Raw genomic sequence first — 225,729 nt, 5'->3', positions numbered from 1 at the left:
ACAGAACCGGCGACGGACCTCACAACACACCGAGCGGTCGCTTTCGGCGACCCCCGACCGGTGACCGCCGCGCGCGTCGGTCACGAGACAAGGAAATCACAATGAAGCGCACATCCGTGTCGTTCCTCGCTGCGGCGGGGCTCGTCGGTGTGTTGGCGCTGACCGGCTGTGGACAAGCCGGCACGGGCGACAGCACGACCGCGGACGGTCGTACCAAGCTGACGATGTGGACCCATTCGGCCGGAAACCCCGCCGAATTGGCGGTCTATCAGCAGATCATCTCGGACTTCAACGCGTCGCAGGATAAGTACGAAGTGGTCGAGGAATCCTTCCCCCAGGGCGCGTACAACGACGCCGTCGTCGCGGCCGCGGCATCCGGGGACCTTCCGTGCCTCCTCGACCTCGACGGGCCGATCATGCCCAACTGGGCGTGGGCCGGCTACCTGCAGCCGCTGGGCATCGACACGAAGATCACCGATGCGCTGCTGCCGACCGCCGTCGGAAAGTGGGACGGGCAGATCTACTCCGCCGGCTACTGGGATGCCGCGCTGTCGATCTTCGCCCGGAAGTCGGTGCTGGAGAAGAACGGCATCCGCATCCCGACCGTCGACAAGCCGTGGACGAAGGACGAGTTCGGCGCGGTCCTGGCGACGTTGAAGGCCGCCGGCTACGAGACGCCGATCGACATCGGCGCCGAGGACAAGGGCGAGTGGTGGCCCTACGCCTACTCCCCGTTCCTGCAGAGCTTCGGCGGCGACCTGATCGACCGCGACACGATGCTCTCGGCCGACGGCGCGCTCAACGGCGCGGACGCCGTCGCGTGGGGCACCTGGTTCCAGAAGCTCTTCACCGACGGCTACGCCAACGCGAACGGCACGGTGGGCAACCAGGAGTTCGTCGACAACAAGGTCGCCCTCAGCTACACCGGCGTCTGGAACGCCCTGGCCTCGGTCGACGCGGTCGGTGACGACCTCGTCATCCTGCCTCCGCCGGACCTCGGGCACGGCCCCAAGATCGGCGGCGGCTCGTGGCAGTGGGCCATCTCGAAGTCGTGCAACGACGCCGAGGGCGCCCGCAAGTACCTCGAGTTCAGCTTCCAGGACAAGTACATCACCCGGTTCGCGGACGAGCAGATCGTGATCCCGGCCACCGAGTCCGCCGCGCAGGCGTCGAAGTACTTCGGCGACCAGGGCGTCCTGCGTCCCTTCGTGGAGCTCTCGCAGAAGTTCGCGGTGCTGCGCCCCGAGACCCCGGCGTACGCCGTGATCTCGACGACGTTCGAGACCGCCGCGAAGGACATCATGAACGGCGCGGACGTCCAGACCGCACTCGACCAGGCCGTGAGCGAGATCGACGCGAACATCTCGTCCAACGACGGGTACGGCTTCAAGAAGTGAGCCCCGAGCGGGTGGGGGCACTGCGTCCCCACCCGCTCCGCTCGACGACCTCGAAAGAGTCCTCATGACTGTCACCCCTGCCACGGTCGCGGCCGAGAAGCCGCGACGCACCCTCGGCCGGTTCCGTTCGATCCGCGGTCGCGAGACCTGGGCCGGCCTCGCGATGATCGCGCCCGCGGCCATCCTCCTCGTCCTGTTCCTCGTGATCCCCGTGCTCCTGGCGTTCGGGCTCTCGTTCACCAACGCGCGCCTCATCTCGCCGAACCCGCCGCGCTTCGTCGGCTTCGACAACTTCGCCCGGGCCTTCGGGGCCGACCCGATGTTCCTGCAGTCCGCCTGGAACACCTTCCTCTTCGCGCTCGTCGTCGTCCCGGTCCAAGCCGGCCTCGGCCTGCTCCTCGCCGTCCTCGTGAACCGGCGGATGCGGGGCGTCACGGCCTTCCGCGTGATCTTCTTCATCCCCGTCGTCACCTCGATCGTCGTGGTGTCGATCCTGTGGAAGTTCATGTACCAGAAGGACGGGCTCATCAACTCGTTCATCGACACGCTGACCTTCGGCGCGTGGCAGAGCGTGGACTGGCTCAACAATCCCTCCACCGCGCTGCCGGCGATCATCGTCCTGTCGATCTGGCAGGCCGTCGGGTTCCACATGATCATCTGGCTCTCCGGGCTGCAGACGATCCCGGAGGAGCTGTACGAGGCGGCCAAGATGGACGGCGCCAGCCCGTGGCGCCAGTTCACGAGCGTCACGTGGCCGGGACTGCGTCCGACGATGATCTTCGTGCTCATCACGATCACGATCGCCGCGCTCGGCCTCTTCGTCCAGGTCGACGTGATGACCCAGGGCGGTCCCACCGGATCGACCTCCACGATCGTCTACCACGCCGTCCGCAAGGGCTATCAGCAGCAGGAGATCGGATACGCCGCGGCGATCTCGCTGATCTTCTTCGTCGCGGTGCTCGTCATCGCGCTGATCCAGCGCCGGCTCACCCGAGACAAGGACTGACCCATGACCGCCACACAGACCGTCGCGGCCCCGCCGTCCGGGCCGCTCCCGGGCGGGACGTCCCGCCGCGGACGCACCCCCGCGAGCGCCAGCCGCAACCGCCGCATCGGCACGATCTTCTACTACGTCGCGCTGAGCGTCTTCGGGATCGCGTTCCTCTTCCCGCTCGTGTTCATGTTCGTCTCGAGCCTGAAGCCCGACAGCCAGATCCTGCAGGACGTCAACTCGCCCGCCGCGTTCCTGCCGACCGGCGACATCAGCCTCGACAACTACTTCGGCGTCTTCCAGCGCGTGCCGGTGGCGCAGTTCATGTTCAACTCCGCCCTCGTGACGGTGCTGACCGTCGGGCTCGGACTTATCGTCAACTCGATGGCGGGCTTCGCGCTCTCCCGGCTGCGCTGGAAGGGCCGCGTCGTCGTCATGGCGCTCATCATCGCGACCCTCATCGTGCCGTTCGAGACGATCGCGGTGCCGATGGTCTACTGGGTCTCGCAGCTGCCGACCCTCGTCATGGAGGGCGGTGTGCTGAAGTACGACTTCGGCTGGCTGAACACCTATCAGGTGCAGATCGTGCCGTTCATCGCGAACGCGTTCTCGATCTTCCTGTTCGCGCAGTACTTCTCGACGATCCCCGCGTCCCTCGACGAGGCGGCGCGCATCGATGGGGCGAGCTGGTTCACGATCTACCGCCGGATCATCGTGCCGCTGTCGGGCCCGGCGTTCGCGACGGTCGCGATCCTGACCTTCCTGCCGGCGTGGAACCAGTATCTGTGGCCTCTGATGGTCGTGCAGAAGGAGGGCCTGCGGCCCGTGATGGTGGGCATGCAGTACTTCTTCCAGCTGAACACCGCCTGGGGCGAGGTGATGGCGTACACGTCGCTCATCACGCTCCCGGTGCTCCTCGTCTTCCTGGTGTTCCAGCGGGCGTTCGTGAGCAGCATCGCCGCCAGCGGAGTGAAGGGCTGACCCGCATGTTCGATCTCTCCTCCTCCTGGGTCTGGGACTACTGGTTCGCCGACGACGGCGAGCGGTACCACCTGTTCTTCCTTTACGCCTCGCGCGCCCTCCACGATCCGGAGGCGCGGCACTACCGGGCATCCGTCGGGCACGCCGTCTCCGACGACCTCGTCACGTGGACGCCCGTCGCGGATGCGCTCGTGCGGGGCGAGGCCGGGTCGTTCGACGACCTCGCCACCTGGACCGGCTCGACCGTCCGCGGCGACGACGGGCTCTGGTACCTCTTCTACACGGGCTCGACCCGCGCCGACGGCGACAAGAACGTCCAGACGGTCGGCTACGCGACCTCGACCGACCTGCTCACGTGGACGAAGGCCCCCGGTCCGGTGCTGCGCGCCGCGGGCCCCTGGTACGAGACCATCGACAGCGGCGCCTGGCACGACGAGGCGTTCCGGGACCCGTGGGTGTTCGCCGACCCGCGCGGCGACGGCTGGCACATGCTCGTCACGGCCCGTGCACCCGAAGGCCCGGTCCGAGGCCGCGGCGTCGTCGGGCACGCCTGGTCGGCCGACCTGCGCACCTGGGAGCTGCGTCCACCGCTCACCGCGCCGAGCGAACGCGGCTTCGGTCAGCTCGAGGTGACCCAGGTCGAGGTCGTCGACGGGCGCCCGGTGCTGCTGTTCTCGTGCCTCGCCGAGCACGGGATGCCCGCGCGGGAGGCGGAGCGCGGGGGCACGTGGGCCGTGCCGGCCGAGAGCCTGCTCGGTCCGTTCGACATCGACGCGGCCTACCCGATCACCGACGAGAGCCTGTACGTCGGCCGGCTGCTCCGCCGCCGCGACGACGGACAGTGGCTGCTGTTCGCCTTCCGCCACCTCGACGAGGACGGCGCATTCGTCGGCGGGGTGACCGACCCGATGCCCGTCGCATGGGTCGACGGCCGGCTGACGGTGACCGACGACGCCCGCCGGGAGGGTGCGCCCGCACCCGCCTGACCACCACAGAAGGAGAAGGATCCGATGACGCATCCCGCCCTGCCCGCTCGCCGCCGCGCGCTCGCGGCCGGTCTCGCCCTCGCCCTCGCCGGCTCCGCGGCCCTCGTCGCGGGGCCGGCGGCGGCCGAGGACGACGCGCCGAGCCTGCGCGCCCGCTATCACTTCACGGTGCCGGACCACTGGATGAACGACCCCCAGCGGCCCGTCGTGATCGATGGCGTGCTGCACTACTACTACCTCTACAACGCCGACTACGACGCGAATCCGCGTGCCAACTTCGGCACCGAGTGGCGTCTCGCGACGAGCGCCGACGGCGTCGCGTTCGCCGATCAGGGGGTCGCCGCACCCAAGGGCACGAACGCCAACTACGACCTCTGGTCGGGGTCGGCGGTCGTCGACCATGCCGGGACCGCCGGGTTCGGCCCCGGAGCCGTCGTGATGCTCGTCACCCAGATGGACCACCCCACCGCCGCGCAGAAGCTCGACGCGTCGGGCCAGCAGGCCCAGTTCCTCTGGTACTCCGTCGACGGAGGCCGCACCTTCCGCCCCGACGGCGACGAGCCCGTCATCCCCGGGGACGGGCGACGGGACTTCCGCGATCCGAAGGTCGTGTGGGACGACGAGCGCCAGCGCTGGGTCGCCCTCATCGCCGAGCGCGACCGGGTTTCGTTCTACACCTCGCCCGACCTGCACCGCTGGACGCGCACGGGCGAGTACGTCAACGCCGGCATCGGCACGATCGAGTGCCCGGACCTCTTCCGCCTTCGGGCCGACGACGGCACGACCCACTGGGTCATGGGCGTCAGCGCGAACGGGTACGCGACGAACGAACCCGCGACCTACGCGTACTGGACGGGCTCGTTCGACGGGTCGACCTTCGTGCCCGACGTCGCTGCGCCGCAGTGGCTCGACCACGGGTTCGACTGGTACGGCGCGGTGACCTGGGAGGACCCCGCCGCACCGCTCGAGCGCCGCCTCGCGATCGCCTGGATGAACAACTGGGACTACGCGCACGGCGCCCCGACCTGGCCGCGGGACGGATTCACCGGCACCGACTCGATCACGCGCGAGATCCGCCTCGCCCGTGCCGGTGCCGGCTACAGCCTCCTCTCCGCTCCCGTCGACGCCCTCCAGGACCACGCGACGCACACGACGGCGCTCGGCGACGTCCGCGTCGACGGGTTCACCGAGCTCGCCTACCGCGGCGACGCGTACGAGATCACGACGCGCATCTCGCGGCAGGACGCGGACAACGTCGGGTTCCAGCTGCGGCGCTCCGCGGACGGCAGCCGGCACGCCGACGCCGGCCTCACCCGCGACTACGCCTACCTCAACCGGGCGCAGACCGGGCGGCCCGACTCGTGGAAGGTCGAGAGCCGCACGCCCCTGGACGACGCCGACACCGTGGAGCTCCGCATCCTCGTCGACCGCACGACGATCGAGGTCTTCGTCGGCGACGGGCGCTACACGCACTCGAGCCAGGTGTTCGCGCCGTCGGGGGACCAAGGCCTCGCCCTCTACACCTCGGGCGGCCCTGCGGTGTTCCGCGATCTGCGGATCACCGAGTTCGCAGACCTCGCGCAGCGTCCCGCGCGCCTCCTCGCGGACTTCGAGGGCGACACGTGGGGCGCGGGGTGGACGGCCACCGGCTCCCTCGCCGGGATCGGTCCGACGGCGAGCGATCTGCGCGGGCAGGCGGGCGCGCGCGTGGCCGACACGTTCGCCGGGTCGGACGCCGCGACCGGCGTCCTCACGTCGCCGCCCTTCACGATCGACCGGAACGCGCTGCACTTCCTGATCGGGGGAGGGTGGCATCCGCTCGGCGTCGAGCCGGCGACATCGGTGCAGCTCCTCGTCGACGGCGTGCCCGTGCGCACCGCGACCGGCGACGACTCCGCCGATCTCCGCCCCGTGACGTGGGACCTGCGCGACCTCGCCGGGAAGACCGCGCAGTTCCAGATCCTCGACGACGCGACGGAGGCCTGGGGGCACCTCATGGTCGACCACGTCGTGCTCAGCGACTGAGGAGGAGGATGCCCCGATGGGCTAGCGTCGAGGGTGCGCGCGGGAGATCGGCCGGATGCCCGCGCGCACCGATGCCGGGAGGGGACGACGTGGCCAGGCCCAAGCTGCAGGACGTCGCCGCCCGGGCGGGCGTCTCGGTGACGACCGTCTCGCGCGTGCTCAACAACCGCGGCTACCTCAGCGACGACCTGCGCCGTCGTGTCAACGCCGCGATCGACGAGCTCGGCTATCGCCCCGACGCGATCGCGCGGTCGCTCATCGGACAGAAGTCGGGTCTCGTCGGCATCGTCGTGCCCACCGTCGCCGACCCGTTCTTCGGCGAGCTCGTCTCGGCGATCGAGCGCTCGCTCGCGGGGCACGGATACAAAGCGCTCCTGTGCGACTGTCAGGAAAATGCCGCCCGGGAGGCGGAGTACCTCGATCTCCTGCAGGCCAACCGCGTCGACGGCATCATCACCTCGACCCACAACCGCGAGGTGGCCGGCTACGACCGGGCCGAGCTGCCCATCGTCGCGGTGGACCGGCGGCTCGGTGCGCACATCCCCGTCGTCCGCGGCGACAACCGGGCCGGCGGCCGCCTCGCGACCGAGCACCTGATCGCCCGCGGGGCGCGCGCACCGATCCTCCTCACCGCCACCGACCACCCCGGCAACGACCGGGCGACGTCGTATCGCGAGGTCATGACCGCGCACGGGCTCGAGCCGCGCGTGCGCGCCTACGGGTACGCGACGCCGGTCGAGGATCGCCGAGCGCTCGTGGAGACCTGGCTCGCCGAGACGGGGGCCGACGGCGTCTTCGCGACCGACGACCTCACCGCCATGATGGCGCTGGAGTGGGCGCACAAGACGGGCCGCCGCGTGCCGGAGGACGTCCGCGTCGTCGGTTACGACGGCTCGGCGGCCGTCCGACAGGGCGTTCCGGGTCTCACGACCATCGGGCAGCCGATCGAACGGCTCGGTGCGCGGGCGGCGCAGCTCCTCGTCGACCGGATCGCGGCGCCGGATGCCGAGACGGCACCCGAGCCGCCGCTTCCGGTGGCCCTGCGGGTGGGCTGGACGAGCTGACTCAGTCGGTGATGGCGAGGGCCATCGGCGACAGCGCGAGCGCGGTGATCCGCACGGCGGCGCCCGTCGCCTCCGTGGTGACGCGGGGGGATCCCACGGGGTACATCGCGCTCGTCAGCGATGAGCCGTCGCCGAGGAAGACCTCGACGCTCGAGGCGTCGACGAGGATGTCCATCGTGACGATCTCCGCGTCGGCGCCGCCGGAGCGCGCCGACGCGTCGGCAGCGGGCGGCGACGGATCCGTCTGCGGAGCGCGGTACACCTCCGGGAACCGTGCGGCGACGCTGTCTTCGCGGACGATGAACGCCGCGCCGCGATCGGCGTCGTAGCCGACCGTCACGGCGTCCGCCCCGCTGTCGCCGAGCCGCAGCCGCAGCTCACCGGTGTCGGGGCGCTCGAAGCTCACCCGCATCCGGTACGCGGGCGAAGACGGCTGGAGCGCGAGAGGCGCGATCGCGCCCGGTGCGATGACATGCGCCGATGCCGACTCGGCATCCCCCTCCAGCGTGCGCAGGGCATCGACCGGGCGCGACCGCAGTCGAAGCCGCCCGTCGACCTCGGTCAGGGTGATGCTGCGGGTGACCGACAGCGCTCCTCCCTGCCAGTCGCGGGTCGGCAGATCGCGGGCGTAGGCCCAGTTGTTGATCCATCCGAGGGCGTGCCGTTCCGTGAGGCGGTCGGTCTCGGAACGGGTGGGGTCGTCCCACGTCACGGCGGCATAGAAGTCCGCACCGTCGTCGAGCCACTGCGGATCGGCGTCGTCGGCCGCGAAGCGGGTGCCGTCCCACGTGCCCGTCCAGTAGGCGAGACCGGTGCTGCGTCCCTCGATCCGTCCGCCGTCGCTGCCGTCGGCGCTCGCGGCGAGCACCCACGTGCGCCGTCCCGTGTCGGGGTCGACCATCTCGAACAGGTCGGGGCATTCGAGCAACCCCAGGGTCTCGGAGGAGAAGTCGGAGACGTAGGTCCAGGACAGGAGATCGGGAGAGGTGTAGAAGCCGAGTCGTCGCCCCTCGGCGAGCACCATCACCCATCGCCCGGATGCCTCGTCGCGGATGATCTTCGGGTCGCGCCAGTCGACGACGCCCGGGTTCTCCATGACGGGGTTGCTCGGCGCAGGCTGGAACGTGTAGCCCCCGTCCGTGGAACCGAAGACGGACTGCCGCTGCACGCCGTCGTCCTGCTGGGTGACGACGGCGATGACCGCGCCCGGACCGAATCCGGCCGTGCCCGCGGCGTCGACGACGGCGCTGCCGGTGAGGATGTCGCCGAGCCCGTTGCGGTACTTCTCGATCGCGACGCCCTCGTTCTTCCAGTGCACGAGGTCGTCGGAGGTGGCGTGGTACCACTCGGTGCCGTTCCCGGTCGGGTAGTCGGCGTTGTAGAGGTAGTACAGGTGCCAGAGCCCATCGACGAAGATCGGGCGCTGCGGGTCGTTCATCCAGTGCGCCGGCGGTGTCACGTGGTAGGAGGGGCGGAATGGGTCCCACCCGGCGGGGCGGTCGAACACGCGGACGTCGGCGGGCGACGATCCGCTCGGGCTCGCCGTCGGCGCGGGCGCGGACCGGTGCGAGAGCGACAGCATCAGGACGAGCACGCCGACCACGACGGTCGCGATCCCGGCGAGCAGCAGGACGAGGATCGTCCTGCGCGGGGAGCGGGTCGGACGCGTCGGGTCGGTCGGGTTCGTCATGCGGTGTCGCCTCCTCGGTCGGAGCGGCGTCGTGCGCCGCCCATCGCCGTCGCGCCCGCGATGAGCGTCAGGACGCCCGCCACGGCCATCGCACCGATCCCCGCGTCGTCGCCGCCGGTCGTGGCCAGGCGCGGCGGGGTCGGAGTCGGGGTGCCGGTCGGCGTGTGGGTGGGGGTCGGCGTCGGGGTGGGTGTGGGGGTGGGGGTCGGTGTGGGGGTCGGCGTCGGCGGCTCGACCGGTGCGAGGACGGGGCGCAGGGTCGTGAGGCGATCGAGCGCCGCCGGCGTCGTGCGCGAGGCGGTGACGCGCGCCGTGTTCACGGCCTCGTCGGTCGCGCTCGGGACGTCGGCGGTGAAGCGCACCTCGAGGATCTCGTCGGTCGAGACCGGTGTCACCGATACGGTCACCCCGGAGATGTCGCACGTGGCCGCGACGCGCTCGGGCGCGACGGGCGCGAGATCGACGAGGTATCCGGTGTCGGGCGCGGTGCGGGTCGTCGAGCGGACGGTCACTCCGGCCGCGCAGTCGACGACGGCTCCCGCCGGCGCGGGGTCGGTGACGGTGACGACATCCCACGGTCCGCGCGGAGTCTCGACGGTCCAGGCGACGCGCGGCTCGCCGGGAATCCAGGCGCCGTACTTGACGGCCTGGCCCCGGTCGACGACGCCGTGGAACGCGCCCGGGACGTCGCCCGGGGGAAGGGTGCCGACGACGGTCAGGTCGGTCGAGGCGGTCGTGCCGGGGGTCGTCGAGTCCACGGTCGTGATGATCGCCCGGCCGGAGCGGCTGGCCGGGTCGGCGGCCGCGTCGAGGAGGACGATCGAGAGCGTGCCGTCGGCGGCGAGGGTCGCCGCACCGATCAGCGCACCGCTCGACGAGATCCAGCGGCCGTCGGTGAGCACACCTCCGGCGTGATCGGGGAGCGCCAGGGTCACGGTGTCACCCGGGCGGGCGTCGGAGGGAAGGCTCCACACCGCGTCGGTGGTGGTGATGCCGGCCTCCACCGTGGTCGCGGTCTGCGCCGTGAGGTCGGCGCCTGCGGCACCCCACGCGGGGGTGCCGCAGGCGACCACGCCGGCGACGAGCAGCGCGGACAGACCGAGCTGCAGGGAGCGGGCGGTGGTCATCACGATCCGTCGGCCTCCGTGGCGGAGCGGCGGCTGCTGCGGAGGACGAGTCCCGCACCGGCGGCGGCGAGGAGCGCCCCACCGGTGATCGCACCGATGAGCAGGCCGCTGTCGCCGCCCGTCCGCGCGAGCGCGCCGGATGCCTGCGGCTGCGTGCCGGTGCCCGCGGCGCCGGCCGGGGCGCCGGTCGTGCCGCCGCCCGCGGCCGGGTCGGAGCCGGTCGGCGACGCCGTCGGCTGGACGACCGCCGGGGTCGAGGCGATCCCGCTCGCGGCGAGCAGGAGCGTCGTGTCGAGCTGGCCGTCGACCGTGTCGCCGACGGCGGCCACGATCGTCGTCTCGACGCCCGGCTGCACCGCGACGGTGCAGGTGAGCGCCGTCGTGTAGGCGTTCATCTCGGTGGCGTGGGAGCCGTCGAGGTTGCTGACGAACGAATCCGCGTGCGAGGTCTCGTTGATCGTGCGGATGCCGGCGGGCTCGCCGCCCACGACGGAGCAGAGCGTTCCGTTCACGAAGATGCCGAGAGCGTCCGTGTAGTCCCGCTGCGCCCAGGTCGGGTACTCCTCGCTGCCGAACTGGTAAACGATTGACAGAGTGTCGCCCGCCGGGACGACCGTGAGGGCGACCTGCGCGGCGTCGTACGTGGTCGATCCGGTGAGGGCGGTGAGCTCGGCGGAGCCGACGCCGCCGAGGTCGCCGGTCGTGGTCGCCTTCGTGTTCGTGCCGGTGAGCGACGACGCGGTGAAGTCGACGTCCGCCGCCGCGGCGGGGTCGGCCGCGCGCAACGAGCCGGTGCTGAGGGCGAGGCCGGAGCCGATCGCGGGGCTCAGATCGAGGCCGGAGAACGCGCCGACCTGCACCTCGCGCCCGTGGACGAGCTGGGCCGACACCAGGCGCACGTTGTCGCCCATGAGAGCTGCGGCGGCCGTGTCGAGGGTCGTGGTCTCGAGGGTCCGGACGTCGGAGGCGGCCGACGCCGAGGCGGCGACCAGCGGGACGGCCAGTGCGCCGAGCGCGATGCCGGCCAGGAGGGCGCGGCGTGGCCGCGACGGGTGGGAGGGGTACATGTCACTCCTTGACGGGGTGGGGTGCGAGCGGGCGGCGCGTCGTGCGCGCCCGCGTCGCTGCGTGGAAGGGGGAGCGGGCGGGATGCCCGGAGAGGTGGACCACGGGGGACTCGTGAGGAGGCCGCCAGGGGGAGTCTCACAGACGGCGACCCGATATGTCAAACGTTTGACAGGAACAGCGCGTGTGTCGTAGCCTCCTCGACGAGAGCCCCCGACCACGCCGTGCCTCCCCCTCCAGAAAGCAGACAGACGTGACCACCACCACGCGCACACCGCGGCGCCCCCTTCGGCGGCCGGCGGCGATCGTCGCCGCGGTCGCCACGGCCGCGACCCTCCTCGCCGCATCGCCGGCCTCGGCCGCGGTCGAGCCCGAGCCGGTTCCCGGCTTCCCCGCGCCGACCTCCCACAGCCAGCAGGCCTACGACCCGACCGACGACTTCACGGCGAAGTGGACCCGCGCCGATGCCCGCCAGATCGCCGCGATGAGCGACCCGACGGCTCCGTCCCGCGCGAACTCCCTTCCCGAGGAGTACACGATGCCGACGGTCCCGAAGGACTTCCCGGACATGAGCAACGACCAGGTCTGGGTCTGGGACAGCTGGACGCTGACCGACGGCAAGAGCGACCAGCCGAGCTTCAAGGGCTGGGAGGTCGTCTTCTCGCTCGTCGCCGACCGCAGCCTCGGCTTCGACGACCGCCACACCTACGCGCGCCTCGGCTTCTTCTACCGCAAGGCGAACGTCGCCGAGCGGCCCGCGAACGGCGGCTGGACCTACGGCGGGCACGTCTTCCCCGACGGTGCCTCCGGGGCGATCTTCGAGGATCAGTCGTTCAGCCACCAGACCGAGTGGTCGGGCTCGACGCGCATCTTCGACGGCAACAAGCTGCGCATCTTCTACACGGCGGTCGCGTTCTACCGCAACGAGGACGGCAGCAACCGCAAGCCCTACGACCCGCGCATCGTCCAGAGCGAGGGACGCATCTTCGCCGACGAGAACGGCGTGTGGATGAGCGGGTTCCGCGACCAGCACGACATGCTGCAGGCCGACGGCACGTACTACCAGAACGGCGCGCAGAACGAGTTCTTCAACTTCCGCGACCCCTTCACCTTCGAGGACCCGGCGCACCCCGGGAAGACGTACATGGTGTTCGAGGGCAACACCGCCGCTCCGCGCGGCGAGCGCGTCTGCACCGAGGACGACATGGGCTACCGCCCGGGCGACCCCTACACCGAGACCGCCGACGAGGTGATGGACCGCGGGGCGCACTACCAGCTCGCGAACGTCGGTCTCGCCGTCGCGGACAACGCCGCACTGACCGAGTGGACCTTCCTGCCGCCGATCCTCTCCGCGAACTGCGTGAACGACCAGACCGAGCGTCCGCAGATCTACATGAAGGACGGCAAGTACTACCTGTTCACCATCACGCACCGCAGCACCTACGCGGCCGGCGTCGACGGCCCCGAGGGCGTGTACGGATTCGTCGGAAACGGCATCCGGAGCGACTTCGAGCCGGTCAACCGTGGATCGGGCCTCGCGCTCGGCAGCCCGTCGAACCTGAACTTCGCGACCGGCTTCCCGTACGCGCCGGACGCGAACCAGAACCCCGGGCAGTTCCAGGCGTACTCGCACTACGTGATGCCGGGCGGGCTCGTCCAGTCGTTCATCGACACGATCGGCACGAGCGACGACTTCGTCCGGGGTGGCACGCTCGCCCCGACGGTGAAGGTCGACATCTCCGGGTCGAACGTCACGGTCGATCGCTCGTACGGCACGAACGGCCTCGGCCAGTGGGCCGACATCCCGTCGAACTACGCGCACGACATCGCGGCCGCGGCCGACCCGCGCCCCACGCGGTAGTCATCCGCACCAGGAAGGACCCCCGGGCCTCGGCCCGGGGGTCCTTCGCATCCCGCTCCGCACTGGATACGCTGACCCGAGATGGAGCGGCATGGAGCGGGGCCGGACGAGAGCGCGGCGGACGAGATCCTGAGCGCGCTCGGCGGCGCGGGCAACATCGCCGTCTCCACCCACTGCGCCACACGCCTGCGCATCACGGTCGTCGACGTGCGACCCGTCTCGACCGGGCGGATCGCACAGGTGCCGGGGGTCCTGGGGGTCGCGCTCGCCGGCGCGCAGGTGCAGGTGGTCGTCGGGCCGGGGGCGGTCGCCGCGATGCACGCCGCCGTGGAGCGCCGCCGGATCGCGGGTGCGGGCGACGCGGACACCGGCCCGCCCGCCCCTCCCGCGCCGCCCGCGCCGCCGCGCGCCGCGCGGCGATCGCTCCGCAGCCCCCGGTGGCTGCTCCGTCCCCTGCACGTGCTCATCGACATCGTCACTCCGCTGCTGCCCGTGTTCGTCGCCGGCGGGATGCTCCTCGCCCTCCACAACCTCGTGAGCGCGCCCGGCGTGTTCGGCCCCGATCCGATCGTCGCGATCGTGCCGTGGCTCGCCGGCCCCGCCGCGCTCCTCGGCATCATCGGGATCGGCGTCTTCGCGCTCCTGCCGGTCCTCATCGGCTTCTCCGCCGCGGGGCGCTTCGGCGGCTCGCCCTACCTGGGGGCGGCGATGGGAGCGGCACTGGTCGCGGCCCCCTTCCTCGTCGACAGCGGAGCCTTTCCCGCGCTCCGACTGCAGGGCGGCGGCAGCTGGACCCTGGCCGGGATCGACGTGCTCGGGGTCGACTACCGCGGCACCGTCGTCCCCGTCATCGTGATCTCCGCGCTCCTGGCCGCGATCGAACGGGCGCTGCGTCGCCGGCTGCGCGGAGCGACGGCGTTCCTCTTCACCCCGATGCTGACGCTGCTGCTCACCGGTGTGCTCGCCTTCCTCGTCGTCGGCCCCGCCGCACGCCTGCTCGGCGACGCGTTCGCCTCGCTCGTCCAGCTCGTCTACGACTCCGCGGGGGTCGTCGGGGGAGCGCTCCTCGGCGCGCTCTACCCGCTCCTCGTCGTCACAGGGCTGCACCAGAGCCTCGTGTCGCTCGAGCTCGGCCTCATCGGCGGAGGCGGGTCGTTCATCTTCCCGGTGGCCGGCGCGTCCAACCTCGCGCAGGCGGGGGCGTGCTTCGCCGTCGCGCTCCTCGCCCGCCGGAGGTCGCGCCTGCGCGCGATCGCCGGCGGCGCGGGCATCCCCGCGTCCTTCGGCATCGCGGAGCCGGCGATCTTCGGCGTCAACCTGCGCCTGCGCTTCCCCTTCATCGCGGCGATCGCGGCATCGGCCGTCGGGGGTGCGCTCCTGGCGTTCTGGCACGTCGAGGCCGTCACCCTCGGCGCCGCGGGAGTCATCGGGGTCGCCTCGATCGCGCCCGGATCCGGGGTGCGCTACCTCGTGTGCATCCTGATCAGCGGCGCGCTCTCCTTCGCCCTGACGTGCGGATGGGGGGTGGTGCGGCATCGCCCCGCGATCGACGCGGAGGCGGCCGGACCGGCGCCCGGTGATCCCCCAGCGGGCGCCGGTACCCTGGAGGCATGACGGAATCCGGCCGAGTGCGCACGACCACGACCCGCCAGGTGCGCCCGCGGACCGAGGGCTGGACCCAGAAGAAGGATGCCGAGGGGCGTCCGCTCCTGCAGTTCGCCGCCCCCAAGAAGGGCATGCCGCCGATCCATCTCGCCGACCTGACCCCCGAGGAGCGCGTCGAGAAGGCAAAGGAGCTGGGGCTCCCGGGCTTCCGCGCCGGGCAGATCGAGAAGCACTACTTCCAGCACTACACCTCCGACCCCGCCGAGATGACCGACCTCCCGGCATCCGGTCGTGACGAGCTCGTGCAGGCGCTGCTGCCGAACCTGCTCACCGAGGTGCGCCGGCTCGAGACCGATCGCGGCGACACCATCAAGTTCCTCTGGAAGCTGCACGACGGCGCGCTCGTGGAGTCCGTGCTCATGCGTTACACGGGACGCATCACGCTCTGCGTGTCGTCGCAGGCGGGGTGCGGCATGAACTGCCCCTTCTGCGCGACCGGCCAGGCGGGTCTCACCCGCAACATGTCGGCGGCGGAGATCGTCGAGCAGGTCGTCCGCGCGAACCGCCTCATCGCCGACGGCGGCCTCGGCGACCCGCGCCGCGTCGGACACGAGGACGAGCGGGTCACCAACATCGTCTTCATGGGCATGGGGGAGCCGCTCGCCAACTACAACCGCGTGATGCAGGCGGTGCGCACGATGGTCGACAAGAAGCACGGGCTCGGCATGAGCGCGCGCGGGATCACGGTGTCGACCGTCGGTCTCGTGCCGGCGATCACCAAGCTGTCGGCCGAGGACATCCCGGTCACCTTCGCGCTGTCGCTCCACGCGCCGGACGACCACCTGCGCGACGAGATGATCCCGATCAACTCGCGCTGGAAGGTCGACGAAGCCCTCGACGCCGCGCGGGCCTACTTCGACAAGACCGGCCGCCGCGTCTCGATCGAGTACGCCCTCATCAAGGACATGAACGACCACGCGTGGCGCGCGGACCTCCTCGCCGAGAAGCTCAACGCGCGCGGGCGCGGCTGGGTGCACGTGAACCCGATCCCGCTGAACCCGACCCCCGGATCGGTGTGGACCGCGTCGGAGGTCCCGGTGCAGAACGAGTTCGTCCGACGCCTCAACGAGGCGGGCATCCCGACCACCCTCCGCGACACCCGCGGCAAGGAGATCGACGGCGCCTGCGGGCAGCTCGTCGCGACGGAAGAGGACCGCGAGGTCGCCGCCACCGTCCCCGTCGACTGACCCGGCCCCCGCGCCCCGCCCGGCGGGTAGCGTGGGGGGATGGTCAACTATCGGTACCTCGGCAACAGCGGCTTCAAGATCTCGGAGATCACGTACGGCAACTGGGTGACCCACGCGTCGCAGGTCGGCGACGACGCCGCGATCGCCACGGTGCACAAGGCGCTCGACCTCGGCATCACCTCCTTCGACACCGCCGACGCCTACGCGAACACGGCCGCGGAGGTCGTGCTCGCGAAGGCCCTCCAGGGTCAGCAGCGCGAGAACCTCGAGATCTTCACGAAGGTCTACTGGCCGATCGGCCGCAAGGGTCCAAACGACACCGGGCTCTCGCGCAAGCACCTGATGGACGGCATCCACGGCTCGCTCCGCCGGCTCGAGGTGGACTACGTCGACCTCTACCAGGCGCACCGCTACGACTACGAGACGCCGCTGGAAGAGACGATGCAGGCCTTCGCCGACATCGTCCGCCAGGGCAAGGCGCTCTACATCGGCGTGAGCGAGTGGACCGCCGAGCAGCTGCGCGACGGCTCCGCCCTCGCGAAGGAGCTCGGCTTCCAGCTCGTGTCGAACCAGCCCCAGTACTCCGCGCTGTGGCGCGTGATCGAGGACAAGGTCATCCCCGCCTCCGAAGAGCTCGGGATCTCGCAGATCGTGTGGTCGCCGATGGCGCAGGGCGTCCTGACGGGCAAGTACCTGCCCGGGCAGCCGGTGCCCGCCGGGTCGCGCGCGACCGATGAGAAGAGCGGGGCGAACTTCATCAAGCGGTTCCTCCGCGACGAGGTGCTCGAGGCCGTCCAGAGGCTGACGCCGATCGCCGAGGAGGCGGGCATCACGGTGCCCCAGCTCTCGCTCGCGTGGGTCCTGCACAACCCGAACGTCTCGGCGGCTCTCGTCGGCGCGTCGCGCCCCGAGCAGCTGGAGGACACGGTCAAGGCCTCCGACATCACCCTCGACGACGCGACCTACGCGGCGGTCAACGCGGCGCTGCAGGACGTCGCGGTCACCGACCCGCAGGAGACGTACTCGGTCTCGCCCGCCTCGCGCCCGGCCTGAGCGCGGCACCGCGACCCATGGCGGTGGCGAGCGCCGGCATCCTGCTGTACCGGGTCGATCCCGACGGCGGGGTGGCGGTGCTCGTCGCCCATATGGGCGGTCCCTTCTGGGCGCGCAAGGACGCGGGTGCGTGGTCGATCCCGAAGGGCGAGTTCGACCCGGCCGTCGAGTCGGCGCGGGACGCCGCCGCGCGGGAGTTCCGCGAGGAGCTGGGCGTCGACCCGCCCGACGTTGCGTGCACGGAGCTCGGCACCTACCCCTACGCGTCGCGGCGCAAGACCGTGACGGTCTTCGCCGCCGACGGTGCCGGGTTCACGGCATCCGGCTTCGTGTTCGGGGAGTTCGAGATGGAGTGGCCGCCGCGGTCGGGCATCCTGCGATCGTTCCCGGAGGTCGACCGCGCCGAATGGATGCCGGTCGACGCGGCCCGGCCGCGCCTCGTCGCCGGTCAGCGGCCCGCCCTCGACGCCCTGCAACAGTTGCTCGGGCGGTAGAGGTTCCGCCTCGGTCGGGTGGCCTCCCCGTCGCCCCGCCCAGGCGGAACCCCGCCACCCCGTCACGGCGTCAGGGCGTCCCCCCGTCCCCCCGTCACGGCGTCACCCCGTCACGGCGTTCACAACTCCGGAGAACGGCGCCCCCGGGTTGCCCCGGCGGGCCGAGAACCCCGAAACGGAGGATTTCTCCGGAGTTGTGAACCGCCGACGGGGCCGCCGGAAGTCTGGGCGGGGGCGGAGGAGGGGGTCAGCGCTTCTTGACCGGCGCGGATGACACGTCGAGGGCGGGGTGGAGCCCGCCGAGGGAGGACCACGCGCTCGCCGTCCCCTTCGCCGCGTGCTCGGCGCCGCGGACGGCGCGCTCGTCGGCCCACTCGTTGAGCACGTGCCCGCGGTGGCCGCGGACGTGCTCGAGCACGACCTCGGGGAGACCGGCCGCGCGTCGCGCGTCGCGCGCCTCGATCAGCTGCTCGAGGAGATCGCGGTTCTTCGTCGGGGCTCCCGTCGAGGTCTTCCAGCCGCGGCGGCGGTGGGCATCCATCCATGAGGAGTACGTGTCGATCGCGTACTTCGAGTCGGCCTGCACGGTCAGGTGCGCGACGTCGGCGTGGTCCTCGATCGCCTTCAGCAGCCCCATGAGCTCGCCGATGTTGTTCGTCCCGACCGGGATCGCCCCCGCGGCCCACTGCCCGTCCTCGCCCACCCACGCCCAGCCGGTCGGCCCCGGGTTGCCCTTGCAGGCTCCATCGGTGGCCACGGTGTAGGTCTCGGGGGAGGAAGTCACCGTACGACGCTACCCGAGCGCGCGGCGGTGCCGCCCCGCCGCCCGCGGTCCGCGCCGCCCTCGGCGCCGAACTCCGCAGGATGTGGCGAACTCCGCATCCGTCCGCGGGATCGGATGCGGAGTCCGCTCCTTCGTGCGGAGTTCGGCGCCGCGCGGGCGCCGCCCGGACGAGGCGCGCCCGGGCGAGGCGCGGGTTAGGCCGAGGTGGAGGACAGGCTGCTCGCCCCGGAGGTGGCGGCCCGGGACAGCCGCAGCCAGGTCTCGACGACCGTGTCGGGATTCAGCGACACGGACTCGATGCCCTCCGCGACGAGCCACTCGGCGAGGTCCGGGTGGTCCGAGGGGCCCTGCCCGCAGATGCCGACGTACTTGCCCGCGGCGCGGCACGCCGTGATCGCCAGCGAGAGGAGCGCGAGGACGGCGGGGTCGCGCTCGTCGAACGTCGAGGCGACGAGCCCCGAGTCGCGATCGAGCCCGAGGGTCAGCTGAGTCATGTCGTTCGAGCCGATGGAGAACCCGTCGAAGAACTCCAGGAACTGCTCCGCCAGGAGCGCGTTCGAGGGCAGCTCGCACATCATGATGACCTTCAGGTCGTTCTCGCCCCGCCGCAGGCCGTTCTCGGCGAGCAGCTCGACCACCGCGTGTCCCTCGCCGACGGTCCGGACGAAGGGCACCATCACCTGGACGTTCGTGAAGCCCATCTCGTCGCGGACGAAGCGCAGCGCCTCGCACTCCATGTCGAAGCACGCGCGGAAGTCCGGGGAGATGTACCGCGAGGCGCCGCGGTAGCCGAGCATGGGGTTCTCCTCGTGGGGCTCGTAGAGCTCCCCGCCGACGAGGTTCGCGTACTCGTTGGACTTGAAGTCCGACAGTCGCACGATGACCGGCTCGGGCCAGAACGCCGCCGCGATCATCGAGACGCCCTCGGCGACGCGACGCACGAAGTAGTCGCGGGGCGAGTCGTAGGCGGCGGTCGTCTCGGCGATCCGGCCCCGCAGGTCGCCGTCCAGCGCGTCGAACTCGAGGAGCGCGCGGGGGTGGATGCCGATCTGACGGTTGATCACGAACTCGAGGCGCGCGAGTCCGACGCCGCGGTGCGGCAGGCGCGAGAACGAGAACGCCTGATCGGGTGTGCCCACGTTCATCATGATCTTCACGGGCGAGTCCGGCATGGCGTCGAGGCGCGTGATCTCCTCCTCGAACGGGAGGATGCCGCGGTACACGAACCCGGTGTCGCCCTCGGCGCACGAGACCGTGACCTCGTCGCCGTCGGCGAGGAGGGAGGTCGCGTCGCCCGTGCCGACGACGGCCGGGATGCCGAGCTCGCGCGCGATGATCGCGGCGTGGCACGTGCGCCCTCCGCGGTTCGTCACGATCGCGCTCGCGCGCTTCATGATGGGCTCCCAGTCCGGGTCGGTCATGTCCGCGACGAGCACCTCGCCGGGCCGGAAGTCGGCCATCTGGTCGAGGCTGCGGAGCACGCGCGCCGGCCCGGCGCCGATCCGCTGGCCGATCGCCCGTCCGGCGACGGCCACCTCCCCGCGCGCACCGAGCACGAAGCGGCGGATGACCCCCGCCTCCACCCGCGAGACGACGGTCTCCGGTCGCGCCTGCAGGATGTAGATGCGTCCGTCGACGCCGTCCTTGCCCCATTCGATGTCCATCGGGCGGCCGTAGTGCTCCTCGATCACGAGCGCCTGGCGCGCCAGCTCGAGGAGGTCCGCGTCGTCGATCGAGAAGCGCCGCCGGTCGGCGGAGGGCACGTCCTCGAACCGCGTCGAGGCGCCCGCCTCCCGGGCATCCGTGTATCGCATGGCGATGGCCTTCTCGCCCACCGACCGCTTGAGGACCGCGGGCCGTCCCGCCCGCAGGGCGACCTTCGAGACGTAGAACTCGTCGGGGTTCACGGCGCCCTGGACGACGGCCTCGCCGAGGCCGTACGAGCTCGTGATGAAGACCGCCTGGTCGAACCCCGATTCGGTGTCGACGGTGAACATGACCCCCGCCGCGCCGATGTCGGAGCGCACCATCTTCTGGATGCCGGCGGAGAGGGCGACCTCGTCGTGGTCGAAGCCGTGGTGCGCGCGGTAGGCGATCGCGCGGTCGTTGTACAGGGAGGCGAACACGGAGCGGATCGCCGCGAGCACGTTGTCGATCCCGGCGACGTTGAGGAAGGTCTCCTGCTGGCCCGCGAACGAGGCGTCCGGGAGGTCTTCCGCGGTCGCGGAGGACCGCACGGCGAACGAGGCATCCGGGTTCTCGCCGGCGAGGCGTGCGTAGGCGTCCCGGATATCGGCCTCGAGCCCGGCGGGGAAGGGCTGCTCCTTCACCCACGCGCGGATCTGCGTGCCGGCGCGGGTCAGCGCGGCGACGTCCTCGACGTCGACCTCGGCGATCGCGGCCGCGATGCGCTCGCGCAGGCCGTCCTCGGCGAGGAACGTGCGATAGGCGTCGGCGGTCGTGGCGAAGCCGCCGGGCACGCTGACCCCCAGCGCGGACAGATGCGAGACCATCTCGCCGAGAGACGCGTTCTTGCCGCCCACGGCGGGGAGGTCGGCCATGCCGAGCTGATCGAACCAGAGGATGCTGCTCATGTGTCGAGCCTTTCGGTGGGTGCGGTGTGCGCGGTGTGTGCGGTGGAAGGGGAAGCGGAAGAGTCAGGTGCGGAGCTTGAGGGACTGCATGATCACCGCTGACATCTCCTCGACGCTCTTGGTCGACGAGTTCACGAACGGGATGTGGGTGCGCCGGTAGAGGTCTTCGGCGCGGCGCAGCTCGAGGGTGCACTGCGCGAGGCTCGCGTACGTCGAGTCGGGCCTGCGCTCGTGGCGCACCTGGCTGAGTCGCAGCGGCGTCGTGGTCAGCCCGAAGCAGCGCGCCGCGTAGGGGGCGATCGCTCGCGGCAGTCCCTCGGTGGGAAAGTCGTCGTCCGTCAGCGGGTAGTTCGCCACGAGCAGTCCGTACTGCAGCGCCAGGTACATGGTCGTCGGCGTCTTGCCGCAGCGCGATGGTGCGACGATCAGCACGTCGGCCTGATCGAGGGCGCGCATGCTCTGCCCGTCGTCGTGCTCGATGGCGTACTCGACCGCGCGCATCCGCGCGAAGTACTGCTCGGTGTCGCCGACGGTGTGGAACGAGCCGAGCTGTTCGGATGCCGTCGTGCCGAGCGCCGCCTCGAGCTCGGTGAGGTGGCCGCTCAGGAGGTCGATGTGGGTGGCGCGAGCACCACCGAGCGTGCGTGCGACCGCGGGCGAGCGCACGGTGTGGAACACGATGGGCTGCATCCCGGCATCCGCTGCCCTGTCGATCTCGCGGGCGACCGCGGCCGCACCCTCGGCCGAGTCGACGAACGGCACGGTGTGATGGCGGAAGGAGACGCCCGGGAAGTTGACGAGCAGGGCACGGCCCAACGTCTCCGCGGTGATGCCCGTCGAGTCGGAGACGAAGTAGGCGGCGCGGGGCGTCGTGGGGGTCACGCGGGTGCTCCTCGTCGCCTCGGGGGAGACCGGCCGATCGACCGGTTGTTCCGAGGCTACGAAAGATGACCCTTCCCTCTGCGCGCTCGGCGCGTAAAGAACTTCCGTTCTTACGGCTCTGTCAGGAAGTCGCGATCGGGTGCGGCCCTCAGGCGCGCAGCTCGCGGCGCCGCATCGCTAGCAGGGCAGCGGCCACGGCGAGGGCGGTGGCGAGAGCGAGGGGCAGGATGCCGCGGAGATCGACGCCGTCGGACGTCGGCACCGGCGCGGACGCGAACGGCGCGACGTCCACGAGCGCCGCGCTCATCCCGAAGAGCGGGCCGAAGAGCGCCACGACGGCGCCGATCGCGACGAGGGCCCACGCGGTCGGGAGCGCGAGTCGCGGCAGCACCACGACGAGGACGGCGGCCAGCCCCGCGAACAGCCAGGCGGGCACCAGCTGACCCGCCCCCGCGATCGCCGCATCCCGCACCAGCCCCGCGCCGTCGCTCGCCGCCTGGGCGCCGGCGGCGGCCCCCAGGACGCCGCCGACGAGGGTGAGCGTCGCCGCGACCAGCGCGACGACGACGTGATCGCCCAGCCACCGCCGGCGCGCGACCCCCGACGACAGCAGCAGCTCGGCGGTGCCGCGGGTCTCGTCCTGGCGGGCGCGGACGACGGTCTGCGTCGCCGCGCACGCCGCGAAGACGCCCAGCATCACGAAGAAGACCACAACGATGCCCCGCGCGAGATCCGCGCCGGCGCCCCCGAGGGCCTGCAGGACGGCGGTGACCGCCGGGTTGTCGTCGCCGATCCGGTCGGCCACGGAGCCCAGCGAGGTCGAGAGGACGCCGACGAGCACCCCCGCCGCCGTCCAGCCGATGACGGAGGGCAGGCTCTGGCGGGCGACGAGCGCCAGATGGGAGGCGAGGGCGGGCCGCGCGTGCGCGCGACCGCGCCGCTCGGGGAGGAAGGCGGCCCCGAGGTCGCGATGGGCGTGCAGCGCCGCCGCCGCACTGATCAGGACCGCTGCGACCACCGCGCCGAGGATCAGGGGCCGGGGATCGTCGGCGTCGAAGGGGCGCACGTTCTCGGCCCAGCCGAACGGCGACGCCCAGGCCAGGCCCGAGCTCGTCATGCGCGTGAGGTCGTCGCTCGGGGTGCCGAGCGCGTTGCCGACGCCCGCGACGACGAAGCATCCGAGCAGCACCCAGACCGACAGACTGTTCGCGCCGCGCGCGGTGGGCAGCAGCTCCGCCGCCGCCAGCCCCACGCCCAGGAAGACGAGCGCCACGACGAGGCAGGCCGCCCCGACCAGCGCCGATCCGAGCGCGGGAGCGCCGCTGGCGACGAACACGGCGCTCACCACGACCCCCAGCACCGCCGCGGCGACCGCCCCGTGCACCACCGTCGCCGCCAGCGGGACGGACCGGCCCGCCGGCGTCGCCGCCACCAGCTCCAGACGGCCCTCCTCCTCGTCGCCGCGGGAGTGCCGCACCGCGAGGAACGAGCTCATCAGCGCTCCCAGCAGCAGCAGCCACGGCAGCAGGAGGAACGCGACCATCTGCGCTTCGCCCGCCCCCGACGGCAGCCCGCGGAAGAGCAGGATCACCGGATTGGCTATCACCGTCGCCAACAGCGCGACGCGCTCCTGCTCGTCGCCGTACGAGCCGCGCACGCCGGGGTAGCCGGCCGCGGCGAGGGCGGCGGTGCCCCCGATCCACACGCTCAGCTGCACGGCATCGCGGCGCAGGCGTTGGCGCAGGAGCGGAGCCAGCGTCGTCACCGCGATCCCCCGGCCGGCTGTGCGCTGTAGTGGCGGAGGAACAGCTCCTCGAGCGACGGGGGAGCCACCCGCAACCCTTCGGCGCCGAGCGCGCCCAGGCGCGGCAGGGCCGCCGCGACGGCGTCGCTCGCGAGGGTCAGCGAGATGCGGCCCGCGGCCTGCGTGACGTCCTCGGCGCCGGGCACTGCGCGCGCCGCCGCGAGCGTCGCACGATCCGTCGCGACGAACGACACCTCCGTCCGGGTGAGGTGGCGCATCTCGGCGAGCGTCCCGGCATCCACGATGCGCCCGCCGCGCACGATCGACACGCGGTCGCACAGCAGTTCGACCTCCGACAGGATGTGGCTGGACAGCAGCACGGTGGCCCCGGCATCCCCCACACGAGCGACCTCCTGACGGAAGACGACCTCCATGAGGGGGTCGAGGCCGCTCGTGGGCTCGTCGAAGACGTACAGGTCGGCGGGGACGGCGAAGGCCGCGACGAGCGCCACCTTCTGACGGTTGCCCTTCGAGTACGCGCGGCCCTTCGTGCGGGTGTCGAGATCGAAGTCCGCGCAGAGCCGGCGTCGCACCTCGGCGTCCGCCCCTCTGCCGCCCGTGCGCAGGCGGCAGAGCAGGTCGATCGCCTCGCCTCCGGACAGGTTCGGCCACAGGCTCACGTCGCCGGGGACGGAGGCGATGCGGCGGTGCAGGCGGGAGGCCTCCGCCCATGGGTCGCCGCCGAGCACGGTCGCCGTGCCGGACGTCGGCCGCGCCAGCCCGAGCAGGATGCGGATGGTGGTGGACTTGCCGGCGCCGTTGGGGCCGAGGAAGCCGTGCACCTGGCCCTCGTCGACCGTGAGGTCGAGCCCGTCGAGGGCGTGCACGCGGCCGTAGTGCTTCGTGAGGGCGTCCGTGCGGATGACGGCGGTCATGCGCCGGATGCTACGCCGAGGGCGGGTGCCGCGGTAGATGCGACACCCGCCCTCTCCCCCGGTGCGTCGGGGACGGCGCTCAGATCTGCGAGCGCGGCCCCGGCTCGACGATCTTGTTGAAGCCGGTGACGGGCTGGTTCTCGTCGAACGAGACGACCGGCCGGCGGAAGCCCCGCGTCAGGAAGACGAGGTACAGCAGGCCGAGGCCCGTCCAGATGAGGCCGACGATGAGCGCGTGGTCGTCGAGGTTCACCCACAGCAGTCCGGTCAGCGCCATGCCGATCGCGGGCATCACGATGTAGTTGATGATGTCGCGCGGTGTGCGACGGCGTCCCTGGCGAACGGCGAACCAGGCGATCACGGAGATGTTCACGAACGTGAACGCGATGAGGGCGCCGTAGTTGATGTAGTCGACGATCTGGTCGAGGGTGAACGCGATGGCCGCCAGGCTCACGATGCCGACCAGCACCACGGTGAACGCCGGCGTGTGGGTGCGGGGGCTGATGTAGCCGAAGAGACGCTTCGGCAGCACGCCGTTGCGGCCCATCACCAGCAGCATGCGGGCGACCGACGCGTGTGAGGCGAGCCACGACGCCAGCGTGGCGGCGAAACCCGCCGCCGTCAGCACCGACTGCAGCACGATGCCGCCCACCTGCGAGCCGATCTCCGGCAGCGTCGAGTCGGCGATCGCCTCGGGCGGGAACGCGTCGCTGGACGGGAAGCGTAGCTGCGTGAAGTAGGCCGCGACGAGGAAGATCGCGCCGCCGACCAGCACCGTCAGCAGGATCGCGCGCGGCATGGTCTTCGGGTTTTTCGCCTCCTCCGCGTACATCGTGACGGCGTCGAAGCCGATGAACGAGAAGCAGACGATGGTCGCGCCGGCCAGCACCGCGCCGAACTCGACTTCCGGGTGGAAGAACGGCTGCACCGAGGCGACCGTGCCCGCGCCGGCGCCCTGCACCAGCTGCACGATGACCATGACGACGAACACCGCCATGACGACGACCGAGAAGATCAGCAGGATCATGTTGACGTTCGAGGTGCCGCGCATCGTCAGGTAGATGATCCCGGTGACGGCCGCGGTGAAGCTCACGACCCACACCCAGCCGGGGATGTCGGGGAAGAGCGCCTCCATGTAGCTGCGGAGGATCAGAGCGTTGACCATCGGCAGCAGCAGGTAGTCGATGAGTGACGTCCAGCCGACGAGGAACCCGAGGCTCGGGTGCATCGATTCGCGGACGTACGTGTACGCGGAGCCGGCGCTCGGGATGACGCCGACCATCTTGCCGTAGCTGATCGCCGTGAAGCCCATCACCACGAGGGCCAGGGCGTACGCGGCGGGCACGACATTGTTGGTCTCGACGGCGACGTTGCCGAAGGTGTCGAACACGACCGTGGGCGTCATGTAGCCGAGGCCGAGGCCGACGATCGACCACACCCCCAGCGAACGGGCAAGGGTGGCGGAGCGAGAGGATGCCGACGTGGCGGCGAGTGACTCGTTCGTGATTCCTCCTGATGATGAGGTGTTTCGGGTGCTCGAAATACTAGGGTCGGCCTGTTTCGTTTGTGTAGCGTCGCCGTCACCGCTGATGACGCGTCGGCGCCATGTTCGGACGATTCGACCGGGGATCGTCCGTTCGCGGACGAAGGGTGCGGGCTCAGACCCCGCGCAGCCCGTCCGTGCGCTCGAAGATGAGGCTCGTGTTGGTCGCCGCGACGATCGAGTGCGTGGAGAGGTGGTCGGTGACGAAGGAGCGCAGGTCGGCGCTGTCACGCCCGCGGAAGTGGATCACGAAGTCCTCCGCGCCGGCGACGTAGAAGTACTGGGCGACGTCGGGGTGGGTGCGCAGCTCCTCGGCGAACCGGGTCAGCTGCGCGCGCGCCCCGGGGCGGATGCGTACCGACACCAGCGCTTCCGTGCGATAGCCCAGCGCGGCGGGGTCGACGTCGACCGTGAAGCGGCGGATCACCCCGCGGGAGACGAGCCGCGAGATGCGCGCGTGCACGGTGGATGCCGCCAATCCCAGCGTCGCGGCGAGGCGGCTCAGCGGCTGGCGGGCGTCGCTGCGCAACTCGTCGATGAGTCGGAGATCAGCGGCATCCATCGATGTATCTGCGGAAGAAGCGGCCATGTGCCGAGCATAGTTCGATCGCAAAGAGTGATTTCACTGAATCTTCGGATGCTCTTGTCGTGCATCGAGCGGGCTGACATCGTGATCGCGCTGCACCGCTCCACTCCCCTTTCCGCGGACCATTTTGAAGGAGTCCCGCCCATGATCATCGGTGTTCCCGCAGAGATCAAAGACAGCGAGCGCCGCGTCGGCATGACGCCCACCGGCGTCGACGAGCTCTCGGCGCACGGCCACCGTGTGCTCATCCAGAGCGGCGCCGGCGTCGGGTCGGGCTTCAGCGACGACGCCTACCGTGCCGCGGGAGCCGAGATCGTCTCCGAGGCCGCCGACGTCTGGGGCGCCGCCGACCTGCTCGTCAAGGTCAAGGAGCCCATCGCGCCGGAGTACGGCTTCCTCCGTAAGGACCTGACGCTGTTCACCTACCTGCACCTGGCGGCCGCGCCGGCGCTCACGCAGGCGCTCCTGGATGCCGGCACCACCGCGATCGCGTACGAGACCGTGCAACTGCCCGACCGTTCGCTGCCCCTGCTCGCGCCCATGAGCGAGATCGCCGGGCGACTGTCGGTGCAGGTCGGTGCGCAGCAGCTGCTCGGCCCGGCCGGTGGCCGCGGCATCCTGCTCGGAGGCGTCCCCGGCACCCCGCGCGGGCGGGTCGTCGTGATCGGCGGCGGCGTCGCCGGCACCCACGCCGCGCAGATGGCCGTGGGACTGGGTGCACACGTCACGATCGTCGACCTGTCGATCCCGCAGCTGCGCCGCCTCGACGAGCGCTTCGACGGCCGTGTGGACACGCGGGTGTCGACCCGTTCGACCATCGCCGACCTCGTCGCCGACGCCGACCTCGTGATCGGCTCGGTGCTCGTTCCGGGCGCGGCGGCGCCCAAGCTCGTCACGCTCGACATGGTCGAGCGGATGCGGCCGGGCTCGGTGCTCGTGGACATCGCGGTCGACCAGGGCGGCTGCTTCGAGGGCACGCACGCGACCACGCACACCGACCCGACCTACCGGGTGCACGACGCGATCTACTATGCCGTCGCCAACATGCCCGGGGCTGTGCCGCTGACCTCGACCCTCGCGCTCACGAACGCGACGCTGCGCTACACGCTGGCGCTCGCCGACCTCGGCACCGACGCCGCGCTCGCCGCTGACGCCTCGCTGGCGGCGGGCTTGTCGATCCGCGGCGGCGAGGTCGTCGACACCCGCATCCTGGCCTGACGAACGCCGCAGATACGAACGAACTCCGCATCCGATCGCGCGATCGGATGCGGAGTTCGTCGCATTCTGCGGAGCTCGCGATCCCGGTCAGAGCCGGGCCCAGGCCTCCGTGAGCACGGAGCGCAGGATCTGCTCGATCTCGTCGAACTCCGCCGGGCCGATCGTCAGCGGCGGGGCGAGCTGGATCACGGGGTCGCCGCGGTCGTCGGCGCGGCAGTAGAGCCCCGCGTCGAACAGCGCCTTGGAGAGGAAGCCGCGCAGCAGCCGCTCGGACTCGTCGTCGTCGAAGGTCTCCTTCGTGGCCTTGTCTTTGACGAGCTCGATGCCGAAGAAGTACCCGTCGCCGCGCACATCGCCGACGATGGGCAGGTCGAGCAGCTTCTCGAGCGTCGCGCGGAACACGGGTGAGTTCTCGCGCACGTTCTCGAGCAGCTTCTCCTCCTCGAACACATCGAGGTTCTCCAGCGCGACGGCCGCCGAGACGGGGTGTCCGCCGAAGGTGTAGCCGTGCGGGAACGACAGGTCGCCGTGTGCGAACGGCTCGTAGACGCGGTCGTTCACGATCGTGCCGCCCAGCGGCGCGTACCCGCTGGTGACCGCCTTGGCGAACGTGATCATGTCGGGCTGGTAGTCGTAGGCCTGAGCCCCGAAGTAGTGGCCGAGGCGTCCGAAGGCGCAGATGACCTCGTCCGAGACGAGCAGCACGTCGTAGCGGTCGCAGATCTCGCGCACCCGCTGGAAGTAGCCGGCCGGTGCGGGGAAGCATCCGCCGGCGTTCTGCACAGGTTCGAGGAACACGGCGGCGACCGTCTCGGGGCCCTCGAACTGGATCATCTGCTCGATGCGGTCGGCGGCCCACAGGCCGAACTCCTCCGGCGTGCCGCCGCCGAAGCCCGACTCCGCCGCGCGGTAGTAGTTGGTGTTGGGCACGCGGAAGCCGCCCGGGGTGACCGGCTCGAACATGTGCTTCATGACCGGCAGGCCGGTGATCGCGAGGGCGCCCTGCGTCGTCCCGTGGTACGCGATGGCCCGGGAGATGACCTTGTGCTTGGTGGGCTTGCCCTGCAGTTTCCAGTAGTGCTTGGCGAGCTTGAACGCGGTCTCGACCGCCTCTCCGCCGCCGGTGGAGAAGAAGACATGGTTGAGGTCTCCCGGCGCGAGGTTGGCGATACGGTCGGCGGCTTCGATGCCGGACGGGTGGGCGTACGACCAGAGCGGGAAGAAGGCGAGCTCCTCCGCCTGCTTCGCGGCGGCCTGGGCGATGCGGCGGCGGCCGTGGCCGGCGTTGACGACGAACAGGCCGGCGAGCCCGTCGATGTAGCGCTTGCCGCGCGAGTCCCAGATGTGGTGGCCCTCGCCCTTGACGATGATGGGCACTCCGGGGCCCTCGGTCATCACCGACTGGCGTGCGAAGTGCATCCAGAGGTGGTCGCGGGCTTTGGCCTGCAGGTCGGCGTCGTCGATGGTCATCGTGTCCCCCAGTTGTAGAGCTGACGGTGGAGTTTGAGGTAGACGAAGGTCTCGGTCGTGACCACCTCGGGAAGGGCGCGGATCTGCTCGTTGAGCAGGTCCATGAGGTCGTCGTCGTTCTCGCAGACGACCTCGACGAGCAGATCGAACGATCCCGCCGTCGACACCACGTAGCTGATCCCCGGCAGGGTCGACAGCTGCGCGGCGATGCCGCGGGTGTCGCCGGCGATGCGGATGCCGATCATCGCCTGGCGGGCGAAGCCGAGCTGGAGTGGGTCGGTGACGGCGACGATCTGCATCACGCCCTGGTCCACGAGCTTCTGCACGCGCTGGCGCGTCGCTGCTTCGCTGAGACCGACGGCCTTCGCGATCTCGGCGTACGGTCGGCGCCCGTCCTCCTGCAGCTGCTCGATGATCGCTTTGGACGCGGCATCCAGTGGCTGTCGGCGCGAAGGTGCGGTTTCCGTCGTTTGGGGCATGATCGGCGACGATATCAATCGCGACAGTGAATAATCAAGACTGATTCAGAAGTCAGCGGGCTGGCTCCCGTGCGACGTCCGGCGCTCAGTGCATGGTGTCGAGGATGCCGGTGAGGTCCTCGAACGTGGTGCGGGGGTTGAGGATCGCGAACCGCGCGTTCGCCCGGCCCTCGTGGCTCGACGGCGTGACGAAGGCGTGCTGCACGTCGAGCAGTCGCTGCGACCAGGCCTCGTAGTCGGCGCGGGTCCAGCCGTCGCGCTCGAAGACGACGACGCCGAGCTGCGGCCGGCGCACGAGCGAGAAGCCGGGGCGCGCCGCGATCTCGTCGGCGATGCGGCGCGCCAGCACGATCGACGCGCTGACGGCCTCGCGGTAGGCGGCGGCGCCGTGCGTGGCGAGCGAGAACCACAGCGGAAGCCCCCGCGCGCGGCGGGTGAGGTGGGCCGCGTAGTCGGACGGGCTGTAGTCGGAGCGGTCGGTCAGGGTGTCGAGGTACTCGGCGTGCTGCGTGTGCGCGCGTCGGCCCTGCTCGGGGTCGCGGTAGATGAGGGCGCACGCGTCGAAGGGGGCGAACAGCCACTTGTGCGGGTCGACGATGACCGAGTCGGCGTGCTCGACCCCGGTGTACAGGTGCCGGGCCAGCGGTGACAGCATGCCCGCGAGGCCGTAGGCGCCGTCGACGTGCAGCCAGATGTCGTGGGCGTGTGCTGCCGCGGCGACGCCGGCGATGTCGTCCACGATGCCGAAGTTGGTCGAGCCGGAGGTCGCGACGACGGCGAACACCCGCTCGTGCACGTCGGCGAGCACCTCCGCGACGGCGTCGCTGCGCAGCACCCCGTCGGCATCCGTGGGCACCGTGATGACGTCGACGTCCATCACCCGCGCCGCCGAGGCGATCGAGGAGTGCGCCTGCGAACTGCACACGACCGCCCAGCGGGTCGGCGCGGCGGCGCCGGTGTCGGCGCGGTGCGCGCGCGCCGCTTCCCGCGCGGCGACAAGGGCGGAGAGGTTGCCGAGCGTGCCGCCCTGCACGAAGACGCCGCCCGCGGATGCCGGCAGGCCGAACTCGTCGGCCAGCCAGCGCAGCACCTCGTTCTCGGCGTGCACGGCGCCGGCGCCCTCCAGCCAGGAGCCGCCGTAGAGTGCGCTCGCCGACACGACGAGGTCGAACGCCGCCGCCGCCTTCGTGGGCGCGGTCGGGATGAAGGAGAGATACCGCGGGTCGTCGGTCGTGATGCATGCCGGGGCCAGGACGTGCGTGAACACGCCGAGTGCGCGCTCGGCGCCGACCCCCTCTTCGGAGATCGTCCGCCCCGCCAGGCGGCTGAGCTCGGCGGCGGGCAGCGGCTTGTCGAGCGGGGTGTCCTGGGCGAGCAGGCGTTCGCGGGAGTAGTCGAGCACGAGGTCGACGATGCGGCGCGTCTCGGGGGTGACATCGTGCATGCGGGCGGCGTCGGTCATGTGCGGTCCTTCAGTGCGGGGGTGCGCGGCGGCACCGGTCGTTCGGGGGTGAGTGTCTCGATCGCGCAGCCGAGGCGCAGGAGTGCGACGTCGTCGCCGGATCGTCCCGCGATCGTCAGCCCGACCGGCATCCCGATGTCGGCCAGGAGTCCCATCGGCACCGTCACCGTCGGGATGCCGAGATGGCGGATGGCGAGATTGCCGTTCGCGACCCACACGCCGTTTCGCCAGCCGAAGTCGGCGGAGGCGGGGTTCACGTCCATGTCGGCGGGGCCGACGTCGGCGACGGCGGGGAAGACGACCGCGTCGAGCCCGAGGCCGGCCATCCATTCCTCCAGGTCGACCCGCCGGGTGCGCTCCAGGCCCCTCAGCCCCTCTTCGAGCTCCGGCATGTCGCGCCAGGTCATTCCGGGGTTCTCCCGCACCCAGTCGGGGTAGGTCGCGATGTCGTCGTCGAACCCGGTGTAGCGGTCGGGGAGGGCGCCGGCGGGGTGCGGGAAGATCCGTGCGCCGTCGACGTTCGTGAGGGAGGACAGAGCGGGGTCGCCGTTCGCGGACAGGAAGTCCTCCCACGCCCACGCCGACAGGTCGACGATCTCGCGCCGGAGGTACGCGGGCGAGACGAATCCGCGCGTCGCGATGGTCGGCGCTTCCGGCCGGTCGCCCTCGTAGGTGCTGACCACGGGGAAATCCACCTCGACGACCTCGGCCCCCGCCGCTTCGAGGGAAGCCCGCGTCTGCTCCCACAGCGCGATGATCGACGCGCGGGTCTGGATGCGCTGGCCGGTCGGGCCGCCGATGCCCGGGGCGGGGGAGGTCCCGGCATCCGGGTCGGCGTTGATGTACATCCGAGGGATGCCGAGGCGCAGGCCCGCCACCGACGCGCCCGCGCCGAGCGCACGGTAGTCGTCCGGGCGCACGGCGGACGGCGCCGGCAGCGGGATCCACGGCTGTGTGCGCCAGAAGTCGCCGCGGGTGTCGGGGTCGTCGGCGACGATCACATCGAGCACCTCGAGCAGGTCGGCCATCGTCCGGGTGTGGGGGACGACGACGTCCATCGTGGGCACGAGCGGCCAGTTGCCGCGCGTGGAGATGACGCCGCGCGAGGGCGTGTAGGCGCACAGTGCGTTGTTGCTCGCCGGCCCGCGGCCGCTCGACCATGTCTCCTCGCCGAGTCCGAACGCCGCGAAGGATGCCGCGGTCGCCGTGCCCGACCCGTTCGACGATCCGGAGCCGAACGGCGCGGTCAGCCAGTCGGCGCTGTACGGGCTCTCCGCCCGTCCGTAGACGCCGCGCTGCATGCCGCCGTTGGCCATCGGCGGCATGTTCGTCAGGCCCAGGCAGATCGCCCCGCCCGCCCGCAGGCGCTCGATCGTGAACGCGTCGCGCTGGGCGATCAGCTCGGCGAAGGCGGGGGAGCCGGCCGCGGCGGTGAGTCCCCGCACGAGGTAGCTGTCCTTCGCCGTGTAGGGGATGCCGTCCAGGGGTGAGAGGGTCTCGCCGCGGGCGCGGCGCTCGTCGGATGCCGCGGCTTCCGCGAGCGCGTCGGGGTTGCGGACGACGATCGCGTTGAGGGCGGTCGCGGTGTCGGGTCCGTCGTAGGCGTCGATGCGTGCGAGGTAGGCCTCGACGAGTTCGACGGCCGTCGCACGCCCGTCGTCGAGGGCGGCGCGCAGCTCGGCGATCGAGGCGTCGACGACGTCGATCACGAGGTCACCCCGCGCGGCAGGGCCGGCTGCTGCTGCGTGATGCAGTGGATGCCGCCGCCGCGCGCGAAGATCGGGCGGGCGTCGACGGTGACGATCTCCCGCCCCGGGTAGGCATCGGCGAGGATCGCGCGGGCCTCGGCATCCGCTTTCTCCTCGCCGAAGCCGCAGGCGATGACGCCGCCGCCCACGACGAGGTGGTTGACGTAGCTCCAGTCGACGAAGCCCTCGCCGTCGCGCAGGGTCGCCGGCGCGGGCAGCTCGACGACCTCGAGACGGCGTCCGGCGGCATCGGTCTGGCCGGCGAGCAGCTCGCGGAGCGCGGCGCTGACGGCGTGGTCGGGGTGCGCCGCGTCGCGCTGCGTGTGCAGGAGCACGCGACCCGGGGAGGGGAAGGTCGCGACGATGTCGACGTGGCCGTTCGTGCCGAAATCGTCGTAGTCGCGGGTGAGGCCGCGCGGCAGCCAGATCGCCGTCGTCGTGCCGAGCGTGCGGGCGAGCTCCGCTTCGACCCGGGCGCGGTCGGCGTAGGGGTTGCGCCGCGGGTCGAGCTGCACCGTGTCGGTGAGCAGCACCGTGCCCTCGCCGTCGACGTGGAAGCCGCCGCCTTCGGCGACCAGGGTCGAGGAGATGAGTTCCGCGCCGACCTCGGCCGCGACGATGCGGGCGTGCTCGGCGGAGCGCTCCCAGCGCGCCCAGTCGTGTGCGCCCCAGCCATTGAAGATCCAGTCGACCGCGCCGAGGATGCTGGGGCGCTCGTCGTCGATCACGAACGTCGGGCCGTGGTCGCGCATCCAGAACTCGTCGACGGGCGCTTCGAGGATCGTGACGTCGCCGGGCAGCATCCGCCGGGCGTGCGCCGTCTCGGCGGGGTCGACGACCATCGTCACCGGCTCGAAGCGGGCGATGGCCGCGGCGACCTCCGTCCAGGCGGCGTAGCCCTCTTCGCGCTCGGCGTCGGTGTCGCCCAGGGTCGGTCCCTCCACGGGGAAGGCCATCCACGTGCGCGCGTGCGGCGCGGTCTCGCTCGGCATCCGCCAGCCCATCGGCATCCTCGACTCTCGTCCGGTCCTGGAGTAGCTTATTGATCACATGATCAACTCATCGGAGGGTAGCGAGCCGATGCCGCAGACGTCAACCACCGGGCGCGCACGATTGAGCGCCGAGCAGCGCCGGGAGCAGATCGCGGGCGCTGCGCGCGAACTCGCGCTCGCCGACGGGTTGGATGCCGTGACGCTGCGCGCCGTCGCGACGCGCATCGGCGTGGCGTCGGGATTGGTCGCCCACTACATCCCGAGCATGGACGACCTGGTCGCCGACACCTTCTTCGACATCGTCGCCGGCGAGCTCGAGGAGGTGCGGGCGTTGCTGCCCGACGCTGCCGCTCCCGTGCGGATCGGCGCGCTGCTGCGGACGACGCTGGATCCCGCACGCCGCGACGTCACCCTCGTCTGGGTGCAGGCGTGGGCACTGGGCACGCGCAACGCTCCGCTCGCCGAGCGGGTGCGTGCGGCGATGGACGCCTGGCGTGCGCTGATCGCGGAGGAGGTCTCTCGGGGGATGGCGGCCGGCGTCATCCCGGCGGGTGACGCAGAGCCGCTGGCCTGGCACCTGCTCGCCATGATCGACGGACTCGGCGCGCACGGCCTCGTCGGCTGGGGTGCGGGTATCGATCCGGTGTCGCCCGTGCTCCGTGCCGCGGCGGGACTGCTCGGCGTCGAGGTCGGTGCGTTCAGTCCAGACTCGCCATGACGTGCTTGAGGCGGGTGTAGTCCTCGAAGCCGTAGACCGAGAGGTCCTTGCCGTACCCGGAGTGCTTGAAGCCGCCGTGGGGCATGTCGGAGACGAACGGGATGTGCGCGTTGATCCAGACGCAGCCGAAGTCGAGGTCGCGGGAGAACCGCAGCGCCCGCGCGTGCTCGCGCGTCCAGACGGATGCCGCGAGTGCGTACGGTACCCCGTTGGCCAGCGCGAGGGCGTCCTCCTCCGACGTGAACGGCTGCACCGTGAGCACCGGGCCGAAGATCTCCTGCTGCACGACCTCGTCGTCCTGGCGGACGCCGGTGACGATCGTCGCCTCGAAGAAGCAGCCGGTGTCGCCCTGCCGGCGCCCGCCGATCGCGATCGACGCGTGCGACGGCAGCCGGTCGACGAACCCCTGCACCCGCGCGAGCTGGTCGGGGTTGTTCACCGGGCCGAAGAAGGCCTCCGGATCATCCGGCGCGCCGGTCTTCGCGTGATCGCGGGTGTGGGCGACGAGCTTCGCGACCAGCTCGTCGTGCACCGCGGCATCCACGAGCACGCGCGTCGCGGCGGTGCAGTCCTGGCCGGCGTTGAAGAACGCGGCCTCCACGATGCCGCGGGCGGCCCGGTCGAGGTCGGCGTCGGCGAACACGAGCGCCGGCGCTTTGCCGCCGAGCTCGAGGTGCACGCGCTTGAGGTCCCGCGCGGCCGAGGCGGCGACCTGCATACCCGCGCGCACCGAGCCGGTGATCGCGACGAGCTGCGGGGTGGGGTGCTCCACCAGCATCCGACCGGTCTCCCGGTCGCCGAGAACGACGTTGAGAACCCCCGCGGGAAGGATTCCGGCGGCGAGCTCGGCGAGGCGCACCGTGGTCTGCGGCGTCGTCTCGCTCGGCTTCAGCACGACCGTGTTGCCCGCCGCGAGAGCCGGCCCGATCTTCCACACCGCCATGTTCAGCGGGTAGTTCCACGGCGTCACCTGCGCGACCACACCGATCGGCTCGCGGCGGACGTACGACGTGAAGCCCTCCGCGTACTCCGCCGCCGCCCGCCCGTCGAGGTCACGGGCCGCGCCCGCGAAGAAGCGGAGCTGGTCCACCGACTGCACGATCTCGTCGGCGACGAGGCTCGCGCGCGGCTTTCCGGTGTCCTGCGACTCCAGATCGGCGAACTCCTCCGCATGCGCCTCCAGCGCGTCCGCGAGGCGGAACAGCAGCAGTTGGCGCTGGGCGGGCGTCGTCCGCTTCCACGTGTCGAAGGCGCGGGATGCCGCCGCGAACGCGGCATCCACCTCCTCCGCCGTCGAGACCGGAGCGTGGCCGTAGACCTCGCCGGTCACGGGGCTCACGAGCGGCAGAGCCGCACCCGATGACGCGACCGGCACGCCGTCGATGATGTTGCGGAGCACCGCCGTCGACGCGGTCACGACGCCACCTCGGCGTCGGTGACCTCCAGCGCGCGATCGATGACGTCGAGGCCGCGCACCAGATCGTCCTCCGAGATGATCAGCGGCGGCGCCACGTGCACGCGGTTGAAGTGCGTGAACGGCCACAGGCCCGCCTTCTTGCACGCCGCCGCGAACGCGGCCATCGGGGCGGCATCCGCCCCCGACGCGTTGAACGGCACGAGCGGCTCGCGACTGCGCCGGTCGCGCACGAGCTCGATCGCCCAGAACAGGCCCAGACCGCGGACCTCCCCGACCGACGGATGCCGCGCGGCCATCTGCTCCAGTCGCGGGCGCACGACGCGCTCGCCGAGGTCGCGGACGCGCTCCAGGATGCCGTCGCGGCGGAAGACCTCGAAGGTCGCCACACCCGGGGCGCAGGCCAGCGGGTGACCGGAGTAGGTCAGCCCTCCCGGGAAGGAGACCGTGTCGAAGTGCGCGGCGATCCGGTCGGAGATGACGACGCCGCCCAGCGGCACGTAGCCCGAGTTCACGCCCTTCGCGAAGGTGATGAGGTCGGGCACGACGTCGAAGTTCTCGAAGCCCCACCAGGTGCCCAGGCGCCCGAAGCCGACCATGACCTCGTCGGCGATGTAGACGATGCCGTAGCGGTCGCAGAGCTCGCGCACTCCCTGCAGGTAGCCCGGCGGCGGGATCAGCACGCCGTTGGTGCCCACGACCGACTCGATGATGATGGCGCCGATCGTCGAGGCGCCTTCCAGGATGATCGTCTGCTCGAGGTGGGCGAGCCCACGCTCCGCCTCCTGCTCCGGCGAGTCCGCGTGGAACGGCGACCGGTAGGCGTACGGGCCGAAGAAGTGCACGACGGAGGCGTCGGCCGGCTCGTTGGCCCACCGGCGCGGGTCGCCCGTGAGGGTGATGGCGGTCGAGGTGTTGCCGTGGTAGCTGCGGTACATCGCCAGCACCTTGCGCTTGCCGGTGACCAGACGCGCCATGCGGACCGCGTTCTCGTTGGCATCGGCTCCGGCGTTGGTGAAGAACACCTTCGAGAAGCCGTCGGGAGCGATCTCGCTGATGCGGCGGGCCAGTTCGCCGCGCGTGTCGTTGGCCATCGACGGCTGGATCGTGGCGAGGCGCCCCGCCTGCTCCTGGATCGCCGCGACGAGGTCGGGATGCTGGTGGCCGAGGTTGAGGTTCACCAGCTGCGACGAGAAGTCGAGGTAGCGGTTTCCCGCGTAGTCCCAGAACGTCGCGCCTTCACCTCCCGCGACCGGCAGCGGGTCGATGAGCGCCTGCGCGCTCCACGAGTGGAAGACGTGGCTGCGGTCGTCGCCGCGGACGGCGGCGTCTGCCGCCGGGTCGGCGATCGGGTCGATGGTGCTCATGATGTCTCCTCCGGATGCCGCGGACTCAGTGGTTGCTCGGGAAGCCGAGGCTGATCTGGCTCTCGCTGGGGTCGGGCCAGCGGGTCGTCACGACCTTGCTCCGCGTGTAGAAGTGGATCGACTCCGGGCCGTAGATGTGCGAATCGCCGAACAGGGAGTTGCGCCACCCGCCGAACGAGAACGCGCCCACCGGCACCGGGATCGGCACGTTGATGCCGACCATACCGACTTCGATGTCGAACTCGAACTGGCGGGCGGTGCCGCCGTCGCGCGTGAACACCGCGGTGCCGTTCGCGAACGGACTCGCGTTGATGAGAGCGACCGCCTCGTCGTACGTCGCGACGCGGGCGACGGAGAGCACCGGGCCGAAGATCTCCTCGTCGTAGACCTTCATGCCGGGGGCGACCCGGTCGACGAGCGAGACGCCGATGAAGAAGCCATCGCCCTCGAAGCGCTGTGCGGTGCCGTCGACGACGACCGTCGCGCCCTCCGCGGCGGCGTCGGCGACGTAGGAGGCCACCTTGTCGCGGTGCTCGCGGGTGATGAGCGGTCCCATCTCGCTCGCGGCATCCGTGCCCGGCCCGATGGTCAGCCCGGCGATGCGCTCCGCGACCTTCGCCACGAGGGCGTCGGCGACGTCGTCTCCGACCGCGACGAGGACCGAGACGGCCATGCAGCGCTCGCCGGCCGACCCGTAGGCGGCCGAGACGGCGGCGTCGGCCGCGGCATCCAGATCGGCGTCGGGCATGACGACCATGTGGTTCTTCGCGCCGCCGAGAGCCTGCACGCGCTTGCCGGCCGCGGCGGCCCGCTCGTAGATCGAGCGGGCGATCGGGGTCGAGCCGACGAAGCTGACGGCACGGACGGTGGGGGAGTCGAGGATCGCGTCGACGGCCACCTTGTCGCCGTGCACGATGTTGAGGACACCGGCGGGAAGGCCCGCCTCCTCGTACAGACGCGCCAGGAAGAGGGCGGCGGAGGGGTCCTTCTCGCTCGGCTTGAGCACCACCGTGTTGCCGCAGGCGATGGCGGATGCCGTCATCCACAGCGGCACCATCACCGGGAAGTTGAACGGCGTGATCGCACCCACGACGCCCACCGGCTGCTTCACCGAGTGCACGTCGACGCCGCGCGAGACCTGTTCGGCGTGCTCGCCTTTCAGCAGGTGCACGAGACCGGCGGCGAACTCGACGTTCTCGATGCCGCGGCTGATCTCGCCCTTCGCATCCGAGAGCACCTTGCCGTGCTCGGCGGTGATGATCGCGGCCAGCTCGTCGGCGCGTTCGACCAGCAGGTGGCGGAGGCGGAAGAAGACGTCCGCCCGCTTGATGAGGCTCGTCGCGCGCCAGGCCGGCAGCGCCGCCGCGGCCGCCGCGATCGCGGCATCCGTCTCGGCGGTCGACGCGAAGGCGACCTCGGCCTGCACGGCACCGGTCGCGGGGTCGTAGACGGGGCCGGTGCGTTCGGTCGATCCGACGGACTGGCCGGCGATGTGATGACGGATGAGGTCCATGGGGGCTCCTGTTCGGACAGTTCGACCGGGTCGTGACATGCTTATGCTGACGGAGCACAGGGGGGAGACGCAGGTGTCTGATCGTCGCGATGTGGACGGTTCTCGGACAGAACGTCCGGCCGCCGTTCTGCCGACCGTCTCCGAGGTGCTGGCCCTCGACGCCTTCGCGCCCGGCGCCCCGGTCGTCGTGGTCGGCGGAGCCGCCCTGGAGGCGCCCGTGCGCTGGGTGCACGTCTCCGACAGCGCGGATGTCGCGCGACTGCTCGAAGGCGGAGAGCTGCTCCTGTCCACCGGTTCGGGATGGCCGGACGATCCGCGACGGCTGGCGCACTTCGTGGCGCAGCTGGCCGAGGTGGGCGCTGCGGGCATCGTGCTCGAGCTGGGCGCCCACTACCGCTACGTGCCGGCGGTGCTGGCCGATGCCGCACGCAGCGCCGACATCGCGCTGATCGTGCTGCACCGAGAGGTGAAGTTCGTCACCATCACCGAGGCCGTGCACCGCCGGATCATCGCCGACCAGACGGCGGCTCTGGAAGCCCGCGACGCGGTGCGCACCCTGTTCACGGGACTTGCGCTGCGCGGGGCGCCGACGGAGTTCATCGTCGAGCAGGTCGGTCTCACGCTGGCCGCCCCGGTGGTCTTGGAGAGCGTCGGACACGAGGTCGTCGTCGCCCACGTCGGCGGTGCCGCCGAGACCCGCACGCTCCGCGACTGGGCGCGTCGGTCCCGCGCCGCCGCCGCGGCACCCGACCGGGAGGGGCGCACGATCGTGCCGGTGGAGGCCCGCGGCATCCGCTGGGGATGGCTCGTGGCGCTGCCCGGCGCCGCCCACCTCGCCGGACGCGACGCCGTGCTCGAGCAGGCGGCCACCGCGCTCGCCCTCGGCAGGCTCGCCGATCCCGGCGGCGAGGAGTGGTCGCGGCTGGGGCGTCGGCGCGTGGTCGACGCGCTGATCGACGGGCGATTCGCCAGCCTGTCCGCGGTGGCGGCGCGATTGGATGCCGCGGGCATGCCCCTCGTCGGCACGGTGGCCTTCGCGGTGGTCGCCCTCGTGTCGTCGGGCCGGGGCGGCGACGCGGTCACGGTCGCGGCCGCCGCCGCCGACGTCGCCGCCGCGGCGATCGGCGTGCGCGTCGTGTGCGGCACGAGTACGACCCTCGACGACGGGTCGGCGCTGGTGCGCACGCCGCTGATCCTGGCGGTCGTGGGCCGCGCGACGAGCGCTGCCGACAACCGTGCCGACGCCTTCGCCGTCGCACTCGAAGACGCCCTGCGGGCGGGGTCGACGTCGGCGCGGGCGCGCGTCGTGCTCGGCCCGGGCGCGGTCATCCCCGCGCTCGAGCCCGCGGCCGAGTACGAGCGCGCGGTCGAAACGCTCGTCGCGGGCCTTCGCGAGACGATCGACCTCGTCGGTGCCGACGACAGCTTGCGCGGCGCTTCCCGCCGCGGCGCGGACGGCCGGCGCGTGGCCGAGCGTCCCCTCACCCGGGTGGTGGCGGCGCTGCGCGACGATCATCGCCTCGTCGCGCACGCGGAGCGGATGCTCGATCCGGTGCTGGCCGACGGTCGCGCTCGGGGCGGCGACCTTCTCGAGGTGCTGACGGCGCTGCTCGCGCATCCGTCCAACCGCACGGCGGCCGCCGAAGCGGCGCACCTGTCGCGGTCGGTGTTCTATCAGCGCATCGCCCTGCTCGAAGACCTTCTCGGCGTCGATTTCGACGATGGGGAGCAGGTCGCCGCTCTCCACGTCGCCGTGCTGACCCATCGGCTGCACGCGGCCGGGTGAATCCGCACACGGCTGTTGCCTTCTGTATGCATTAGGGCACCGAAAGCGGTCATCGCTTCCTCGCAGCCTCGCTGATGTATACACTATGGGTGTCGAGAGGAGACCGCGTGCGTGCCAGTGACCGTGCCTACCGGGTGCTCCTCGACGAGATCCAGTCCGGCGATCTGGCGCCCGGCACGGTGCTCGCCGAAGTCGAGCAGTCCGTCCGCCTGGGCGTGAGCCGCACGCCGCTGCGCGAAGCACTCGGGCGCCTCCTCGCCGACGGCCTCGTCGTGCAGCCGTCGCCGCGACTGACGGTGGTCAGCGACATCGATGCCGGCGACATCCGCGAGCTCTTCGAGGTGCGCCGCGCCCTGGAGGAGACGGCTGCGCGCCTCGCCGCCGGCGGGGCAGAGGGAGCGCTGTTCGCGGCGTTGGCCGGTGAGTTCGCCCGCACGGATGCCGCCGCCGACCCCGACGCCTACTACGCGCTCATCGCGCGCTTCGACGAAACGCTCGATGCGGCCGTCGCCAACGACTATCTGACCGCGGCCCTGAAGACCGTGCGCACCCACCTCGTCCGGGTCCGCCGGCTCGCGCGCGACAATCCGGCGCGGCTCGCGGCATCCGTCGCCGAGCACCGCCTGATCGCATCCGCCGTCGCCGCAGGCGACGCGGAGCTCGCCGCGCACGCCACCCACGTCCACTTGCACAACGCGCTCGTCGCCATCCTCGCCTCGTTGGAAGGAACCCCATGACCGTCATCCACCACGTCCGTGTGCACCGGAGCGAAGAGAACCTCGCCCGCGAAGACCAGCTCGCACACAAGATCGCCGAGGTCGCCGCCGACCCGGTCGCCGTCGAGCCCGCCGTCGTCGAGATGATCATCAACCGCGTCATCGACAATGCGTCCGTGGCGGCGGCATCCCTCACCCGGGACCCCGTCACCGCGGCGCGCGCCCAGGCCCTCGACCACCCGGTCTCGCGGGGAGGTTCGGGTGCGACGGTGTTCGGCGAGCCGAACGAGGTGCGCACCAGTCCCGAGTGGGCGGCGTGGGCGAACGGGGTGGCCGTGCGCGAGCTCGACTACCACGACACCTTCCTCGCCGCGGAGTACTCGCACCCGGGCGACAACATCCCGCCGATCCTCGCCGTCGCCCAGCACGTCGGCGTCGACGGCGCGGCCTTGGTGCGCGCCATCGCGACCGGCTACGAGATCCAGATGGACCTCGTGCGCGCCATCAGCCTGCACAAGCACAAGATCGACCACGTCGCGCACCTCGGTCCGTCGGCGGCCGCCGGCATCGGCACCCTGCTCGGACTCGACGCCGACACCATCGCCCAGGCCGTCGCGCAGGCGCTGCACACGACCACGGCCACCCGTCAGTCCCGCAAGGGCGAGATCTCCACGTGGAAGGCGCACGCCCCCGCCTTCGCCGGCAAGATGGCGGTCGAAGCCGTCGACCGTGCGATGCGCGGGCAGACCTCTCCGTCGCCCATCTACGAAGGCGAAGACGGCGTCATCGCCTGGATGCTCGACGGCAAGGATGGCGCGTACGACGTGCCCCTGCCCGCCCCCGGCGAACCCAAGCGCGCGATCCTCGACTCGTACACGAAGGAGCACTCCGCCGAGTATCAGGCACAGGCGTGGATCGATCTGGCCCGAAAGCTCCACGGCAGCCACCCCGAGCTCTCCGACCCCGCGAACGTGGAGAGCATCGTGCTGCACACGAGCCACCACACCCACTACGTGATCGGCTCGGGAGCGAACGATCCGCAGAAGTACGATCCGAAGGCCTCCCGCGAGACCCTCGACCACTCGATCCCGTACATCTTCGCCGTCGCGCTGCAGGACGGCGGCTGGCACCACGTCGACTCGTACCTGCCCGCTCGCGCCGCCCGCGAAGACACGGTGGCGCTGTGGCACAAGATCACGACGGCGGAGGATGCCGAGTGGACCCGCCGGTACCACTCCGAGGACCCCGACGAGAAGGCATTCGGCGGACGCGTGGAGATCCGTCTCACGGACGGGTCGACGATCGTGGACGAGATCGCCGTCGCCGACGCCCACCCGCTCGGGGCGCGCCCGTTCGCCCGCGCCGACTACGTGCGCAAGTTCCGCCTGCTCGCCGAGCCCGTGCTCGCCCCGGCCGAGATCGAGCGGTTCCTCGCTCTCGCCGAGCGGCTGCCCGAGCTGACCGCCGACGAGGTGCGAGAGCTCAACATCGTCGCCCGCGACGGCGTGCTGGCCACGGCGGCGAGCCCGAAGGGGCTGTTCTGATGCTGTACAGCCAGACCCCGGCATCCGAGAAGCGGCGCGTCCTGCGCGAGCGGCTGCGGGCGGGGGAGCTCGTGCGCTTTCCCGGCGCGTTCAATCCCCTGTCGGCACGGCTCATCGAGCAGAAGGGCTTCGAGGGCGTCTACATCTCCGGGGCCGTGTTGAGCGCCGACCTCGGCCTTCCCGACATCGGCCTGACGACGCTGACGGAGGTCGCCGGGCGCGGCCAGCAGATCGCCCGCATGACCGAGCTCCCGGCGATCATCGACGCCGACACCGGCTTCGGCGAGCCGATGAACGTTGCCCGCACCATCCAGACCCTGGAAGACGCGGGGCTGGCCGGCACTCACATCGAAGACCAGGTGAACCCGAAGCGCTGCGGCCACCTCGACGGCAAGCAGGTCGTCGACACCGGCACCGCCCTCCAGCGCATCCGCGCGGCGGTCGACGCCCGCCGCGACCCGAACTTCCTCATCATGGCGCGCACCGACATCCGTGCGATCGAAGGCCTGGACGCCGCCATCGATCGCGCCAAGGCGCTCGTGGATGCAGGGGCCGACGCGATCTTCCCCGAGGCGATGCGCGACCTGAGCGAGTTCGAGGCCGTGTGCGCCGCCGTCGACGTGCCGGTGCTCGCGAATATGACCGAGTTCGGCAAGAGCGACCTCTTCACCGTGGACCAGCTCCGGGGCGCGGGCGTGCAGATCGTCATCTGGCCCGTCTCGCTGCTGCGGATCGCGATGGGTGCGGCATCCCGTGCGCTGGATACCCTGAACGACGAGGGACATCTGACCCCGCGTCTGGGTGAGATGCAGCACCGCGCCGACCTGTACGACCTCATCGACTACGAGGGCTACAACCGCTTCGATTCAAACGTCTTCAACTTTCAGATCTCCCGCTGATCACCCCTTCACCCTCCCCTCCCCTTGACCCTCGTCCCACTTGCGACCGACCATGTCCCACAAGAGGTCGCAATCGGGGCATCCACAGGACAGAAACTGGGACATGGTTGCAGCCGCAACCGGCCCGCACGTGCAAAGGAGCAGTCATGAGCGACCAGCAGACCCCGCCCCAGATCCACAAGGGGCTCGCGGGCGTCGTCGCCGATGCGACCGCCATCAGCAAGGTCAACCCCGAGACCAACTCGCTGCTGTACCGCGGGTACCCCGTGCACGAGCTGGCCGCGACGCAGCCGGCCGAGGCGGTCGCCTACCTGCTGTGGAACGGCGACCTGCCGACGGACGAGCAGCTCGCGGCGCTGCGGTCGACCGAGCGCGCGCACCGCGCCCTCCAGGATGACGTGAAGGCGGCGATCGACCTGACGCCGCTCGACGCGCACCCGATGGATGAGGTGCGCACGGCGGTCAGCGTGCTGGGCGCCCGCGACCTCGCCGGCGCGGGCTCGGTGCTCGACGCCACGGGCACGCCCGAGAAGAACCTCGAGCGCTCGATCCGCCTGTTCGCGGCGCTGCCGGCGATCGTGTCCTACGGCCAGCGCCGTCGCCGCGGCGAGGAGCTCATCGCGCCGCGCGACGATCTCGACTACGCCGCCAACTTCCTCTGGATGGCCTTCGGGGAGGAGTTCGACGACGTCGTGGTGGATGCCTTCAACCGCTCGATGATCCTGTACGCCGAGCACTCGTTCAACGCCTCGACGTTCACCGCGCGCGTCATCACCTCGACCCTGTCCGACCTGTACTCGGCCGTCGTCGGCGCGATCGGCGCGCTCAAGGGGCCGCTCCACGGCGGGGCGAACGAGGCCGTGCTGCACATCTTCGACGAGATCGGCGACGCCGACGAGGTGGAGGCCTGGCTCGACCGCGCGCTCGCCGAGAAGCGCAAGATCATGGGATTCGGGCACCGCGTCTACAAGCACGGCGACTCGCGGGTACCGACCATGAAGGCGGCGCTCGACACCCTCATCGACTACTACGACCGCCCCGACGTCGAGGCGCTGTACACGACGCTCGAGCGCGAGTTCGTCGAGCGGAAGGGCATCTACCCGAACCTCGACTACCCGTCGGGTCCCGCGTACAACCTGATCGGGTTCGACACCCTGACCTTCACTCCGCTGTTCGTCGCGGCGCGGGTGGTCGGCTGGACCGCGCACATCATGGAGCAGGCCGCGTCGAACGCGCTCATCCGCCCGCTCTCGGAGTACGTCGGCCCCGACGAGCGGCACATCGCGGGCTTCGTCGACGAGGCCGGCACCTCGACGATCACGCTCCGCGCCGCCGAAGCCGAGGGCTGATCCGGCTCGAAGCATCCTCGTCCCGTCCCGCCCCGCCCCGCGCCGGCGCAGCGCGCCCGGCGGCACCGGGTCGGGGCGAGGATGCCTCACACCCGGATCATGGCTGAATGAGAGGATTCTCATACCGAACTGTGACCGGTCCCAGTAGCGTCGGGGGTACCTGCTCAGGGCACGGTGTCGTGCTCGCTCACCCCGGGAGCTCCGCGTGCCTCAGTCGACGACGACCCTGTCCACCCCCGCGCGGCGCGCGTTCGCGCTGCTCGCCGCCGCCGTCCTCGTCGGGGCCGGCGCCGTCGCCGTCACTGCCGCGCCCACCCTCGCCGCCGATCGCGTGCCCACGCTCGTCGGCGACCTGCAGAGTGAGCTGGGATGCCCCGGCGACTGGGATCCCGCGTGCGCCGCGACCACGCTCGAACCGGTCGACGGCACCACGCAGTACGCGCGCACGTTCGACGTGCCGGCGGGCACGTACGAGTACAAGATCGCGCTGAACGGCGCGTGGGACGAGAGCTACGGCGCCGACGGCGCGGCCGGGGGAGCGAACATCCCGCTCGCCATCGCCGGACCGGCCTCGCTCCGCTTCGTCTACGACGACACCTCGCACCGCATCGCGATCGAGACCAACACCTTGGCATCCGGGTACACCGCTGCCGACGACGCGATCGTCTCCGCGCCCGTGCGCCAGGCCGGCGACGGCAAGCAGTTCTACTTCGTCATGACCGACCGGTTCGCCAACGGCGACACCGCGAACGACACCGGCGGCCTCACCGGCGACCGCCTCACCACCGGGTTCGACCCGACCTCGAGCGGCTTCTACAACGGCGGCGACATCGCAGGCCTGCGCGCGAACCTCGACTACATCGCGGGACTCGGCACGAACGCGATCTGGCTGACGCCGAGCTTCGTGAACAAGCCCGTCCAGGGCGAGGGCGAGAACGCGAGCGCCGGGTACCACGGCTACTGGATCACCGACTTCACCCGCATCGACCCGCACCTCGGCACGAACGACGAGCTGAAGGCCTTCATCGACGACGCGCACAGCCGTGGCATCGACGTCTACTTCGACATCATCACGAACCACACCGCCGACGTCATCTCGTACGCCGAGAACCAGTACACCTACATCGACCAGGCGACGAAGCCGTACACCGATGCCGCGGGGAACGCCTTCGACCCCGCCGACTTCGCCGGCACCGACACGTTCCCGACGATGGATGCGGCCACGAGCTTCCCGTACACCCCCATCGTCGACCCGGCCGAGGCGAACGTGAAGGTGCCGGCCTGGCTCAACGACGTCACGCTGTACCACAACCGCGGTGACTCCACCTATCAGGGCGAGTCGACGACGTACGGCGACTTCTCCGGGCTCGACGACCTCATGACCGAGAACCCGGCCGTCGTGAACGGCTTCGCCGACGTGTACGAGTCGTGGATCGACCTCGGCATCGACGGATTCCGCATCGACACGGCCAAGCACGTCGACTTCCCGTTCTGGCAGCAGTGGACGGCCAAGGTGCTCGACTACGCGCACAGTCAGGGCAAGCCCGACTTCTTCATGTTCGGCGAGGTGTACGACGCCGACCCCGCCGTGCTCTCGCCGTACGTGCGCGACACCGACATGAACTCGGTGCTCGACTTCGCGTTCCAGTCGGCCGCGACGAGCTTCGCCAAGGGCGGCGACGCGCAGGTGCTGCAGAAGATGTTCGCCGGCGACGACCGCTACACGACGCCCGACTCGTCGGCGACGGCGTTGCCGACCTTCCTCGGCAATCACGACATGGGGCGGATCGGCTACTTCCTGAAGAACACGCCGGATGCCTCGGGGCGCGATCTGCTCGCGCACGACCTGCTGTTCCTCAGCCGCGGCCAGCCGGTCGTCTACTACGGCGACGAGCAGGGCTTCACCGGGGCCGACCCCGGCGGCGACAAGAGCGCCCGGCAGACCCTGTTCGCGAGCGAGGTGCCGGAGTATCAGAACCAGACCCTGATCGACGGCACGCCGGTGGGATCGGCCGACCGCTACGGCACCGACACCGCCCTGTACCCGCATATCGCCGGGCTCTCGGCGCTGCGCGCGCAGCATCCGGCGCTCGTCGACGGCGCGCAGATCGAGCGGTACGCGAAAGACGGCGTGTACGCCTTCTCGCGCGTCGGCGCCGACGAGAAGGTCGAGTACCTCGTCGCGCTCAACAACACGGCATCCGAGGCGACCGTCACGGTGCCGACGCTGACGGCGGATGCCTCGTTCACGGGTGTCTACGGCGCGACGGGCTCGCTCACGACCGGCGCCGACGCCACGGCCGCCGTCACGGTTCCCGCTCTCTCCGCGGTCGTCTACCGCGCGGACGCCGCCGTGACAGCCCCCGCCGCGCCTGCGCCCCTCGAGGTGACGGCGCCGGCCGCCGGTGCGGGGCTGTCGGGTCAGGTCGCCGTCTCGGCGACCGCCGACCAGTCGTGGCGGCAGACGAGCTTCGCCTGGCGCGTCGTCGGCGGTGACGAGTGGCACCCGCTCGGCACGGCCGAGGACACGACGCCCGGCGTCTTCCACGACGTCGCGGGTCTCGCCGCCGGCACGCTCGTCGAGTACCGCGCCGTGTCGACCGACGCTGCCGGTGGCCGCTCCGCGGCATCCACCTACGCCTCCGTCGGCAACCGCGTGAACCTCGTCGACGACCCGGCGCCGGAGGAGCCCGACGACGCGACGCCGTACGACTTCGTCAGCATTCCGGGGTCGCTGAACACCGAGATGGGCTGCGCGGGCGACTGGGCGCCCGACTGCGATCAGGCGCAGATGACCCAGGTCGATGGCATCTGGCGGCTGACGGTCGACCTGCCCGCCGGTGACTACGAGTACAAGGTCGCGACCGAGAAGAGCTGGGACGAGAACTACGGCCAGGGCGGCGTCGCGAGCGGCCCGAACCTCGTCCTCCGCCACGCCGGCGGACCGGTGACCTTCTGGTTCGACCCGCGCACGAAGGTCGTGCAGTCGAGCGATGACGGCCCCGTCGTCACCCTCGCAGGCTCGTTCCAGTCGGAGCTCGGCTGCGCGGGCGACTGGGCGCCCGACTGCCTGCGCGCGATGATGTTCGACGGCGACCGCGACGGCGTCTACGAGTTCTCGACGACGAAGCTGCCCACCGGCTCGTACGAGCTCAAGGTCGCGCACGGGCTCAGCTGGGCGGAGAACTACGGCGCCGACGGTGCGCGCGACGGCGCGAACATCGCGTTCTCGGCCACCGAGGGCAAGCGCGTCTCGTTCCGCTACGACGTGGCGACGCACCTGCTCGAGATCGTCTCGGCCGACCCGCCGCTCCCCGGCACCGGCCAGTCGCGCGCGCACTGGATCGACGCCGACACGATCGCGTGGCCCGGCGAGCTCGGCGCACCCGCCGTCGGTGCGACCTGGCAGCTGTACGGCTCGGCCACGGCGGCGCTCGCCGTCTCGGACGGCGACGTCACCGGGACGGACGGCGACCCGGTGACGCTGACACGCGTCGGCGACGGGCTGACCGACGCGCAGCGCGCGCGCTTCCCGGCTCTCTCCGGCTTCGTCGCCCTGCACGTCGAGGGGCAGGACCGCGACGCCGTCGCGACGCTCCTGCGCGGGCAGCTTGCCGTCGCGCAGCGCGGTGCCGACGGCAAGCTCACCGCCTACACCGGCGTGCAGATCCCGGGCGTGCTCGACGACCTCTACGCCAACGCCGTCGCTGACGACGACCTGGGGGTCTCCTTCCGCGGATCCAAGCCGACCTTCCGCGTCTGGGCGCCGACGGCGCAGACGGCGACGCTCCTGACGTGGGATGCCGGTGCGACGGGTGATCCCGCGCGGCGCGAGGCATCCTTCGATTCGGCATCGGGCACCTGGAGCGTCACGGGCGGGAAGGCGCTGACCGGCGACGAGTACCTCTGGGAGGTCGCGGTCTACGCCCCGACGACCGGAAAGGTCGAGACGAACCAAGTCACGGACCCGTACGCGGTCGCGCTCACGACCAACTCGACCCGGTCGGTCGCGATCGACCTCGCCGACCCTGCGTGGGCGCCGAAGGTGTGGAAGAAGACGAAGGCGCCGGTGATCGCGCGCGACGTCGACCGTGCCATCTACGAGCTGCACATCCGCGACTTCTCGATCGGCGACGAGACGGTGCCCGAGACCGAGCGCGGCACCTACCTCGCCTTCGCCCGGGACAGCGCCGGCACGCAGCAGCTGAAGCAGCTGGCATCCGCCGGCATCAACACGGTGCACCTGCTGCCGTCGTTCGACATCGCGACGATCGAGGAGAACCGCGCCCAGCAGGCGGTGCCCGCGTGCGACCTCGCGTCGTTCGCGCCCGACTCCGCCGAGCAGCAGGCCTGCGTCGCGGCGGTCGCCGACACCGACGGGTTCAACTGGGGCTACGACCCGTTCCACTTCCAGGCGCCCGAGGGCTCGTACGCGGTGAACCCCGAGGGCGGGGCGCGCGTGAGCGAGTTCCGGACGATGGTCGGGTCGCTCCACAAGATGGGGCTGCAGGTCGTGCTCGACGAGGTGTACAACCACACCTCGGCCTCGGGGCAGGCGGACACGTCGGTGCTCGACAAGGTCGTGCCGGGCTACTACCAGCGCCTCGACGGCAACGGTGCCGTGCAGACCTCCACGTGCTGCCAGAACGTCGCCACCGAGCACGCCGTCGCGCAGAAGCTCATGGTCGACTCCGTCGTGCTGTGGGCGAAGGAGTACAAGGTCGACGGCTTCCGGTTCGACCTGATGGGGCACCACTCGAAGGACAACATGCTCGCCATCCGGGCCGCACTCGACGAGCTGACCCTCAAGAAGGACGGCGTCGACGGGAAGAAGGTGTACCTCTACGGAGAGGGCTGGAACTTCGGCGAAGTGCAGGACGACGCCCTGTTCGTGCAGGCGCGGCAGGGGAACCTCGGCGGCACCGGCATCGGCACGTTCAGCGATCGCCTCCGCGATGCGGTGCACGGCGGCAGCCCCGTCGACGCCGGCTCGACCTTCCGCCAGGGGTACGGCACGGGGCTCGCGACCGACCCGAACGGCGACCCGATCAACGGCACCCCCGAGCAGGCGCTCGCCGACCTCGGTCACCAGACCGACCTCGTCAAGCTCGGACTCGCCGGCAACCTCGCCGACTTCGCCCTGACGACCGCCGACGGCAGCGTGAAGAAGGGAGCGGAGCTCGACTACAACGGGCAGGCGGCGGGCTATGCCGACGAGCCCGAGGAGATCATCAGCTACGTCGACGCGCACGACAACGAGACGCTGTACGACCTCGGCGTGCTGAAGCTGCCGAAAGACACGACGATGGCCGACCGGGTGCGGATGAACACCCTGTCGCTCGCGACCGTGACGCTGTCGCAGACCCCGTCGTTCTGGCACGCGGGCACCGAGCTGCTGCGGTCGAAGTCGCTCGACCGCAACAGCTACAACTCGGGCGACTGGTTCAACCGGATCGACTGGACCGGTCAGGAATCGACGTTCGGGTCGGGGCTGCCCCCGGCCGCCGACAACCAGGAGAAGTGGGCCGTCATGCAGCCGCTGCTCGCGGACCCCGCCCTGAAGCCCGGGCCGGCGGACATGGCCGCGGCGGAGGCATCCGCCCTCGACCTGCTGCGGGTGCGGGGCGAGGTGCCCCTCCTGCGACTCGGCTCGGCCGACCGCATCGAGCAGAAGGTGTCGTTCCCGAACAGCGGCGCCGGCGCGACGCCGGGCGTGATCACGATGCTCGTCGACGACACGGTCGGCGCCGACGTCGATCCCGACCTGGCCGGTGCGCTCGTCGTCTTCAACGCGTCGCCCGAAGCGACCACGCAGACCGTGCCCGCGCTGTCGGGGCGCTCGTTCACGCTCACGTCGGCGCAGGCGAACGGGTCGGATGCCGTCGTGAAGACGACGACATGGGATGCCGCCACGGGCACCGTCACGGTGCCGGCCCGCTCCGTCGCGGTGCTGACCGAGGCCCAGCCGGTCGCGACCCACGTGATCGCGCAGCCGAGCCGACTGCTCGTGCGCCACGGGTCGTCGGTCAGTGTGTCGGGCAAGGTCACGGCCGACGACCGCAGCGCGCCCGTCGGCACCGTCACCGTGACCGACAACGGCACGACCGTCGCGACGGTGACCCTGGATGCCGACGACCGCGGCCGGTTCTCGGTGACGCTGCCGGCGCTCCGCCGCGGCCTGCACGTCGTGCAGGTCACCTTCACCGGTGCCCCCGGCTGGCTCGACTCCCGCGCGAGGGGGGTGCTGCCCGTCGTCGCGTACTGACGGGCGCGGACGGCGCGGACGGGCGGCGGGCCGCTGACCGGTGCGCGTGCTGACACGCGCGCGGGCAGGAGACAGGATGGATGCCATGAACATGCGCACCGCCGTCATCGTCGACGCCGTCCGCACCCCGTCGGGGCGCGGCAAGCCGGGCGGGGCGCTCAGCGGCATCCATCCGGTCGACCTCGCCGCGCTGGTGCTGCGCGCGACGCTCGAACGCAACGGCCTGGAATCGGCGCAGATCGACGACGTGCTGCTCGGCTGCGTCAGCCAGGTCGGCGAACAGACGATGAACATCGCGCGTCAGGCGGTGCTCGCGGCCGGATTCGACGAGCGCGTTCCGGCGACGACGATCGATCGGCAGTGCGGATCGAGCCAGCAGGCCGCGCAGTTCGCGGCGCAGGGCGTCATGGCCGGACAGTACGACATCGTCATCGCCGGCGGCGTCGAATCGATGAGCCGCGTGCCTCTCGGGGTCGCGGCATCCGTCGCCGGTTCACCCTTCTCACCGGGGTTGCACGCGCGCTATCCCGACGGACTCGTGAACCAGGGCGTGTCGGCCGAGCTGATCGCGGCGCGCTGGGGCTTCTCGCGCGACGAGCTCGACGCGTACGCGGCCGAGTCGCACGAACGCGCTGCCGAGGCGCAGGTCCAGGGCAGATTCGCCTCGCAGCTGCTGGCCGTCGACGGTGTCGAGATCGACGAGACGGTGCGCCCGGGCACCACCGTCGCGGGTCTTTCCGGCCTCGCGCCGGCCTTCCGCACCGATGCCATGGCGGAGCGCTTTCCCGAGATCGACTGGCTGATCACACCCGGCAACTCTTCTCCGCTGACCGACGGCGCCTCCGCCGTCCTGATCATGAGCGAGCAGAAGGCGCGCGAGCTGGGGCTGACGCCGCGTGCGCGCTTCCACGCGTTCGCCGTCATCGGCGACGACCCCCTGATGATGCTCACGGGGCCGATTCCCGCGACACGTCGCGTGCTGGAGCGCGGTGGCCTGACGATCGACGATCTCGACGCGTACGAGGTCAACGAGGCGTTCGCCCCGGTGCCGCTCGCGTGGGCCGCCGAACTCGGCGCGGATGCCGCCAAGCTCAACCCCTGGGGAGGGGCGATCGCCCTCGGGCACGCGCTCGGCTCCAGCGGCACGCGACTTCTCGGTACGCTCCTCGCGCACCTCGAGTCCACCGGCGGACGGTACGGACTGCAGACCATGTGCGAGGGCGGGGGCATGGCGAACGCCACCATCATCGAACGGCTCTAGAACGCCGCGTCCATTTACTAGGACGTCCATGTAAAATGATCGCTGTGCCCTACCGGGCGCACTTCCGGCTGTCGATCTGTTTCACAAGGACGTGACGCGATGAGCATGACTGTGTCCCCTTCCCTCTCCGCCGATGAGCGGGGAGCCATCCTCGGAGCCGTCCGCGACTTCGCCCGGACGCGGCTGGAGCCGCACGCGCTGGAATGGGATCGCGACAAGCACTTTCCGCGGGATGTGCTCGCCGACGCCGGAGAACTCGGCCTCGGAGGGCTGTACGTGCGTGAGGACGTCGGCGGCACCGCTCTGACGCGTGAGGACGCCGCACTCGTCTTCGAGCAGCTGTCGATGGGCGATCCCACGATCGCCGCGTACATCAGCATCCACAACATGGTCGCCTGGATGATCGACAGCTACGGCACTCCGGCGCAGCGCGAGCAGTGGCTGCCGCGTCTGATCACGCTGCGCGACCTCGGCGCGTACTGCCTGACGGAGCCCGGCGCCGGCTCGGATGCCGCGGCCATCACCACCAGTGCGATCGCCGACGGTGAGCAGTATGTGCTCACCGGGGTCAAGCAGTTCATCTCGGGCGCCGGAGAGGCGGCGGTCTACGTCGTCATGGCTCGCACCGGCGAGCCCGGCGCGCGCGGCATCAGCGCCTTCCTCGTGCCGGCGGATGCCGAGGGCCTGAGTTTCGGACCCAACGAGCGCAAGATGGGGTGGAATGCGCAGCCCACTCGTCAGGTGATCCTGGACGAGGTGCGGGTCCCGGCATCCGCTCTGCTGGGTAGCGTCGGCGAGGGGTTTCGCATCGCGATGAGCGGGCTCAACGGGGGTCGGGTCAACATCGCGGCCTGCTCCGTCGGCGGTGCCCAGTGGGCTCTCGATCGTGCCGTGCGCTACGTGCACGAACGCTTCACGTTCGGTGAGGCGCTCGCCGAACGACAGAGCGTCGTGTTCGCGCTCGCCGACATGGCCACGCAGCTGCAGACGGCCCGCGCGCTCGTCCGCGACGCCGCCCGCGCCATCGACAACGGGGCCGACGATGTCGCCGTGCAGTGCGCGATGGCCAAGCGGTTCGCGACCGACGCCGGCTTCGAGGTCGCCAACCGGGCGCTGCAGTTGCACGGCGGGTACGGCTACCTGCAGGAGTACGGGATCGAGAAGGTGGTGCGCGATCTGCGGGTGCATCAGATCCTGGAGGGCACGAACGAGATCATGCGGGTCATCATCGGTCGCGACGTTCTGGGAGCATGAGCACATGAGCGACTACTCCACGATCCTCGTCTCCACCCGCGGCCGCGTCGGCTGGATCACCCTGAACAGGCCCGAGGCGCTCAACGCGCTCAACTCGACCCTGGTCGACGAACTCGCCGCCGCGGCGGTCGCATTCGACGCCGACGAAGAGATCGGGTGCATCGTCGTGACCGGCTCGGAGCGCGCCTTCGCCGCCGGAGCCGACATCAAGGAGATGGAGGACAAGTCGCCGGTCGAGATGGCGCTGCGCAACCCCTTCGTCGGTCTCGAGGCCTTCTCGCGTGTGCGCACCCCCGTCATCGCCGCCGTCGCGGGGTACGCGCTCGGCGGCGGGTGCGAGCTGGCGATGGCCTGCGACATCATCCTGGCCGCCGACAGCGCCCGCTTCGGCCAGCCGGAGATCACGCTCGGCGTCATCCCCGGCCTCGGTGGCACGCAGCGTCTGCCGCGCGCGATCGGTTACTACAAGGCGGCCGAGCTCGTGCTCACCGGGCGGATGATGGATGCCGTCGAAGCCGAGCGGGCCGGTCTGGTCTCCCGCGTCGTGCCCGCCGCCGACCTGCTCGCCGAGGCGGAGGCGATGGCCGAGCAGATCGCCGCGAAATCGCTGCCCGTGCTCTACGCCGCGAAGGAGTCGCTGCGGGCCTCGCTGGAGACCAGCGCTGCCGAGGGGCTGCGCTTCGAGAAGCAGGTCTTCACGTCGCTCTTCGCGCTCGACGACCAGAAGGAGGGCATGGCCGCCTTCCGGGAGAAGCGTCCGCCGCGATTCACGAATCGCTGACGACGTCGCCGGCCGACCGGCGCAGTCGCGCCACGATCGCGACGAGGCCTTCCACGTCGCCGGCCTCGAGCCCCGGCGCGGCGAACACGGCGGCGTTGAGCGCCGCCGTGGCTCGCGCCGACAGGTCGCGCCCCGCTGTTGTCAGGGCGACGAGCGTTGCCCGGCGATCGCCGGGGTGCGGCTCACGCGTGACGAGCCCGGCCGCTTCGAGCCGGTCGACGGTGTTGGTCACACTCGTCGGGTGCACCTGCAATCGGCTCGCCGCCGACGACAGCGGCATCCGTCCCTCGCGGGTGAAGCTCAGCAGCGTCAGCAGCTCGTACCGGGCGAACGTGAGCGAGAAGGGCTTCAGGGTCTCGTCGACGCGCGCGAGCAGAATCTGGTGTGCCCGCATGACGCTCGTCACCGCCGCCATTCCGGCCGCCGCCTCGGGCCAGCCGTGCGCCACCCACTGGCGACGCGCCTCCGCGATCGGATCACGCGGCGACGAGGGCGTGCGGCTCACGGGGATCTCCTCGAACGGCTCGGCGCTCGGGATGCCGTGCGCGATGATCTCACGCTAGCGCGGCATCCGCGGTGCCACCGGGGATGAACCTGAGTGTCAACGGATGCGATACTGAGTCGCACCTTCTAGAATGAATGCGTCGCAAGGAGAACCGATGAAGATCGTGGTGCTGGTCAAAGAAGTCCCTGACACCTACGGCGACCGCAAGCTCGACCTCGAGACCGGGCTCGCCGTGCGGTCCGCGTCGGAGCGTGTGCTCGATGAGATCGGCGAGCGGGCCCTCGAGGTCGCCCTCTCGTACGCCGATGCGCACGCCGGCACGGAGGTCGCTGTGGTCTCGATGGCATCGGAGGAGGCCGCGGCCACCATCCGCAAGGGGCTCGCGATGGGCGCGGCATCCGCGCTTCAGGTCGTCGACCCGGCGCTGGCCGGCGCCGATCTGGGCGTGACCGCGGTCGTGCTCGCCGCCGCGGTGCGTCGCATCGGGTTCGACCTCGTCATCACGGGCAACCTCTCCACCGACGGCACCGGCGGCGTGCTGCCGTCGATGATCGCCGAGCACCTGCAGGTCCCGCAGGCCACCGCGCTGTCGGCGGTCACGATCGGCGAGGGCGAGATCACCGGCACGCGCGCCACCGACTTCGGCACTGCGCAGGTGAGCGCGACCCTGCCGGCTGTGATCTCGATCACCGAAGCTCTGCCGGATGCCCGGTTCCCGAACTTCAAGGGCATCATGGCGGCCAAGAAGAAGCCGTTCGAGACCGTATCGCTGGCCGACCTGGGCGTCGACGTCGCCCCGTCCGTGGCCGCCCAATCGATCATGACGGCGGTCGCCGAAAAGCCCCCGCGCGGCGCAGGAATCAAGATCGTCGACGAGGGCGACGCCGCGGACAAGCTCGCGGCCTTCCTCGTCGAGAACCGACTGGCCTGAGAACGGCCCTGGGAAGAAGACGGTGGAGAACGTGATGGTGGATGTCGCCTCGGACTCGATTCTCGTCCTGCTGGATGTCACGACGGGCGGCGAGCTGGCCAGCTCGGCTGCCGGACTGCTCGGTGCCGCCGCTGGCATCGGCACGCCGGTCGCGCTCATCGTCGCCGACGAGAAGGCGCATGCCGCCCTCGCCGCGGCGGCGGGTGCGCTGGGCGCCGCGGTCGTGCTCACCGCGGGCCTCGGCGGCGCGGACGGATCCCTGACGGTGCCCCTGGTCGATGCCGTCGCCGCGGCATCCGAGCGGGTGAAGCCCGATGCCGTGCTCGTCTCGAACTCCATCGAGGGACGCGACATCGCCGGGCGGTACGCGGCGCGCTCGCGCGCGGCTCTGGCCGTGGACGTCGTCGGCGTCTCCCGCGACGACGAGGGCGTGCTCGCACAGCACTCCGTCTACGGCGGGGCGTACAACGTCACGAGCGCCGCCACCTTCGGCCCTCTCGTCGTCACGGTGCGCCAGGGCGCGGTCGATGCCCGTGCCGCCGCGGTCACCGAGCCGCGGGTCGTGCCGCTGGAGGTCGCCGCCTCCGGCGCCCCGGCGGCGCGGATCACCGGCTTCGAGGCCGAGGTTGCGGCATCGTCGCGGCCGGAGCTGCGCGGCGCCGCAAAGGTCGTCTCGGGCGGACGCGGACTCGGCTCGGCCGAGAAGTTCGCACTCGTCGAGCAGCTCGCCGATGCCCTCGGCGCGGCTGTGGGCGCCTCGCGGGCCGCCGTGGATGCCGGGTACATCCCTTACTCGCACCAGGTCGGTCAGACCGGTGTGTCGGTGTCTCCGCAGTTGTATGTCGCTCTCGGCATCTCGGGCGCGATCCAGCACAAAGCCGGCATGCAGACCGCGAAGACGATCGTCGCGATCAATAAAGACGGCGACGCCCCGATCTTCGACATCGCCGACTTCGGCATCGTGGGGGACGTGTTCACGGTCGTCCCGCAGCTGATCGCCGCCCTCGACGCCAGGAAGGCCTGATGGCGACCGGCGGATCGTCCATGCGCCGCGGCTTGCCGCGCGTCGCCGGTGGAGAACCGTGGCCGCCGGCCGCGAGCGCGCCCGCCGAGGCCGTCGTGGAGGCGACCCCTGTCGTGGAGAGCACTGTCGCCGAGGCAGACATGGCGCCGTCCGCCGTCGCACCGACGCACTCGGGGCAACAGGCGACCGCGGTGGCCGCCTCCGCACTTTCCCGCGGCAGCGAGACCGTCGTACGCCGGGGCTTGCCGCGCGTCGCCGGAGGCGAGCCGTGGCCGACCGGCGTCGTCGCTGCTGCCGCTGACGCCGAGGCGGCGTACGCGGAGGCGGCCGCGGTCTCCGCTCCGACGCCCCGACCCGCCGCGGCCGACGGCGCCCCATCGGTGCGACGCGGGCTGCCCCGCGTCGCGGGCGGCGACGCCTGGCCACCCGCCGGCACCGAGGTGGCTGCATCGACCGCGGTCGCCGTGGCCGCCGTCGATGCCGCGGCGCCCGGTGAGGAGAATGCCTCCGCGGAGGTCGCCTACGCCGCCGACAGCCCTCTCGTTCCCGCCGTCGCCGAGGGTCCGCGTGCGCCGCTGACCGTACCGCAGACCGCGTGGGCCGGTCGTGCCGCGTCGCGTCGGCCGCAGCCGAAGCCTGAACCGCAGCGCATCGGCCCGTTCACGAAGACGCAGTGGGCGGGCACCGTCATCGTCGGCGGGATCGGGCTCCTGTTCGCGGCGGGCATGGCGGTGCTCGCGGTGCGGTTCCTGCTGAGCCTCGACGGCCCGCGCGACTTCCTCGCGACCTACCCCGGGGAGTACCACCTGCCTGCCGGTGCGCCCGTCGGCATCCCCGCGTGGCTCGGCTGGCAGCACTTCTTCAACGTCTTCCTGATGGTGCTGATCATCCGCTCGGGGCTCACGATCCGCCGCGAGAAGCGGCCGAGCGTCTTCTGGGCGCCGAAGAACAACCCCAAGGGCAAGACGAGCCTGACGATCTGGTTCCATCAGGCGCTCGACATCCTGTGGCTCATCAACGGCGCCGTCTTCATCGTGCTGCTGTTCGTCACCGGCCAGTGGATGCGGATAGTCCCCACGAGCTGGGAAGTCGTCCCCAACGCGCTCAGCGCCGCGCTGCAGTACGTCTCGCTGGACTGGCCGACCGAGAACGGCTGGGTCAACTACAACGCGCTGCAGCAGCTCGCCTACTTCTCGACCGTCTTCATCGCCGCCCCGCTCGCCGCGATCACCGGCTTCCGGATGAGCGGGATGTGGCCGAAGAAGAACCTGAAGCTCAGCGCCGCCTACCCGATCGAGTGGGCGCGCAAGGTGCACTTCCCGGTGATGCTGTTCTTCGTCGTGTTCATCGTCATCCACGTCGTTCTCGTGCTCGCGACCGGGGCGCTGCGCAACCTCAACCACATGTACGCCGCGCAGGGCTCGGTCGACCCGACGGCCTCTGCGGACAACTGGACCGGCTTCTGGCTGTTCGTGGTCTCGCTCGTGGTCATCGCCGCCGCGTGGGTCGCCGCCCGCCCGCTCGTGCTCGCCCCGATCGCCCGCCTGTTCGGCACGGTCAGCGGGCGCTGACGCGCGCGATCAGCGTCCCGACAGTGGCCGCCGCTCAGCCGAGCATCTCCGCAGAATGCGACGAACTCCGCATCCGATCGGCGATCTGGATGCGGAGTTCGTCAGAATCTGCGGAGTTCGTCAGCGCGGTGGGGCCGGCGGAACCCGCGACGCGGCAGGCGCGATCAGCGCACGAAGCGGACCTCGGTGAGCGTCTCGCCGAGGAACGGCTCGGTGTGCGTGGCGCCGTCGAGCGTGAAACCGTTGCGCGCGTAGAAGCGGTGCGCCCGCGGGTTGTCCTCGGCGACCCAGAGGTAGAGCTCCTCGTCGGCGTCGACCGTCGCGTCGAACAGCTGCTGCCCGATGCCGGTGCCGTGGAACTGGTCGAGCAGGTAGATGAAGTAGAGCTCACGCGTGCGCGGAGCGTCGCGGTCGCGCGCCGGGCCCGAGCCGGCGAATCCGACGATCTCGCCGCCGACGAGGGCGGCGAACATCTTGAACTCGGGGCCCTGCTGGGCCCAGTGCGTCCACAGCTCGGCGAGGCGCTTGGGTGAGACGTTTTCCAGAGCAGCCTTGCTGATGAGGTGGTCGTAGGTCTCGTGCCAGCACGTGGCGTGGACACGTCCGAGGGCCTCGGCATCCACGTCACGAACGGGACGGACGACGGTGTCGGTCTGCGCGGTGATGTCGGTGGGGGCTTCCATGGCCAGACTCTACGGCGGCCCTTCCGATTCACGAAATCGATGGATGCCGCGCTCCACCCTCGTCGCGGCGGCACCACGAGGACTGTGGGAACCCCACAAGAGATGCCAGGAGCCCATCGGGGAATCCGCTAGCATCGCGCTTCGTGAATGTATGGTGGCGGACCCTCCTGACGATCTGGCGCGCGAAGGTGCTGCTGCATCGGCGCGGCCCGTTGCCGCCGCGCACCGTGGGGCGCATCAGGCTGCGGACGCTCCCGACCGACATCGACCTCCTCGGTCACATGAACAACGGCCGCTACGCCTCGCTGTTCGACCTCGGCCGCTTCGACCTGCTGATCCGCACCGGCATCTGGGATGCGATGAACGCGCAGGGCTGGTACGCGGTGGTCGCCAGTGAGACGGTGACCTTCCGCAAGTCGCTGCAGCTCTGGCAGCGCTTCACGGTCGAATCCCGCCTGTACGCCCACGATGACAAGGCCGTCTACCAGATGCACCGCGCGGTCGTGGACGGCGAGGTCTACGCCGAGATGATCGTCCGCGCGCGCTTCCTGCGCCGCACCGGCGGCGTGGTGAACACCGACGAGCTCTTCGAGGCGCTCGAGCGGCCGGATGATCTCCCACCGCTGCCGCAGTGGGTGGCCGACTGGGCTCGCGACAGCGCGCTGCCCTCGACGAAGGCCCCCGCGCCGAGCGAGTGGGACTGATCCCGCAGGGATGCCGGCGTCAGACCCGGCGCGCGACGAACGCGTCGGCGAGAGCCTCGCGGACGCTGCGGATGCCGGGACGGTTGCGGCTGGATCGGCGAGCCGCCGTGAAGATCTCGCGCGCCGGGTCGCCCGGAAGCGCGCTGAGGTGCACCGGGGGCGCACCGCCGGCCCACAGCAGATCGGGCAGCAGTCCGACGGCGTGACCGGCGGCGATCAGCTCGGCATGCCCGCTGAGGTCGGCGAGCTCGAAGCGGACGTCCGGCTCGAACCCGGCGGCGCGGCACTGCTGCATCGCCCACTCGCGCGCTGCCGTGCCGCGCGGCTCCATCACCCAGGCGTGTTCGGCCAGGTCGGCCAGCGGCCCGATGGCGCGCGCCGTCGCCAGCCGGATCGGATCGACGCCGAGCAGGTCCCGATCGAGCGCCGATCGGTGCGGGCGAGTGAGCCCCGGGTACTGCTCGGCGATCGCGAGGTCGAAGCCGCGCGCTCCGAGCTCGAACAACCCCTCTTCGGGCGGCAGCTCGGAGATCTCCACGCGCAGGCCCGGCGTCCGCTCGGCGAGCAGGGTCAGGGCTGCGGGCACGAGAGCGCGGGCGGCCGTCTGCAGCACGGCGAGACGCACCGGCGCGATCCCGAGGCGGGTGTCTTCGAGTTCGCCGCGGATCTCCTCGTCGGCATCGAGGGCGCGCGCCGCGTAGGCGGCCAGCGTCTCGCCGTGCGCGGTCAGCCGCACGCGGCGTCCATCCGGAGCGAGCAGCGCCACTCCCGCCTCGCGCTCCAACTGCGACAACTGCTGCGAGATCGTGGACGGGCTGTACGCCAAGGCCTGTGCGACGGCGGCGATCGTGCCGCGCTGGGCGAGTTCGTGCAGCAGTCGGAGGCGTCTCAACTCGAACACGCGCGCTCCTTCCGTCACCCGTCGCCGTCGTCTCGGCTGCGTCGTGGTCGCGCCGGAGAAAACATCGCCGTCATCGAACGATATCCGTCAAAGATCATCGCTTTTGCCGAATCATATGCGTGCCTCACGCTGGACGCATGGACACAGTGCACTCTGGAGACGTGACCGACGACACCACCACGCCTCCTTCGGCATCCGCGCTCGCCGACAGCGCCATCTCGCTGGCGCGACGCTGGGTGGACGAGTCTGCGGCTGCCGACGTCGATCCCGCCGCCGAACGGCTGGCGGGCGTGCTCAAGGATCCGCACGGCCTGCCGTTCACGATCGGCTTCGTCGACGGTGTCATGCGTCCCGAGTCGTTGAGCGCCGCCGCGGCGAACCTGCAGCGCGTGGCGCCTCTGGTTCCGCAGTTCTTGCCCTGGTACCTGCGGGCGGCGGTGCGCACCGCGGGTGCCGTCGGGCCGATTCTTCCAGCGCCGACGGTGCCGATCGCGCGCAAAGCGCTGCGCGAGATGGTCGGGCACCTCATCGTCGATGCCCGGCCCGACAAGCTGGGCCCCGCCCTGACGGCCATCCGGGAATCCGGTGCGCGCCTCAATCTGAACCTCCTGGGCGAAGCCGTGCTGGGCGAAGCCGAAGCGCTGCGCCGCCTGGAGGGCATCCACGATCTCATCCGTCGCGACGACGTCGACTACGTCTCGGTGAAGGTGTCGGCCATCGCGAGCCACATCTCGATGTGGGCCTTCGACCAGGTCGTCGACCGGGTGGTCGACCGCCTGCTCCCGCTGTACCTGACGGCCGCCTCCTCGGCGGGGCCCGAGTCCGCTCAGACGTTCATCAATCTGGACATGGAGGAGTACCGCGACCTCGACCTGACGATCGCGGTGTTCACCCGACTGCTGGAGGATCCGCGGCTGCGTGACCTGGAGGCGGGCATCGTCCTGCAGGCCTACCTTCCCGATGCGTTGCCGGCCCTGCGGCAGCTCACCGCCTGGGCTCAGCAGCGGGTCGACGGCGGGGGCGCTCGTATCAAGGTGCGACTCGTCAAGGGCGCGAACCTCGCGATGGAACGGGTGGATGCCGTCATGCACGGCTGGCCGCTGGCCACCCATGCGAGCAAGCTCGACGCCGACGCCAGCTACCTGCGGTGCCTCGACGAGGCGCTGCGGCCGGAGAACTCCCGGGCGGTGCGCCTCGGCGTCGCCGGCCACAACCTCTTCGACATCGCGTACGCGTGGCTGCTGGCGGGGGAGCGCGGCGTCCGGGGCGACGTCGAGTTCGAGATGCTCCTCGGAATGGCACAGGGACAGGTGGCGGCGGTCTCGCGCGAGGTCGGCCACGTGCTCCTGTACGTGCCGGTCGTGCGGCCCGACGAGTTCGATGTGGCCATCAGCTACCTCGTGCGCCGATTGGAGGAGAACGCGTCGAGCGACAACTTCCTCTCGGCCGCTTTTGACCTGGCCGATGACCCGGCGATGTTCGCGCGGGAGCGCGACCGTTTCCTCGCCTCGCTGGACCGGGCCGCCGACCCCACCCTTCCCATCGGTCCTCAGCGGACGCAGGCGCGGCGGGACGACGCGGCGAGCCGCGGAGCGTCCCCCGCCCTCACCCGCCCGGAGCCCGTAGCCGAAACCACGGAGGGAGCCGCCGACGGCGATCTGACGCAAGTGGTTCTCGGCATCGCCGACGGTCGGGGTGACGGCGGGTCGTTCGTCGACACCGCGGTCTTCGACCTCCGTGAATCCGTCCGCGCCGAGGGTGCGCCGGGGTTCGCGAACGCGCCCGACACCGATCCTGCGCTTCCGGCCAACCGCGCCTGGGCCGACGCGATTCTGGCGCGGATCGCCGGGTCGAGCGCCGGAGAGTCGACCATCGCCGCTGCGCGCATCGACGATTCGGCGTCGCTCGAAGAGACGGTCGCGCGCGTTCGGGCCGCCGGGACACGGTGGGGCGCCGTGCCCGCGGACGATCGAGCGAAGGTTCTGCGGGCGGTCGCGCGTGCGCTCGAGGCTCGGCGCGGCGAGCTCATCGAGGTGGCCGCGAGCGAGACCGGCAAGGTGTTCGCCGAAGCCGATGTCGAAGTCAGCGAAGCCGTCGACTTCGCCAACTATTACGCCGCGACGGCGCGTGAGCTCGACCGGGTGAGCGGCGCGGTGTTCGTCCCGGCCGCGCTCACGGTGGTCGCGCCGCCCTGGAATTTCCCCGTCGCGATCCCCGCCGGCGGGGTGCTGGCCGCGCTCGCGGCGGGATCGGGCGTCGTGTTCAAACCCGCCCCGCAGGCGCGGCGCTGCGCCGCCGTCGTCGCCGAGGCCGTCTGGGAGGCGTTGGATGCCGAGGGCATCGAGCGCGACATCCTCGCCCTCGTCGACATCGACGAGAAGGAGCAGGGTCAGCAGCTGATCGCACATCCCGACGTGGATCGCGTCATCCTCACCGGCTCGTGGGAGACGGCGCAGCTGTTCCGCTCGTGGCGGCGCGACCTGCCTCTGCTCGCCGAGACGAGCGGTAAGAACGCCATGATCGTCATGCCGTCCGCCGACCTGGACCTCGCGGCATCCGATCTGGTGAAGAGCGCCTTCGGTCACGCGGGCCAGAAGTGCTCCGCCGCCTCGCTCGCGATCCTGGTGGGACCGGTCGCGCGTTCCGAGCGGTTCGCGCGCCAGCTCGTCGATGCCGTCCGCTCACTGCGCGTGGGAGCACCCTCCGACCCGTTGAGCGAGGTCGGGCCGGTGATCGAGACGCCGCGCGGCAAGCTCGAGTGGGCCCTCACGACCCTCGAGGAAGGTGAGAGCTGGCTGGTCGCTCCCGAACTCATCGAGGGTTCGGCCGACGCCGATGCTGCTCTGGCCGGGCGCCTGTGGCGGCCCGGCATCCGCGTCGGGGTGCGGCCGGGCTCGCGCACGCACCTCGAGGAGTTCTTCGGCCCGATGCTCGGCATCATGCACGCCTCCTCGCTGTCGGAGGCGGTCGAGCTGCAGAACGCCGTCGCGTACGGCCTGACGGCGGGGCTGTACACGCAGGACCCGGCCGACCTCGAGCTGTGGCTCGATCAGGTCGAGGCGGGCAACCTCTACGTCAACCGCGGCATCACCGGTGCGATCGTGCAGCGCCAGCCATTCGGCGGCTGGAAGCGCTCGTCGGTCGGCGCCGGCACGAAGGCCGGCGGCCCGAACTACCTGATCGGACTCGGCTCGTGGCGGCCCTCGGCGGGTGGCGCGCCGTCATCGACGCTGCACCTGCGTGGGCTGGATGCGCGCATCACGACGCTCATCGAGTCCGCCCAGCCCTCGCTGGACTACGAGGCCTTCGAGTGGCTGCGTCGCGGCGCGCTGTCCGATGCGGTCGCCTGGGATCGGGAGTTCGGCCGCGTCAAGGACGTGTCACGGCTCGGTGTGGAGCGGAACCTCTTCCGGTATCGGCCCGTCGAGGTGGCGGTGCGCGCGACGCAGGATGCCGCGTGGCAGGCCCTGCTGCGCGTCGTGGTCGCGGGCGTTCGCGCGGGTGGCGGGATGACGATCAGCGCACCGGTGGGGCTTCCGGCCGGCGTGCGTCGCGCCCTCGGTGATCTCGACATCGCGGTCTTCGTCGAGACCGACGAGCAGTGGATCGAGCGCCTGCAGGCGGCACGCGAAGACGGTGACGCACCGCGCGTGCGGCTGGTCGGGCCTGCGGCATCCGTCGCCCGCATCCAGGACGCCCTCGTCAGTGCGACCGACGGTGACGTCGACATCGCCGTCTACGCCGGAGAGGTCACCACCGCCGGCCGCATCGAACTGCTGCCGTTCCTGCGCGAGCAGGCCGTGTCGATCACTGCGCACCGCTTCGGCAACCCCGACGGCTGGAGCGCGGAGGTCATCTGATGCAGCCGGCGTTCGTCGAGGTCCGTGAGCTCTCGGCATCCGACGTCGATCGGATCGAGGCGGATGAGCCAGCCGGCAAGGGCTTCGTCCGCGAGATGTGGCGGCTTCAGATGCTCGGCCGCAGCATGCTGCTGGTCGCGTGGGTCGGCGACGTCCCGGTCGGGTCGGGGCAGCTCGATCTCAGCGCGGCGCCGATCGAGCTGAAGAACCTGAACGTCCGGCCGGACCGCCGGGGTCAGGGCGTCGGCACGGCGCTCGTCGTCGCCGCCGAAGCGTGGATGTGTGCACACGGCCATACCCGGTTGAGCCTGGGCGTCGCCGTGGACAACCCCGCTGCGCGGCGCCTGTACGAGCGCCTGGGCTACGTCGCAACGGGTGAGACGTCCACGGTCACCTATGACTATGTGGATGCCGAGGGCCTGGCGCGCACGGCGACCGAGACCGACGAGCGCCTCGTGAAGGTGTGGAACGCAACCGTCGCCGACGCCCCAGCGAGAGAAACAACTTATCTTTCTGGCGATGGAAGGTCGCGCGAGCGAGCATGATTCTGGCGCATCTGGGGAGCGCCAGACGGGGATCGACTCACGCGCGGTTGTGCGTCCGATCGGACCGTCTTGTGACACGCCGGGGGGAGTGTCGCTCTGGGGCCGGGGGATTCACTCGACCCCAGAGCTCCCGCCCGATTCGCAGTCGCGCTCGTCCGTCTCGACCGGAACCATCAGCCCATACACCAGTGCGCGCACTCCGAGACCGAGAAGCGTCCACGCGCCTTCGGGGAATTCGTCCGATGCGCTCGCCGCAACGGTCGGGTGGGGGGTGCCTTCGATCGCCCGCAACGCGAAGCCCTCCGACATCGCTGCCAGCAGCTCGGTGAAACCCTCGATCGTGAGCGGGCTGCGCAGGCGCACGCCGTAGGCCTCCATGAGCCAGAGGTAGAACTGCGCGAACGCCGCGATGGATCCCTGATGGCGCTCTCGGGTCGCCTCCTGCAGCTCGGGCCAGGTCTCGGCCGTCGCCCGCAGCGCCAGGGTCACGAGGAACTGCTGCGCGTCCAGATCGTGGGTCGGATCGTCGGTGTCGAGTGTGATGCTCTGCACATGCGCGGCAGCCGCCGTGCGGATCACCTCGTCACCGTCGGCCGCCGCCGCGACGAGATCCTCGATCGCGGCACGCGGATACTCGGCGGGGTCGCTGCGGATGCGCAGCCGCACCATCGCCACTGCGAGGTCACGCTGATAGTCGCTCTGATCGGCCCACAACCGATACGCCGCTCCGGTGGTCAGCCCCGCCCGTCGCAGTACTTCCTGCAGACGGATGTGCTGCACACCGGCCGCCACCCCGCGCTCCAGCAGCATCTGCATGCCGACGCGCAACAACAGTGCGCGCGTTTCCTCTCCCGTGCGGCGGGCCATGGGACGAATCTACTCAGGGGAATGAAACCCGCAACGGTCTTGACAGTCTCGGCGGATGCCGAGGGTGCTCTGGCAGAATGGGGATGGCGAGGAACGAGGATCTCGAATGCCCGACCGTATCGCCCATCACCGCCGCTACCTGATGTGCCGACCCGAGCACTTCACGGTGCGTTATTCGATCAATCCGTGGATGGAGCCGGCGCGACCGACCGACACGGCCAAGGCCGTGCGTCAGTGGCAGACGCTGTACGACACGTACCTCGCCCTCGGACACGAGGTCGAACTGATCGACCCGCTGCCGGGACTTCCCGACATGGTCTACACGGCCAACGGCGGTTTCGTCGTCGACGGCCGAGCGCTCGGAGTCCGCTTTCGTGTTCCGGAACGGCGAGGGGAGGAGCGTCCGTTCATGGACTGGTTCGCCGCCGCCGGCGTCGAGGTGATCGAACCGGTCGAGGTGCAGGAGGGCGAGGGAGACTTCCTTCTCGTCGGCGACACGATCCTCGCCGGCACCGGATTCCGCTCCGTCGGTGACAGTCATCGCGAGGTCGCCGATGTCTTCGGCCGCGAGGTCGTCTCCCTCCGCCTGATCGATCCTCGGTTCTACCACCTCGACACCGCGATCTGCGTGCTCGATCCGGTCGAAGGTGAGGGCGGGGTGGATGCCGCGAACATCGCCTACCTGCCCTCGGCGTTCGACGAGGCGTCGCTGCGGCTGCTGGAAGAGCGTTACCCCGACGCGATCCTCGTGTCGGACGAGGACGGCGCCGTGTTCGGCCTGAACGCGGCATCCGACGGCCGTCACGTCTTCCTCTCCCCGCGCGCCACCGGGTTCGATGCCCAGCTGCGCGATCGGGGCTACGTTCCCGTTCCCGTCGACCTGTCAGAGCTGCTGCTCGGCGGCGGGGGCATCAAATGCTGCACGCTCGAACTGCGAGGAATGAAATGAGCTCCGCCATCTCCATCGACGAATCCTCCGCCGCCCTCATCGCGGCCGAGGACGAGCACGTCGCGCACAACTACCACCCGCTGCCGGTCGTCATCGCCCGCGGTGAGGGGGCCTGGGTGACCGACGTCGAGGGCAAGCGCTACCTCGATCTGCTGGCCGCCTACTCCGCCCTCAACTTCGGTCACCGCCACCCCGCCCTCCTGGCCGCCGCGACCGCGCAGCTGGGACGGGTCACGCTGACGAGCCGAGCGTTCCACAACGATCAGCTCGGCACCTTCGCCGCGGCGCTCGCGGAGCTGTGCGGCAAGGACCTCGTGCTGCCTATGAACACCGGTGCGGAGGCCGTCGAGACGGGGATCAAGGTCGCCCGCGCGTGGGCGTACCGCACGAAGGGCGTCGCCACGGATGCCGCGACCATCATCGTCGCCGACGGCAACTTCCACGGTCGCACCACGACGATCGTCGGCTTCAGCGACGACGAGCAGGCTCGCGCCGGCTTCGGCCCCTTCGCGCCCGGATTCGTCCGCGTGCCGTACGGGGATGCCGACGCCATCGCCGCCGCGATCGACGAGAACACCGCCGCGGTGCTGGTCGAGCCGATCCAGGGTGAGGCGGGCGTCGTCATCCCGCCCGACGGCTACCTCCGCGCCATCCGGGAGGTGTGCGACCGCGAAGGCGTGCTGTTCATCGCGGACGAGATCCAGTCCGGGCTCGCGCGGGTGGGTACGACGTTCGCCTGCGACCGAGAGCAGGTCGTGCCCGACGTGTACCTGCTGGGCAAGGCGCTCGGCGGCGGGATCGTGCCCCTGTCGGCGGTGGTCGCCGACCGCGACGTCCTCGGGGTCATCCGTCCCGGCGAGCACGGGTCCACGTTCGGGGGCAACCCGCTCGCGGCGGCCATCGGTGCCCAGGTGGTGCAGATGCTGGCATCGGGCGAGTTCCAGGCGCGCGCCACCGCGCTCGGTGAGCACCTGGAGGCCACGCTGGCACCGCTCGTCGGCAACGGCGTCACCGCGATCCGCGTCGCCGGGCTCTGGGCCGGCGTCGACATCGACCCGGCGCGCGGAACGGGACGCGAGATCGCCGAGCGGCTGCTCGCGCGGGGGGTTCTCGTGAAGGACACGCACGGACAGACGATCCGCATCGCGCCGCCGCTCGTGGTCCGTGCGACCGAGCTCGACTGGGCCGTCGAGCAGCTGCGGCTCGTCCTCGAGGGCTGAGAGCCGCCCGGCCTCAGGTCACGGAGACCGAGACCCGCGGCCACCCGGTCGCGCCGTCCGGCGCCGGTGGGGCGACCGTCGGCGTCTGCGGCTGCCCGTCGATGCCGATCGCGCGGGCCACGATCGTGTGCTGTCCCGCCGTCGCCCGCCACGGGAGGGACCACTGCACCCACGTGTCGGCCGAGATCGCGGTGGCGAGCGTCGCGTCCTGCCAGTCCCCGCCGTCGATCTGCACCTGCACACCGCGAACGCCCACGTGCTGCTGCCAGGCGACGCCGGCGATCACCGTGTCGCCGGCCGCGACCGTGTCGCCCCGCCGGGGGACGTCGATGCGGCTCGCGAGCTTGATCGGGCCCCGCTCGGACCACCCGCGCGGCGTCCAGTAGCCCTGCGCATCGGCGAAGCGCGTGACCTCCAGATCGGTCACCCACTTCGTCGCCGACACGTAGCCGTACAGGCCCGGCACGACCATCCGCACGGGGAAGCCGTGCGCGATCGGCAGCGGCTCGCCGTTCATGCCCACGGCGAGGATCGCATTGCGCTCGTCGGTGAGGGCTTCCAGCGGCGTGCCCGCGGTGAAGCCGTCGATCGACGTCGAGAGCACCATGTCGGCATCCGCCTGCACGCCGGCGCGCGAGAGGAGGTGACGGATCGGATAGCCGAGCCAGCGTGCGGTGCCGATGAGATCGCCGCCCACCTCGTTCGACACGCACGTCAGGGTGGTCACGCTCTCTTCGAGAGGGAGGGCGAGCAGCTCGTCCCAGCCGATCTCCACCTCGGTGTCGACCTTGCCGTGGATGCGCAGACGCCAGGTCGCCGGATCGATCTGCGGCACCGCGAGCGCCGTGTCGATCCGGTAGAAATCGCTCGTGGGGGTGATGACGGGCGCCAACTGCGGCATGCCGAGATCGGCGCCGGCCGGCACGCTCACGGTCGTCGTCGCGCGCGGAAGGGTGATCGCCGCACGGACCGCGGTCGCGGCACGGGCCCCCGTCTGCAGCGCCCACCCGCCGACGGCGGCCAGGGCTCCCGTCGCCGCCGCGCCGGCGGTCCAGAGGAGGAAGGTGCGGCGGGAGGTGCCCGCAGCATCGTCGGCGGAGGGCGCGGTCACGGCGCGCGGCGCGAGCAGGCTCAGGGCGAGGAGCGTGGCGCCGGCGCCCACGGCGGGGGCCACGACGGCCAGCGCGGCGGCATCGGCCCGTGACACGGCGGCCACCGCGCCCACCAGCCCCAGCACGACGACGAGAGCCTGCGCGGCGCCCATCGAGCGGCGGGCGAGCAGACCGGCGCCGGCTCCGATCAGCAGCAGCGCGATGGCGACCGCGGTGACGAGCGCCGCCTTGTCGCCGGTGCCGAACAGAGCGATCGCGAGGTCCTTTCCCCACGGCGGGGAGAGGTCGATCAGTGCCCCGCCGACGGCGGCGATGGGACTCGCCCCCACGAGGGCGCCGGCAAGCTCGCCGAGCCCGGCACCGAAGGCGGCGGAGGCCGCGCCGGCGGCGGCTGCCCGTGCTCGCGTACGCATGCGCTGATCCTAAGTCGCCGCGGACGGCGCGCGGGCGGATGCCGCGGCATCCGTCGTCACACTCAGGAAACACGGCCCGGGCTAGGCTCATGGCATGGGTGACCTGTTCGACGGATACGGCTCGACGCTGGCTCCGCGCAAGACCGTCTCCGGCGTTCCGGCCTTCGACGAGATGTTCGCGGCGCCCGCCTCCGCCGGCGCCGCAGCGACCTCCCGTCCGGCGTACCGCGAGCTGTATCAGGCGCTCGCCAAGATGACTCAGGAGGAGCTGCGCGGACGCACCGAGTCGCTCGCCAGCTCGTACCTCGCGCAGGGCGTGACCTTCGACTTCGCCGGAGAGGAGCGTCCGTTCCCGCTGGACGCCGTGCCCCGTGTGATCCAGTACGACGAGTGGTCGCACATCGAGAAGGGCGTGCAGCAGCGCGTGCGCGCCCTCGAGGCGTTCCTCGACGACGCCTACGGCCACCAGCACTGCGTGCGCGACGGCGTGCTGCCGGCTGCGCTGATCGCCTCCAGCCAGTACTTCTACCGCCAGGCCGCCGGCATCCACTCGGCCAACGGGGTGCGCATCCAGGTGGCCGGCATCGACCTCATCCGCGACGAGAACGGCGAGATGCGGGTCTTGGAGGACAACGTGCGGGTGCCGTCCGGCGTCAGCTACGTCATCTCCAACCGTCGGGTGATGGCCCAGACGCTCCCCGAGCTGTTCGTCTCGATGCGGGTGCGCCCGGTCGGCGACTACCCCAACAAGCTGTTGCAGGCCCTCCGCGCCTCAGCCCCGCCCGGTATCGACGATCCGAACGTCGTCGTGCTGACGCCGGGTGTGTACAACTCGGCCTATTTCGAGCACACGCTGCTGGCGCGGCTCATGGGCGTCGAGCTCGTCGAGGGGCGCGACCTGCAGTGCGTCGGCGGCAAGGTCTTCATGCGCACGACCCGTGGACCGCGCCGCGTCGACGTCATCTACCGTCGTGTGGACGACGACTTCCTCGACCCGCTGCAGTTCCGCGCCGACTCGATGCTGGGTGCTCCCGGCCTCATGCTCGCCGCGCGTCTGGGCAACGTGACCATCGCGAACGCCGTGGGCAACGGCGTCGCCGATGACAAGCTGCTCTACACGTACGTGCCCGACCTCATCCGCTACTACCTCGCGGAGGAGCCGATCCTCAAGAACGTCGACACGTGGCGGCTCGAAGAGCCGGCCGCCCTCGAAGAGGTGCTCGACCGGCTGGACGAGCTCGTCGTGAAACCGGTCGACGGCTCGGGCGGAAAGGGCCTCGTGGTGGGCCCCGACGCGTCGCCCGCCGAGCTCGAGAAGCTGCGCAAGAAGCTCATCCGCGACCCGCGTGGGTGGATCGCTCAACCGGTCGTGATGCTCTCGACCATCCCGACCCTCGTCGAGGATGGGATGCGCCCGCGCCATGCGGACCTCCGTCCGTTCGCCGTCAACAACGGCGACGAGGTGTGGGTGCTGCCGGGAGGACTGACGCGCGTGGCGCTGCCGGAAGGCCAGCTCGTCGTCAACTCCTCGCAGGGTGGCGGCTCGAAGGACACCTGGATCGTCGGCGGCGACGCCCCCCACCGCGGTGACCGCGTCGTGCAGACCGCGGGCGGACTGGCGGGGCTGGTCGCCGATCAGGCCTCGGTCACCGAGGCGATCCCGATCATCTACGACGCGCAGGGCGAGCAGTCGCACTCGCCGCAGGATCGCCCTCTGAGCACGCAGGAGCAGCAGGAGCAGCAGCAGCAGCAGGGCCGCGACACCCAGGAGGTGACGCGACAGCCGGCGGTGCGGGATGCCGCGGCATCCACCCGCCAGCATGTCCCAGAATCTGTCGTCTGCAAGGGCCTGGGGCGACCAGACGTGGGACACGGTGTGCAACAAGTGGGACACGGTGGGCCGCAAGGGGGACGCGCGGATCCGGTGCGCGCCGCGGGGGCGGATGCGGAGGTGAGGCCATGCTGAGCCGGATCGCCGAGAGCCTGTTCTGGATCGGACGCTACATCGAGCGCAGCGACGGCACCGCCCGCATCCTCGACGTGCACCTCCAGCTGCTGCTGGAGGACCCCTGGATCGATGAGGACACGGCCTGCCGCTCGCTCATGGGTGTCATGGGCTCGGTGCCGCCACCGCCGACGGTCGAGGTCACCCGCTCCGACGTGCTGACCAGCCTCGCCGTCGACCGCGCCAACCCGTCGAGCATCGCCTACGCCGTGCAGGCGTCGCGCGAGAACGCCCGCCGCGCGCGCGAGATCGTCTCGACGGAGCTGTGGGAGACGCTGAATACGACCAATTCGCGGATGCCGCGCCGCCTGCACAACGAGAAGGTGCACGAGTTCTTCCAGTGGGTGCGGGAGCGCTCCGCGCTCGCCGTCGGCATCACCGATTCCTCCACGAGCCGGGACGAGGCGTGGCAGTTCCTGACGCTGGGGCGGGCGATCGAACGCACCGACATGACCGCACGGCTTCTCGCGACGCGCGCGCTGACCGAGGCATCCGGTCCGTCGTGGACGACGATCCTGCGCTCCTGCGGCGCCTACGAGGCGTATCTACGCACCTACCGCGGGATGCCGAGCGCGTCCAACGCAGCTGAGTTCCTGCTGCTGGACCGGCTGTTCCCGCGCTCGATCACCTACTCGATCGCCCAGGCCGAAGCGTGCATGCGGGAGATCGACCCCGTGGCCGATCGGGTCGGCCACTCGAACACCGTGCTGCGGGCGCTGGGACGCATCCGCAACGACCTCGAGTACCGGCCGATCGGCGAGATCCTCAGCGAGCTGCCCGATCACATGGAGCGTGTGCAGAAGGTCACGCGGGAGGCCTCGGAAGCCATCCGCGGGCGCTTCTTCCCCACGCACGCCGAGCCGAGCTGGATCGGAGAGACATCATGATGCGGCTGCGGATCGAGCACACCACCGGCTTCGCCTATCAGGGCGACGTGGGAGCGTCGTACAACGAGGCGCGGATGCTGCCCATCTCCACCGACAGTCAGTTCGTGCTGAGCTCGCAACTGGACATCGACCCGTCGACGAGCGTCAACTACTACCTCGACTACTTCGGCACTCGCGTCGCCGCCTTCGACGTGCTCGCCGGCCACCGGTCGCTGGAGATCACCGCCCGCTCGCTCGTCGAGGTGCGCCCGCGGCCGCTCGAGTTCCCCGAGCTGAGCTGGGAGCGGCTCGCAGCCGAGAGCGTACGCTCGATCGGCACGGTGGAGATGCTCGGGCAGTCGACCCGCACGAGCCCGCATCCCGAGGTCGCCGAGCTCGCGCGCGACATCGCCGCCCGTCACGATGAGCCCGCCCGCGCGGCGCTGGAGATCGCGACCGCCGTCGGTGACGCGATGGAGTACATGCACGGCATCACCGGCGTGCATTCGACCGGTGCGGAGGCGTGGGTCGAGCGCAAGGGCGTCTGCCAGGACATCACCCACATCACGCTCGGGGCGCTGCGCGAAGTCGGCATCCCCGCGCGCTATGTGTCGGGGTACCTGCATCCGCAGCCGGATGCCGAGGTCGGCGTGCCCGTGACCGGCGAGTCCCACGCCTGGGTGGAGTGGTTCTCGGGCGGGTGGCAGGGGTTCGATCCGACCAACAACGCCGAGATCGGCGACCGGCACGTGCTGGTCGGGCGCGGCCGTGACTACAACGACATCCCGCCGCTGCGGGGCGTCTACGCCGGCCCGTTCAAGAGCAACCTGCACGTGAAGGTCACCATCACCCGGGAAGCGTGACGCCTCCGCGGGGACTGCGCAGCGGCTCGGTAGGCTGAACCGGTGACGACGTGGCGCAGCTCGCAGAAGGCTGATCGTCGAGCACGCCTGCTCACGGAGGCCGCCGCGCTCTTCGCGCGGCGCGGGTTCGCGGCGGTGACCACCGTCGAGATCGGGGAAGCCGTCGGGATGAGCGGCCCGGCCCTGTACAAGCACTTCCGGAGCAAGGATGCGCTGCTGGCGGAGCTGCTTCTCGACGCGAGCGAGCGTCTGCTCCAGGGCGCTCGGGAGATCCTCGGTGCCGGCCCGGTGACGGATGCCGCCGCGGCGCGCGCTGCGCTGGACGAGCTCATCGCATTCCACATCGGCTTCGCGACCGCGGCCCCTGACATCATCCGCATCCAGGATCGGGAGCTGGCCGGACTCGACGCGGAGACCAACCAACGCGTACGGCGGCTGCAGCGCGAATACGTGCAGGACTGGGACACCGTGCTCGCCGCGGCCGTTCCTCGCCTGAGTGCGGCCGAACGCGAGACGCGGCTGCTCGGGGTCTTCGGTCTGCTCAACTCCACGCCCCACAGCGCGCCCGCCAGCGGTGCGGCGGCAGCCGGCATCCTCGCCGCGATGGCGCACCGGGCTCTGGTCGAGGGATGATCACGCCCGTCGCGGCGCCGCGGGCAGGCATCGCATGAGGGTCATGCGCGTCGCGGTGGCCACGACCTCGTCGCGCTGGTTGCGCATCGTGTGGGCGAACTCCACGATGCCCTGCCCCGGTCGGGACGACGACAGGCGCTTTCGGGTGATGAGCGTCTCGGCGTAGAGGGTGTCGCCGACGCGTACTGGCGCCGGGAACGCCACCTGGCCGAAGCCCAGGTTCGCCACGATCGTTCCCTGCGTGAGCTGGGCGACCGACAGGCCGACCAGCGTCGACAGGGTGAACATGCTGTTGACGAGGCGCTCCCCGAACTCGGTGCCCGCAGCCCACGCCGCGTCGAGGTGGAGCGACTGCGTGTTCATGGTGAGCGTCGTGAACAGCACGTTGTCGGCTTCCGTGACGGTACGCCCGGGGGCATGCACGTAGAGCGCCCCCTCGATGAACTCCTCGAAATAGAGCCCCCGCTGCTCGATCCGTGCCGCGGCGATGCCGTCGCTCATGCGTCTTCCCTCTCGATCGTGGCCACGACGCCGCCGCGGGCGACCTGATCGCCGGCGGCGACGGTCAGCCGCACGGTGCCGCCCACCGTTGCGCGCAGCACATGCTCCATCTTCATCGCCTCCACCGCGACGATCGCGTCGCCCACCTCGACATGGGCGCCCTCGTCGACCGCCACCATGACGACCGTGCCCGGGAGAGGGGAGGTGAGTGTGGGGGAGGCGTCGGCGGTGCGGTCCGCTCCATATGTCGCGCGGTGCTCGCGCACGAGAACCGCGTCTGCGTCAGTACGGAGCCAGACTCCGCCCGATCCCGCCGCGAACGGGAAGGAGCGTCCGAGACCGCCGATGCCGACCGTTGCCCGTCCCTCGTCGAGGGCGACCGTGGCGGCTCGCGGTTCGCCGTCACCGACCGCGACGCGCAGCGGCGACGCCCACACCCGCACCCGCTCCCGCCGCGCAGAGGTCTCGAGGTCGAACGCGCTCGGTACCGCCGGACCGAGCCGCCACCCGTCGGCGCGCGCCCAGGGTCCTGTCGGACCCGTCGCGGTGGTGCCGGTCGGCTGTGCGTGCATGACGAGCGCGGCTTCCGCGAAGGTGCGCTCCGAGGTCTCGGGAAAGGGCAGGTGCTCGAAGACGCGGGCGATGAGCCCGGTGTCGAGCTCACCGGCGATGACTTCGGGCCGCTCGAGCAACAGCTTCAAGAAGGTGAGGTTGGTCTCGAACCCGAAGATCGCGGTCTCGGCGATGGCATCCACGAGACGACGCCGCGCCTCTTCGCGGTTCGGAGCCCACGCGATGAGCTTCGCGAGCATCGGGTCGTAGTCGGTGGAAACGTCGAGGCCGTCCTCGAGCGAGGTGTCCACGCGGATGCCGGGTCCCGATGGGTGCACGACCCGTTCGACCCGGCCGCCGGTGGGCAGGAACCCCGCTTGCGGATCCTCGGCGTAGACGCGCACCTCGATGGCGTGGCCGTTCAGGCGCACGTCCTGTTGCCGGAACGGCAGCGCCTCGCCCGCCGCGATGCGCAGCTGCAGCTCCACCAGGTCGAGGCCGGTGATGAGTTCGGTGACGGGATGTTCCACCTGCAGGCGCGTGTTCATCTCCATGAAGAAGAACTCGTCCGGACGGTCCGCGGGGACGATGAACTCCACGGTGCCGGCGCCCACGTACCCGACGCTGCGCGCCGTCTCGCATGCGGCGGCCCCGATGCGGGCACGCGTCGCGGCATCCAGCAGGGGAGAGGGAGCCTCCTCGACGACCTTCTGATGCCGTCGCTGCAGCGAGCACTCGCGCTCCCCGAGGTGCACGACGTTGCCGTGGGAGTCGGCGATCACCTGCACTTCGATGTGCCGTGGCGTCGTGACGTAGCGCTCCAGAAACAGGGTGTCGTCACCGAAGGACGCCGCCGCCTCTCGCCGGGCGGCGGCGACGGCGGCCGGAAGCTGCGCCTCCTCCTCGACGACGTGCATCCCTTTGCCGCCTCCGCCCGCGGAGGGCTTGATGAGGACGGGGAAGCCGACTCCGGCAGCGCCGTCGATCAGCTCCGCGTCGGTGAGGCCGGCGCGCGCAAGCCCCGGCACGGTGGGCACACCCCGGGCTTCCACCGTCCCCTTGGCCGAGATCTTGTCGCCCATGATCTCGATCGCCTCGGGGCTCGGGCCGATGAAGACGATGCCGGCTTCGGCGCAGGCGCTCGCGAAGGCGGCGTTTTCGGCAAGGAAGCCGAAACCGGGGTGGACGGCCTGCGCGCCCGTCTGCCGCGCGGCATCCAGCACACGCTCGATGGACAGGTAGCTCTGGGCGGCGGGGGCGGGCCCGAGGCGCACCGCCTCGTCGGCGAGGCGGACGTGCACGGCATTCGCGTCGGCGTCGCTGAAGACGGCGACCGAGCGGATGCCGAGGCTCCGGAGCGTACGGATGATGCGCACGGCGATCTCGCCGCGGTTGGCGACGAGCACCTTCGTGATGGTGGTCATGCGATCACATCCGGAAGACGCCGTAGCCGGCATCGGTCATCGGGACACGGGAGACGACGTCGAGGGCGAGTCCGAGCACGTCGCGGGTCTGCGCGGGCTCGATCACGCCGTCGTCCCAGAGCCGCGCGGTGGAGTAGTAGGGGCTGCCCTGGCGTTCGTACTGGTCGCGGATGGGCGCTTCGAACGCCGCCTTCTCCTCCTCGGTCCAGGCGGTTCCGGCGGCGCTGAGCTGCTCGCCCCGCACGGTCGAGAGCACGGATGCCGCCTGTGCGCCGCCCATGACCGACACCCGTGCTCCCGGCCACAACCAGAGGAAGCGCGGGGAGTAGGCGCGACCGCACATGGAGTAGGTCCCGGCACCGAACGACCCGCCCACGACGACCGTGAGCTTGGGCACGCGGGTGCAGGCGACGGCGTTGACCATCTTCGCGCCGTGCTTGGCGATGCCGCCGTGCTCGTATTCGCGCCCCACCATGAAACCGGTGATGTTCTGGAGGAACAGCAGCGGGATGCCGCGTTGGTCGCACAGTTCGATGAAGTGCGCCCCCTTCATCGCCGACTCGGCGAACAGGACGCCGTTGTTGGCGACGATGCCGACGGGGTGGCCGTGGATGTGTGCGAAGCCGGTGACGAGGGTCTCGCCGTACTCCTGCTTGAACTCCGCGAACCGGCTGTCGTCGACGAGTCGTGTGATGATCTCGCGCGCGTTGTAGGGAGTGGTCAGCTCGACCGGGACGACGTCGTAGAGGGTGTCGGCGTCGTGCGCGGGCGGATCGGCCGGGCCGAGATCGTACGGCAGCGCGGCGCAGCGCGGCAAGGTGGCGACGATGTCGCGAACGATCTGAAGGGCGTGATGATCGTTCTCGGCGAGATGATCGGTGACGCCCGAGATGCGCGAGTGCGTCACCCCGCCCCCGAGTTCCTCCGCCGTGACGACCTCGCCGGTCGCGGCCTTGACCAGAGGCGGACCGCCGAGGAAGATCGTGCCCTGGTCGCGCACGATCACGGTCTCGTCGCTCATCGCCGGGACGTAGGCGCCGCCGGCGGTCGAGGAGCCCATCACCGCGGAGATCTGCGCGATGCCGTCGCGTGACATCCGCGCCTGGTTGTAGAAGATGCGACCGAAGTGCTCGCGATCGGGGAACACCTCGTCCTGGAGGGGCAGGAACGCGCCGCCGGAGTCGACGAGGTAGATGCACGGGAGGCGATTCTCGGCCGCGACCTCCTGTGCGCGCAGGTGCTTCTTCACCGTCATCGGATAGTACGTGCCGCCTTTGACGGTGGCGTCGTTGGCGGCGACCATCACGTGCCGCCCGTGGACGAGGCCGATGCCGGCGATGACGCCGGCGGCGGGAGCGTCGCCGCCGTAGAGACCGTGCGCGGCGAGGGGAGCGAGTTCGAGGAACGGGCTTCCGCGATCCAGCAGCAGGTCGATCCTGTCGCGAGCCAGGAGTTTGCCGCGGGAGGTGTGCCGCTGGCGCGCGCTGTCGGGGCCGCCCCGCGCGGCTCTCTCGCGCACGGCGCGCAGCGTCGCCACGAGCTCGCGGTACCCGTCCGTCGCCTTCGTCGACACGGCATCCTCATTTCGGTTATCAATCAGTAACCCGATCAGAAACATAGCGCCTGCGGCGGGGAATGTCCACCGTCGTCACTGATCTGGGGCCCCCGCGCTGGTGCGGCACAATGTTGCGATGAGCATGCCCGCCGAGCAGCCGCCGTCCTACTGGTACGTGGACGAAGATGCGCGCTCTACGTCGGTCATGGAAGCCATGCGCTCCTACCGGGCCGCCGAGGTGGCGATGCGGCGAAGGACCCAGCAGTCGATGGACATGGGAGAGAACGAGCTTCTCGTGCTCCGCTTCCTCGCGCGCGCACGCTTGCGCCACGAGGATGTGACGCCCGTCGCCCTGAGCCGCTATCTCGGGATCACTTCCGCGTCCACGACCGCACTGCTGGACCGGCTCGAGAAGTCGGGCCACATCACGCGGACCCCCAACCCCGGCGATCGCCGCAGCGTGCTCATCCGCTCCAGCGAGAAGTCCGATGACGAGGTGCGTCAGACGCTCTCAGCGATGCACGAGCGCATGATGGCGGTCGTTCGCGAAATGGATCAGGACCAGCGGGACACGGTCATCCGCTTCCTCGACGCGATGCGCGTCGCGGTCGATCACATCGACGCGTAGTCGCGAGCGATCGTGGGGTCGGCGATCTCGTCGGCGGCGTCGGTCGCGGCATCCAGGAAGGCGATCACGGCGGCTCGCCCCTCCTCGGACAGGTGGTCGATTGTTGTCGCCACGCGGTTCTCGAAAGCGTCGACCAGGGTTGCAACCTCGGCTGCCGCGCGCGCGGTCGGAGCGATGAGGATGCTGCGCCGATCGGTGGGATGGCTCACGCGCTGAACACTCCCGAGGCGCTCCAGTCGGTCGAGCAGGGCCGTCGTCGACGCGGAGCTGATGCCGAGGTGGCGCGAGATCTCGCTCGGCTTGACGTCGGTGCCCGCGCGATCGCAGGCCAGAACGTACTGAAGGATGCGCAGCTCGTTCTCGCCGAGGGCGGCATGGGTGCGCACGCGCTGATGCATCTGTGCGTCGGCCGCTCTGAAGCGTGCCAGAGCATCCAGGACGGGGGTTGCGTCGGGCGTGTGTGCGGTCGTCACCTCGCTCGCCTCCCAGAAGAAGTCATCACCGAAAAGCTACGGTGCCTCCAATATAGCTCATGAATTATCTCGTTTGACTAACTACTTATTAACAGAATAACCTTTCTCGTAACCGACCGGGCGCAACGCACCACACCGAGGGAGTCACGATGGGACGCATGTACTACGGCAACAGCTCCGACGCGATCGAGATCGACGACGTCGACCTCGCTCACCTTCGGATGGTCGCGATGACCAAGCTCCGCCGGTCGGAGGGCTTCAGCCTCACGTTCTCGTCGCCCGCCGTCGGTCGGACGGCCCTGTGGGTGCACAGCGCGATTCCGCTGCGCTTCGAGTTCGACGACGCGGAGCCCATCCGCCTCGACCCCGCGCGGGTGAACGAGATCGCCCAGGCGGCGGCTTCGGCGGCTGGAGTGGTGATGGAGCGTGCGCTGACCACCGCGCCGTCGCGCGCGGAGCTGGCGGCCGTCGCATGAGCATCATCGCTCCGGCGTCCGCGGGGCGCGTGACCTGGGCCCGTGTCAGTGAGGACTTCTTCGTCGCCTCACGCGCCGGTGACTACGTGGGCTGCGTGGAGGGCACGCCCGACGGACACTTCGTCGGCTTCGACTCGCGCTCGACCCCCGTCGGCCGTTACATGACCCTGGTCGACGCTCAGCGCGCGGTGTTCGGCGCTCATGCCGCGCGGCCCGAACCCGGTGTCGAGTCGCGGTCGACGCGCGCGCAAGCGCTGTGGCAGGCGGCGGCGACGGTGAGCGGAATCGTCGCGCTCGGCGCGCTGGCGACCGCCGTGTTCACGACGCCTCTGGTCTAGATCGCACCGCGCGGTGCGGCTCAGACTCCGGCGGCGGTTGCCTCGGCGATGGCCTGCTCGGTGCGTTCCTGCAGATAACCGCACAGGTCGGCGAGGGTGGAGAGATCGGCCGACAGGCGGGCCACGCCCGCGGCGTCGAGGTCGAAACCCTCGGTCCGGGGCTCGAACGTCACCATCCACCGCGGGTGGCCGTCGGCGATGACCGGCTGGATGTAGGTGACCGTGGACGCGTTGCTCAAGGCGACGACGACGAGGCCGGAGTCCGGTCCCGGGGTGAAGTCCTTCTCGAGAACCGACACGGAGGAAGCGTCCACGTTGCGGTCCTCGAGGTAATCGCGCACCCATGACGCGACCGTTTCCTGGTTGCGATAGGGCATGGGGCCTCGATTCTCGGCTTCGGCGTGCCGGAAGGCACAAACCCATTATGCCGCCCGTGGTCGCAGTGCACTCGACAGAAGCAGGGACATGGCCGCTACGGGGTCCGAATCATCGGCGAGCCAGCGGATCTGAACGCCCTCCCACCCCGTGATGACCAGGGCGGCCAGAGCGGTGTCGTCGCCGACGGGCGGGTTGATCCTTCCGGCGGCGCGATCGGCGGCGATCGCGCCGGCGTAGTCGGCGATGACGCGCGCGTACCGCTGGCGCAGCCAGTCGTGTGCCTCGTGTCCGGGGTAGGTGGCCTCCGCCGAGACGATGGAGAACATGCGCACCAACTCGCGACGGTCGAGATTGCGTTCGACGATGCCCGGCTGGAGGACGTCGTCCGCAGCGGTCGTCATCTCGTGACGACGTACTTCTCCGGCATCGTCGACGAGCACGACCGGGTGTGGCTCGGGGGCTACCCGGGTGCCCTTCGCGACGTCCTCGGCGTGACGGTGGAAGAGTTCGTGCCGCTTCTGCCCGAAGAATCGGCCCTGCTCGCCTCCGGCGCCCGCGCGGCACACTGGAGCGAGCGGATCGCCCGCGTCGGCGCCGACGTCGAGGTGCTGGACACCTACGCGGCGGGCGAGCTCGCGGGGATGCCGGCCGTCACCCACCGCCGCGTCGGCACCGGGTCGGCGACCTACGTGTCCGCCGACCTCGGTCGGGAGGGCACCCGGGCTCTGCTCGAGCGTCTCGCCGGTGAGATCGACGCGCTCGCAGCCGACCCGCTCGCGGCGGGAGGCCGGCTCGAGGTCATCGTCCGCGGGGACGAGGCGACCCGGCACGTGTTCCTCGTCAACCGCACCGACGAGGAGGTCGTCGTCGATGCCGGAGACGGTCTGCGCGTCGCCCCGCGCGGCGTGCCGGAGTGGGCCGGGCGGCCGTTGCGCGTGCGCGTGAGCCGTGGCGAGGATGCCCTCACGGTGCGCGCCGGCGTCGACGGCGAGCCGTTGCGTCTGGTGCGGGTCGCGCCGTTCCGCGGCGATCTCGACGCGCAGGCGGGACCGATGGTGTGTGCGCCGACGCGCGCCGGCCTCGAGGTCGTGTTCACCGAGTGGCTGCACACCGACGCCGACGCGTCGCTGCACTGATCACGCCCGCGGCTCGTACCGGCGCAGCTCCTGCGTGCGCGCGACGAGGTCTCGCCGCTGTTCGAGCTCTCCGTCGATCACGCCCGCCGCGCGTGCCTGGATCAGGACGTTGCCGGCCGACGCCCTGGCAGAGTTCTTCCGCGGCTACGTGCGGGGGTACGACCTCGACGCGCTCGAGCAGCTGCTCGACGCGCGCGCCGCCGAATCCCTCGCGAGCGGCGAGGGTTCCGGCCCGGCTGCCACGTCGTGAAGCGGGGTCCCTTCCGCGACGGCTGGACGTCGGCCCGAGCAGCGTGCACTCCGGGTGCACCCTGGGACGACGTCGTGTCGGAGTCGCTCGCGGGCCCGTCGCGTCTGACCCACGACGCGTGTGCGCTCGCCGTGGTGCGGGTCGTCGCAGGAGCGTCGACTGCTCGCTGACCTGTGCCCACCTCGCTCAGAACGGGGGCGGATCCTCGGTCGCGGGAACGAACCTCACCAGTGACGGTGGCCGGTCGGTGTAGCGGCGCCCCGTGGGGCCGGTCCACTCGAGTGTTCCGCCACCGAGATGGCGCACACGCCAGGCGGTGTGATGTTTCATCGTGTGGTGGCGTCGGCAGAGGTGCGCCAGGTTCTCGTGGGCGGTCGCGCCGCCGTCTGCCGCTGCGGTCGTATGGTCGCGGTCGCATCCGTGGGCCGGCCGGGTGCAACCGGGCGCGCGGCACCGTTCGTCGCGCGCGGCGAGGTAGCGGGAGAGTTCCGCGCTGGGGCGATAGCGGTCGACGGCGACCGGGATACCGGTGTGCGGATCGGTGAACACACGATCCCAGCCGGGCGCCAGTCCCGCGAGTCGGCGGGCGATCGCTGGGTCGATGGGGCCGTGACCTGCGAGCATGGCAGGTCCGCCCGCCGGGTCTCCGGCGAGGGTCAATGCGGGGACCGTCACGTGGATGCGGGCGCGGATGGCGTCCAGGCCCGCACCGGTGGCCGTCGTCGATGGTGCTGCGGTCAGCAGGAGGTCGCCGAAGACGTCGGCGCGGACCTGCGCGAGGGTGCGGCGCTCCGCGTCGGCGGATCGACTGGTGACGACGGTGTCGGCATCGTCGCCTCGGGCTCGCCGGGGCTCGCCGCACGCATCCTTGGAAGTGTCGGTGTCGGTGTCGGTGTCGGTGTCGGTGTCGGTGTCGGTCCGGTCGACGATCGTCCGAGCGCGTGTCGTGAGCGAGTCGTAGATCGCGTACGCGATCGGCGCGGGCAGATCGGCGATGAGTCTAGCCATGCCGTCGTCGAGGTCGAACAGGCGCACGGATCGCTCGTCCGTTGCCCGGTGCACGGCGTCGTCGAACGCCGCCGGGTCGATGGTCGCCGCGATGGCTTTCGCCGCCTGGGTCATTCGCGAGGGAGATTCCGTCCGTGCCGCCTCGAGCGCGAGGGTTTCGAAGCGGGCGCGATCCTCGCTCGTCCGCAGCACCGCGCCCGCTCGCGCGATGGCCCAGGCATGGCTTGCGTCGATCTCGCCGTCGGCCCATGACGCGTGGGTGCGAGGAAACAGCGTGGTCAGCAGATACGCCTCGGACATCCGTCGCTGCACGCCCCGGTCTGAGGCGCGCATCGCCATGCCCAACTCCAGCGCCACTTCCCGAAGCGGCAGGTCCGCGTCGCTCGACCGGAGGGGTGAGCTGCCCCGCTGCTGAGCTTCTTGCCGCAGCAACGCGGTCCGATCCGCGACCAGTCCGACCGCGTCGGCGAGAAGTCGAGCTTCCTCGGCCTGGACTTCGGCTATCCGCCGCCGCGCATCCACCACATCGGCGACCAGCCGGTCCAGCGCCGGCCACGGCGTATCGAGCATGCGGCCGATGTCGGCCACGTCTTCCCGCTGCGCGCTCACGTGCATCATCCCCTCGCTCCGGACAGGCCGGAGCGCAGAACCCGCATCAGGATCGGGGGGATACGCGGGGCTTCTCTCCTTCGATAATAGAACAAAGATTCGAATACTGCAATGGACATTTCGCACACGTCGTGATCCGCGACGGGGTGCGATGCATGATGGGTGGCGGCAGAGGCCGATTCGTGGTGGTGCTACCGCCGTGTCGGATCGGGCAGCGAGATCGGCGTCGTTCCCGCCACCTCGTCGCTGAACTCCTCCGGGGTCACGATCGACAGGGGCCGGGTCTCGTCCAGCGAGAGGGCGAAGCGGCGCGACTCGTGACGGTGCAGGCGCCCCGACCACAGCAGCCATCCGAAGCCGCCGGCGAAGGCGACGAATGCCGCCGCGGCCCCCAGCAGGATGGCGGCACGCGCCCCGTACTCCGCGGCCACCCAGCCCACGATGGGCGCGCCGATCGGCGTTCCGCCCATGAGGATCGCCATGTACAGGGCGAGCACGCGCCCGCGGAGCGCCGGATCGGTCGTCGTCTGCACGTAGCCGTTCGCCGTCGTGAGCGTCGTGACGACCGAGAACCCGGTGAACATCAGCGTGATGGCGTACAGCCAGTAGTCCGGCATGAACGCCGAGACCGTTCCCGCGACCGCGAACATGCCGGTGCCCACGATCACGAGACGCATCCGCGCACGATCCCGCCGGGCGGCCAACAGGGCCCCGGCGAGTGAGCCGATGGCCAGGATCGAGCTCAGCAGCCCGTAGCCGTCGGCATCCCGTCCGAACTCCAGGGCCATCGTCGAGGCGAAGATCGGGAAGTTCATGCCGAACGCGCCGAGCAGGAACACCATCACGAACGTCACCATGAGGTCGGGGCGGCTGCCGACGTAGCGGAAGCCGTCGGCCAGACGCGATGCCCCGGGCGCCGTGATGCGCGGCACGAGTTCCTCGGAGCGGATCAGCCGCAGAGCCACGATCATCGCGAGGAACGTCACCGCGTTGATCAGGAACACCCAGCCGGTGCCGACCGCGACGATCACGACGCCGGCGGCGGCGGGCCCGATCATCCGGGCGCCGTTGAAGGATGCCGCGTTCAGTGCCACCGCGTTCGAGGCGTTCTCGCGGTCGACGAGATCGGACACGAACGCCTGGCGCGTCGGGTTGTCGAACGCCGCCACGAGACCCAGCGCGAAGGCGAAGACGTACATGAGGGGAAGCGTCATGACGCCGCTGAGGATCAGGATGCCGATGGTCGCCCCGAGCACGAGAAGCGAGCTCTGCGTCACCATCAGCAGCCGTCGCCGTTCGAAGCGGTCGGCGACCCAGCCCGTCACGCTCACCAGCAGCAGGGGAGGCGCGAACTGCAACGCCATCGTCACGCCCATCGCCCCCGCGTCGTTGTGCGTGAGCTGCGTGAGCACGACCCAGCTGAGAGCCGTGGCCTGCATCCAGGCGCCGATGTTGGAGACCAGTGCGCCGATGAACCAGACGCGGTAGTTGAAGACCGAGAAAGAGCGGAACATCGCATTCGACGCGCGGGTGGGCGAACTCATCGGGCGGCCACCTCCCGCATCAGCTCGGCGGCGGAGCGCAGCAGCTCGCGCTGCGACGCCGTCAATGCGGCCAGGGCGTCTTCGAGCCACGAGTCGCGGCGCCGGACGGTCTCCTCCACGACCGCGCGACCCGCGTCGGTGAGCGCGATGTTGACCTTGCGGCGGTCGTCGGCGTCGGTCGTGCGCGTGAGGTAGCCCGATTCCTCCAGGCCGTTCACCGTGCGGTTCATCGACGGCGCCGACACGCGCTCCCGGTCGGCGAGTTCGCCGAGGGTGTGCTGCCCGTGCACCGACAGAGCGGCCAGCACGGCGAACTGCGCGTCGCTCATGGTGTCGACCGCCCGCTGGGAGCGAAGTCGTCGCGCCAGACGGAAGGTCGCCATGCGCAGTTCGGCGGCGGGTGTGGAGAGGTCGGGTGCGGCGGGGGCGGGCGTCTCGGGGCTCATGCTGATACTTAGCATAGCTCATTAGTCATGCTAAGTATCGGGGATGCGGCTGTCGCCGCCGATCCTCAGCTCTGCACGGACGGCTGCGCCGCGTCGGTCTCGTCGCGCCGCCGCTCGCGGCCCAGCGGAATCGTCGCGAGCAGTCCCACCACGAGGAAGCCTCCGGCGGTGAACGCCGACAGCCGTGTCGCGTCGGAGAACGCCGCCTTCGCGTCGGCGGCGATCGGCGCGGTCGCCGGGTTCGCAGCGAGGCCGGCGATGGCCCCGCCCGAGCTGTCGACCACCGCCGACACGATCTGATCGCGCTCCTGCGCCGGCAGTCCGCGATCGTCGAGGGATGACGACAGGATGCCGGCGGTGCCGGTGAACAGCACGGTTCCGAGGATCGCGATCCCCAGCGCAGATCCGACCTGACGGGCCGTCGACTGCGTCCCCGACCCCTGTCCTGACAGCTCGACCGGCACGTCCTGCAGGATGACCCCCGTCAGCTGCGCCGTCGCGAGGCCCACGCCGAAGCCGTAGAAGAACAGGGCGGGCAGCAGCCAGAGCCAGGCCGACTGCGTCCCGGCATCCCAGCCGACGACCAGGCCCGCTGCGACCACGCCCACGATCTCGGCGACGAGGCCGGCGCGGACGATGAGCGCGGCGCCGATCTTGCCGCTGGATGCGCCCGCGAACCCGCTGGCCACGAACGAGCCCGCGGCCAGCGCGATGAGGATGAGGCCGGTCTGCAGGGCGTCGAATCCGAGCGCGAACTGCAGCCAGAGCGGCAGGGACAGGATGATTCCGAATTCGCCGAGTGCGACGACGAGGGCGGCGATGTTGCCGCTGCGGAAGGTCGCGATGGAGAAGAGGCGGGGATCGAGCAGGGTCGGACGTCCTCGATGTGCCTGGTGCCGCGACCACGTCACGAAGCCCATGGCCGCGAGCAGCGCCATCGCGAAGGCCACCGGCACGGGCGAGACGGAGAACGGCCAGCTCCAGCCGCCGATGGTGAAGGGGTCGTTGAGCTCCCACCATCCGAGGGTGCGGCCTTCGATCAGGCCGAAGACGAGGGCGCCGAAGAGGATGACAGACAGGACGGCGCCGATCGCGTCGATCACGGGAGCGTTCTTGGCGCGCGACTCGCCCACCGCCCACAGCACTCCGATCGCGATGATGACACCGAGCGGGATGTTGATGCCGAAAGCCCAGCGCCACGAGAACGAGGTGGTCAGCCAGCCGCCGAGCAGGGGGCCGACGGCCGCCATGCCGCCGATCGTCGATCCCCAGACGGCGAAGGCGATGCCGCGCTCGCGACCCTGGAAGGTCGCGTTCAGCAGCGACAGCGTGCTCGGCAGCATCATGGCACCGCCCACGCCCTGGATGAGACGCGCGAGGATCAGCAGGTCGCCCGTCGGTGCGAACGAGGCCAGCACCGATGCGCCCGCGAACAGGGCGCCGCCGATCAGCAGCAGCCGTCGCCGTCCGATGCGGTCGGCCAACGACCCGAACAGCAGCAGCAGCGAGGCGAAGACGAGGGTGTATGCCTCCTGCACCCACTGCACCTGGGTGGAGGTGATGCCCAGGTCGTCCACGATCGCCGGAATCGCGACGTTGACGATGGTCGAGTCGACGATGATGAGCGCGACCGCGAGGCTGATGAAGACCAGACCGATCCAGCGGCGTGACCTGACTTCCTTCATGAATGGCTAGCTTATCTAGCAATATCCGGAATGCCAACCACCGGTCCTAGACTCGGGCCATGGCAGCAGCGCGGCGCGAGGAACGTTCCTTCATCGATCCTCACGGCATCCGCATCGTCTACGACCTCTACGAGCCCGACGGCGACGCCCCGCCCGTGCGCGGCGCCGTGCAGATCCTCCACGGCGTCGGGGAGCACGCCGGCCGCTACACGCACGTCGCCGAGGCCCTCACAGCCGCAGGATTCCTCGTCTACGCCGACGATCACCGCGGACACGGGCGCACCGGCCTGGAGCAGCACGGCGGTGATGCGAGCCGGCTCGGTCGACTCGGCCCCGGTGGGCTGAGGGCTGCCGTCGCGGCCTGCGCACAGCTGAGCGGCATCATCCGCGCCGACCACCCCGAGCTGCCCCTCATCCTCATCGGGCATTCGTGGGGCTCGTTCCTCGCGCAGATGCTGCTCGACCGGCATCCGCGGGACTACGACGCGCTCGTCCTCACCGGCTCGGCGCTGCGCTGGCCGGGATCCCTGAACTCGGGTGACCTCAACGCGCCGTGGGCGGGGTCCGAAGCGATGGGATCGGAGTGGCTGTCCTCCGACCTCTCGGTCGGCCGCGCATTCCTCGACGACCCGCTGACCACCTCGGAACCGCTGGCGAAGCTTTTCGGGCCGCTGGACACGCTGCGGCTGATCGGCAAGCCCGCGAAGAACCTTCCCCGCGACGTGCCGCTGTTGCTGATGATCGGGCGCGACGACACCGTCGGGGGCCCGCGCAGCATCCACCGTCTCGCCGCGGCGTACCGGCGGCGCTCCGGCCTCACCGACGTCACGACGCTCATCTACCCCGACATCCGGCACGAGGTGTTCAACGACGTGACACGCGACGAGGTGATCGCCGACCTGATCGCATGGATCGACCGGCACCTCCCGCCCTCGGGATAACGCCGCGCAGCGATCTTCGTGCGCGTCGACGCGTGGGGGAAACGGATGATTTCCGCGTCGCGTGGGGTCTCCCCGTTTCGCGGCGCGCGCTCCCGTGTCAAGATTCCGGCAGAATCCGGCGTGACCGCCGGTCAGTGCGGAGGAATGCGCGCGGTGGCGAGGAGCACGGACCGCGACCGTGAGCAGGCTCGGGTCGCTCTGGATGCGACGCTCGTGAGCGTCTTCTCCGGCGACGCTGCGGATCATCTGTCCCGCCTGCAGGGCATGCTCGACACCGTGGGCGCCGACCCCGATGCGGCCGAGTCGCGAACCCGGCTCGCCGTCGCTGCCGCGATGGCCGCGGTCATCGCCTGTCGGTTCGACGTCGCCGCGGACTATGCCGCGTGCGCGACCGATGCGGCCGTCGGCCTGTCGGCGGAGCTGACGCGCATGGTGGGCGCCCTCGTGCTGATGACCGACGCGATGGCGGGGACGGCGAATGCGTCTCGACGGGGGATCACGCTGCCCGCGCTCCTGCCCGGCGACTCCGGTCCGCGCCGCACGAGCGTGCGTGCCCGCCGCGATGACCTGCTGACGCGGTATCTCCTCGCCGAAGCCGCGCTCAGCGTCGCCGAATTCGACGTCGCCGAGCAGCTGATCGAGGGTGCCGGGCTCGCGCCGGGGCAGGTGAGCGCCCCTACAGGCGACGGCGAACCCGATGCGACGGGCGCGCCGCCGGCGCGCATCGACGGCGCCGCGCTGACCCTCCAGCTTCTGCGAGCGCGGCTCAGCGCATTCCGGGGGCGCGCCGCCCAGGCTCGGGTCATCGGCGAGGGTTTCGCCGCGGCGGGCGTCGCCGTACCGGAGCGCGCCTTCCTGGTGATCGACGCGATCGCCGCGTACGGTCACGCCCAGGCCGGTGATCGGCGCGCTTTCGAGCGCGCCGCCGCGGAGGTGCTCGCCCGTGCGCGCGACGACGCGAACTATCTGAGCGTCGGCTCCTGCCTCTACGTCGGTTGGGGCATGCGCACGCTCGGCCAGCTCCAGGCCTCCGCCGCGCTGCTCACCGCGATCGGCGGTCCCGGCCTCGCGCGCTGCAAGCTGTGGGATCGTGCCTTCGCGTCCGAGATCATCATCACCGCCGCTGCTCAGCGCGGTGATCTCTTGCGCGCAGAGGAGTTGCTCGCCGAGGCGACAGCCCTCAGTTCGCACCTCGTCGCAGCCTCCGCGGTCACCCGCGCGCGCGGAGCGATCGCGGCGATGCGCGGACGGCTCGAGGAGGCGAGAGCCCACGCCGTCGCGTCGGTCCATCTCGACGAAGCGGTGGGTTCCGACATCGAGGCTCTGCGCGGGCGGCACCTGCACGCGAGTCTCGATCCCGACACCCGCCGCGCTGCCGCAGCCTTGCGCCGCATCGCGTCCGAGGCCGATCGGTTGGGGATCGAGTCGGTGAGGGCGCTCGCGGCCCGCGGCTGGCGGCGCTTGTCGGCGAACGATCCCTCGATCGTCGGGGACATCAGCGTTCTCAGCTCACGGGAGCGCGAGATCGCGGCGCTGATGGCGGAAGGACACAGCAACCCCGCGATCGCGAGGTTGCGAGGGGGATCGGGCTGATGGTGCCCGCCCCGACGTTGACGCGGTAGATCGCGCTCGGGCTCACCGCGCTCGGCACGACCACGATGCTCGGCCCGTTCGCAACCGCCGCCAGCGCCCCGAAACCGGTGCCGGGAAGCGCGCTGACCGCGTCGACGCTGCCGTCGCCGTGAACGAGCGAAACCCAACCGTCGTCGGTGACCACGTAGGCGCCGGTGTCGTCGGGAGCGGTGGCGAGATCCGTCGGCACGCCGAGCCAGGCCGGCGGCGACGAGGTCGCTCCCGTCATCGCGTTGGTCGCGGTGTCGATCAGGCCGACGGCATCCGACCCGTCGACGACGAACGCCACGCCGCCCGATGTCGACAGCGTCATCGCCGTCACCCCTCCCGCGGCGCCGCTCACGGACGCGACCACGTGCACCGCAGACGAGCTCGCCGCCGCCGGGGCCTCGCCGAGGGTCACGGCCACCCCCACCGAGAACAGGGCGGCGGTCACGGCGGCGAGCGGTGCGACGGCGCGCCGGGCCGGGCGGGGCGAGAGGGCGGGGCGGACCGAGAGAGGGGGCACCCCGTCATCATCGGGTGGAGCGTGCGGCGCGTATATGGGTGGACGGAGTGATTCCGGCGTGCGCCGGAGGGCTGTCCCGACCTCGTACGCTGGAGTCATGCACGGGGAATACAAGGTTCCGGGCGGCAAGCTCGTGGTGGTCGACCTCGAGGTCGAGAACGGGCGCATCGCCGACTTCCACCTCGCGGGCGACTTCTTCCTCGAGCCCGACGACGCCCTCGCCGACATCGACGCGGCCGTGACCGGGCTGCCGGTGGAGACGGATGCCTCAGGCATCGCCGCGGCCGTCCGCGGGGCCCTGCCCGAGGGTGCGCAGCTGCTCGGATTCACGCCGGAGTCGGTCGGTACGGCCGTGCGCCGGGCGCTCGTGACCGCTCCCGGTTGGCGCGACTTCGAGTGGGAGGTCGTGCACGAGAAGGCGGTCTCGCCCGCCATGAACCTCGCCCTCGACGAGGTGCTCACGACGCGCGTGGGCGATGGCCGACGCAAGCCGACCCTGCGTATCTGGGAGTGGAACGAGTCGGCCGTCGTGATCGGCTCGTTCCAGTCGTACCGCAACGAGGTCGACCCCGACGGCGCGGCACGGCACGGATTCGACGTCGTGCGGCGCATCTCCGGCGGTGGCGCCATGCTGATGGCGGCGGGCTCGATCGTCACCTACTCGCTCTATGTGCCCGCCGCGCTCGTCGCCGGCCTCACCTTCGCGGACTCCTACGCGTTCCTCGACGACTGGGCCCTGCAGGCGCTGCGCTCGCTCGGCGTGGATGCCGTGTACCAGCCGCTCAACGACATCGCCTCCCCGGCCGGAAAGATCGGCGGCGCCGCGCAGAAGCGGCTCGCGAACGGCGGCGTGCTGCATCACGCGACGCTGTCCTACGACATGGACGGTCAGGTGATGACCGAGGTTCTGCGCATCGGCCGCGAGAAGCTCAGCGACAAGGGCACCGTCTCTGCGGCCAAACGCGTCGACCCGCTGCGGAGCCAGACGGGACTGCCGCGCGAGGCGATCATCGAGCGGTTCATGCAGACGTTCTCCACGCTCTACGGCGCCGAGCCCGGTCATATCACCGAAGAGGAATACGCCGAGGCCGAGGCCCTCGTCGAGGAGAAGTTCTCCACCGACGCGTGGCTGCACCGCGTTCCGTGACCGACGCACCGGCATCCGGCGCCGTCGATCCTTCCGGCGCCGTCGAGATCCACCACGGCGACAACCTCGCGGTCGCGCATGCTCTGCCGGATGCCGCGTTCACCCTGATCTATCTCGACCCACCGTTCAACACGGGGCGTCTGCAAGGCAAGGCGATCGAGTCCGCGGACCGCAGCGGCGTGCGCGGCGAGGTCAAGACCGGCTTCCGGGGCACGAGCTACGCGCGCCTGCGCGGCGATCTGCGCCGCTACGACGACCGTTTCGACGACTACTGGGAGTTCCTGGAGCCGCGCCTGCGCGAGGCGTGGCGACTGCTCGCCGACGACGGCACGCTCTACGTGCATCTCGACTATCGCGAAGCCCATTATGCGAAGGTGCTGCTGGACGCGCTCTTCGGGCGGGAGTGCTTCCTCAACGAGCTGATCTGGGCCTACGACTACGGCGCCAAGAGCCGCCGCCGGTGGCCCACGAAGCACGACACGATACTGGTCTACGTGAAGGATCCACGCGGGTACTGGTTCGACTCGGATGCCGTCGACCGAGAGCCCTACATGGCCCCCGGGCTCGTCACGGCCGAGAAGGCGGCCCGGGGCAAACTCCCGACCGACGTGTGGTGGCACACGATCGTGCCGACCAGCGGCCGCGAGAAGACGGGCTACCCCACGCAGAAGCCCGAAGGCATCCTTCGTCGGATCGTCCAGGCGTCCAGCCGACCCGGGGACCGCGTGCTGGATCTGTTCGCCGGCAGCGGCACCACGGGGGCGGTGTGCAGCGCACTGGGGCGAGACGCCGTGCTCGTCGACGACAACCCCGAGGCCATCGCGGTGATGCGCCGCCGCATGCCGCATGCGCGCATCGTGACGGCCGAGCCGCGACCGCCCGTGCCGTGATCGACTCCGGCCCCGATCGGGCCGTGCCATGATCCGATCGTGCAGAGCGATCCCGAGATCCTGATCACCGCCGGACGTGTGCGCGTTCGGCGCCACGGGGCAACGCGGTGACCCCGGGATCACCCTCATCCCCGAGCCCAGCATTCCCGGGGACGGCACGCTCAACGTCAATGTCTTCACCCCCTTCCCGGGAGCCGCCGGGCTTCCGGTGCTCGTGTGGATCCACGGCGGAGGCTTCTTCTCCGGCTCGCCCGCCAGCCCCTGGTACGACGGACGTGCTTTCGCGCGCGACGGCGCCGTGGTGACCATCTCGTACCGGCTCGGCGTGGACGGCTTCGGCCACATCGACGGTGCGCCGTCCAACCGTGGCGTGCGCGACTGGCTCGCGGCGTTGGAGTGGGTGCAGGAGAACATCGCGGCCTTCGGCGGCGATCCCGCGCGCGTGACGATCGCCGGCCAGTCGGCCGGCGGCGGTGCCGTGCTGACCCTCCTCGGGATGCCGTCGGCACAGCACCTGTTCCACCGGGTGTGGTCGCTGTCTGCCGCTCTCGGCGATGTGGAGCCCGAGCGCGCTCGGGCGCTCACCGCCGCGATCGCCGCCGCAGCCGGGGTCTCCGCCGACCGCGACGGGCTCGCGTCGATCCCCGAGGAACGCCTGCTCGCGCTGCAGAAGCAGGCGACCGCGATCGATCCGAAGGCGGCGGCGCAGATGCTCGCTGCCGGGCTCGCCCTCGGTCCCGAGATCGACGGCGAGCTGCTGCCGCGCGCGACCGGCGCGTCGTTCGCGGCCGGCGTGGGAGCGGACAAGCCGCTCGTGCTGGGCACGACCGACGACGAGTTCACGATGATCTTCGCGCGCGCGGCCCGGGCGATGCGCTGGGTGCCCCGGAGCATCGTCCTCGGTCGTCTCGGGCTGGAACGACGACGGCGCCGCGCCTACCTCGCGGCCAACCGCGACGTCGCCGCGCACGGGACGGCGCGCGTCGCCGGTCGCTATCTCACCGACCGCATGTTCCGAGAGAAGAACGTGCAGCTCGCGGATGCGCGCGGTGCGGCGCCCAGCTGGATGTACCGATTCTCGTGGCCGTCGGGGCGCTTCGGATTCGCGGAGCACTGCCTCGACGTGCCCTTCTTCTTCGACTGTCTGGATGCCGAGGGCATCGCCCCGCTGGCGGGCGATGCGCCGCCCCCGCAGCTCGCCGACGCGGTGCACGCCGACGCGGTCGCGTTCGTCGCCGGCGGCGATCCCGGATGGACCCGGTGGAGTGCGGCGCAGGCGGCGCGGATCTACGACGTACCGGTCTCGGAGCGGGTCGGCGCCTACGCCTCGGTGGCGCCGCTGCGCTGAGCACCCGAGACGGCGTCCTCGCCGGCGCGCACGCCGATGACCGCTCGGTTCGCGGCGGCCATGGCGGCGGCGCGGCCGGCCGAGCGCGCCGCGACGAAATCGTAGAAGGTGAGCGCGAGTCGCAGGGGGCCGAGCTCGAGCGGGCGGAAGTCGCGGGTGCGGCGAAGACGCGCCCACAGGTGCGGATCGAGCTCGCGCAGGTAGCCGCGGGCGCGGTGGGCGTGCGCCGTGTTCGAGGCGATGCGGATGGTGCGGGCCTCCCGCAGCCACGGCAGGCTGAACGACAGGTTCTCCCGTGTGCTCTCGGCCGCCGACTCGATGGCGACGGCATCCGGCGGCACGCCCAGACGAACAGTCGCGTGACGCGCCATCACCACCGCCTCCGGTTCGGTTCCGCGTACGGTGCCGCCGGAGAAGACGAAGAGTGCGTCGGGCGGTGCCGAGCGCACCGCGATGCGCGTCCGCCATGCCTGCAGGGCGTTCAGTCGACCGTCCGCCCGCGAGCGGAAGCCGAGCACGAGCACGACGTCGCGCCCGCTGGCGGGGCCGGCGGTGGGGGCCGCGGGGTAGTCCGCGCGCGAGGTACGCCAGGCCTGCACCTCACCGAACGCGATGATCGCCCCACCCGCCGCGGCGATCCACGGCATCCACCCGAGGAGCCTCACACGCGGAGGAAGGCGAGCAGCGCCTCGTTCACCTCGGCGCCGTGGGTGCGCAACAGCCCGTGCGGGGCGCCGTCGATCTCGACGTAGGTGAGCGAGGCCACGACTGCTCCTTCCGGGATGCCGCGGATCGACCTCCCGCCCTCGACGCTACCCGTCCCGGCGCGCGCCGTCCGAGGGATGCACGGTGAACACGTGCGCAGCGCCGAAGCCCGCGGCGGCGAACGCCGCGGCGACACCGGCGGTCGCCTCCTCGACCAGTTCGCGGTCGATGAGCGCGATCGCGGCGCCGCCGAAGCCGCCGCCGGTCATGCGGGCGCCGACGGCCCCTGCTGCGCGCGCAGTCGCCACGGCCAGGTCGAGCTCGGGCGTGGAGATCTCGAAGTCGTCGCGCATCGACGCGTGCGACGCGTCAAGAAGCGCGCCGATCGCCCGCGGTCCCTCCGCGCGCAGCAGGCGCACGGCGTCGAGCACACGCTGGTCCTCCGTGACGACGTGGCGGACGCGCCGAAAGGTCACGTCGTCCATCAGCGCACGGGCGCGGTCCAGGTCGGCCGGCACGAGGTCGCGCAGGGCCGCGACGCCCATGATCTGCGCGCCGCGTTCACAGGCTTCGCGCCGCTCGCCGTAGCCACCGGTGGAGTGCGCGTGGCTCACGCGGGTGTCGATGACGAGCACCTCCAGCCCTGCGTCGGCGAATCCGAGCGGCACGACATCGACCTCCAGCGAGCGACAGTCGAGGAAGATGCCGGCATCGGCGCGTCCGAGCATCGAGGCCATCTGGTCCATGATCCCGGTGGGCGCGCCCACGGCCAGGTTCTCGGCGCGGCGACCGGCCTGAGCGAGATCCACAGGCGAGAGGGAGAGCTGCCACACGTCGTTGAGGGCCGATGCCGTGGCACCTTCGATCGCCGCCGACGACGACAGCCCCGCGCCGACGGGCACGTCGGAGGCCAGAGCGATGTCGACGCCCGTCAGCGCGTCGGCGTCGCGGCCGGCGGCGCGTGCGGCATCCCGCAGCGCCCATGCCACCCCGAGCGGGTAGCGCGCCCACTCGACGATCTCGTCGCGATGGTGGGGGAAGAGGGCGTCGAGGTCGGCCAGCGCGACCTCGACCGGCACCGGATCGAAGGTCGACACGACGCGGATGCGGCCGTCGTCGCGCGTACCCAGCGCCGCGATCGTGCGGCCGTCGATCGCGAAGGGGAAGACGAAGCCGTCGTTGTAATCGGTGTGCTCCCCGATGAGATTCACCCGTCCCGGAGCCGACCAGTAGCCCACGGGCGCTGCGCCGGTGAGCTCGCCGAACAGGTCGTGCGCATCGGTGCGCGGTGTGGCCGCGGTCGTCACAGCTGGACTCCTTCGATGGCAGATCGCAGCCGGTCGGCCGCGGTCTCGGGGAGGACGTCGCCGATCCAGGCGCCCATGGCCGCTTCGGATCCGGCGAGGAACTTGAGCTTGTCGGCCGCGCGGCGCGGGCTCGTGATCTGCAGGTTCAGGCGCACCGTGTCGCGGCCCACGTGCACCGGGGCCTGATGCCACGCGGCGATGTAGGGCGTGGGGTCGCCGTAGAGGGCATCGATGCCGCGCAGCAGCCGCAGATAGATCGGTGCGAGTTCGTCGCGCTCGACGTCGTCGAGGGCGGCGAAGTCCGGCACGTGACGGTGGGGGAGCAGGTGCACCTCGATCGGCCAGCGCGCGGCGAACGGCACGAAGGCGGTCCAGTGCTCTCCCCGCAGCAGCACGCGCGGGCCTTCCTGCTCGAACGCGAGGATACGAGCGAAGAGGTCCGGTGCCGTCCGGTCGATCGCGTCGAGGAGTCGGGTCGTGCGCGGGGTGATGTACGGATACGAGTAGATCTGGCCGTGGGGGTGCTGCAGCGTGACACCGATCGCCTCGCCGCGGTTCTCGAACGGGAACACCTGCTGCACGCCGGGCAGCGCCGACAGGGCCGCCGTGCGGTCGGCCCACGCCTCGATCACCGTGCGTGCGCGTGTCGGCGTCTGCGTGCCGAACGAGCCGCTGCGCTCCGGTGAGAAGCACACGACCTCGCAGCGGCCGACGCTGGTGCGGGTGCGACCGAGGCCCAGGTGCGCGAGGTCGTCGAGCCCGCGCGGGGGATCGGATGCCGCGGGGGCGTCTCCGGTCGCCTCGGACAGTGCCGGGCCGAAGGAGGGCGAGCGGTTCTCGAAGACGGCGACGTCGTAGTGCGAGGGGATCTCGGACGGGGTGGTCGGGGTCTGCGGGGCGAGCGGATCGAGTTCGGCGGGCGGCAGGAAGGCGCGGTTCTGCCGGGCGGCGGCGACGGAGATCCAGTCTCCCGTGAGGATGTCCTGGCGCATGGTCGCCGTCGCCGGGCGGGGGTCGAGGCTGCGCGTGTCGAGGGCGCGATCGGGGCCGAGGGTCGTGTCGGGGTCGTCGAAGTAGATGAGGTCGCGCCCGTCGGCGAGGCGGGTGAGGCGCTTGACGACGCCCGCGCCGAGCGGCGTCGCGGGGGCCGTCGGCGGTGTCGCGGGGGCGAGGTGAGGAGGCGGCTCCGGCATGTTCACGATAACACGATACGGCTATGTGCGTGCTATCGTCAACACGGAGGTTGGGATGGCACACAAACGCGCGTCGATGGCGGATGTCGCACGGATCGCGGGGGTGTCGGCGCAGACCGTCTCTCGTGTCGTCAACGCCAGCCCGCGGGTCGACCCCGCCACCCGCGCCCGCGTCGAGGAGGCGATGGCCCGCAGCGGCTACCGCATCCACCGCGCCGCCCGGGCGCTGCGGACGGGGAGGTCCGGCACGATCGGCGTCGTCGTCTCGACGCTCGCGACGGTCGGCAACTCGCTCATGCTCGAAGCCGTGACCGATGCCGCCGCCGAACGCGAGCACGACGTCGCGGTGGTCGCCATCGGCTCCGGAGACGCCGCCGAAGCGCTCCAGCGGCTCAACGAGCAGGGAGTCGACGGCGTGGTCGTCATCAACGAAGCCTCCGCGCTCGTCCGCTCTGCCGATCTGCCGACCGCTCTTCGACTCGTCGTCGTCGACTCGCCGCCCGACGACCGGTTCGCCGGCGTGGAGACCGATCATGCCGGGGGAGCGGCCGGCGCGACCGCGCACCTGCTCGCACTCGGGCACGCCACGGTCGCGCACATCGCCGGGCCGACGACCTCGTACGCGGCCGCCGAGCGCGAGCGCGGATGGCGCGACACCCTCGAGGCGGCGGGGCGGCCGGTCGGCGCGCTCGTGCGCGGTTCCTGGACCTCGGCATCCGGCTACGAGGCAGCCCAGACACTCATCGACGACGGCGCCGTCGGCACCGCCCTGTTCGTCGCCAACGACCAGATGGCCCTCGGGGCGCTGCGCGCCCTCGCCGAGCACGGTGCGCGGGTGCCCGAAGACGTCAGCGTCGTCGGCTTCGACGACGTCGACGACGCGGCCAACTACCGGCCTCCTCTCACGACGGTGCGCCAGCACTTCGACCGGCTCGGCGCCCAGGCCGTCGCCGCTCTTCTCGACGAGGGCGACGACCTCGAGTCCACGTCGGCGACCGGGGCGACCCGCGCGGTGATGCCTGCCCCGCTCATCGTGCGCGACAGCACCGGCCCCGCGCCGGTCTGAGCGCGGCGCCTGCGCCGAGGTCAGTCGACGGCGACGGCGCGGATCGGTGTGGCGGCCTGCGGCTGCAGCACCGGCGGTCGGAGCCCGGTGGTCCCGCGTGGCGCCAGGCGACTTTCTACCCCTTCTCGCTCACGTCCCGCCTCGGCCGCGGCACCGCGCGGCGGGTCGAGATCGACGGCGCGCCGCGCGTGCAGAGCGCGCGCTTCGGCGACGTGTCCGCCGTCAACGCGGTCGTCACGACCGACGACGCCGACACGAGCGTGTTCTTCGTGAACCGCTCGGTGTCGGATGCCGCGGAGCTCGTGATCGATCTGCGCGAACTCGACGCGGCATCCCTCGCCGTCGTCGAGTCGTGGATGATCACCGATGCCGATTACCGGGTGAGGCCGCAGTCGCTGGAGGTCATCCGTCAGGGAGCGCCGTTCGTTGAGCGAGCGCAGCGAGTCGAAACGCAGCGCCGCGCCGGGATCAGTGAGCGGCGCGGCGCGCCTCCCAGCCGGTGCGCACCATCTCGTCGACGGTGTAGCGGTTGGTCCAGTCCAGGTCGCGGGCGGCCAGCTCCCCGGTGGCGACGATGCGGTCGGGGTCGCCCGGGCGGCGCGGACCGATCCTCGGCGTGAAGTCGATGCCGGTCACGCGGGCCATGGCATCCATGATCTCGCGCACGCTCAGGCCGTTCTGCGACCCCAGGTTGTACGCGGCCTCGATGGGCTCACCCGCCTCGAGTCGCTGCGCCGCGACGACGTGCGCGGCCGCGATGTCGCCGACGTGCACGTAGTCGCGCACGTTGGTGCCGTCGGGGGTGTCGTAGTCGTCGCCGTTGATCTGCGGGGTCTCGCCGGCGAGCAGCTTCTCGAACACGATCGGGAAGAGGTTGTGGGGGCTCGTGTCGTACACCGACGGGTCGGCCGAGCCGACCACGTTGAAGTAGCGCAGCGACGTGTGGCGGAGGGGCTGCTCGTCGGATGCCGTCGCCACGCCCTGATCGCGCAGCAGCCATTCGCCGATGAGCTTCGACTCGCCGTAGGGCGACGCGGGGCGCTTGGGCAGGTCCTCGGTCACCAGGGGCACGTCGGGGGTGCCATAGACCGCGGCCGAGGAGGAGAAGACGATGTTGTGCACACCGGCATCCGCCATGGCCGCCAGCACGACGCGGGTGCCCTCGACGTTCTGCTCGTAGGTGTGCAGCGGGCGCTGCACCGAGACGCCGGCGTACTTGAATCCGGCGACGTGGATCACGCCCGTGACGCCGTGTTCGCGCATCGTGTCGGCCAACAGCGCGCGATGCAGGATCGTGCCCTTCACGAACGGCACGCCCTTGGGCACGAACGACGCGTGGCCGCTCGAAAGGTCGTCCACGACGACCGGGGCGATGCCCGCCGCCTGCAGGGCGCGCACCACGTGCGCACCGATGTATCCCGCTCCGCCGGTCACAAGCCACGTCATGTGTCCATCCTGCCCGATGCGAGCCGGTGACCGATGCCGCGGGCCGGTGAACGCGTAGCATCGCGCCCATGACCCGCGTCGTGCTCGCCCCCGACAGCTTCAAGGGCTCGATCCCCGCTGCCGCGGCCGCCGCCGCACTGCGCGACGGGTGGCGGTCGGTGCGGCCGGCCGACGACGTGGTGCTGCGGCCGATGGCCGACGGGGGAGAGGGGACGTTGGACGCGTTCGCCGCTGCCGTCCCGGGCGCGACGCGGATGCCGCTCACGGTCACCGGGCCCGCGGGAACGCCCGTTGACACCGCATGGCTGCTGCTGCCGGACAGTACCGCGGTCGTCGAGCTCGCGGCGACGAGCGGGATCGAACTGCTCGGCGGCCGGTTGCGTCCCTGGGACGCGTCGACGCGCGGGTTCGGCGAGGCGATCGCCGCCGCGCTCGAGCACGGTGTGGAGCGCCTCGTCCTCGGCATCGGATCGAGCGCGTCCACCGATCTCGGCGTCGGTATGCTCTCGGCGCTCGGTGCCGGGTTCGTCGACGGCGCCGGAGCCGCGGTGCCCGACGGCGCCGGCGGGCTGGCGGCGATCGCCCACGTCGACACCGCTGCGCTGCGACAGCCTCCTGCCGGCGGCATCGTCGTGCTCTCCGATGTGACCACTCCGCTGCTCGGTCCCTCGGGTGCGGCCGCGGTCTTCGGCCCGCAGAAGGGCATCGACGACGTCGCCCGCGCAGAGGCGGGTCTCGCGCACGCCGCGTCGCTGTTCCCGCTCGATCCGATGGTGGCGGGCGCGGGCGCGGCGGGAGGCACCGGCTTCGCCCTGCTGACCTGGGGGGCGCGGCTCGTCTCGGGCGCTGAGGAGATCGCCCGCCTCGTGGGGCTGGTCGAGGCCGCCGCGACCGCCGATCTCGTCGTCACGGGTGAGGGGGCCTACGACGATCAGTCCGCGGCCGGAAAGGCCCCCTCCGTGGTCGCCGCGGCGGCCGGTGCGGCCGGAGTGCCGACGGCGCTCGTCGCCGGACGGGTCGCCCCCGCGGTGGATGCGACCGCGTTCTGCGCGGCGATCGCGCTCACCGACCTCGCCGGGTCGGCGGACGCCGCGCTCGCCGATCCCGCACGATGGCTGCGCGCCGCTGGGGCGCGGCTCGCAGCGGGCGTCGCACGCGTGGCCTGATGAGGGGGCGCCGCCGCGCCGGGCACGTCGCGTGTTGACGTCAACATCGCGACGGCAGCGGCATCCGCGCCTCCCACGGTGACGATCACCCCCAACCCCGCCTACGCCTCCGAGCCCTTCGAAGGGTGGGGGACCAGCCTGGTCTGGTTCGCGAACGCCACCGGTGGCTACCCGGAGGCGGTTCGCCAGGACCTCCTGGACAAGGTGTTCGGCGAGAAGGGGCTCAACCTCAACATCGCCCGCTACAACATCGGCGGCTGTTCTCGACGCCGCGAGCCCTCGGCACCGCAACCGTCTCGGCAGCGGGAACGATCGCCGTGACCGTTCCGACGGATGCCCCGGCGGGCGCGCACCGCCTCGCGGTGACCGACGCCTCCGGAGCGGTGATCGGGTGGTACGCGGTCACGGTGAGGGCAGCGCCGACGGCGCTGGCGACGTCCGGCGCCACGGCCCCGTTCGGTGTGGCTCTGGCCATCGCCATGCTCCTGGTCCTCGCCGGGGCCGCTTCCGTTCGTGCGGTCAGCGATCGGTGCGTGTCACGCGTCGCCCAGCGCGGCCGCGACGACGGCGCGGGCCTCGGCCTGCACCTCGCGCAGGTGCTCCTCGCCCCGCAGCGATTCGGCGTAGAGCTTGTACACGTCCTCCGTGCCCGACGGGCGTGCCGCGAACCACGCGTGCTCGGTCTGCACCTTGAGGCCACCGATCGCGGCGCCGTTGCCGGGCGCGTGCGACAGTTTCGCGGTGATCGGCTCGCCGGCGAGCTCGGTCGCGGTGACCGCCTCCGGGGCGAGCTTGGACAGGGCGGACTTCTGCGCCGGCGTCGCCGGGGCGTCCACGCGCTGATAGGCGGAGGCGCCGAACTCCGCCTCGAGCTCCGCGTAGCGCTGCGACGGGGTCTTGCCCGTCACCGCCAGGATCTCCGCGGCGAGCAGGCACAGCAGGATGCCGTCCTTGTCGGTCGTCCAGACGCCTCCGTCGAAGCGCAGGAAGGAGGCTCCCGCCGACTCCTCGCCGCCGAACGCGACCGACCCGTCGAGAAGGCCGGGAACGAACCACTTGAACCCGACCGGCACTTCGAGCAGGCGCCGACCGAGCGCCGCAGCGACCCGGTCGATGATCATCGACGAGACGAGGGTCTTGCCGACGGCGGCGTCGGCCGCCCACTGTGGGCGGTGCGCGTACAGGTAGTCGATCGCCACCGCCAGGTAGTGGTTCGGGTTCATCAGCCCGGCATCCGGCGTCACGATGCCGTGGCGGTCGGCGTCGGCGTCGTTGCCCGTGAGGATGTCGTACTCATGGCGTCGCGCCACGAGTGCGGCCATCGCGGACGGCGACGACGGGTCCATGCGGATCTTCTCGTCCCAGTCCAGTGTCATGAAGCGCCACGTCGGGTCGACCTCGGGGTTCACGACGGTGAGATCGAGTCCATAGCGGTCGCCGATCAACTGCCAGTACTCGACCGAGGCGCCGCCCAGGGGGTCCGCGCCGATGCGCACGCCCGCCTTCGCGATGGCGGCGACGTCGATGATGCTGCCGAGGTCGGCGACATAGCCCTCACGGAAGTCGTACGAACCGAGGGTGTCGGCGTCGATGTCCTTGAAGGGCGTGCGCCGCACGCCCTCGAGGCCGGCGGCGATGAGGGCATTGGCGCGGTCGGCGATCCAGCCGGTGGCATCGGTGTCGGCCGGGCCGCCGTGGGGCGGGTTGTACTTGAAGCCCCCGTCTCGCGGCGGGTTGTGCGAGGGGGTGACTACGATGCCGTCGGCGCGAGCGGGGTCGTCGGCGGCCAGATCGCGGTTGTAGGTGAGGATGGCGTGGCTGAGGGCCGGTGTCGGCACCCACGAATCGCGGGAGTCGGTACGGACGTCCACACCGTTGGCGACCAGGACCTCCACCGCCGTCCGCTCTGCCGGAAGCGACAGGCCGTGCGTGTCGCGACCGAGGAAGAGCGGACCGCTGATGCCCTGCGCCGTGCGGTAGTCGACGATCGCCTGGGTGGTCGCGAGGATGTGGTCCTCGTTGAAGCTCGTGCTCAGCGACGAGCCGCGGTGGCCGCTCGTGCCGAAGGCGACACGCTGTTCGGCGACGGCCGGATCGGGCTTGAGGTCGTAGTAGGCGGCGATGAGCTCATCGATGTCGACGAGGTCGGAGGCTTCGGCTGGCTGTCCTGCGCGGCTCATGTCCACAGTCTGTCACTGCCGCGGCGCCCGTGCTCACTCTCGGTGCAGGACCGATGTCGCCGTGCTGTCGGACAGCTTGTTGATGAGCGTGAGCGTGTCGGGCTTGCACCCGTACTTCGCGTCGCTTATCGGCGCGACCGAGATCTGCTGGCTGATGGCGCCGGCATCCGTGCCCTTGCCGTCGATCGTCGCGACGATCTCCAAGCCCGACGTGTCCTGGGTCTGGCTGCCGATCCCGTTGCCGGTGACCGTGTAGGTTCCCGTGATCGAGCCCTTGAAGTTGATGAGGATGGTCGTTCCCGACACGTTCGCGGTGACCTGCTCGGCCGGGGTCCACGTGTAGGTCCCGTCCTTGCGGAGGATGAGATCCGCGGTGCCCACCGGAGCGAACGTGGCACCCGATCCCGCCATGAGCGAGTTCACGTCGTTGTAGAACGCGGTGACCTGGTCCTGGCCCATGTGCCACGCGCCGACGAGGCAGGCGAGGTCGGCCGTGGGCGACGGCGAGGGCGTCGCTGTCGGAGTGGGCGTCGGCGTCGGGGTTGCGCTCGCAGAACCGGTCGGCGTGGGCTGGGTCGCCGGCTTCTCCTCGACGGGGGCGCATGCGCTCAACCCGAGCGCGAGGACGGCGGCGGTGACGACGGCGAGGGGGGAGAATCGGCGGATCACCCCTTCAGCGTAGGCTGTCACCCGTGACTTCCGCGCCTTCGCCGACCGGGGCGTCTGCGGCATCCGTGCCCGCGCGCCGTACCTACAGCTATCTCGGACCGGCCGGAACCTTCACCGAAGCGGCGCTGGCGCAGGTGCCCGAAGCGCGCGATCAGATCTGGCGTCCGGTGCGCAATGTCGCCGAAGCGCTCGCCGATGTCGTCGAGGGCCGGTCGGATGCCGCGATGATCGCGATCGAGAATTCGGTCGACGGCGGAGTGTCCACGGCGCAGGATGCGCTGGCCACGATGCCCGGGCTGAGAATCATCGGTGAGTATCTGGTCCGCGTGAACTTCGTGCTCGTCGCCCGCCCGGGAACCCGCATCGAAGACGTCACCCTCGTGGCCGCGCACCCGGTCGCCTACGCGCAGTGCCTGCGGTGGCTGTCGGCGCATCTGCCCGACCATGCGCACCTACCGGCGTCCAGCAATGTCGCCTCGGCCGTGGACATGCTGGAGGGGGTGAGCGACGCGGATGCCGCGGTGGCGCCGCCCGCGATCCTCGAACACCACGACCTTCAGCTGCTCGCCGAGGAGATCGGCGACAATGCCAACGCCGTCACCCGTTTCGTGCTGGTGGGCCGCACCGTGGCGCCGCCCGCGCCGACCGGCGCCGACAAGACCTCGCTGATCGTCGAGCTGCCCGAGGAGTACCCGGGCGCGTTGATGGAGATGCTCGAGCAGTTCGCCACGCGCGGGATCAACCTGTCGCTGCTCGCCTCGCGACCGATCGGCGACGCCCTGGGGCGCTACCGGTTCGTCATCGACGCGGACGGGCACATCCAGGACGAGCGCATGGCCGACGCGCTGCTGGGCCTGCGGCGGTTCAGCCCGAAGATGATCTATCTGGGCTCCTATCCGCGTGCCGACCGCGCGATCGTGCACTATCCGGAGCGCTATTCGGATGAGGTGTTCGTCGAGGCCCGGGACTGGCTGCGCGCGCTCATCTCCGGGGCGCCGGAGGCCTGAGCTTCCCGCCGCGCGCCTCAGGCCGCGAGGAGTTCCAGCGTCTGGACGCGGCCGGTCGCGGCGTTCATCGCCTCCCCGTCGTACGCACCCGACACGGGCGAGACCATGACCTCGTCGACGCCGTGGCGAGCGGCGAACGCCGACAGTGCGGCACGCGCCTCGTCGCCCGTGCCGACGAACCAACGCCGCCGGAGGGCGTCGATCAGGGGCGCGGCGAGACGGTCCTCCGCCTCCGCCGCCGCGGCCTGCTCGACGCTCTCCAGAGCCGTGAGCGGGCGCCCGCCGCGCAGACGCGCCATCATGCGTGCCTGCGGCAGCATGCGCTCCTCGGCCTCGGCCGTGGTGGCGGCGACGACCGCGTTGGCGGTGAGGAAGGTTCGGGGTGCGTCGAGGTGCGCCGACGGCTGGAACTGTCCGCGATAGAGATCGAGGGCCCGTTCGAGTCCCTCGCCGGAGAAGTGATTGGCGAACACGTAGGGCAGCCCGAATGCGGCCGCGAGCTGCGCCGAGTAGTCACTCGATCCGAGCAGCCACACCTCGGGCGCGCCCGTCGCCGCCGGCGTCGCGTGGATGCCGTAGCGGTCGTCGTCGCCGGCGCGGCCCGTGAGGCGCACCGTCGCACCCTCGGGCGACATGAGCGCGCCGATGTCGCGCACGTGATCGGGGAAGCGGTCGACGTCGCTGGAGGTGCCGCTCATGCGCAGCAGCTGGGTGATGACCGGGTCGCTTCCCGGAGCCCGCCCGAGGCCCAGGTCGATGCGGCCGGGAGCGATCGCTTCGAGGGCGGCGAACTGCTCCGCGACGACGAGGGGCGCATGGTTCGGCAGCATCACGCCGCCGGAGCCGACCCGGATGCGCGACGTGCGTGCGGCGGCGGCGGCGATCAGCACGGGCGGGGTGGTCGACGCGACAGCCGGCATGTTGTGGTGCTCCGCGAACCAGTAGCGGCGGTAGCCCAGATCATCGGCGCGCTGTGCCAGAGCCAGCGAGGCGGCGACCGCCTGCGTGCTGGTCTGGCCGGTACGGACGGGTACGAGGTCGAGAACAGAGAGTGCGGGAGACATCGACGGAAACAACCCCGCGACCGCCCGCCGCATTCCACAGCCGGGATTCACCGGGCGTTCTTGACGGCCTCGTAGGCCGCCAGCGCGGCGTCGCGCGATGCCTTCAGATCGACGAGGGGCTCCCTGTCCGCGGCATCCGGCGCCCACTCGCGGACGTACCGTCCGTCGGGGTCGAACTTCTTCGCCTGCAGCTCCGGGTTGAAGATGCGGAAGTAGGGGGCGGCATCGGCTCCCGAGCCGGCGACCCACTGCCAGTTGAAGGGGTTGCTCGCGGCATCCGCGTCGACGAGGGTGTCCCAGAACCACTCCTCGCCGCGGCGCCAGTCGATGAGGAGGTTCTTGATGAGGAAGGATGCCGTCACCATCCGCACCCGGTTGTGCATGAAGCCCGACACCCAGAGCTCGCGCATCCCGGCATCCACGAGGGGCACGCCCGTCTCGCCCCGTTGCCACGCCCGCAGCATGGAGGGCTTGAGCCGGGGCCACGGGAAGGCGTCGTACGCGGACTTCAGGTTCTTCGCCGCGAGGTCGGGGGCATGGAAAAGGGTGTGCCAGGCGAACTCGCGCCAGCCGACCTCGGAGAGGAAGCCTCCGACGTGGGCTCCCGACGCCACCGCGGCGTGCCAGACCTGGTGAGGGCTGAGTTCTCCCCAGCGCAGCCGCGGCGACAGCATCGAGGTCGCGCCTCCGGCGGGTTCGTCGCGGGCGCGGTCGTAGTCGGCGACATCCTCGGCGAGGAACTCCCGCAGGCGGCGGCGCGCGGCCAGCTCGCCGGGTGTCCAGCGTTCGCGCAGCCCGCCCGCCCAGTCCGGTCTCGTCGGCAGGAGGCCCCAGTCGTCGAGGTCGTCGGATGCCGGGTACGTCGACGCCCCGCGCAGCTCGCGCGGCTCCGGCAGGGGCTCGCGCGGAGCGGGCAGCTGCCGGCACGCCTTCCAGAACGGCGTGAACACCCCGTAGGGGGTGCCCGCGCCGGTGCGGACGGTCCATGGCTCGAACAGCAGCGACGCCGCGAACGAGCTCACCTCGAGGCCGCCCGCTCGCAGCGACGTCTTGAGCCCGGCATCCACCTCGCGCTCGGGCGCGCTGTACCGCCGGTTCCAGAACACCGCGCCGGCGCCGACCTCGCGGGCGAGTGAAGGGATGACCTCGGATGCGGCGCCGCGGCGCAGGACGAGGCGGGTGCCCTTCTCGCGCAGGCGCTCGCCGAGCGCGGTGAGGGAGTGATGCAGCCACCACCGGGCGGCGCCGCCGAGGGGGCGCATGCCCGGCGACTCCTCGTCGAGCACATAGACCGCGATCACGGGCTCGGCGCGATCGACGCCCGCATGCAGCGCGGGATTGTCCGCGAGGCGGAGGTCGTCGCGGAACCAGACGAGGCTCGGGGATGCCGGCATGGCTCCATCGTGCCGGGTGCGTCGGGCTGCGGCGAGCCCTTGCGTATGCGGTGTCCGGCGGGCTAGAGCGTGGGGGAGGTGTGCCCGGTGGGTACGGCGAGCCGGAGCGCGCCGGCGTGGATGCGCACGTCGACGGCCGTGGCCTCGCCGAACTCGTCCCCGTCGAGCTGCACCGGCGTGGCGACGCCGGCGGCGATCTGGATGCCGGTACCGCGTGCGTACCGGATGGAGTTGTCCCGGGTGCGCAGCCGCAGAATGCGCCGTCCGGCGCGGAACCTGCGCAGCACGCTGTTGTCCCAGGCGACGCGGCGCCACACGGCGAGCCAGCCGAAGGCCGTCTTGGGTTGGAAGATCGCGATGTCGAGCTGCCCGTCGGCGACCGACGCCTCGGGGATCAGCTCCAGACCGGCCGGCAGCGAGCCGCAGTTGGCGAAGAGCACGCTCTGCACGTGTGCGCGGTGCATCCGGTGGCCGGCGACCTGGTACATGATGCCGAAGGGTTTGGCCTTCACGAGCGAGCGGGCGGCGCCGTCGACGTAGGCGACCCACCCGACCTTCTTCTTCAGATCGCCGCTGGTGTTGGCGATCATGGCGGCATCCAGACCCATGCCGCCCATCACGACGAACGCACGCTCCTCCCGCTGTCCGTCGGGGCGCACCAGCTCCGCGAACCCCACATCGATCGCGTGGACATCGCCCGCGAAGGTCGCCGCGATCATGGCGTCGGGATCGGAAAGGGGAAGCTGGAGGTTGCGGGCGAGCAGGTTGCCCGTGCCGCTCGGCACGATCGTCAGCGGCACCTCCACGCCCGCCATGGCCTCGCTGACCGCGCGGACCGTGCCGTCGCCGCCCGCGACGAGCACCGCATCGGCTCCGGCCGCGATCGCCTCGCGCGCCAGACCGTCGCCGAGTTCGTCGACGGTCGTCTCGTAGAAGAGCGGCTCGGCCCACCCTGCGTCGGCGGAGTGACGGGTCACCGCATCGCGCAGCTGATCGACCTCGACCTTGATCGGGTTGTAGACCAGCGCCGCGCGGCGAGGCGACGCCTCATCACCGGAGGGTGCAGTGACGTCAGCGGATGCCATGCGGCTAAACATACCCGGCGGTGAACATCAGCGGCGGGGCGGGCACGTCCGGGTAGACCAGGCCCGTCGGACTCGTCCACTCGAGCACGCCGCCCGGACGCTGGACGACCCGCCACGCCGTGCGGTGCTTCAACACGTGATGCCGTCGACACAGGTGCGCGAGGTTCCCGATCGAGGTCGGCCCGCCGTGCTCGCGAGCGTGGGTGTGGTCGATGTCGCACCGCCGCGCGGGCTGACGGCACCCGGGGAACCGGCAGTGTCGGTCGCGGGCAACCAGTGCGGCGCGGATGGCGGTCGAGGGGCGGTAGGCCTCGGTCGCCAGCACGTGACCCGAAGAATCGGTCAGCAACCGCGTCCAGGTGGTGGCGCCGGCGGCGAGTCGGCGCGCGGAGTCGGGATCGATCGGGCCGCTGGTCGCGAGGGCCCCGGCCTCGCCTCCACCGGCGAGCGTCGTCACCGGCACGATGACGTGCACCTGCGCGTGGATCGCCTCGCCGGTCGGGATCGAAGACGCGGATTCTGCTGATGTCGCGTGGCCGGTCAGGATCAGATCGGCCAGCACGTCGGCACGCACCTGCGACAGCGTGCGGACATCGCTTGCGGGAGCCTCACCGCAATCGCGGGCGCCCTCGGCGTGGTTGGCATCGGGCTTCTCTCGCGCGTCGATGACTGCGCGGGCAAGGCGGGTGGCGCGGTCGAAGGCGCCGTGCGCGACGGCCGCGGCGCAGCGGAGGACCAGATCTGCCATGCCGTCGTCACCGTCATCGACCCAGACGCGACGCGCGGCGGCTGCGAGGGTGTGGCGCTCTTGTGAGGGGACGGGGTCGAACCGCTGGGCGAGCAGGCGCGCGGCGGGGCGCAGCCGGCCCGGGCTCTCGCGTCGCGCGTGATCGAGCGCCGCCGCCTCGTACGCGCCGCGCGCCGCCTCATCGTCGATGTGGGCTCCCGCATCGACGATCGCGTTGAGGTGCGCCCGTTCGATCTCGCCCTTGCCGAGCGCGTCGACCGTTGCGCCGAACCTCCCGAGCGCCATCACCGCGTCATCCATCCGCGCGTGGATCGTGCGGTCGGAAGCGCGGACGGCCGCGGCGAGCTCGGCGGCGATCTCGCGCACCGCCAGATCGCTTCTCTCCGCGCCTCGCGAGGTCGCGAGCGCCATGGCTTCGGCCAGGACCCTGAGTTCGGCCGCGTCGGCCGCCGCTTTCGCGGCCCGGGCTGCGACGACGCGCTGCGTGAGCGTGCGCAGAACCTCCACCTGGGCGGGGGTAAGTCCGGCCGGAGGCGTGGGTTCCGCCGTGAGCGGCGTGGTCGCTGACATGCCTCCATCCTCCCAGCCCCCTCCGACATCCCGGGCATTAAAATCCCTGGTCAGATTCATATTGTGGACAACTTCGTGAGACGTCGGCCGGCGTACATCTGTGGAGGAGGGGTTGCGCACCCGCCGTCGTGCCCGACGACCGAGCAGGGGCGACCCCGCGAACTAGACTTGTCGGGTGATCGATCTCGCCCTTCTCCGCGACAATCCGGACCTCGTCAAGCGCTCGCAGGAGGCGCGCGGCGAGTCGGCCGACACCGTCGACGCCGCGATCGAAGCCGACCGCGCCCGGCGCGCGGCGATCACGGCGTTCGAAGAGCTGCGCGCCGCGCAGAACGCCCACGGCAAGTCCGTGGCCTCGGCGCCGAAGGAGGACAAGCCCGCGCTCGTCGCGCAGGCCAAGGAGCTGAGCGACCGTGTGAAGGCGGCGCAGCAGGCCGTCACCGCGGCCGAAGAGGCCGCCGACGCGGCCCTCGCCCGCATCGAGAACATCGTCATCGACGGGGTTCCCGCCGGCGGCGAGGAGAACTTCGTCACCGTCCGTACGCACGGCGAACCGGCATCCTTCGACTTCGAGCCCCTCGACCACCTCGCCCTCGGTGAGAAGCTCGGCGCGATCGACATGGAGCGCGGCACCAAGGTCTCCGGCAGCCGCTTCTACTTCCTCACCGGCATCGGCGCCCGCCTCGAGTACGCCCTCATGTCCCTCGCGCTCCAGCGCGCGGTGGATGCCGGGTTCATCCCCATGATCCCGCCGACGCTCGTGCGCCCCGAGGTCATGCGCGGCACCGGCTTCCTCGGACAGCACGCCGACGAGGTCTACAAGCTCGAGGCCGACGACCTCTACCTCGTCGGCACGAGCGAGGTCCCCCTTGCGGGCTACCACATGGGCGAGATCCTCGACCTGACCGCCGGTGCGAAGCGCTACGCCGGCTGGTCCACCTGCTACCGGCGCGAAGCCGGGTCGTACGGCAAGGACACCCGCGGCATCATCCGGGTGCACCAGTTCAACAAGCTCGAGATGTTCGTCTACACGACTCCCGACGACGCCGAGGCCGAGCACCTGCGCCTCGTCGCTCTGCAGGAGCAGATGCTGCAGGACCTCGGTCTCAGCTACCGCGTGATCGACGTGGCTGCGGGGGACCTCGGCTCCAGCGCCGCGCGCAAGTACGACGTCGAAGCCTGGGTGCCCACGCAGGGCTCGTACCGGGAGCTCACCTCCACCAGCAACTGCACGACCTACCAGGCGCGACGCCTCGACGTGCGCTACCGGCCGAGCGTCGAGGGCGTGGCGAGCAAGACCGCTCCGGTCGCGACGCTGAACGGCACCCTCGCGACCACCCGATGGATCGTGGCGCTGCTGGAGACCCACCAGCGCGCCGACGGGTCGGTGGTGATCCCCGAGGTGCTGCGGCCCTACCTCGGCGGCCTCGAGGTGGCGGAGCCGATCGCATGAGCGGCCCGCGCGCCGAAGACCGTCTGCCGCCCACGGGTGCGATCGAGGTCGTCGACGCGCCGAAGGCCGCGCACCTCGTCGACGATCTGGCGACGGATGCCGAGAACCCCGCCGTCGCGACGGAGCGCCTGCTCATCGCGCTCGACGTCGACGGCACGGTGCTGCTGGAGGACGAGACCCTCAGTCCGGGTGTCGTGGAGGCCGTCGCGCACGCCCATCGCGCCGGACACGAGGTGATGCTCGCCACGGGCCGCAGCTGGGAGGGCACCCGCGGCATCCAGCACGTGCTCGAGCTCGCCCCGGAGTACGCGGTCTGCTCCAACGGCGCCGTCATCATGAAGCGCGTCGGGGGCGACTTCGCGGAAGAAGGCCGCTACGAGCGCTTCCACGTCGAGACGTTCGACCCCTCGGAGGTCGTCGACCTCTTGCGCGCGCACCTGCCGCACGCGAAGTACATGGTGGAACTCGCCGACGGCGAGCGACTCTACACCGAGCGGCTCGACGATTGGAACCTGGCGCACGCGCGCCGAGTCGACTTCGCCGAGCTCGTCGCGCAGCCCGTCTGCCGCGTCGTCGTGGTCGCGCCCGACGAGACCGACGAGGACTTCCTGGCCCTCGTCGAACGCATCGGCCTCACCGAGGTCTCGTATGCCGTGGGCTGGTCGGCGTGGCTCGACATCGCGCCGCAGGGCGTCGACAAGTCGACCGCCCTGGAGCGCGTGCGAACCTGGCTCGGCGTGGAGAGCGAGCGCGTGCTGGTGATGGGCGACGGTCGCAACGACCTCGGCATGTTCCGCTGGGCCCTCGATCACGGCGGCCGTGCCATCGCGATGGGACAGGGGCCCGACGAGGTGCGCCGTGAAGCGGGAGAGGTCACGGCTTCGGTGCACGCCGGCGGCGTCGCCGACATCCTGCGCGAACTCTGACGTCTTTTCAGCCGCCGCCCAGGACGACGCGCGATGATGGGCATCGTGCGTCGACTAGACTCGTCGCCTGTCTGAGGGATGCCGCGGCATCCATCGGGAGGGTTGTCCGAGCGGCCGATGGACCCGGTCTTGAAAACCGGTGGGCAGAGATGTCCCGTGGGTTCGAATCCCACACCCTCCGCAGAAGCGGTCGTGCCCGCTGTCGAAAGGTCCCCCGTGAGTCCACGCCCCGAGCGCCCTCGTCGGCAGCCCGTCGCCCGCCACGGCATCCTGAAGTCTCCGCACCCGCTTTCGCAGGTGCTCGCGATCCTCGCGGCGATCGTCGCGGTCGCCGTGGTGAGCACGACGGCCGTGGGCGCGTTCTATGTGTGGGATGCCGCGCGTGCCGTACAAGCCGCCGGTGTCTCGATCGGTGGCGATGACGTTCAGCTGCCGCCCACGCTCGGCGAGATCGAGGGCGGCGCCAACATCCTCGTCGTCGGCACCGACTCGTGCGAGGGGCCCAACGCCGCCCTCTCCGGTGCTTGCCAGGCCGGCGACACCGACGGCGAACGCAACGACGTCACGATGCTCGTGCACATCTCCGATCAGCCGCGTCGCGTCACGGTCGTTTCCTTTCCGCGCGACATGATCGTGCCGATCCCTTCGTGCACCGGCCCGGACGGCACGCAGTACTCGGCGATGAGCGGCCAGATGCTCAACGCCTCGTACATGTACGGCGGCCTCACCTGCACCGTGGCGACCATCGAGAAGCTGACCGGCGTCGACATCCAGTTCGCCGCTGCGACGCGATGGACGGGTGTCATCGCGATGTCCGACGCCATCGGTGGCGTCGACGTCTGTGTCGCCGACGACATCAGCGACAGCCACACCGGGCTCAACCTGACCAAGGGCGAGCACACGCTGAAGGGCGTCGAGGCGCTGCAGTTCCTGCGCATCCGTCACGGCATCGGCGACGGCTCGGACCTCGGACGCATCTCGAACCAGCAGCAGTTCCTGAGCTCTCTGGTGCGCAAGCTGCAGTCCGAGGGTGTGCTGGGCAACCCGGCGACCCTCTTCAACCTCGCCAACACCGCGATCTCGCAGGTGACCGCCGATCCACCGCAGGTGGTGCTCAGCAAGTCGTTGGCGAACCCGCAGAGCATGGTGCAGATCGCGATGGCGGTGCGCAGCGTGCCGTACCAGGACATCGTCTTCGTGCAGTACCCCACGGTGTATGCGACCGGCGGCTCCCGTGTCGACCCCGTCACCTCGGCGGCCAAGGTGCTTTTCGACGCGCTCGCCAACAACCAGCCGATCCAGCTGACCGGGTCGACGAGCGACGGCTACGGCACCGAGGTCGTCGGTGAGGCGACGCCGTCGCCCGCCGACCCTGGCGCCACGCCCAGCCCGGCCGCCACCGGCGACGCCGGCGCGACGGCTGCGGCACCGACGCCCACGCAGGAGGCCGTGCAGCTGCCGTCGTCGATCACCGGGCAGACCGCGGCCCAGGTGACCTGCACCGTCGCCCAGCGCTGATCGTGCCATCGACCGGATGCGGCCGCACCCGGTTCGGCAGTGCGGTGCGAACCCGTTATGATTGCGGGGTGCGTTCGCGCGGCTCCGGCCGAAGAACGCCTGGAGACGTCGCATAGTCAGGCCTAGTGCACCACCCTGCTAAGGTGGAGTCCCCTTACGGGGACCGAGGGTTCAAATCCCTCCGTCTCCGCTCTGAGACTGAGACATGACAGTCCTGTAGCTCTCTTGCGATGCCTCAGTGCGTCGGCGACATAGATCTGACCGGTGCCTGCGCCAAACCAGGCTCTTCCCAGATGAGGGTGTAGGTGGGCCTTGACCCCGGATCGTGGACACGGTGTCATTTCGGTTATGCCGCTTCCGTGAGGGTAGCTGATCTCGCGGCCGCGTAGGTGTTCTCGTAGCTGTTCGGGGTGATCTGGCCGATCGCGGAGTGGCGTCGGCGCGTGTTGTATCGGTTCGTCCACCGGAACACGGCCCGGTAGGCGGTGGCTTGATCGGGGAACGCCGACGCGCCTTGGAGGAGCTCGCGTTTGAGCGCGGCGTTGAAGCTCTCGGCCAGCGAGTTGTCGGCGCTCGTGCCCACCGCGCCCATGGACTGGGTCACCTTGAGCTGCTCGCAGAGTGCTGCGTAGGCTTTCGACGCGTAGACCGAGCCGTGGTCGCTGTGGAACACTGCGCCGGCCAGCGATCCGCGGTCGCGGTGCGCGCCGCGGAGAGCGCCTTCGACGAGTTCGGTGCGCATGTGGTCGGCGACCTGCCAGCCGGCGAGCTTGCGCGACCCGAGGTCGATGCAGGTCGCCAGATACAGGTTGCTGCCGTCCGCGATGGGGAGGTAGGTGATATCGCCGACATACCTGCGGTTCGGCTCCCCGGTGCTGAAGTCCCGCCCGACCAGGTCGGGGAACTTCCGTCCGGACTGGTCCGGGATCGTGGTCTTCACCCGGCGGCGCAGTCGGATCCCCGCGAGCGCGTGTTCCCGCATCACCCGAGCGACCCGCTTATGATTCACCCGCCCGGCGGCGGGGACGCCGTCGTTGAGGTCGGCAGTGATCCTCGGTGCCCCGTAGGCGCGGTCACCACCCTGCGCGGGGTCCTGCAGCACCCGGATCCGTGCCGCCAACCGGGCGTCGTCCGCGGCTCGCGCGGCCCGTCCCGGGGCTGCGGCCAGCCACGCGTAGAACGAGGACCGGGCGATCTCGATGACCTCACACAACCGCTTCACGCCGTAGGCGTCCTTGTGGTCCTCGACGAACTGGAAGCGGTTCACCAGTTCGTCTCCGCAGCGAAATACTTCGCCGCCTGACGGAGGATGTCCCGCTCCGTCTCGAGCTTGACCTGCTCCGCTCTCGAGACCGCTAACTCGGCTTCCAACCGGATGATCCTCGCCGCCTGCGACTCCGACCGCACCGACACCGGCGGCGACACCGAACCGGCCGCAGCGGTCCCGGATCCGAGCTTGTCGACCCATTCCTTCAACGCACCACGGGAGATCCCCAAATCGGCCGCGATCGCTTTCAGCGTCGCGCCCGGCGTGGACTCGTACAAATCCACCGCACGCTGCCGGAACTCGTCCGTGTAGTTCTTCCTTGCCATCCCTCAGATTCTCGCTTCCCCAGCATCGTGCTGGAATCAGCGTGTCCAAGATCAGGGGTCAAGCCCCGGTCGGCAGGCCGGCTTCGGCCGCCCTGACCTGACCGCCTTCGCGTCCTATCCCAATCGGCTCTGATCGGGTCTGCTGATCCTCTCGACGAGAACGCAGCGACATCACAGCCACCCAACCCCGTGTCGACGGCGCTCGAAAACTGGACAGTAGCGGCGCTTGAAAAGTGAACACTCAACGATTGGAGAGTGATCACTTTGGAGGACTGGGCGTTGATCCGGAGGCTGGCCGGCGAGGGCGTGCCGAACGCGCATATTGCCGAGCGGTTGGGGATCTCGAGGACCACGGTCATCAAGGCGGTGAACTCGGAATCGCCGCCTCACTATGAGCGGACAGCGGCGCCGACGTCGTTCACACCGTTCGAGTCGCGGGTGCGTGCGTTGCTGCTGGAGACGCCGACGATGCCGGCGACGGTGCTCGCGGAGCGGGTCGGGTGGACGGGCTCGATCCGGTGGTTCCGTGACAACGTGAAGCGGTTGCGGCCCGAGCAGCAGCGTCTCGATCCCGCGGATCGGATCACGTGGGCGGCGGGGGACGCGGCGCAGTGCGATTTGTGGTTCCCGCCGAAGAAGATCCCGCTCGAGGACGGGACAGCGAAGCTGTTGCCGGTGCTGGTGATCACCCCGGCGCATTGCCGGTTCACGACGGGAGTGATGATCCCGACTCGGAAGACCGAGGATCTGCTGCTCGGGACCTGGCAGCTGATCGAGCAGCTCGGCCGGGTTCCGCGTCGGCTGATCTGGGACAACGAGCCCGGCATCGGGCGAGGACGCCGTCACGCGGACGGAGTCGACGCGTTCATGGGAACCCTCGCGGCCAAGCTCGTGCTGCTGCCGCCGCGGGATCCGGAATCGAAAGGGATCGTGGAACGCCGCAACGGTTGGTTCGAGACATCGTTCATGCCGGGCCGGTCATTCGCCTCGCCCGCGGACTTCAACGAGCAGTTCACCGACTGGCTCGGAGTCGCCAACCAGCGGAGGGTGCGCACCCTGGCCGCCTCTCCGATCTCGCTGCTGCCTGCGGATCTGGCGGCGATGTTGCCGTTGCCGCCGATCCCGTTGCATCTGGGCTGGCGGAACCGGATCCGGCTCGGCCGCGACTACTACGTCCGCATCGACACGAACGACTACTCCGTCGACCCGCGCGCGATCGGCAGGATCGTCGACGTCACCGCGGACCTGGACCGGGTCCGCGTCCGCCTCGATGGACGGATCATCGCCGACCACACCCGTGTCTGGGCGCGAGGAATGGTGATCACCGACCCCGCGCATCGAGAAGCTGCGGCCGTCCTACGACGCGAGTTCCAGCAGCCGCGACTTGTTCCAGTCGGCGACGATCTGACTCGGGATCTCGCGGACTACGACCGCGCGTTCGGGCTCGTCGAGGGGAGCAACTGATGGCCGGCAAGACCGACGTCGCAAAGCAGATCACCTATCTCGCCGGCGCACTCAAGGCACCCCGGATCACGGAGGCCGCAGCCCGGATGGCGGACCAAGCACGCGACGCCGGTTGGTCGTTCGAGGACTACCTCGCCGCCGTCCTCGAACGCGAAGTGAGCGCTCGCAACGCCTCCGGCGCGGAGCTGCGGATCAAAGCCGCTGGCTTGCCGAGCCGGAAGACGCTCGAGGACTTCGACTGGGACGCGCAACCGGCCACTCGGCAGCAGATCGCCGCGCTCGCTTCAGGAGGGTTCCTCCTCGAAGCGCAGAACGTGGTCCTGCTCGGCCCTCCCGGGACGGGGAAGACGCACCTCGCGACCGCGCTCGGGATCGTCGCTGCCCGCCACGGGCACCGGGTGTTGTTCGCGACTGCGACGGACTGGGTCACCCGCCTCACCGACGCCCACCGGCAAGGCAACCTGCCACGAGAGCTCACCCGGCTTCGCCGTTACGGACTGATCATCGTCGACGAAGTCGGCTACCTCCCGTTCGAACAAGACGCCGCCAACCTCTTCTTCCAGCTGGTCTCGTCACGCTACGAACACGCGTCGCTGATCCTGACCTCGAACCTGCCGTTCTCCAGCTGGGGTGGCGTCTTCGGCGACCAGGCCGTCGCCGCCGCGATGATCGACCGCATCGTTCACCACGCCGACGTCCTCACCCTCAAAGGCGCCAGCTACCGCCTCCGCGGCAGAGGCATCGACAGCCTCCCCAGCATCCGCACCACCACCGACGAAACACCTAGCTAGACTGCCCGCAACCGTTCACTTTTCGAGCGCCGAAAGTGACCAGGATTCACGCGCCGCCGACACCCCGACCGTCCGGGTAGCCGGGACACATCACATGGCCTGTGCTGCGGGCGTGTCGAGTGTGTCGTCCAGGGGCGACGCGGGATGCGTCAACGCGACGTGCTCAGAGGTGGTTCCAGTCGAGCACGAGCACACCGGCTACATGCATTGCGATAGGTCAGGAACGGCGTCGCTCCCTACGCATGAGGGAGCGCAGAGTCTCGGCGTTCGCGTAGCCGACCCGTAGCGCGATCTCGGCGGAGGTGAGGTCCGTGGTTGCTGAGAGGTGCCGAGCTCGTTCGATGCGAAGCCGTTGGACGAAGCCGAGCGGAGTGAGGTTGAGCGCCGCACGGACTCGTCGTTCGAGGGTGCGCCGGCTGGTGCCGAGCGACTGCGCGACGAAGGCGACGTTGAACGGTTCGTCCAGGCGGGCGCGCACGAAGCGTTCGAACTCGACGACGATCGGGTCCTCGTGCCGGAGATGTTCGTAGGCGACGAAGGCCGCCTGCGACGGGCGCTCGTCGATGATGAGGAGCTTGGCGACATGTTGGGCCAGGTCGGGGCTGATCGATCGCACGAGGGAGAGCGCGAGGTCGATGTGGGCGAACGCGGCACCGGCGGTGACGAGGTTCCCGTCGACCACGACCATGGTGTCGAGATCGAGGGCGACGGTCGGATAGCGCTTCAGGAACTCCGGCCCCAGGAACCAGCTGGTCGTCGCCCGCCGATGATGCATCCGTCCGGTCTCGGCCACAGCGAACACGCCGGTGCACGCCGCGGCGATCCGGGTGGTCGCCTCGTCGAGGCGCCCGAGCGAGGCGATGACCGAACGAGCATCTCGGCTCTGGAGGACGTCGTTGGTAGCGGCGGCCGTAAGGGTCCCGAGCGCAGGGACGACCACCACGTCGAACTCTCCGGACTCCGACAGCGGGTGGTCCACCGACAGGGTCATCGATGCCGTCGTGGTCACTCGCCGTTTCGGTCCGAGGATGGCGAGTTCGATCGGGTCGATCCGCGGGTCGACATCGCCGCGGGCACCGTCGGCCACCCGCACGATGTCGATGATCGACGCGATAGCCGAACCGAAGCAGCCGTCGATCGCGATCAGTCCGATACGCATGACGTAAACAATAGCAATACTGCCGTATACGCCACTCCCCACCGGCCCTCGCTCGTCATACGCTGAACTCGTCCCACGAAGAACCCCTACTCAAGGAGAGTCCCTCATGTCCACACCCGCATCACTTCCGTATGCCTTCGTCGCCAAGATCGTCGCGGCCGATGGACAGCACGACGCGGTCGCCGATCTGCTCGCCGGCGCTGTCGCACTCGCCAACGAAGAAGTAGGAACGATTGTCTGGTTCGCGGTCAGGACCCACGCCGACACCTTCTGGATCTTCGATGCATTCCCCGACGAGGCCGCTCGCGACGCCCACGCCAACGGCGCCATCGTCGCAGCCCTGATGGCCAACCAGCACCTCCTCGGCGCAGCACCCGAGATCCTGGCGGCCGACGTCCTCGCGTCCAAGCTCCCGTAGTCCGCCAACGCACGAGACGATCGCGCCCCGCCGAGCCGTCGCCAGGTCGCGACGCAACGCCATGCTGCGTTGCCGAGCGGTGCGAGGCCTATCGGCACACCGACAGGATGCCGGCCGCGAGCGCTCGGCCGGCGAGGGGGTCCGTCGCAGAGAAGAGCGACGTCGGTGTCGGGCAGAGCCGTGAGGCCAGTGCATCGCGCGACCCCCAGAACCGAACCGCCCCTGACCTGCGTTTCCGCAGGTCAGGGGCTGTTCGCCGGAGCCGCCTGTCGGAATCGAACCGACGACCTCATCACGTCGACTTTGCGTCTATCGCTTGATGCGCCCACTGGGCGAACGAGCCGCTGACCTTCGCAAACGCCGAGCGTGGGGGGCGCCGCCATCCGGTGGTGGCCGGGAAACAGGGTCCGGTGGAAGCGTTCGTTCTTGCCTTGCGTGGTCGGCTTGTGGGGCTGTGATCGGCTTCACCCCGAGCCGGGTGACGTAGTCGACGAGCTGCCCGACGATCCCGTGCCGTGACGGGTTCAATGCGACACCGTTATCGGTGAGCAGGCGTTGCGGGACGCCGTGCGCGGCGATGCCTTTCGCGACGACGTGCACGCCGAAGTCTCGCCAGCGGCGACGTGGGACGCCACCGCGAGGCGGGAGTGATCATCGATGAGCTGGAAGATCACGCATTTGCGGCCGCCGGCGAGGACATACTCGGTCGCGTCCAATTGCCAGCACGCGTTCGGCGCCGGGTAGACGAACCGGCGATACGCAGCGCGCGGCTTCTTCTTCGCTCAGCACGCGCGACGCCGGCCCGGCGGAAGATCCGCGCCACCGACGCCGGGCTCGGACGGGGTCACTCACCCCATCACACCGGCCGAAGTGACACCACCAAGACCGCCGGAAGTGTCACGGATGTCCTCATGCAGAACCGTCACCGATGTCCTGCGAGATGACAGGACAAAGCTCCCGATAGGAACGAAAGTCAGGCCGATTCACTCGGTCAAACGCGTCGAACGTGCCACCGACGCACCAGTTCCCCTCGCCGGCTTCCGTGGGCGCAGCACGACGCCCGCGGGCGCTGGGGGAGCGCACGCGGGCGTCGCGGAGAGGATCCACCTACTCGCCTGCGCTGCCGCAGGGTGTCCAGAGGAAACGCCGGTGGTGGGGGGTCGGCGCGCGGCGGAGAGTCGGCGGATCCGCGAGTCAGCCTTCGGCGGAGAAGCCCATGGGCTCGCCGCCGAGGCCGGCCTGGGCGTCCGAGTCCGCGCCGGGGACGCGCATCTCGAACGTCGAGTCGACGACGGTGTAGTCGAAGTAGCCCATCCGGGCGATCGGGCGCACCTTGGCGATGTCGACGCGTCCGTCGGGGGTCAGGGAGTTCTCGTCCATGTGGATGCGTTCGACCGTCGCATACACGACGTCGATCGTGCCCACCGTCGAGTTGCCCTTGAGGCGGTGCGTCGAGAGGTACTTGCACTCGAAGTGGAAGGGGCTCTCGGCGACCATGGGTGCTGCCGACAGATCGGCGGCGCGGCGGGTGACGCCGGCGTGGTCGAATTCGTTGACCTCCGGCGGCAGCGCCATCGCGCTGATGTTGACGGCGTCGCGCAGCGCCCAGGTAGCCATGTTCCAAACGAACCAGCCGGTCTCCTCGGCGTTGATGACGGTGTCCTTGCGACGTCCGTCGGGGTACTGGTTCGCCGCGAACATCACCATCGGGGGGTCGAAAGTGAGGTTCTGCCACTGGCTGTAGGGGGCCAGGTTCTCCACGCCCTCGCTGCTGACGCTCGAGAGCCAGCCGATCGGACGCGGGACGGTCAGTCCCTTGAAGGGTGAATGCGGGGTGGGGCTCTTCTCGCGAGCCGGATCGAACTTCATGGTGCGGCGCTTTCTGATGGGGAGGGGTCGGCTCAGCGGGTGCGTGTCGCGAGCGAGCCGCGGCGGGCCGGGTTGAACCAGTAGAAGATGAAGCCGGAGACGATGAGGCCGATGAGCCACGCGACTTCCGCGCCGCCGAACAGGTTGGCGATCGGGCCCACGTACAGGGAGCTGTTCATGAACGGGATCTGCACGAGGATGCCGGCGAAGTACGCGATGAACGCGAGACCGTTGACCTTGCCGTAGGGGCCGTTCGGATCAAACAGCGCCGCGATGTCGTACTCCTTGTGGCGGATCAGGTAGAAGTCGACGAGGTTGATCGCCGACCACGGCGTGATGAAGTACAGCAGGAACAGCAGAAAATTCGTGAAGTTCCCGAGGAAGTTGTCGGTCGCGAGCGCCGCGATCGCGTAGGCGATCGCCGAGATGATCACGACGTACACGGCGCGGGAGCGCGCGGTCACGACGTCCTTCCGGCCGAGGGCCGTCACGATCGTCGCGAGCGACATGAACCCGCCATACGAGCTCAGCGTGTTGCCGACGAGCTTGCCGATGACGACCGTGATCGACACGATCCAGCCAAACCCGCCGAGGAGGCCGGCCAGATACAGCACCTGATTATCGGAGAACGCGGCGCCGCCCAGCGCGGCGGCCAGCGCTCCGATGCTCATCGCGAGGGAGGCGCCGAGGACGCTCCCGAGGAAGGTCCACCCGATCGTGGCGCGCTGCGGCGTCGACTCCGGCAGGTAGCGGCTGTAGTCGGCGATGTAGGGGCCGAAGGTGAGTTGCCACGACGCCGAGAGCGAGATGCCGAGGATGAACGGCGCGAGCGCGAACTCCCCGCTGCCGATCGTAGCGGCGGCGTGCGGAGCGGCGAGGATGACGAACAGCAGCACGATGAACACGACACCGCTCAGGACCGTCGCGAAGTGCGAGACCCGGTGGATCCAGCGGTATCCGATGATCGCGAGCACGGTGGAGAAGACGGCGAAGATGGCGGCGCCCACCTTCGGGTCGACGTTCAGGAGCGATCCGAGCGCCTGCCCGCCGAGCACGAGACCGGTCGCATAGAAGCCCAGGTAGATGAACAGGGCGAGCACCAGCGGCAGGATCGCGCCATAGTAACCGAACTGCGCACGGCTCTGGATCATCTGCGGCACTCCCAGCTTGGGACCCTGCGCGGAGTGCAGCGCCGTCACCCAACCGCCGAGCACGTTGCCGATGATGATCGCCGGGATAGACCACAGCGGCGAGTTGCCGAGGATCACGAACAGGGCGCCCGTCACGAGGGCAGTGATGGACGTGTTCGCGGCGAACCATACGAAGAAGAGCGACCCCGGCCTCCCGTGGCGCTCTGTCGGGGGGATCCAGTCGATGGTGCGATGCTCGATGGCCTCACCCGCGTGCAACTGCGCGTCGGTCGACATGTCTTTCCTCCTCAAATCGGCGGCTCACCGTGAGCCGCGTGGGCGCCACATTACCGATATACCGGTCGTATGCCAGAGGGTTGTTGTTACGGCCCTGTAAAATGTGGAATCCGCCCGGGGCGAGCGAAGGATGGTGACCGTGGCACAGAAGAGTCTCGCCGATCAGGCGTACGACGCCATCGAGGACATGATCACTTCGCAGCAGATCACGTCGGCGACCCTCGTGTCCGAGGCGTCGCTCATGGAAGCCACCGGCCTCGGTCGCACCCCGGTCCGCGAGGCACTGCAGCGCCTCGCCCGCGACCGCGTCGTGCAGATCCACCCGAACCGCGGCGTGTTCGTCCCGGAGATCACGGTCGAGTCGCAGCTGCGGCTGCTCGAGATCCGTCGCCCCCTCGAGGCCCTCGCCGTCGAACTCGCGTGCGTTCGCGCGAAGAGGGCCGAGCGTGACGCGATGGGGAAGATGCTCGCCTACCTGCAGGCGGCCGAATTCACGCTCGAGGGCTACGCCGATTCGGTGAAGCAGACGCATCAGCTCATTTCGAAGGCAACCCACAACGAGTTCCTCGTCGACGCGATGACGCCGCTGCAGACCCTCTCGCGCCGCTTCTGGCTCGTCAACATCGACGACGAGCAGGATGAGATCGCCGCAGGCGCCCGTGCGCACGCAGAGATCCTCACGTCGATCATCGAGCGCGACGCGGTCCGCGCGGTGGCGGCGTCCTTCGCCCTCACCGACTACCTCGTGCGCCACGCGCATCGCACCGTCGGCATCCCGCAGTCGGCCTGAGCGCCCGCTACCGCGCGGGGGCGGCGCCGCTGAGCCGGCGGCCGAGCTCGCTCGCGAACCGCTCGATGCGGTGCGCGAGGTCGGGCCAGGATTCTTCCGGCACGTTGCCATGCGGGAAGGTGACCGCCAGGCTCGCCGCGGGCCAGCCGTTGCGGTCGCGGATCGCGACGGCGACCGACGCGAACCCGTCGCTGACCTCGCCGCTCTCGGCGGCGAAGCCCGCCCTGGTGACCTCACCGAGGGTGCGCCGCAGGTGCGGCAGGTCCCGGAACGGGCGCGCGCTGCGGCGGTCGACGGGATCCTCCACGTAGAGGGCCCGCAGCTGTGTCGCGGGCAGGCACGCGAGCAGCGACCTGCCCGTCGCGGTCTGGTGGGCGGGAAGGCGCACGCCGACGTCGGTGATGAGCACCGGCCGGTGCGGCGCCCGCTGCTCGAGCAGATAGATGACGTCGGTGCCATCGAGCACCCCGAGATGCGCCGTCTCGCCGACGTGGTCCACGAGGGCGGCGAGGATCGGGGCGCCCAGGCGCGACAGGGGCGCCTGCCGGCTGAACCCGGAACTCAGCTCGTAGGCCGCGTAGCCGAGGCCATAGCGGCGGTCCTCGGGGTAGTGGATGGCATAGCCGTGATCGACCAGGGCGGTGAGGATGCGGTAGCACGCGGAGCGAGGAATGCCGAGGTCGCGGGCGACGGCCGAAGCGGGCACGGGCCCCCGCTGCGCGCCGAGATGGCTGAGCACGCGCAGCGCCTGTCGGACGGCGGGCGCGGCGGGCGGCGGACTCTGTCCCATATATGAGACGATAACCCCACGGCATCCCCACATGAAGCGGCGCGAAGCGGGTTCACTGTCTGCATGACGACTTCCGGATCCGAGACCCGCACCATCCGCGCCGCCCGAGGCAACCGGCTCACCGCGAAGAGCTGGCAGACCGAGGGCCCGCTGCGGATGCTCATGAACAACCTCGATCCCGAGGTCGCGGAGCGCCCCGAGGATCTCGTCGTCTACGGTGGCACCGGACGTGCCGCGCGCAGCTGGGAGGCGTACGACGCGATCGTCCGCACTCTCGAGACGCTCGAGTCGGACGAGACGCTGCTCGTGCAGTCCGGCAAGCCCGTCGGCGTCTTCCGTACCCATGAGTGGGCGCCGCGCGTACTCATCGCCAATTCGAACCTCGTCGGAGACTGGGCCACGTGGCCAGAGTTCCGCCGCCTCGAGGCCCTCGGCCTCACGATGTACGGGCAGATGACGGCCGGGTCGTGGATCTACATCGGGACGCAGGGCATCTTGCAGGGCACGTACGAGACGTTCGCCGCGGTCGCGACGAAGCGCTTCGGTGGGACGCTCGCCGGCACCCTGACCCTCACCGGCGGCGCCGGCGGCATGGGCGGCGCGCAGCCGCTCGCCGTCACCCTCAACGAGGGCGCCGTCCTCATCGTCGACGTCGACCCCGGCCGCCTGCGCCGCCGCGTCGAGCACGGCTACCTCGACGAGATGACCGACGACCTCGACGACGCGATCGAGCGCGTGCTCGCCGCCAAGGCCGAGCGGCGCCCGCTGTCGGTCGGCCTCGTCGGCAACGCCGCGACCATCTTCCCGGAGATCCTCGCGCGTGGCGTCGCCGTCGATATCGTCACCGACCAGACCAGCGCGCACGACCCGCTCAGCTACCTGCCCGTCGAGGTCTCCCTCGAGGACTGGCAGCGCGCTGCCGCCGACGACCCGGAGGAGTTCACTCGCCTGTCGCGCGCCTCGATGGCCGCCCATGTGAAGGCGATGGTCGAGTTCCAGGATGCCGGCGCCGAGGTGTTCGACTACGGCAACTCCATCCGCCGTGAGGCCGAGCTTGGCGGCTACGACCGCGCGTTCGCCTTCCCCGGCTTCGTCCCGGCCTACATCCGGCCTCTCTTCGCGGAGGGCCTCGGCCCCTTCCGCTGGGCGGCGCTCTCGGGTGACCCGGCCGACATCGCCGCGACCGACAAGGCCATCCTCGAGCTCTTCCCGAACGACGAGAAGCTCCGCCGCTGGATCACCGCCGCCGGCGAGAAGGTGCACTTCGAGGGTCTCCCCGCACGCATCTGCTGGCTCGGCTACAAGGAGCGCCACCTCGCCGGCCTGAAGTTCAACGAGATGGTCGCCTCCGGCGAGCTGTCCGCCCCCGTCGCGATCGGCCGCGACCACCTCGACTCCGGCTCGGTCGCCTCGCCGTACCGCGAGACCGAGGCGATGGCGGACGGCTCGGATGCCATCGCCGACTGGCCCCTGCTGAACGCCCTCCTCAACACCGCGAGCGGCGCGACCTGGGTGTCCCTCCACCACGGGGGCGGCGTCGGCATCGGCCGCAGCATCCACGCCGGCCAGGTCGTGGTCGCCGACGGCACACCGCTGGCGGCGGAGAAGATCGAGCGCGTGCTCACCAACGACCCCGGCACGGGCGTCATGCGGCACGTCGACGCGGGCTACGAGCGCGCCGCCGAAGTGGCCCGTGAGCGCGGCCTGCGCGTGCCGATGTGGGAGCAGGGATGACCTCGAGCCTGGTGACGGGCGGCCGGTTGACGGGGCTGCACGAGCTCACCGGCATCGGCGTCGATCCCGTGCGCGGCGGATACTCGCGCCACCTCTGGCAGGAGCCCGACCTGCAGATGCGCGCCTGGTTCGTCCAGCGTGCCGAGGCGCTGGGGCTCTCCGTCGAGCACGACCGCAATGGCAACATCTGGGCGTGGCTCGGTGAACCCGGACCCGACGCGGTCGTCACCGGCAGCCACCTCGACAGTGTGCCCGGCGGCGGCGAGTTCGACGGGCCACTCGGCATCGTCGTCGCACTCGATGCCGTCGCGCGACTGCAGGCCGCCGGCAGTCGGCTCACCCGTCCGCTGGCCGTCGTCGCGTTCGCGGAGGAGGAGGGCTCCAGGTTCGGCATCGCGTGCATGGGCTCTCGGCTGATGACCGGCGAGCTCGCCCCCGACCGGGCGCGGGCGCTCCGCGACGAAGACGGCGTGAGCTTCGCCGAGGCGGCCGAGCGCGTCGGGTTCGACGCGCGGCAGATCGGGCGCGACGATGAGGCGCTCGGCCGCATCGGCGTCTTCGTCGAGGTGCACGTCGAGCAGGGGCGCGGGCTCATCGAGCTGGGTAGCCCGGTCGCCGTCGCGAGCTCGATCTTCGCGCACGGGCGATGGATGCTGACCTTCCGTGGGCAGGGGAACCATGCTGGCGCGACCGCGATGGGCGACCGCGACGACCCGATGGTCGCCGCAGCCCGCGCCGTGCTCGAGATCGAGCAGGCGGCGCTCGCCGCGGGCGACGCGCGTGCGACCGTGGGCCGCGTGAGCGCGGTGCCGGGCGGGACGAACGTCATCGCGTCGCGCGTGGAGCTGAGCCTCGACGCGCGCGCCGAGGAGGACGCCGACGTGCGCGACCTCGTTGCCGACATCGCGCGCCGTGTCGGGGCATCCGAGTTCGCCGAGCAGTCGTGGAGCGGCGCCGTCCGCTTCGATGAGAGCGTGCGCGACCGGCTGCGCATGGCGCTGGGTGACGTGCCGGTGCTGCCGACGGGCGCCGGGCACGACGCCGGGGTCCTCGCCGGCACGGTGCCGACGGCGATGGTCTTCGTCCGCAACCCCACCGGCATCTCGCACGCCCCCGCCGAGTTCGCGGAGGCCGAGGACTGCCTCGTCGGCATCGACGCGCTCGTCACGGTGCTGGAGGAGCTGCAATGAACATCTGGTGCGACCGGGTCGTCGACGCCGACGGCGTCCGCGAGCGCGTCCGGTTCACCCACGCCGGCGGCCTCGTCGCCGGGGTCGAGACGGACGTCGCTCCGCGCGGCGACGACGTCGTCCTCGGTACCGTGATTCCCGGGGTCGCGAACGCGCACTCGCACGCCTTCCACCGCGTGCTGCGCGGCCGCACCCACGCGCACGGCGGCGACTTCTGGCGCTGGCGCGAGAGCATGTACGCAGCGGCGGCACGGCTCGATCCCGAGAGCTACTTCGAGCTCGCGCGCGCCGTCTTCGCCGAGATGGTCACCTCCGGCTACACCGCCGTCGGGGAGTTCCACTACGTGCACCACCGGCAAGACGGCACCCCTTATCCTCACGAGATGGAGCGGGCGGTCGCCGCCGCCGCCGAGAGCGTCGGCATCCGGCTCACCCTCCTCGACACCGCCTACCTCACCGGCGGCATCGACCGTCCGCTCGCGCCGAAGCAGGAGCGCTTCAGCGACGGGTCCGCAGGCGCCTACCTCGATCGCTGGCATGAGCTGCGCGACCGCGTCGGCCACGGCGCCCGGCTCGGGGCCGCGGTCCACTCGGTGCGGGCGGTGCCGCGTGACGCGATCGCGCAGATCGCCGCCGGGCTCACCGCCGATGTGCCCCTCCACGTCCATCTGTCGGAGCAGCCGCAGGAGAACGCCGACTGCGTCGCCGCGTATGGTCTCACGCCCACCGAGCTGCTGAGCGAGGCCGGCGTGCTGTCGGCACGCGCCACCGCCGTGCACGCCACCCACCTCACCGGCGGCGACATCGCGCTGCTCGGAGAGGCCGGGGCATCCATCGTCATGTGCCCCACCACCGAAGCCGACCTCGGCGACGGGATCGGGCCGGCGCGCGAGCTGCTGAGTGCCGGCGCGCGCCTCGCCGTCGGGTCGGATCAGAACGCCGTCGTCGACCCGTTCCTCGAGACCCGGGGCCTCGAGATGCACGAGCGGCTCGCGCACGGAGCGCGCGGCCGGTTCGCCCCCGCCGAGATCCTGCGTGCGGCCACCGCCGACGGTTACCGGTCGCTCGGCTGGCAGGTCGCGCCGCTGCAGCCCGGCGGGCCGTGCGACCTGGTCGAGATCGACGCCGCGTCGGCGCGCACGCTCGGGTCGCACCCGACCGAGCTCATGCTCACCGCGACCGCTGCCGACGCACGTCGCGTCATCGTCGGCGGGCACACCGTCGCCTCGCGCGGGCGCCTCGCCGACGGCACCAGCCCCGCCCAGCTCCTGCACGACGCACTCCGGAGGTTCCCATGAGCGAGCTCATCACCGGCATCGGCGAGCTGACCACCCACAGCGGCGAGTACGGGCGCCTCACGGATGCCGCCGTCGTGATCGACGGCGGTCGCATCGCGTGGGTCGGATCCGCGGCATCCGCCCCAGCGGCCGACACCCGCACCGACGCCGGCGGCCGCGCCGTGCTTCCCGGGTGGGTCGACACGCACACCCACATCGTCTTCGCCGGCGACCGTGGGGCGGAGTTCGAGGCCCGGATGGCGGGCGCGCCGTACGTCGCGGGCGGCATCACCTCCACCGTCGACGCGACCCGCGCCGCGACGGCGGATGAGCTGTTCGCGCGCGCCGACTCACTGCGACGTGAGGCGGAGCGGCAGGGCACGACCTACCTCGAGACGAAGACCGGATACGGTCTCGACGTCGAGGCCGAGGTCATGAGCGCGCGCATCGGCGCGCAGGTCGCCGACACCGTCACCTACCTGGGCGCGCACATCGTCCCGGCGGGCGTCGACCGCCGCGACTACATCGACCTCGTCACGGGGCCGATGCTCGCCGCCGTCCGCCCCTACGTCGACGCGATCGACGTCTTCTGCGAGACCGGCGCGTTCACGGTCGACGAGTCGCGGGAGATCCTGCGCGCGGGCGCCGCCGCGGGACTCGCGCTGCGCGTGCACGGCAACCAGCTCGGCCGCAGCGGCGGCGTCGCGCTCGCCGTCGAGCTGGACGCCGCGAGCGTCGACCACTGCAACCACCTCGACGCCGCCGACATCGACGCTCTCGCCGGCTCCGACACCGTTGCGACGTTCCTGCCGGTGTGCGACCTGTCGACACGCGAGCCGTTCGGACCCGCCCGGCAACTCCTCGACGCCGGGGGCCGGATCGCGCTCGCCACCAACTGCAACCCCGGCACGTCGTTCACGACCTCGATGGCACTGTGCGTCGCGACGGCCGTACTGCAGATGCACCTCACGATCGAGGAGGCCGTGTTCGCCGCAACCCGGGGCGCCGCGCGCGTCGTCGGCCGAGTCGAAGGCAGCGACGCCGTCGGCGTCATCGCCCCCGGTTCTCGCGCCGACCTGCAGATGCTCGACGCGCCCTCGATCGCCCACCTCGCCTACCGCCCCGGCGTGCCGCTGACCGCGGCCGTGTGGCGCGGCGGGCGCGCCGTGGTCCCGGCGCCGTGATCCTGCGACGCCAGCGCGATCGCACGCCCGTCGCCTGGCGCAACGGCGCGGGCGTCACCGAGGAGGTCGCCGCCGCGCGAACCGGCCGTATCGGCGACGGGGAGGGAGATCGCATCGCCTGGCGGGTGAGCATCGCAACCGTCGACAAGGCCGCGCCCTTCTCACGATTCGATGGCATCGACCGACTGCTGATGCCGCTCACGCCCGCCGGCATCCACCTCCGCCTGTCCGGAGCGGCGCGCGACGTCTCGCAGTTCGACGTCGTCGCCTTCCCGGGTGAGGCTGACGTCGCCTCGATCGAGGATGCGCCGGGAGCGCGGGACCTCAACCTCATGGTCGACCGCGCGTTCGGCGGCGGTCAGCTGGTGCGGAGCTACGTCACCGGCGCCCGCACGCTGCGCCGTCGCGCCGGCCAGGAGGTGGTCGTCGTCGTCGCGCTGTGCCCGACACTGCGATACCGCGGCGAGCAGCTCGAGGAGGGCGACGCGATCGTGGTCGACGACGACCGGACCGTCATCCTCAGCGGCTACGGATCTGTCGCCGAGGCGACGGTCGTTCGGGCCACGGGGTAGTCGCGGAAACGGCAACCCCTTTTTCGTGGCGCGTCACGGTGTCACCTCCCCGTGCAGCAGCCCCGCCCGCTCAGGTGAGGGTGTCGCTGACTCTACGGGTCTGCGTGTAGGTTGCGTGCGGGTAGAGCGCGACGGCAGGGAGCTCTTTCAGCCGATCGGGGGGCGATTCGGTGACGACAGCGAGGGCGGGTTGGATGCCTGCGGCGATCTGGAGGGCGAACTCCCGCAGGTGCCCTTCGTCAAGCCCGGCGTCGGCTTCGAGTCGTCTGATGCTGTCGGAGTTGAAAGTGCCGAGGGTGTTCGCGCCGTCGACGGCGAAGGCGAGCTCGACGTTGTCGAACACTGCAGGGTCATGCGCGAGGACTTGCTCTCGCTGCGTGAACGGGAGTGAGCTGGCGTCGGCCGCGCTGAGGTTCCGGTCGAAGACGGTGAAGATGTCGCGGTAGCCGGGGCCGCCATCGGACTCGTACTTCTGAACTTGCGAGGTCCCGGTGGCTTGCGCGAGGTCTTCCTGGTGGAGTCGGCCGACGGTGCCGTAGTCGTCGAAGCGGTCGAAGCGTTCCACGATGAGGACGTGCTCGCCGTCGAACTCGGCCATCACGGATGCGGCCGCATCGATCCCGAGCAGGCGCGCGACTTGCAGGGTGATGTGCTCGGTGACGTCGGAGCCGGGCAGTGGCTGGATGCCCGGCTTGAAGATGTGTGTCGACGGCTGCCGCCCAGATGGCTCGAACCACCGGTCACCGCGGAGGGTGAGCGCGAACTTCCCCTGAGTGCCGCCGAGCGAGAACCCCTCCTCGACTGCGCGATGCTGCAGCCAGTCGGAGTCTCGGATGGCGTTCACACCGTGTCGTCCCGTTCGGCGCCGTCGTGCGCGCCGGCCGCCGTCAGCGCGCTCGCCGTGCGCGACGATCTCCACTCGGGGCGCCTCGTCCGCGTCGAGATGGACGGTGAGGTGATCACGCGCCCGGTCGCGGCCGTCTGGGCCGGTCGCGAGCCCGAGCCCGCGGCATCCCGCCTGCTCGCCGTCATCGCCGACACGCTCGGTATCGGCTGACCACTGCGCTCAGCGCGGTGGTTGCAGCAGGCGCCCGAACGTGCGGAGGGTCTCGCTGAGTCCGATCGACGGCTCGAGCAGCCACTGGATCTGCAGGCCGTCGGATGCCGCGATCAAGAGCGCCGCGAGCTCTTCGGCGGGGACGTCGTCGCGGATGTCGCCATCGGCCTGCTGCCGACGAAACGATGACGTGAGCTCGTCGCGCACGCGCTCGAAGCGGGCCGAGAAGAACTCTCGGCCGACGTCGTTGCCCGCCTCCAGCGAGGCCGCCAGCAGCGTCGTATACAACTGGACCAGTCCCGGCACGTCGACGTTCGCGATCGCCGCAGCGATCATCGTGTCGACGCCGGGGGTGACGATCGGGTCCGCACCGGCGTTGCGCCGGATCTCGGCATGCGCGTAGACGGCGACCAGCAGCTGCTCGCGGGAGTCGAAGTAGTGCAGCAGAGCGGCATGCGAGACGCCGATCGCCTCGGCGATGCGACGCAGCGACGTGCCGTCGGCCCCGCGCTCGCGGAACACCTCGATCGCGCGGTCCAGGATCTCCTGGCGCCGCGCCACCCCCTTCGGCTGCAGGCCGCGGCGCCCGATCACCGCCTCGTCGCCCGTGCCGTCCGTCGTGCTCACGGCATCCAACCTAGCCGATCCTCGAAGAAAAAACCTCCATGTGGAGGTTTTGTGATACCGTCGCCTCAGCGCCACGCGGGAGATGCGCCGCCGACGCCGCACACACGAGACAACGAGGTTCGAAGGACGCACGTCATGACACTGCCCGTCGCTTCCGTCCAGCTCTACACGCTGGCCAAGGAGTTCACCGCCGACATGGGGGGCTCGCTCGACAAGCTCGCCGCGATCGGCCTGCGCAACGTGGAGGCGTTCGATTTCGTCTCCCGCCCCGCGCAGATCCGCGCCGCGCTGGACGCCAGCGGACTCGCCTCGCCCACCGGACATGCACCGCTGCTGTCCGATACCCTCTGGACCCCGGACGGCGAGATTCCGACCCCGGCACCCGAGGTCGTCTTCGCCGCCGCGGCGGAGATCGGCATGACCACGGTCATCGACCCGTTCGTCGCTCCCGAGCGCTGGCTGACGGCCGACGGTGTCGCCGACATCGCCGACCGGCTCAACCGCGCCGCCGAGAAGGCGGCGGAGTTCGGCCTCAGCGTCGGCTACCACAACCACGCCCAGGAGTTCGTCGCCTCCTTCGACGGCGCCACCGCCTACGAGCGCTTCGTCGCGCTGACCGACGAGCGCGTCCAGCTCGAGCTCGACCTCTTCTGGGCGCTCACCGGCGGCCAGGACGTGCCCGCGCTCGTGTCCGCGCTCGGCGACCGCCTCGTCGCGGTGCACGTCAAGGACGGCGTCGTCCCGGCATCCAACCCCTGGGCTCCTGGCGCCGGTTCCTTCGGGTCGGACAGCCTCGACCAGCGCCACGCCGGCACCGCCGACGTTCCTCTCGCGGAGGCGCTGAAGGCCGGTACGGCGATCCGCTACGCCGTGATCGAGTACGACAAGGCCCCCGGAGACGTGTTCGAGGACATCGCCGCGAGCTTCGCCTTCCTCCGCGACGGGGGGTACGTCCAGTGAGCGCCCTGCGCGTCGGTGTCATCGGCGCCGGAGTCATCAGCCAGACCTACCTGGAGAACCTGACCTCGTTCCCCGACGTCGAGGTCGTGGCCGTGGGCGATCTGCTGCCCGAACGCGCCCAGGCCAAGGCCGAGGAGCACGGCGTGCCCAGCTGGGGCACGGGGGAGGGCGTGCTGTCGAATCCCGACGTCGACCTCGTCGTCAACCTCACGATCCCGGCGGTGCACGTCGAGGTGTCGAAGGCCGCCGTCGCCGCCGGCAAGCACGTCTGGACCGAGAAGCCGCTGGGCCTGGACCGTGAGAGCACGCGTGAACTGCTCGCGCAGGCCGAGGCGGCCGGCGTGCGCATCGGCTCGGCCCCCGACACGATCCTCGGCCCGGGCTTCCAGACGGCCAAGCGCGCCATCCGCGAGGGTGTCATCGGCACGCCGCTGTTCGTGCAGACGTCGTTCCAGACGCAGGGGCCCGACCTGTGGCATCCCGAGCCGGCGTTCCTGTTCGCACAGGGTGCGGGACCTCTCCTGGACATGGGGCCGTATTACTTCTCGGCGCTGGTGAGCCTGCTCGGTCCGGTCGCGGGCGTCACGGCGCGCGGATCGCGCTGGCAGACGACCCGTCAGATCCACACCGGTGCGCGGGCGGGCGAGACCTTCCCCGTCGAGGTACCCTCGACCGTCCAGGTGCTGACCTCGTTCGCCGGCGGCCAGCACGGCACCCACCTGCTCAGCTTCGACTCGGCGCTGGAGCGACACGGCGTCATCGAGATCCACGGCTCCGAGGGCACGATCGTGCTGCCCGACCCGAACGCCTTCACCGGACGCATCGCGTACGTGAAGCCGCTCGGCGTGATCCGTGACGGCATGCGCTTCGAGCAGGAGTGGGTCGAGATCCCGGCGCAGGGCACCGTCGTCGGTCGCGGCCTCGGCGTGCTCGACATGGCACGCGCCATCGTGGAGGGACGCCCGCATGTCGCGACCGGCGAACTCGGCTATCACGTGCTCGACGTCATGCTGTCGGCGCAGGAGTCCGCCGGTACCGGCGAGACGCTGACGATCGGCAGCACCGTCGCCGACGTGCCGCTTCTGCCCGAGGGGTTCGACCCCTTCCAGAGCACGCTGGCCTGAGCCGCGGCCACGCGCACACCGAGAGGGGTGGATGCCGGGAGCACCGGCATCCACCCCTCTTCGTCGCCTGTCAGTGGCCGGCGTGCGGATCGACGACCATCACGGTGCCGTCGGGGCGCACGAGTGCCGCGTCCTGCACGGCGCCGAGTGCCGGTGTGGCCACGACGGCCACGAGGGCGGCGGCCAGCAGCAGCGGAACCGTGCGGATCGCGCCGGCCGGTGCCACGCGCCGGCGAGCGTCGGCGATGATCATCACGGCCGCCGTCAGCAGGAGGATGACCGCGACCGCGGCGGCCAGAATGCTCGCGCGGCCTCCGGTCAGAACGACGAGCGCGGCGACGCCGAAGACAGTGACGAGCGTCGACGCCGCCGCGGTCCGGGGCAGGAGCAGGCGGCCGGCGCTCAGCGCTGCCGCACCCCAGGCCAGCCACAGCAGTCCCGCCACGGCGAGGACGACTCCCGACCCGCGGGCCGCGCCCGAAGACGCCTCACCCGTGATGGCGGCCGCGCCCATGCCGATCGAGACCAGGCCCGCCCCCCACGCGAGCGGCACGGTCCAGGCGCGCAGGGCGGCTCCCGGAGCGGCCGCCGCGCGGGAGGGCGCGCTCATGCCGTGACCGACCGTGCGCCGGGCTCGGCGCCGAGGGCCACACCGAGCAGCACGATCGCGCTGGCGAGATGCAGGAAGTGGTCGGGGACGTTCAGCGCGAGGATGTTCGCCGAGGTGCCGACGAGAAAGAAGCCGACCACGCCCAGCAGCAGATAGGCGGCGCCGATGGTGGCGTTGACCGTCTTGGCGGCGCGCACGCCGCTGAGGCCCGCGATCACGAGCGCGGCACCGATGAGAAGGTGCGCGATGTTGTGCAGCGGGTTCACGGCGAAGATCCCCAGCAGCAGTCCGCCGTCGGTGGCGAGGAATCCCACGCCGCCGGTGACGGCGAAGCCCAGGGCGCCGACGACGAGGTAGACGGCGCCGAAGACGGTGGCGACGAGACGGTTCGGTGACGAGTTCATGACGGACCTCCTGTTCGGGTCGCGACCGGTGTCGTGACGGAGGTTGTTCGAGGCTCGACGCCGAACGGATTGGCGGGCGGGCTGCGCGTCAGGCGAGCCGCGCCGCCAGGATCCGTGTCGCCGCGTGCGCATCGAGTCGATGACCGATCGACTCCGGCGAGATGATCAGCTCGGCGTGCGGCATCGCCGCCGCGAGGCGCTCGGCCGCCGCGCTGAGGAACGGGAAGGTCTGCTGACCGCAGAGGATCGTCACCGGGACGTCGACGGCGAGCATGGCATCGGTCGGCGTGGACAGCTCGCGCGCGAGTGTCGCGTCGTAGACGGTCGACTGTGCCAGCGGCACGACACCGGCGAAGGCGTCGGTCGCGCGGAACTGCGCGATCACCGCGTCGGGAAGTCCGACCGCCTCGCGCTGGAACAGGACGACGGCCTCCTCGCGATCTCCCGCGTCGACGTGCTCCTGGATGCGCGAGGGGAGATCGGGAGCCGGCTCGTGGACGCCGAAGTGGAACGGGGGTTCGGACAGGAACAGTGCGCGCACCGGCACCGACCCTCGACATCGTCAAGACGTCGAGGGGCGTCGGAGCGCAGGGGGCGGATTCAGAGCAGGTCGGCGCGGTGCACGAGTGCGCCGGCGCCGATGAGCGGGGCATCCCCGCCCAGCCCGGCACGCACGACCTTCAACCGCCCGGCGTAGGCGTTGACGGCGCTGTCGCGAACGACGCGTTCGATGCGGTCCGGATAGTCGTCCGCCACGAACGAGAACCCGCCGCCGACCACCGCCAGCTCGAGATCCAGCAGGGTCGCCGCGCTCGTGAGACCGACGCCGACCGCGTGCGCGGACCGTGCGACCGCCGCGATCGCCACGTCCTCGCCCGCGCGGTACGAGACCGCGAGCTCCTCGCCGGTCGTGCCCGCCCAGCCCTGGGCGCGCGCCCAGGCGACCGTGTGCGGTCCCGAGGCACGCTGCTCGAGGGTGGATGCCGCCGGCTCGCCGTCGATGTCGGCGACGAGGATCTGACCGAGGTGGCCGGCATTGCCGGAACCGCCGGCGAGGAGGCGCCCATCCGACACGATGCCGCCGCCGACGCCCGTCGACACGACGAACACGATCGCATTGCGCACCCCCGCCGCCGCACCGCGCCAGGCTTCGGCCAGGGCGATGCACGTGCCATCCAGGCGCAGCGTCACGGCGTCCAGCCCGCTTGCGGTTCGCACCGCCTCCACGATGCGAAACCCGTGCGCCGCAGGAAGGTTGATCGGAGCGATGGTACCGGCGGTGATGTCGATCGGGCCGGCCGCGCCGATGCCCCCCGCGACGACCTCGTTCCACCGCGGGTGCGCGCGGCATCCGTCGATCACCGCGGTGAGACCGCGCTCGAGCACCGTGACGTCCGTGGCGGCGCCCACGCCGGTCGGGGTGCGGTGGCGCGAGCCCTCGACGATCGCGCCGTCCGCGTCGACGAGGGCGCTCTCGATCTTCGTGCCGCCGAGATCGATCGCCAGTGCCAGAGTCATGCCGCGTCCTTGAGGAGTCGTCGAGAGGGGCGGGGCCGGGAGTATGCCGGGCGCCGTATAGACGTAAGCGTAGCGTCGGCACCAGCGATCGGCACCCGCCTTTGGCTTCGCCCCACGGGCATCGTCTCCCGCGATGGACCGCCGGATGCGTCGCCGGCTTCGTCCTGCTGGGCCAGAGCTGGTTCCAGCTGCTCATCGCGGCGGCGCTCGGCATCGTGCTGACCCAGGTGGCGTTCCTCGCCCACGAGGCGGCCCACCGGCAGATTCTCAGCTCGGGGCCGGCCAACGATCGCCTGGCGCGCATCCTCGCCGCCGGCGTCGTCGGCATCAGCTACTCGTGGTGGGACTCCAAGCACTCCCGCCACCACGCCAACCCCAACCGCGTGGGCAAGGACCCCGACATCGAGGTCGACACGATCTCGTTCCTCGTCGAGGATACCGTGCAGGCCCGCGGCATCCGCCGGTTCATCACCCGCCGCCAGGGCTGGTTCTTCTTCCCGCTGCTGACGTTGGAGGGGCTCAACCTGCACGCGCACGGCATCCGCCACCTGCTGTCGCGGCAGCCGGTGAAAAAGCGCGGACTCGAGTTGGCGCTCATCACGACGCGACTCGCGGTCGTCATCGTCCCGGTCTTCCTGCTCCTGCCGCTCGGGATGGTCTTCGCCTTCCTCGGCGTGCAGCTCGCCGTGTTCGGCGTGTACATGGGGGCATCGTTCGCCCCGAACCACAAGGGCATGCCCGTCATCGATGCGAACGCCCGACTGGACTTCTTCACCAAACAGGTGCGCACGTCCCGCAACATCAACGGCGGCTGGTGGGCCACCTGGATGTTCGGCGGCCTCAACCACCAGGTCGAGCACCACCTGTTCCCGAGCATGGCCCGCCCGCACCTCTCGCGCGCACGCGCCGTCGTGCGTGACTACTGCAAGGGCGCCGGCATCCCGTACACCGAGACGAGCGTGTGGCGCTCATACGCCATCGTCATCGACTACCTGAACCGCGTCGGCCTCGCGGCGCGCGATCCGTTCGACTGCCCGATGGTCGCCGGCTACCGCCGCGCCTGACGGCCCACGGCGGCGCCGGCTGCGGTCGCGTCAGGCGTTGCGCTTCACGACGCGCATGAGCCACGCGATGATCGCGATGAGCAGAATGACCAGTCCGATCCACAGCAGGAACTTCGCCGCCTCGACGAAGACGCCGAGAAGGATCAGGACGATACCGACGATGAGAAGGATGAGTGCGAGTGCCATGCGCTCAGTGTGCCCTCGTCGCGAGCGCGGGCGCGGGGGGTTGACATCGTCGCGGGAGGCTGTCAAGCCCCTCGTCGAGGCCGCCCGGTTCGGCTGTACTGAGGATCACCATCCCACGTACTGACGATCCCCGGCGAGGTCGAACCGTGAAAGACATCCTGATCGAGGGGCATCGCATCCTCACGACCGATGACGTCGCGGATGCGGTGCTGACGTACGCGCATCGACTGAACCAGACCGGCTCGACCGACATCGTCGAGTTCCCCAGCATCGACGACGGTGCCCTCAGCGTCTGCCGGATGCTCCTCGGCAGCGGCATCCCCGTCGCCGTCTTGGACGCGACGACCTCGCTCGCCTCCGACATCCTGGGTGCCGACCGGGCGTGCGCGGAGATCTCCCGACGCACGGCGGCGCTCGCCTGACGGATCGAGCCGATCGGGGCGCACGTGACTCGCACGTTACTCTGGAGCGGTGGGACGGTTCAGTTACGACGGCAATGTGAAAGCCGATTTCGACGATCGCGTGCTCGCGCACCTGCAGGTCGTCATCAGTCAGAAGCTCCGCCGCGGCGAGACATTCACCTTCACATGGCGCAACGACACGAGCCTCGGTGACGGGCGCACGGCCATCTGGCTGCACCCGCACGCATCGATCGTCTACTCGTACCACGGCAGCCGTCAGCCCGCCCTGAACCGGGCGTGGCTGGAGGCGCTGACGCACGCCGCGAACTCGACGGCGGGGTTGCAGATCGTCCCCGAGCCCGAGGGGCCTTACTCCGGTGAGGTCTTGACCGGCTGACGGCCTCGCGCGTCGCACGGGTGCGGCAAGCTGTCAATCCCCTCGCCCCGCCGGCTGGCTTCCCCGACAGTGGGGGAGAAGGCGGTGACGACGATGACGGCGATGACGCAGACAGCGCATGTCGGCGGCCGCCTCGAACTCCTCCCGATCGATGAGGATGCCTGGCGATTGTGCGACCGGCGCGTGAGCGCACGCGATGCCGAGTTCGTCGTGGCCTACATCGAGCGCACGGACGGCGGGTTCGAGACGGTCTGGATCAGAGGCGGTGCTCGGCGATCACGTCTGTCGTCGCTGGAGGAGTGCGTAGAAAGAGGCGAAGAGATCCTCCGGGCGCAAGAACAGTCGACCTCGAGCCGGCCGGTTCCGATCCCGCACTTCCCTCCGGCGCGCGGACTCTGAGGCGATCAGTCGTCGGCGACGGCGACCGTCTGGGGAGCGTTGTCCGCGTCACCCTCGACCGACTCGATCTGCTCTTCGGTGAGCTGGATGCCGCCGGACGTGCTCGCCGACTGGGCCAACTCTTCGATCCACGCACGGTTCAGCTCGGTGGGTTCGGGATCGTCGAAAACGAAGCGCAACGGGATCGATGGATGCAGCCAGATGGTGCTGCGGCCTCGGGTCTCGCCGTCGGGGTGCTGCCACGACACGGTGAAGCTCTCGCCGCGGCGGAGCTTGGTGGCCACGACCACCTTCAGGTGTGCGAGCACCCTGTCCTCGATATGGATCGGAGTAGCCGAGCCCCCGTAATAGATCGTGCCCACGGTGCGATTGTAGGCCGTGCCGCGGTGATCAGGGAGCGACGAGACTCACGCCTGCCTGCACCAGTGCGTTCGCGAGAGGGGGAGGTGGGGGAGCGTCGGTGATCAGGTAGTCGACGCCCTCGAGGGGGGCGACCTGGGCGAAGAGTCGACGGCTCCGCCGACACGTAGAGGTCGCGAAACGCCGACGGGGCGATCTCCGCGGGGATCCTCAGATTGTTGGTCGCGATCGTCAGATCGCGGTGTCCTCGGAGGGCGGGAACGACGTGGCTGATCGCGGCGGCCGAGGGCGATGTCGTCGCCAGCGGCCGCGGTGAGCTTCTGGTCGCGCGGCCACCGGCGCCGTAACCTGTCGCGTTCGGTGCCCGGGCGGGCGGCGTCAGGAGATGCGGGAGAGCTCGCCGAGGCGGTGCCAGGTGCGGTTGTGGTAGACCAGCGCGTCGCCGGGCTCGCCCGGGGCGACGTCGCGCTCGAGCTGGGACTGCAGCGCGTGCGCCGCGAACACGGTGGAGCCGCCGGCATCCATCCGCTCGATGACGGCGCACCGCACCCACGCGCGCACATCGTGGTACACCGGCTCGCCGGTGACCAGACGTGACCACTGCTGCGACCCGTCGAAGCGATCGACGCCGCTGGTGGCGCCGAGGCGGGCGAGGTCGAGGTCGTGGGCGTCGAGCAGGTGGACGACGACCGTCTCGGCCTTCGCGAGCACGGCGGCCGACGATGAGAGGGCCGACACCGAGAAGATCAGCAGGGGAGGCTCGGCGCTCACGCTCGCGACACTCGTCGCGGTGAGCGCGACCGGTCCGTCGCCGGCGTCGGCGGTGATGACGGCGACGCCGCCCGGGTGGCCGCGGAAGAGCGCCTTGAACTCGTCGGCCGACAGCGACGACGAGAAGCCCGGTGAGGTGAGGTCGGTGGTGTGGTGGGCGGGGGCATCGACCGGCACGGCGATCGGTGCGGTGGGCGACGAGGTCATATCTCCACGGTAAACGCCCTGGCGCAGGCCGGCTCCGTCAGACGCAATACGGCGACATGTCCGCAGCTGTGATCCGTCAGGAAGAGGCTGCGGCGAGAGCCCGGTCCAGGTCGGCGATGAGGTCGGATGCCGTCTCGATGCCGATCGAGAGCCGGATGAGTCCGTCGCCGATTCCGAGCCGCTCCCGCTCCTCGGGCGGGAACGACACGTGCGTCGTCGTCGCCGGATGCAGCGCCATCGAGCGGACATCGCCGATGTTCGTCATACGGCTGATGAGGCGAAGGCTGTCGAAGAAGCGCTCCGCGGCGGCCCGTCCGCCCCGGACGGTGAAGGCGAACACCGATCCGGCGTGGCCGCCGAAGCGCTCTCGCGAGATGCGGTGGAAGGGGCTCGTGGGCAGAGCCGCGAAGTCGACGCTCTCCACGGCGGGGTGCGTCGCCAGCCACGCGGCGACGATCTCGGCATTCTCGAGGTGCTTCGCCATGCGCAGCGACAGGGTTTCGATGCCCTGCTGCAGCAGGAACGAGTTGACCGGCGACAGAGCGGCGCCGAGGTCGTTGACGATGCCGAAGCGCAGGTAGGCCTCGAGTGCGCGCTCGCCGTGGCTGTCCACGAGCGCGGGGCGGCCCGGGGCGGCCGGCGCGGTCAGCCCCGGGTAGTCGCGGGACGAGCCGGCCCAGTCGAAGCGGCCGCCGTCGACGATCACACCCGACAGGGCGGCGCCGTGCCCGGTGAGGAACTTCGTCGAGGAGTGCACGACGACATCGGCGCCGTGCTCGAGCGGGCGGATCAGGTACGGGGTCGCGACGGTGTTGTCCACGATCAACGGGATCGTATGCCGCTGTGCGATGCGAGCGACCGCGGCGACGTCGACGAGGTCGTTCTTCGGGTTGGGGATCGTCTCGACGAAGATCGCCTTCGTCTGCGGCGTGATCCGCCGCTCCCACTCGTCCTCGTCCGCAGCGTCGCGGACGTAATCGGTCGACACGCCCAGTCGTGCGAAGGTGCGATCGAACAGGATGCGGGTGCCGCTGTAGATGCTCGCGGTCGACACGAGGCGTTCGCCCGCGCCGGCGAGGCCCAGCAGCAGCGCCGTGATCGCCGCTTGGCCCGAGCCGACGACGATCGCCCCGGTCCCTCCTTCGAGCGAGGCGATACGACGCTCGGCGACCTCGTGGGTCGGATTGAGGTTGCGGGAGTACAGCTGACCCGTCTCGGCGCCCGTGAAGCGGTCCTCGGCTTGCGCGAACGAGTCGAAGCGATAGGCGGCCGTGAGGTAGATCGGGGTGATGCGCGCGCCGTGGTTGCGCTCGTCGACCTCGCCGGCGTGCACCTGTCGGGTGTCGAAACCGTAGTCGGCGCTGTCGGGCTGCGTGCTCACCAGCACAGATTAGGGCGGCGCGGGCGATTGTGACGGATCGGCCGTAACACTTCGCGGCATCCCTTGCGCGTGGGCCTCCACCGGCGCCGCTAGCGTGGAACCATGAGCGACAAGGCACGCTGGGCGGTCCTGGGCGCCGGCGTCATCACGGGTGACTTCCTCGCGGCGCTGCCGCACGCCGAACACGGAGTCCTGCACGCCGTGGGCGCGCGCGACGGCATCCGGGCGCGTGAGTTCGCCGACCGGTACGGCGCTGCGGTCGCCGGCACGTACGACGAGGTGCTCGCGCGCGACGACGTGGATGCCGTGTACATCGGCACCGTCCACACGACCCACGCCGAGCTCGCCCACGCCGCGCTCGATGCGGGCAAGGCGGTGCTGTGCGAGAAGCCGCTGGGCATCTCGGTCGCCGAGACGGAGGCCGTGCTCGCCCACGCTGCGCGCGTCGGGCTTCCCGTCGTCGAGGCGTTCAAGTACCGCTTCGGTCCGTTCGCAGAGCAGCTGCGCCGGCTCGTCTCCTCCGGCGCGATCGGCGAGCTGCGATCGGTGGACTCCACGCTCGGGTTCGCCGCCGACGCTCACGACGGGCGTCTGTTCGACCCGGCGACCGCCGGCGGTGCGATCCTCGATGTCGGGTGCTACCCGGCATCCCTCGCCGTCGGTCTGGCCGCGTGGGCGGGCATCGACCACCCGCCCGTGATCGTGGATGCCGACGGCGTCGTCGGCGCCGTCGATGAGCAGGCCCGGGCCACCGTCGCGTTCGGCGGGTTCGAGGCGCGCATCGCCACCGCGATCACCGCGGACCTTCCCCGCCGTGCGGTGGTGCGCGCAGCGGAGGGCGTCCTCGAGATCGAGAACGTCTGGGGCAGTCGCGTGGTCTCGACCGCCGACGCCGTGCTGCGCCGCCCCGACGGCACCGTCGAGCGGATCCACACGCAGACGTCCAGTCCCATGGCCGTCGAGGCCGATGCGACGATCCTGGCGCTGCGGGACGGCCGCACCGAGGCCCCCGAGATGCTGTGGGCGCAGACGCGCACCACGGCGCGCCTGCTCGAGGACTGGCGAGCCGCGATCGGCTGAGCCAGCACCCGGCACTCGGCTCCCGGCATCCGGCACTGCGCCGGCGCTGGCGTCGGCGTCGGCGCACGCGAATGCGGAAACCGTCAACGGATTCGGATGCGGGGGCATTCTCCTTTCCGCATCTGTTGCCCGTCTCCGCATCCGTTGTCATCCGGCGCGGGCCCGGCCGGGCGGGCTCAGCGCCTGCGGAACAGACCGCGCCGGCGTCGAGGCTCGGGCTCCGACGGCGGGATGGATGCCGCCGCGGTGCGCTGCCGCCGACGCTCGTGCCACGCGGCGACCTCGGCGTCGACGTCGCGGGTGGCCGTCACGACGGGCGGACCGCCCTGGAGCTGGCGGCGAGCCTCGATCACGCGGCGGTTGAAGTCCTCGACGTGGGCGCGCACGTCGGCGTCGCGCGTCAGGGCGTCGAGGGTCTGCGTGAACTCGGCATCCTCGGTGCGCAGCATCAGCGCGGCGGGTCCGAGGCCGGTGAGACGCTCGTTCTGGATCTTGCGGCGGATCCACCAGTCGGGGTCGTGGTGATCGCCGAGGCCTTCCAGCGGTTTGCCGGCGCCGGGCAGGTCGTCGAAGTCTCCGCGGCGGATCGCCTGCTGGATGGCCGTCTCGACGTACATGGCGCGTTCGTGGGCGGTGGGCGTGCCCCGCGCGGTCGGAGGCGCATCGTCGGCGCCATTTGCGGCGGTGCTGTCCCCGGATGCGCGTGCCTCCCGCGCGATCCGGTAGCGCGCCGCCTCCAGGCGCGGGTCCTCGCTCATGCGTCCAGGCTATGCGGCAGAGAACTCAGACGGCCTGGATCGTCGCAGACGCCGGACCGTGCAGCTGTCCGTGCAGGCGTTCCATGCGGGCATCCAGCAGGGATGCCGAGTCGGCCGCCTCTTTGAGTTCGGCGAGCAGTCCGTCGGGAACCGCGCCGGCGTACTTGTAGTAGATCTTGTGCTCCAGGCTCGCCCAGAAATCCATCGCGATCGTGCGGAACTGCACCTCGACGGCGACGTCGACGCGCCCCGACGAGAGGAAAACGGGGACCTCGACGATCACGTGCAGACTCTTGTAGCCGTTGGTCTTCGGATGCGCGATATAGTCCTTCACCTCGCGCACGGTGATGTCGTCCTGCTGGGTGAGCAGGTCGAACAGGCGGTAGGCGTCCTTCGTGAAGCTCGTCGTCACCCGGATGCCGGCGATGTCGGTGATGGCCGCGCGGATCGCGTCGAAGCTGGGATCGACACCCTTGCGCGTGATTTTGTCGACGAGGCTGTCGGCCGACTTCACCCGACTGGAGACGTGCTCGATCGGGTTGTAGTCGTGCATCAGCAGGAACTCGTCGCGGAGGATGCCGAGCTTGGTCTCGACCTCCCGCAGGCCGAACTGGTACTCGAGCAGGAAACGCTGGAACTCGTCGCGCATCATCCGCAGCTGCTCGGCCGAGAACGTCGTCACTCCCTCGTCGGTCGAGATGGACAGGGGCTGCGAAATCGCTTCCATGGTCTCGACCGTAGCCAGCCCTCCTCGGCGCCGGCTGTGCGAACCGGGGGAGTCGGCCCGAGCGGCGAGGGAGAATGAGGGGATGTCGTCGTCCACCCCGTCGCCCCGCTTCGGCGCCCGCGTGCGCGCGGAGGCGGCCCACGTCGCGCGGAGCCTCGCGACCTTCGGGCCCGCGCGCGGCCGGCGCTGGCCGCTGGCCTTGCAGGCGGGGCTCGCGATGACCGTGCCGATCGTGGCGCTCGCGGCATCCGGGTATCCGCACCTCGCCCTGTTGTCGGCGACCGGGGCTTTCGCCGTGATCTACGGCGGCTGGCTGCGCCCGCGCGAGCGTGCCCGCGTCGCGCCGCTGGTGGCGCTGGCGCTGTGGGTGTGCGCCGCGGCGGGAACCCTCGCGGCCGGGGGCGGCGTGCCGTTCATGCTCGGCGGGGTGCTGGTCACGGCGATCGTCGCATCGGCGCTGGCGGGTGCGGTCTCGCTCGGGCCGCCCGGACCGGTGTTCTTCGTGCTCGTGTTCGGTTTGTCGGCCCAGATCACCTCGCCCCACGGGGGTGTGCGCGTCGTCGATCCGGCGATCTACCTGGCCATCGTCGCCGCCTCGGGGGCTTTCGCCTGCTTGGTCGTCGCGGCGCCGCTGCTGTTGCCGCGGTACCGCCGGGAGCAGCCGCGTTCGCTGGGGACGCTCTTTCCTCTGCGATGGTCGGCGCTCGCCCAGACGCTGACGCTCCGCGCTGCGATCGTCGCCGTCGCGGGGGTGGCCGCGGCCGCAGTCGTGGACCCCGCTCGTTCGTACTGGATCGTGTGTGCGGGACTGGCCGTGGTCGGGCTGCCGGTGGGGCGGCGGGATGCGACGACGCGTGGCATCCACCGCACCGTCGGCACCGTGGTCGGCGGCGGGCTCTATCTCGCGCTGGCGTTCGTGCCGCTGCCCATCTGGGCGCTCGGACTGCTGCTGGGCGCGCTGCAGTTCGCCATCGAGATGGTGGTGGTGCGCCACTACGCGCTCGCGCTGGTGTTCATCACGCCGCTCGTGCTGCTGCTCATCGGCGCGGCGACGGGCGCGGCCGAGACGCTGCCGCTCGCTCTGGAACGGATCGTCGACACCGTGGTCGGGGCGGCGGTGGGGACGGCCGCGGCGCTCGCGGTGCGGCTTCGCGCAGGGGACTGACGGCTGGCGGCCGCCAGCCGCACGCCCTGCGCGGGCCGATTTTCCGCGTATGCATATACTGAGAAATTACATACTGGAAGGTCGGGGGAGCACAGATGTCGGTGCGTCACAACCTGCTGGCGATCCTCGATCAAGCGCCGTGCTACGGGTATCAGCTGCGCGCCGAGTTCACGCGACGCACCGGGGCGAGCTCGCTGAACGTCGGCCAGATCTACAACACCCTGGAGCGCCTGGAGCGCGACGGGCTCGTCTCCAAAGACGACGTCGACGCCCAGGGCCACGTGTACTGGCGCATCACGGACGACGGGTCGGCGGCCGTGCGCGAATGGTTCGACACTCCTGTCGAGCGGGGGGAAGCAGCCCGCGACGAACTGGCGGTGAAGGTCGCTCTCGCAGCGACCTTGCCCGGAGTCGATGTGCTGTACCTGGTGCGCGCGCAGCGTGCGGCATCTCAGGGGCGGCTCGACGAACTGACGGCGCGCTACGCCGGCGTGGATGTCGACGATCCGGCATCCGTGGTCGGAGCGCTGCCGCTGTCGGCGTCGCTGTTCACCGCCGAGTCGGAGGTGCGCTGGCTCGCACACGTCGAAGAGCGGCTGTCCAGCCCGTCGATCGCCTCGCTTGCGCAGGGGCTTTCGTCCGAGCGGCCCAAGCGGGGACGGCCGGCGCGGAGCGCCGCCGCGACTCCGTGAGAGGCGCACCGAGACGTGACACGTGTCATGTTCCGCTCGTGACAGCGCCCTCCTGACGTTCCGGGCGTGCGCGATCAGAGTGGATGTGTGACCACCGCACGCGCCGCCACCCTCGCATCCGTCGTCCTCCGCCTCGACGACCTGGAGCGCTCCTTCGGTCTGGGCGAGCGCACCGTGCGCGCGGTCGACGGCATCGACCTCACCGTTCACCGGGGCGAGATCGTGGCCCTGCTGGGACCCAACGGCGCCGGCAAGACCACGACCCTCGACATGCTGCTCGGGCTGGTCGAGCCCACCGCGGGCACGGTGCGGGTGCTCGGGCAGCGGGCGGCGGATGCCGCGGCATCCGGTCGCATCGCCGCCGTCCTGCAGACCGGAGGGCTGCTCGGCGACATCACGGTGCGCGAGAGCGTCGAGGTGATCGCCTCGCTGCACGGGCGTGCGGCCCTGCAACGAGTGCCGGAAGTGATGCGGCAGACGGCGCTGGAGCCACTCGCTCGGCGTCGGGTGTCGAAGTGCTCGGGCGGGGAGCAGCAGCGGGTGCGCTTCGCGCTGGCGCTCGTGGCCGATCCCGAGATCCTCGTGCTCGACGAGCCGACCGCGGGCATGGACGTGACGGCGCGCCAGCGGTTCTGGGACGTGATGCGAGCGCAGGCGGATGCCGGGCGCACGATCGTCTTCGCCACCCACTACCTCGAAGAGGCGGAGCACTTCGCGCAACGCACCGTCGTGATGCACCGCGGGCGGATCGTCGCGGACGCTCCGACGGCGCAGCTGCGGGCGAGCCTCGGCGCCCGCACGGTGGCCGCGGCCCTTCCCGCCGACGGCGCCGCGGCGCTGGTCGGCGTTCTCGCTGCGACGAACGGTGTCACCGACCTGCGCGAGGAGGGCGGGCGCGTTCACCTGCGCGCCGTCGACGCCGACGCCGCGGCGTTCGCCCTGCTGCGTGCCGGCGCCCACGACCTCGAGGTCACGGCTCCCACACTCGAGACTGCCTTCACGGCGCTGACGGAGGACTGACCCATGGCTCACGCGTTCACGATCTCGCCCACGATGCTGCGCGTGGAGGCGCTGCGTCAGGTGCGAAACCCGTACACGCTCGCGTTCACTCTCGCGATGCCGGTGGGGATGTACCTGCTGTTCGGTGCGGGCGCCGCCTATGGCGGGATGTCGGCCGGACACGGCAACGTCCGCTTCTACGTCATGGTGTCGATGGCGGCCTACGGTGCGGCGGTGGCGATGACCTCGGCGACGTCGACGGCGGCTGTCGAGGCGGCGCAGGGATGGGGACGCCAGCTGGCCATGACGCCGCTGCGCACCGCCGGGTACGCGGCGACGAAGCTGATCACCGCGCTGGCGGCGGCGACGCTCGCGGTGGCGCTCGTCTTCGTGGTCGGCGCCGCCACGGGAGCGGAGGCGTCGGACGGATGGCGCTGGGCCGCCTCCGCGGTTCTCGTTCTCGGCGGTGCGCTGCTGTTCGGGCTCTACGGGCTGGGGATGGGGCTCGTGTTCCGCTCGGACGGCGCGGCGACGCTCGCCTCGATCTCGCTGACCTTCTTCGGATTCTTCGGAAACGTCTTCATGCCGTTGGACGGCACGATGCTCGACATCGCCCGGTTCACACCGATGTACGGTGTGGTGGCGCTCGCGCGCTGGCCGCTCACCGACGGTGTCCTCACCACCGGTCAGACCGATCAGCCGTGGGGCATCGCCCTCAACATCGTCGTGTGGCTGGTCGTGTTCGCCGCGCTGGTCGGAGTCGGCGTGAAGCGCTCTCGCGCCCGTCGGTAGGGTCGAGAGCATGAGTCGCGAGGCAGGGCGCGTGCGGGAGCGGGGCCCCGACTCGGTCTGGGAACGCTACGGCTGGGTCATGGCCGTCGTGTGGCTCGTCTTCCTCATCTACCCGATTCTCGGCCTGCTGCGATCGGCCGCCGATGCCGGCTGGATCGTGACAGGCTGGGTCGCGCTCGTCGCCTTCGTGCTCATCTACATCGCAGCCTTCCTCAACGGCATGAGCGGCGACGGCGGCGGGCTGCTCACGCCGCCGAGGCCGATCCAGTGGGTGGCGTTCGGCGCGCTGATCGTGTGCGCCGCGCTCACCATCCCCGCGGTGTCGGGCAACGCGTTGAGCTTCGTTCCGTTCGTCATGTCGTTCGCGTCCTACGGCCTCACCCGTCCGGCCCACTGGGCGACGGTCGCGGGCGGAATCGGCGTCGCGGCGGCGACGGTGCTTCTGCTGCCGGATGGCGTCGATTACGTGGCGGTGCTCGCGATCATCGTGCTCCTGGCGACCGTCAACACCGTCACGACGGCGCTCATCGTCCGCTCCGTGCAGGCGCAGCAGCTCGAAGTCGAGCTCGCGACGAGCGAGGGACGGGAGGCCGTCGCGCGCGACGTGCATGACTTGATCGGCCATTCACTGACCGTCGTGCGCGTGAAAGCGCAGCTCGCGCGACGACTCATCGCCACCGATCCCGAGCGCGCCGACGCCGAGCTCGCCGACATCGAGGCTCTCACCGCGGAGGCGCTGTCGGGGGTGCGGGAGACCGTCGCCGGCATCCGCAGTGCGACGCTCGCCGACGAACTGGCGACGAGCCGTGACGTGCTGCGCGCCGCGGGTGTCGGGTTCGTCGTGCACGGGGATGCCGAGGCGCTCTCGCCCGCACAGGCTCTCACTGCGAGCTGGATCCTCCGGGAGGCGACGACGAACGTGCTTCGCCACGCCTCCGCCTCCGCCGTGTCGGTCCGTATCCGTCCCGGCGGCCTCGTCGTGGCCGACGACGGGCGCGGCATACGCGGACCCGAGGGCAACGGTGTGCGGGGGATGCGGGAGCGCGCCGCCATGTCGGGGGCGCGGCTGTCGATCACGGCCGCAGGTGCGGGCGGCACGAGCGTGGAGGTGACGTGGTGAGCGTCGAAGATCGGGCCGGGGGCATTCGGATCGTCCTCGCCGACGACCAGGCGATGCTCCGCGGGGCTCTGGCCGCGCTGCTCGATCTCGAGCCGGACATGAGGGTGGTCGGTGTCGCCGGCGACGGCGACGAGGCCCTTCGCATCGTCGAGGCCGAGCAGCCCGATGTCTGTCTCATGGACATCCAGATGCCCGGTCGGGACGGGATCGAGGCGACCCTGGCGATCCGGGCGGCGAGCCCGCATACGCGGGTGCTCATCGTCACGACGTTCGCCCGACCGGGCTATCTTCGCGCCGCCTTGGATGCCGGGGCCGCCGGATTCGTCGTGAAAGACGCATCGGTCGAGCACCTCGCCGACGCGGTGAGGCGAGTGCATGCCGGGCTGCGGGTCGTCGACCCGCAGCTCGCCGAGGCGAGCCTGTTCGACGGTGCCAACCCACTCAGCGAACGGGAGCGGCAGATCCTCCGCCTTGCCGCCGACGGCCGCGATGCCCCCGCCATCGCCGCAGAGGTGTACTTGTCGGCCGGCACGGTTCGCAACAACCTCTCCGCCGCGATCGGCAAGCTCGGCGCGTCGAACCGGGCTCAGGCCGTGCGGATCGCGCAGGACAAGGGGTGGCTGTAGCGGCCGCACTCTGCTTCCGTCGGCGTTCGCCCCGCGCGCGGCTCAGACTTCGTCGCGCCAGGAGTGCTGGGGGGTCCAGCCCAGCAGTCGCTGCGCCTTCGCGGTCGAGAAGAGCGAATCGTTGACGCCGAGGTCGCCGCGGACCTCGACGTCGGGGAACACCTCGGCGACCAGTTCCGCGTTCGGGCGGCTCATGACCGTGTCGGTGTTCGCGATGAGGAAGTGGTCGAACCCGGCCGGCGCGACCTCCAGCGCCCGGCCGATGACGGCGGCGGCGTCTCGGGCGTCGATGTAGCTCCACAGGTTCCACTTGCGCAGGGTCGCGTCGGCGTCGAACGAGGGGAACTCGGCGTAGTCGGCCGGCACCATGACGTTCGAGAAGCGCAGCGCGGTGATCGACACCTCGGGGTGCCACCGCACGAGCTCCTTCTCCATGGTCTCCTCGAGGTGCTTCACGAGCGAGTAGACCGTCTCGGGGCGGGCGGCGTACTCCTCGTCGACCGGCAGGTACGGCGGCGGCACGTCGAACGGCAGGCCCTGCACGGTCTCGCTCGACGCGGTGACGATGCGGGTGATGCCCAGCCGGATCGCCGCCCACATCACGTTGAAGGTGACCGCGATGTTGTTGTGGAAGGTGGCGACGTCGGAGCGGATGCCGGGAGCCGGGATGGCGGCGAGGTGCACGACCGCGTCGAGCCCGTGATGCTGGTCGTTGACAGCCTGCAGGGCGTCGACGGTCTGCCCGTAGTCGGTGAAGTCGACCTGCACGAAGCCGGCGCCGCGGGTGCCGACGACGTCCATTCCGACGACGTCATGGCCCGCCGCTCGCAGTTCGCGGACGACGACGGTTCCCAGCTTTCCGGATGCTCCGGTCACGGCGATGCGCATGGGTCCGAGCCTAACGCCGGGCGAACCGCCGCAGCTGCGCGGCGCCGACGAGACCCAGCAGGAGGAACACCGATGCGAGCAGCAGTGACCAGCGGGTCGCGTCGGCGAACCCTGCCGAAAGGGCGTGCACGGCGGCATCGGTCTGTGCTCCGAGCATGCTGGCGGAGCCCTCCGCGCGCAGCTGTGAGATCAGGGTGCCCGCCGACGTCCGCGTCGCGTCGGCGAGCTGTGACGCCGCGGGGCCGGTGATCCCGGCATCCGTCAATGCTCCGGGAAGGGTCAGCGCGAGCGAGACCGACAGTGCCGCCCCGGCGAACGCGGTGCCGAGCGCCGTGCCGATCTGGCGGACGGTCGACTGCGTCGCCGAGCCCTGGCCGCTGATCTCCACCGGCACATCGCGCAGCACCGTGCCCGTGAGCTGGGCAGAGGCGAGGCCGAGGCCGAGGCCGTAGAGGACGAGCGGCAGGGCGATGACCCACCCCGGCGTCGTGGCGGCGACGATCCCGGCGAGGATCACGATGCCGATGACTTCCAGGGCCAGGCCGATCAGCACGGTGCCGGGGGAGCCGAACCGCGCGGCGAGATGTCGTGCTGCCGCTCCCGACGCGAACGCCCCGAACGCCATGGCGGCCAGGACCAGACCCGTCTGCATGATCGACAGTCCGAGCGCCGCCGTGAGGTAGAGAGGGAGGACGAAGATGATCGCGAACTCGCCGACGGCGACCATGGCGGCGGTCACATTGCCCCACGAGAAGGTGCGCAGAGAGAAGAGGTGCAGATCGAGCAGGGCGTCGCGTTGCACGCGTTCGCGGTGCCGCTCCCAGAAGACGAACAGCGTCAGTGCGACGGCGGCGACGGCCAGGCAGACGGGCACGATCGAGACCGGGGCCGACGCGGGCCAGGCCCAGCCGGCGATCACGAGGTCGGTCTTGGGCGTCCACCAGCCCAGATCGGGTCCTTCGATGACGGCGAAGACGAGCGAGCCGAAACCGATGGCCGACAGCAACGCGCCGTCGACGTCGGCGCCGCGGCGGAAGCCGGCACCTCGCGTTTCGGGCACGGCCCACAGTGCCAGCGCGAAGACAACCGCGCCCAAGGGCAGGTTCACCAGGAACACCCACTGCCACGAGGCGTACTGGGTGAGCGCGCCTCCTACCAGCGGTCCGATCGCTGCGGCGCCCGAGATGACCGCGCCCCACACCCCGAAGGCGGCGGCGCGGTAGCGGCCCCGGAAGACGGCGTTCACCGTCGAGAGCGTCGACGGCATGATGAACGCGGCACCGACGGCCTGCACGGCGCGCGCCGAGATGAGCGCCCCGCCCGTCGTGGATGCCGCAGCCCACACACTGCCGCCGACGAAGACCAGGATGCCGAGCAGGAAGAGGAGCTTGCGGCCGAAGCGGTCCGCGAGCTTGCCGGTGGACAGCAGGAGCGCCGCGAGCAGCACCGCGTACAGGCTCGAGACCCACTGCGCGTCGGTCAGGTCGAGTGTGAGGTCGCGGATGATGTCGGGCATGGCGACACCGACGATCGTCCCATCCAGCACGATCATGCCGAGTCCGGCGGCGAGGACCGCGAGGCCCATCCATTCGCGCCGGGACGGCGCTGCGTCGACGATACCTTCAGTCATACTGAAAGTATGCACCCGAGACCCGGTTGATGTCTATGAGGCGGGGTGGGGGCTGTTATCGATAACCCATCGAAACGGGCATCGAAACCGCGGGAGCGGGCTTGCCGCTCCTTTGTGGTACCGGTAACATCGCGAACGTTCCATCCGAACGGGATGTCGGGGGCAGTGTCGCTCACCCGAGCACCGCCGTCTTCGCACAGACCGGACGACTCCCCGGACAGGGATCGGGAGAGCGTGCATGCCGGCACGTTCTCGCACTGCACTTCGCGTGCGCCCACCGTCCGAGGAGTCGTCGGAGTGTTCCCGACTGTGCACGGGCGGCGAAGCCGCCTCGGTCTGGAACGGCGAAAGTGTACACCCCGCGAGGCGTGCTCACACTGAACGTCGAGGCTCCTGCCGATGGGCGCACCGAGGTACCCAATCAAAGGAGTCATCGACGTGAGTCATCACAAAAAACCACCCACACCCTCTCCGCGGCCGGCGCGCTGGTCCTGTCGGCGCTCGCGACCTCGCCGGCGACGGCGGCGACGACCGAGCTGTTGAGCAACGGCACGTTCGAAGGCGGCATCGCCGGCTGGAGCGCACCGTTCGGCGGCACGCTTGCGGCCAGCAGCGATGCCCGGACGGGCACCGGGGCCATCCAGATCTCCGGCCGGACGGCGTTCCAGTCCGGGCCGGCCGCGACCGTGACCGGGCAGCTGAAGACCGATCGGTCCTACGATCTGTCGCTGTCGATCAAATACACCGGCACGCCGGCGACGCATAACGTCAACGTGACCCTTTGCACGGCCTCGCGCAGCGCGTGCGCGCCGGTGGTCGGTGGCACGGCGACGTCGGGTGAATGGCTCACGCTCACGAAGACCTTCACCCCGGCCGTCGACACGTACGACTACCTCTTCGTCGAGACGCCGTGGGACACGACCGTCGCCTCCTTCGTCGTCGACGATGCATCACTGACGGTTCAGAGCACGACGCCGACGACGCCCACGGTGCCGGAAGTGCCGGTCGTCCCCGGCAACCTGCTGCCCGACGGTCGCTTCGTCGACGGCTTCACCGGGTGGCAGGCTCCACGCGGCGGCACGCTGGCGCTGACGACGGATGCCGCGAGCGGCCTGAACGCGCTGAAGGTCACAGGCCGCACGAACACGCAATCCGGTCCGTTCGCCAGTGTCACCGGCAAGCTCGAGGCCGGGGCGGGCTACCGCCTGAGCGCGAAACTCAAGTACACCGAGGGCCCCGACACCCAGCAGTTCAACTTCACCTTCTGCCCGGCCAACTTCAACGGCTGCGACGATCGTGGTCAGAGCTTCACCAAGGGCGAGTGGGTATCGTTCTCGAAGGACTTCGTCGCCGACCAGCGCCACCCCGGCATGGACTGGCTGTTCGTCGAGACCCCGTGGAACTCCAACGCGCTCCAGGACTTCCAGGTCGACGAGATCTCGCTCGTCAAGATCTCGGACGCTCCGGCCGGCCCCGGCTTCACCTCGCTGGAGAAGGTGCAGACCAAGCCGATCGGTGACCACAACCCGCTGGTGGGCCACAAGTTCGGCGCCGACCCGCACCACCTCATCTACAACGGTCGCCTCTACATCTACTCGACCAACGACACGCAGCAGTACGAGGCCAACTCGAAGGACGCCAACGGGCTTCCGACGGCGTCGAACGGGTACGGGGCGATCACGACGCTGAACGTCATGTCGACGACCGACATGGTCAACTGGGTCGATCACGGCTCCGTGCCGATCGCTCGCGAGGGCGGCGCGGCTCCGTGGGCGCGCAACTCGTGGGCGCCCGCGGCGATCGAGAAGGACGGCAAGGTCTACCTGTACTTCTGCGACAGCGGCACCGGCACCGCCGTGGTCGTGGGCGGTTCGCCGCTCGGACCGTGGACCGATCCGCTCGGCAAGAAGATCATCCCCGACACCGTCTCGCGCGACTACGTCAACAACGGGGGCTTCCCCGCCGGCATGTGGCTGTTCGACCCCGAGGTGTTCATCGACGACGACGGTCAGGCGTACCTGTACTTCGGCGGCAACTCGCAGATCGGCTCGGGCGCCAACGTCCAGGGACCGCAGAACCCGAAGTCGACGCGCGTCGTGAAGCTGAAGGACGACATGGTCACCCTCGACGGTGACCCCGTCGAGATCGACGGCCCCGGCATGTTCGAGGCGTCGTCCATCTTCAAGCGGGACGGCAAGTACTACTACTCGTACTCGTCGAACTTCCAGGTGAACGAGGTCCCGGGGCAGTATCCGTCGCGCGGCGGTATCGCCTACATGATGACCGATGACCCGATGAAGCTGCCGGCCTCGACGTACGCCGGTGTGGCCTTCCAGAACCCGAGCACGTTCTTCGGACCGGGCAACGGCGGCAACAACCACTCCGACATGTTCACCTACAAGGGCGAGACCTACTTCACGTACCACGCGCAGACGCGCGGGGCCGCGTGGGCGCAGGCCCTCGGCACGGCGGGACAGACGCAGGGGTACCGCTCGGTGCACATCGACAAGCTCGAGTTCAATGCGGACGGCACGATCAAGCCCATCGTCGGCACGCGCGCCGGCGTTGCGCAGGTCGAAGACTTCGACCCGTACCGTACGTTCGAGGCCGAGACACTGGCCTGGCAGCTCGGCGTGAAGACGACGGCGACGACCCAGCCCTCGGTCGAGTTCCCGGAGCACAACGGCAACGGCAACATGGCGCTGTCCAGCATCGACGACGGTGACTTCGCCGCGCTGTCGCAGGTCGCGTTCGGCGAGGGCGCGGCGACGGTGTCGGCGCGCGTGAAGCCGCTGGTCGAAGGCGCCTCGGTGCAGGTCCGCCTGGACAACGTCGACGGCCCGGTCGTCGCGACGCTCCCGGTGGAGGGTACGGCCGGCGAGTGGACCACGGTCACCGCCGATGTCACCGGCGCGACGGGCACGCACGACGTGTTCTTCGTGTTCGCCCAGCCCGAGTCCGCGGCGGTCGAGGCCACGGGTCCGCTGTTCGAGGTCGACAACTGGACGTTCACGGCCGCGCAGGCGCCCGTCGATAACGACCCGTCGATCGCCCTGAGCGCGACCGAGGTTCGTGCCGGCGGCGCGCTCACCGTGACGGGCAGCGACTTCACCGTTCCGCGCGTCGAGGTCGGTGTGGCCAGCACCTACCGGGCGCTCGCGGAGGCGGATGTCGTCGATGGCGCGTTCTCCGCGCCGGTCGTCATCCCGTCCGACCTCGAACCGGGCACCCACACCATCCAGGTGCGGGTCGATGGTGAGGTCGTCGCGTCCGCGGCGATCACCGTGCTCGCCGCCGGCGACGCGGGCGGCGATCCGGGCACGGGCCCAGGTGCGTCGACGCCGGCACCCGCGGCGGGCGGCTCGAACCTCGCCGCGACCGGCGGTCAGTCCGGCGGGCTGGCTGCAGGTGCGTTCGCCGGGGTGCTGCTCCTGTTGGCGGGTGGGGCCGTGATCTGGCGCCGCCGCCACCTGAGCCGCGTCTCGGACTGATCCCCTGAGCGTGCGGGCGGATGCCGAGAAGTCGGCGTCCGCCCGTACGTGCTCGCGCGTAACCTCTCTCCCATGAGCATGTCTCCCCTCATCACCCCCTCCGAGCTGAAGGCCCAGCTGGGCTCTCTCACGCCGCCGGTCGTCCTCGATGTGCGTTACCGTCTCGACGCCCCCGACGGTGCGGAGGCGTACCGCGACGGCCACGTGCCCGGTGCCGTCTACGTCCGCATGGACGGCGAGCTCGCCGTGCACGGGGCTGCGAGCGAGGGGCGTCATCCCCTTCCATCTCCGGCTGACTTCGAGCGTTCCGTGCGCAGATGGGGGATCGATGACGGCGACACCGTCGTCGTCTACGACGATTGGAACTCGTTCGCCGCGGCCCGCGCCTGGTGGATGCTCACGGACGCCGGCGTTCCCGCCCGGGTGCTCGACGGCGGGCTCCGCGCGTGGCGCGCCGCCGGAGGGGCCCTCGAGACCGGCGACGTGACCCCCACGCCGGGCGCCGTGACGCTGCATGCGGGACAGCGCCGCAGGCTCGACATCGACGCCGCGGCATCCCTTGCATACAGCGGCGTGCTCCTGGACGCCCGCGCACCGGAGCGCTACCGCGGCGACGTCGAACCGCTCGACCCCGCCGCCGGACACATCCCGGGCGCCCGCAACGCGCCGACCACCGAGAACCTGGATGCCGAGGGCCGGCTCCTCGCCCCCGACGTGCTGCGTTCCCGCTACGCCGATCTGGAGGGACAGTCCGTCGGTGTCTACTGCGGCTCGGGCATCACCGCTGCCCACGCCGTTCTGGCGCTCGCGGTCGCGGGCCACGACGCGGCTCTGTACCCGGGCTCCTGGAGCCAGTGGTCGAATACTCCCGACCGGCCGGTCGCCACCGGCGACCACCCCTGACACTACGATGTTGACGATGCCACAGACACCTGCCCCGACCACCGCGTCCGTTCCCGCCTCGGGGACCGACGTGACCCTCCGTCACGGAGCCTACGAAGCGCACATCGCCAGCGTCGGCGCGTCGCTGCGTGCGCTCACGTTCGACGGGCGCGACCTCGTCGTGCCCTTCGCTGCCGACGAGGTGCGCCCCGCCTTCCGCGGTGCCACTCTCGCCCCCTGGCCGAATCGCGTCGTCGACGGCGCGTATTCCTTCGGCGGGCACAGCTACGAACTCGCGCTCAGTGACATCGGCCGCCCGAATGCGCTGCACGGCCTCGCCGTCTGGCTCGACTTCGCCGTCGTCGATCACACCGCCGACGCGGTCACGCTGGCGGCGGTGATCGTGCCGCAGTCCGGCTACCCGTGGCGCGTGCGTGTGGAGACGACCTACCGGTTGGGTGCCGACGGTCTCACCCAGACCGTGGCGGCGACGAATGAGAGCGCGGATGCCGCGCCGTTCGGCACCGGTCCGCATCCGTATCTGGTGGCCGGTTCTGCGCCGCTGGACGGGTGGACGCTGACGCTGCCCGCCGACCGGGTGCTCGAGGTCACCGACCACCAGCTCGCTCCCATCGCGCTCGCCGAGGTCGCCGGCTCGGATCGTTTCGACTGGCGCGCGCCGCGGGTGCTCGGCGATGTGGAGATCGATCACGCGTTCACCGGGCTGTCCCGCGCGGACGGTGTGGCGACCGTGCGGTTGGTCGACCCGTCCGGTACCGGCGTGGAGATGGTCTGGGATCAGGCATGCCCCTGGGTGCAGATCCACACGGCCGACCGCCCGCCGCTGGCCGACGGCAGCCCCGATCCCGGTCACCGCGCCGGCCTCGCCGTCGAGCCGATGACCTGCGCTCCGGACGCCTTCAACGCCGATCGCTACGACTACGACGCGGGCCTGATCGTCATCCCGGCCGGCGGATCGGTCTCGGCATCCTGGCGCATCGCCGCCGTCGGTATCTGACTGCGGCAGTCGCCCTCTCACGCGAAAGGGCCCCGACACGGACGTGTCGGGGCCCTTCGGCGTGAGGAGACGACTCAGTGGTCGCCGCGGATCTCTTCCTTGATCTCGTTGCGCTTGTGGACGGAGTCGCGCTCGGCTTCGGCCTTCTTGACCTCGGCGTCGGCCTTCGCCTCGTCGATCTTGTCGGAGACACGGTCGACCGTGTCCTCGAAGCCTTCCTTGATCTTCCGGCCGGCCGTCTCGGCCGCGTCCTTCGCGTCGTCGATGAATCCCATGGCGACTCCTTTCATCAGGTCGGACTTCCACGGTACGAACCCTCTGCGCCACATGAAAGGGCTTGCCGCCGGTGCCGTGCCCGTGCTAACCGCAGCCTGCGCGATCGCCGCAGCCTGCGCTGGTGGGCGGGCGCGCACGACCCCGAGGACGGCGCCGTGAACAACACCGGCACTCTGGACCAGTGGCAGGCGGCTTTCGGCGGCGGCACCGGTCTCGTCCTGTTCGTCGTCTACTACGTGCTGCTCGCGGTGGCGATGTGGAAGGTGTTCAGCAAGGCCGGATACCCCGGCATCCTCGCCCTCATCCCCATCGTGAACTGGTTCATCCAGATGAAGATCGCAGGATTCTCGGCGTGGTGGGGGTTGTTGGCGATCGTTCCGATCGTCAACGTCATCTTCTTCATCATCGTGGCGATCCGCATCGGCCGCGGTTTCGGCCACGGCGCCTTCTTCTCGATCGTGCTGCTGCTGCTGTTCGCCCCCATCGGGTTCTTCATCATCGGCTTCAGCTCCGATCGGTACACGTCGCCGGCCTGAGCGCCCGTCGCGCATTCCGTCCCGGCGTCGGTCTTCCCTAGGATCGAGGGGAGGGGATGCCGTGGTCAACGAGAAGCGCGTACGCACCCGTGACGTGGTCGCGGAGGGGCTGTACATCGCGTCCGCGGCGACGCGGCTGAGCCTGAAGAACACGATCCTCGTCCACATCCTCGCCGAGGGAGAAGACTTCGACCTCGATCGGTATCTCCCCGAGGCCAAGGAAGCCCTGGAGACCCTCGCCGCGGAAGCGGAGGACGATGCGGCGCGCACCGAACGGCAGCGTCGCGCTGCCCGCGGCCGCCACACCGACTCGGACGGCACGCACGATTATCGCAGTCGCGATGTGCGCAACCTCCGCCGCCGCCAGAAGCAGTCGCTGCACGTCGCCCATGAGCTGCGGCGTCGCGCCGACGACACCGAAGAGCTGCGCAAGCTCGTCCTGGACGCGCGGGATGCCGCGTGGGCAGAGGTGGCCGGCAACATCGATCGGACGCTGCGGATCGAGGCCGCGCGCCCCGATCTCGACCCGGACTACGAGCGTATGCGCACGGCGCGGATGCAGGCACTGCGGCTCGTGGACCTTCCGAAACTTCGCGCCCATCGGCGCAGCGTCGCGGCTCAGCAGAAGCAGCAGGACCCCGATTCGTCACATCCCGGCGCGTAGGCTAAGCTGGTCCTCGGCCCTCCCAGAGGTGCCGGAAACTGCGCCCGTAGCTCAATGGATAGAGCATCTGACTACGGATCAGAAGGTTAGGGGTTCGAGTCCCTTCGGGCGCACACTGTGTTGAGACAGTAACGAGAAAGGCCCGCGGCATGCCGCGGGCCTTTCTCGTTCTCCGGCGGCATCGGCGATCGCGCGTGCGTGAAGAAGTGTGACGATCCCGGCCCCGACGCCTGCGCGGCGACCTAACGTATCTGCGTGGCCACTTCCGTTCCCGCCTCCGTCCGCCCCGCCGGCATCGACCCCCGGGGTCCGCGCTTCGCGGCATCCATCACCGCCGTGCTCCTGCTGGCCGGCACGTTCGTCGCCCTGCTGGGAACGTCTGTGCGCGAGGCCGCGACTTTCGCCGAGAGGCTCGCCGATCCGGCGTTCCTGCTGCTGCTCGTCGTCGACCTCCTCTTCGTGTGGGGTTTCGCCGCTCCGCGGACGGCGCCGTGGGGTGCGCTGTACCGGGTCGCCATCCGTCCGCGCCTGCAGCCGCCGGTCGACCTCGAAGACCCGCGTCCTCCGCGCTTCGCGCAGGTCATCGGATTCGTCGTCGTGACGGTCGGCCTCGTGCTGCATGTCGCGGGCGTCGCGTGGGCCCTGCCGATCGCCGCGGCCCTCGCATTCATCGCCGCGTTCCTCAACGCCGCCTTCGGCGTGTGCCTCGGCTGCCTGCTCTACCTCGCGCTCGCCCGTGCCGGCGTGTTCCGCCCGCGGGGCGGGCTGCTGGGCGCCTGAGGGACGAGCGCGCCCGTCAGACGGGCGTGACGCGCAGCCAGACGAACCCGTGCGGGCGTAGCGTGACGCCCTCGTCGAGGTCGACGCTCGCGTCGTGCACGGGGTCGAACGCGGTGCGCTCGAAGCCCGACAGCGTGAGCGGATCGATCGTGACCTCGGCATCCCCGACGTTCGCCAGCACCAGGAGCGTCGTCTCGGGCCCGGGGCGCTGGTAGCCGACGACGGCGGGATGCGGGGTGTGGAACGGGATGAGGGTGTTTCCGGCGAGCTCCGGAGCTTGCTGACGCACCGAGATCAACTTGGTGAGCCGGCGGAACACGCGTCCGGCCGGTGTGGTGTCGTCGCCGCGCTGCGCGTAGGCGTCGCGCGGACGATTGCCGCGGTGTACCCAGCGGGTGTCGCCGCGGCGGACAGGGTCGTCGGCGTAGGAGTAGTCGTTCAGCTGGGCGACCTCGTCGCCGAGATACAGCAGGGGGATGCCGCCGGTCGACAGGGCGAGCGCGTGCGCGAGCACCACGCGATCCTCGCCGCCCGGGTCGCCGGCTTCGATTCCGGCGAGGGATGCCGTCGTCCCGGTGACGCGGGCATCGCCGGTGGCGGGGTTCTCCTGGAAGGCGACGCCGCGTGCAAACGTGCCCTCGTGGCGGCCCGTGTAGAAGCGGTTGAGGAACTGCCGGTGGGCGTAACCGTCGATGCCGAACTCCGCGGCATCCTCGTCGGCGAACGTCCAACCGATGTCGTCGTGACTGCGGACATAGTTCACCCAGGCGGTGCCGGGCGGCAGCTCGTGGCGACGATCCAGCGCCTGCTGCAACAGCCGGCCGTCACGGGTGGCGAGAGCCTCCCACGTCAGCGCCATCTGCAGCGGGTTGTACGACAGCTCGCACTCCTCGAGTGAGATGTAGCTGACCACCTCATCGGGGTGGACGATCGCCTCCGACTTGAAGACCATGCCGGGGGCGGCCATCGCGAGCACCGCGTTGAACGCCTGCAGCAGCAGGTGGGCTTCGGGCAGCGACTCGCAGGAGGTCCCCAGGCGTTTCCAGATGAAGGCCACGGCATCCATCCGGAGTACCTCGACGCCCTGGTTCGCCAGGAACAGCATCTCGCCCGCCATCGCGCGGAACACGGCCGGGTTCGCGTAGTTCAGATCCCACTGGTAGTGGTAGAACGTCGACCAGATCCAGCGGCCGTCCTCGAGCTGCACGAACGAGCCGCGGTGGTCGTCGGGGAAGATCTCGCGCGTGGTGCGTTCGTAGGCGTCGGGCATGTCCCGGTCGGGGAAGATCAGGTAGAAGTCGGCGTAGTCGGGATCGCCCGCCACGGCCTTCTGCGCCCACTCGTGCTCGTCGCTGGTGTGATTGAAGATGAAGTCCAGCACGAGTGAGATGCCCGCCATCCGCAGCTCCGCCGCGAGCTCGGCCAGTTGCGCCATCGTGCCCAGGCTCGGATTCACGCGCCGGTAACTCGACACCGCGTAGCCACCGTCGTTGTCGCCGAGGGGAGCGTCGAACAGCGGCATGAGGTGAAGGTAGGTGAGCCCGAGCTCGCGGAACGAGGGGATCAGCTCGCGCACGCCGGCGAGGTTGCCGGCGAAGCGGTCGACGTAGCAGACACCGCCCAGCATGCGCTCGGACTGGAACCACTCGGGGTCGGCGGCGCGCTGTGCGTCGTGCACCTTCAGATCGAGGGGACGCGCGTTCCACGAGGAGGATGCCGCCGCCACCGTCGCCGCCAGCTGCTCCCTGCCGTCGGCACGCTCGCCGTAGAGGCGGGTGAAGAGCTCGTGCAGCCGCGGGAACTGCTCGTCGAACCGGGCGAGGAACGCGTCATCCACACGCCCTGCCGCCTCGCAGGCCTCGAGTGCCGCGCCGCGATCGGCGTCGGACGTGGTCAGTGCGGTCATGGTGCCCCCTCCGTCTCAGCGTATCGGGCGGGCCCGACCGGGAGGCGGCGTAGGCTCACACGCGTGAGTGCGTACGTCTCGGCGTTCGACCTGTTCTCCATCGGGGTGGGACCGTCGAGCTCCCATACGGTGGGCCCGCTGCGCGCGGCTCGCGATTTCGCGCGCCGCGTCGCCGATCTGCCGACCCTCGCCCGCGTGGAGTGCGCCCTCTACGGCTCACTCGGCGCTACCGGCATCGGGCACGGTACCCCCGACGCGGTCGTCGCCGGCCTGCAGGGGTACGTGCCCGAGACCGTCGATCCGGCTCACGTGCGCGGCGCCTGGACCGACTGGTCCGACGGCGCGCTCCTCCTGATGGAGGGTCGCACGCCGATCCCCTTCTCTCGGTCGGACATCGTGCTCGCGCCGCGGACGCGTCTTCCCGGACACCCCAATGCGATGACGCTCGTCGCGCGGGATGCCGCGGGTCTCGCATTGCACGAAGACACCTACTACTCGATCGGCGGCGGGTTCATCCGGCGCGAGGGTGAGCCGGCGGTGGTGGCCGCGGCATCCTTCCCGCTGCCCTACGCGACAGCGGCGCAACTGCTGGACGTCTGCGATACGTACGGGCTGACGATCGCGGAGGTCGCGCGCCGCAACGAGGAGGCGCTGCGGCCCGAAGCGGAGGTCGCTGCCGGGCTCGATGCCATCTGGGACGCGATGGCCTCGTGCGTCGACGCCGGGCTGCACGCCGACGGGGTGCTGCCGGGAATGCTGAAGGTGAAGCGGCGCGCGGGCGCGATCCGCGCCCAGCTGGAGAGCGTCGAGGCGACCGGACGCGAGCTGCCGGGGGAGTGGCTCGGTGCGTTCGCACTGGCCGTGAACGAGGAGAACGCCGCCGGAGGACGCGTCGTGACAGCGCCGACGAACGGCGCCGCCGGCATCCTCCCGGCCGTGGCGATGTACTGGTGGCGCTTCCTCGCGGATGCCGGCATCGGAGCGGAGAACGCGGTGACGCCCTACGGCGAGCTCGTCGGCTCGGCGCTGCTCGGGCTGCACGGTCCGGGCGGCCGCGAGGCGGGCGAGGCGGCGCACGGGTCGGAGGACATCGTCGCCACCGCGCAGGAGCTCGCCGAGGCGAACCGGCGCCGCGGCATCCGTCGATTCCTGCTGACGGCGACGGCGCTCGGCTCGCTTTTCAAGGCGAACGCGTCGATCTCCGGAGCCGAGGGCGGGTGTCAGGCCGAGGTGGGTTCGGCGTGCGCGATGGCTGCCGGCGGCTTGACGGCCGTGATGGGCGGCACGAACCGTCAGATCGAGAACGCCGCCGAGATTGCGATGGAGCACCACCTGGGGCTCACGTGCGACCCCGTGGGTGGGCTCGTGCAGATCCCCTGCATCGAGCGCAACGCGATCGCGGCATCCACCGCCGTCACGGCCGCGCGCCTCGCGCTGCGCGGCGACGGCACGCACTACGTGCCGCTGGATGCCGTCGTGGAGACGATGCGTCAGACGGGCATCGACATGTCGACCAAATACAAGGAGACCAGCGAGGGCGGACTCGCCGTCAACGTCGTCGAGTGCTGAGCGCCGCGCGCGCCTGCCGCGGTTCAGTTGGCGTTCGCGCGGGAAATTGCGATGTGATTACCGGTGCAAGCGTCAACCGAGCGACCGGTCACGCGTGCCAACCTCGGCGTGCGAGGGCGGCGCGGACCAGCGCGACTCCCCGCGAGGGATCGTGTCGGATGTGCGCGGCGCTCAGGCGCACAACATCCCAGCCGAGGTTCGCGTAGTCGGAGTACTTCTCGAGGTCGCGCACCCACTGGCGACGCGAGGTGCGGTGGTGATCGCCCTCGATCTCGATCGCGACGCGGTGCGTCACGAACGCGCCATCGCTGATGCCGAGCAGCCGACCGTCGGGCGCGCGCACCTCCACGTCGAGCTCGGGCTCCGGCAGGCCCGTCCCGATGAGCGACAGTCGCCAGTCCGTCTCGAGCGGCGACATGCTGCCGGTGCGCAGCAGGGGAAGCGCGGCACGGAGCTTCGCGATTCCGCAACGGCGGCCTGCGGAGACAGCCGCGGCCAGCTTCTCGAGTCCGGCGTGTTGAGCGTCGGGCAGACGCCGCCCCCATCCGTCGCGGGGCACGCGGATGATCGCATCACCGATCACCACCAGGTCTCGAACCGTGTGCTCGCGGGCGAGCATCGCCCAGGCGGAGGCGGGCGTCGCGACCGGAAGGCCCGCCCGGACGGTGGTGTGAACGAGCATCGGGCTGATCTGCACGGCGGTGATGCCCGTCCGCCGGAGCGCACGGTGTGGCGCGGGAACGGCGACGTCGAGGTCGGCGGATGCCGCGGCATCCGCGTCGGGGAAGGGGAGCCCGTGGATCGCGAGCGCCGTCGTCCCGGTGTAGAACGCAGGGGGCGGCAGCACGAGTGCGTGGGCGCGGACGCGACCCAGGATGTTGCGCCGCGCGATCTCGTCCGGCGTGTCCTCGTCGTGCGGTGCGGCGCCGTCCGTGTCGCGCCGGACGCGGACTCCGCGGAACGGTGCGTCGAGGTCGCTAGCCGAGAGGCGCCCGCGAGTGACGCCGGCCGTCGACGCGTCGGCGGCGGTGAACACCTGCGGCAATGTCGGCGGAAGTGGTCGGGGTGAGCGCGGCATGCGCTCATGATGGGCCCATCTCCTGATGTCGTGGCCACCGTCCGCGGGTTCGTGGAGAACTTGCGCTGTTACCGAACGTGGGGACGAAGGGTTCCGTGTGCTGAAGGGGCGGTGGTGTCTGAAACAGCAGTGCGGCTTCCGGCGCGAGGGCCAGGTGAACGGCGCACAGCGATCGCGCGCGTTCGCTGTGCGCGAACCGTTGGCACTCTCCTGGGTCGAGTGCTAATCTGAAGTTAGTTGAGTCGATGAGGCTCAACTTTGACAGACCATCACAGTGACACACGACAAGGAGAGAACAATGGCCACGTATGACCCGTTCCGTGACCTCGACCGCATCGCGTCGGGCCTCTTCGACACGCGCCGGGGACCCCGCCGGATGCCGATGGACCTCTACCGCGACGGCGACCGCTACGTCCTGAGCGCCGACCTTCCGGGAATCGACCCGGGCTCGGTCGACATCGATGTGGACGGCCAGCTGCTGACCATCCGCGCCGAGCGCACCCTCAGCGAGGGCGACGGCGTGAAGTGGATCACGCGGGAGCGTGAGACCGCGAGCTTCCTGCGCCAGCTGAACCTCGGTCAGGGAATCGACACCGACGGCATCGCCGCGACGTACAGCAACGGCGTGCTGACGGTCACGATCCCCGTGAGCGAGAAGGCGAAGCCGCGCAAGGTCCAGGTCGTCGCCGACGGCGGTGCGCCCACGATCCAGGCGCACGAGTCGGCGCAGGAGCCGCACCCGGTCGAGCAATAGTGCCGGTCCGCGCACCCGCGCACAACCGCCCCGTGTCCGCGAGGACCGGGGCGGTTCGCGCCTGCGCGCTAGTGTCGAAGCACCCACCGGAAGCACCAGCACTCGGAACGTCAGCAAGGATGCCGATGACCGCACCCCCCGCCGCGCGCGAGCGCGAGCTCACCGAACCCGTCTCCCTCACCCGCCCCGACGGCCGCCTCAATCCGGCGGCGATCGGCTTCGCCCGCTCGCCGCTCGTCGACACCCGCGGCATCGGACGCGGACGCTTCGTCCGATCGTGGGGGCGCAACAAGAGGTGGGAGTACTGGAACGTCATGACGCCCACGCACATCGTGTCGCTCACGGTGTCGTCGCTGGACTACGCCGCCGTGCACGAGGCGTGGATCCACGATCGGGCCACGATGCGTTCGTGGGGCCGCAGCGTCACGGTGCTGCCGTCGCGGGAGGTGTCGCTGCCCGCCTCGCTGGGCACCGGCATCACGATCGCGCGGCACGCCGACCTCGCCGCCACCATCACGCCGGCCGAGCGCGGGTCGCTCTGGCGTCTGCACGCCGAGATCCCGGACGCGTCCTTCGACATCACGGTGCGCCGCCCGCCCGGACACGAGCTGCTGGCGGTCGTGGTGCCGTGGTCGTCGCGGCGGTTCCAGTACACCGTGAAGGACGTCGCGTTCCCGGCATCCGGAGTGCCGACGCTCGACGGCGTCGACTACGAGGTGCCGGCGGGATCGTGGGCGGTGCTGGATCACGGGCGTGGACGCTGGAGCTACGACGTGTCGTGGAACTGGGGCGCCGGGTCGGGAACCCTCGCAGACGGACGCAGCCTCGGCATCCAGGTCGGAGGGCGATGGACCGACGGGACGGGGTCGACGGAGAACGCCGTCGTGCTCGACGGCACGCTGCACAAGATCTCCGAGCCCGTCGCCTGGGACTACGACCTCGCCGCGCCGCTGCGGCCGTGGCGGGTGCATGGGGGAGGGCTGGATGCCGTGTTCACGCCGTTCTACGACAAGAAGTCCGCGACGAATCTCGGCGTCATCTCGTCGCGCACGGACCAGTGCTTCGGCACCTGGTCGGGTACGGTCGCTGTGGACGGCGCCGCCCTCCGCTTCGACGGCATCGAGGGCTTCGCAGAGGACGTCCGCAACCGGTGGTGACCGGCGCGGCGCGGGAGGAAGAGGCACGCATGTCGTTCCAGGCATATCTCGACAACATCGAGGACAAGACCGGGCGGACGCCGCGCCAGTTCGTCGACGAGGCGGCGGCGAAGGGCTTCGGCCCCGGGACGAAGGCCGGTGAGATCGTCGCCTGGCTCGCCGCGGACTACGGACTCGGGCGCGGGCACGCGATGGCGCTCGTGCACGTGATCACGAAGGGACCGAAGATCGTGTCGACCCATGTGGGCACCGGTACGGCGCACAGCGATGAGAGCGACACGCTGTGGCTCGAGGGCAAGGCGACGAAGCCGGCGCGATAATGCGGGCATGACGAGCCTCGCAGTCGACCCCGCGGTCACCGTGCGCGGCCTCCGCGTGCGGCGCGGGCGCACGGCCGTGTTCGACGGTCTCGACCTCGACATCGCGGCCGGCCGCATCACGGGGCTGCTCGGCCCGAGCGGAGGCGGCAAGACGACCCTGATGCGAGCGATCGTGGGGGTCCAGCGGATCGCCGGCGGAACCGTCGCGGTGCTCGGGATGCCGGCCGGCTCGCGTGGACTGCGCCGGCGCGTGGCGTACGACAGCCAGGGCGGCGCCGTGTACGACGATCTCACGGTGCGTCAGAACCTCGCGTACTTCGCCGCCGCTCGTGCCGTGCCCGCGACCGAGGTGGCGCGGGTCGTCGACGCCGTCGGGTTGGCGCCGCAGGAGCACCGGCTGGTGGGATCGTTGTCGGGTGGTCAGCGGGGGCGCGTGTCGCTGGGCATCGCGCTGTTGGGCGAGCCCGATCTCCTCGTCCTGGACGAGCCGACGGTCGGTCTGGATCCGCTGCTGCGCGAAGGTCTCTGGGATCTGTTCCGTGCGCTGGCCGACGCGGGGCGCACGCTGATCGTGTCGAGCCATGTGATGGATGAGGCGCTGCGCTGCGACGAGCTCGTGCTGGTGCGCGAGGGGCGTGTGCTGGCGCAGACGACGCCGGCGCACTTCCTCGCCGATGCGGGGGCGTCCGATCCCGATGCGGCCTTCCTCCGGCTGGTGCGCTCCGCGTCGGGGGTGCGGGGATGAACGTGCGGCGCCTGGGCGCGACGGCGGGCAGGGTGCTCCACCAATTGCGGCACGACCCGCGATCGGTCGCGCTGATGCTCCTGGCGCCGGCGCTGCTGGTCGGCCTGTTCGCCTGGATCTTCTCCGACCGTCCGGGGGTGTTCTCCCAGTTCGGCGGCGGCATCCTGGCGGTCTTCCCGTTCATCGTGATGTTCCTCGTCACGTCGATCACGACCTTGCGGGAGCGGCGCGGCGGCACCCTCGAACGGCTCCTCACGACGCCGATCGCGAAGGCGGACGTCATCGTCGGCTACGCCCTCGCGTTCGGTCTGATCGCTGTCGTGCAGGCCGTTGTCACCGTGGCATACGCGGTGGTCATCTGCGGGCTGCAGCTGACCGGCCCCGTCTGGCAGCTGGGGCTGGTCGCGGTGCTGGATGCGCTGTTGGGCACCGCGTTCGGACTGTTGGCTGCATGCGCTGAGTGCGGTGCTCCCGCTCAGCTACGCCATCGACGCGGTCGGGGCCGTGAGCGCCGGCGACGACGGCTGGGATCTGTGGCGTCCGGTTCTGATCGTCGCGGCCGTGACCGTCGTGTGCCTCGTGCTCGCCGCCGCGACGCTGCGGCGCCGTTCGTCGTGAGGGCTCAGGCGCGGCGCAGCTTCGTCGTCAGCCGCTCCAACTGCTCGAGCTCGTCGTCGCTCAGCACGGACATCCGTTCGGCGATGGAACGACCGTGCACGGTCGCGAGGCGACGGAACGCGCTCACCCCGCGCTCGGTGGCGCGGACGATCGCGCCGCGGCCGTCCAGAGGGTCGACGCACTTGCTGATGAGGTCGCGGGCGACCATCCGGTCGACGAGCCGTGACACGCTCGGCTGGCTGATCAGCATGTTGGCGGTCACGTCGCGCAGGCGTGCGGTGTTGTCGTCGCCGCGGACGACGGTGAGCAGCACGTCGTATTCGGCCTGGGTCAGCTCGTCGTCTCCGAAGTCGTCGCTGATCTCGCGCAGGATCTCGTGCTGCGCGCGAAAGAGGCTCTCCCACGCGGAGATGGCGAGGCGGCGGTCGGTCATGGCGTCAACTGTAGTGCGCCGTTCGGACGCCGCCCCATAGGCTGGAGCGCATGCGGCGCGCACGTGCAGGAATCGTCCGCGCCACCGTCGCGATCGCCGGCGCGGTGGCGGCGATGACGGTCGCGGTGGCAGCTCCCGCGTGGGCCGGCCCCGTCCCGGAGGTCGCTCCCGCGGCATCCGTCGGACGGGCCGCCCCGGCCGGTGTCGACGACTTCTCGTTCTCGTCGATGACCGCCGATTACACCCTGACGCGCGCCGACGACGGCACGAGCCGGATGCGAGTCGTCGAGTCGCTCGTCGCGCAATTCCCGGAGGTGGATCAGAACCACGGCATCCGCCGCCAGATCCCCGACTCCTACAACGGACAGCCGCTGCGCCCGCGGCTCGTCTCGGTGACCGACGGCGACGGTGCCCCCCGACCGAGCGAGGTCGAGGACGAGGACGGCGTCTTCTCGGTCGTCTCGAGATCGGACGAATACCTGCGGGGTGCGCAGACCTTCGTCCTCACCTACACGCTCGAGAACGTGACGTGGGACTTCCCCGATTCCGGCCTCGAGTTCTACTGGGACGTCAATGGCGTGGCGTGGGGGCAATCGTTCGGGCGGGTGACGGCTCGGCTGCACCTGGACGAGGCGCTCGCGCAAGCCCTGACCGGACGGATGTCCTGCTATCAGGGCGCGCAGGGCGCGACGAGCTCGTGCGCGTCGATCTCGTCGGCTCCGGATGCCGCGGCGGGCGGAGGCACGGTGGTGACGGCCGTCGCCGACGACGTGCAGCCCAACCAAACGCTCACGATGGCCGTCGGGTTCGCGGACGGGATGTTCGCGACGTTCGACTCCGGATACCTGGCCTCTCCGTTCGGCTGGGGTCAGCTCGGGGCGGGTCTGCTCGCCGTCGGCGCGGGTGTGCTCGGCGTACGCGCTCGTCGCCGGCAGCTCGCCGACGAGCCGGGCTGGCCGACGATCATCGCCGAGTACGATCCACCGCGCATCGTGGATGCGTTGGAGAGTGCCGTGCTTCTCGGACAGTCGTCGAAGGCGATTCCGGCGGAGGTGCTGGAGCAGGCCGTGCGCGGCTCGATCCGCATCCTCGAGTCCGAGGCCCGCGGGTGGGGCAAGCCGAAGCTCGTCGCCGAGCTCGTCGATCGGTGGAAGGCCGACGGCGACGGTCAGATGCTTCTGGACGGGCTCTTCCCCGGCGGGATGCCCGGTGCGCAGTACACGTTCGGGAAGCAGGACACGCGGTTCTCGAAGGTCGCGCAGAAGATCCTTGCGGCGGCGGAGACGGAGCTGACGACGCGCGGTCTGCGGCGTGCGGTCCCGGCGCGTGCGCGCTGGGTTCCGATCCTGCTCGCGGTGGCGGGTGCCGGGCTCGCGCTCGGACTGGGATTCGTCGCGATCGGGTCGTACGTGCAGCCGGCGCTTCCGTGGACCGTGATCGGTGTCAGCGTGGCGATCGCGGTCGTGGTGATCGGGATGTGCGTGCGCAAGCCCTTGACGGCGCTGGGAGCGGAGACCCGCGATCACCTCCGAGGGCTCGAGGAGTTCATCCGATGGGCCGAGGCCGACCGCATCCGGATGCTGCAGTCGCCGGCCGGCGCGGAGCGGGTCGCCGTGGACGTGAACGACCCGCGGCAGAAGCTGGATCTCTACGAGAAGTTGCTGCCGTATGCCGTCGTGTTCGGCCAGGAGAAGCAGTGGTCGGCGGAGCTCGCGGTGCTGTACACGGCGGTCGGCGCCGCCGGACCGGTCTGGTACTACGGCACGGGTGCCTTCGGCGCGTCGTCGTTCTCTGCGGGGATCGGCTCGCTGTCGAGCGCGGCGATGTCGTCGTCGTCGATGTCGGGCGGATCCGGCGGGGGAGGTTCGGCCGGGGGCGGCGGTGGCGGAGGCGGAGGCGGCGGGGTCTGACGCGTCGTCAGGCCGGCGCTCCGCGATCCAGGTCGTCGCTGTCGCCGGGCTCGTCGCCTTCGAGGATGCTGCGCAGCGTGGCGCGATCGTCACGTGATCGGCACGCGGACGGTCCTGCGGCGATCGGGCCGGGTAGGTCGGGTGGCGTGATTTCAGAACGGCGGTGGTTCGAACACGAGCGTGCGCGCGGGGCGGTCGTCGTGCACGCGGCCGCCGGGGCTGGTCCATTCGAGCGTCCCGTCCGCCCGCTGTCGGACGCGCCAGGCCGAGTGGTGTTTGAGCGTGTGATGTCGTCGACAGAGATGCGCCAGGTTCGTCACCGTGGTCGGGCCGTCGTGTTCGCGGGCTATGGTGTGGTCGACGTCGCAGCGTGGGAGCGGCTGACGGCATCCGGGGAAGCGGCAGTGCTCGTCGCGCGCGCGGAGCAGCCGCAGCTGCTCTCGAGACGGGCGATAGCGGTCGACGGCGAGAACGGCTCCCGTGCTCGGGCTGATCAGCAGGCGGTCCCAGCCGGGCGTGCTCCCCGCGATCTCGCGGGCGAGCGCGGGGTCGATGGTGCCGTAGCCGGTCAGATCGGCCGGTTCCTCCCCGTCCGCGATGAGGGTGGTCATCGGAACGGTGATCTGCACACGCGCGCGGATCGCGTCGGCCGCGGGGATGCTGTCGTTGCTCGCCTCGGCCGTCGCGTGGCCGCACAGCAGAAGGTCGAGCGCGACGTCCACGCGGATCTCGTCGAGTCGGCGCGTATCGGTTGTCGGCGCAGAGGCCGCGTCGACGGCGGCGGGGATCGTCCCGTCCGGAATCGCTCCGATCTCTCCTGCGGGGTCGGCATCCGCCACCGGACGACGGCCGTTGCCGGCGATAGCCTTCGCGAGCTGCGTGAGGCGGTCGAAGACGCCGTGCACGAGGTGTGCCGGACCGGTCAGCCCGAGCTCGGCGATGCCGTCGTCGCGGTCGGCGACCCAGACGCGCCGCTCGCGGCACGCGACCCGGTGGCGGTCCTCGACGGGAGCCGGGTCCAGCCGGTCGGCCAGTCGTCGGGCGGCCGGGCGCAGCCTGCCCGCCGTCTCCCGCTCGGCGACGGCGAGAGCGGCCGCCTCGTAGGCGGCACGGGCATGGTCATCGGTCACGCGTACCCCGGCATCCGCGATCACCGCCGCGTGCGCACGGCTGATGCGTCCCTCGGCCAGCGCGGTGAGCGTGGCGGGGAAGCGCGTGACCAGGGTCGCGGCATCGTCCATGCGTGTCTGCACGGTGCGGTCGGACTGACGCGTGGCGGCACCGATCTCAGCGGCGACGGAACGCACGGTGATGTCGTCCGGGGCGTGGCGGTCGACCGTCGGTGTCGCGCGCTGCGCGAGCGCGAACTCCTGAGCGGCGTGCAGGAGTTCCGCCTCCTCCGCTTGCAACGCCGCGATGCGCCGGCGCCGGTCGACGAGGGCCTCGACGATCTCGCCGACGACCGCACGCTCAGCGCGTGCGGTGTGCGGATCGGTGGTGACCATGCCTCGATTCTCTCGCGGGCCTCGGACACTGAGGCGAAGATAAATCCTGGTCAGAGAACGATTGTGGAGAACTCTCGGCGGAGTGTGACGGGGGAGGAAGTAGCGCAAGAGTAAGGGCCGGTCGGAGAGGCTTCCGACCGGCCCTTGTCCCTTGCACCAAGAGTGTCCTGCAATCACATGCCGGTAGCTGCCACAGCAAAACAACTACCGTGCGAGCACTCTATAACGACCAGATAACGGCCACAAGGGGTTTCCGTTACCTTTTCGTGACTTCATGCGAAAGTCGAATCTTCACCTCTTCGAGCTGTCTGCCACGGCTCGGCGCGATGTGTCGGAGGGCACGGAGGCGTCGGGCTCGGCCTGAGCACCCGCGTCGAAGCCGTCGACGACACGACGGCCACCGCCCCACCATCCGATCGCCCTCCCGCACCGAACAACAGGGGTACCCCGACCCCGGCGGCAGGAGATCATCGTGACCACGCACACCGGCCGGCGCGCGTCGCTCGCCCTCGCCGCCCTCGCGGGTCTCGTCAGCGGCGCCGTCTTCCTCGGCGCGGCTGAACTGCTGGCGCTGCTCCTGGCGCGCACCGCCAGCCCGATCCTTGCGGTCGGCGGCTTCGTGATCGACATCGTGCCGCAGCCGTTCAAGGAGTTCGCGATCGCGACGTTCGGTGCGAACGACAAGATCGCCCTCCTCGCGGGGCTCGGCCTCGCCGTCGTCATCGCCTCGGCGATCGGGGGCATCCTCGAGTACCTGCGCAGCCCGTCCGGTGTCGTCATCGTCGCCATCGCGGGGGTGCTCTCCACGGCCGCGGTCGTCTCGCGTACCGGTGTCACCCCGCTGTCGTTCCTTCCGCCCGTGGTCGGCACCGTCGCGGCCTCCGTCGTCCTGATCCTCCTCGGACGTCGACTGCGCCTCTGGCGCGGCACCCTCGAAGGCGCGGACGCAGACGCAGACGCAGACGCAGACACCGCCTCGGACGAAGCGCCGGCGCTCGGCCGTCGCGGCTTCTTCCGCCTCGCCGGTGTCGCCGGGGTCTCCGCCGTGATCGTCGGCGTCACGGCACGCGTCGTGACGGCCGCGACCTCATCGGTCGACGCGATCCGCGATGCGCTGAAGCTGCCCGCACCCCGTCGAACGCTGACGGTGCCCGCCGGCGCCGAGCTCGACGTTCCCGGTCTCTCGCCGCTCTTCACGCCGAACGCCGACTTCTACCGTGTCGACACGGCGCTCACCGTCCCGGCCATCGACCCGTCGACCTGGCGCCTCGTCGTGGACGGCATGGTCGACCGTCGCATCGAGCTGAGCTTCGACGGCCTCGTGGGCATGGGGCTGGACGAGTACGGCATCACCTTGACGTGCGTGTCGAACGAGGTCGGCGGCGGACTGGTGGGAAACGCGCGGTGGCTCGGCGTGCCGGTCCGCGACATCCTGCGAATGGCAGGACCGCAAGCCGGTGCCGACATGGTGCTCTCACGCAGCGTCGACGGCTACACCGCGAGCACTCCGCTGTCGGCGCTCACGGATGACGGGCTCGACGCGATCCTGGCGGTCGCGATGAACGGCGAGCCGCTCCCGGCCGAGCACGGCTTCCCGGTGCGGATGATCGTCCCCGGGCTCTACGGATACGTCTCGGCGACGAAGTGGCTCACCGAGCTGAAGGTGACGACCTTCGCGGCCGACGAGGCGTACTGGACGCCGCGCGGCTACAGTGCCGAGGCGCCCATCAAGCTCTCCTCTCGTGTCGACGTGCCCAAGGTCGGCAGTCCCGTCGCCCCGGGGCGGGTCCCCGTCGCGGGCATGGCATGGGCGCAGCCGACCGGGGTCGCCCGCGTCGAGGTGAACATCGACGACACCGGCTGGATCCCGGCAACCATTTCCACGCCGGTGAACGACGAGAGCTGGGTGCAGTGGATGTACGAATGGGATGCCGCGCCCGGCACTCACTACGTCGCGGTGCGCGCCTGGAACAAGAAGGGCGAGCTACAGGAGCAGCAGCGCGCCCCCGTCGCCCCGAACGGGTCGACGGGGTGGCACCGGGTTCTCGTCACCGTGTCGTCGTGAGCGCTCGTCCGCCGCGACGGAGCCCCGCGCGTGAGAATGTCGGCATGACGCCTCGCTGGACCCCGCTCGCGACCACCTACCTCGTGCTGGCGATCGCCGGCCTGGTCGGGACGTTCGCCTTGAACGTCTGGTCGGTGGTCCTGATGCGCAACTACCTGCTCGATCTCGTGCAGTCGGGCCCCGCCGTCGGCTCGATGCGTGAGCGGGCGTTGGCGGTGCGCCGGATGCCGCCGACCGCTGGCGCCGCGGATGGCGCCGCGGCCTCGAGCTGAGGCGGCGGGGAGGGCTCAGGCGGTCCCGGAGGATGCCTCGTCCGCCCGTGCGGCCCCGCGCTCACGCGCGATCGAGCGCGCGAGCACCTGGCCGCCGCTGGTCAGCAGCGCGCGGCGCCACGGGAGCGTCCCCTCGATCTCGATCTGGATCGACATGGACAGCACCGTCCGGATCACGACAATGAGGCCGAGGATCAGAGCGTCCTCGATCGACGGCTTCGAGGTGATGGTGCGGATGAGGTCGGCGGCCACGAGCACCTCGAGCCCCAGCAGGATCGCCGCCCCCAGCGCGGTGCGCAGCACCAGGTAGGCCGCGTGCGCCCGCCGCTCGCGGCGGAGCGTGCGCCACGCCAGCACGACCGCGATGACGCACCCGGAGACCATGGCCAGGGCACCGATCACCTCGAACACGATCGCGATGACGGTGAAGAACGGCTCGATGGATGCGGACATGATCGCCACTCTAGGGGCGAGCCCCTCCGGACGCAGCGCGACGCCCCCGCCCGACGGGGGCGGAGGCGTCGCGCGGGGGGAGGCTTACTTGAAAGCGTCCTTGACGTCCTCGCCAGCCTTCTTCACGTGGGCCTTGGCCTGCTCGGCCTCGCCCTCGGCTTCGAGGCGCTCGTTGTGCGTCAGCTTGCCGACGCCCTCCTTGACCTTGCCGCCGAGGTCCTCGGCCGCGTTCTTGATCTTGTCGTCGAGACCCATGATGTGTTCCCTTCTCTGGCCTTCTCCGGACTCCTGACCTCGACGCTACGAGGGCCGCCGGCGCGAGGGCAGTGGGTTGACGGGCTGGGCTCGAGGGGGTAAGCGGGCTACGCGTGATGCGTGACGGGATGCCGCAGCATCCCCTCGGGCGGGCGCCCGGCCCCCGGTGATCGGACGCACCTCCTCGAAGCCGAGCCGTCGGTACAGGCGCCGGTTGACCGGGGTGGACGACTCGAGGTACGCGCTCTGGCGCATCGCGTCGAGGGCGTCCAGGTGAGTCGAGAGCAGGCGTCCGCCGACGCCGCGGCCGCGGGCGCGTGCCGTCACGCCCACCTCGGCCCGGTACCAGTGCGGGGAGTCGGGACGTTGGCGCTCCAGGTGCGAGAACAGCGAGAGCGCGCGGGGGATGCCGCGCCATCCCAGGGCGCGCACGAAGTGCGGCGCCTGCCCGACGAGACGTCCGAGAGCGCCGTGCCGTGCATCCGGGCCCTCCCACACGGCGACCCCGAGGATCGAACCGTCCCCGTCGCGGGCGAGGTCGACGGTTCCGGTCGTGAAGGCGCCGGCCGCCAGCATCCCATGGAAGAGGTGCGCGAGCCGTGTGCGCCGACGGCCCGGCGTCGGCGCGATCGCGGCGAGCACCGGGTCGGCCTCGAAGGCTTCGGCCAGCACGTCTGCGGCGGCGAGGAGGTCGCCGCGGCGGGCGGGGGTGATGGTGATCTCCGGCATGGCTGTGAACGAAGCGCCATCGCCCCGCGCCTACCTGGGCGTGGACGATCGCCGCCGGCAGCTGCTCGACGCGGCGTGGGAGGTGATCCGCGACGGCGGCGCGACGGCGCTCTCGCTGCGGACCGTCGCGCAGCGCGCCGGGGTGGCGCACCGCGTGGTCACCTACGCGTTCGGGACCAAGAGCACGCTCGTCGCCGCGCTGCTCGAACGCGAGTCGGCGCGTGCGGTGGAGGCCGCCTGGGCGGCGCCGCTCGCCGAGGAGACGCTGGAGAGCGCGGTCGCCGCAGCGCTGCGTGCCTACCTCGACGACGTGCGGGCCGATCCGCGCCGGCACGAGTGCCTCGCCGAGCTGACGATCCTCGCGCGATCGTCGGGCGAGCCGGCGGATGCCGCCGCGATCGAGAGCGCCGCGGCGCTCACCGAGATCGGTGCCCGCCTGGAGGCCTGGCAGTCCGCGCGCCCGGCGGCATCCGTGCGGGATATCGACGTCGTCGCCGCGGCGATCCTCGCCACCGCCGACGGACTCGCGCAGTGGTGGCTCGCGACGCGCGACGACGCGCACGCCGACGCCGTCATTGCCGTGCTCGCAAGAGCGTTCGCGACGCCGTGACGCCGTGACGGCGCTCAGGCGAGCGGGTCGTGCGGGAGCGTGTCGTCGGCGAAAACGGGCCACGCGGGAAGGGGATCCTCCAGCCGCGCCCAGCCGGCGGCGCCCTGCTCCAGCTCGGCGTCGGTGAGCAGCGCGGCGTCCAGGGTCGCGACGACGGCGCCCGTCATGAGATCGAGTCCCGTGAGGGCGAGGTCCTGCGCCGTGAGGCTCGCCTCCATGCTCGCGTCTTGCGGGTCGATCCACATCGCCGAGCCGACCTGGTTCCAGCGGGCCAGGATGCCGGGGCGCGTCGCCAGCCGGCAGAAGCCGGCCGAACGCAGCAACAGGCCGAAGCGACCCGTGTCGAGTTCGTCGAGGGCGGCGGCGAGGCGGGCCGGGTGGAACGGGCGCAGTCGTTCGTAGCGCACCGTCGATACCCGGGGATCGGTCATGTAGGGGTCGTGCTCGTCGTTCAGCGCCTGCACCCATCCGGGGCGCTCCAGCACCGAGCTCTCGTCGAACCCGCGAGGGTCGGAGCCGGCGAGGGCCTGGAGGTCCTCCGCCGGGCCGCGGGACAGGCGTACCCGTCCGCGCGGGGCGAGGTGGGAGGCGAGCGCCATGAGCACCGGCAGCTCGGCGGTCTCCACGTGCTCCCAACGCACGAGACTGATGAGGGTCGCCGACTCGAGCAGCGTGACCGCACGTCGCGCTCGCGCGCCCGCGTCGCCGTCGCCGTTGCGGCGGCGCCCATCGAGCGGACTCGGGTCGCGCAGATCGTCCAGCATGTGCCGGGCGTCGACGACGCAGACGATCGGTGCAGGCGGTGTGCGCGTGACGATGTCCAGGTGCAGCACGTCCACGTCGATGTCCGCATCGATCACGAAGCGCTCGACGTCGTGCCGATCCCGCTCGAGCGTCACCGCGACGGGATCGCTCGGCGCCGCACCCGCATCCGCATCCTCGCGTCCAGCCGAGACGCGGAGCAGTCCGCGCCGGGTGGCGACGGCGAGACCGGCGGCGTAACGGCGCCGTTCGGGGGTGCACAGGCCGGCGACGATCAGGGGGGAGGGCAGCACGACGGGCCTGCTTTCACATTGACGGACGGGTCGTCCCACTCTAGCCTCTTATTGATAAAGATTCTCAGTAAGGAGTGGTCATGAAGGTTCGTGCGTCCCTCAAATCCCTGAAGGAGCAGCCCGGCGCGCAGGTCGTGCGCCGTCGTGGTCGCGTCTACGTCATCAACAAGCTGAACCCGCGCTTCAAGGGTCGGCAGGGGTGACCGTTCCCGGTTGCGCAGCACCGGCATCCGTCGAGATCCGCTGCGCCGTCGAGAGCGACGTGGCGGCGGTCTGCGCCTTCGGTGCCGTAGTGCTCCCCGCGCACTACACACCTCTTATCGGGGCCGATGCCGCACAGGAGCTGGTCACCGACTGGTGGAGCGCCCCTGCGACGCTCCGCGCCGTCGACGCCCAGGCGCTCTGGGTGGCACTCGATGCCGACGGGGAGATCGTCGGCGTCGGCGAGCTCGGCCACATCGGCGACGATCCCGTCATCTACAAGCTGTACATCGGCGCCCACCGCCGCGGCGAGGGTGTCGGCGCGCTCCTGATCGACCGGATGATCGCGACGCTCGCACCGCGCACGCCGCGCGTGCTGATCGAGCACGTCGCCGCCAACGACCGCGCCGCGGCGTTCTTCGAGCGCCACGGGTTCGTCGTCGACCATGTCGACGTGATCGACCCGCACGCCCCCGAGCGCGACGTCGTCTGGCGGGCCCGCGAGCTCGCCGCCTGATCGGGCGGCGCTCAGGCGAAGCGGTCGAGGTGGATGCCGGCGTACGCGAGCGCCGCGACGCTCTCGCCGTCCGTGATCTCGCCCGCGGCGATCATGCGGAGGACATTGCCGAACGGCACCCACCGCACGGCGTCGATGCCCTCCTCGTGCTGAGAGGCGTCGGCATCCGCACCCCGGGAGATGCCCTGCGCGAGGAAGACGAACTCGGGTGCGCGCGCGATGCCGTTGAGGGCGTTCATCCGCCCGAGCGCCGTCCAGCGTGCCGCGGTGATGCCGGCCTCCTCGGCGAGCTCTCGCTGCGCCGCGACGAGAGGGTCCTCGCCGTCCGAGCCGCCCGCCGGAACCTCCCAGGAGCGGCCGGTGGTGTAACGCTCGAGCGAGACGAGACAGACGCGATCATCGTCATCGACGGCGACGACGAACACGGCGGGATGCTGCATCTCCACCACGCCGTAGATGCCCTCGCCGTGAGGGCCGACGACATCGTTCTCCTCGACGCGGATCCAGCGGTTCTCGTACACGGTGCGCGATGCGCGCGTCCGCCACGTCATGCGCCCACCCTAGAACGAGCGAACGGCCCGGACGCAGAGTCCGGGCCGTTCGAGCGGGCGGTGGCGATCAGTACCAGCCCACGGACTCCGAGTGGTCCCATGCGCCGCAGGGCGTGCCGTAGCGGCCCGCGATGTAGCCCATGCCCCACGCGATCTGGGTCGCGGGGTTGGTCTCCCAATCGGCGCCGGCGGAGGCCATCTTGCTGCCGGGGAGTGCCTGCGGGATGCCGTACGCACCGCTGCTGTTGGCGGCGTTCACACGCCAGCCCGACTCCTTGTTCCACAGCGACACGAGGCAGGCGAACTGGTCGTCGCCCCAGCCGTAGTTGGCGGCGGCCATCGAGCGGGCGATGCCCTGGGCGGATGCCGGGTCGACGTTGACGTCGACCGCGGGACGCGACGAGACCGACGCGGTCGTCGCCGCAGCGGCCTCCTCGGCCTTCGCCTTCGCGGCGGCTTCTGCGGCCGCGGCGGCCTCGGCGGCAGCCTTCGCCGCCGCCTCGGCGGCGGCCTTGGCGGCAGCCTCCTCTGCGGCCTTGCGCTGCACGGCGGCATCGAGGGCGGCCCGCAGCTTCGCCGTCTTGGCGGCGACGACCTCGGTCTCGGCCTTCGCGTCGGACGTGAGCGTGGGGATCATCATCGCGGGGGTCACGTCGAGTGCGCGCAGCTTCGTGATGAGGGCGCCGAGCTTGGCTGTGTCGACCGTGGTGTCGGTGGTGCCGACATCGAGACCGGAGGCCGAGATGTCGATCGCCACCTTCGCGGCGGCGGCGACGGCACTCTGCGCGGCGCTCATCGCGGTGACGCCGCCGGCGGTGATCGCGCTGAGCGGTGCGGAGGTGGTCTCGACGGTGACCGAGCCGGTGGAGGCGGCGGGAGCATCGCTCGCAGCGAAGGCCGGCAGGGCCCCCGCAGTGGTCGTGGCGGCGCCGATTACGAGGCCGAGGCCGAGGAGGGCGGATGTCACGGGGCGGTAGGGCAGACGGGGCATAAAGAGAGTACTTCCGGTGAATCAGCACCGCCCCGGCGCCGGAGCGCGAGCGGTGTGCGTCCTCGGGTGGACACGAAGGTCACAGCTTCACAACGTTTTCTGGACATCCCCGGCGCACAACCTGAGTGAAACCTGTACGCCAACCGCCCGTCGGCCCGCGTTTCCTCCGGTCCGTTTGCCACGGTCCGAGCCCTGTCCGCTGTCCTGGCGGCGATATAGAGTCGCCTGCGACAGATCGTCATCGACAGGACGTCGCATAACGAAAAAGAGGCGAAAAAATGGCATCCAATTCGGCATCCGAGATCGTCGACGCCGTCGGCGGACCCGGAAACATCGCGAGTCTCACCCACTGCGCCACACGATTGCGCTTCCAGCTCAACGACGGAGACAAGGTCGACAAGACCGCCGTCGAAGCCATTCCGGGAGTGCTCGGCGCGGTCCCGCAGGCCGGCGACCGCTTCCAGGTCGTGATCGGCGGCGGCGTGCAGACCGTCTACAACGAGATCATGGCGCTGCCCGTCATGGCCGGCGGTGCATCCGCTGGCGGCGGCGCGGACGAGAGCATCGCCGACATCAAGGCGCGCGAGCGCGCGAAGGGCCCCCGTGGCACCCACGCCTGGCTCGACTCGCTGTTCGAGTTCCTCTCGGACTCGTTCCGCCCCATCCTCGGCGCCCTCCTCGGCGCGTCGCTGTTCATCACGTTCATGGCGCTCATGGCGACCCTCCACGTCATTCCGGCCTGGAACGCGCCCGGCGTCACCCTCGAACCGTCGTGGGCGTTCGTCAACCTCATGTGGCAGTGCGTGTTCGTCTTCCTGCCGCTGATGGTCGCCTACAACGCGTCGCAGAAGATCGGTGCCGACCCGTGGGTGGGCTTCTCGATCATGGCGGTGCTGATGCTCCCGAGCTTCTCCGGTCTCGCGACGGGCGTCGAGAAGACGCCGCTGTTCGGGTTCCAGCAGGCGCAGGTCGCGATCGTGCAGGTGTGGGGTCTGCCGATGCCCATCGCGGACTACTCCTCGCAGGTGTTCCCTCCGCTGCTGATGGCCGCGGTGCTCGGCCTCGTCTACAAGGGCCTCAAGAAAGTCATCCCCGAGAACATCCAGCTGATCTTCGTGCCCTTCCTCGCGATGCTCATCATGATCCCGTTGACGGCCTTCCTCATCGGCCCGATCGGCGTGTACGTCGGGGCCGGGCTCGCGAGCGCGCTCGCGGCGATCAACTCCTTCTCGCCGTTCATCTTCGCGATCGTCATTCCGCTCGCCTACCCGTTCATGGTGCCGCTGGGTCTGCACTGGCCGATCAACGCGATCATGCTCCTGAACATCCAGACCCTCGGGTACGACTTCATCCAGGGCCCCATGGGCGCGTGGAACTTCGCGTGCTTCGGCGCGACCGCCGGTGTGCTGGTGCTGGCCTGGCGGGAGAAGGACAAGCAGATGCGGCAGACGGCGACGGGCGCGCTCGCCGCGGGCCTGCTCGGCGGCATCTCCGAGCCCTCGCTCTACGGCATCCACCTGCGGTACAAGCGCATCTATCCGCGGATGCTCGTCGGCTGCCTCACGGGCGGTCTCATCATCGGCATCGGTTCGCTGGTGCTGGGTCTTCCCCACGGCATCACGACGCAGGCGTTCGTCTTCACCTCGCTGCTGACGGTCCCCGCCTTCAACCCGATCGGGCTCTACCTGGTCGCCGTTGCCGGCGCGTTCGTGGTCGCGATGGTGCTCGTCATCATCTCGGGCTACAAGAACCCGGAGCCGGCCGGTGCGGCCGTCGCGGCGGCCACGGCAGGCGCGGCATCCGTCGCCCCCGGTGTGGCGCGCGACACCATCCCGGCTGTCGCCGGCGGCGCCGAGCTCGCCGGTGTCGCCGGTGAGGGAGCGCAGACGGCCACCGCGGTCGCCGAGCGTACCGCCGCGGTGGGCGAGCTGATCCAGGTCGCGGCACCGCTGGACGGCACCGTGGTGCCGCTCGACAACGTGCCCGACCCGGTCTTCGCGGGCGGAGTGATGGGGCCGGGTGTGGCGATCGAGCCGACCGGAACCACCGTCTACGCACCGGGCGCCGGTGTCGTGGTCGCCGCGCAGCCGACCGGACACGCGTTCGGCCTGCAGCTGGACAACGGCGCCGAGGTGCTCATCCACGTGGGAATCGACACGGTCAACCTGAAGGGGGAGGGCTTCGACGTCAAGGTCAAGAACGGCGACCGCGTCGAGACCGGCACGCCGCTCGTCACCTTCGACCGCGCCGTGATCGAGAAGGCGGGCTACCCCCTGATCACGCCGGTGATCGTCCTCAACGGCGACACGTTCGACACCGTCGACCCCGTCGCCCTCGGCCCCGTCACGCACGGATCGCCGCTGCTGGACGTGCAGAAGAAGGCCTGACCGCTGCGCTCTGCGTTTCGACTCGCTGCGCTCGCTCAACGACCGGGGAAGGCCTCCCCGGTCGTTGAGTGAGGAGCGCAGCGACGAGTCGAAATGCGGTGACCCCGCCGTCAGCGCAACGCGGCGACCGCGTCCCAGATCGCGTCGGCGACCTCCCGCTTCGTGCCCGCCGCATCCGACACGACGGTGCCGGCGGCATCCAGCAGCAGCACACGATTGTCGGTCGCCTCGAAGCCGTGGGTCTCATCGACCCGGTTCACCGCCAGCAGGTCCAGGCCCTTGCGCTCTCGTTTGCGGCGTCCCCGTGCCAGAAGCTCCGCATCGTCGGCCGCCGTCTCGGCGGCGAAGCCGACCACGATCTGACCGGGCCGGCGTGCGGCGACGAGTCCTGCGAGCACATCGGGGGTGGTCACCAGCTCCAGCCGCGGCACGCCGTCCTCTTTGCGCAGCTTTTCGCGCGAGACCTCCGCGACCCGGTAGTCGGCGACCGCGGCCACCATCGCGATGATGTCGGCGGCGGGCGCGGCATCCGTCATCGCCGTCTCCAGCTCGGCGGCCGTGCCGACGCGCACCATCGTGATGTGCGTGTGGCGGGATGCCGACGCGAGCACCCCTTCGTCCACGTGGGCCGCCACGAGCGTGACGTCGGCGCCGCGGTCGGCGGCGGCGAGGGCGAGCTCAGTACCCTGACGGCCACTGGAGCGGTTGCCGAGGAAGCGCACCGGGTCGATGGGCTCACGGGTGCCGCCGGTCGACACGGCGACCCGCAGGCCCGCGAGATCGGCGGGCGGCGGCGCGGCGATCGCCAGCGCCGCAGCGACGATCTCCTCCGGCTCCACCATCCGCCCGGGCCCGCTGTCGCCGCCCGTCAGCGGGCCGTCGGCCGGCCCCACCACGTGCACGCCGCGCGCCCGCAGCGTCGCGACGTTGGCCTGCGTGGCGGCGTGTTCCCACATCGCCGTGTGCATCGCGGGCGCGACGACGACGGGCGCGGTGGTGGCGAGCAGCGTCACACCGAGCAGGTCGTCCGCGATGCCCGCCGCCATCTTCGCGAGGATGTTGGCCGTCGCGGGGGCGATGACGATGAGGTCCGCGGAGGTGCCGAGGGCGACGTGGCGCACGCGCGCGACGTCGTCGTGGACACTGGTCGTGACAGGATTCCTGCTGACGGCCTCCCACGTGGTCGTCCCGACGAAGCGCAGCGAGTCCTCGGTGGGAACAACGTGCACCTCGTGCCCGTTGGTGACGAGGGCGCGCACGAGGTGCACCGTCTTGTACGCGGCGATGCCGCCCGTCACGCCCACGACAACGAACATGGTCCGATCCTCCCACGCCGCAGGCGTCGCCACGAGGAGCGGACGGAGAGGTCACGAGCACCGTGTGTACCGTCATCGTCCACGTCCCGCACGGCGATGGCGCGCCCGTACGGTTGCTCGCCGTCCGTGACGAGGACCCCGCGCGCTCGTGGGATCCGCTGGGCCCGTGGTGGCCCGAGCTTCCGAGCGTGAAGGGTGTGCGCGACCGTCGTGCCGGTGGCGCGTGGTTGGCGGTGGATGCCGAGGACGGCCGCGTCGCGGTGATCCTCAACCGCGCCGACGTGCTGGCCGCCGACCCGACGGGACGGGCCGAGCCCCCGATCTCCCGCGGCCGGATCGTCCTCGATGCCGTCGCCGGCCGCACCCCGGACAGTCCACCGCATGCGCAGGGGTTCAACCTCGTCGAAGCGACGGCCGCCGGCGCCCGTGTCACCATGTGGGACGGCGGCGCTCTGCGGCACGTGGAGCTTGCTCCCGGCATCCACATGGTCGCGCATGACGACGTCGACGATGAGGCGACGGCGCGCATCGCGGCGTGGCGCGAGGCCTTCAGCGCGCCGGCTGCCATCGACGGGCACTGGTGGGAGCCCTGGCTCGACACTCTCGAGCTGACGAGCGGACTGGGACCCACCGACGATCGCGCCATCGTGCGCGACAACCGTCCCTTCGGGTACCCGACCCTGTCGCTGCTGGTCGTCGCCGCCTCGCTCGGACCCGACGGCGTCGACGTGCGCTACGCGGAGTTCGACGAGCCGGGGCAGTGGAACCGACCCCGGCTCGCCTGAGCGTCTCGCGCCACCGTCGTCTCAGGCCCCGCGGCGAATGGCCGTGACCAGGGGCCGCGATGTGAGCAGCGACAGGCACACCAGCACGATCCCGGCGAGGAACGTCCCCACGATCACCACCATCGAGATCGGAGCGATCAGCACCGTCAGCCCCACCACGGGCAACGCCAGAGCGACGCCGACGAGTGCGCCCCCACCGCCGCCCATCGCAGCGGCACGATGACGGTGAGCGCGCGGGCGCGGCGCAGTTCGCGCCCCGGCATCCCCAGACGATCCAGGCCCACGATGAGCTCGCGGTCCTCGAGCGTGGACGCGGCCTGTGTCACCCCCACCGAGCAGGCGAGCAGCGCGAAGCCGACGCCGAGCGTCACGAGCACGCCCGTGCGCATGTCGGCGAACAGCACGGCCTGAGACCCCGTCTGCCCGTCGTCGCCGGCGAGCGCCACGAGGCTCGCTCCCGAGCCGCCCACCACCGCGATGACGGCGATCATCGCGATCCCCGAGACGCGGCGCCAGGCCGAGGCCGCGTGCGCCGACAGCTCGCGCCCGGCGATGAGCTGCGCCGCAGACGACGTGGTGCGCGCGAGGCGGCGCCCGCGGGCCGCGACAAGCGGTGCTCCGACGACGTTCACGATCACGAGTGCGACGCCGAACAGGCCCACCAACGCGATCAGGCCTACCGCGGCGCCCCAGACCTGCGCGATCGCGGTGATGTTCGACACCGCCGTCGCCACGGCGACGATCGCCAGGACGCCGAAGACCAGCGCCGCCGTGCGCCGCCGTGGCGGGGCGGTGCGACGAGCCACGCCCAGCGGCGTCAGCTGCACCCGTCGCAGGCTCAGTGCCGCGCTCGCCGTGGCGACCACGACGACACCCACGACCGCCCCGGCCGCCGTGCCCGCGCCGGTCCAGAGCGCCGCGGCTCCGACGGGCCCCACCGAAGAACGGCAGCAGTCCCACCATGGGCAGCAGCGCCGCGTACAGACCGACGCCCAGGATGCCGCCGACCAGCGCGGTCGCGCCCGCTTCGACGACCGTCATCGCGCTGACCTCTCCCGTCCCGGCGCCGAGGAGGCGCAGAGTGGCCAGACGGTCGTTGCGTCGGCGCGCCGACAGACGTGCCGCGGCCGCCCCCAGCGTCGCGATCGGCACCGTGAGCAGCACGAGCGCCAGTGCGCTGAGCGCGCGGTAGATGATCTGCATCTCCCCGGCGGCGCGCGGGTCGGTGAAGAACATGCCGACGCCGCCGCCGACGACCAGCAGCAGCGCGGTCGTGACGCCGAAAGCGACGATCGGCCGCACCAGCGCGGCGCGGCCTTGCCGCGACGGGCGCGCGAGCATCACGGTGAGGCGGACGGTGCCGGCGACGCTCATGCGGCGCCGCCCGTCGCGACCGTCGCCGAGCCCTGGATGCGCCCGTCGGTCATGTGCAGCGTCCGCGAGCAGCGCGCCGCGACGCCCGGGTCGTGGGTGACGACGACGAGGTCTTCGCGGCGGCCCCCGCGGCGTCATCGGCCCCGGGATGTATCGGCATCCGCCTCCCGGGCGATCTCTGTCGCGCGTCGGGGGTCGCTGCTAGCGTCGCGGCATGGGAGTGGACGGGGGCGAGTCGGTGTTCTTCGCGGATGCCGCGGCCTTCCGGGCATGGCTCGAAGCCCACCACGACACCGCGACCGAACTGTGGATGGTGCGCCGGCGCAAGGGTCATCCCGAGCAGGGGCTGCGCTGGGAGGACGCGGTCCCCGAGGCGCTGTGCTTCGGCTGGATCGACTCGACGAGTCGACGGCTCGACGACGACGCGCGCATCCAGCGGTGGACGCCGCGCACGCCCACCTCCACGTGGAGCGCGGTGAACATCGCCCACGTCGCGCGGCTCACCGTGGAGGGGCGCATGCACCCGGCGGGCCTGGCGGCATTCGAGCGGCGCCGGCCGGAACGCACCGCGATCTGCTCGTATGAGACCAGCGACGAGCTCGACGCGGACGAGCTGGCCGCGATCACGGCCGTTGCCGCGGCTCGCGCGTTCTGGGATGCCGCGACCCCGGGCTACCGTCGCATCTGCGCCCACTGGGTGCACGGCGCGCGCCGTGCCGAGACGCGGAGCGCCCGCCTCGCGCAGCTCGTCGAGGAGTGCGCGGCCGGGCGACTCATCCCTTCGCAGCGCTACGGCATCCCGCCCGCGTGGCTCGCGCGCGCCGCTGCGGCCGCCGCGGTGCACGGAGAGTCGTAACGGCGACGCGCGGCCGCGTCGTCGACCGTCAGCGCCGGCGCAGCAGCAGCACGCCGTCCTCGAGCGTCCCCGGCTCCTCATCGCGGCCCGTTGCGGCGCGGGTGCGGGTCTCCACGAGCACCGCCTCCCACGCCTGCGGATCGAGGTCGAGCAGTCGCAGCTCCTCCTCCGGGGGCAGCAGCCGTGGGCGTTGCCCGTCGTCGCCGTGATGAGACCACGGCGGCGCCACGGCGTGCGACACGATCAGCAGATAGCCGCCGACGGCGACGCGCTCGGCCGCGCCGCGCAGCAGGGGGACGCGCGGGAAATCCGGTTCCCACGAGTGCAAGAAGCTCGCGCTGACCAGATCGAACGTCCCGGGCGGCACGGCCTGCGTGCCGCTTCCCACGAAGAAGGTGACCCGTTCGGAGAGTCCGCGCTCGCGCGCTGCGGTCGCACCGCGGCGGATCGCGGTCTCTGAGACGTCGACCGCCGTCACGTTCCAGCCGTGTTCGGCGAGCCAGACGGCATCCGCCCCCTCGCCGCAGCCGACCTCCAGGGCTCTGCCGACCGGGAGCGTCGCGGCGAGGTCGGCGAAGGTCGCATTGACGTGACCCGACCAGATGCTGTCGCGGGTCGCGTAGCGCTGCTCCCACGCCGAGGCTCGTTCGCGGGCGCGCTGCGCCAGTGCCAGGTCGCCGTCCTCCACGACCAGTGCGGCATTGACCCCGGCGCCCGCCATCGATCCGGCCGCCATCGCGACGGGAACATTGCCGTAGGGCGCGACGACATTGCCGGCCGCCCACACGCGCGGATGCGAGGTCGTGCCCAGGAGGTCGACCGCCAGCGGCGCCCCGGGATCGTCGGTGCGCGCCAGGCGAAGGGCGTCGGCGAACGCCAGGTCGATCGCTGGCGTCGGCGCGACGAACAGGGCATCGATCGCGTGCATCTCGCCGTCGGCATCCCGCGCCGCGTGCAGCGCACCGTTCGCCCCGTCGAGGGCCACGATCGGGGTCGGCACGATGCGGATGCCGCGAGCCCGCCAGCGCACCCGCAGCTCGTCGTCGAGGGGCTCGATCGCGCCCGTGAAGGCGGTGAGCTCCTCGCTCCACTGCCGAACCAGCTCGATCTGGTGCACGCTCTGCGGCGAGGTCGCCAGCACGCCGAGACGGCTGCCCGCCACCTCGAAGCCGTGGCAGTACGGGCAGTGCAGCACATGGCGTCCCCAGTATTCGGCGAGCCCCGCGACGGGCGGCAGCTGGTCGCGCACTCCGCTGGCGATGATGACGGCGCGAGCGGTGTCGGTCGTGCCGTCGGTGCGCGTGAGGCGCAACACGGCGCCGTCATCGCGGATGCCGTCGACCTCGCCCTCTTCGACGCGCACGCCGTAGCGGCCCAGCTCGTCGCGTCCGCGCGCGAGCAGCGCCTGGGGATCGATGCCGTCGTGGCCCAGGACGCCGTGCATGTGCGCGGCGAAGCGATTGCGCGGGCTGGCGCCGTCGATCACCAGCGTGCGCCGACGCGCACGTCCCAGCATCTGTGCGGCGCTCAGGCCGGCCGCGCCGCCGCCGATGACGACCGCGTCCCACTCTCTGCTCTGCATAGGTCCACTGTGGAAGGTGCGGGTGATGATTGCAAACAGAATTGCGTTATTGGCAAACTGAGGAGATGTCCCACGCTCTCGATCAGGTCGGCGCTCGCCTTCGTGCGGCCCGGCACGCACGCGGCTGGACGCTCGAGGAGCTCGCGACGCCGGCGGGCGTCTCGGTGAGTACGCTGTCGCGTCTGGAGTCGGGCAAGCGACAAGCCTCGCTCGAGCTGTTGCTGCCGTTGACGCGTCGACTCGGCATCCGCGTCGACGATCTCCTTCCTACCGAGACACGTGACCCGCGCGTGCACCGCCCGATCGAGCGTCGCGACGGGATGGTCATCGCGCCGCTGACGCTCGAGGACTCGCCGATGCAGGCGCTGAAGATCGTCTATCCGCCGATGGATGCCGCGCCCGCCGCCCGCATCCACGAGGGATACGAGTGGCTCTACGTGCTGAGCGGCCGCGTGCGGTTGGCGCTCGACGGCAGCGAGCACGCGCTCGGCGCCGGCGAGGCCGCCGAGTTCGACACGCGGTTGCCGCACTCGATCAGCGCGACCGCCGATGGCCCCGCCGAGGTGCTGAGCATCTTCAGTGCCTCGGGCGAACGCTTCCACACGCGCCTCGCCTGACGGCGAGAAACCACGACCGCCGCGAGAAACCACGACCGCCGCGAGAAACCACGACCGCCGCGAGAAACCACGCCGGCGCGTGTTTCTCGACGCGGCGATGGTTTCTCGCGGAGGTGGGACGCGTCAGGCGCGGTGGGCGCGGTAGTAGTCCAGGAGCGCGCGGGTCGAGGCATCCTGCGCGTCATACGCGGCCGCATCGCCCTCGACGGCGGGGGCGATCTGCAGAGCGAGCTGCTTGCCGAGCTCGACACCCCACTGGTCGAACGAGTTGATGCCCCAGACCACACCCTGCGTGAAGGTGATGTGCTCGTACAGAGCGACCAGCTCGCCGAGCACGCGCGGGGTCAGCGCCGGCGCGAAGATCGACGTCGTCGGGCGGTTGCCGGGGAACGTGCGTGCCGCCACGAGCGCGCCGGTGGTGCCCTCGGCTTCGACCTCCTCCGCCGTCTTGCCGAAGGCGAGAGCCTTGGTCTGCGCGAGGAAGTTCGCCAGGAACAGGCCGTGCACGTCGCGGCCGCCGTCGTTCAGGTCGTACGCGGGGTTCACGAAGGCGATGAAGTCCGCCGGGATCAGGCGGGTGCCCTGATGGATCAGCTGGTAGAAGGCGTGCTGACCGTTGGTGCCCGGCTCGCCCCAGAAGATCTCGCCCGTGTCGCTCGTGACGGGCGAGCCGTCCCAGCGCACGCGCTTGCCGTTGGACTCCATGGTCAGCTGCTGCAGGTACGCGGCGAAGCGGCTGAGCTGCTGGGCGTAGGGGAGCACGGCGTGCGACTGCGCGCCGAGGAAATTCGTGTACCAGACGTTGAGCAGGCCCATGAGGACCGGCACGTTGCGCGCGAACGGGGTCGTGCGCACGTGCTCGTCGATCGCGTGGAAGCCCGCGAGAAGCTCGCGGAACGCGTCCGGTCCGAGCTCGACCATCAGCGACAGGCCGATGGCGGAGTCGACCGAGTAGCGGCCGCCCACCCAGTCCCAGAATCCGAAGGCGTTCGCCGGGTCGATGCCGAAGTCGGCCACCTTGTCGAGGGCCGTCGAGACCGCGACGAAGTGGTGCGCGACGGCATCCTGCTTCTGCGCGTCGGAGCCGTCGATCGCCCCGGCGGCGGCCAGGCCCGTCCACAGCCAGTCGCGCGCGAGACGCGCGTTGGTGAGCGTCTCCAGCGTCGTGAACGTCTTCGAGGCGACGATGAACAGCGTCGTCTCGGGGTCGAGGTCCTTCGTCTTGTGCGCCAGGTCGAACGGGTCGATGTTCGAGACGAAACGCGCGCTGATCCCCGCGGTCGCATACGGCTCCAGCGCGGTCGAGATCATCGCGGGACCGAGGTCGGAGCCGCCGATACCGATGTTGACGACGTGCGTGACCGTCTTGCCGGTGACACCCTTCCACCCGCCCGAGCGCACGCGATCGGCGAAAGCGCTCATCGCGTTCAGCACGGCCTGCACATCGGCATCCACGTGCTGACCGTCCACGACCAGCTCGGGCGTCGCTCCGGCCGGGCGTCGCAGCGCCGTGTGCAGCACGGCGCGGTCTTCCGTCGTGTTGATGTGCTCGCCGCGGAACATGGCCGCGAGGCGATCGGCCAGGTGCACGTCGTCGGCGAGGGCCAGGAGCGAGGTCAGGATGCCGTCGTCCACCAGGTTCTTGGAGAGGTCGACGTGCAGGTCGGCGGCGTCGAAGGTCAGTTGCTCGACCCGCGTCGGGTCGTCGGCGAACCAGGCGCGGAGGTCGGGGGCGAAATCCGCGGCGCGTGCGGACAGATCGGCCCAGGCGGGAGTGCGGGTGGCGTCGATGGGAGTGCTCACGCCTTTACGCTAGCGTCCGCGAGCCGGGTGTGCAGACGCGAGTCCTGTGAGAAAGGCATGGCCGGACGAGATCGATGCGCGAGCCCCGGAAACGACGGTGGGCCGGCCGTCCGAGAGGACGACCGGCCCTGCAATCCGTTGCACCACATTCGCAGGGGGAGAGTCCTGCGTCGCCTCCTCCGGCTCATGGAGTCGGTGTCCGGATTCGGCGATGACTCACGTTATAACGGCCAGGTCACGACCGGAGGCACGTCCGCCGAGTGCATATCGTTCGCATACCGTCCTGCCAGGAAACGGTCCCGTCCTCACGATCGCAGCGAGGCGAGCCCTGCCGAGACCGTCAGGCTGACCCGCCGCGGCGAATCCGGATCCACGCGCAGACGGTTCTCCACGTCCCCGGCGGCGGCGTCGGTGGACACGGCGTAGGTCGCGTCGGGCAGCACGAGAGCGAGCCGGCCCGCGCTGAGGTCCGCCGTCAGTGTCCGGGGCGCGGACCCGGTGAGGCTGCCCTCGACGGACCCGGCGCTCAGCTTGAAGCCCGCGCGATCGACTCCGGCGAGATCCACGACGAGTCGCCCGGCGGAGACGTCCGCGGTGAGCGCTGCCGCTCGCCCCGACAGCTCCATCGATCCGGCGCTCACGGTGGCGTCCACCGTCCCGTACGTGCCCTGCACCCGCAGCGCGCCGGCGCTGAGCGTGAGATCGCCGTCGAGGGCGACCCGCTCCAGCGAACGGGGGAGGGTCAGCACCGCGGTGTCGCTGCGCCCGAAGGGGCGGATCGCGCTCCACCAGGAGCGCTCGGTCGTCACCACGAGCCGGTCGCCGTCGCGCCGCAGTCGCCAGTCCGCGGCGGCGCCGTCGACTGCGAGCGATGCGCGGTCCCCGCCGTAGACGATGCTCAGATCCGCGGCGGCCACGTCGACGGTGAGGGCGCGTACGTCCGCGGCATCCGCCGTCAGCGTGCCGCTGCCGCGCGCGGCGCCGGCGATCGCGCCGAGCGCCGAGGTGGCGAACGCGCCGAAGATCAGGGCGGCGCCGAGCGCGATCGTCAGGATCGCCACGACGCGGGCCGCCGGGCGTGGGCCGGTCGGACGCGGCGGTCCGTCGGGACGGCCGGCGGATGGCCCACCCGCGCCGGCGGTCGGCGGAGGCGGTGTGAGGGTGGTGGTCATCGGTTCGTTCCGTTCTCCCAGTGGATGAGGGCGGCCAGCACCCGTCGGTTGCCGTGTTCGTCCTGCTCGAGGTCGAGCTTTTGGAACAGCGAGGTGATGTGCTTCTCGACGCTCGCCTCGGTGACGAACAGCGTCTGTGCGATCGCCTGGTTGCTCTTGCCTTCGGCGATCAGCGCCAGCACGCTGCGCTCGCGTTCGGTCAGCCGCGCCATGCGTGCGTCGCGTCCGCGGCGGGTGAGCAGCTGCGCGACCACTTCGGGGTCGAGGACGGTGGCGCCCGCGCCGATGCGTTCGACCGCATCGAGGAAATCGCCGACATCGGCCACGCGATCCTTCAGCAGGTAGCCCAGCGCCGCGGACTGGGTGCTGATCAGCTCGCCCGCATACCGCTCCTCGACGTATTGGCTGAGCACCAGCACGGCCACCTCCGGATGTGCGGCGCGCAGGTGCACCGCGGCGCGGATGCCTTCATCGGTGAACGTGGGCGGCAGGCGCACGTCGAGGATGCACAGATCCGGGGTGGAGGTGGCCACGGCATCCATCAGCGCCCCGGCGTCGGGGAGCGCGGCGACCACCTCGTGACCGGCGTCGTCGAGGAGGCGCACGAGACCCTCGCGCAGCAGGGTGGAATCCTCGCAGATCAGGATGCGCACGGCACACTCACCTCCAGAGCGGTCGGACCGCCGTGGGGGCTGTCGAGGCGGCTCACCCCGCCGGCTGCCGCGATCCGATGCGCGATGCCGTCGAGGCCGCCGCCGGGCAGCACGCGGGCACCGCCGACACCGTTGTCCTCGACGCGTGCCCAGAGCACCGGCGCGCCCTGATCGGCGCCATCGCGTCGGCGCACCGTCACGCGCACCTCGCTGCCCCGCGAGTGCTTGGCCGCGTTGGTCAGCGACTCGGCGATGGCGAAGTAGACCGCGGCCTCGGCCGTGCGGCTGCACCGATTCGACGGGTCCCCGGAGGCATCGGGCAGACGCACGTCGAGGGTCACGGGGACGTGCGATCGCGCGGCCAGGGCGCTGAGGGCGGCATCCAGGCCCCGGTCGTCGAGGACGGAGGCGTGGATGCCGCGGGCCAGCTGGCGCAGCTCGGTGATCGCCGCCTTGGTCGAGGTGTGGGCTTCATCGATCAGCGCCTTGGCCGCGGCAGGATCGCTGTCGATCTTCTGCTGGGCCAGCCCCAGCGTCATCCCCACCGAGACGAGTCGCGGCTGGACGCCGTCGTGGAGGTCGCGTTCGATGCGCGTGCGCTCCAGTTCGCCGGAGCGCACCGCGCTCTCGCGCTGCGTGCCGGCGGCGCGGGCCTGCTCCACGAGCACCGCTTCACGGCTCGGCACGAGGACCGCCCGGGTGAGCACCGCATGCAGGAGCGCGGCGCCGATCAACAGCGCGAGGCTGACGATGATGCCCACGATGCCGACCGGGACGGCCGCCTCGATGCCGATCTGCACGTCCGTGGCGGGGATGCGCGCGGCATCCTCGCCGATCAGCGGCGCGAACAGCAGCACCACGCTGGAGGACAGGGCGCCGACGATGGGCAGCACGACGAGCCCGAGGATCGTCGAGATGCCGGCCGAAGCGACGCCGCGCCACATGGGGCCGTCGGTGAACTGCTGCCAGAGCGTCCGCAGCCATCCGGAGAACCCGGGCCGGGCGCTGTGGCGCACCGTCAGCGCGGGCAGGTCGTAGCCGTAGAGGCCGTCGACCCGCGCGTATTCGAGCCACGCGGTGGCCCACGTCGCGTAGACGAACGCCACCAGGAACAGCGCCCCGAACCCGAGAGCGGGCAGAAGGCCGACACCGAGGCTCAGCAGCAGCAGGAGCAGGCTGAAGATCGCGGTGCCCGCCAGCCCCATCGCCGCCAGCTGCGCGATGGCCCCGAGATGGGCGAGAAGTCCGATACGGCGGGCCGGCACCGTCGACGCAGGCGGCGGGGGTGCGGCGTGTGGCACGGATGCCGGGGGCAGGGCGGCGGTCTCTGACATGACTCCACGCTAGGGCGCGCCACGGCGCGGACGCAGGGAGCGGTCCCCCGAATCGGGGTGGGGTTATCCCCACCGGCCGGCTCCGCGCCGAGAGAGGGCGTGCGGAAGGATGGAGGCATGACCGTCCGCGACATCCGCCTGATCGCCGTCGACATGGACGGGACGCTGCTGCTGCCCGACGGATCGGTCCCCGACGGGCTGTGGTCGCTGCTGGGGCGGCTGCGCGAGCGGGGCATCGCCTTCGCCCCGGCCAGCGGTCGCCAGCTGGAGACGCTGCAGCAGACGTTCGCCGCCGTCGACGGCGAGCTCGACTACATCGCCGAAAACGGAGCGTACGTGGTCCGCGGCGACGTCGAGGTCAGCTCCGACGCGGTGGATCCGGCGGTCGCGGCATCCGTCGTCTCGCGCCTGCGTGCCGCCGTCGCGGAGGGGACCCTCCGCGCCGGACTCGTGCTGTGCGGCAAGAGGTCGGCGTACGTCGAGGACACCGACCCTCGGTTCCTCGCGGAGGTCGAGAAGTACTACGCGCGTCGGGAGGTCGTGGCCGATCTTCTCACCGTGGACGATCAGATCCTCAAGCTCGCGATCTACGACCTCGACGGCGGCGAGGAGCACTCCGCGCCCGCGTTCGCCGATCTCGCCCAGACCCACCGGGTCGTCGTCTCCGGTCACCACTGGGTCGACATCATGAACGCGACCGTCAACAAGGGGGTCGCGCTGCGGGCGCTGCAGGAGGCGCTCGGTGTGACGGCCGAGCAGACCGCCGCGTTCGGCGACTACCTCAACGATCTCGAGATGCTCGGTGCCGCGCACTGGTCGTACGCCATGGCCGACGCCCACCCGGAGGTCGTCGCCGCCGCGCGGTTCCGGGCGCCCTCGAATGCGGATGCCGGGGTGCTGACGGTCATCGAGGAGCTGATCGCACCGTGAGCGTGCGCCGGGCGTAACGTGGAGGCATGGTCATGATCCCCACGGTCGCGCTCAACGACGGCACGTCCTTTCCCGAGCTCGGATTCGGCACCTACAAGCTGCAGGGCGAGGACGGTGTCGCCGCGATCGAGGCGGCCATCGGCGCGGGCTATCGCCTGCTCGACTCGGCCGTGAACTACGAGAACGAGACCGAGGTCGGCGAGGCGGTCCGCCGCAGCGGCATCCGCGACGAGCTCATCGTGACGACGAAGGTCCCGGGCCGCGACCACGGCTACGACCAGACGATCCGCAGCGCCCACGCCTCCCTTGAGCGTCTCGGCCTGGAGCGCATCGATCTCTACCTCATCCACTGGCCGAACCCCAGCGTCGGCCGCTACGTCGAGACCTTCCGTGCCATGGTCGATCTGCAGAGCGACGGTGCGGTCGGCTCGGTCGGTGTTTCGAACTTCACGGAGCAGATGCTCACCCGACTGATCGAGGAGACGGGCGTGACCCCGGCCGTCAACCAGGTCGAGATGCATCCGTACTTCCCTCAGGCAGCGCTGCGCGCCTTTCACGCCGCTCACGGCATCCGCACCGAGAGCTGGAGCCCGCTGGCGCGGCGCAGCGAGCTGCTCGCCGAGCAGGTGGTCGCCGATGTCGCCGCCGCGCACGGGGTCACGCCCACCCAGGCCGTGCTGCGCTGGCACACCCAGCTCGGCTCGACCCCGATCCCGAAGTCGGCGACGCCGGCGCGTCAGCGTGAGAATGCGGATGTCTTCGGCTTCACGTTGACCGACGACGAGATGGCGGCACTCAGCTCCCTGGAGCGGGGTCGTCTGTGGGGCGGGGATCCCGAGACGCACGAGGAGATGTGAGCTTCCGCGCGAGCAGGCGGTCGCATCCCACGACGACATAGCCGACCGCGACGGGCCCCACGGTCAGCCCGCCGATCCACAACGCGACGCCGCCGACCCCGTGTTTCGCGACGTTCATGAACGGGTACGACACGCTCGTGCCGCCCGCGAACCGGCCCCTCACGGCGCTGTAGGTGTACGCGAACGCGACATACGCGAACGGGATGAGCACCCACAGCAGCGGGTCGTGGCGGCGCAGATGACCCTTGGGGACGAACAGCGCCCAGTCGATGATCACGAGGATCGGCGTGACGATGTGGACGAGATCGTCGGTGAGCCAGTTGGGACTCGCCGTCCACAGCCCCGACACGCGGGCGATGCCGATCACGATCACGAGCGCCGCCACGGCGCGGTCGCCGAAGGCGAGGATGCGGGAGCGCGCGATCATTCGCTCATGTGAGGGCTCACGCTCACAGTTGCGCGCCGTCGTCCCACGGGTCCTCGAGCTCAGGCGTGCGTCCGCGCCACGATTCGTATGCGATGAGCCAGCCGATCGAGACGATCACGGCCACCAGCACGCCGAGCAGCACGTTCTGCATGATGAGTCCGAACAGCACTCCCGCGCCGAGCAGCACCACGGTTCCGATCAACCAGCCGATGCGGCCGCGTGGCCATCCTCTGTGGGTCATGGCACCAGCGTAGAAGGTCGGCCCGGTGTCATCGCCCGCTCACCGCCCGCGGTGGTCCTCCGGCGCGAAGCGGGGACCGCGGCGCGGTTCGAGCCGGCCGCTCAGCCCGATCAGTCTGATCACGCGCTGGCGGTGCCCGCGCCAGGGCTCCAGCAGCTCGAGCATCCCGTCGTCGTCGACGCGGCGACCGGTCAGGGCGTAGCCCACCTGGTGGGAGAGGTGGTAGTCGCCGATGCTGACGGCATCGGGATCGCCGAAGGCGCGGATGCGCATCTCCGCGCTGGTCCACGCCCCGATGCCGCGGAGGCTCGTCACGGCGCTGTCGGCGGATGCCGGGTCGCGAGCGGCCCGCTCGATCGAGGCGCGCCGGGCGGCCGCCTGCACGATCGTCTGCGACTGCGGCGGTTCGAGTCCGGCGCGGTGCCACGTCCAGCTCGGAATGAGGTGCCAGTCGGCCGGCGGGGCGAACATCGGCCGGGGCGTCGGGCCGGGTGCGCGCTCGCCGCACCAGGTGAGGATCATCCGCCAGGCGCCGAAGGCCTGCAGCCCCGTCACCTTCTGCTCGAACACGGCGCTGATCAGCGCGTCGAAGACGAGGTCGGTGCGACCGAGCCGCAGATCGCCGTGCCGGTGATGGGTATCGGAGATGAGCGGATGCCGGTGGGGTTGGAAACCGTCGGGGTCGTCGTCGGCGCCGCACAGTCGCGGCAGCTGCTCCAGCGCCCAGGCGGCGCCGGTACCCCAGGCCGCGGCACGGACGCGGTCGCGTTCGATGCGCAACGCCAGGGTCGCGACACCCGCGGGCGTGCGCGTGGCCCGCCAGATCACGCCCTGGTGCTCGAGCTGCGACGGATCATGCGCGCCGCGCTGCTGCGGTCGTACGGCGCGCGCGACGTCGGTGAGCACGCGCGGCCGGTACTCGCTTTCGATCGGCCGCGGCGACGGAGGACGCGGGTCGCGCGTCGCCGGCGGCGCCGTGCGCGGCGGCAACCTCTCCCGCGTGCTCATGCCGTCACCCTATGTCAGGGCCTCCGACATCACGACGCGAGTGGCGTGGACGCGGATCAGAAACGGTCGGGCGAGGGTGTGCCGTGGCCGTAGCGGATGACGACATCGGCGTGGCGGTCGAAGCGGTATCCGATGCCGCGGACAGTGCGGACGATGTCCTCATAACGGCCGAGCTTGGAGCGCAGGCGCCGCACGTGCACGTCGATCGTGCGTTCACCGGGTGCCTCGTCGGCGTCCGCGTGGCTCCACAGCGACGAGACGAGCTCGGTGCGCTCGATGGTGCGGCCCTCACGGAGCACGAGGTATTGCAGCAACTCGAACTCCTTGAACGTGAGCTGCGCGGTCTTGCCCTCGATGTGCACGCGGCGGCGGGAGATGTCGATCGTCACCCCTCCGGGCACGTGGTCGTCCTCCGGCTCGTCCTGCTTCGTGCGGGCGACGGCGCTCGGCTCGTGGAGCGCGAGGCGCACGACGTCGACGTCGCGGCCGCCGGCGGACGCGGGCGCCAGGGCGACGGTGGCATAGGTCTCGGCGTGGGGGGCGAGTTCGCCGAGCGTGCGGCGCAGAGCTTCGACGAGCGTGGAGAGCGAGACGCCGTCTGCCGCCGCCTTCGCGTCGTCGATGCCGACGTAGAGAGCGAAGCCGCGCGGCGCGGTGCCGACCGGGACGGTGCCGGCGGCGGGGGTCGCCGTGCTCGCGGCCGGGGCGGCCACGGCGGGACGTTGCGGCACGTCGGAGACGGCGCGCAGGTGACGGACGGGAGCGGGCGAGGCGAGAAGAGCGGTGTTCGACACGGGAATGTCCTTCGGGGCGGAACCCGGGGCGTGCGGCCCAGGAGCGGGTTCGGGTGTGTGTTGCGTGAGGCCCGGTGCGAGATCAGCATCGGATGGGATGCGAGGGCCTGTGCGAGACAGCCGGCGTTCGCGTTGTGCGCGGCGCGGTGCTCGGGGGGTGGCAGCCGGCTGACGGAGGTCGGTCAGCGGCGGCGGGCGCACCCGGCGGGGTTCACCGTCAGTGGCACATTCGGCAACACATGGCAACGCGCGGCATCATCATGATGCCGGCATGTCCGTTCGCCTCCAGGGCGGACAGAGTGCGTGCGTTGTCAGTCATGGGCCTGATTATGACGAATCGCGTCGTGATGTGTCAAACCGCACGGATGCCGCCGTCACAAGATGACGGAATGTGACAGAGTGCATGGTCGTGAACGCCCCGACGACGCCGCCCGCCCGCATCCGCATCGTCGGGACCTCGGGCTCGGGCAAGTCGCGGCTGGCGGAGGACGTCGCGGCGCGGATGCATATCGCCCGGCTCGAACTGGACGCTGTGTTCTGGGATGCGGGGTGGACCTATCGCAACCTCGAGGAGGCTCGGGGACGCGTGCGAGCGTTCCTCGCCGCGCACCCCGAGGGGTGGGTCGCGGACGGCAACTGGAACTCACGGCTGCGCGGTCTCATGGAGCCTGGTACCGCCGGCGGGGCCGACGTCGTGGTGTGGGTCGACCACCCGCGTCGCGTCGTGATGTGGCGGGTGCTCCGGCGAACCCTTCGTCGCGGCATCCTGCGCGAAGAGCTCTGGCACGGCAACCGCGAGAGCGTGCGCTCGTGGCTGAAATGGGAGCCGGAGGACAACATCATCCGCTGGGCCTGGACGAGCTATCCGGGCATGCGCCGGCGGATGGAGGCACGGATCGCCGCGGGCGACCCCGTGCTGCGGCTGCGGGGCCAGCGCGAGGTCGACGACTGGGTGCGCTCGCTTGCCGCCGGTCCCGCGGCGTAGCCCCGCACCCGTCCCATCCCCGCCCCGCCCCCTGCGCCCCGGCGTAGCGTAGAGATATGACAGAAACCGCCGACGAGCTGTCGTTCAGCAACGAGCCCGACGCGTCGCGCTACACGCTGCGCCGAGGGGAGCAGATCGTGAGCGCGCTGGACTACCGCGACGACGGCCGCACCGTCGCGATGACGCGGGCGTACACCGTGCCGACTTTCCGGGGTCACGGCTACGCGGCAGAGGTCGTCTCCCGGGCCGTCGACGACGTCGCCGCTCGGGGCGATCGCGTCATCAGCCCGGTCTGCTGGTATGTCGCCGACTGGTTCGCGGCGCATCCCGAGCGCCGGTCGCTGCTGGCGCCGCCGCGGACCGCCTGAGTCGTCATCGCCTACCTCCTCGGCGCCGGCGCCGTCAAGGGTCTGGTCGGTCGCCGCGCGGCCCCGCACAGTGGGACGACCGAGGTGAGGAGAGCCCATGAGCACCGAGCGAGACGAACTCCCGGACGGCGTGATCAACGCCGAGCCCGCCGGAGGATGGGAGAGCGGGGCTGTCGCCGATGACGAGACGCGCGCGGCGTCGGAGCGCTCCGAGGCGGCCGTGGACGGTGTGTCAGACGGGTTCGTGGAGAGCGCCGAGATCCAGGCAGGGCTCGATCCCGACCTGCGTACCGACGAGCAGGCTCACGAGGACGAGGAGGCGCAGCGATGAGTGAGACGGACGACACGACGTCCGCTCGGACGCAGGACCAGCCCCGTCTCGACCTGCTCGAGACATCCGATCAGGAGCGCCTGGACGGGCTGATCGCGCAGCTGCGCGCCGACGTCCGCGGGCAGAACGTGGCCGTTGTCGACAAGGCCGTCCGCAGCCGCATCGCCGAGACGGGCGTGCCGGCCGAAGAGGAGGTCATCCTCGCGCTGATCGCCGAGCTCGCGGCGGACGAACAACCGCACTGAGCGCACGCGGCGCCCGTCGACGCAGCTCATTGCGATGACAGCCACCGGCGCAGGTCGCGGGCCGTCGGTCCTGCCGTGCGGATGAGAGTCTCATGACGGTGGCCCTCGACGACGAACGCACGTGAGTTCGGGATCGCGCCGACCACCTCGTCGAACCATTCGCGCGGAACGACGACGTCGAACTCGCCCCGCACGACGAGAGTGAGCGCCGAGACTCCCCCGTAGACCGCCTCCGGACGGTGAGTGAGCATCGCCCGCATCTTGCGCCGCAGGTTCGGTCCGGCCCGCACGTACTCGCGGGCGCCGAGCATCAGCACCTTCGGGCTCTCGCCCCACAGATCCCGCCCCAGGCGCCAGAGCCGGCGGAGCGCGCGGCGGTGATGGCGGTCGACGGTGGGGGCGACCAGGACGAGCCGGTCGACCGTGTCGGGGTGTCGGGCGGCGGTCTCGGTGACGACCTGCGTGCCCATCGAGTGCCCGAGCAGCACGACCGGGCCCCGTCCCAGATGGCGCAGATACGCGGCGACGAGGTCGGCCATCCGTTCGATCGTGGGCGTGGGTGTCGGCTCGGGAGCGTCGCCGTAGCCGGGCAGATCCAGCGCGACGACCAGTGCCTCCTCATCGAGATGCTGCACCAGGTCGCCGAACACCTTGCGACCCATGCCGATCCCGTGCACCAGCACCACGGTGCGCGCCGACGCGGCATCGCCGCGACGCTCGGCCACCATGCTCGCACCGCCGTGTGCGAAAACCTCGATGCGCCCGTCATCGGTCGGTACGCCCGTCATCTTGTCGATCGCGCGATCGACGGCATCCGTCAGCTGCGAGACCGGACCCCGGCGCGGCCTCGCTGGCCACGAGCGGTCAGAGCCCGGTGCTGATCACGGCGGCGAGCATGCTCGCAGCGCTGCTGCTGGTGGCCGGAGCCGTCCTGCTGATCGGACGCCGCCGCATCCGAAACGGCTGAGTCCGCACCCACCGCGACGGGCGGCTCGGAAACGGTCTCCGAGCCGCCCGTCCGCTGTGTCGTGGGACGGTGGCCACGCGTGAGGGGGCGATAACGTGGACGGATGACCAGTCCGGGTACCGCGAGTATCTCCCTCAACGGCGGGCAGCGCTGGCGCGCGTTCTGGGTCTGCGTATCCGTCGCGGCGCTGACGATCCTCGATCTGAGCAAGGTGAACGTCGCGCTGCCCTCGATCGAGAAGGCGCTGGGGGCCGGTTCGACCCAGCTGCAGATCGTCGTCTCCGGCTACGTGCTCATGTTCGGTCTCGCGCTCGTGCCCTTCGGGCGGCTCGGCGATCAACGCTCGCGCAAAGCCCTGTTCCTCGTCGGGTTGAGCCTGTTCCTCGTCACCAGTGTCGTCTGCGCCCTGGCGCCCACGATCGAGGTGCTGATCGCTGCCCGCCTGGTCCAGGGCCTCGCCGCCGGCATCCAGATGCCGCAGGTGCTGGGAACCATCCAGCAGATCTTCGTCGGCAAGGAGCGCGGTCGCGCGTTCGGACTGTTCGGAGCCACGATCGGTGTCGCCACTGCGATCGGCCCCACCTTCGGTGGCCTCATGATCGCCGTCGGCGGGGTGCAGGACGGCTGGCGGTGGATCTTCTGGATCAACGTGCCGCTGTGTGCACTGGTCATCGCCGGTGTGCTGGGCCTGCTCCCGCGAACGCGTCGATCGACGCCCGGTCGCCTGCAGCTGGACCCCGTCGGCCTCATGCTGCTCGCGTTCACGATCGTGACCCTCATGTGGCCCTTCCTCTTCACGACCGGCGCCCCGACCGACGATCCGCGTCGGTGGTGGAGCCTCGTTCTCTTCGTCGTCTTCGTGAGCGCGTTCACCTGGTGGGAGCGGCGGTATGCGGCATCCGGTCGCTCGCCGCTCGTGCCGTTCTCGCTCTTCTCGATCTCGTCGTTTCGCAACGGCACCCTCGTCGTGACCACCTACTTCACGGCGATCCCGGCGATGTTCCTGCTGACCACGCTGTTCCTGCAGATCGGCATCGGCACCGAGCCCGTCTTCGCCGGCATGGTGTCCATCGGCTTCGCCGTGGCCAGCGCCATCACCGCGTGGTTCGGCGGCTCGCTCGTCGCGCGGCTCGGGCGACCCCTCGTGGTCGGCGGGCTGATCGTGGTGCTCGTGAGCGTCGTCGCCCTCGCGATCGTCGCGTATACGGTGCCGGCCGGAGTCGTGGAGTACGCCATGGCGGGGGTCATGGTCCTCGCCGGTGCCGGCGCCGGCTTCGTCGTCGCGCCGAACCAGACGCTCACCCTCGCCGAGATCCCGACGCGCGAGGGGGGCCTCGCCGGTTCGGTCGGCCAGCTCGGCCAGCGCGTCGGCACGGCAGTGGGCACCGCGATCGGGCTCTCGCTGTTCTACTCGACGGTCTATCGAGAGAAGGACGGCGGGGGCGACGCGCTCGCGGTCTTCCACGATGCGTACGCCTACGGCATGGTGGCCGTCGGCGTCTTCCTGGGCATCGCGCTGCTGCTGGGGGTCATCGACCTCGGCGCGCGGCGCAGAGCGGCCCAGGACTGAGCCCACCCGCGGGCCTTCCGTGCGATGTCGGCGGCTGCGCCTACCGTGGAGCCATGCGCATCCTGCATACCTCCGACTGGCACATCGGGCGGACCTTCCACGGTCATTCCACGCTCGATGCGCTGCGGGGTGTGCTCGAGACGCTCACCGAACAGGTCCGCACCCACGCGGTCGACGTCGTCATCGTGGCCGGCGACGTCTTCGATTCCGCGACGCCGGCCGCCGCCTGCTACACGCTGCTGTCCGAGACGCTGCGGGCACTGGCCGACACCGGCGCGCAGGTCATCGTCACCAGCGGCAACCACGACTCCGCGGCGCGGCTCGGCTTCCAGGCGGCGCTGCTGCGCGACGGCATCCACGTGCGCACCGACCCGGCGGCGATCGGCGAGCCGATCACGGTGTCGGACGAGCACGGTCCGGTGCACTTCTACGGCATCCCTTACCTCGAACCCGCGCTCGTGCGTGCGGTGTGGCCCGGGGTGCGTACGCAGGCCGATGCGGTCGGCCGCGCGATGGACCTCGTCCGCGCTGATCATGCCTCCCGCGGCGGACGGACGGTGGCGATCGCGCACTGCTTCGCGGCCGGCGTCGAGCCCACCCCGCACCTCGAGCGCGATATCCAGCAGGGCGGTCTCGATGTCGTGCCCCTGTCTGCCTTCGACGGTGTGGACTACGTCGCCCTCGGTCACATCCACGGTCGCCAGAAGCTGGCTGAGCATGTGCGCTACGCCGGCGCGCCGCTGCACTACAGCTTCGGTGAAGGGCACAAGCCGCGCGGGTCGTGGCTCATCGAGATGGATGCCGAGGGAGCGTCGGAGGCGGTGTGGGTCGAGCTGCCGGTTCCTCGACGCCTCGTCACCCTGCGCGGGCCGTTCGAGGAGATCCTGGCCGCGACCTCGTCCGACGATGCTCGCGACGCGTGGGTCAGCGTCGAATACACCGATGATCTTCCGGTGCGCGATCCGCTGCGACGGCTGCAGCAGCGCTTTCCGTACTGCGCCAAGGTCGTGCACGTGCCGGACGTCGCACGCCACAGCGATGGGCGGGGCTACACCGATCGTGTCCGGGCCGCACGCAGCGACCTCGAGCTGTTCGATGCGTTCCTGTCACATGTGCGTGACGGCGAGGGGCTGACGGAGCGAGAGCGCGAGGTGCTGCGTGACGTGCTCGAGGAGCGCGTCGTCGTCGAGGCGTTGGCATGAAGCTCCACCGTTTGGAGCTCACCGGCTTCGGGCCCTTCCGTGACACGCAGGTCGTCGACTTCGACGCGTTCGATGCCGACGGACTCTTCCTGATCTCCGGGCGCACCGGCACCGGCAAATCGAGCATTCTCGACGGGGTCAGCTTCGCCCTGTATGGCAGCGTGCCCCGCTACGACGGCGGGGAGAAGCGTCTGCGCAGCGACCACGCGGATCTCTCCGACCCGACCGAGGTGCGATTGGAGTTCACCGTCGGCGCGCGACGCTGGCGCGTGACGCGGGCGCCGGAATACGACCGCCCCGCCAAGCGCGGGGGCGGATTGACGACGGAGCCGCCGCGGGCGGAGCTGGAGGAGCTGGTCGAGGGAAGATGGGTCGGGCGCGCGGCGAAACCGCGCACGGTCGGCGAGGCTCTCGGCGAGATCCTCGGTCTGAACGCGCAGCAGTTCCAGCAGGTGATCCTTCTGGCGCAGAACAAGTTCTCGCGGTTTCTGCTCGCCTCCGGTGAGGAGCGCCAGGGCCTGCTGCGCACGCTCTTCGGTACGCGTCGATTCGAGCAGTACCGTGATGAGCTCGATAGCCGGCGCCGAGAGGCGGAGACGGCTCTGGCCGCTGTCGACTCGCGTGCGCGCACGCTCCTCGAGGAGGGTGAGAGGCTGGCCCGAGCTCACGATCTCGATATCCGCGAGGCGCAGGACGGGGCCGGCGACCACGCTGACGAGCACGCGGGCGGATCGGAGCTTGCAGCGCACCCCGACCCGCGGCGCGCGGATCCCGCGCCGGCGCCCGTGGCGACCCGTCGCGAGGATCTCGCGCGGGCGCACCGCCGCGCGCGGTACCGCGTCGAACAGGCGGAGTTCGCGCGCACGGCGACCGAGGAGCGTTTCGCCGCCGCGGCCGCTGCGCACGCCGCGGTCGTGGCCGCCGCGGCGCGCGCGCAGGAGCGACAGACGCTGCGCCACCGCCTCGGTGAACTCGAGGCCCGCGCCGACGACATCGCACGTGCGCGCCGCCGGCTGGATGGCGGGCGTGCCGCCGCGGTGCTGCGCGCCCCTCTCGACACGCTCGAGCGAGCCGAGCGTGCTGCCCTGGCGGCGGCGGACGACGCGGCGGCGGCACGGGACCGGTGGCGTGCGGGTGGCGCCGACGTCTCGATCGACGCCGCTCACGCGGTCGAGCAGCTCACCGGTGACCTCGCCCGGTGGGAGATCGCCGCCGCCCAGGAGCGGGACCTCGTCGCGCGTCGTGTCGAGCACGAGACCGCGGTCGCGACGATCGCGACGCTGCAGGACGACCTCGCTGAGATCGACGCCCGCCGTGCCGCCCGCCCCGCCGAACGCGCGGAGATCGACGCCGAGATCGCCGACCTGTCGATGCGTGCGACGCGTCTGGAGGATCTGCGGGCCGAACACGTACGTCTGCGCGAGAACGTCGCCGCCGCGCGCCGTGCCGACGATCTCTCGGCCGCGCTCACCGCGGCCGAAGCGGCGTATGCAGCGGCGGTGGCGGACTCCGAGGCCGCCTCGTCCGCGCTCGGCGCGCTGCTGCGTCGACGCGTTGCCGGTGTCGCGGGCGAGCTCGCCGCCTCTCTCGTGCCCGGGGAACTCTGCCCGGTGTGCGGCTCCGTCGACCACCCGCACCCCTCGCCGCCCGCCGACGACCCCGTCACCGATGAGCTGCTGGCTGCGGCCGAGCGCGCGCGAGACGACGCCTCCGCCGCCGACGTCGACGCGCGCGAGCGCGCGGCGCTCGCGCGCGATGCTCTCGCCGAGGCCCGCATCGCCGCCGGAGGACTCGACAGCGCGACGGCCGAGCACCGGCTCGCCGCGGCGGCCGTGGCGCAGTCCGAAGCCGCGCGCGCGGCCGCGGCCCTCGCCCTGCTCTCGCAGCGCCGGGCCGCCGCCGATCAGGCCGCGGCGGCCGATGACGAGCGGCGTGCGGCCTGCGTCGAACAGCTCGCGACGACGCGCGAGCGTGCCCGCGCGGCCGAGTCTGACATCTCGCGGCTCGAGAAAGTCGTGACCGCCGCACTCGGGCCGTTCTCGACCGTTGCAGCGCGGATCGCTGCGGTCGCGGCGGAGCGTGACCGGGCGCGCGCGGTCGTCGCGGCGGACGCCGCACGCGATGAGCGCGCGCGTGCGCACCGCGACGCGCGGCATGAGCTCGACACGCGGCTCGCGGCCTCCGGATTCGACGATCTCGACGCCGCGCGGGCGGCGCTCATCTCCGAGGAGGAGATCGAGGCGATCGACATCGTGATCGCCGACCATGCGGCACAGCTGTCGGCGACGCGTTCGCGACTGTTCGAACTCGAACTCGATGCCGGCGGCGATGACGCCTCCGCCGGCGATGTCGACGCCTCCCGCCACACGGTCGAGGTCGCCGATATCGCCCGCACCGAGACGATCTCCGCGCACGCCGGAGCCGTTCGCACGGCTGAGGCGCTCGATGACCTGCTGCAGCAGGTCGACCAGGCGCTGGCGGCGGTGCAGGAGAGCGCCGACGAGACCGCCGGGGTGATCCGTCTGGCTGACAGTGTGGCCGGGCGGGCGCCGAACACGATGCGGATGGACCTCGAGACCTTCGTGCTGGCCGCTGAGCTGGAGGAGATCGTCGCGGCCGCCAACGTCCGGCTGGCGGAGATGTCATCGGGGCGCTACACCCTGCACCACTCCGACGCCCGTGCCGCACGGGGGCGCGCGTCGGGCCTGGGAATCGACGTGCTCGACGCCCACACCGGCCGGCTGCGTCCGCCGCAGTCCCTGTCGGGCGGCGAGACCTTCCTCGCCTCGCTCGCCCTCGCGCTGGGTCTCGGCGAGGTCGTCACGGCCCGGGCCGGCGGCATCCGTCTGGACACGCTCTTCGTCGACGAAGGGTTCGGTTCCCTCGACCCCGAGACGCTCGAGCTGGCGCTGCGGACCCTCGACGACCTGCGCACCGGCGGACGCACCGTCGGTGTCATCAGCCACGTCGAGGCCATGAAGGAGCAGCTGCCGGCGCAGCTGCAGGTCGCATCGACGCCGGAGGGCCCGAGCGTCATCCGTCAGGATGCCGTCCGAGCCCCCGTTGTCGAGCGGGCGCGCTGACCTACTGCAGGTAGACCCGCGCCGAGGTCAGGATCTCGCCGTAGAGCGTTCGCAGCATGTCGGCGGAGCTCTCATCGGCTCCCACGCTGGTGATCGTCTGCTGCACGAGGTCGTCGATTCCCGCCTCACCGGTCGTGAGCAGCGTCTCGCCGATGAGGATCAGCGTCTCGTCGGGGAGGACCTGCTCGATGATCTCGGGCGTCGCCGTCGGGTCGACCTCCCCGAGGATCTGGTTGACCTTCGGGCGGACATCCGCGATGAACTCCTGCTGCTCCGCCGACTCCGTCGGTGTCGCAGAATCGTCGCCCTCTCCGGGCAGGATGTCGCCGGGGCTGACTTCGACGGAGGGGACGGGGCTCGGCGTGCTCATCATCTCGTCGATCGATGAGCCCGCCGAAGAGACGCCGACGAGGATGATCGACCAGATGAGAGCGAAAGAGCCGATCGTCGCGCCCACCAGCGACAACACGAGCGCCGTGATGCTGAGGGGCTTTCCGCCGTAGCGCTGGCCCGCGAGCCCGACGATGGAGAAGATGAAGCCCGCCAGCAGGAGCAGGCCGCCGATCAGCACGGCCACCAGACCCACCCACGGCACCGGCACGATGCCGATGATGCTGAGGAGCGTGCCGCCGGCGGCGAGCCCGAGCGCCGTCCACGCGATGGCCTTCGACCTCGTGTCGGGCACCGGTGGGCCCGCGGGCGCCACGTACGGCGGGGTCGGCGCGCCGTAGGGGACGGTCGGTGCCCCGTTGGGCGCGCTGGCTTGCCCGGGCACGGGTGGCAGCGGCGGTGCCGTCGGTGCGACGTACGCATCCCCGTCGCCGCCGGTCGGAGCGGGCGGGGTGGGCGGGGCTGCGGGCGGGTAGACCTCGGTGGGGGTGGAGTCTACAGCGTCGGGAGCGACCGCGTCGGAGCCGTCGGCGGCCGAGCCGTCCGGATCCTGAGGATTCGTGGGCGGGGGTGTCGACATCTGCTCTTCCTTCGTCGTGTCCGAACATCGCGCGGCCTCGTCCAAAGGACGTCGGCGTGGCGGCGGTATGTCGACCCTATCGACTCACTGTGACTTTGTTCCCGGTGAGCTGTCCGCGACGTTTCTCACGTCGCATCCGGTGACCGTGCCATGCCATCCTGAGACAGGATGGGAGTACGCGGCATCCCGCCGGTGCGAGCACGCGGTGGGACGCCCGATGAAAGGGACGCCATGACACTCACTTCGGTTCTGCTCGACACTCCGCCCTCCGTGGCCGCGCGACTCGGCTGGGACCCGGCCACGACCGTGCACGATCGTCGCCGCATTCTCGCGAAGGAGCTCATCGCCGCTCGCCTCGGCTGCGACGTGAACGACATTCGCATCGAGCGCGAGGCGCCGCGCGGCTTCGGCTACCACACGCGCCTGATCGCCTCGCGCGACGGTGAGGAACTGCCGATCGCGATCGTGACGGCGAGCTTCCGTGCCGCCACGATCGTCGCCATCTGCGACCCGGGCCTTCCGCTGGGTATCGACATCCGCGACATGACACCGGAACCCGCCGACATCCGCTTCATGCAGAAGCACTCGCACCTGTTCGACCCGAACAACATCCCCGACCTGCTCCAGCACTGGGTGCGGGTGCAGGCGGTGCTGGAGGCCGACGGTCGCGGGGTGCGCGTCGCACCCGACAACGTGCGGCTGGACATGGGGCGGCTGAAGGGGTGGATCCCGGACCGCAACATGAAGTACACGCTCGTGGACGCCTCGCGCGACAGCTGGGTGATCACGATCGCGATCGGAACGCTTCCCGCGGCCTGAATCCCGTGTTCATCCGTCCCTTGCTGCCGCATCCGACAGGGTGAATCGACCAGAGCGGACGGACGAACGCCGCGGGGCGCGAGGTGAGGGTGAGCTCAGGCGGACGGGAAGGCGCGGTCGAGCTCGGCGAGCCACACCGCGGCGTTGCCGTCGCTGGGCGCTCGCCAGTCGCCGCGCGGCGAGAGCGACCCCGAAGGGAGCACCTTGGGGCCGTTGGGGATCGCGGTGCGCTTGAACTGCGCGAAGCCGAAGTAGCGCGTCAGGAAGACGCGCAGCCAGCGCACGATCGTCTCGCGGTCGTAGCCGTAGCGGTCGGATGCCGGGAAGCCCGGCGGCCACGCCCCGGCATCCGCATCGCGCCATGCGTGCTCCGCGAGGAAGACGATCTTCGACGGCCGGAAGCCGTAGCGCAGCACGTGATGCAGCGCGAAATCGTGCAACGCGTAGGGTCCGATCGTGTCCTCGGTCGACTGCACCTTGCCGTCCTGGCCGGCGGGCACCAGCTCGGGGCTGATCTCGGTGTCCAGCACCGCCTGCAGCACCGCCTTCGCCGCATCCGACAGGCTCGTGCCGTCCTCGCCCGCGTGGGCGATGACCCATCGGATCAGGTGCTGGATGAGAGTCTTGGGCACCCCGGCGTTCACCGCGTAGTGGCTCATCTGGTCACCGACGCCGTAGGTGGCCCATCCCAGGGCGAGCTCCGACAGGTCGGAGGTGCCCACGACGAATCCGCCGTTCTGATTCGCGAGTCGGAACAGGAAGTCGGTGCGCGCCCCGGCCTGCACGTTCTCGAACGTCACGTCGTACACGGGCTCGCCGTTCGCGAAGGGGTGGCCGATGCCCGTCAGCAGCTCCGTCGCCATGGGACGGATGTCGATCGTCTGGATCGACGCGCCGATCGCCTCGGCGAGGGCGATGGCGTTCGACTTCGTGTGATCGCTCGTCGCGAAGCCCGGCATCGTGTAGGCGAGGATGTCGCTGCGCGGGCGACCCATGCGGTCCATCGCGCGGGCGACCACGAGAAGAGCGTGGGTCGAGTCGAGCCCCCCGGACACGCCGATCACGGGCTTGGGTGACCCGATGGCGCGCATCCGCTGCGCGAGCGCAGACACCTGGATGCTGAACGCCTCGTAGCAGTCCTGGTCGAGGCGTGCCGGGTCGTCGGGTACGAAGGGGAAGCGGTCGAGCGGGCGACGCAGCCCGATGTCGGATGCCGGGGGATCGACCGTGAACGACACCATGCGCATCGGCGCCGCTGCCGGGGCGACCGCGCGTCGGTTGTCGTCGAACGTCCCCTGCCGGAGCCGGTCCTGGCGGATGCGGTCGAGGTCGACGTCGGCGATGGCGCTGCGCGGGCCGTCCGGGAAGCGCTCGGTCTCGGCCAACAAGGCGCCGGACTCGTAGATCATCGTCTGGCCGTCCCACGACACGTCGTTCGTCGACTCGCCCAGGCCCGCAGCCGCGTAGGCGTAGACGGCGTTGCAGCGGAACGACTGTGACTTCGCGAGCAGGTGACGGTCATCGGCCCGTGCGACGGTGATGGGGCTGCCGGAGAGGTTCAGGAGAACCGTCGCGCCGGCGAGGGCCGCAGCGGAGGACGGCGGGACCGGCACCCACATGTCTTCGCACACCTCTGCGTGCACGACCAGGCCCGGCACATCGTCGGCGGCGAACAGCAGATCGGTGCCGACGGGCACCTGCTGTCCGGCCAGGACGGCGGTCGCCGGCGCGCCGGCGCCCGCGGCATACCAGCGGGCCTCGTAGAACTCGCGGTACGTCAGCGGGTAGCTCTTCGGGACGACGCCGAGCACGCGTCCGCGGTGGATCACGACGGCGCAGTTGTAGAGGCGGGCGCCCAGCAGCAGCGGCGCGCCGACGACCAGCAGCGGCCGCAGATCGTGCGAGGCCGAGACCAGGGTGCCGATCGCGGCGTGGACGGCGTCGAGCACGGCATCCTGCATGACGAGGTCGTCGATGGCGTATCCGCTCAGGCAGAGCTCCGGGAAGACGGCGACGGCGACGGCGTCGTCGCTGAGCGCGCGGGCCGCATCGATGACCGCCTCGGCGTTTCGCGCCGGGTCGGCGATCGCGACGGTGATGGTGCACGCGGCGACCCGGGCGAACCCGTGCCGGTAGGCGCTCTCGAACGGCAGGTTCTCGCTCACCCCTCCAGTCTGGCAGGTGCACCGGCGCTGGGCGATGTCGGCGGCGCCGACTAGCGTCGGAGGCGGAAGGGTGACATGCGATACATCGAGGACACCGGCGACGGCGCGCGCATCGTCTGGAGTGCGAGCGACCTGAAAGCAGCCGCCGAGTGTGAGTTCGCGTGGCTGCGCGCGATCGACGCCAAGCTCGGACGGGTGCCGGCGGTGCTCGAGCCCGAAGACCTCACCCTCGAGCGCGCCGGTCGGCTCGGCAGGCAGCACGAGCTGCGCCAGCTCGATCTGTACCGCGCGCAGTACCCCGGACGTGTCGTCGAACTGCCCGAGACGCGATCGTCGGATGCCGTCGCGGTCGCCGCCGCGGTCGCGGCGACGTCGGCGGCGCTGGCCGACCCCTCCGTCGCGGTCATCTATCAGGCGGTGTTCGCGACCGCGGAGTTCGTCGGGTTCGCCGACTTCCTCGTGCGCGAAGATCCCGCTCGCATCGTCGACGGCTCCGAGAACCCGTGGGTCGTCCAGGACACCAAGCTCGCGCGCCACGCACGCGTGACCGCGTTGATGCAGTTGGCGGCATATGCCGACCAGCTCGACCGTCTCGGCGCGCCGCGCAGCGGCCGGGTGGAACTGCTGCTCGGCGACGGCACGACCTCGACGCACGCCGTCAGCGACCTCATGCCCGTCTTCCGGCTGCGCCGGCAGCGACTGCGCGCGCTCATCGCCGACCGTGACATCGCGGCCGGCGTCGACGCTGCCCCGATCGGGTGGGGAGATGACCGCGGCGAACTGAGGATCGTCGCGTGCGGGCGGTGCGCGACGTGCGATGCGGAGGTGGTCGCGCACCGCGACCTGTTGCTGGTCGCGGGAATGCGTCCCGTGCAGCGCGATCGGCTGCGTGCGGCCGGTATCCGCACCATCGATGACCTGGCCGCCGCGACGGAAGTTCCCGAGCGGATGTCGGGCGACACGTTCGCCGGACTGCGCACGCAGGCGCGTCTGCAGCTGGACAGCCCCGCAGGCGGCGTGGGCGAGACGGCGACCGCGGACACGCCGCCGGTGCCGACCTTCGAGGTGGTCTTTCCGAAGGCGATCGGCGCGCTGCCCCGGCCCGACCGCGGCGACCTGTTCTTCGACTTCGAGGGCGATCCGCTCTACACCGAAGCCGCCGACGCGGGGGGAGCGTCGTGGGGCATCGACTACCTGTTCGGGTGGGTCGACGACGACGAGCAGTACGCGGCACTGTGGGCGCACTCGTTCGCAGAGGAGAAGCGGGCGCTCGAGGATTTCCTGGATGTGGTGGCGCTGCGCCGTCGCACCCATCCCGGCATGCACATCTACCATTACGCGCCGTACGAGCCGACGCACCTGCTGGCGATGGCCGCGCGGTACGGGGTGCGCGAGGCCGTAGTCGACACGCTGCTGCGTGAAGGCGTCTTCGTGGACCTCTATCCGATCGTCCGGCGCGCCCTGCGTGTGGGGTCGCGCTCGTACTCGATCAAGAAGCTCGAGCCGCTCTACATGGGCGCCGAGGTGCGCACCAGCGACGTGCAGCGCGGCGACGATTCGATCGTCAAGTACGTCGAAGCGCGCGAGCTGATGGCGGCGGGGGAGGATGCCGCGGGAGCGGCCATCCTCGATGACCTCGCCGACTACAACCGCTACGACTGCGTCTCGACGCGGCGCTTGCGCAACTGGCTCGTGGAGCGGGCCCGGGAGGCCAAGCTCATGCCCTCCGCCGATGTCGACGCCGCAGAGCGTCCGTACGAGCCCTCGCCGCGTGCCGAGGCGCTCACGCGGATGGCCGGCGTCGCCGACACCGACGACGCGCCCGACGAGGCCGCGGTCACCGCGCTGAAGCTCGCCGCGGCGGCGATCGACTACTACCCCCGCGAGGCGAAGACGTTCTGGGCGACGCATTTCCTGCGGCTGCGGGAGCCCGTCTCGATCTGGGAGGACACCCGCGACGTCGTCGTCTTCGACCATGATCGCTGCCGGGTCCTGACCGACTGGCACGTGCCGGAGGGCGGTCGCGTCCAGCGCCGGGTGCTCGAGCTGCGCGGCGACCTCGCGCCGGGAACGAAGCTGTCCGCGGGGGGATCGGTCTTCCTGCTGTACGAGCTGCCGACACCGTTCCCGATCGACACCAGCCCGCGATGGATCCACGCCGCGCGGTCGGTCCGCGTCGTCGACGTCCTCGATGACGGAATGGTCGTGGAGGAGAACTCCGTCCACGGATTCACCTGGCAGGAGCTGCCGATCGCCTCGACCCCGCCCGCGCCGCCTCAGGCCGGGTCGCAGCAGGCGGCGATCGATCACTGGGCCGACACGATCATCCAGGCGGCCCCGCTGCGCTCGGCGGACTTCCCGTTCGACCCCGCGACCGACCTGCTGCTGCGCAGAATCCCGCGCACGCGCTCGGGTACGCTCGCGCGCGGCGACGGTGACGCGGTCGACGAGATCGCCCGCGCCGTCGACGATCTCGACCGCAGCTATCTGGCCGTGCAAGGCCCGCCGGGCACCGGCAAGACCTACGTCGGTTCGCACGTGGTCGCGCGCCTGGTCCGCGAGAAGGGATACCGCGTCGGCGTGGTGGCGCAGTCGCACGCGGTCGTGGAGAACATGCTCGCGCGCATCGTCGATGCGGGGGTGCCGGGTGAGCGCGTCGCGAAGGCGACGAAGGGCGCGGCATCCGGTGCGGAGAGTTTCACCGCCATCGCGAAGGACGGCTATGCGGCCTTCGCCCAGGCACACCCGGACGGGTTCGTCATCGGCGGTACGGTATGGGACCTGAGCCACCCCGGACGCGTGCCCCGCGCGAGTCTGGACCTGCTCGTCATCGACGAAGCCGGACAGTTCTCGCTCGCCTCGACCATCGCGGTGTCGGTCGCGGCGCAGCGACTGCTGCTGCTCGGCGATCCCCAGCAGCTGCCGCAGGTGAGCCAGGGCACCCATCCCGAGCCGGTCGACACCTCCGCACTCGGATGGGTGATGGACGGCGTCGCGGTCGTCCCCGATGATCGCGGCTTCTTCCTCGCACAGACGCGCCGGATGCGCCCCGAGGTCGCGGCCCCCGTCTCCGAACTGTCCTACGACGGGCGACTCGCGGCGCATCCGTCCACCTCGGGGCGTCACCTCGACGGCGTTGCGGCCGGCGTCGTCCCCATGCCGCTGACCCACGCGGGCAACGCCACACAGTCGCCGGAGGAGGCCGACGCCGTCCTCGCCCTCGCTCGCGACCTCCTCGGGCGGGCGTGGACGCCATCCGAACAGGCGCGCCCGCGATCGCTCACGGCCGCGGATCTGATCGTCGTCACCCCGTACAACGCGCAGCAGGTGCTCGTCGAGTCCGTGCTGGCAGCGGCCGGGCTCGGGGAGATCCCGGTCGGAACGGTCGACAAGTTCCAGGGTCAGGAAGCTGCCGTCGCGATCGTGTCGCTCGCGGCATCCAGCGGCCGTGATGCACCGCGAGGGCTCGAGTTCCTCCTGCTGCAGAACCGTCTGAACGTGGCCATCTCGCGGGCCGAGCACACCGCGTTCGTGGTCTACGGCACGGGGCTGCTCGACGACCTGCCCCGCACTCCGGACGGTGTCGCCCGCCTCAGTGCCTTCGCCCGTCTCGTCGGCGCGGACGCGCCCTAGACTCGGCCTATCGGTCGACGCGCACCGGTCGAGTTCTGCGGGGCGACGCCTCCGCGACGTGGCGAACAGGAGCACGACATGAGCGATGAGATGCCCCGGCAGTTTGAGATCGATCTGCCGCCGGAGGTGATCGCCGGCAGCTTCGCCGACTTCGCGAACGTGTGGCACACGCCCGACGTGTTCGTGATGGACTTCGTCTCTCTCGTGCGGCCTCCGCAGGCCGGGGCGGATGCCGACGGTGCGCCCGTCACGGTCGTGCCCGCTCGGGTGGTGCAGCGAGTGCGCATCCCCCCGCAGCAGGTGTTCGAGCTGGCGAAAGCGCTCACCCAGCAGCTGGAGTTCTGGGAGCAGGAGACCGGGCGACGCGCCGAAGGGTGACGATACCGTCGCCCGGGGCCGCGACCGGTCTCGACCGCGCGCCGGTCATCTTCGGGGGATATACTCCCCGAGGCTCGTCCCCGTGCATCCGATCACGACGAGCCGCGATCAGAGGCGGTGAGACACCATGGCAGACGATAGTAGCCGCGCCGCGGTGCTCGCCGCCGGCATCCTCTCGTTCTGAGGCCGGCGCACCCGCGGCGCTTTCGTGCGTGCCCGTTCGCGGCGCCCGGCGACCGCGTGTCCTCGAGGAGAGACCCATGACCCTGATCGACAACGCCGTCTACAAGGACGGCGTGCGCGTCGCCACCCCCGCCTCGCTCGACGAGGCCTATGCCCTCCAGGAAGCGCACGCGGGTTTCGCGTGGATCGGCCTGTACCGTCCGTCGGACGAAGAGTTGGCCTCCGTCGCGACGGAGTTCGAACTGCATCCCCTCGCCATCGAGGACGCGGCTCTGGGTCACCAGCGTTCGAAGGTCGAGCGGTACGGCGACACGCTGTTCGTCGTGCTGCGTCCCGCGCGCTACGACGACGAGCGCGAAGAGCTCGACATCGGCGAGCTGCATCTGTTCGTCGGCCCCGACTTCGTCATCACCATCCGTCACGCCGAATCGCCCGATCTCGGGGCCGTGCGGCGGCGCCTCGAACAGCAGCCGGAACTGCTGGCGCTGGGATCGGAAGCGGTGCTGTACGCCGTACTCGACCGTGTCGTCGACGAGTACGAGCCTCTGGTGGCCGGCATCGAGAACGACATCGACGAGATCGAGGACGACCTGTTCGGAGACGCCGACGACGATGCCCTCTCGCGCCGCATCTACGAGCTGTCGGGCGAGCTGAACCGCTTCGCGCGAGCCACCCACCCGCTGGTGCCGATCATCGAATGGCTGCAGCGCGGCCACGACGCGTACCACGTCGACATCGAGTTGCAGCGGCGGCTGCGCGATGTCCGCGACCATGCCCTCCGCGTCACCGAGCGCATCGACGGCTTCCGTGCCGTGCTCGACAAGGCGCTCATCGTGCATTCCGCGCTCGTCTCGCGGCGCCAGACCGAGGTGAATCTGGCCCAGAACGAACAGGTGAAGAAGATCTCCTCGTGGGCGGCGATCATCTTCGCGCCCACGCTGATCGGCACCGTCTACGGCATGAACTTCGACGTGATGCCCGAGCTGCACTGGGAGTACGGCTACCCCGTCGCTCTCGGCGTGATGGTGGCTTTCCCCACCGTGCTCTACCTGATCTTCAAGCGGCGTCGGTGGTTGTGAGCCTCATTCGTCCGTCCCGTTGCGTCACTCTCGGCATCCGATAGCGACGACACGGGGCGGATGAAGCCGCTCAGACCGTGCCGTAGAGGCGGTCGCCGGCGTCGCCGAGGCCGGGAACGATGTAGCCCTTCTCGTTCAGGCGCTCGTCGAGCGCACCGAGCACGAGGGTCACGTCGCGCTCGCCCACGAGCTCCTCGATCTTCGCGACGCCCTCGGGCGCGCCGAGGATGCAGATCGCGGTCACGTCCTGCGCGCCGCGGGCGAAGAGGAAGTCGATCGCCGCGCCGAGCGATCCACCGGTCGCGAGCATCGGGTCGAGAACGAAGCACTGGCGGTCGCTGAGGTCGTCGGGAAGGCGCTCGGCGTACGTGTAGGGCTGCAGGGTCTGCTCGTTGCGCGCCATGCCCAGGAAGCCGATCTCGGCGGTGGGCAGCAGCTTCACCATGCCGTCGAGCATGCCGAGGCCGGCGCGGAGGATCGGCACCACCAGCGGTCGCGGCTCCGAGATGCGCACGCCGGTCGTGGTGGTCACCGGGGTCTGGATCTCGACCTCTTCGACGCGCACGCCGCGGGTCGCCTCATACGCGAGCAGGGTCAACAGCTCTTCGGTGAGCTGTCGGAACACCGGAGATGGTGTGCGCTCGTCGCGCAGCACGGTGAGCTTGTGGGTGATGAGGGGGTGATCGGCAACGTGCACGCGCATGATCTCAGCCTACGCTGAAGGCATGAGCCTGCCCGTGCGTGCCGACGACGAGACGGTGATGCGTCGTGCCCTTGCACTGGCCGCTCGCGCGGCGGACGCGGGAGAGATCCCGGTGGGCGCGGTCGTCGTGGATGCGGGGGGCGCGGCGATCGGTGAAGGTCTCAACCTGCGGGAGGCGACCGCCGACCCCACCGCCCATGCGGAGGTCGTGGCCCTCCGGCAGGCCGCGGCATCCGTCGGGTCGTGGAACCTCGAGGGGTGCACGCTGACCGTGACCCTCGAGCCGTGTCTGATGTGCGCGGGCGCGATCCTGCAGGCTCGCGTCGGCCGGGTCGTGTTCGGCGCGTGGGACGAGAAGGCGGGCGCCGCGGGATCGGTGTACGACGTGCTACGTGACCGGCGGCTGCCGGTGCGGGCCGAAGTGGTCGGCGGCATCCTGGAGGACGACGCGCGCGCCCTGCTGCGCACCTTCTTCGACGCCCGCCGTTGAGGAGGTCCCTGCCTCAGTCCGAGGAGCTGAGGATGATCGCCTCGGTGGGCGGGGCGGGGTCGGCCCGACGGCCGATGTAGCCGATGTTCTCCAGCAGGGCGCGACGGAACTCCGCGGGGCGCTCCAGGTGCGGCGCGTGGCCGACGCCCTCGAAGACCAGTTCGGTGACGGCGCCTCCCGCCGCTTGGTAGGCATCCAGCACGTCGCGGGTTTGCGACACCATCTCCTGCGCGGGTGCGGACTCGGCGCCCGGCCACCCCGGGATCACCCCGAGGGCGCCGAGGTGGTTGATGTCGAAGAAGGAGGCATCGGAGACGATCGCGTCGGCCGAGCCGCGCACCCAGAGGACGGGAGGCTTGGGGGTGATGTCCACGATGCTCGAGGTGTTGAAGTACTGCGGCGCCATGGTGTTCAGCACGCCCAGGCGTCCGGCGGCGAACCCGGGCCAGTTCTCGCTGGCGACGCTGTCGCCGGGGTAGTTGCCGGTGGCCGTGGAGGTGGTGTTCATCGACTCCACCCAGATGTCCTCGTGCGCGCTCGTGTATCCCGGTGCGACATAGCCGGAGCGGAAGACGCTGCGCGGCGACGTCGGTGCCTCGTCGGTCATGTCGCGGTCGGTGAGTCGCTGCACGAAGTCGGGGTTGGCGCCGCCCGCGCCGCAGCCGGCGTCGTCGGCGGTCACCCGCGATCCGTCGCGGCGGGTGCCCCCGAAGCCGTAGGGCGAGACCGGCGCCTGCAAGGTGAGCGAGCGCACGGGGTGGTCGATGGCGTACTGCATGACCACGCCTCCTCCCATGGACCACCCGACGAGGTGCGCCGTGTCGATGCCCAGCACCTGCAGCGTGGCGAACACGTCGTCGCTGAAGTCGCGGACGCCGCGGGTGGCGTCGACGGGCGCGCTCTCGGTGTTGCCGAACCCGCGCAGATCGACGGCGATGATCCGCAGATCGCTGGGCAGATCCTGCATGAGCTCCTGCCAGAACAGGCTCGACGACACGTTGCCGTGCACCAGGATCACGGTCTGGTCCGCGGTCGCGGCCGGGTTGTCGCCGACGCGTTCGAGGATGCCGACGCGCAGGCGCTCTGTGTCGATGATCCGGGAGGTGATGCCGTCGAGGAGCGTCATGACCGCATCCTACTCCGACGACCTGTCGTCATGAACGGACTCTCAGGTGAAGAGTCGGAGTGCGCCGAGCGGCGGACCCGACCATGCGTTCTCGTGGTCCCGAGGTGCGTACGGCCCTGCCGTACGGGTGGGTCTGCCGAGGGCCGTCAGGCTCTCTGCCCACCGCACGGCGGCGGCGACCCCGTCGATCACGGGTACCCCCAGCGGGGAAACCGGCGCAGCCGAGCACGGATGAGTGGTTTCTCTGCAGGCCGCTCGTTCCTCTGCGAGGATGAGGGCATGGCTTCCCCCCTCCCTTCGATCGCGATCCTCGGTGCCGGCTCGATGGGAGGCGCGATCTTGCAGGGCCTCGTCCGCTCGGGTGATGCCCCCGCGATCACCGTGACCAACCGCACCGCCGTGCGCGCTGACGCCTTGGTGGGACTCGACGGCGTCACGAGCCTTTCGCTCGAGGCCGACGGCGACGCGAACACGGCTGCCGCCGCAGCCGCCGACATCGTGCTCATCGGTGTGAAGCCGGTGATGGTGCCCGATCTGCTCCGCGAGATCGCGCCCGTGCTGCGTCCGGGGACGATCATCGTGAGCCTCGCCGCGGGTGTCACGATCGCGACATTCGCGTCCATCGTGGGTGAAGAGGTCTCGGTGATCCGCTCCATGCCGAACACCCCCGCGGTGGTCGGCAAGGCGGTGACCGGCCTGTCGGCGGGCCCCACGGCATCCGCGGACGAGCTGGCGCTGGTGCGCCGGCTGTTCGAGACGTGCGGGGCGGTCATCGAGGTGCCCGAGTCGCAGATCGACGCCCTGTCGACGATCTCGGGGTCGGGTCCGGCCTACTTCTTCCTGCTGGTCGAGGAGCTCACCGAGGCCGCACGCGGCAAGGGTTTCTCCGACGCCGACGCGCGCCTGATGGCCGAGCAGACCTTCATCGGCGCCGCGGCGCTGCTGGATGCCACGGGGGAGGACCCCGCCGAGCTGCGCCGGCGCGTCACCAGTCCCAAGGGCACGACCGAGCGTGCGATCGCGGTGCTGCAGGGCGCCCGCCTGGACGGCGTGTTCGCCGAGGCGACCGACGCCGCCCTCGCCCGCGCCAAGGAGATGGCCGCCGGCGCCTGACCCCCTGCCCCCCTCGCCCCCGCCCGCGAGAAACCACCTTCGATACGAGAAACCACCACTGCAGGTGTGTGTCGTCGCCGTTGTGGTTTCTCACTGCGGTCGGTGAGGGAGGGTACGGGGCGTCTGGCGCAGGCTCGCCAGTCCGGCGCGGTCGCGCGGGCGGACGAGCCGGACGGCCGCGCGCTGCAGGGCGGTCGCCAACGGCTCGACCCGCACCGCGTCCGCCATCTCCCAGCGTGCGACCGGATGCCCCGCGCGGCGCAGACGGTCCTCGCGGCGCTTCTCGTCGCGGAAACGCCGCGCGGCCGCCGCTGGCGCGTCGCCGTCGTCGATGCCGTACTTGCCCCAGCCGTCGCTCTCGCCCACCGTGCGGCTCGACGGGAACAGGAAGTCCGTGCGGTCCGTGACCCCCTCGTAGCGGAACTCGGCCTGCAGCACCGGGTCTTCGAAGCCGCACCAGCGGATGACGGCGCGGCTGACGCTCTCGCCGGGCGACTCGGCGCGCGCGTCCGCGTGCGCCCAGGCCCACGCCAGCCGCGCGACGCCCCGGCGGGAGGCCTGCGACGCGGCGCGCTCCCGGAGGTCGTCGACGACGAGAGCGCCGCCCTGTCGGGGCGAGATCGCGGCATCCACGACGGCGAGCGCCTGCGCGGGCGGGAGCACGCGGGCGAGATCGATGACGGCATCCGTCGGCGAGGTGCACAGGATGCCGTCGACGCTCACGACCTCCCGCGCGTCCGTGCTGGTGTGCACGCACACGTCGCCGAACCGTCGCGACGCCGTGCGGTCCGGATCGAACACGTGGATGTCGCGCGCCTCGCCGAACAGCGGCAGGCCGAGCAGCACCGCGGCGGACTCCAGGCACAGCACGGCATCCGGGTGGACGAGCGCGAAGGCGTGCACCCGCAGCGCATACCGCTGCCACGGCGCCAGCCGCGCCGCCGCGGCGGCATCCACGTACACGCCGCAGCGCACCCGCACGAAACCGGGACCGGCCACCGCCAGCCGCAGCACGCGGGCCTCGGCGGAGGTGACGAGCGGAAGCGGTGACCGGGTGGTGGCACGGTCCGTCGGCAGGTGCGGCATCCGCAGATCATGCCCCGGCACCCGCGCCGCCGCGGTCTCATCCCCACCCTTCCCGCGGTCATCCCCTCCCGCGCCGCCTGGGGAGGAGCCGCCGTGCGCCGGCGAGAAACCACCGGCGAGCCGAGAAACCCCGCGCGGCAGGGTTTCTCGCGCCGCAGATGGTTTCTCGCGGGCGCGGAGGGCGCGGAGGGCGCGGAGGGCGCGGCGGGGGCGGATGCCGCGGTCAGCGGTCGAGCGAGGCGAAACGCTCGATGTCGCTGTTGGTCCCCGACACGATGATGAGGTCGTGGTTCGTGACGACGGTGTCGGCCTCGGCGTAGCGGAAGGGCTTGCCCGGGCTCTTCACGCCGACGACCGTGACGTTGTACTTCGAGCGCACCCCCGACTCGTTCAGACCGATGCCGCGGATGAACTTCGGCGGGTACATCTTGGCGAGCACGAAGTCGTCGTCGAAGCGGATGAAGTCGAGCATCCGGCCGCTGACCAGGTGCGCGACGCGCTCGCCGGCCTCGCGCTCGGGGTAGATGACGTGATTCGCGCCGACGCGGGCGAGGATCTTGCCGTGGCTCTGCGAGACGGCTTTCGCCCAGATCTGCGGCACCTTCAGATCGACCAGGTTCGCCGTGATGAGCACCGAAGCCTCGATCGACGAGCCGACGGCGACGACGGCCACCTGGAAGTCCTGGGCGCCGATCTGCTTGAGCGCTTCGATGTTCTTGGCATCGGCCTGCACCGTGTGGGTGACGCGCTCGGACCACTTCTGCACGAGCTCGAGGTTGTCGTCGATCGCGAGGACTTCGCGGTCGAGGCGGTCGAGTTCGCCGGCGCACGCGGCTCCGAAGCGGCCGAGGCCGATCACCAGGACGGGAGCATCGCTCCGGATCTGCTCAACCAACGATCGGCCTTTCGACGGGCAGCGAGTAGTGCTGCGATCGGCTCGTCGCGGCGACGGCCGCGGCGAGAGTGACGGTACCCACACGGCCCATGAACATCGTCGCCGCCATGACGTAGACGGCGAGATCGGGCAGGTCCTGCGTGATCCCGGTGGACAGTCCGACGGTCGCGAAGCCCGAGACGACGTCGAAGAGCACGTACTCGATCGGATATCGCGTGATCTGGGCGATCGTGATGGTCGACACCGCGACGATCGTCGACCCCCACGCGACGACCGACAACGCCACGCGCTGCACGTCGCTGGGGATGCGGCGGCCGAAGGCCTGCACGCTCGGCCGGCCCTTCGCCTCCGACCACACGGCGAGGGCGAGGACGGCCAGCGTCGTCACCTTGATGCCGCCGGCGGTGGATGCCGAGCCGCCGCCGATGAACATGAGCATCGAGCCCACGACGAGAGACGATCCGTGCAGCTGCCCGATGTCGACGATCGAGAAGCCCCCCGAGCGCGTCATCGCGGACAGGAAGAACGCCTGGAAGGTCGTGTCCCAGGCATCCATCCCGCCGAGCGTCTTCGGGTTGTCGTACTCGAGCAGCAGGAAGACTGCGGCGCCGGCGAAGAAGAGGATGACCGTGGTGATGAGGGTGAGCTTGGCGTGCAGCGACCAGCGACGGACATGGAAGTGGTGGCGCCACAGCGCGAAGATCACGGGGAAGCCGATGGAGCCCAGGAACACTCCCGCCATCAGGAGTGTGAGGAACAGGTAGTTGTGCGCGAACGGGGCGATGCCCTCGGCATTCGGGGCGAACCCGGTGTTGGTGAACGACATCGCCGCGTAATACGGCGCCTCCCACAGTGCGCTCCACGGGTCGACACCGCTCGCGAGCAGCGACGGGTACAGCAGCACGGCGAGCCCGGCCTCGATCACGAGCGTCGACAGCGCCACGGTGGCCAGAAGCTGGCCGACCTCGCCCAGGCGCACCGCCTGACCTTCGTTCACCGGTCCGCCGTGGGCGCGCAGCGGGTTCGTGTCGCCCGCGGCGATCAGCTTCGCGCGCAGGCCCAGGCGCTTGGAGATCACCAGGCCCAGAATGGATGCCAGGGTCAGCACCCCCATCGCGCCCACGTTCACGCCGATGTAGACGATCAGGTGACCGAACGCGCTCCAGTGCGTCCCCATGTTGACGGTCGAAAGCCCCGTCACGCAGATCGTCGACACCGCGGTGAACAGGGCATCGGCGAACGGCGTGACCCGACCGTCGGCGGATGCCGCGGGCAGCGAGAACAGTGCGGTGAACAGCAGGATCAGCGCGAGGAAGATGCCGACGGCGAACCGCGACGGCGAGGCCGTCGTCGCGTCGCGCAGTCGATCACGGGTGGCTGCGAGTGAGGTGCGCAGGGAGCGCCATGCACGGGCACCCGCGGTGTCGCCCGTCATGGTCCGCCCCTCTCTGACGAAGAACCGTTGACATGGTACTCCGGGCCGCGACGCGGGCTAACCTATCGTCATGGCGGACATCTTCGACGTGATCGCCGACGGTACCCGTCGGGACATTCTGCAGCTTCTGCGCGAGCGCGCGTCGGCGGGCGAGCGCGGCACGAGCGTGTCCCACATCGTCACCGACCTGGGTGTCAGCCAGCCGACGGTCTCCAAGCACCTCAAGGTGCTCCGTGAGGCCGAGCTGGTGACGGTGCGCGAAGAGGGTCAGCACCGCTATTACAGCCTGTCGCCGGCGCCGCTGGACGCGGTCGATGACTGGCTCGTCCCCTTCCTGGACGAAGATCTCCTCCCCGCTCCTGCGGGCCCCTCGACGCTTCCCGAGCCCGCGGTCGCGGCGGCCGACCTGGTCGGGCGCGCGGCGGCATCCGCGAAGCATGCGTGGGACAGTGCCTTCAAGCGCTTCCCCGGTCGGTGAACACACGAGTCACACCGATCACACGGGTTTACACGCGGCGCACAGAGACCCTAATGTTGGTTCACAGCAATGCGGAGGCACCGCATCGGGTATCGGTGGGGGAATGGGATGCCGGACCTTTCTGACGTGCGTTTTCTGACGGTCGCGGAAGTGGCCGAGATCATGCGCGTGTCGAAGATGACCGTGTACCGCCTGGTGCACGCTGGCGAGCTCCCGGCCGTGCGATTCGGTCGCAGTTACCGCGTGCCCGAGACGGCCGTCACCGAGGCCGTGCAACGTCCTATCGCCGACGTCGGCTAGACTGATCCGAGGGCATTTTTCGAGATGCCCGTTCCCGGACGCGGCCACCCGCGTCCAGACCCCTGACATAGTGAGGTTTTCCGTGGGTTCTGTCATCAAGAAGCGCCGCAAGCGCATGGCGAAGAAGAAGCACCGCAAGCTGCTTCGCAAGACTCGCCACCAGCGCCGCAACAAGAAGTAATTCGTCGCGGCACGCTGCAAACGACACCGAGCGCCTGTCTCCGAGATCATCGATCCGGGACGGGCGCTTCGTGTTCTCCGGCAGAATGGATGCCGTGACCACCCTCACGATCATCTCCAAACCGGACTGTCACCTGTGCGATGTCGCACGGGAGATCGTGGAGGGCGTGGTCGCTGACCTGCCCGAAGACGCCGTCGACGTTCAGGAGCTGTCGATCACGGATGACCCCGCGCTGTACGCGCAGTGGTGGGAGAAGATCCCCGTCGTCCTGATCGACGATCGCCTGCACGCCCATTGGCGTCTCTCGCCCGAGCGCCTTCGTGCCGCGCTCGCCGCCCCCGACCGAGAGGACACCCCTCGATGACCCTTCGCCACGTCGTCGCCTTCCGCATGGCCGCCGCCGATGCGGCCGACCGTGCCGCGCACGCCGCGGAAGCGGCCCGCAGGCTTAACGCCCTCGCGGGCGTGGTGCCGACGCTGCGGGCGATGAGCGCGGGCGCCAACATCCTCTTCCCCGGCCAGAACTGGGACCTCGTGCTCGTCGCCGACTTCGACGACGTCGCGGGTCTGGACGCGTATCAGGTGCACCCCGCCCACGAGGACGTCGCGGCGTTCATCGGCACGATCCGCGGCGAGCGGGTCGCCGTCGACGTGGAGATCTGAGCCGGCGCCTCAGCGGAAGTCGCGGTCGCTGAACTCGCCGGCGGGCCGTTCGACCGATGCGGCTTCGGCCGCGCGCAACTCGACGCGGCGGATCTTGCCCGAGATCGTCTTCGGGAGCTCCTCCACGAACTCCAGCCGACGCACGCGCTGGTAGGCCGACAGGCGGGCGCGCGCATGCGCGAAGATCTCGCCGGCAGCGGCGCGCGGGTCGCCGGTGGCCGCTGCGCTCAAGCGCACGAAGGCCTTCGGCACCGCGAGGCGAAGCGGATCGGGGCTCGGGACGACGGCGGCCTCGACGACGGCCGGGTGCTCCAGCAGCACCGACTCGAGCTCGAACGGCGAGATCTTGTAGTCGGAGGCCTTGAACACGTCATCGCTGCGCCCGACATACGAGAGGTAGCCGTCCTGGTCGCGGGACGCGATGTCGCCGGTGTGGTACAGCCCGTCGTGCAGGGCACGAGCAGTGCGCTCCGGGGCATCGTGATACCCGTCCATGAGCCCCAGGATGGGCGTGGACACGTCGAGGCAGATCTCGCCCTCGTCCACGCCGCGTTGGCCGGTCTCGGGATCGACGAGCACAACGGGGTAGCCGGGCAGAGGCCGTCCCATCGACCCGTCCTTGACCACCTGGCCCGGTGAGTTTCCGATCGCGCACGTCATCTCGGTCTGACCGTATCCGTCGCGGATCGTCAGGCCCCAGGCGGCGCGCACCCGCGAGATCACCTCGGGGTTCAGCGGCTCCCCGGCCCCCAGCAGCTCGCGGGGCGGCTTCGTGAGCAGGCCGAGGTCGGCCTGGATCAGCATCCGCCACACCGTCGGCGGGGCGCAGAAGGTGGTCACCTGGTGGGTGTCCATCACCTGCATGAGCGTGGCGGCGTCGAAGCGTTCGTACGTGTAGACGAACACCGTCGCCTCGGCGAGGAAAGGCGCGAAGAAGTTGCTCCAGGCGTGCTTTCCCCAGCCGGGCGAGGAGATGTTCATGTGGACGTCGCCGGGGCGCAGCCCCAGCCACCAGAGTGTCGAGAGGTGGCCTACCGGGTAGGAGACGTGCGTGTGGCGCACGAGCTTCGGGGTGGCGGAGGTGGTGCCGGAGGTGAAGTACAGCAGATTGAGGTCGTCGGCCGGCGTGGGCCCCGACGGGACGAACACCGCCGTGACCGTGTGCGAGCCGTCGAACGAGACCCAGTCCGCCGGCGCACCGGCGCCGACGGCGATGCGCAGGATGCCGGCGGTCGCGGCATCCACCGCGCTCGCCGTTTCGCTCGGGGCGATGACCGCGCGGGCGCCGCTGTGCGCGATGCGGTAGGCGAGATCGTCGGACGAGAGGAGAGTCGTGGTGGGGATGGCGACGGCGCCGAGCTTGGTGAGGCCGAGCATGACCTCCCACAGTTCGATCGTGTTGCCGAGCATCACGATGACGTGATCGCCGCGCTGGAGTCCCTGCTGTGCGAGCCAGACGGCGACGGCGTCGGAGCGGCGGGAGAGCTCGCCGTAGCTCCACGAGCGCGCCGTGAGGTCGGCGTCGACGATCGTGACGGCGGCGCGGTCGGGGTGCTCGCCGGCGACCACGTCGAACCACTCCAGTGCGAAGTTGAAGGCGGACAGCTCCGGCCAGGCGAAGCCGGACACGGCGCCGTCGTAGTCGTCGCGGTGCGCGAGCAGGTGATCGCGTGCGGCGCGCACCTTCTCGGTGGCGTCGGTGGCGGGTCGGATGGGGGAAGTCGTCATGTCATCCGCGTGAGGCACTCGGTCAGGCTACGCCCTGAGTGATCCGTCCGGCGGTATGCGACGCCGGCGACGCGCTGTCGGAACTCGTCAGGCGGGGCGCTCGGCGCCGTCGTCGGCGGCGCCGGGGACGATGGGGATCGCCTGCGTGAACGCGCGGGCGCGCTGTTCCGCCTCGGGGGATCCGGTGAACAGTCCGGTCGAGCCGGTGTCGGGGGCGGTCTCTCCCTGTGCCGATGCGGCCGGCGGGGTCTCGGCATCCTCGATCAGCACACGCTGCACAGGGAGAGCCCCGGGCGTCTCACGGTGCACCCAGTCGACCAGGTGCTCGCGCACGTAGCAGCGCAGGTCGAACAGCGTCGGCGCATCG

The 225,729-nt window shown here is 70.8% G+C and carries 214 protein-coding genes, 3 tRNA genes and 4 pseudogenes (2 of these 221 running past the window's edge); 121 read left to right on the top strand and 100 right to left on the bottom strand.

Annotation, left to right across the window (positions count from 1 at the left end):
* From JOE53_RS11955 to JOE53_RS11925, 7 genes are all read left to right on the top strand, one after another.
* Positions 1 to 64 carry the 3' portion of a LacI family DNA-binding transcriptional regulator gene (locus JOE53_RS11955; protein ID WP_204947850.1) on the top strand. Its footprint begins 1,037 nt before the window's first position, so the window shows 64 of its 1,101 coding nt (coding positions 1,038-1,101); its start codon lies off the left edge, out of view; the stop codon is at positions 62 to 64.
* Between the two features lie 37 nt (positions 65 to 101).
* Entirely contained in the window at positions 102 to 1,397 is a 1,296-nt protein-coding gene (locus JOE53_RS11950) for a sugar ABC transporter substrate-binding protein (protein ID WP_204947849.1), read from the top strand.
* A gap of 64 nt (positions 1,398 to 1,461) precedes the next feature.
* The gene (locus JOE53_RS11945) at positions 1,462 to 2,403 is read left to right on the top strand and encodes a carbohydrate ABC transporter permease (RefSeq protein ID WP_233449560.1); all 942 of its coding nucleotides are present in this window, start codon (positions 1,462 to 1,464) and stop codon (positions 2,401 to 2,403) included.
* Between the two features lie 3 nt (positions 2,404 to 2,406).
* Entirely contained in the window at positions 2,407 to 3,369 is a 963-nt protein-coding gene (locus JOE53_RS11940; RefSeq protein ID WP_373876948.1) for a carbohydrate ABC transporter permease, read from the top strand.
* 5 nt (positions 3,370 to 3,374) lie between these two features.
* Entirely contained in the window at positions 3,375 to 4,355 is a 981-nt protein-coding gene (locus JOE53_RS11935; protein WP_204947848.1) for a glycoside hydrolase family protein, read from the top strand.
* A 24-nt stretch (positions 4,356 to 4,379) separates the two neighbouring features.
* The gene (locus JOE53_RS11930) at positions 4,380 to 6,380 is read left to right on the top strand and encodes a glycoside hydrolase family 32 protein (RefSeq protein ID WP_204947847.1); all 2,001 of its coding nucleotides are present in this window, start codon (positions 4,380 to 4,382) and stop codon (positions 6,378 to 6,380) included.
* An 89-nt stretch (positions 6,381 to 6,469) separates the two neighbouring features.
* On the top strand, positions 6,470 to 7,444 hold the full coding sequence (locus JOE53_RS11925; RefSeq protein ID WP_204947846.1) for a LacI family DNA-binding transcriptional regulator: 975 nt from the start codon (positions 6,470 to 6,472) through the stop codon (positions 7,442 to 7,444).
* A 1-nt stretch (position 7,445) separates the two neighbouring features.
* Here JOE53_RS11925 and JOE53_RS11920 read toward each other — a convergent pair whose 3' ends face one another.
* From JOE53_RS11920 to JOE53_RS11910, 3 genes are read right to left on the bottom strand one after another with little or no spacing between them, the layout of a single operon-like run.
* Positions 7,446 to 9,134 carry a glycoside hydrolase family 32 protein gene (locus JOE53_RS11920; protein ID WP_204947845.1) on the bottom strand — a complete coding sequence of 563 codons (1,689 nt, stop codon included), beginning with the start codon at positions 9,132 to 9,134 and terminating at the stop codon, positions 7,446 to 7,448.
* On the bottom strand, positions 9,131 to 10,261 hold the full coding sequence (locus JOE53_RS11915; RefSeq protein WP_204947844.1) for a hypothetical protein: 1,131 nt from the start codon (positions 10,259 to 10,261) through the stop codon (positions 9,131 to 9,133). The genes JOE53_RS11920 and JOE53_RS11915 overlap by 4 nt, the downstream gene beginning before the upstream one ends.
* On the bottom strand, positions 10,261 to 11,328 hold the full coding sequence (locus JOE53_RS11910; protein WP_204947843.1) for a choice-of-anchor L domain-containing protein: 1,068 nt from the start codon (positions 11,326 to 11,328) through the stop codon (positions 10,261 to 10,263). The genes JOE53_RS11915 and JOE53_RS11910 overlap by 1 nt, the downstream gene beginning before the upstream one ends.
* 251 nt (positions 11,329 to 11,579) lie before the next feature.
* Between JOE53_RS11910 and JOE53_RS11905 the strand changes: the two genes are divergently transcribed.
* The 5 genes from JOE53_RS11905 to JOE53_RS11885 all read left to right on the top strand — a co-directional run bounded on the left by JOE53_RS11905 (position 11,580) and on the right by JOE53_RS11885 (position 17,586).
* Complete coding sequence (locus JOE53_RS11905; protein WP_204947842.1) at positions 11,580 to 13,187, top strand: glycoside hydrolase family 68 protein; 1,608 nt, start codon at positions 11,580 to 11,582, stop codon at positions 13,185 to 13,187.
* Between the two features lie 81 nt (positions 13,188 to 13,268).
* Positions 13,269 to 14,801, top strand: a complete 1,533-nt coding sequence (locus JOE53_RS11900; RefSeq protein ID WP_204947841.1) for a PTS transporter subunit EIIC — start codon at positions 13,269 to 13,271, stop codon at positions 14,799 to 14,801.
* Positions 14,798 to 16,039: a 23S rRNA (adenine(2503)-C(2))-methyltransferase RlmN gene (rlmN, locus tag JOE53_RS11895; RefSeq protein ID WP_204947840.1), complete on the top strand. Its 1,242-nt coding sequence runs from the start codon at positions 14,798 to 14,800 to the stop codon at positions 16,037 to 16,039. Before JOE53_RS11900 ends, rlmN begins: the two co-directional genes overlap by 4 nt.
* Positions 16,040 to 16,078: 39 nt before the next feature.
* Positions 16,079 to 17,092 carry an aldo/keto reductase family protein gene (locus JOE53_RS11890; protein ID WP_204947839.1) on the top strand — a complete coding sequence of 338 codons (1,014 nt, stop codon included), beginning with the start codon at positions 16,079 to 16,081 and terminating at the stop codon, positions 17,090 to 17,092.
* Positions 17,093 to 17,109: 17 nt separating this feature from the next.
* Complete coding sequence (locus tag JOE53_RS11885; RefSeq protein WP_204947838.1) at positions 17,110 to 17,586, top strand: NUDIX domain-containing protein; 477 nt, start codon at positions 17,110 to 17,112, stop codon at positions 17,584 to 17,586.
* A gap of 247 nt (positions 17,587 to 17,833) precedes the next feature.
* Here JOE53_RS11885 and JOE53_RS11880 read toward each other — a convergent pair whose 3' ends face one another.
* From JOE53_RS11880 to JOE53_RS11850, 7 genes are all read right to left on the bottom strand, one after another.
* The gene (locus tag JOE53_RS11880) at positions 17,834 to 18,370 is read right to left on the bottom strand and encodes a ribonuclease H family protein (protein WP_204947837.1); all 537 of its coding nucleotides are present in this window, start codon (positions 18,368 to 18,370) and stop codon (positions 17,834 to 17,836) included.
* A 194-nt stretch (positions 18,371 to 18,564) separates the two neighbouring features.
* Positions 18,565 to 20,964, bottom strand: coding sequence for a phosphoenolpyruvate synthase (ppsA, locus tag JOE53_RS11875; RefSeq protein WP_204947836.1), 2,400 nt, complete (start codon positions 20,962 to 20,964; stop codon positions 18,565 to 18,567).
* A 63-nt stretch (positions 20,965 to 21,027) separates the two neighbouring features.
* Positions 21,028 to 21,846: a pyruvate, water dikinase regulatory protein gene (locus tag JOE53_RS11870; protein WP_204947835.1), complete on the bottom strand. Its 819-nt coding sequence runs from the start codon at positions 21,844 to 21,846 to the stop codon at positions 21,028 to 21,030.
* Positions 21,847 to 21,994: 148 nt separating this feature from the next.
* Complete coding sequence (locus JOE53_RS11865; protein WP_204947834.1) at positions 21,995 to 23,611, bottom strand: polyketide antibiotic transporter; 1,617 nt, start codon at positions 23,609 to 23,611, stop codon at positions 21,995 to 21,997.
* Positions 23,608 to 24,525, bottom strand: coding sequence for an ABC transporter ATP-binding protein (locus JOE53_RS11860; RefSeq protein WP_204947833.1), 918 nt, complete (start codon positions 24,523 to 24,525; stop codon positions 23,608 to 23,610). The genes JOE53_RS11865 and JOE53_RS11860 overlap by 4 nt, the downstream gene beginning before the upstream one ends.
* Positions 24,526 to 24,604: 79 nt before the next feature.
* The gene (locus tag JOE53_RS11855) at positions 24,605 to 25,963 is read right to left on the bottom strand and encodes an APC family permease (protein ID WP_204947832.1); all 1,359 of its coding nucleotides are present in this window, start codon (positions 25,961 to 25,963) and stop codon (positions 24,605 to 24,607) included.
* Positions 25,964 to 26,183: 220 nt separating this feature from the next.
* Complete coding sequence (locus tag JOE53_RS11850) at positions 26,184 to 26,657, bottom strand: Lrp/AsnC family transcriptional regulator (RefSeq protein WP_231477218.1); 474 nt, start codon at positions 26,655 to 26,657, stop codon at positions 26,184 to 26,186.
* A gap of 141 nt (positions 26,658 to 26,798) precedes the next feature.
* Here JOE53_RS11850 and ald point away from each other — a divergent pair, with 141 nt between their 5' ends.
* Positions 26,799 to 27,872, top strand: a complete 1,074-nt coding sequence (gene ald, locus JOE53_RS11845; RefSeq protein WP_204947831.1) for an alanine dehydrogenase — start codon at positions 26,799 to 26,801, stop codon at positions 27,870 to 27,872.
* A gap of 87 nt (positions 27,873 to 27,959) precedes the next feature.
* Here the strand turns inward: ald and JOE53_RS11840 are convergent, their stop codons facing one another.
* The 5 genes from JOE53_RS11840 to JOE53_RS11820 all read right to left on the bottom strand — a co-directional run bounded on the left by JOE53_RS11840 (position 27,960) and on the right by JOE53_RS11820 (position 34,035).
* Positions 27,960 to 29,342: an aspartate aminotransferase family protein gene (locus JOE53_RS11840; RefSeq protein ID WP_016464143.1), complete on the bottom strand. Its 1,383-nt coding sequence runs from the start codon at positions 29,340 to 29,342 to the stop codon at positions 27,960 to 27,962.
* Positions 29,339 to 29,821 (bottom strand): Lrp/AsnC family transcriptional regulator, encoded by a 483-nt coding sequence (locus tag JOE53_RS11835; protein ID WP_204947830.1) that lies wholly within the window; start codon positions 29,819 to 29,821, stop codon positions 29,339 to 29,341. The genes JOE53_RS11840 and JOE53_RS11835 overlap by 4 nt, the downstream gene beginning before the upstream one ends.
* Before the next feature lie 85 nt (positions 29,822 to 29,906).
* Positions 29,907 to 31,283 carry a pyridoxal phosphate-dependent decarboxylase family protein gene (locus tag JOE53_RS11830; RefSeq protein ID WP_204947829.1) on the bottom strand — a complete coding sequence of 459 codons (1,377 nt, stop codon included), beginning with the start codon at positions 31,281 to 31,283 and terminating at the stop codon, positions 29,907 to 29,909.
* Positions 31,280 to 32,992: an amidase gene (locus JOE53_RS11825; RefSeq protein WP_204947828.1), complete on the bottom strand. Its 1,713-nt coding sequence runs from the start codon at positions 32,990 to 32,992 to the stop codon at positions 31,280 to 31,282. The genes JOE53_RS11830 and JOE53_RS11825 overlap by 4 nt, the downstream gene beginning before the upstream one ends.
* Positions 32,989 to 34,035, bottom strand: a complete 1,047-nt coding sequence (locus JOE53_RS11820) for an agmatine deiminase family protein (RefSeq protein ID WP_204948235.1) — start codon at positions 34,033 to 34,035, stop codon at positions 32,989 to 32,991. Before JOE53_RS11820 ends, JOE53_RS11825 begins: the two co-directional genes overlap by 4 nt.
* A gap of 76 nt (positions 34,036 to 34,111) precedes the next feature.
* On the opposite strand from JOE53_RS11820, the gene JOE53_RS11815 reads away from it, so the two are divergent.
* The gene (locus tag JOE53_RS11815) at positions 34,112 to 34,741 is read left to right on the top strand and encodes a TetR/AcrR family transcriptional regulator (protein ID WP_005047783.1); all 630 of its coding nucleotides are present in this window, start codon (positions 34,112 to 34,114) and stop codon (positions 34,739 to 34,741) included.
* Here JOE53_RS11815 and JOE53_RS11810 read toward each other — a convergent pair.
* The 3 genes from JOE53_RS11810 to JOE53_RS11800 are packed head-to-tail and all read right to left on the bottom strand — an operon-like array spanning position 34,722 to position 39,035.
* Positions 34,722 to 36,158 (bottom strand): aminobutyraldehyde dehydrogenase, encoded by a 1,437-nt coding sequence (locus JOE53_RS11810; RefSeq protein WP_005047782.1) that lies wholly within the window; start codon positions 36,156 to 36,158, stop codon positions 34,722 to 34,724. The genes JOE53_RS11815 and JOE53_RS11810 overlap by 20 nt on opposite strands.
* Positions 36,155 to 37,522: an aspartate aminotransferase family protein gene (locus tag JOE53_RS11805; protein WP_005047780.1), complete on the bottom strand. Its 1,368-nt coding sequence runs from the start codon at positions 37,520 to 37,522 to the stop codon at positions 36,155 to 36,157. Before JOE53_RS11805 ends, JOE53_RS11810 begins: the two co-directional genes overlap by 4 nt.
* 25 nt (positions 37,523 to 37,547) lie before the next feature.
* Positions 37,548 to 39,035 (bottom strand): CoA-acylating methylmalonate-semialdehyde dehydrogenase, encoded by a 1,488-nt coding sequence (locus tag JOE53_RS11800; RefSeq protein ID WP_204947827.1) that lies wholly within the window; start codon positions 39,033 to 39,035, stop codon positions 37,548 to 37,550.
* A gap of 73 nt (positions 39,036 to 39,108) precedes the next feature.
* On the opposite strand from JOE53_RS11800, the gene JOE53_RS11795 reads away from it, so the two are divergent.
* The 9 genes from JOE53_RS11795 to JOE53_RS11755 all read left to right on the top strand — a co-directional run bounded on the left by JOE53_RS11795 (position 39,109) and on the right by JOE53_RS11755 (position 54,890).
* A complete protein-coding gene (locus JOE53_RS11795) occupies positions 39,109 to 40,821 on the top strand; it encodes a PucR family transcriptional regulator ligand-binding domain-containing protein (protein ID WP_309297567.1) in 1,713 nt (570 codons plus the stop codon).
* A gap of 107 nt (positions 40,822 to 40,928) precedes the next feature.
* The gene (locus JOE53_RS11790) at positions 40,929 to 41,558 is read left to right on the top strand and encodes a GntR family transcriptional regulator (RefSeq protein WP_016464152.1); all 630 of its coding nucleotides are present in this window, start codon (positions 40,929 to 40,931) and stop codon (positions 41,556 to 41,558) included.
* On the top strand, positions 41,555 to 43,081 hold the full coding sequence (locus tag JOE53_RS11785) for an MmgE/PrpD family protein (protein ID WP_204947825.1): 1,527 nt from the start codon (positions 41,555 to 41,557) through the stop codon (positions 43,079 to 43,081). The genes JOE53_RS11790 and JOE53_RS11785 overlap by 4 nt, the downstream gene beginning before the upstream one ends.
* The gene (gene prpB, locus JOE53_RS11780) at positions 43,081 to 43,980 is read left to right on the top strand and encodes a methylisocitrate lyase (protein ID WP_204947824.1); all 900 of its coding nucleotides are present in this window, start codon (positions 43,081 to 43,083) and stop codon (positions 43,978 to 43,980) included. Before JOE53_RS11785 ends, prpB begins: the two co-directional genes overlap by 1 nt.
* A 146-nt stretch (positions 43,981 to 44,126) precedes the next feature.
* Entirely contained in the window at positions 44,127 to 45,329 is a 1,203-nt protein-coding gene (locus JOE53_RS11775; protein WP_204947823.1) for a bifunctional 2-methylcitrate synthase/citrate synthase, read from the top strand.
* 205 nt (positions 45,330 to 45,534) lie between these two features.
* The gene (pulA, locus tag JOE53_RS11770) at positions 45,535 to 51,594 is read left to right on the top strand and encodes a pullulanase-type alpha-1,6-glucosidase (protein WP_204947822.1); all 6,060 of its coding nucleotides are present in this window, start codon (positions 45,535 to 45,537) and stop codon (positions 51,592 to 51,594) included.
* Positions 51,595 to 51,685: 91 nt separating this feature from the next.
* On the top strand, positions 51,686 to 52,855 hold the full coding sequence (locus JOE53_RS11765; protein ID WP_204948234.1) for a thiolase family protein: 1,170 nt from the start codon (positions 51,686 to 51,688) through the stop codon (positions 52,853 to 52,855).
* A gap of 99 nt (positions 52,856 to 52,954) precedes the next feature.
* A complete protein-coding gene (locus JOE53_RS11760) occupies positions 52,955 to 54,109 on the top strand; it encodes an acyl-CoA dehydrogenase family protein (protein ID WP_204947821.1) in 1,155 nt (384 codons plus the stop codon).
* Positions 54,110 to 54,113: 4 nt separating this feature from the next.
* Positions 54,114 to 54,890 (top strand): enoyl-CoA hydratase-related protein, encoded by a 777-nt coding sequence (locus JOE53_RS11755; RefSeq protein WP_204947820.1) that lies wholly within the window; start codon positions 54,114 to 54,116, stop codon positions 54,888 to 54,890.
* On the opposite strand, the gene JOE53_RS11750 is transcribed toward JOE53_RS11755, so the two are convergent.
* A complete protein-coding gene (locus tag JOE53_RS11750; RefSeq protein WP_271171019.1) occupies positions 54,877 to 55,395 on the bottom strand; it encodes a MarR family transcriptional regulator in 519 nt (172 codons plus the stop codon). The genes JOE53_RS11755 and JOE53_RS11750 overlap by 14 nt on opposite strands.
* 154 nt (positions 55,396 to 55,549) lie before the next feature.
* Between JOE53_RS11750 and JOE53_RS11745 the strand changes: the two genes are divergently transcribed.
* From JOE53_RS11745 to JOE53_RS11735, 3 genes are read left to right on the top strand one after another with little or no spacing between them, the layout of a single operon-like run.
* Complete coding sequence (locus JOE53_RS11745; protein WP_204947819.1) at positions 55,550 to 56,326, top strand: electron transfer flavoprotein subunit beta/FixA family protein; 777 nt, start codon at positions 55,550 to 55,552, stop codon at positions 56,324 to 56,326.
* Between the two features lie 34 nt (positions 56,327 to 56,360).
* The gene (locus tag JOE53_RS11740) at positions 56,361 to 57,350 is read left to right on the top strand and encodes an electron transfer flavoprotein subunit alpha/FixB family protein (RefSeq protein WP_204948232.1); all 990 of its coding nucleotides are present in this window, start codon (positions 56,361 to 56,363) and stop codon (positions 57,348 to 57,350) included.
* Positions 57,350 to 58,921, top strand: a complete 1,572-nt coding sequence (locus JOE53_RS11735; RefSeq protein ID WP_204947818.1) for a cytochrome b/b6 domain-containing protein — start codon at positions 57,350 to 57,352, stop codon at positions 58,919 to 58,921. Before JOE53_RS11740 ends, JOE53_RS11735 begins: the two co-directional genes overlap by 1 nt.
* Positions 58,922 to 59,085: 164 nt before the next feature.
* Here JOE53_RS11735 and JOE53_RS11730 read toward each other — a convergent pair whose 3' ends face one another.
* The gene (locus tag JOE53_RS11730; RefSeq protein ID WP_061683824.1) at positions 59,086 to 59,604 is read right to left on the bottom strand and encodes a GNAT family N-acetyltransferase; all 519 of its coding nucleotides are present in this window, start codon (positions 59,602 to 59,604) and stop codon (positions 59,086 to 59,088) included.
* A 143-nt stretch (positions 59,605 to 59,747) separates the two neighbouring features.
* Between JOE53_RS11730 and JOE53_RS11725 the strand changes: the two genes are divergently transcribed.
* Positions 59,748 to 60,308: an acyl-CoA thioesterase gene (locus tag JOE53_RS11725; RefSeq protein ID WP_036289974.1), complete on the top strand. Its 561-nt coding sequence runs from the start codon at positions 59,748 to 59,750 to the stop codon at positions 60,306 to 60,308.
* 19 nt (positions 60,309 to 60,327) lie between these two features.
* Here the strand turns inward: JOE53_RS11725 and JOE53_RS11720 are convergent, their stop codons facing one another.
* Positions 60,328 to 61,209, bottom strand: coding sequence for a LysR family transcriptional regulator (locus JOE53_RS11720; protein ID WP_061683823.1), 882 nt, complete (start codon positions 61,207 to 61,209; stop codon positions 60,328 to 60,330).
* A 137-nt stretch (positions 61,210 to 61,346) separates the two neighbouring features.
* Between JOE53_RS11720 and JOE53_RS11715 the strand changes: the two genes are divergently transcribed.
* Positions 61,347 to 65,069: a proline dehydrogenase family protein gene (locus JOE53_RS11715; protein WP_061683822.1), complete on the top strand. Its 3,723-nt coding sequence runs from the start codon at positions 61,347 to 61,349 to the stop codon at positions 65,067 to 65,069.
* On the top strand, positions 65,069 to 65,614 hold the full coding sequence (locus JOE53_RS11710) for a GNAT family N-acetyltransferase (protein ID WP_204947817.1): 546 nt from the start codon (positions 65,069 to 65,071) through the stop codon (positions 65,612 to 65,614). The genes JOE53_RS11715 and JOE53_RS11710 overlap by 1 nt, the downstream gene beginning before the upstream one ends.
* Positions 65,615 to 65,725: 111 nt before the next feature.
* Here JOE53_RS11710 and JOE53_RS11705 read toward each other — a convergent pair whose 3' ends face one another.
* Positions 65,726 to 66,481, bottom strand: a complete 756-nt coding sequence (locus JOE53_RS11705) for a hypothetical protein (protein WP_204947816.1) — start codon at positions 66,479 to 66,481, stop codon at positions 65,726 to 65,728.
* 106 nt (positions 66,482 to 66,587) lie between these two features.
* Here JOE53_RS11705 and ddaH point away from each other — a divergent pair, with 106 nt between their 5' ends.
* Together ddaH and rocD are read left to right on the top strand one after the other, a co-directional pair.
* Complete coding sequence (ddaH, locus tag JOE53_RS11700) at positions 66,588 to 67,430, top strand: dimethylargininase (RefSeq protein WP_204947815.1); 843 nt, start codon at positions 66,588 to 66,590, stop codon at positions 67,428 to 67,430.
* Positions 67,427 to 68,650 (top strand): ornithine--oxo-acid transaminase, encoded by a 1,224-nt coding sequence (gene rocD, locus JOE53_RS11695; RefSeq protein WP_204947814.1) that lies wholly within the window; start codon positions 67,427 to 67,429, stop codon positions 68,648 to 68,650. The genes ddaH and rocD overlap by 4 nt, the downstream gene beginning before the upstream one ends.
* 13 nt (positions 68,651 to 68,663) lie before the next feature.
* Here the strand turns inward: rocD and JOE53_RS11690 are convergent, their stop codons facing one another.
* Positions 68,664 to 70,175 (bottom strand): molybdopterin-dependent oxidoreductase, encoded by a 1,512-nt coding sequence (locus JOE53_RS11690; RefSeq protein WP_204947813.1) that lies wholly within the window; start codon positions 70,173 to 70,175, stop codon positions 68,664 to 68,666.
* Between the two features lie 94 nt (positions 70,176 to 70,269).
* On the opposite strand from JOE53_RS11690, the gene JOE53_RS11685 reads away from it, so the two are divergent.
* From JOE53_RS11685 to JOE53_RS11670, 4 genes are read left to right on the top strand one after another with little or no spacing between them, the layout of a single operon-like run.
* Positions 70,270 to 72,141, top strand: a complete 1,872-nt coding sequence (locus tag JOE53_RS11685) for a circularly permuted type 2 ATP-grasp protein (protein WP_233449558.1) — start codon at positions 70,270 to 70,272, stop codon at positions 72,139 to 72,141.
* Positions 72,135 to 73,067 (top strand): alpha-E domain-containing protein, encoded by a 933-nt coding sequence (locus JOE53_RS11680; RefSeq protein ID WP_204947812.1) that lies wholly within the window; start codon positions 72,135 to 72,137, stop codon positions 73,065 to 73,067. Before JOE53_RS11685 ends, JOE53_RS11680 begins: the two co-directional genes overlap by 7 nt.
* Complete coding sequence (locus JOE53_RS11675; protein ID WP_036286947.1) at positions 73,064 to 73,909, top strand: transglutaminase family protein; 846 nt, start codon at positions 73,064 to 73,066, stop codon at positions 73,907 to 73,909. Before JOE53_RS11680 ends, JOE53_RS11675 begins: the two co-directional genes overlap by 4 nt.
* Before the next feature lie 42 nt (positions 73,910 to 73,951).
* A complete protein-coding gene (locus tag JOE53_RS11670) occupies positions 73,952 to 74,542 on the top strand; it encodes a TetR/AcrR family transcriptional regulator (protein WP_036286949.1) in 591 nt (196 codons plus the stop codon).
* On the opposite strand, the gene JOE53_RS11665 is transcribed toward JOE53_RS11670, so the two are convergent.
* Genes JOE53_RS11665 through JOE53_RS11655 form a run of 3 tightly spaced genes read right to left on the bottom strand, consistent with a single transcriptional unit; the run spans position 74,543 to position 78,637 of the window.
* On the bottom strand, positions 74,543 to 75,043 hold the full coding sequence (locus JOE53_RS11665) for a MaoC family dehydratase (protein WP_036286952.1): 501 nt from the start codon (positions 75,041 to 75,043) through the stop codon (positions 74,543 to 74,545).
* On the bottom strand, positions 75,040 to 77,019 hold the full coding sequence (locus JOE53_RS11660; RefSeq protein WP_204947811.1) for an acetyl-CoA carboxylase biotin carboxylase subunit: 1,980 nt from the start codon (positions 77,017 to 77,019) through the stop codon (positions 75,040 to 75,042). Before JOE53_RS11660 ends, JOE53_RS11665 begins: the two co-directional genes overlap by 4 nt.
* Positions 77,020 to 77,023: 4 nt before the next feature.
* Positions 77,024 to 78,637, bottom strand: coding sequence for a carboxyl transferase domain-containing protein (locus tag JOE53_RS11655; RefSeq protein WP_204947810.1), 1,614 nt, complete (start codon positions 78,635 to 78,637; stop codon positions 77,024 to 77,026).
* A 73-nt stretch (positions 78,638 to 78,710) separates the two neighbouring features.
* Here JOE53_RS11655 and JOE53_RS11650 point away from each other — a divergent pair, with 73 nt between their 5' ends.
* A complete protein-coding gene (locus tag JOE53_RS11650) occupies positions 78,711 to 79,202 on the top strand; it encodes a MarR family winged helix-turn-helix transcriptional regulator (RefSeq protein WP_204947809.1) in 492 nt (163 codons plus the stop codon).
* Here JOE53_RS11650 and JOE53_RS11645 read toward each other — a convergent pair.
* Positions 79,187 to 79,675, bottom strand: a complete 489-nt coding sequence (locus JOE53_RS11645; RefSeq protein ID WP_036286981.1) for a MarR family winged helix-turn-helix transcriptional regulator — start codon at positions 79,673 to 79,675, stop codon at positions 79,187 to 79,189. The genes JOE53_RS11650 and JOE53_RS11645 overlap by 16 nt on opposite strands.
* A 149-nt stretch (positions 79,676 to 79,824) precedes the next feature.
* Here JOE53_RS11645 and JOE53_RS11640 point away from each other — a divergent pair, with 149 nt between their 5' ends.
* Together JOE53_RS11640 and JOE53_RS11635 are read left to right on the top strand one after the other, a co-directional pair.
* Complete coding sequence (locus JOE53_RS11640; protein WP_061683815.1) at positions 79,825 to 80,151, top strand: DUF7882 family protein; 327 nt, start codon at positions 79,825 to 79,827, stop codon at positions 80,149 to 80,151.
* Positions 80,148 to 80,489 carry a hypothetical protein gene (locus JOE53_RS11635; protein ID WP_061683814.1) on the top strand — a complete coding sequence of 114 codons (342 nt, stop codon included), beginning with the start codon at positions 80,148 to 80,150 and terminating at the stop codon, positions 80,487 to 80,489. The genes JOE53_RS11640 and JOE53_RS11635 overlap by 4 nt, the downstream gene beginning before the upstream one ends.
* A gap of 20 nt (positions 80,490 to 80,509) precedes the next feature.
* On the opposite strand, the gene JOE53_RS11630 is transcribed toward JOE53_RS11635, so the two are convergent.
* Entirely contained in the window at positions 80,510 to 80,866 is a 357-nt protein-coding gene (locus tag JOE53_RS11630; RefSeq protein ID WP_204947808.1) for a protein-L-isoaspartate carboxylmethyltransferase, read from the bottom strand.
* Between the two features lie 45 nt (positions 80,867 to 80,911).
* The gene (locus JOE53_RS11625; protein WP_233450161.1) at positions 80,912 to 81,268 is read right to left on the bottom strand and encodes a hypothetical protein; all 357 of its coding nucleotides are present in this window, start codon (positions 81,266 to 81,268) and stop codon (positions 80,912 to 80,914) included.
* A 3-nt stretch (positions 81,269 to 81,271) separates the two neighbouring features.
* Between JOE53_RS11625 and JOE53_RS11620 the strand changes: the two genes are divergently transcribed.
* Both JOE53_RS11620 and JOE53_RS11610 read left to right on the top strand, forming a co-directional pair.
* Positions 81,272 to 82,003 (top strand): beta-galactosidase trimerization domain-containing protein, encoded by a 732-nt coding sequence (locus JOE53_RS11620; RefSeq protein WP_271171018.1) that lies wholly within the window; start codon positions 81,272 to 81,274, stop codon positions 82,001 to 82,003.
* Between the two features lie 109 nt (positions 82,004 to 82,112).
* A complete protein-coding gene (locus JOE53_RS11610) occupies positions 82,113 to 82,253 on the top strand; it encodes a hypothetical protein (RefSeq protein ID WP_197017266.1) in 141 nt (46 codons plus the stop codon).
* Positions 82,254 to 82,439: 186 nt separating this feature from the next.
* On the opposite strand, the gene JOE53_RS11605 is transcribed toward JOE53_RS11610, so the two are convergent.
* The 4 genes from JOE53_RS11605 to JOE53_RS11590 form a co-directional block, all read right to left on the bottom strand.
* Positions 82,440 to 83,876, bottom strand: coding sequence for an HNH endonuclease signature motif containing protein (locus JOE53_RS11605; protein ID WP_233450054.1), 1,437 nt, complete (start codon positions 83,874 to 83,876; stop codon positions 82,440 to 82,442).
* A 185-nt stretch (positions 83,877 to 84,061) separates the two neighbouring features.
* Complete coding sequence (locus JOE53_RS11600) at positions 84,062 to 85,414, bottom strand: MFS transporter (protein WP_204947806.1); 1,353 nt, start codon at positions 85,412 to 85,414, stop codon at positions 84,062 to 84,064.
* Positions 85,411 to 85,860 carry a MarR family winged helix-turn-helix transcriptional regulator gene (locus tag JOE53_RS11595; RefSeq protein WP_204947805.1) on the bottom strand — a complete coding sequence of 150 codons (450 nt, stop codon included), beginning with the start codon at positions 85,858 to 85,860 and terminating at the stop codon, positions 85,411 to 85,413. The genes JOE53_RS11600 and JOE53_RS11595 overlap by 4 nt, the downstream gene beginning before the upstream one ends.
* Positions 85,861 to 85,925: 65 nt before the next feature.
* A complete protein-coding gene (locus JOE53_RS11590; protein ID WP_204947804.1) occupies positions 85,926 to 87,545 on the bottom strand; it encodes an MFS transporter in 1,620 nt (539 codons plus the stop codon).
* A 59-nt stretch (positions 87,546 to 87,604) separates the two neighbouring features.
* Here JOE53_RS11590 and JOE53_RS11585 point away from each other — a divergent pair, with 59 nt between their 5' ends.
* On the top strand, positions 87,605 to 88,486 hold the full coding sequence (locus JOE53_RS11585; protein WP_204947803.1) for an alpha/beta fold hydrolase: 882 nt from the start codon (positions 87,605 to 87,607) through the stop codon (positions 88,484 to 88,486).
* 153 nt (positions 88,487 to 88,639) lie between these two features.
* A complete protein-coding gene (locus JOE53_RS11580; protein WP_204947802.1) occupies positions 88,640 to 90,079 on the top strand; it encodes a helix-turn-helix domain-containing protein in 1,440 nt (479 codons plus the stop codon).
* Here JOE53_RS11580 and JOE53_RS11575 read toward each other — a convergent pair.
* On the bottom strand, positions 89,991 to 90,626 hold the full coding sequence (locus JOE53_RS11575) for a hypothetical protein (protein ID WP_204947801.1): 636 nt from the start codon (positions 90,624 to 90,626) through the stop codon (positions 89,991 to 89,993). The genes JOE53_RS11580 and JOE53_RS11575 overlap by 89 nt on opposite strands.
* 97 nt (positions 90,627 to 90,723) lie before the next feature.
* Between JOE53_RS11575 and JOE53_RS11570 the strand changes: the two genes are divergently transcribed.
* The 3 genes from JOE53_RS11570 (at position 90,724) to JOE53_RS11560 (ending at position 94,011) form a co-directional block, all read left to right on the top strand.
* Complete coding sequence (locus JOE53_RS11570; RefSeq protein ID WP_204947800.1) at positions 90,724 to 91,773, top strand: lipoate--protein ligase family protein; 1,050 nt, start codon at positions 90,724 to 90,726, stop codon at positions 91,771 to 91,773.
* Complete coding sequence (locus JOE53_RS11565) at positions 91,770 to 92,663, top strand: DNA-methyltransferase (protein ID WP_204948231.1); 894 nt, start codon at positions 91,770 to 91,772, stop codon at positions 92,661 to 92,663. Before JOE53_RS11570 ends, JOE53_RS11565 begins: the two co-directional genes overlap by 4 nt.
* Before the next feature lie 76 nt (positions 92,664 to 92,739).
* On the top strand, positions 92,740 to 94,011 hold the full coding sequence (locus JOE53_RS11560; RefSeq protein ID WP_271171017.1) for a carboxylesterase family protein: 1,272 nt from the start codon (positions 92,740 to 92,742) through the stop codon (positions 94,009 to 94,011).
* Here JOE53_RS11560 and JOE53_RS11555 read toward each other — a convergent pair.
* From JOE53_RS11555 to galT, 4 genes and pseudogenes are all read right to left on the bottom strand, one after another.
* Positions 93,984 to 94,658 (bottom strand): YdcF family protein, encoded by a 675-nt coding sequence (locus tag JOE53_RS11555; RefSeq protein ID WP_204947799.1) that lies wholly within the window; start codon positions 94,656 to 94,658, stop codon positions 93,984 to 93,986. The genes JOE53_RS11560 and JOE53_RS11555 overlap by 28 nt on opposite strands.
* Positions 94,659 to 94,672: 14 nt before the next feature.
* Positions 94,673 to 94,765 (bottom strand): annotated as a pseudogene (locus JOE53_RS11550) (alpha/beta hydrolase); the annotation flags it as partial.
* 58 nt (positions 94,766 to 94,823) lie between these two features.
* Positions 94,824 to 96,023 (bottom strand): galactokinase, encoded by a 1,200-nt coding sequence (gene galK, locus JOE53_RS11545; protein ID WP_204947798.1) that lies wholly within the window; start codon positions 96,021 to 96,023, stop codon positions 94,824 to 94,826.
* Complete coding sequence (gene galT, locus JOE53_RS11540) at positions 96,020 to 97,216, bottom strand: galactose-1-phosphate uridylyltransferase (protein WP_204948229.1); 1,197 nt, start codon at positions 97,214 to 97,216, stop codon at positions 96,020 to 96,022. Before galT ends, galK begins: the two co-directional genes overlap by 4 nt.
* Before the next feature lie 55 nt (positions 97,217 to 97,271).
* Here galT and JOE53_RS11535 point away from each other — a divergent pair, with 55 nt between their 5' ends.
* Positions 97,272 to 98,282: a LacI family DNA-binding transcriptional regulator gene (locus JOE53_RS11535; protein ID WP_204947797.1), complete on the top strand. Its 1,011-nt coding sequence runs from the start codon at positions 97,272 to 97,274 to the stop codon at positions 98,280 to 98,282.
* Positions 98,283 to 98,397: 115 nt separating this feature from the next.
* Here JOE53_RS11535 and JOE53_RS11530 read toward each other — a convergent pair whose 3' ends face one another.
* Entirely contained in the window at positions 98,398 to 98,646 is a 249-nt protein-coding gene (locus tag JOE53_RS11530) for a hypothetical protein (protein ID WP_204947796.1), read from the bottom strand.
* Positions 98,647 to 98,750: 104 nt separating this feature from the next.
* Complete coding sequence (galE, locus tag JOE53_RS11525; protein ID WP_204947795.1) at positions 98,751 to 99,728, bottom strand: UDP-glucose 4-epimerase GalE; 978 nt, start codon at positions 99,726 to 99,728, stop codon at positions 98,751 to 98,753.
* 68 nt (positions 99,729 to 99,796) lie between these two features.
* Here galE and JOE53_RS11520 point away from each other — a divergent pair, with 68 nt between their 5' ends.
* Positions 99,797 to 100,894: a glycerate kinase gene (locus JOE53_RS11520; RefSeq protein ID WP_204947794.1), complete on the top strand. Its 1,098-nt coding sequence runs from the start codon at positions 99,797 to 99,799 to the stop codon at positions 100,892 to 100,894.
* Positions 100,895 to 100,972: 78 nt separating this feature from the next.
* Positions 100,973 to 101,215: a hypothetical protein gene (locus JOE53_RS11515; RefSeq protein WP_061683795.1), complete on the top strand. Its 243-nt coding sequence runs from the start codon at positions 100,973 to 100,975 to the stop codon at positions 101,213 to 101,215.
* Positions 101,216 to 101,430: 215 nt separating this feature from the next.
* Here JOE53_RS11515 and pgm read toward each other — a convergent pair whose 3' ends face one another.
* Both pgm and JOE53_RS11505 read right to left on the bottom strand, forming a co-directional pair.
* Positions 101,431 to 103,074, bottom strand: coding sequence for a phosphoglucomutase (alpha-D-glucose-1,6-bisphosphate-dependent) (pgm, locus tag JOE53_RS11510; protein WP_204947793.1), 1,644 nt, complete (start codon positions 103,072 to 103,074; stop codon positions 101,431 to 101,433).
* A gap of 33 nt (positions 103,075 to 103,107) precedes the next feature.
* Entirely contained in the window at positions 103,108 to 103,743 is a 636-nt protein-coding gene (locus JOE53_RS11505) for a hypothetical protein (RefSeq protein WP_231860951.1), read from the bottom strand.
* Between the two features lie 23 nt (positions 103,744 to 103,766).
* Between JOE53_RS11505 and pheA the strand changes: the two genes are divergently transcribed.
* Positions 103,767 to 104,750, top strand: a complete 984-nt coding sequence (gene pheA, locus JOE53_RS11500; RefSeq protein WP_005054570.1) for a prephenate dehydratase — start codon at positions 103,767 to 103,769, stop codon at positions 104,748 to 104,750.
* Between the two features lie 17 nt (positions 104,751 to 104,767).
* Here the strand turns inward: pheA and JOE53_RS11495 are convergent, their stop codons facing one another.
* The 4 genes from JOE53_RS11495 to JOE53_RS11480 all read right to left on the bottom strand — a co-directional run bounded on the left by JOE53_RS11495 (position 104,768) and on the right by JOE53_RS11480 (position 109,611).
* Positions 104,768 to 105,847: an LLM class flavin-dependent oxidoreductase gene (locus JOE53_RS11495; protein WP_204948228.1), complete on the bottom strand. Its 1,080-nt coding sequence runs from the start codon at positions 105,845 to 105,847 to the stop codon at positions 104,768 to 104,770.
* Positions 105,848 to 105,861: 14 nt separating this feature from the next.
* A complete protein-coding gene (locus tag JOE53_RS11490) occupies positions 105,862 to 107,208 on the bottom strand; it encodes a cryptochrome/photolyase family protein (protein WP_204947792.1) in 1,347 nt (448 codons plus the stop codon).
* Positions 107,209 to 107,270: 62 nt separating this feature from the next.
* Positions 107,271 to 108,293, bottom strand: coding sequence for a diacylglycerol/lipid kinase family protein (locus JOE53_RS11485; RefSeq protein WP_204947791.1), 1,023 nt, complete (start codon positions 108,291 to 108,293; stop codon positions 107,271 to 107,273).
* Positions 108,294 to 108,297: 4 nt separating this feature from the next.
* Positions 108,298 to 109,611 (bottom strand): HNH endonuclease signature motif containing protein, encoded by a 1,314-nt coding sequence (locus JOE53_RS11480; RefSeq protein ID WP_204947790.1) that lies wholly within the window; start codon positions 109,609 to 109,611, stop codon positions 108,298 to 108,300.
* A gap of 175 nt (positions 109,612 to 109,786) precedes the next feature.
* Between JOE53_RS11480 and serS the strand changes: the two genes are divergently transcribed.
* The 5 genes from serS to JOE53_RS11455 all read left to right on the top strand — a co-directional run bounded on the left by serS (position 109,787) and on the right by JOE53_RS11455 (position 113,698).
* Positions 109,787 to 111,064 carry a serine--tRNA ligase gene (serS, locus tag JOE53_RS11475; protein ID WP_204947789.1) on the top strand — a complete coding sequence of 426 codons (1,278 nt, stop codon included), beginning with the start codon at positions 109,787 to 109,789 and terminating at the stop codon, positions 111,062 to 111,064.
* Complete coding sequence (locus JOE53_RS11470; RefSeq protein WP_204947788.1) at positions 111,061 to 111,990, top strand: HAD family hydrolase; 930 nt, start codon at positions 111,061 to 111,063, stop codon at positions 111,988 to 111,990. Before serS ends, JOE53_RS11470 begins: the two co-directional genes overlap by 4 nt.
* A 96-nt stretch (positions 111,991 to 112,086) precedes the next feature.
* Positions 112,087 to 112,171: transfer RNA gene (locus JOE53_RS11465), tRNA-Ser, on the top strand.
* 35 nt (positions 112,172 to 112,206) lie between these two features.
* The gene (locus tag JOE53_RS11460; RefSeq protein WP_204947787.1) at positions 112,207 to 113,508 is read left to right on the top strand and encodes an LCP family protein; all 1,302 of its coding nucleotides are present in this window, start codon (positions 112,207 to 112,209) and stop codon (positions 113,506 to 113,508) included.
* 101 nt (positions 113,509 to 113,609) lie between these two features.
* Positions 113,610 to 113,698: transfer RNA gene (locus tag JOE53_RS11455), tRNA-Ser, on the top strand.
* Between the two features lie 156 nt (positions 113,699 to 113,854).
* Here JOE53_RS11455 and JOE53_RS11450 read toward each other — a convergent pair.
* Positions 113,855 to 115,101, bottom strand: a protein-coding gene (locus tag JOE53_RS11450) for an IS3 family transposase (RefSeq protein ID WP_204946851.1) whose coding sequence is annotated in 2 segments (ribosomal slippage) — positions 113,855 to 114,789 and positions 114,789 to 115,101 — 1,248 coding nt in all. Because the reading frame shifts where the segments join, the coding sequence is not laid out codon by codon here.
* A 255-nt stretch (positions 115,102 to 115,356) separates the two neighbouring features.
* Between JOE53_RS11450 and istA the strand changes: the two genes are divergently transcribed.
* Both istA and istB read left to right on the top strand, forming a co-directional pair.
* Positions 115,357 to 116,565 carry an IS21 family transposase gene (gene istA / locus JOE53_RS11445; RefSeq protein WP_204946859.1) on the top strand — a complete coding sequence of 403 codons (1,209 nt, stop codon included), beginning with the start codon at positions 115,357 to 115,359 and terminating at the stop codon, positions 116,563 to 116,565.
* The gene (gene istB / locus JOE53_RS11440) at positions 116,565 to 117,356 is read left to right on the top strand and encodes an IS21-like element helper ATPase IstB (RefSeq protein ID WP_204946858.1); all 792 of its coding nucleotides are present in this window, start codon (positions 116,565 to 116,567) and stop codon (positions 117,354 to 117,356) included. Before istA ends, istB begins: the two co-directional genes overlap by 1 nt.
* Positions 117,357 to 117,573: 217 nt before the next feature.
* On the opposite strand, the gene JOE53_RS11435 is transcribed toward istB, so the two are convergent.
* Positions 117,574 to 118,515, bottom strand: coding sequence for a GlxA family transcriptional regulator (locus JOE53_RS11435; RefSeq protein ID WP_204947786.1), 942 nt, complete (start codon positions 118,513 to 118,515; stop codon positions 117,574 to 117,576).
* A gap of 106 nt (positions 118,516 to 118,621) precedes the next feature.
* Between JOE53_RS11435 and JOE53_RS11430 the strand changes: the two genes are divergently transcribed.
* Complete coding sequence (locus tag JOE53_RS11430) at positions 118,622 to 118,933, top strand: putative quinol monooxygenase (RefSeq protein WP_033107114.1); 312 nt, start codon at positions 118,622 to 118,624, stop codon at positions 118,931 to 118,933.
* Between the two features lie 398 nt (positions 118,934 to 119,331).
* Here the strand turns inward: JOE53_RS11430 and JOE53_RS11425 are convergent.
* The 3 genes and pseudogenes from JOE53_RS11425 to JOE53_RS11415 all read right to left on the bottom strand — a co-directional run.
* A pseudogene (locus JOE53_RS11425) lies at positions 119,332 to 119,777 on the bottom strand (DDE-type integrase/transposase/recombinase); the annotation flags it as partial.
* A 350-nt stretch (positions 119,778 to 120,127) separates the two neighbouring features.
* On the bottom strand, positions 120,128 to 120,802 hold the full coding sequence (locus JOE53_RS11420; RefSeq protein ID WP_016463657.1) for a flavin reductase family protein: 675 nt from the start codon (positions 120,800 to 120,802) through the stop codon (positions 120,128 to 120,130).
* Between the two features lie 32 nt (positions 120,803 to 120,834).
* The gene (locus tag JOE53_RS11415) at positions 120,835 to 122,229 is read right to left on the bottom strand and encodes a purine-cytosine permease family protein (RefSeq protein WP_204947785.1); all 1,395 of its coding nucleotides are present in this window, start codon (positions 122,227 to 122,229) and stop codon (positions 120,835 to 120,837) included.
* A gap of 139 nt (positions 122,230 to 122,368) precedes the next feature.
* Here JOE53_RS11415 and JOE53_RS11410 point away from each other — a divergent pair, with 139 nt between their 5' ends.
* On the top strand, positions 122,369 to 123,019 hold the full coding sequence (locus JOE53_RS11410) for a GntR family transcriptional regulator (protein ID WP_204947784.1): 651 nt from the start codon (positions 122,369 to 122,371) through the stop codon (positions 123,017 to 123,019).
* Between the two features lie 7 nt (positions 123,020 to 123,026).
* Here the strand turns inward: JOE53_RS11410 and JOE53_RS11405 are convergent, their stop codons facing one another.
* On the bottom strand, positions 123,027 to 123,809 hold the full coding sequence (locus JOE53_RS11405) for an IclR family transcriptional regulator (RefSeq protein WP_233449557.1): 783 nt from the start codon (positions 123,807 to 123,809) through the stop codon (positions 123,027 to 123,029).
* A gap of 63 nt (positions 123,810 to 123,872) precedes the next feature.
* Between JOE53_RS11405 and hutU the strand changes: the two genes are divergently transcribed.
* From hutU to JOE53_RS11380, 5 genes are read left to right on the top strand one after another with little or no spacing between them, the layout of a single operon-like run.
* Entirely contained in the window at positions 123,873 to 125,543 is a 1,671-nt protein-coding gene (hutU, locus tag JOE53_RS11400) for a urocanate hydratase (protein ID WP_204947782.1), read from the top strand.
* Positions 125,540 to 126,733 carry an allantoate amidohydrolase gene (locus tag JOE53_RS11395; RefSeq protein WP_204947781.1) on the top strand — a complete coding sequence of 398 codons (1,194 nt, stop codon included), beginning with the start codon at positions 125,540 to 125,542 and terminating at the stop codon, positions 126,731 to 126,733. The genes hutU and JOE53_RS11395 overlap by 4 nt, the downstream gene beginning before the upstream one ends.
* A complete protein-coding gene (locus JOE53_RS11390) occupies positions 126,730 to 128,031 on the top strand; it encodes a formimidoylglutamate deiminase (RefSeq protein WP_204947780.1) in 1,302 nt (433 codons plus the stop codon). Before JOE53_RS11395 ends, JOE53_RS11390 begins: the two co-directional genes overlap by 4 nt.
* On the top strand, positions 128,028 to 129,194 hold the full coding sequence (hutI, locus tag JOE53_RS11385; protein WP_036288156.1) for an imidazolonepropionase: 1,167 nt from the start codon (positions 128,028 to 128,030) through the stop codon (positions 129,192 to 129,194). The genes JOE53_RS11390 and hutI overlap by 4 nt, the downstream gene beginning before the upstream one ends.
* The gene (locus JOE53_RS11380) at positions 129,191 to 129,766 is read left to right on the top strand and encodes a HutD/Ves family protein (RefSeq protein ID WP_197017282.1); all 576 of its coding nucleotides are present in this window, start codon (positions 129,191 to 129,193) and stop codon (positions 129,764 to 129,766) included. Before hutI ends, JOE53_RS11380 begins: the two co-directional genes overlap by 4 nt.
* A gap of 70 nt (positions 129,767 to 129,836) precedes the next feature.
* Here JOE53_RS11380 and JOE53_RS11375 read toward each other — a convergent pair whose 3' ends face one another.
* Complete coding sequence (locus tag JOE53_RS11375) at positions 129,837 to 130,610, bottom strand: HipA domain-containing protein (RefSeq protein WP_204947779.1); 774 nt, start codon at positions 130,608 to 130,610, stop codon at positions 129,837 to 129,839.
* A 3-nt stretch (positions 130,611 to 130,613) separates the two neighbouring features.
* Here JOE53_RS11375 and JOE53_RS11370 point away from each other — a divergent pair, with 3 nt between their 5' ends.
* Complete coding sequence (locus tag JOE53_RS11370; protein WP_233449556.1) at positions 130,614 to 130,823, top strand: type 2 periplasmic-binding domain-containing protein; 210 nt, start codon at positions 130,614 to 130,616, stop codon at positions 130,821 to 130,823.
* Between the two features lie 9 nt (positions 130,824 to 130,832).
* Here JOE53_RS11370 and JOE53_RS11365 read toward each other — a convergent pair whose 3' ends face one another.
* The gene (locus JOE53_RS11365) at positions 130,833 to 131,450 is read right to left on the bottom strand and encodes a TetR/AcrR family transcriptional regulator (protein WP_204947778.1); all 618 of its coding nucleotides are present in this window, start codon (positions 131,448 to 131,450) and stop codon (positions 130,833 to 130,835) included.
* A gap of 135 nt (positions 131,451 to 131,585) precedes the next feature.
* Here JOE53_RS11365 and JOE53_RS11360 point away from each other — a divergent pair, with 135 nt between their 5' ends.
* Together JOE53_RS11360 and JOE53_RS11355 are read left to right on the top strand one after the other, a co-directional pair.
* Entirely contained in the window at positions 131,586 to 132,410 is an 825-nt protein-coding gene (locus JOE53_RS11360) for a sugar phosphate isomerase/epimerase family protein (protein ID WP_061683771.1), read from the top strand.
* The gene (locus JOE53_RS11355) at positions 132,407 to 133,534 is read left to right on the top strand and encodes a Gfo/Idh/MocA family protein (protein WP_204947777.1); all 1,128 of its coding nucleotides are present in this window, start codon (positions 132,407 to 132,409) and stop codon (positions 133,532 to 133,534) included. The genes JOE53_RS11360 and JOE53_RS11355 overlap by 4 nt, the downstream gene beginning before the upstream one ends.
* Positions 133,535 to 133,604: 70 nt before the next feature.
* On the opposite strand, the gene JOE53_RS11350 is transcribed toward JOE53_RS11355, so the two are convergent.
* The 4 genes from JOE53_RS11350 to JOE53_RS11335 form a co-directional block, all read right to left on the bottom strand.
* On the bottom strand, positions 133,605 to 134,144 hold the full coding sequence (locus JOE53_RS11350; RefSeq protein ID WP_121189031.1) for a hypothetical protein: 540 nt from the start codon (positions 134,142 to 134,144) through the stop codon (positions 133,605 to 133,607).
* The gene (locus tag JOE53_RS11345; protein ID WP_036288168.1) at positions 134,141 to 134,548 is read right to left on the bottom strand and encodes a DUF4383 domain-containing protein; all 408 of its coding nucleotides are present in this window, start codon (positions 134,546 to 134,548) and stop codon (positions 134,141 to 134,143) included. The genes JOE53_RS11350 and JOE53_RS11345 overlap by 4 nt, the downstream gene beginning before the upstream one ends.
* A gap of 88 nt (positions 134,549 to 134,636) precedes the next feature.
* Complete coding sequence (locus JOE53_RS11340; RefSeq protein ID WP_204947776.1) at positions 134,637 to 135,089, bottom strand: hypothetical protein; 453 nt, start codon at positions 135,087 to 135,089, stop codon at positions 134,637 to 134,639.
* 59 nt (positions 135,090 to 135,148) lie between these two features.
* Entirely contained in the window at positions 135,149 to 136,066 is a 918-nt protein-coding gene (locus tag JOE53_RS11335; protein WP_204947775.1) for an ROK family protein, read from the bottom strand.
* Between the two features lie 101 nt (positions 136,067 to 136,167).
* Between JOE53_RS11335 and JOE53_RS11330 the strand changes: the two genes are divergently transcribed.
* Positions 136,168 to 137,130: a fatty acid desaturase family protein gene (locus tag JOE53_RS11330; protein ID WP_233449554.1), complete on the top strand. Its 963-nt coding sequence runs from the start codon at positions 136,168 to 136,170 to the stop codon at positions 137,128 to 137,130.
* 30 nt (positions 137,131 to 137,160) lie between these two features.
* Here JOE53_RS11330 and JOE53_RS11325 read toward each other — a convergent pair whose 3' ends face one another.
* Positions 137,161 to 137,316, bottom strand: a complete 156-nt coding sequence (locus JOE53_RS11325; RefSeq protein WP_016464229.1) for a hypothetical protein — start codon at positions 137,314 to 137,316, stop codon at positions 137,161 to 137,163.
* 146 nt (positions 137,317 to 137,462) lie between these two features.
* Between JOE53_RS11325 and JOE53_RS11320 the strand changes: the two genes are divergently transcribed.
* The 3 genes from JOE53_RS11320 (at position 137,463) to JOE53_RS11310 (ending at position 138,513) form a co-directional block, all read left to right on the top strand.
* Positions 137,463 to 137,738, top strand: a complete 276-nt coding sequence (locus JOE53_RS11320; RefSeq protein WP_204947774.1) for a hypothetical protein — start codon at positions 137,463 to 137,465, stop codon at positions 137,736 to 137,738.
* Positions 137,739 to 137,787: 49 nt separating this feature from the next.
* Positions 137,788 to 138,114, top strand: coding sequence for a DUF7882 family protein (locus tag JOE53_RS11315; protein ID WP_036288180.1), 327 nt, complete (start codon positions 137,788 to 137,790; stop codon positions 138,112 to 138,114).
* Between the two features lie 102 nt (positions 138,115 to 138,216).
* Positions 138,217 to 138,513, top strand: coding sequence for a hypothetical protein (locus JOE53_RS11310; RefSeq protein WP_233449553.1), 297 nt, complete (start codon positions 138,217 to 138,219; stop codon positions 138,511 to 138,513).
* Between the two features lie 5 nt (positions 138,514 to 138,518).
* Here the strand turns inward: JOE53_RS11310 and JOE53_RS11305 are convergent, their stop codons facing one another.
* The 3 genes from JOE53_RS11305 to JOE53_RS11295 all read right to left on the bottom strand — a co-directional run bounded on the left by JOE53_RS11305 (position 138,519) and on the right by JOE53_RS11295 (position 141,238).
* Complete coding sequence (locus JOE53_RS11305) at positions 138,519 to 138,875, bottom strand: DUF7882 family protein (RefSeq protein ID WP_036288183.1); 357 nt, start codon at positions 138,873 to 138,875, stop codon at positions 138,519 to 138,521.
* A gap of 376 nt (positions 138,876 to 139,251) precedes the next feature.
* Positions 139,252 to 139,851 (bottom strand): flavin reductase family protein, encoded by a 600-nt coding sequence (locus tag JOE53_RS11300; RefSeq protein ID WP_233449552.1) that lies wholly within the window; start codon positions 139,849 to 139,851, stop codon positions 139,252 to 139,254.
* Between the two features lie 76 nt (positions 139,852 to 139,927).
* Positions 139,928 to 141,238, bottom strand: coding sequence for an O-acetylhomoserine aminocarboxypropyltransferase/cysteine synthase family protein (locus JOE53_RS11295; protein WP_061683766.1), 1,311 nt, complete (start codon positions 141,236 to 141,238; stop codon positions 139,928 to 139,930).
* 96 nt (positions 141,239 to 141,334) lie between these two features.
* Here JOE53_RS11295 and JOE53_RS11290 point away from each other — a divergent pair, with 96 nt between their 5' ends.
* Positions 141,335 to 142,312 (top strand): Gfo/Idh/MocA family protein, encoded by a 978-nt coding sequence (locus tag JOE53_RS11290; RefSeq protein WP_204947773.1) that lies wholly within the window; start codon positions 141,335 to 141,337, stop codon positions 142,310 to 142,312.
* Positions 142,313 to 142,488: 176 nt separating this feature from the next.
* Here the strand turns inward: JOE53_RS11290 and JOE53_RS11285 are convergent, their stop codons facing one another.
* A complete protein-coding gene (locus tag JOE53_RS11285; protein WP_016464236.1) occupies positions 142,489 to 143,070 on the bottom strand; it encodes a DnaJ family domain-containing protein in 582 nt (193 codons plus the stop codon).
* Positions 143,071 to 143,095: 25 nt separating this feature from the next.
* Positions 143,096 to 143,797 (bottom strand): GTP pyrophosphokinase, encoded by a 702-nt coding sequence (locus JOE53_RS11280; RefSeq protein ID WP_204947772.1) that lies wholly within the window; start codon positions 143,795 to 143,797, stop codon positions 143,096 to 143,098.
* 82 nt (positions 143,798 to 143,879) lie between these two features.
* Between JOE53_RS11280 and JOE53_RS11275 the strand changes: the two genes are divergently transcribed.
* From JOE53_RS11275 to JOE53_RS11250, 6 genes are all read left to right on the top strand, one after another.
* Complete coding sequence (locus tag JOE53_RS11275) at positions 143,880 to 144,962, top strand: FUSC family protein (protein ID WP_016464238.1); 1,083 nt, start codon at positions 143,880 to 143,882, stop codon at positions 144,960 to 144,962.
* Between the two features lie 95 nt (positions 144,963 to 145,057).
* On the top strand, positions 145,058 to 145,654 hold the full coding sequence (locus tag JOE53_RS11270; protein ID WP_016464239.1) for a PadR family transcriptional regulator: 597 nt from the start codon (positions 145,058 to 145,060) through the stop codon (positions 145,652 to 145,654).
* An 87-nt stretch (positions 145,655 to 145,741) separates the two neighbouring features.
* A complete protein-coding gene (locus JOE53_RS11265) occupies positions 145,742 to 146,674 on the top strand; it encodes an ABC transporter ATP-binding protein (RefSeq protein ID WP_204947771.1) in 933 nt (310 codons plus the stop codon).
* Between the two features lie 3 nt (positions 146,675 to 146,677).
* Positions 146,678 to 147,445, top strand: a complete 768-nt coding sequence (locus tag JOE53_RS11260; RefSeq protein ID WP_016464241.1) for an ABC transporter permease — start codon at positions 146,678 to 146,680, stop codon at positions 147,443 to 147,445.
* Positions 147,446 to 147,455: 10 nt separating this feature from the next.
* Positions 147,456 to 148,565 (top strand): sensor histidine kinase, encoded by a 1,110-nt coding sequence (locus JOE53_RS11255; protein WP_016464242.1) that lies wholly within the window; start codon positions 147,456 to 147,458, stop codon positions 148,563 to 148,565.
* The gene (locus tag JOE53_RS11250; RefSeq protein WP_016464243.1) at positions 148,559 to 149,191 is read left to right on the top strand and encodes a response regulator transcription factor; all 633 of its coding nucleotides are present in this window, start codon (positions 148,559 to 148,561) and stop codon (positions 149,189 to 149,191) included. The genes JOE53_RS11255 and JOE53_RS11250 overlap by 7 nt, the downstream gene beginning before the upstream one ends.
* A 42-nt stretch (positions 149,192 to 149,233) precedes the next feature.
* Here the strand turns inward: JOE53_RS11250 and JOE53_RS11245 are convergent, their stop codons facing one another.
* Positions 149,234 to 150,079, bottom strand: a complete 846-nt coding sequence (locus JOE53_RS11245; RefSeq protein ID WP_016464244.1) for an NAD-dependent epimerase/dehydratase family protein — start codon at positions 150,077 to 150,079, stop codon at positions 149,234 to 149,236.
* A gap of 10 nt (positions 150,080 to 150,089) precedes the next feature.
* Entirely contained in the window at positions 150,090 to 151,709 is a 1,620-nt protein-coding gene (locus JOE53_RS11240) for an MFS transporter (protein ID WP_036282792.1), read from the bottom strand.
* A gap of 368 nt (positions 151,710 to 152,077) precedes the next feature.
* On the opposite strand from JOE53_RS11240, the gene JOE53_RS11235 reads away from it, so the two are divergent.
* The 3 genes from JOE53_RS11235 (at position 152,078) to JOE53_RS11225 (ending at position 157,100) form a co-directional block, all read left to right on the top strand.
* Positions 152,078 to 155,200 carry a carbohydrate binding domain-containing protein gene (locus JOE53_RS11235; RefSeq protein ID WP_271171084.1) on the top strand — a complete coding sequence of 1,041 codons (3,123 nt, stop codon included), beginning with the start codon at positions 152,078 to 152,080 and terminating at the stop codon, positions 155,198 to 155,200.
* A 72-nt stretch (positions 155,201 to 155,272) separates the two neighbouring features.
* A complete protein-coding gene (locus tag JOE53_RS11230) occupies positions 155,273 to 156,103 on the top strand; it encodes a sulfurtransferase (RefSeq protein WP_005049684.1) in 831 nt (276 codons plus the stop codon).
* Between the two features lie 16 nt (positions 156,104 to 156,119).
* Positions 156,120 to 157,100, top strand: coding sequence for an aldose 1-epimerase family protein (locus tag JOE53_RS11225; protein WP_005049686.1), 981 nt, complete (start codon positions 156,120 to 156,122; stop codon positions 157,098 to 157,100).
* Positions 157,101 to 157,174: 74 nt separating this feature from the next.
* Here the strand turns inward: JOE53_RS11225 and JOE53_RS11220 are convergent, their stop codons facing one another.
* Positions 157,175 to 157,375: a hypothetical protein gene (locus JOE53_RS11220; protein WP_005049688.1), complete on the bottom strand. Its 201-nt coding sequence runs from the start codon at positions 157,373 to 157,375 to the stop codon at positions 157,175 to 157,177.
* Between the two features lie 156 nt (positions 157,376 to 157,531).
* On the opposite strand from JOE53_RS11220, the gene JOE53_RS11215 reads away from it, so the two are divergent.
* The 4 genes from JOE53_RS11215 to JOE53_RS11200 all read left to right on the top strand — a co-directional run bounded on the left by JOE53_RS11215 (position 157,532) and on the right by JOE53_RS11200 (position 159,356).
* On the top strand, positions 157,532 to 157,912 hold the full coding sequence (locus JOE53_RS11215) for a DUF5684 domain-containing protein (RefSeq protein WP_005049689.1): 381 nt from the start codon (positions 157,532 to 157,534) through the stop codon (positions 157,910 to 157,912).
* Between the two features lie 61 nt (positions 157,913 to 157,973).
* On the top strand, positions 157,974 to 158,576 hold the full coding sequence (locus JOE53_RS11210; protein ID WP_005049690.1) for a hypothetical protein: 603 nt from the start codon (positions 157,974 to 157,976) through the stop codon (positions 158,574 to 158,576).
* A 40-nt stretch (positions 158,577 to 158,616) separates the two neighbouring features.
* A tRNA-Arg gene (locus JOE53_RS11205) sits at positions 158,617 to 158,689 on the top strand.
* Between the two features lie 142 nt (positions 158,690 to 158,831).
* The gene (locus JOE53_RS11200; protein WP_005049691.1) at positions 158,832 to 159,356 is read left to right on the top strand and encodes a DUF4395 domain-containing protein; all 525 of its coding nucleotides are present in this window, start codon (positions 158,832 to 158,834) and stop codon (positions 159,354 to 159,356) included.
* 16 nt (positions 159,357 to 159,372) lie between these two features.
* On the opposite strand, the gene JOE53_RS11195 is transcribed toward JOE53_RS11200, so the two are convergent.
* Entirely contained in the window at positions 159,373 to 161,262 is a 1,890-nt protein-coding gene (locus tag JOE53_RS11195; protein ID WP_204947770.1) for an amylosucrase, read from the bottom strand.
* Positions 161,263 to 161,325: 63 nt separating this feature from the next.
* Here JOE53_RS11195 and JOE53_RS11190 point away from each other — a divergent pair, with 63 nt between their 5' ends.
* Entirely contained in the window at positions 161,326 to 162,831 is a 1,506-nt protein-coding gene (locus JOE53_RS11190) for an L-serine ammonia-lyase, iron-sulfur-dependent, subunit alpha (RefSeq protein WP_204947769.1), read from the top strand.
* A gap of 88 nt (positions 162,832 to 162,919) precedes the next feature.
* On the opposite strand, the gene JOE53_RS11185 is transcribed toward JOE53_RS11190, so the two are convergent.
* Positions 162,920 to 163,909: a hypothetical protein gene (locus JOE53_RS11185; protein ID WP_204947768.1), complete on the bottom strand. Its 990-nt coding sequence runs from the start codon at positions 163,907 to 163,909 to the stop codon at positions 162,920 to 162,922.
* Positions 163,910 to 164,207: 298 nt separating this feature from the next.
* Here JOE53_RS11185 and JOE53_RS11180 point away from each other — a divergent pair, with 298 nt between their 5' ends.
* The 6 genes and pseudogenes from JOE53_RS11180 (at position 164,208) to JOE53_RS15245 (ending at position 167,503) form a co-directional block, all read left to right on the top strand.
* On the top strand, positions 164,208 to 164,663 hold the full coding sequence (locus tag JOE53_RS11180) for an Hsp20/alpha crystallin family protein (protein WP_204947767.1): 456 nt from the start codon (positions 164,208 to 164,210) through the stop codon (positions 164,661 to 164,663).
* A 125-nt stretch (positions 164,664 to 164,788) separates the two neighbouring features.
* Entirely contained in the window at positions 164,789 to 165,820 is a 1,032-nt protein-coding gene (locus tag JOE53_RS11175; protein ID WP_204947766.1) for a DUF2804 domain-containing protein, read from the top strand.
* Positions 165,821 to 165,849: 29 nt separating this feature from the next.
* Positions 165,850 to 166,140, top strand: a complete 291-nt coding sequence (locus JOE53_RS11170) for a DUF4287 domain-containing protein (RefSeq protein ID WP_061683752.1) — start codon at positions 165,850 to 165,852, stop codon at positions 166,138 to 166,140.
* A 7-nt stretch (positions 166,141 to 166,147) separates the two neighbouring features.
* Positions 166,148 to 166,885, top strand: a complete 738-nt coding sequence (locus JOE53_RS11165) for an ABC transporter ATP-binding protein (RefSeq protein WP_204947765.1) — start codon at positions 166,148 to 166,150, stop codon at positions 166,883 to 166,885.
* A pseudogene (locus tag JOE53_RS15250) lies at positions 166,882 to 167,280 on the top strand (ABC transporter permease); the annotation flags it as partial. The gene JOE53_RS11165 and the pseudogene JOE53_RS15250, both read left to right, overlap by 4 nt.
* Before the next feature lie 70 nt (positions 167,281 to 167,350).
* Complete coding sequence (locus tag JOE53_RS15245; protein ID WP_309297578.1) at positions 167,351 to 167,503, top strand: hypothetical protein; 153 nt, start codon at positions 167,351 to 167,353, stop codon at positions 167,501 to 167,503.
* 4 nt (positions 167,504 to 167,507) lie between these two features.
* Here the strand turns inward: JOE53_RS15245 and JOE53_RS11155 are convergent, their stop codons facing one another.
* The gene (locus JOE53_RS11155; RefSeq protein ID WP_061683750.1) at positions 167,508 to 167,936 is read right to left on the bottom strand and encodes a MarR family winged helix-turn-helix transcriptional regulator; all 429 of its coding nucleotides are present in this window, start codon (positions 167,934 to 167,936) and stop codon (positions 167,508 to 167,510) included.
* A 50-nt stretch (positions 167,937 to 167,986) separates the two neighbouring features.
* Here JOE53_RS11155 and JOE53_RS11150 point away from each other — a divergent pair, with 50 nt between their 5' ends.
* Entirely contained in the window at positions 167,987 to 169,846 is a 1,860-nt protein-coding gene (locus tag JOE53_RS11150; RefSeq protein WP_204947764.1) for a DUF2207 family protein, read from the top strand.
* A 152-nt stretch (positions 169,847 to 169,998) separates the two neighbouring features.
* Here the strand turns inward: JOE53_RS11150 and JOE53_RS11145 are convergent, their stop codons facing one another.
* Positions 169,999 to 171,351 (bottom strand): HNH endonuclease signature motif containing protein, encoded by a 1,353-nt coding sequence (locus JOE53_RS11145; RefSeq protein ID WP_204947763.1) that lies wholly within the window; start codon positions 171,349 to 171,351, stop codon positions 169,999 to 170,001.
* Positions 171,352 to 171,823: 472 nt separating this feature from the next.
* Here JOE53_RS11145 and JOE53_RS11140 point away from each other — a divergent pair, with 472 nt between their 5' ends.
* Positions 171,824 to 173,416: a molybdopterin-dependent oxidoreductase gene (locus JOE53_RS11140; protein WP_204947762.1), complete on the top strand. Its 1,593-nt coding sequence runs from the start codon at positions 171,824 to 171,826 to the stop codon at positions 173,414 to 173,416.
* A gap of 44 nt (positions 173,417 to 173,460) precedes the next feature.
* Positions 173,461 to 173,688, top strand: a complete 228-nt coding sequence (locus JOE53_RS11135) for a hypothetical protein (protein ID WP_204947761.1) — start codon at positions 173,461 to 173,463, stop codon at positions 173,686 to 173,688.
* Between the two features lie 15 nt (positions 173,689 to 173,703).
* Here JOE53_RS11135 and JOE53_RS11130 read toward each other — a convergent pair whose 3' ends face one another.
* The 3 genes from JOE53_RS11130 to JOE53_RS11120 form a co-directional block, all read right to left on the bottom strand.
* The gene (locus JOE53_RS11130; protein ID WP_061683745.1) at positions 173,704 to 174,141 is read right to left on the bottom strand and encodes a DUF1622 domain-containing protein; all 438 of its coding nucleotides are present in this window, start codon (positions 174,139 to 174,141) and stop codon (positions 173,704 to 173,706) included.
* Positions 174,142 to 174,225: 84 nt separating this feature from the next.
* Positions 174,226 to 174,396, bottom strand: coding sequence for a CsbD family protein (locus JOE53_RS11125; RefSeq protein ID WP_036290850.1), 171 nt, complete (start codon positions 174,394 to 174,396; stop codon positions 174,226 to 174,228).
* A gap of 45 nt (positions 174,397 to 174,441) precedes the next feature.
* On the bottom strand, positions 174,442 to 175,125 hold the full coding sequence (locus tag JOE53_RS11120; protein ID WP_231860949.1) for a GNAT family N-acetyltransferase: 684 nt from the start codon (positions 175,123 to 175,125) through the stop codon (positions 174,442 to 174,444).
* Between JOE53_RS11120 and JOE53_RS11115 the strand changes: the two genes are divergently transcribed.
* On the top strand, positions 175,124 to 175,735 hold the full coding sequence (locus tag JOE53_RS11115) for a TetR/AcrR family transcriptional regulator (RefSeq protein WP_231860948.1): 612 nt from the start codon (positions 175,124 to 175,126) through the stop codon (positions 175,733 to 175,735). The genes JOE53_RS11120 and JOE53_RS11115 overlap by 2 nt on opposite strands.
* A gap of 14 nt (positions 175,736 to 175,749) precedes the next feature.
* Here the strand turns inward: JOE53_RS11115 and JOE53_RS11110 are convergent, their stop codons facing one another.
* Positions 175,750 to 176,790, bottom strand: coding sequence for a GTP-binding protein (locus JOE53_RS11110; protein WP_204947760.1), 1,041 nt, complete (start codon positions 176,788 to 176,790; stop codon positions 175,750 to 175,752).
* A gap of 80 nt (positions 176,791 to 176,870) precedes the next feature.
* On the opposite strand from JOE53_RS11110, the gene ykgO reads away from it, so the two are divergent.
* Both ykgO and JOE53_RS11100 read left to right on the top strand, forming a co-directional pair.
* Positions 176,871 to 176,993 carry a type B 50S ribosomal protein L36 gene (gene ykgO / locus JOE53_RS11105; protein WP_036290846.1) on the top strand — a complete coding sequence of 41 codons (123 nt, stop codon included), beginning with the start codon at positions 176,871 to 176,873 and terminating at the stop codon, positions 176,991 to 176,993.
* Positions 176,990 to 177,508 (top strand): GNAT family N-acetyltransferase, encoded by a 519-nt coding sequence (locus tag JOE53_RS11100; protein ID WP_271171083.1) that lies wholly within the window; start codon positions 176,990 to 176,992, stop codon positions 177,506 to 177,508. The genes ykgO and JOE53_RS11100 overlap by 4 nt, the downstream gene beginning before the upstream one ends.
* A gap of 11 nt (positions 177,509 to 177,519) precedes the next feature.
* Here JOE53_RS11100 and JOE53_RS11095 read toward each other — a convergent pair whose 3' ends face one another.
* Positions 177,520 to 178,059 carry an NUDIX domain-containing protein gene (locus tag JOE53_RS11095; protein ID WP_204947759.1) on the bottom strand — a complete coding sequence of 180 codons (540 nt, stop codon included), beginning with the start codon at positions 178,057 to 178,059 and terminating at the stop codon, positions 177,520 to 177,522.
* Between the two features lie 67 nt (positions 178,060 to 178,126).
* Positions 178,127 to 179,050, bottom strand: coding sequence for an aggregation-promoting factor C-terminal-like domain-containing protein (locus tag JOE53_RS11090; RefSeq protein WP_204947758.1), 924 nt, complete (start codon positions 179,048 to 179,050; stop codon positions 178,127 to 178,129).
* Positions 179,051 to 179,328: 278 nt separating this feature from the next.
* Between JOE53_RS11090 and JOE53_RS11085 the strand changes: the two genes are divergently transcribed.
* The gene (locus tag JOE53_RS11085) at positions 179,329 to 181,437 is read left to right on the top strand and encodes a glucose PTS transporter subunit IIA (protein ID WP_204947757.1); all 2,109 of its coding nucleotides are present in this window, start codon (positions 179,329 to 179,331) and stop codon (positions 181,435 to 181,437) included.
* A 110-nt stretch (positions 181,438 to 181,547) separates the two neighbouring features.
* Here JOE53_RS11085 and coaBC read toward each other — a convergent pair whose 3' ends face one another.
* The gene (gene coaBC / locus JOE53_RS11080; RefSeq protein ID WP_204947756.1) at positions 181,548 to 182,753 is read right to left on the bottom strand and encodes a bifunctional phosphopantothenoylcysteine decarboxylase/phosphopantothenate--cysteine ligase CoaBC; all 1,206 of its coding nucleotides are present in this window, start codon (positions 182,751 to 182,753) and stop codon (positions 181,548 to 181,550) included.
* Positions 182,754 to 182,815: 62 nt separating this feature from the next.
* Here coaBC and JOE53_RS11075 point away from each other — a divergent pair, with 62 nt between their 5' ends.
* Positions 182,816 to 183,538: an NRDE family protein gene (locus tag JOE53_RS11075; RefSeq protein ID WP_036290838.1), complete on the top strand. Its 723-nt coding sequence runs from the start codon at positions 182,816 to 182,818 to the stop codon at positions 183,536 to 183,538.
* Positions 183,539 to 183,559: 21 nt separating this feature from the next.
* Here JOE53_RS11075 and JOE53_RS15015 read toward each other — a convergent pair whose 3' ends face one another.
* From JOE53_RS15015 to JOE53_RS15205, 3 genes and pseudogenes are all read right to left on the bottom strand, one after another.
* Positions 183,560 to 183,682 (bottom strand): hypothetical protein, encoded by a 123-nt coding sequence (locus tag JOE53_RS15015; protein WP_267911497.1) that lies wholly within the window; start codon positions 183,680 to 183,682, stop codon positions 183,560 to 183,562.
* Positions 183,683 to 183,684: 2 nt separating this feature from the next.
* On the bottom strand, positions 183,685 to 184,476 hold the full coding sequence (locus JOE53_RS11070; protein WP_051498888.1) for a hypothetical protein: 792 nt from the start codon (positions 184,474 to 184,476) through the stop codon (positions 183,685 to 183,687).
* Between the two features lie 31 nt (positions 184,477 to 184,507).
* A pseudogene (locus JOE53_RS15205) lies at positions 184,508 to 184,741 on the bottom strand (FtsX-like permease family protein); the annotation flags it as partial.
* Between the two features lie 385 nt (positions 184,742 to 185,126).
* Here JOE53_RS15205 and JOE53_RS11065 point away from each other — a divergent pair.
* On the top strand, positions 185,127 to 185,768 hold the full coding sequence (locus JOE53_RS11065; RefSeq protein ID WP_036290836.1) for a YdeI/OmpD-associated family protein: 642 nt from the start codon (positions 185,127 to 185,129) through the stop codon (positions 185,766 to 185,768).
* A gap of 28 nt (positions 185,769 to 185,796) precedes the next feature.
* Here the strand turns inward: JOE53_RS11065 and JOE53_RS11060 are convergent, their stop codons facing one another.
* Positions 185,797 to 187,350, bottom strand: a complete 1,554-nt coding sequence (locus JOE53_RS11060; protein ID WP_204947755.1) for a bifunctional NAD(P)/FAD-dependent oxidoreductase/class I SAM-dependent methyltransferase — start codon at positions 187,348 to 187,350, stop codon at positions 185,797 to 185,799.
* Between the two features lie 65 nt (positions 187,351 to 187,415).
* Here JOE53_RS11060 and JOE53_RS11055 point away from each other — a divergent pair, with 65 nt between their 5' ends.
* Positions 187,416 to 187,967: a helix-turn-helix domain-containing protein gene (locus JOE53_RS11055; RefSeq protein WP_204947754.1), complete on the top strand. Its 552-nt coding sequence runs from the start codon at positions 187,416 to 187,418 to the stop codon at positions 187,965 to 187,967.
* 123 nt (positions 187,968 to 188,090) lie between these two features.
* On the opposite strand, the gene pgi is transcribed toward JOE53_RS11055, so the two are convergent.
* From pgi to JOE53_RS11035, 4 genes are all read right to left on the bottom strand, one after another.
* The gene (gene pgi, locus JOE53_RS11050) at positions 188,091 to 189,770 is read right to left on the bottom strand and encodes a glucose-6-phosphate isomerase (RefSeq protein WP_204947753.1); all 1,680 of its coding nucleotides are present in this window, start codon (positions 189,768 to 189,770) and stop codon (positions 188,091 to 188,093) included.
* 305 nt (positions 189,771 to 190,075) lie between these two features.
* Complete coding sequence (locus JOE53_RS11045; RefSeq protein ID WP_204947752.1) at positions 190,076 to 190,942, bottom strand: hypothetical protein; 867 nt, start codon at positions 190,940 to 190,942, stop codon at positions 190,076 to 190,078.
* Positions 190,939 to 191,595, bottom strand: coding sequence for a response regulator (locus JOE53_RS11040; protein WP_036290828.1), 657 nt, complete (start codon positions 191,593 to 191,595; stop codon positions 190,939 to 190,941). Before JOE53_RS11040 ends, JOE53_RS11045 begins: the two co-directional genes overlap by 4 nt.
* Positions 191,583 to 192,929: a sensor histidine kinase gene (locus JOE53_RS11035; protein WP_204947751.1), complete on the bottom strand. Its 1,347-nt coding sequence runs from the start codon at positions 192,927 to 192,929 to the stop codon at positions 191,583 to 191,585. Before JOE53_RS11035 ends, JOE53_RS11040 begins: the two co-directional genes overlap by 13 nt.
* A 117-nt stretch (positions 192,930 to 193,046) precedes the next feature.
* On the opposite strand from JOE53_RS11035, the gene JOE53_RS11030 reads away from it, so the two are divergent.
* Positions 193,047 to 193,859 carry a Cof-type HAD-IIB family hydrolase gene (locus JOE53_RS11030; protein ID WP_061683625.1) on the top strand — a complete coding sequence of 271 codons (813 nt, stop codon included), beginning with the start codon at positions 193,047 to 193,049 and terminating at the stop codon, positions 193,857 to 193,859.
* A 26-nt stretch (positions 193,860 to 193,885) separates the two neighbouring features.
* Positions 193,886 to 194,716 (top strand): aldo/keto reductase, encoded by an 831-nt coding sequence (locus JOE53_RS11025; RefSeq protein WP_061683624.1) that lies wholly within the window; start codon positions 193,886 to 193,888, stop codon positions 194,714 to 194,716.
* On the opposite strand, the gene JOE53_RS11020 is transcribed toward JOE53_RS11025, so the two are convergent.
* Genes JOE53_RS11020 through JOE53_RS11005 form a run of 4 tightly spaced genes read right to left on the bottom strand, consistent with a single transcriptional unit; the run spans position 194,655 to position 197,186 of the window.
* Positions 194,655 to 195,143 carry a Pr6Pr family membrane protein gene (locus JOE53_RS11020; protein WP_204947750.1) on the bottom strand — a complete coding sequence of 163 codons (489 nt, stop codon included), beginning with the start codon at positions 195,141 to 195,143 and terminating at the stop codon, positions 194,655 to 194,657. The two genes, JOE53_RS11025 and JOE53_RS11020, sit on opposite strands and share 62 nt — an antisense overlap.
* Before the next feature lie 22 nt (positions 195,144 to 195,165).
* Positions 195,166 to 195,384 carry a hypothetical protein gene (locus tag JOE53_RS11015; RefSeq protein ID WP_061683622.1) on the bottom strand — a complete coding sequence of 73 codons (219 nt, stop codon included), beginning with the start codon at positions 195,382 to 195,384 and terminating at the stop codon, positions 195,166 to 195,168.
* Positions 195,385 to 195,423: 39 nt separating this feature from the next.
* Entirely contained in the window at positions 195,424 to 196,392 is a 969-nt protein-coding gene (locus JOE53_RS11010) for a DNA-3-methyladenine glycosylase family protein (protein WP_204947749.1), read from the bottom strand.
* A gap of 56 nt (positions 196,393 to 196,448) precedes the next feature.
* Entirely contained in the window at positions 196,449 to 197,186 is a 738-nt protein-coding gene (locus JOE53_RS11005; RefSeq protein ID WP_061683620.1) for a winged helix-turn-helix domain-containing protein, read from the bottom strand.
* Between the two features lie 403 nt (positions 197,187 to 197,589).
* Between JOE53_RS11005 and JOE53_RS11000 the strand changes: the two genes are divergently transcribed.
* The 4 genes from JOE53_RS11000 to JOE53_RS10985 all read left to right on the top strand — a co-directional run bounded on the left by JOE53_RS11000 (position 197,590) and on the right by JOE53_RS10985 (position 199,115).
* Positions 197,590 to 198,171, top strand: coding sequence for a P-loop NTPase family protein (locus tag JOE53_RS11000; protein ID WP_061683619.1), 582 nt, complete (start codon positions 197,590 to 197,592; stop codon positions 198,169 to 198,171).
* A gap of 56 nt (positions 198,172 to 198,227) precedes the next feature.
* A complete protein-coding gene (locus JOE53_RS10995; protein ID WP_061683618.1) occupies positions 198,228 to 198,539 on the top strand; it encodes a GNAT family N-acetyltransferase in 312 nt (103 codons plus the stop codon).
* A gap of 97 nt (positions 198,540 to 198,636) precedes the next feature.
* Positions 198,637 to 198,870, top strand: a complete 234-nt coding sequence (locus JOE53_RS10990) for a hypothetical protein (RefSeq protein WP_204947748.1) — start codon at positions 198,637 to 198,639, stop codon at positions 198,868 to 198,870.
* A complete protein-coding gene (locus JOE53_RS10985; RefSeq protein WP_204947747.1) occupies positions 198,867 to 199,115 on the top strand; it encodes a hypothetical protein in 249 nt (82 codons plus the stop codon). The genes JOE53_RS10990 and JOE53_RS10985 overlap by 4 nt, the downstream gene beginning before the upstream one ends.
* 26 nt (positions 199,116 to 199,141) lie before the next feature.
* On the opposite strand, the gene JOE53_RS10980 is transcribed toward JOE53_RS10985, so the two are convergent.
* Positions 199,142 to 199,903 (bottom strand): alpha/beta fold hydrolase, encoded by a 762-nt coding sequence (locus JOE53_RS10980; RefSeq protein ID WP_204947746.1) that lies wholly within the window; start codon positions 199,901 to 199,903, stop codon positions 199,142 to 199,144.
* 282 nt (positions 199,904 to 200,185) lie between these two features.
* Between JOE53_RS10980 and JOE53_RS10975 the strand changes: the two genes are divergently transcribed.
* The 3 genes from JOE53_RS10975 to JOE53_RS10965 are packed head-to-tail and all read left to right on the top strand — an operon-like array spanning position 200,186 to position 205,937.
* Positions 200,186 to 201,652, top strand: a complete 1,467-nt coding sequence (locus JOE53_RS10975) for an MFS transporter (protein ID WP_204947745.1) — start codon at positions 200,186 to 200,188, stop codon at positions 201,650 to 201,652.
* Positions 201,653 to 201,705: 53 nt separating this feature from the next.
* Positions 201,706 to 202,854, top strand: a complete 1,149-nt coding sequence (locus tag JOE53_RS10970; RefSeq protein ID WP_204947744.1) for an exonuclease SbcCD subunit D — start codon at positions 201,706 to 201,708, stop codon at positions 202,852 to 202,854.
* Complete coding sequence (locus JOE53_RS10965) at positions 202,851 to 205,937, top strand: AAA family ATPase (protein ID WP_204947743.1); 3,087 nt, start codon at positions 202,851 to 202,853, stop codon at positions 205,935 to 205,937. The genes JOE53_RS10970 and JOE53_RS10965 overlap by 4 nt, the downstream gene beginning before the upstream one ends.
* A gap of 1 nt (position 205,938) precedes the next feature.
* Here JOE53_RS10965 and JOE53_RS10960 read toward each other — a convergent pair whose 3' ends face one another.
* Positions 205,939 to 206,907, bottom strand: a complete 969-nt coding sequence (locus JOE53_RS10960) for a hypothetical protein (RefSeq protein ID WP_204947742.1) — start codon at positions 206,905 to 206,907, stop codon at positions 205,939 to 205,941.
* 231 nt (positions 206,908 to 207,138) lie between these two features.
* Between JOE53_RS10960 and JOE53_RS10955 the strand changes: the two genes are divergently transcribed.
* Positions 207,139 to 207,726 (top strand): 4'-phosphopantetheinyl transferase family protein, encoded by a 588-nt coding sequence (locus JOE53_RS10955; RefSeq protein WP_005049770.1) that lies wholly within the window; start codon positions 207,139 to 207,141, stop codon positions 207,724 to 207,726.
* 95 nt (positions 207,727 to 207,821) lie between these two features.
* On the opposite strand, the gene JOE53_RS10950 is transcribed toward JOE53_RS10955, so the two are convergent.
* Positions 207,822 to 209,891: an NAD(+) synthase gene (locus JOE53_RS10950; RefSeq protein WP_204947741.1), complete on the bottom strand. Its 2,070-nt coding sequence runs from the start codon at positions 209,889 to 209,891 to the stop codon at positions 207,822 to 207,824.
* Positions 209,892 to 209,966: 75 nt separating this feature from the next.
* On the opposite strand from JOE53_RS10950, the gene JOE53_RS10945 reads away from it, so the two are divergent.
* From JOE53_RS10945 to JOE53_RS10935, 3 genes are all read left to right on the top strand, one after another.
* On the top strand, positions 209,967 to 213,524 hold the full coding sequence (locus JOE53_RS10945) for a TM0106 family RecB-like putative nuclease (protein WP_204947740.1): 3,558 nt from the start codon (positions 209,967 to 209,969) through the stop codon (positions 213,522 to 213,524).
* A gap of 78 nt (positions 213,525 to 213,602) precedes the next feature.
* Positions 213,603 to 213,902 carry a DUF3467 domain-containing protein gene (locus JOE53_RS10940; RefSeq protein WP_005049773.1) on the top strand — a complete coding sequence of 100 codons (300 nt, stop codon included), beginning with the start codon at positions 213,603 to 213,605 and terminating at the stop codon, positions 213,900 to 213,902.
* Positions 213,903 to 214,162: 260 nt separating this feature from the next.
* The gene (locus JOE53_RS10935; RefSeq protein ID WP_036287510.1) at positions 214,163 to 215,164 is read left to right on the top strand and encodes a magnesium and cobalt transport protein CorA; all 1,002 of its coding nucleotides are present in this window, start codon (positions 214,163 to 214,165) and stop codon (positions 215,162 to 215,164) included.
* Between the two features lie 70 nt (positions 215,165 to 215,234).
* Here the strand turns inward: JOE53_RS10935 and upp are convergent, their stop codons facing one another.
* Entirely contained in the window at positions 215,235 to 215,867 is a 633-nt protein-coding gene (upp, locus tag JOE53_RS10930) for a uracil phosphoribosyltransferase (protein ID WP_204947739.1), read from the bottom strand.
* Between the two features lie 22 nt (positions 215,868 to 215,889).
* On the opposite strand from upp, the gene tadA reads away from it, so the two are divergent.
* Positions 215,890 to 216,357, top strand: coding sequence for a tRNA adenosine(34) deaminase TadA (gene tadA, locus JOE53_RS10925; RefSeq protein WP_005049776.1), 468 nt, complete (start codon positions 215,890 to 215,892; stop codon positions 216,355 to 216,357).
* A gap of 13 nt (positions 216,358 to 216,370) precedes the next feature.
* Here the strand turns inward: tadA and JOE53_RS10920 are convergent, their stop codons facing one another.
* Complete coding sequence (locus JOE53_RS10920; RefSeq protein ID WP_204947738.1) at positions 216,371 to 217,483, bottom strand: alpha/beta hydrolase; 1,113 nt, start codon at positions 217,481 to 217,483, stop codon at positions 216,371 to 216,373.
* 279 nt (positions 217,484 to 217,762) lie between these two features.
* Between JOE53_RS10920 and proC the strand changes: the two genes are divergently transcribed.
* Positions 217,763 to 218,596: a pyrroline-5-carboxylate reductase gene (gene proC, locus JOE53_RS10915; RefSeq protein ID WP_204947737.1), complete on the top strand. Its 834-nt coding sequence runs from the start codon at positions 217,763 to 217,765 to the stop codon at positions 218,594 to 218,596.
* Positions 218,597 to 218,686: 90 nt separating this feature from the next.
* Here proC and JOE53_RS10910 read toward each other — a convergent pair whose 3' ends face one another.
* The 3 genes from JOE53_RS10910 to JOE53_RS10900 form a co-directional block, all read right to left on the bottom strand.
* Positions 218,687 to 219,682 (bottom strand): hypothetical protein, encoded by a 996-nt coding sequence (locus tag JOE53_RS10910; protein ID WP_204947736.1) that lies wholly within the window; start codon positions 219,680 to 219,682, stop codon positions 218,687 to 218,689.
* A gap of 223 nt (positions 219,683 to 219,905) precedes the next feature.
* A complete protein-coding gene (locus tag JOE53_RS10905) occupies positions 219,906 to 220,577 on the bottom strand; it encodes a potassium channel family protein (protein WP_036287495.1) in 672 nt (223 codons plus the stop codon).
* Positions 220,570 to 222,012, bottom strand: coding sequence for a TrkH family potassium uptake protein (locus JOE53_RS10900; RefSeq protein ID WP_204947735.1), 1,443 nt, complete (start codon positions 222,010 to 222,012; stop codon positions 220,570 to 220,572). Before JOE53_RS10900 ends, JOE53_RS10905 begins: the two co-directional genes overlap by 8 nt.
* A 70-nt stretch (positions 222,013 to 222,082) precedes the next feature.
* On the opposite strand from JOE53_RS10900, the gene JOE53_RS10895 reads away from it, so the two are divergent.
* The 5 genes from JOE53_RS10895 to JOE53_RS10875 all read left to right on the top strand — a co-directional run bounded on the left by JOE53_RS10895 (position 222,083) and on the right by JOE53_RS10875 (position 223,634).
* On the top strand, positions 222,083 to 222,490 hold the full coding sequence (locus JOE53_RS10895; protein ID WP_204947734.1) for an ArsR/SmtB family transcription factor: 408 nt from the start codon (positions 222,083 to 222,085) through the stop codon (positions 222,488 to 222,490).
* A gap of 108 nt (positions 222,491 to 222,598) precedes the next feature.
* Entirely contained in the window at positions 222,599 to 222,790 is a 192-nt protein-coding gene (locus JOE53_RS10890; protein ID WP_005049784.1) for a helix-turn-helix domain-containing protein, read from the top strand.
* A gap of 82 nt (positions 222,791 to 222,872) precedes the next feature.
* Positions 222,873 to 222,971: a 30S ribosomal protein bS22 gene (locus tag JOE53_RS10885; RefSeq protein ID WP_003792170.1), complete on the top strand. Its 99-nt coding sequence runs from the start codon at positions 222,873 to 222,875 to the stop codon at positions 222,969 to 222,971.
* Between the two features lie 94 nt (positions 222,972 to 223,065).
* Positions 223,066 to 223,335, top strand: coding sequence for a glutaredoxin family protein (locus JOE53_RS10880; protein ID WP_198013028.1), 270 nt, complete (start codon positions 223,066 to 223,068; stop codon positions 223,333 to 223,335).
* Positions 223,332 to 223,634 (top strand): Dabb family protein, encoded by a 303-nt coding sequence (locus JOE53_RS10875; protein ID WP_005049786.1) that lies wholly within the window; start codon positions 223,332 to 223,334, stop codon positions 223,632 to 223,634. The genes JOE53_RS10880 and JOE53_RS10875 overlap by 4 nt, the downstream gene beginning before the upstream one ends.
* A 9-nt stretch (positions 223,635 to 223,643) precedes the next feature.
* Here JOE53_RS10875 and JOE53_RS10870 read toward each other — a convergent pair whose 3' ends face one another.
* Both JOE53_RS10870 and JOE53_RS10865 read right to left on the bottom strand, forming a co-directional pair.
* Positions 223,644 to 225,362, bottom strand: a complete 1,719-nt coding sequence (locus JOE53_RS10870) for an AMP-binding protein (RefSeq protein ID WP_204947733.1) — start codon at positions 225,360 to 225,362, stop codon at positions 223,644 to 223,646.
* An 87-nt stretch (positions 225,363 to 225,449) separates the two neighbouring features.
* A protein-coding gene (locus tag JOE53_RS10865) for a mechanosensitive ion channel family protein (RefSeq protein WP_204947732.1) crosses the window boundary here: on the bottom strand, positions 225,450 to 225,729 show its 3' end. Its footprint extends 914 nt past the window's final position; the window shows 280 of its 1,194 coding nt (coding positions 915-1,194); its start codon lies beyond the right edge, outside the window; the stop codon is at positions 225,450 to 225,452.

The organism is Microbacterium laevaniformans (assembly GCF_016907555.1).
Taxonomy (GTDB): domain Bacteria; phylum Actinomycetota; class Actinomycetes; order Actinomycetales; family Microbacteriaceae; genus Microbacterium; species Microbacterium laevaniformans.
Note: the sequence above shows the minus strand (reverse complement) of the source record. Positions and strands in the feature narration are given on the sequence as shown.

Coding starts and splice junctions, on each gene's coding strand:
- JOE53_RS11950 (WP_204947849.1), top strand. CDS start 102: ATGAAGCGCACATCCGTGTCGTTCCTCGCTGCGGCGGGGCTCGTCGGT.
- JOE53_RS11945 (WP_233449560.1), top strand. CDS start 1,462: ATGACTGTCACCCCTGCCACGGTCGCGGCCGAGAAGCCGCGACGCACC.
- JOE53_RS11940 (WP_373876948.1), top strand. CDS start 2,407: ATGACCGCCACACAGACCGTCGCGGCCCCGCCGTCCGGGCCGCTCCCG.
- JOE53_RS11935 (WP_204947848.1), top strand. CDS start 3,375: ATGTTCGATCTCTCCTCCTCCTGGGTCTGGGACTACTGGTTCGCCGAC.
- JOE53_RS11930 (WP_204947847.1), top strand. CDS start 4,380: ATGACGCATCCCGCCCTGCCCGCTCGCCGCCGCGCGCTCGCGGCCGGT.
- JOE53_RS11920 (WP_204947845.1), bottom strand. CDS start 9,134: ATGACGAACCCGACCGACCCGACGCGTCCGACCCGCTCCCCGCGCAGG.
- JOE53_RS11915 (WP_204947844.1), bottom strand. CDS start 10,261: ATGACCACCGCCCGCTCCCTGCAGCTCGGTCTGTCCGCGCTGCTCGTC.
- JOE53_RS11910 (WP_204947843.1), bottom strand. CDS start 11,328: ATGTACCCCTCCCACCCGTCGCGGCCACGCCGCGCCCTCCTGGCCGGC.
- JOE53_RS11900 (WP_204947841.1), top strand. CDS start 13,269: ATGGAGCGGCATGGAGCGGGGCCGGACGAGAGCGCGGCGGACGAGATC.
- rlmN (WP_204947840.1), top strand. CDS start 14,798: ATGACGGAATCCGGCCGAGTGCGCACGACCACGACCCGCCAGGTGCGC.
- JOE53_RS11890 (WP_204947839.1), top strand. CDS start 16,079: ATGGTCAACTATCGGTACCTCGGCAACAGCGGCTTCAAGATCTCGGAG.
- JOE53_RS11885 (WP_204947838.1), top strand. CDS start 17,110: ATGGCGGTGGCGAGCGCCGGCATCCTGCTGTACCGGGTCGATCCCGAC.
- ppsA (WP_204947836.1), bottom strand. CDS start 20,964: ATGAGCAGCATCCTCTGGTTCGATCAGCTCGGCATGGCCGACCTCCCC.
- JOE53_RS11860 (WP_204947833.1), bottom strand. CDS start 24,525: ATGACCGCCGTCATCCGCACGGACGCCCTCACGAAGCACTACGGCCGC.
- JOE53_RS11850 (WP_231477218.1), bottom strand. CDS start 26,657: ATGGCCGCTTCTTCCGCAGATACATCGATGGATGCCGCTGATCTCCGA.
- ald (WP_204947831.1), top strand. CDS start 26,799: ATGATCATCGGTGTTCCCGCAGAGATCAAAGACAGCGAGCGCCGCGTC.
- JOE53_RS11840 (WP_016464143.1), bottom strand. CDS start 29,342: ATGACCATCGACGACGCCGACCTGCAGGCCAAAGCCCGCGACCACCTC.
- JOE53_RS11835 (WP_204947830.1), bottom strand. CDS start 29,821: ATGCCCCAAACGACGGAAACCGCACCTTCGCGCCGACAGCCACTGGAT.
- JOE53_RS11830 (WP_204947829.1), bottom strand. CDS start 31,283: ATGACCGACGCCGCCCGCATGCACGATGTCACCCCCGAGACGCGCCGC.
- JOE53_RS11820 (WP_204948235.1), bottom strand. CDS start 34,035: ATGGGCTGGCGGATGCCGAGCGAGACCGCGCCGCACGCGCGCACGTGG.
- JOE53_RS11815 (WP_005047783.1), top strand. CDS start 34,112: ATGCCGCAGACGTCAACCACCGGGCGCGCACGATTGAGCGCCGAGCAG.
- JOE53_RS11805 (WP_005047780.1), bottom strand. CDS start 37,522: ATGAGCACCATCGACCCGATCGCCGACCCGGCGGCAGACGCCGCCGTC.
- JOE53_RS11800 (WP_204947827.1), bottom strand. CDS start 39,035: ATGGACCTCATCCGTCATCACATCGCCGGCCAGTCCGTCGGATCGACC.
- JOE53_RS11785 (WP_204947825.1), top strand. CDS start 41,555: ATGACCGTCATCCACCACGTCCGTGTGCACCGGAGCGAAGAGAACCTC.
- prpB (WP_204947824.1), top strand. CDS start 43,081: ATGCTGTACAGCCAGACCCCGGCATCCGAGAAGCGGCGCGTCCTGCGC.
- JOE53_RS11775 (WP_204947823.1), top strand. CDS start 44,127: ATGAGCGACCAGCAGACCCCGCCCCAGATCCACAAGGGGCTCGCGGGC.
- JOE53_RS11765 (WP_204948234.1), top strand. CDS start 51,686: ATGCGCACCGCCGTCATCGTCGACGCCGTCCGCACCCCGTCGGGGCGC.
- JOE53_RS11760 (WP_204947821.1), top strand. CDS start 52,955: ATGAGCATGACTGTGTCCCCTTCCCTCTCCGCCGATGAGCGGGGAGCC.
- JOE53_RS11755 (WP_204947820.1), top strand. CDS start 54,114: ATGAGCGACTACTCCACGATCCTCGTCTCCACCCGCGGCCGCGTCGGC.
- JOE53_RS11745 (WP_204947819.1), top strand. CDS start 55,550: ATGAAGATCGTGGTGCTGGTCAAAGAAGTCCCTGACACCTACGGCGAC.
- JOE53_RS11740 (WP_204948232.1), top strand. CDS start 56,361: ATGGTGGATGTCGCCTCGGACTCGATTCTCGTCCTGCTGGATGTCACG.
- JOE53_RS11735 (WP_204947818.1), top strand. CDS start 57,350: ATGGCGACCGGCGGATCGTCCATGCGCCGCGGCTTGCCGCGCGTCGCC.
- JOE53_RS11730 (WP_061683824.1), bottom strand. CDS start 59,604: ATGGAAGCCCCCACCGACATCACCGCGCAGACCGACACCGTCGTCCGT.
- JOE53_RS11715 (WP_061683822.1), top strand. CDS start 61,347: ATGGACACAGTGCACTCTGGAGACGTGACCGACGACACCACCACGCCT.
- JOE53_RS11710 (WP_204947817.1), top strand. CDS start 65,069: ATGCAGCCGGCGTTCGTCGAGGTCCGTGAGCTCTCGGCATCCGACGTC.
- JOE53_RS11705 (WP_204947816.1), bottom strand. CDS start 66,481: ATGGCCCGCCGCACGGGAGAGGAAACGCGCGCACTGTTGTTGCGCGTC.
- ddaH (WP_204947815.1), top strand. CDS start 66,588: ATGCCCGACCGTATCGCCCATCACCGCCGCTACCTGATGTGCCGACCC.
- rocD (WP_204947814.1), top strand. CDS start 67,427: ATGAGCTCCGCCATCTCCATCGACGAATCCTCCGCCGCCCTCATCGCG.
- JOE53_RS11690 (WP_204947813.1), bottom strand. CDS start 70,175: ATGCGTACGCGAGCACGGGCAGCCGCCGCCGGCGCGGCCTCCGCCGCC.
- JOE53_RS11685 (WP_233449558.1), top strand. CDS start 70,270: ATGGGTGACCTGTTCGACGGATACGGCTCGACGCTGGCTCCGCGCAAG.
- JOE53_RS11680 (WP_204947812.1), top strand. CDS start 72,135: ATGCTGAGCCGGATCGCCGAGAGCCTGTTCTGGATCGGACGCTACATC.
- JOE53_RS11675 (WP_036286947.1), top strand. CDS start 73,064: ATGATGCGGCTGCGGATCGAGCACACCACCGGCTTCGCCTATCAGGGC.
- JOE53_RS11665 (WP_036286952.1), bottom strand. CDS start 75,043: ATGAGCGACGGCATCGCCGCGGCACGGATCGAGCAGCGGGGGCTCTAT.
- JOE53_RS11660 (WP_204947811.1), bottom strand. CDS start 77,019: ATGACCACCATCACGAAGGTGCTCGTCGCCAACCGCGGCGAGATCGCC.
- JOE53_RS11655 (WP_204947810.1), bottom strand. CDS start 78,637: ATGTTTCTGATCGGGTTACTGATTGATAACCGAAATGAGGATGCCGTG.
- JOE53_RS11650 (WP_204947809.1), top strand. CDS start 78,711: ATGAGCATGCCCGCCGAGCAGCCGCCGTCCTACTGGTACGTGGACGAA.
- JOE53_RS11640 (WP_061683815.1), top strand. CDS start 79,825: ATGGGACGCATGTACTACGGCAACAGCTCCGACGCGATCGAGATCGAC.
- JOE53_RS11635 (WP_061683814.1), top strand. CDS start 80,148: ATGAGCATCATCGCTCCGGCGTCCGCGGGGCGCGTGACCTGGGCCCGT.
- JOE53_RS11630 (WP_204947808.1), bottom strand. CDS start 80,866: ATGCCCTATCGCAACCAGGAAACGGTCGCGTCATGGGTGCGCGATTAC.
- JOE53_RS11625 (WP_233450161.1), bottom strand. CDS start 81,268: ATGACGACCGCTGCGGACGACGTCCTCCAGCCGGGCATCGTCGAACGC.
- JOE53_RS11605 (WP_233450054.1), bottom strand. CDS start 83,876: ATGCACGTGAGCGCGCAGCGGGAAGACGTGGCCGACATCGGCCGCATG.
- JOE53_RS11600 (WP_204947806.1), bottom strand. CDS start 85,414: ATGAGTTCGCCCACCCGCGCGTCGAATGCGATGTTCCGCTCTTTCTCG.
- JOE53_RS11595 (WP_204947805.1), bottom strand. CDS start 85,860: ATGAGCCCCGAGACGCCCGCCCCCGCCGCACCCGACCTCTCCACACCC.
- JOE53_RS11590 (WP_204947804.1), bottom strand. CDS start 87,545: ATGAAGGAAGTCAGGTCACGCCGCTGGATCGGTCTGGTCTTCATCAGC.
- JOE53_RS11585 (WP_204947803.1), top strand. CDS start 87,605: ATGGCAGCAGCGCGGCGCGAGGAACGTTCCTTCATCGATCCTCACGGC.
- JOE53_RS11570 (WP_204947800.1), top strand. CDS start 90,724: ATGCACGGGGAATACAAGGTTCCGGGCGGCAAGCTCGTGGTGGTCGAC.
- JOE53_RS11555 (WP_204947799.1), bottom strand. CDS start 94,658: ATGCCGTGGATCGCCGCGGCGGGTGGGGCGATCATCGCGTTCGGTGAG.
- galT (WP_204948229.1), bottom strand. CDS start 97,216: ATGCCGGAGCCGCCTCCTCACCTCGCCCCCGCGACACCGCCGACGGCC.
- JOE53_RS11535 (WP_204947797.1), top strand. CDS start 97,272: ATGGCACACAAACGCGCGTCGATGGCGGATGTCGCACGGATCGCGGGG.
- galE (WP_204947795.1), bottom strand. CDS start 99,728: ATGACGTGGCTTGTGACCGGCGGAGCGGGATACATCGGTGCGCACGTG.
- JOE53_RS11520 (WP_204947794.1), top strand. CDS start 99,797: ATGACCCGCGTCGTGCTCGCCCCCGACAGCTTCAAGGGCTCGATCCCC.
- pgm (WP_204947793.1), bottom strand. CDS start 103,074: ATGAGCCGCGCAGGACAGCCAGCCGAAGCCTCCGACCTCGTCGACATC.
- JOE53_RS11495 (WP_204948228.1), bottom strand. CDS start 105,847: ATGCGGCGGGCGGTCGCGGGGTTGTTTCCGTCGATGTCTCCCGCACTC.
- JOE53_RS11490 (WP_204947792.1), bottom strand. CDS start 107,208: ATGCCGGCATCCCCGAGCCTCGTCTGGTTCCGCGACGACCTCCGCCTC.
- JOE53_RS11485 (WP_204947791.1), bottom strand. CDS start 108,293: ATGGCATCCGCTGACGTCACTGCACCCTCCGGTGATGAGGCGTCGCCT.
- JOE53_RS11480 (WP_204947790.1), bottom strand. CDS start 109,611: ATGTCAGCGACCACGCCGCTCACGGCGGAACCCACGCCTCCGGCCGGA.
- JOE53_RS11470 (WP_204947788.1), top strand. CDS start 111,061: ATGAGCGGCCCGCGCGCCGAAGACCGTCTGCCGCCCACGGGTGCGATC.
- istB (WP_204946858.1), top strand. CDS start 116,565: ATGGCCGGCAAGACCGACGTCGCAAAGCAGATCACCTATCTCGCCGGC.
- JOE53_RS11435 (WP_204947786.1), bottom strand. CDS start 118,515: ATGCGTATCGGACTGATCGCGATCGACGGCTGCTTCGGTTCGGCTATC.
- JOE53_RS11430 (WP_033107114.1), top strand. CDS start 118,622: ATGTCCACACCCGCATCACTTCCGTATGCCTTCGTCGCCAAGATCGTC.
- JOE53_RS11420 (WP_016463657.1), bottom strand. CDS start 120,802: ATGAAGTTCGATCCGGCTCGCGAGAAGAGCCCCACCCCGCATTCACCC.
- JOE53_RS11415 (WP_204947785.1), bottom strand. CDS start 122,229: ATGTCGACCGACGCGCAGTTGCACGCGGGTGAGGCCATCGAGCATCGC.
- JOE53_RS11405 (WP_233449557.1), bottom strand. CDS start 123,809: ATGGGACAGAGTCCGCCGCCCGCCGCGCCCGCCGTCCGACAGGCGCTG.
- hutU (WP_204947782.1), top strand. CDS start 123,873: ATGACGACTTCCGGATCCGAGACCCGCACCATCCGCGCCGCCCGAGGC.
- JOE53_RS11395 (WP_204947781.1), top strand. CDS start 125,540: ATGACCTCGAGCCTGGTGACGGGCGGCCGGTTGACGGGGCTGCACGAG.
- JOE53_RS11390 (WP_204947780.1), top strand. CDS start 126,730: ATGAACATCTGGTGCGACCGGGTCGTCGACGCCGACGGCGTCCGCGAG.
- hutI (WP_036288156.1), top strand. CDS start 128,028: ATGAGCGAGCTCATCACCGGCATCGGCGAGCTGACCACCCACAGCGGC.
- JOE53_RS11360 (WP_061683771.1), top strand. CDS start 131,586: ATGACACTGCCCGTCGCTTCCGTCCAGCTCTACACGCTGGCCAAGGAG.
- JOE53_RS11350 (WP_121189031.1), bottom strand. CDS start 134,144: ATGAGCGCGCCCTCCCGCGCGGCGGCCGCTCCGGGAGCCGCCCTGCGC.
- JOE53_RS11345 (WP_036288168.1), bottom strand. CDS start 134,548: ATGAACTCGTCACCGAACCGTCTCGTCGCCACCGTCTTCGGCGCCGTC.
- JOE53_RS11335 (WP_204947775.1), bottom strand. CDS start 136,066: ATGACTCTGGCACTGGCGATCGATCTCGGCGGCACGAAGATCGAGAGC.
- JOE53_RS11325 (WP_016464229.1), bottom strand. CDS start 137,316: ATGGCACTCGCACTCATCCTTCTCATCGTCGGTATCGTCCTGATCCTT.
- JOE53_RS11310 (WP_233449553.1), top strand. CDS start 138,217: ATGACGCAGACAGCGCATGTCGGCGGCCGCCTCGAACTCCTCCCGATC.
- JOE53_RS11300 (WP_233449552.1), bottom strand. CDS start 139,851: ATGACCTCGTCGCCCACCGCACCGATCGCCGTGCCGGTCGATGCCCCC.
- JOE53_RS11290 (WP_204947773.1), top strand. CDS start 141,335: ATGAGCGACAAGGCACGCTGGGCGGTCCTGGGCGCCGGCGTCATCACG.
- JOE53_RS11285 (WP_016464236.1), bottom strand. CDS start 143,070: ATGAGCGAGGACCCGCGCCTGGAGGCGGCGCGCTACCGGATCGCGCGG.
- JOE53_RS11280 (WP_204947772.1), bottom strand. CDS start 143,797: ATGGAAGCGATTTCGCAGCCCCTGTCCATCTCGACCGACGAGGGAGTG.
- JOE53_RS11275 (WP_016464238.1), top strand. CDS start 143,880: ATGTCGTCGTCCACCCCGTCGCCCCGCTTCGGCGCCCGCGTGCGCGCG.
- JOE53_RS11270 (WP_016464239.1), top strand. CDS start 145,058: ATGTCGGTGCGTCACAACCTGCTGGCGATCCTCGATCAAGCGCCGTGC.
- JOE53_RS11260 (WP_016464241.1), top strand. CDS start 146,678: ATGGCTCACGCGTTCACGATCTCGCCCACGATGCTGCGCGTGGAGGCG.
- JOE53_RS11255 (WP_016464242.1), top strand. CDS start 147,456: ATGAGTCGCGAGGCAGGGCGCGTGCGGGAGCGGGGCCCCGACTCGGTC.
- JOE53_RS11245 (WP_016464244.1), bottom strand. CDS start 150,079: ATGCGCATCGCCGTGACCGGAGCATCCGGAAAGCTGGGAACCGTCGTC.
- JOE53_RS11240 (WP_036282792.1), bottom strand. CDS start 151,709: ATGACTGAAGGTATCGTCGACGCAGCGCCGTCCCGGCGCGAATGGATG.
- JOE53_RS11230 (WP_005049684.1), top strand. CDS start 155,273: ATGAGCATGTCTCCCCTCATCACCCCCTCCGAGCTGAAGGCCCAGCTG.
- JOE53_RS11225 (WP_005049686.1), top strand. CDS start 156,120: ATGCCACAGACACCTGCCCCGACCACCGCGTCCGTTCCCGCCTCGGGG.
- JOE53_RS11220 (WP_005049688.1), bottom strand. CDS start 157,375: ATGGGATTCATCGACGACGCGAAGGACGCGGCCGAGACGGCCGGCCGG.
- JOE53_RS11195 (WP_204947770.1), bottom strand. CDS start 161,262: ATGACCGCACTGACCACGTCCGACGCCGATCGCGGCGCGGCACTCGAG.
- JOE53_RS11185 (WP_204947768.1), bottom strand. CDS start 163,909: ATGCCGCGCTCACCCCGACCACTTCCGCCGACATTGCCGCAGGTGTTC.
- JOE53_RS11180 (WP_204947767.1), top strand. CDS start 164,208: ATGGCCACGTATGACCCGTTCCGTGACCTCGACCGCATCGCGTCGGGC.
- JOE53_RS11175 (WP_204947766.1), top strand. CDS start 164,789: ATGACCGCACCCCCCGCCGCGCGCGAGCGCGAGCTCACCGAACCCGTC.
- JOE53_RS11170 (WP_061683752.1), top strand. CDS start 165,850: ATGTCGTTCCAGGCATATCTCGACAACATCGAGGACAAGACCGGGCGG.
- JOE53_RS11165 (WP_204947765.1), top strand. CDS start 166,148: ATGACGAGCCTCGCAGTCGACCCCGCGGTCACCGTGCGCGGCCTCCGC.
- JOE53_RS11155 (WP_061683750.1), bottom strand. CDS start 167,936: ATGACCGACCGCCGCCTCGCCATCTCCGCGTGGGAGAGCCTCTTTCGC.
- JOE53_RS11150 (WP_204947764.1), top strand. CDS start 167,987: ATGCGGCGCGCACGTGCAGGAATCGTCCGCGCCACCGTCGCGATCGCC.
- JOE53_RS11145 (WP_204947763.1), bottom strand. CDS start 171,351: ATGGTCACCACCGATCCGCACACCGCACGCGCTGAGCGTGCGGTCGTC.
- JOE53_RS11135 (WP_204947761.1), top strand. CDS start 173,461: ATGACGCCTCGCTGGACCCCGCTCGCGACCACCTACCTCGTGCTGGCG.
- JOE53_RS11130 (WP_061683745.1), bottom strand. CDS start 174,141: ATGTCCGCATCCATCGAGCCGTTCTTCACCGTCATCGCGATCGTGTTC.
- JOE53_RS11125 (WP_036290850.1), bottom strand. CDS start 174,396: ATGGGTCTCGACGACAAGATCAAGAACGCGGCCGAGGACCTCGGCGGC.
- JOE53_RS11115 (WP_231860948.1), top strand. CDS start 175,124: ATGGCTGTGAACGAAGCGCCATCGCCCCGCGCCTACCTGGGCGTGGAC.
- JOE53_RS11120 (WP_231860949.1), bottom strand. CDS start 175,125: ATGCCGGAGATCACCATCACCCCCGCCCGCCGCGGCGACCTCCTCGCC.
- ykgO (WP_036290846.1), top strand. CDS start 176,871: ATGAAGGTTCGTGCGTCCCTCAAATCCCTGAAGGAGCAGCCCGGCGCG.
- JOE53_RS11095 (WP_204947759.1), bottom strand. CDS start 178,059: ATGACGTGGCGGACGCGCGCATCGCGCACCGTGTACGAGAACCGCTGG.
- JOE53_RS11090 (WP_204947758.1), bottom strand. CDS start 179,050: ATGCCCCGTCTGCCCTACCGCCCCGTGACATCCGCCCTCCTCGGCCTC.
- JOE53_RS11085 (WP_204947757.1), top strand. CDS start 179,329: ATGGCATCCAATTCGGCATCCGAGATCGTCGACGCCGTCGGCGGACCC.
- coaBC (WP_204947756.1), bottom strand. CDS start 182,753: ATGTTCGTTGTCGTGGGCGTGACGGGCGGCATCGCCGCGTACAAGACG.
- JOE53_RS11065 (WP_036290836.1), top strand. CDS start 185,127: ATGGGAGTGGACGGGGGCGAGTCGGTGTTCTTCGCGGATGCCGCGGCC.
- JOE53_RS11060 (WP_204947755.1), bottom strand. CDS start 187,350: ATGCAGAGCAGAGAGTGGGACGCGGTCGTCATCGGCGGCGGCGCGGCC.
- JOE53_RS11055 (WP_204947754.1), top strand. CDS start 187,416: ATGTCCCACGCTCTCGATCAGGTCGGCGCTCGCCTTCGTGCGGCCCGG.
- JOE53_RS11045 (WP_204947752.1), bottom strand. CDS start 190,942: ATGACCACCACCCTCACACCGCCTCCGCCGACCGCCGGCGCGGGTGGG.
- JOE53_RS11035 (WP_204947751.1), bottom strand. CDS start 192,929: ATGTCAGAGACCGCCGCCCTGCCCCCGGCATCCGTGCCACACGCCGCA.
- JOE53_RS11030 (WP_061683625.1), top strand. CDS start 193,047: ATGACCGTCCGCGACATCCGCCTGATCGCCGTCGACATGGACGGGACG.
- JOE53_RS11025 (WP_061683624.1), top strand. CDS start 193,886: ATGGTCATGATCCCCACGGTCGCGCTCAACGACGGCACGTCCTTTCCC.
- JOE53_RS11020 (WP_204947750.1), bottom strand. CDS start 195,143: ATGATCGCGCGCTCCCGCATCCTCGCCTTCGGCGACCGCGCCGTGGCG.
- JOE53_RS11015 (WP_061683622.1), bottom strand. CDS start 195,384: ATGACCCACAGAGGATGGCCACGCGGCCGCATCGGCTGGTTGATCGGA.
- JOE53_RS11010 (WP_204947749.1), bottom strand. CDS start 196,392: ATGAGCACGCGGGAGAGGTTGCCGCCGCGCACGGCGCCGCCGGCGACG.
- JOE53_RS11000 (WP_061683619.1), top strand. CDS start 197,590: ATGGTCGTGAACGCCCCGACGACGCCGCCCGCCCGCATCCGCATCGTC.
- JOE53_RS10995 (WP_061683618.1), top strand. CDS start 198,228: ATGACAGAAACCGCCGACGAGCTGTCGTTCAGCAACGAGCCCGACGCG.
- JOE53_RS10990 (WP_204947748.1), top strand. CDS start 198,637: ATGAGCACCGAGCGAGACGAACTCCCGGACGGCGTGATCAACGCCGAG.
- JOE53_RS10985 (WP_204947747.1), top strand. CDS start 198,867: ATGAGTGAGACGGACGACACGACGTCCGCTCGGACGCAGGACCAGCCC.
- JOE53_RS10980 (WP_204947746.1), bottom strand. CDS start 199,903: ATGACGGGCGTACCGACCGATGACGGGCGCATCGAGGTTTTCGCACAC.
- JOE53_RS10975 (WP_204947745.1), top strand. CDS start 200,186: ATGACCAGTCCGGGTACCGCGAGTATCTCCCTCAACGGCGGGCAGCGC.
- JOE53_RS10970 (WP_204947744.1), top strand. CDS start 201,706: ATGCGCATCCTGCATACCTCCGACTGGCACATCGGGCGGACCTTCCAC.
- JOE53_RS10965 (WP_204947743.1), top strand. CDS start 202,851: ATGAAGCTCCACCGTTTGGAGCTCACCGGCTTCGGGCCCTTCCGTGAC.
- JOE53_RS10960 (WP_204947742.1), bottom strand. CDS start 206,907: ATGTCGACACCCCCGCCCACGAATCCTCAGGATCCGGACGGCTCGGCC.
- JOE53_RS10955 (WP_005049770.1), top strand. CDS start 207,139: ATGACACTCACTTCGGTTCTGCTCGACACTCCGCCCTCCGTGGCCGCG.
- JOE53_RS10945 (WP_204947740.1), top strand. CDS start 209,967: ATGCGATACATCGAGGACACCGGCGACGGCGCGCGCATCGTCTGGAGT.
- JOE53_RS10940 (WP_005049773.1), top strand. CDS start 213,603: ATGAGCGATGAGATGCCCCGGCAGTTTGAGATCGATCTGCCGCCGGAG.
- JOE53_RS10935 (WP_036287510.1), top strand. CDS start 214,163: ATGACCCTGATCGACAACGCCGTCTACAAGGACGGCGTGCGCGTCGCC.
- upp (WP_204947739.1), bottom strand. CDS start 215,867: ATGCGCGTGCACGTTGCCGATCACCCCCTCATCACCCACAAGCTCACC.
- tadA (WP_005049776.1), top strand. CDS start 215,890: ATGAGCCTGCCCGTGCGTGCCGACGACGAGACGGTGATGCGTCGTGCC.
- JOE53_RS10920 (WP_204947738.1), bottom strand. CDS start 217,483: ATGACGCTCCTCGACGGCATCACCTCCCGGATCATCGACACAGAGCGC.
- proC (WP_204947737.1), top strand. CDS start 217,763: ATGGCTTCCCCCCTCCCTTCGATCGCGATCCTCGGTGCCGGCTCGATG.
- JOE53_RS10910 (WP_204947736.1), bottom strand. CDS start 219,682: ATGCCGCACCTGCCGACGGACCGTGCCACCACCCGGTCACCGCTTCCG.
- JOE53_RS10900 (WP_204947735.1), bottom strand. CDS start 222,012: ATGACGGGCGACACCGCGGGTGCCCGTGCATGGCGCTCCCTGCGCACC.
- JOE53_RS10895 (WP_204947734.1), top strand. CDS start 222,083: ATGGCGGACATCTTCGACGTGATCGCCGACGGTACCCGTCGGGACATT.
- JOE53_RS10890 (WP_005049784.1), top strand. CDS start 222,599: ATGCCGGACCTTTCTGACGTGCGTTTTCTGACGGTCGCGGAAGTGGCC.
- JOE53_RS10875 (WP_005049786.1), top strand. CDS start 223,332: ATGACCCTTCGCCACGTCGTCGCCTTCCGCATGGCCGCCGCCGATGCG.
- JOE53_RS10870 (WP_204947733.1), bottom strand. CDS start 225,362: ATGACGACTTCCCCCATCCGACCCGCCACCGACGCCACCGAGAAGGTG.